The organism is Halobacterium sp. DL1 (assembly GCA_000230955.3).
Classification (GTDB): Archaea; Halobacteriota; Halobacteria; order Halobacteriales; family Halobacteriaceae; genus Halobacterium.
Window position 1 is genome coordinate 2,058,484 of the sequence record CP007060.1, and the last position, 221,010, is coordinate 2,279,493.

At 68.1% G+C, this 221,010-nt stretch carries 239 protein-coding genes and 5 tRNA genes (2 of these 244 cut by a window edge); 138 read left to right on the plus strand and 106 right to left on the minus strand.

Going from position 1 to position 221,010, the window contains the following annotated elements; genetic code table 11:
- The 10 genes from HALDL1_12530 to HALDL1_12575 form a co-directional block, all read right to left on the minus strand.
- A protein-coding gene (locus tag HALDL1_12530; protein AHG04330.1) for an aspartate-semialdehyde dehydrogenase crosses the window boundary here: on the minus strand, positions 1-954 show its 5' portion. It extends 84 nt beyond the left edge of the window; the window shows 954 of its 1,038 coding nt (coding positions 1-954); it begins with the start codon at positions 952-954; its stop codon lies beyond the left edge, outside the window.
- Positions 955-1,005: 51 nt separating this feature from the next.
- Positions 1,006-1,185: a 30S ribosomal protein S17 gene (locus HALDL1_12535; GenBank protein AHG04331.1), complete on the minus strand. Its 180-nt coding sequence runs from the start codon at positions 1,183-1,185 to the stop codon at positions 1,006-1,008.
- 230 nt (positions 1,186-1,415) lie between these two features.
- Positions 1,416-2,399 carry a deoxyhypusine synthase gene (locus HALDL1_12540; protein AHG04332.1) on the minus strand — a complete coding sequence of 328 codons (984 nt, stop codon included), beginning with the start codon at positions 2,397-2,399 and terminating at the stop codon, positions 1,416-1,418.
- Between the two features lie 73 nt (positions 2,400-2,472).
- A complete protein-coding gene (locus HALDL1_12545) occupies positions 2,473-3,318 on the minus strand; it encodes a hypothetical protein (GenBank protein ID AHG05335.1) in 846 nt (281 codons plus the stop codon).
- Between the two features lie 42 nt (positions 3,319-3,360).
- On the minus strand, positions 3,361-3,939 hold the full coding sequence (locus HALDL1_12550) for a hypothetical protein (GenBank protein ID AHG04333.1): 579 nt from the start codon (positions 3,937-3,939) through the stop codon (positions 3,361-3,363).
- Positions 3,932-4,768 (minus strand): triphosphoribosyl-dephospho-CoA synthase, encoded by an 837-nt coding sequence (locus tag HALDL1_12555; protein ID AHG04334.1) that lies wholly within the window; start codon positions 4,766-4,768, stop codon positions 3,932-3,934. Before HALDL1_12555 ends, HALDL1_12550 begins: the two co-directional genes overlap by 8 nt.
- Positions 4,765-5,496, minus strand: coding sequence for a dihydropyrimidine dehydrogenase (locus tag HALDL1_12560; GenBank protein AHG04335.1), 732 nt, complete (start codon positions 5,494-5,496; stop codon positions 4,765-4,767). Before HALDL1_12560 ends, HALDL1_12555 begins: the two co-directional genes overlap by 4 nt.
- The gene (locus HALDL1_12565) at positions 5,496-6,506 is read right to left on the minus strand and encodes a 2-phospho-L-lactate transferase (GenBank protein ID AHG04336.1); all 1,011 of its coding nucleotides are present in this window, start codon (positions 6,504-6,506) and stop codon (positions 5,496-5,498) included. The genes HALDL1_12560 and HALDL1_12565 overlap by 1 nt, the downstream gene beginning before the upstream one ends.
- A gap of 72 nt (positions 6,507-6,578) precedes the next feature.
- Positions 6,579-7,397, minus strand: a complete 819-nt coding sequence (locus HALDL1_12570) for a hypothetical protein (protein ID AHG05336.1) — start codon at positions 7,395-7,397, stop codon at positions 6,579-6,581.
- A gap of 47 nt (positions 7,398-7,444) precedes the next feature.
- The gene (locus tag HALDL1_12575) at positions 7,445-8,209 is read right to left on the minus strand and encodes a hypothetical protein (GenBank protein ID AHG05337.1); all 765 of its coding nucleotides are present in this window, start codon (positions 8,207-8,209) and stop codon (positions 7,445-7,447) included.
- 83 nt (positions 8,210-8,292) lie between these two features.
- Between HALDL1_12575 and HALDL1_12580 the strand changes: the two genes are divergently transcribed.
- Genes HALDL1_12580 through HALDL1_12590 form a run of 3 tightly spaced genes read left to right on the plus strand, consistent with a single transcriptional unit; the run spans position 8,293 to position 11,047 of the window.
- Positions 8,293-9,519: a phosphohydrolase gene (locus HALDL1_12580; GenBank protein AHG04337.1), complete on the plus strand. Its 1,227-nt coding sequence runs from the start codon at positions 8,293-8,295 to the stop codon at positions 9,517-9,519.
- A gap of 31 nt (positions 9,520-9,550) precedes the next feature.
- The gene (locus HALDL1_12585; GenBank protein ID AHG04338.1) at positions 9,551-10,567 is read left to right on the plus strand and encodes a nucleoside deaminase; all 1,017 of its coding nucleotides are present in this window, start codon (positions 9,551-9,553) and stop codon (positions 10,565-10,567) included.
- A 36-nt stretch (positions 10,568-10,603) separates the two neighbouring features.
- The gene (locus HALDL1_12590) at positions 10,604-11,047 is read left to right on the plus strand and encodes a universal stress protein UspA (GenBank protein AHG04339.1); all 444 of its coding nucleotides are present in this window, start codon (positions 10,604-10,606) and stop codon (positions 11,045-11,047) included.
- A 1-nt stretch (position 11,048) separates the two neighbouring features.
- Here the strand turns inward: HALDL1_12590 and HALDL1_12595 are convergent, their stop codons facing one another.
- Positions 11,049-11,996 carry a biotin--acetyl-CoA-carboxylase ligase gene (locus tag HALDL1_12595; GenBank protein ID AHG04340.1) on the minus strand — a complete coding sequence of 316 codons (948 nt, stop codon included), beginning with the start codon at positions 11,994-11,996 and terminating at the stop codon, positions 11,049-11,051.
- A 190-nt stretch (positions 11,997-12,186) separates the two neighbouring features.
- On the opposite strand from HALDL1_12595, the gene HALDL1_12600 reads away from it, so the two are divergent.
- A complete protein-coding gene (locus HALDL1_12600) occupies positions 12,187-12,321 on the plus strand; it encodes a hypothetical protein (protein ID AHG04341.1) in 135 nt (44 codons plus the stop codon).
- Here HALDL1_12600 and HALDL1_12605 read toward each other — a convergent pair.
- From HALDL1_12605 to HALDL1_12645, 9 genes are all read right to left on the minus strand, one after another.
- Positions 12,318-14,393: a hypothetical protein gene (locus HALDL1_12605; protein ID AHG04342.1), complete on the minus strand. Its 2,076-nt coding sequence runs from the start codon at positions 14,391-14,393 to the stop codon at positions 12,318-12,320. The two genes, HALDL1_12600 and HALDL1_12605, sit on opposite strands and share 4 nt — an antisense overlap.
- Positions 14,390-14,650, minus strand: a complete 261-nt coding sequence (locus tag HALDL1_12610; protein AHG05338.1) for a hypothetical protein — start codon at positions 14,648-14,650, stop codon at positions 14,390-14,392. Before HALDL1_12610 ends, HALDL1_12605 begins: the two co-directional genes overlap by 4 nt.
- 44 nt (positions 14,651-14,694) lie before the next feature.
- Entirely contained in the window at positions 14,695-16,521 is a 1,827-nt protein-coding gene (locus tag HALDL1_12615) for a carbamoyl phosphate synthase (protein AHG04343.1), read from the minus strand.
- Positions 16,522-16,799: 278 nt separating this feature from the next.
- On the minus strand, positions 16,800-17,465 hold the full coding sequence (locus HALDL1_12620; GenBank protein ID AHG05339.1) for a hypothetical protein: 666 nt from the start codon (positions 17,463-17,465) through the stop codon (positions 16,800-16,802).
- Positions 17,466-17,507: 42 nt separating this feature from the next.
- Positions 17,508-17,765: an acc operon protein gene (locus HALDL1_12625; GenBank protein ID AHG04344.1), complete on the minus strand. Its 258-nt coding sequence runs from the start codon at positions 17,763-17,765 to the stop codon at positions 17,508-17,510.
- Entirely contained in the window at positions 17,765-19,315 is a 1,551-nt protein-coding gene (locus HALDL1_12630; GenBank protein ID AHG04345.1) for a methylmalonyl-CoA carboxyltransferase, read from the minus strand. Before HALDL1_12630 ends, HALDL1_12625 begins: the two co-directional genes overlap by 1 nt.
- Before the next feature lie 72 nt (positions 19,316-19,387).
- Entirely contained in the window at positions 19,388-20,821 is a 1,434-nt protein-coding gene (locus HALDL1_12635) for a daunorubicin ABC transporter ATP-binding protein (GenBank protein AHG04346.1), read from the minus strand.
- 138 nt (positions 20,822-20,959) lie between these two features.
- Entirely contained in the window at positions 20,960-22,309 is a 1,350-nt protein-coding gene (locus HALDL1_12640; GenBank protein AHG04347.1) for a daunorubicin ABC transporter ATP-binding protein, read from the minus strand.
- A 159-nt stretch (positions 22,310-22,468) separates the two neighbouring features.
- Entirely contained in the window at positions 22,469-23,173 is a 705-nt protein-coding gene (locus tag HALDL1_12645; protein ID AHG04348.1) for a glucose 1-dehydrogenase, read from the minus strand.
- Between the two features lie 104 nt (positions 23,174-23,277).
- On the opposite strand from HALDL1_12645, the gene HALDL1_12650 reads away from it, so the two are divergent.
- From HALDL1_12650 to HALDL1_12665, 4 genes are all read left to right on the plus strand, one after another.
- Entirely contained in the window at positions 23,278-23,916 is a 639-nt protein-coding gene (locus HALDL1_12650) for a hypothetical protein (protein AHG04349.1), read from the plus strand.
- A 168-nt stretch (positions 23,917-24,084) separates the two neighbouring features.
- Positions 24,085-25,233, plus strand: coding sequence for a succinyl-CoA synthetase subunit beta (locus tag HALDL1_12655; protein AHG04350.1), 1,149 nt, complete (start codon positions 24,085-24,087; stop codon positions 25,231-25,233).
- Entirely contained in the window at positions 25,230-26,099 is an 870-nt protein-coding gene (locus tag HALDL1_12660; GenBank protein AHG04351.1) for a succinyl-CoA synthetase subsunit alpha, read from the plus strand. Before HALDL1_12655 ends, HALDL1_12660 begins: the two co-directional genes overlap by 4 nt.
- 243 nt (positions 26,100-26,342) lie before the next feature.
- Positions 26,343-26,540: a hypothetical protein gene (locus tag HALDL1_12665; protein ID AHG04352.1), complete on the plus strand. Its 198-nt coding sequence runs from the start codon at positions 26,343-26,345 to the stop codon at positions 26,538-26,540.
- A 113-nt stretch (positions 26,541-26,653) separates the two neighbouring features.
- Here the strand turns inward: HALDL1_12665 and HALDL1_12670 are convergent, their stop codons facing one another.
- Complete coding sequence (locus HALDL1_12670; protein ID AHG04353.1) at positions 26,654-28,162, minus strand: phosphoenolpyruvate carboxykinase; 1,509 nt, start codon at positions 28,160-28,162, stop codon at positions 26,654-26,656.
- A 162-nt stretch (positions 28,163-28,324) separates the two neighbouring features.
- Here HALDL1_12670 and HALDL1_12675 point away from each other — a divergent pair, with 162 nt between their 5' ends.
- From HALDL1_12675 to HALDL1_12690, 4 genes are all read left to right on the plus strand, one after another.
- Positions 28,325-29,350, plus strand: a complete 1,026-nt coding sequence (locus HALDL1_12675; GenBank protein ID AHG04354.1) for a modification methylase — start codon at positions 28,325-28,327, stop codon at positions 29,348-29,350.
- A gap of 91 nt (positions 29,351-29,441) precedes the next feature.
- On the plus strand, positions 29,442-29,588 hold the full coding sequence (locus tag HALDL1_12680) for a hypothetical protein (protein ID AHG04355.1): 147 nt from the start codon (positions 29,442-29,444) through the stop codon (positions 29,586-29,588).
- Positions 29,589-29,663: 75 nt separating this feature from the next.
- Complete coding sequence (locus tag HALDL1_12685; protein AHG04356.1) at positions 29,664-30,692, plus strand: hypothetical protein; 1,029 nt, start codon at positions 29,664-29,666, stop codon at positions 30,690-30,692.
- Between the two features lie 191 nt (positions 30,693-30,883).
- Entirely contained in the window at positions 30,884-31,078 is a 195-nt protein-coding gene (locus HALDL1_12690; protein ID AHG04357.1) for a hypothetical protein, read from the plus strand.
- Between the two features lie 26 nt (positions 31,079-31,104).
- Here HALDL1_12690 and HALDL1_12695 read toward each other — a convergent pair whose 3' ends face one another.
- Positions 31,105-31,677: a hypothetical protein gene (locus HALDL1_12695; protein ID AHG05340.1), complete on the minus strand. Its 573-nt coding sequence runs from the start codon at positions 31,675-31,677 to the stop codon at positions 31,105-31,107.
- 217 nt (positions 31,678-31,894) lie between these two features.
- On the opposite strand from HALDL1_12695, the gene HALDL1_12700 reads away from it, so the two are divergent.
- From HALDL1_12700 to HALDL1_12715, 4 genes are all read left to right on the plus strand, one after another.
- The gene (locus tag HALDL1_12700; GenBank protein ID AHG04358.1) at positions 31,895-33,355 is read left to right on the plus strand and encodes a beta-lactamase; all 1,461 of its coding nucleotides are present in this window, start codon (positions 31,895-31,897) and stop codon (positions 33,353-33,355) included.
- The gene (locus tag HALDL1_12705; protein ID AHG04359.1) at positions 33,352-33,666 is read left to right on the plus strand and encodes a hypothetical protein; all 315 of its coding nucleotides are present in this window, start codon (positions 33,352-33,354) and stop codon (positions 33,664-33,666) included. The genes HALDL1_12700 and HALDL1_12705 overlap by 4 nt, the downstream gene beginning before the upstream one ends.
- Positions 33,667-33,787: 121 nt before the next feature.
- Positions 33,788-34,327 (plus strand): hypothetical protein, encoded by a 540-nt coding sequence (locus HALDL1_12710; protein ID AHG04360.1) that lies wholly within the window; start codon positions 33,788-33,790, stop codon positions 34,325-34,327.
- 131 nt (positions 34,328-34,458) lie between these two features.
- Complete coding sequence (locus HALDL1_12715) at positions 34,459-35,628, plus strand: peptidase M19 (protein ID AHG04361.1); 1,170 nt, start codon at positions 34,459-34,461, stop codon at positions 35,626-35,628.
- 229 nt (positions 35,629-35,857) lie between these two features.
- On the opposite strand, the gene HALDL1_12720 is transcribed toward HALDL1_12715, so the two are convergent.
- Positions 35,858-37,528: an ABC transporter substrate-binding protein gene (locus HALDL1_12720; protein ID AHG04362.1), complete on the minus strand. Its 1,671-nt coding sequence runs from the start codon at positions 37,526-37,528 to the stop codon at positions 35,858-35,860.
- A 177-nt stretch (positions 37,529-37,705) separates the two neighbouring features.
- Here HALDL1_12720 and HALDL1_12725 point away from each other — a divergent pair, with 177 nt between their 5' ends.
- The 7 genes from HALDL1_12725 to HALDL1_12755 all read left to right on the plus strand — a co-directional run bounded on the left by HALDL1_12725 (position 37,706) and on the right by HALDL1_12755 (position 45,483).
- The gene (locus HALDL1_12725) at positions 37,706-38,866 is read left to right on the plus strand and encodes a peptidase M19 (protein ID AHG04363.1); all 1,161 of its coding nucleotides are present in this window, start codon (positions 37,706-37,708) and stop codon (positions 38,864-38,866) included.
- A gap of 192 nt (positions 38,867-39,058) precedes the next feature.
- Entirely contained in the window at positions 39,059-40,015 is a 957-nt protein-coding gene (locus HALDL1_12730; protein ID AHG04364.1) for a peptide ABC transporter, read from the plus strand.
- The gene (locus HALDL1_12735; GenBank protein AHG04365.1) at positions 40,012-40,893 is read left to right on the plus strand and encodes an ABC transporter permease; all 882 of its coding nucleotides are present in this window, start codon (positions 40,012-40,014) and stop codon (positions 40,891-40,893) included. The genes HALDL1_12730 and HALDL1_12735 overlap by 4 nt, the downstream gene beginning before the upstream one ends.
- Before the next feature lie 4 nt (positions 40,894-40,897).
- A complete protein-coding gene (locus HALDL1_12740) occupies positions 40,898-41,923 on the plus strand; it encodes an ABC transporter ATP-binding protein (protein ID AHG04366.1) in 1,026 nt (341 codons plus the stop codon).
- The gene (locus HALDL1_12745; GenBank protein ID AHG04367.1) at positions 41,920-42,963 is read left to right on the plus strand and encodes a peptide ABC transporter substrate-binding protein; all 1,044 of its coding nucleotides are present in this window, start codon (positions 41,920-41,922) and stop codon (positions 42,961-42,963) included. Before HALDL1_12740 ends, HALDL1_12745 begins: the two co-directional genes overlap by 4 nt.
- A 66-nt stretch (positions 42,964-43,029) precedes the next feature.
- Positions 43,030-43,902, plus strand: a complete 873-nt coding sequence (locus tag HALDL1_12750) for a hydrolase (protein AHG04368.1) — start codon at positions 43,030-43,032, stop codon at positions 43,900-43,902.
- Positions 43,903-43,995: 93 nt separating this feature from the next.
- Positions 43,996-45,483: an amidase gene (locus HALDL1_12755; GenBank protein AHG04369.1), complete on the plus strand. Its 1,488-nt coding sequence runs from the start codon at positions 43,996-43,998 to the stop codon at positions 45,481-45,483.
- A 172-nt stretch (positions 45,484-45,655) separates the two neighbouring features.
- On the opposite strand, the gene HALDL1_12760 is transcribed toward HALDL1_12755, so the two are convergent.
- The 3 genes from HALDL1_12760 to HALDL1_12770 form a co-directional block, all read right to left on the minus strand.
- A tRNA-Val gene (locus HALDL1_12760) sits at positions 45,656-45,730 on the minus strand.
- A 232-nt stretch (positions 45,731-45,962) separates the two neighbouring features.
- The gene (locus HALDL1_12765; protein ID AHG04370.1) at positions 45,963-46,499 is read right to left on the minus strand and encodes an ATP:cob(I)alamin adenosyltransferase; all 537 of its coding nucleotides are present in this window, start codon (positions 46,497-46,499) and stop codon (positions 45,963-45,965) included.
- Complete coding sequence (locus HALDL1_12770; protein AHG04371.1) at positions 46,496-46,735, minus strand: glutaredoxin; 240 nt, start codon at positions 46,733-46,735, stop codon at positions 46,496-46,498. Before HALDL1_12770 ends, HALDL1_12765 begins: the two co-directional genes overlap by 4 nt.
- Positions 46,736-46,820: 85 nt before the next feature.
- Between HALDL1_12770 and HALDL1_12775 the strand changes: the two genes are divergently transcribed.
- Positions 46,821-47,144, plus strand: a complete 324-nt coding sequence (locus tag HALDL1_12775; protein AHG04372.1) for a tRNA-binding protein — start codon at positions 46,821-46,823, stop codon at positions 47,142-47,144.
- Here the strand turns inward: HALDL1_12775 and HALDL1_12780 are convergent.
- Entirely contained in the window at positions 47,138-47,851 is a 714-nt protein-coding gene (locus HALDL1_12780; GenBank protein ID AHG04373.1) for a hypothetical protein, read from the minus strand. The two genes, HALDL1_12775 and HALDL1_12780, sit on opposite strands and share 7 nt — an antisense overlap.
- A 283-nt stretch (positions 47,852-48,134) precedes the next feature.
- On the opposite strand from HALDL1_12780, the gene HALDL1_12785 reads away from it, so the two are divergent.
- Positions 48,135-48,305 (plus strand): hypothetical protein, encoded by a 171-nt coding sequence (locus HALDL1_12785; protein ID AHG04374.1) that lies wholly within the window; start codon positions 48,135-48,137, stop codon positions 48,303-48,305.
- 754 nt (positions 48,306-49,059) lie between these two features.
- On the opposite strand, the gene HALDL1_12790 is transcribed toward HALDL1_12785, so the two are convergent.
- The 5 genes from HALDL1_12790 to HALDL1_12810 form a co-directional block, all read right to left on the minus strand.
- Positions 49,060-49,485, minus strand: coding sequence for a nickel-responsive regulator (locus HALDL1_12790; protein ID AHG04375.1), 426 nt, complete (start codon positions 49,483-49,485; stop codon positions 49,060-49,062).
- Between the two features lie 50 nt (positions 49,486-49,535).
- On the minus strand, positions 49,536-51,011 hold the full coding sequence (locus tag HALDL1_12795) for a glycine dehydrogenase subunit 2 (GenBank protein ID AHG04376.1): 1,476 nt from the start codon (positions 51,009-51,011) through the stop codon (positions 49,536-49,538).
- On the minus strand, positions 51,011-52,333 hold the full coding sequence (locus HALDL1_12800; GenBank protein AHG04377.1) for a glycine dehydrogenase subunit 1: 1,323 nt from the start codon (positions 52,331-52,333) through the stop codon (positions 51,011-51,013). Before HALDL1_12800 ends, HALDL1_12795 begins: the two co-directional genes overlap by 1 nt.
- A gap of 329 nt (positions 52,334-52,662) precedes the next feature.
- Positions 52,663-53,037, minus strand: coding sequence for a glycine cleavage system protein H (locus HALDL1_12805; protein AHG04378.1), 375 nt, complete (start codon positions 53,035-53,037; stop codon positions 52,663-52,665).
- On the minus strand, positions 53,034-54,131 hold the full coding sequence (locus tag HALDL1_12810) for a glycine cleavage system protein T (protein AHG04379.1): 1,098 nt from the start codon (positions 54,129-54,131) through the stop codon (positions 53,034-53,036). Before HALDL1_12810 ends, HALDL1_12805 begins: the two co-directional genes overlap by 4 nt.
- A gap of 321 nt (positions 54,132-54,452) precedes the next feature.
- Between HALDL1_12810 and HALDL1_12815 the strand changes: the two genes are divergently transcribed.
- The 5 genes from HALDL1_12815 (at position 54,453) to HALDL1_12835 (ending at position 61,040) form a co-directional block, all read left to right on the plus strand.
- Positions 54,453-54,899 carry a hypothetical protein gene (locus HALDL1_12815; protein AHG04380.1) on the plus strand — a complete coding sequence of 149 codons (447 nt, stop codon included), beginning with the start codon at positions 54,453-54,455 and terminating at the stop codon, positions 54,897-54,899.
- Between the two features lie 369 nt (positions 54,900-55,268).
- Positions 55,269-56,114: a deoxyribonuclease gene (locus HALDL1_12820; GenBank protein AHG04381.1), complete on the plus strand. Its 846-nt coding sequence runs from the start codon at positions 55,269-55,271 to the stop codon at positions 56,112-56,114.
- Positions 56,115-56,210: 96 nt separating this feature from the next.
- Entirely contained in the window at positions 56,211-56,789 is a 579-nt protein-coding gene (locus tag HALDL1_12825; GenBank protein ID AHG04382.1) for a hypothetical protein, read from the plus strand.
- An 88-nt stretch (positions 56,790-56,877) separates the two neighbouring features.
- The gene (locus HALDL1_12830) at positions 56,878-59,640 is read left to right on the plus strand and encodes a hypothetical protein (protein ID AHG05341.1); all 2,763 of its coding nucleotides are present in this window, start codon (positions 56,878-56,880) and stop codon (positions 59,638-59,640) included.
- Positions 59,641-59,702: 62 nt separating this feature from the next.
- Entirely contained in the window at positions 59,703-61,040 is a 1,338-nt protein-coding gene (locus tag HALDL1_12835) for a hydroxymethylglutaryl-CoA synthase (protein AHG04383.1), read from the plus strand.
- Between the two features lie 39 nt (positions 61,041-61,079).
- On the opposite strand, the gene HALDL1_12840 is transcribed toward HALDL1_12835, so the two are convergent.
- Positions 61,080-62,342: an alcohol dehydrogenase gene (locus HALDL1_12840; protein AHG04384.1), complete on the minus strand. Its 1,263-nt coding sequence runs from the start codon at positions 62,340-62,342 to the stop codon at positions 61,080-61,082.
- 75 nt (positions 62,343-62,417) lie between these two features.
- Positions 62,418-63,125: a transcriptional regulator gene (locus HALDL1_12845; protein ID AHG04385.1), complete on the minus strand. Its 708-nt coding sequence runs from the start codon at positions 63,123-63,125 to the stop codon at positions 62,418-62,420.
- A gap of 98 nt (positions 63,126-63,223) precedes the next feature.
- Between HALDL1_12845 and HALDL1_12850 the strand changes: the two genes are divergently transcribed.
- From HALDL1_12850 to HALDL1_12860, 3 genes are all read left to right on the plus strand, one after another.
- Positions 63,224-63,847: a metal-dependent hydrolase gene (locus HALDL1_12850; GenBank protein ID AHG04386.1), complete on the plus strand. Its 624-nt coding sequence runs from the start codon at positions 63,224-63,226 to the stop codon at positions 63,845-63,847.
- A 24-nt stretch (positions 63,848-63,871) separates the two neighbouring features.
- A complete protein-coding gene (locus HALDL1_12855; protein ID AHG04387.1) occupies positions 63,872-64,360 on the plus strand; it encodes a GNAT family acetyltransferase in 489 nt (162 codons plus the stop codon).
- An 87-nt stretch (positions 64,361-64,447) separates the two neighbouring features.
- A complete protein-coding gene (locus tag HALDL1_12860) occupies positions 64,448-65,995 on the plus strand; it encodes a potassium transporter TrkH (protein ID AHG04388.1) in 1,548 nt (515 codons plus the stop codon).
- Positions 65,996-66,019: 24 nt separating this feature from the next.
- Here HALDL1_12860 and HALDL1_12865 read toward each other — a convergent pair whose 3' ends face one another.
- The 5 genes from HALDL1_12865 to HALDL1_12885 all read right to left on the minus strand — a co-directional run bounded on the left by HALDL1_12865 (position 66,020) and on the right by HALDL1_12885 (position 72,117).
- Positions 66,020-67,216 (minus strand): hypothetical protein, encoded by a 1,197-nt coding sequence (locus HALDL1_12865; protein AHG05342.1) that lies wholly within the window; start codon positions 67,214-67,216, stop codon positions 66,020-66,022.
- A gap of 67 nt (positions 67,217-67,283) precedes the next feature.
- Positions 67,284-67,856 (minus strand): transporter, encoded by a 573-nt coding sequence (locus HALDL1_12870; protein ID AHG04389.1) that lies wholly within the window; start codon positions 67,854-67,856, stop codon positions 67,284-67,286.
- 54 nt (positions 67,857-67,910) lie between these two features.
- Positions 67,911-68,966, minus strand: coding sequence for a ribonuclease BN (locus tag HALDL1_12875; GenBank protein ID AHG04390.1), 1,056 nt, complete (start codon positions 68,964-68,966; stop codon positions 67,911-67,913).
- Positions 68,967-69,039: 73 nt separating this feature from the next.
- Positions 69,040-71,268, minus strand: a complete 2,229-nt coding sequence (locus HALDL1_12880) for an ATPase (protein ID AHG04391.1) — start codon at positions 71,266-71,268, stop codon at positions 69,040-69,042.
- A gap of 87 nt (positions 71,269-71,355) precedes the next feature.
- Positions 71,356-72,117 (minus strand): hypothetical protein, encoded by a 762-nt coding sequence (locus HALDL1_12885; GenBank protein AHG04392.1) that lies wholly within the window; start codon positions 72,115-72,117, stop codon positions 71,356-71,358.
- A 254-nt stretch (positions 72,118-72,371) separates the two neighbouring features.
- Here HALDL1_12885 and HALDL1_12890 point away from each other — a divergent pair, with 254 nt between their 5' ends.
- Positions 72,372-73,859 carry an ATPase AAA gene (locus tag HALDL1_12890; GenBank protein ID AHG04393.1) on the plus strand — a complete coding sequence of 496 codons (1,488 nt, stop codon included), beginning with the start codon at positions 72,372-72,374 and terminating at the stop codon, positions 73,857-73,859.
- Here the strand turns inward: HALDL1_12890 and HALDL1_12895 are convergent.
- Genes HALDL1_12895 through HALDL1_12915 form a run of 5 tightly spaced genes read right to left on the minus strand, consistent with a single transcriptional unit; the run spans position 73,856 to position 77,921 of the window.
- A complete protein-coding gene (locus HALDL1_12895; GenBank protein AHG04394.1) occupies positions 73,856-74,800 on the minus strand; it encodes an amino acid ABC transporter permease in 945 nt (314 codons plus the stop codon). The genes HALDL1_12890 and HALDL1_12895 overlap by 4 nt on opposite strands.
- Positions 74,797-75,543, minus strand: a complete 747-nt coding sequence (locus HALDL1_12900) for an ABC transporter (GenBank protein AHG04395.1) — start codon at positions 75,541-75,543, stop codon at positions 74,797-74,799. Before HALDL1_12900 ends, HALDL1_12895 begins: the two co-directional genes overlap by 4 nt.
- A gap of 2 nt (positions 75,544-75,545) precedes the next feature.
- Entirely contained in the window at positions 75,546-76,229 is a 684-nt protein-coding gene (locus HALDL1_12905) for a glutamine ABC transporter substrate-binding protein (protein AHG04396.1), read from the minus strand.
- 5 nt (positions 76,230-76,234) lie between these two features.
- Positions 76,235-77,026 carry an ABC transporter substrate-binding protein gene (locus HALDL1_12910; GenBank protein ID AHG04397.1) on the minus strand — a complete coding sequence of 264 codons (792 nt, stop codon included), beginning with the start codon at positions 77,024-77,026 and terminating at the stop codon, positions 76,235-76,237.
- 52 nt (positions 77,027-77,078) lie between these two features.
- Positions 77,079-77,921 carry a cytochrome AA3 biosynthesis protein gene (locus HALDL1_12915; GenBank protein ID AHG04398.1) on the minus strand — a complete coding sequence of 281 codons (843 nt, stop codon included), beginning with the start codon at positions 77,919-77,921 and terminating at the stop codon, positions 77,079-77,081.
- A gap of 130 nt (positions 77,922-78,051) precedes the next feature.
- Here HALDL1_12915 and HALDL1_12920 point away from each other — a divergent pair, with 130 nt between their 5' ends.
- Positions 78,052-80,298: a malic enzyme gene (locus HALDL1_12920; protein ID AHG04399.1), complete on the plus strand. Its 2,247-nt coding sequence runs from the start codon at positions 78,052-78,054 to the stop codon at positions 80,296-80,298.
- Positions 80,299-80,509: 211 nt separating this feature from the next.
- On the opposite strand, the gene HALDL1_12925 is transcribed toward HALDL1_12920, so the two are convergent.
- Positions 80,510-81,130 (minus strand): ribonuclease H, type 1, encoded by a 621-nt coding sequence (locus tag HALDL1_12925; GenBank protein ID AHG04400.1) that lies wholly within the window; start codon positions 81,128-81,130, stop codon positions 80,510-80,512.
- A gap of 79 nt (positions 81,131-81,209) precedes the next feature.
- On the opposite strand from HALDL1_12925, the gene HALDL1_12930 reads away from it, so the two are divergent.
- Together HALDL1_12930 and HALDL1_12935 are read left to right on the plus strand one after the other, a co-directional pair.
- On the plus strand, positions 81,210-81,704 hold the full coding sequence (locus HALDL1_12930) for a hypothetical protein (GenBank protein ID AHG04401.1): 495 nt from the start codon (positions 81,210-81,212) through the stop codon (positions 81,702-81,704).
- A 75-nt stretch (positions 81,705-81,779) separates the two neighbouring features.
- Positions 81,780-82,703 carry a transporter gene (locus HALDL1_12935; GenBank protein ID AHG04402.1) on the plus strand — a complete coding sequence of 308 codons (924 nt, stop codon included), beginning with the start codon at positions 81,780-81,782 and terminating at the stop codon, positions 82,701-82,703.
- 9 nt (positions 82,704-82,712) lie between these two features.
- Here the strand turns inward: HALDL1_12935 and HALDL1_12940 are convergent, their stop codons facing one another.
- The 3 genes from HALDL1_12940 to HALDL1_12950 all read right to left on the minus strand — a co-directional run bounded on the left by HALDL1_12940 (position 82,713) and on the right by HALDL1_12950 (position 84,494).
- Positions 82,713-83,681: an aryl-alcohol dehydrogenase gene (locus HALDL1_12940; protein ID AHG04403.1), complete on the minus strand. Its 969-nt coding sequence runs from the start codon at positions 83,679-83,681 to the stop codon at positions 82,713-82,715.
- A 60-nt stretch (positions 83,682-83,741) separates the two neighbouring features.
- The gene (locus tag HALDL1_12945) at positions 83,742-83,990 is read right to left on the minus strand and encodes a hypothetical protein (GenBank protein AHG04404.1); all 249 of its coding nucleotides are present in this window, start codon (positions 83,988-83,990) and stop codon (positions 83,742-83,744) included.
- A 347-nt stretch (positions 83,991-84,337) separates the two neighbouring features.
- Positions 84,338-84,494: transfer RNA gene (locus HALDL1_12950), tRNA-Met, on the minus strand.
- Positions 84,495-84,586: 92 nt separating this feature from the next.
- Between HALDL1_12950 and HALDL1_12955 the strand changes: the two genes are divergently transcribed.
- On the plus strand, positions 84,587-85,642 hold the full coding sequence (locus HALDL1_12955) for a hypothetical protein (protein AHG04405.1): 1,056 nt from the start codon (positions 84,587-84,589) through the stop codon (positions 85,640-85,642).
- Here the strand turns inward: HALDL1_12955 and HALDL1_12960 are convergent.
- A complete protein-coding gene (locus HALDL1_12960) occupies positions 85,626-86,021 on the minus strand; it encodes a hypothetical protein (GenBank protein AHG04406.1) in 396 nt (131 codons plus the stop codon). The genes HALDL1_12955 and HALDL1_12960 overlap by 17 nt on opposite strands.
- A gap of 80 nt (positions 86,022-86,101) precedes the next feature.
- On the opposite strand from HALDL1_12960, the gene HALDL1_12965 reads away from it, so the two are divergent.
- On the plus strand, positions 86,102-86,731 hold the full coding sequence (locus HALDL1_12965; protein AHG04407.1) for a hypothetical protein: 630 nt from the start codon (positions 86,102-86,104) through the stop codon (positions 86,729-86,731).
- A 235-nt stretch (positions 86,732-86,966) separates the two neighbouring features.
- On the opposite strand, the gene HALDL1_12970 is transcribed toward HALDL1_12965, so the two are convergent.
- From HALDL1_12970 to HALDL1_12990, 5 genes are all read right to left on the minus strand, one after another.
- A complete protein-coding gene (locus HALDL1_12970; protein AHG05343.1) occupies positions 86,967-87,119 on the minus strand; it encodes a hypothetical protein in 153 nt (50 codons plus the stop codon).
- Positions 87,119-87,466, minus strand: coding sequence for a hypothetical protein (locus tag HALDL1_12975; protein ID AHG04408.1), 348 nt, complete (start codon positions 87,464-87,466; stop codon positions 87,119-87,121). Before HALDL1_12975 ends, HALDL1_12970 begins: the two co-directional genes overlap by 1 nt.
- Positions 87,467-87,551: 85 nt before the next feature.
- Positions 87,552-88,211, minus strand: a complete 660-nt coding sequence (locus tag HALDL1_12980) for a bacterio-opsin activator (protein AHG04409.1) — start codon at positions 88,209-88,211, stop codon at positions 87,552-87,554.
- Between the two features lie 204 nt (positions 88,212-88,415).
- Positions 88,416-88,676 carry a hypothetical protein gene (locus HALDL1_12985; GenBank protein AHG05344.1) on the minus strand — a complete coding sequence of 87 codons (261 nt, stop codon included), beginning with the start codon at positions 88,674-88,676 and terminating at the stop codon, positions 88,416-88,418.
- A gap of 345 nt (positions 88,677-89,021) precedes the next feature.
- Complete coding sequence (locus tag HALDL1_12990) at positions 89,022-89,147, minus strand: hypothetical protein (GenBank protein ID AHG04410.1); 126 nt, start codon at positions 89,145-89,147, stop codon at positions 89,022-89,024.
- A 118-nt stretch (positions 89,148-89,265) separates the two neighbouring features.
- On the opposite strand from HALDL1_12990, the gene HALDL1_12995 reads away from it, so the two are divergent.
- Positions 89,266-90,411 (plus strand): mechanosensitive ion channel MscS, encoded by a 1,146-nt coding sequence (locus HALDL1_12995; GenBank protein ID AHG04411.1) that lies wholly within the window; start codon positions 89,266-89,268, stop codon positions 90,409-90,411.
- 190 nt (positions 90,412-90,601) lie between these two features.
- Here HALDL1_12995 and HALDL1_13000 read toward each other — a convergent pair whose 3' ends face one another.
- The 5 genes from HALDL1_13000 to trpD all read right to left on the minus strand — a co-directional run bounded on the left by HALDL1_13000 (position 90,602) and on the right by trpD (position 97,928).
- The gene (locus tag HALDL1_13000) at positions 90,602-93,745 is read right to left on the minus strand and encodes a ribonucleoside reductase large chain (protein AHG04412.1); all 3,144 of its coding nucleotides are present in this window, start codon (positions 93,743-93,745) and stop codon (positions 90,602-90,604) included.
- Between the two features lie 373 nt (positions 93,746-94,118).
- The gene (locus HALDL1_13005; GenBank protein AHG04413.1) at positions 94,119-94,706 is read right to left on the minus strand and encodes a para-aminobenzoate synthase; all 588 of its coding nucleotides are present in this window, start codon (positions 94,704-94,706) and stop codon (positions 94,119-94,121) included.
- Entirely contained in the window at positions 94,703-96,274 is a 1,572-nt protein-coding gene (locus HALDL1_13010; protein ID AHG04414.1) for an anthranilate synthase, read from the minus strand. The genes HALDL1_13005 and HALDL1_13010 overlap by 4 nt, the downstream gene beginning before the upstream one ends.
- Positions 96,274-96,921, minus strand: a complete 648-nt coding sequence (locus HALDL1_13015; GenBank protein AHG04415.1) for an N-(5'-phosphoribosyl)anthranilate isomerase — start codon at positions 96,919-96,921, stop codon at positions 96,274-96,276. The genes HALDL1_13010 and HALDL1_13015 overlap by 1 nt, the downstream gene beginning before the upstream one ends.
- The gene (trpD, locus tag HALDL1_13020) at positions 96,918-97,928 is read right to left on the minus strand and encodes an anthranilate phosphoribosyltransferase (protein ID AHG04416.1); all 1,011 of its coding nucleotides are present in this window, start codon (positions 97,926-97,928) and stop codon (positions 96,918-96,920) included. Before trpD ends, HALDL1_13015 begins: the two co-directional genes overlap by 4 nt.
- 145 nt (positions 97,929-98,073) lie before the next feature.
- Between trpD and HALDL1_13025 the strand changes: the two genes are divergently transcribed.
- The 5 genes from HALDL1_13025 to HALDL1_13045 all read left to right on the plus strand — a co-directional run bounded on the left by HALDL1_13025 (position 98,074) and on the right by HALDL1_13045 (position 102,804).
- Positions 98,074-98,148 (plus strand) — tRNA-Val (locus HALDL1_13025).
- A 521-nt stretch (positions 98,149-98,669) separates the two neighbouring features.
- The gene (locus HALDL1_13030; GenBank protein AHG04417.1) at positions 98,670-99,149 is read left to right on the plus strand and encodes a carbon monoxide dehydrogenase; all 480 of its coding nucleotides are present in this window, start codon (positions 98,670-98,672) and stop codon (positions 99,147-99,149) included.
- Positions 99,146-101,521 carry an aldehyde dehydrogenase gene (locus tag HALDL1_13035; protein AHG04418.1) on the plus strand — a complete coding sequence of 792 codons (2,376 nt, stop codon included), beginning with the start codon at positions 99,146-99,148 and terminating at the stop codon, positions 101,519-101,521. The genes HALDL1_13030 and HALDL1_13035 overlap by 4 nt, the downstream gene beginning before the upstream one ends.
- Complete coding sequence (locus HALDL1_13040) at positions 101,521-102,426, plus strand: molybdopterin dehydrogenase (GenBank protein ID AHG04419.1); 906 nt, start codon at positions 101,521-101,523, stop codon at positions 102,424-102,426. The genes HALDL1_13035 and HALDL1_13040 overlap by 1 nt, the downstream gene beginning before the upstream one ends.
- 87 nt (positions 102,427-102,513) lie before the next feature.
- Positions 102,514-102,804 (plus strand): hypothetical protein, encoded by a 291-nt coding sequence (locus HALDL1_13045; GenBank protein ID AHG05345.1) that lies wholly within the window; start codon positions 102,514-102,516, stop codon positions 102,802-102,804.
- 67 nt (positions 102,805-102,871) lie between these two features.
- Here the strand turns inward: HALDL1_13045 and HALDL1_13050 are convergent, their stop codons facing one another.
- Entirely contained in the window at positions 102,872-103,159 is a 288-nt protein-coding gene (locus HALDL1_13050) for a hypothetical protein (GenBank protein AHG04420.1), read from the minus strand.
- Positions 103,160-103,475: 316 nt separating this feature from the next.
- Between HALDL1_13050 and HALDL1_13055 the strand changes: the two genes are divergently transcribed.
- From HALDL1_13055 to HALDL1_13080, 6 genes are read left to right on the plus strand one after another with little or no spacing between them, the layout of a single operon-like run.
- A complete protein-coding gene (locus HALDL1_13055) occupies positions 103,476-104,915 on the plus strand; it encodes a transposase IS66 (protein ID AHG04421.1) in 1,440 nt (479 codons plus the stop codon).
- Between the two features lie 30 nt (positions 104,916-104,945).
- The gene (locus HALDL1_13060; protein ID AHG04422.1) at positions 104,946-105,704 is read left to right on the plus strand and encodes a cytochrome C oxidase subunit II; all 759 of its coding nucleotides are present in this window, start codon (positions 104,946-104,948) and stop codon (positions 105,702-105,704) included.
- Between the two features lie 6 nt (positions 105,705-105,710).
- Positions 105,711-108,296, plus strand: a complete 2,586-nt coding sequence (locus tag HALDL1_13065) for a cytochrome C oxidase subunit I (GenBank protein AHG04423.1) — start codon at positions 105,711-105,713, stop codon at positions 108,294-108,296.
- Positions 108,297-108,298: 2 nt separating this feature from the next.
- Complete coding sequence (locus tag HALDL1_13070; GenBank protein AHG04424.1) at positions 108,299-108,559, plus strand: hypothetical protein; 261 nt, start codon at positions 108,299-108,301, stop codon at positions 108,557-108,559.
- Positions 108,556-108,792: a hypothetical protein gene (locus tag HALDL1_13075; protein ID AHG05346.1), complete on the plus strand. Its 237-nt coding sequence runs from the start codon at positions 108,556-108,558 to the stop codon at positions 108,790-108,792. Before HALDL1_13070 ends, HALDL1_13075 begins: the two co-directional genes overlap by 4 nt.
- 47 nt (positions 108,793-108,839) lie before the next feature.
- Complete coding sequence (locus HALDL1_13080) at positions 108,840-109,037, plus strand: hypothetical protein (protein ID AHG05347.1); 198 nt, start codon at positions 108,840-108,842, stop codon at positions 109,035-109,037.
- Positions 109,038-109,059: 22 nt separating this feature from the next.
- On the opposite strand, the gene HALDL1_13085 is transcribed toward HALDL1_13080, so the two are convergent.
- The 7 genes from HALDL1_13085 to HALDL1_13115 form a co-directional block, all read right to left on the minus strand.
- A complete protein-coding gene (locus HALDL1_13085) occupies positions 109,060-109,374 on the minus strand; it encodes a DNA-binding protein (GenBank protein AHG04425.1) in 315 nt (104 codons plus the stop codon).
- Between the two features lie 23 nt (positions 109,375-109,397).
- A complete protein-coding gene (locus HALDL1_13090) occupies positions 109,398-110,810 on the minus strand; it encodes a hypothetical protein (GenBank protein ID AHG04426.1) in 1,413 nt (470 codons plus the stop codon).
- The gene (locus HALDL1_13095) at positions 110,807-111,505 is read right to left on the minus strand and encodes a hypothetical protein (protein ID AHG04427.1); all 699 of its coding nucleotides are present in this window, start codon (positions 111,503-111,505) and stop codon (positions 110,807-110,809) included. The genes HALDL1_13090 and HALDL1_13095 overlap by 4 nt, the downstream gene beginning before the upstream one ends.
- Before the next feature lie 17 nt (positions 111,506-111,522).
- Positions 111,523-111,903: a hypothetical protein gene (locus HALDL1_13100; GenBank protein ID AHG05348.1), complete on the minus strand. Its 381-nt coding sequence runs from the start codon at positions 111,901-111,903 to the stop codon at positions 111,523-111,525.
- Between the two features lie 86 nt (positions 111,904-111,989).
- Positions 111,990-112,493, minus strand: coding sequence for a hypothetical protein (locus HALDL1_13105; GenBank protein ID AHG04428.1), 504 nt, complete (start codon positions 112,491-112,493; stop codon positions 111,990-111,992).
- A gap of 115 nt (positions 112,494-112,608) precedes the next feature.
- Positions 112,609-112,722, minus strand: a complete 114-nt coding sequence (locus tag HALDL1_13110; GenBank protein AHG05349.1) for a hypothetical protein — start codon at positions 112,720-112,722, stop codon at positions 112,609-112,611.
- A gap of 26 nt (positions 112,723-112,748) precedes the next feature.
- Positions 112,749-113,054 (minus strand): lycopene cyclase, encoded by a 306-nt coding sequence (locus HALDL1_13115; protein ID AHG04429.1) that lies wholly within the window; start codon positions 113,052-113,054, stop codon positions 112,749-112,751.
- 108 nt (positions 113,055-113,162) lie between these two features.
- Here HALDL1_13115 and HALDL1_13120 point away from each other — a divergent pair, with 108 nt between their 5' ends.
- The 4 genes from HALDL1_13120 to HALDL1_13135 all read left to right on the plus strand — a co-directional run bounded on the left by HALDL1_13120 (position 113,163) and on the right by HALDL1_13135 (position 119,661).
- A complete protein-coding gene (locus HALDL1_13120) occupies positions 113,163-114,308 on the plus strand; it encodes a hypothetical protein (GenBank protein ID AHG04430.1) in 1,146 nt (381 codons plus the stop codon).
- A gap of 445 nt (positions 114,309-114,753) precedes the next feature.
- Positions 114,754-116,358 (plus strand): phosphodiesterase, encoded by a 1,605-nt coding sequence (locus tag HALDL1_13125; GenBank protein AHG04431.1) that lies wholly within the window; start codon positions 114,754-114,756, stop codon positions 116,356-116,358.
- A complete protein-coding gene (locus tag HALDL1_13130; GenBank protein ID AHG04432.1) occupies positions 116,348-117,415 on the plus strand; it encodes a hypothetical protein in 1,068 nt (355 codons plus the stop codon). Before HALDL1_13125 ends, HALDL1_13130 begins: the two co-directional genes overlap by 11 nt.
- Before the next feature lie 173 nt (positions 117,416-117,588).
- Positions 117,589-119,661 carry a histidine kinase gene (locus HALDL1_13135; protein ID AHG04433.1) on the plus strand — a complete coding sequence of 691 codons (2,073 nt, stop codon included), beginning with the start codon at positions 117,589-117,591 and terminating at the stop codon, positions 119,659-119,661.
- A gap of 118 nt (positions 119,662-119,779) precedes the next feature.
- On the opposite strand, the gene HALDL1_13140 is transcribed toward HALDL1_13135, so the two are convergent.
- Positions 119,780-120,475: a DNA repair protein RadB gene (locus tag HALDL1_13140; GenBank protein AHG04434.1), complete on the minus strand. Its 696-nt coding sequence runs from the start codon at positions 120,473-120,475 to the stop codon at positions 119,780-119,782.
- A 90-nt stretch (positions 120,476-120,565) separates the two neighbouring features.
- On the opposite strand from HALDL1_13140, the gene HALDL1_13145 reads away from it, so the two are divergent.
- The 3 genes from HALDL1_13145 to HALDL1_13155 all read left to right on the plus strand — a co-directional run bounded on the left by HALDL1_13145 (position 120,566) and on the right by HALDL1_13155 (position 124,626).
- Positions 120,566-121,288, plus strand: a complete 723-nt coding sequence (locus HALDL1_13145) for a hypothetical protein (protein ID AHG04435.1) — start codon at positions 120,566-120,568, stop codon at positions 121,286-121,288.
- Between the two features lie 182 nt (positions 121,289-121,470).
- Positions 121,471-123,696: a CdcH gene (locus HALDL1_13150; GenBank protein ID AHG04436.1), complete on the plus strand. Its 2,226-nt coding sequence runs from the start codon at positions 121,471-121,473 to the stop codon at positions 123,694-123,696.
- Positions 123,697-124,251: 555 nt separating this feature from the next.
- The gene (locus HALDL1_13155; protein ID AHG05350.1) at positions 124,252-124,626 is read left to right on the plus strand and encodes a hypothetical protein; all 375 of its coding nucleotides are present in this window, start codon (positions 124,252-124,254) and stop codon (positions 124,624-124,626) included.
- A 145-nt stretch (positions 124,627-124,771) separates the two neighbouring features.
- On the opposite strand, the gene HALDL1_13160 is transcribed toward HALDL1_13155, so the two are convergent.
- The gene (locus tag HALDL1_13160) at positions 124,772-125,143 is read right to left on the minus strand and encodes a 30S ribosomal protein S8 (GenBank protein ID AHG04437.1); all 372 of its coding nucleotides are present in this window, start codon (positions 125,141-125,143) and stop codon (positions 124,772-124,774) included.
- A 286-nt stretch (positions 125,144-125,429) separates the two neighbouring features.
- On the opposite strand from HALDL1_13160, the gene HALDL1_13165 reads away from it, so the two are divergent.
- On the plus strand, positions 125,430-125,876 hold the full coding sequence (locus HALDL1_13165) for a hypothetical protein (GenBank protein AHG04438.1): 447 nt from the start codon (positions 125,430-125,432) through the stop codon (positions 125,874-125,876).
- Between the two features lies 1 nt (position 125,877).
- Entirely contained in the window at positions 125,878-126,255 is a 378-nt protein-coding gene (locus tag HALDL1_13170) for a hypothetical protein (protein AHG04439.1), read from the plus strand.
- On the opposite strand, the gene HALDL1_13175 is transcribed toward HALDL1_13170, so the two are convergent.
- The gene (locus HALDL1_13175) at positions 126,256-126,636 is read right to left on the minus strand and encodes a hypothetical protein (GenBank protein AHG05351.1); all 381 of its coding nucleotides are present in this window, start codon (positions 126,634-126,636) and stop codon (positions 126,256-126,258) included. It abuts the gene before it with no gap.
- Between the two features lie 145 nt (positions 126,637-126,781).
- On the opposite strand from HALDL1_13175, the gene HALDL1_13180 reads away from it, so the two are divergent.
- Positions 126,782-127,585, plus strand: coding sequence for an orotidine 5'-phosphate decarboxylase (locus tag HALDL1_13180; protein ID AHG04440.1), 804 nt, complete (start codon positions 126,782-126,784; stop codon positions 127,583-127,585).
- 4 nt (positions 127,586-127,589) lie between these two features.
- Here HALDL1_13180 and HALDL1_13185 read toward each other — a convergent pair whose 3' ends face one another.
- Complete coding sequence (locus HALDL1_13185; GenBank protein ID AHG04441.1) at positions 127,590-127,763, minus strand: hypothetical protein; 174 nt, start codon at positions 127,761-127,763, stop codon at positions 127,590-127,592.
- Positions 127,764-127,835: 72 nt separating this feature from the next.
- Between HALDL1_13185 and HALDL1_13190 the strand changes: the two genes are divergently transcribed.
- The 4 genes from HALDL1_13190 (at position 127,836) to HALDL1_13205 (ending at position 131,091) form a co-directional block, all read left to right on the plus strand.
- Entirely contained in the window at positions 127,836-128,339 is a 504-nt protein-coding gene (locus HALDL1_13190; GenBank protein AHG04442.1) for a molecular chaperone DnaJ, read from the plus strand.
- Positions 128,340-128,396: 57 nt separating this feature from the next.
- The gene (locus HALDL1_13195) at positions 128,397-129,002 is read left to right on the plus strand and encodes a haloacid dehalogenase (protein AHG04443.1); all 606 of its coding nucleotides are present in this window, start codon (positions 128,397-128,399) and stop codon (positions 129,000-129,002) included.
- A gap of 84 nt (positions 129,003-129,086) precedes the next feature.
- Entirely contained in the window at positions 129,087-130,685 is a 1,599-nt protein-coding gene (locus tag HALDL1_13200) for a GTP-binding protein (protein ID AHG04444.1), read from the plus strand.
- 37 nt (positions 130,686-130,722) lie between these two features.
- The gene (locus tag HALDL1_13205) at positions 130,723-131,091 is read left to right on the plus strand and encodes a hypothetical protein (protein AHG04445.1); all 369 of its coding nucleotides are present in this window, start codon (positions 130,723-130,725) and stop codon (positions 131,089-131,091) included.
- Position 131,092: 1 nt separating this feature from the next.
- Here the strand turns inward: HALDL1_13205 and HALDL1_13210 are convergent, their stop codons facing one another.
- Positions 131,093-131,575 carry a hypothetical protein gene (locus HALDL1_13210; GenBank protein AHG04446.1) on the minus strand — a complete coding sequence of 161 codons (483 nt, stop codon included), beginning with the start codon at positions 131,573-131,575 and terminating at the stop codon, positions 131,093-131,095.
- A gap of 156 nt (positions 131,576-131,731) precedes the next feature.
- On the opposite strand from HALDL1_13210, the gene HALDL1_13215 reads away from it, so the two are divergent.
- Entirely contained in the window at positions 131,732-132,676 is a 945-nt protein-coding gene (locus HALDL1_13215; GenBank protein ID AHG04447.1) for a geranylgeranyl-diphosphate geranylgeranyltransferase, read from the plus strand.
- Here the strand turns inward: HALDL1_13215 and HALDL1_13220 are convergent.
- From HALDL1_13220 to HALDL1_13245, 6 genes are all read right to left on the minus strand, one after another.
- The gene (locus tag HALDL1_13220) at positions 132,673-133,500 is read right to left on the minus strand and encodes a carotenoid biosynthesis protein (GenBank protein AHG04448.1); all 828 of its coding nucleotides are present in this window, start codon (positions 133,498-133,500) and stop codon (positions 132,673-132,675) included. The two genes, HALDL1_13215 and HALDL1_13220, sit on opposite strands and share 4 nt — an antisense overlap.
- Complete coding sequence (gene ubiA / locus HALDL1_13225; protein ID AHG04449.1) at positions 133,493-134,320, minus strand: prenyltransferase; 828 nt, start codon at positions 134,318-134,320, stop codon at positions 133,493-133,495. Before ubiA ends, HALDL1_13220 begins: the two co-directional genes overlap by 8 nt.
- Before the next feature lie 3 nt (positions 134,321-134,323).
- On the minus strand, positions 134,324-135,865 hold the full coding sequence (locus HALDL1_13230; protein AHG04450.1) for a phytoene dehydrogenase: 1,542 nt from the start codon (positions 135,863-135,865) through the stop codon (positions 134,324-134,326).
- 66 nt (positions 135,866-135,931) lie between these two features.
- A complete protein-coding gene (locus HALDL1_13235) occupies positions 135,932-136,867 on the minus strand; it encodes a N(5),N(10)-methenyltetrahydromethanopterin cyclohydrolase (GenBank protein AHG04451.1) in 936 nt (311 codons plus the stop codon).
- 62 nt (positions 136,868-136,929) lie between these two features.
- Entirely contained in the window at positions 136,930-137,244 is a 315-nt protein-coding gene (locus HALDL1_13240) for a hypothetical protein (protein ID AHG04452.1), read from the minus strand.
- Positions 137,245-137,314: 70 nt separating this feature from the next.
- On the minus strand, positions 137,315-138,577 hold the full coding sequence (locus HALDL1_13245; GenBank protein AHG04453.1) for an MFS transporter: 1,263 nt from the start codon (positions 138,575-138,577) through the stop codon (positions 137,315-137,317).
- Positions 138,578-138,811: 234 nt separating this feature from the next.
- Here HALDL1_13245 and HALDL1_13250 point away from each other — a divergent pair, with 234 nt between their 5' ends.
- The 3 genes from HALDL1_13250 (at position 138,812) to HALDL1_13260 (ending at position 141,112) form a co-directional block, all read left to right on the plus strand.
- A complete protein-coding gene (locus HALDL1_13250; protein AHG05352.1) occupies positions 138,812-138,991 on the plus strand; it encodes a hypothetical protein in 180 nt (59 codons plus the stop codon).
- Between the two features lie 142 nt (positions 138,992-139,133).
- Positions 139,134-139,376: a hypothetical protein gene (locus tag HALDL1_13255; protein AHG04454.1), complete on the plus strand. Its 243-nt coding sequence runs from the start codon at positions 139,134-139,136 to the stop codon at positions 139,374-139,376.
- A gap of 146 nt (positions 139,377-139,522) precedes the next feature.
- Positions 139,523-141,112, plus strand: a complete 1,590-nt coding sequence (locus HALDL1_13260) for a chemotaxis protein (protein ID AHG04455.1) — start codon at positions 139,523-139,525, stop codon at positions 141,110-141,112.
- 167 nt (positions 141,113-141,279) lie between these two features.
- Here HALDL1_13260 and HALDL1_13265 read toward each other — a convergent pair.
- Positions 141,280-141,350, minus strand: a tRNA-Gly gene (locus HALDL1_13265).
- 295 nt (positions 141,351-141,645) lie between these two features.
- On the opposite strand from HALDL1_13265, the gene HALDL1_13270 reads away from it, so the two are divergent.
- The 24 genes from HALDL1_13270 (at position 141,646) to HALDL1_13385 (ending at position 155,969) form a co-directional block, all read left to right on the plus strand.
- On the plus strand, positions 141,646-142,497 hold the full coding sequence (locus HALDL1_13270; protein AHG04456.1) for a hypothetical protein: 852 nt from the start codon (positions 141,646-141,648) through the stop codon (positions 142,495-142,497).
- 4 nt (positions 142,498-142,501) lie between these two features.
- On the plus strand, positions 142,502-143,509 hold the full coding sequence (locus HALDL1_13275) for a 50S ribosomal protein L3 (GenBank protein AHG04457.1): 1,008 nt from the start codon (positions 142,502-142,504) through the stop codon (positions 143,507-143,509).
- A gap of 2 nt (positions 143,510-143,511) precedes the next feature.
- On the plus strand, positions 143,512-144,264 hold the full coding sequence (rpl4lp, locus tag HALDL1_13280; protein AHG04458.1) for a 50S ribosomal protein L4: 753 nt from the start codon (positions 143,512-143,514) through the stop codon (positions 144,262-144,264).
- Positions 144,261-144,515 carry a 50S ribosomal protein L23 gene (locus HALDL1_13285; protein AHG04459.1) on the plus strand — a complete coding sequence of 85 codons (255 nt, stop codon included), beginning with the start codon at positions 144,261-144,263 and terminating at the stop codon, positions 144,513-144,515. Before rpl4lp ends, HALDL1_13285 begins: the two co-directional genes overlap by 4 nt.
- Before the next feature lie 2 nt (positions 144,516-144,517).
- Positions 144,518-145,240 carry a 50S ribosomal protein L2P gene (gene rpl2p / locus HALDL1_13290; protein ID AHG04460.1) on the plus strand — a complete coding sequence of 241 codons (723 nt, stop codon included), beginning with the start codon at positions 144,518-144,520 and terminating at the stop codon, positions 145,238-145,240.
- 2 nt (positions 145,241-145,242) lie between these two features.
- On the plus strand, positions 145,243-145,665 hold the full coding sequence (gene rps19p, locus HALDL1_13295) for a 30S ribosomal protein S19 (GenBank protein ID AHG04461.1): 423 nt from the start codon (positions 145,243-145,245) through the stop codon (positions 145,663-145,665).
- 3 nt (positions 145,666-145,668) lie between these two features.
- Positions 145,669-146,145 carry a 50S ribosomal protein L22 gene (locus tag HALDL1_13300; protein ID AHG04462.1) on the plus strand — a complete coding sequence of 159 codons (477 nt, stop codon included), beginning with the start codon at positions 145,669-145,671 and terminating at the stop codon, positions 146,143-146,145.
- A complete protein-coding gene (locus HALDL1_13305; protein ID AHG04463.1) occupies positions 146,145-147,116 on the plus strand; it encodes a 30S ribosomal protein S3 in 972 nt (323 codons plus the stop codon). The genes HALDL1_13300 and HALDL1_13305 overlap by 1 nt, the downstream gene beginning before the upstream one ends.
- The gene (locus HALDL1_13310) at positions 147,116-147,334 is read left to right on the plus strand and encodes a 50S ribosomal protein L29 (GenBank protein AHG04464.1); all 219 of its coding nucleotides are present in this window, start codon (positions 147,116-147,118) and stop codon (positions 147,332-147,334) included. The genes HALDL1_13305 and HALDL1_13310 overlap by 1 nt, the downstream gene beginning before the upstream one ends.
- A gap of 468 nt (positions 147,335-147,802) precedes the next feature.
- On the plus strand, positions 147,803-148,132 hold the full coding sequence (locus HALDL1_13315) for a 30S ribosomal protein S17 (protein ID AHG04465.1): 330 nt from the start codon (positions 147,803-147,805) through the stop codon (positions 148,130-148,132).
- Positions 148,132-148,530: a 50S ribosomal protein L14 gene (locus HALDL1_13320; protein ID AHG04466.1), complete on the plus strand. Its 399-nt coding sequence runs from the start codon at positions 148,132-148,134 to the stop codon at positions 148,528-148,530. Before HALDL1_13315 ends, HALDL1_13320 begins: the two co-directional genes overlap by 1 nt.
- 3 nt (positions 148,531-148,533) lie before the next feature.
- Positions 148,534-148,890: a 50S ribosomal protein L24 gene (rpl24p, locus tag HALDL1_13325; protein AHG04467.1), complete on the plus strand. Its 357-nt coding sequence runs from the start codon at positions 148,534-148,536 to the stop codon at positions 148,888-148,890.
- Positions 148,887-149,588 carry a 30S ribosomal protein S4 gene (locus tag HALDL1_13330; protein AHG04468.1) on the plus strand — a complete coding sequence of 234 codons (702 nt, stop codon included), beginning with the start codon at positions 148,887-148,889 and terminating at the stop codon, positions 149,586-149,588. Before rpl24p ends, HALDL1_13330 begins: the two co-directional genes overlap by 4 nt.
- On the plus strand, positions 149,585-150,115 hold the full coding sequence (locus tag HALDL1_13335; protein AHG04469.1) for a 50S ribosomal protein L5: 531 nt from the start codon (positions 149,585-149,587) through the stop codon (positions 150,113-150,115). Before HALDL1_13330 ends, HALDL1_13335 begins: the two co-directional genes overlap by 4 nt.
- On the plus strand, positions 150,112-150,267 hold the full coding sequence (locus HALDL1_13340; protein ID AHG04470.1) for a 30S ribosomal protein S14: 156 nt from the start codon (positions 150,112-150,114) through the stop codon (positions 150,265-150,267). Before HALDL1_13335 ends, HALDL1_13340 begins: the two co-directional genes overlap by 4 nt.
- A gap of 2 nt (positions 150,268-150,269) precedes the next feature.
- Positions 150,270-150,662 (plus strand): 30S ribosomal protein S8, encoded by a 393-nt coding sequence (locus HALDL1_13345; protein ID AHG04471.1) that lies wholly within the window; start codon positions 150,270-150,272, stop codon positions 150,660-150,662.
- Positions 150,663-150,664: 2 nt separating this feature from the next.
- Entirely contained in the window at positions 150,665-151,201 is a 537-nt protein-coding gene (locus HALDL1_13350) for a 50S ribosomal protein L6 (protein AHG04472.1), read from the plus strand.
- A 3-nt stretch (positions 151,202-151,204) separates the two neighbouring features.
- Positions 151,205-151,936 (plus strand): 50S ribosomal protein L32, encoded by a 732-nt coding sequence (locus HALDL1_13355; protein AHG04473.1) that lies wholly within the window; start codon positions 151,205-151,207, stop codon positions 151,934-151,936.
- Positions 151,929-152,378, plus strand: coding sequence for a 50S ribosomal protein L19 (gene rpl19e / locus HALDL1_13360; GenBank protein ID AHG04474.1), 450 nt, complete (start codon positions 151,929-151,931; stop codon positions 152,376-152,378). The genes HALDL1_13355 and rpl19e overlap by 8 nt, the downstream gene beginning before the upstream one ends.
- Positions 152,378-152,929 (plus strand): 50S ribosomal protein L18, encoded by a 552-nt coding sequence (locus tag HALDL1_13365; GenBank protein AHG04475.1) that lies wholly within the window; start codon positions 152,378-152,380, stop codon positions 152,927-152,929. The genes rpl19e and HALDL1_13365 overlap by 1 nt, the downstream gene beginning before the upstream one ends.
- A 3-nt stretch (positions 152,930-152,932) precedes the next feature.
- Positions 152,933-153,571, plus strand: a complete 639-nt coding sequence (locus HALDL1_13370; GenBank protein AHG04476.1) for a 30S ribosomal protein S5 — start codon at positions 152,933-152,935, stop codon at positions 153,569-153,571.
- Positions 153,571-154,035, plus strand: a complete 465-nt coding sequence (locus tag HALDL1_13375; protein AHG04477.1) for a 50S ribosomal protein L30 — start codon at positions 153,571-153,573, stop codon at positions 154,033-154,035. Before HALDL1_13370 ends, HALDL1_13375 begins: the two co-directional genes overlap by 1 nt.
- Before the next feature lie 2 nt (positions 154,036-154,037).
- Positions 154,038-154,499, plus strand: coding sequence for a 50S ribosomal protein L15 (locus tag HALDL1_13380; GenBank protein AHG04478.1), 462 nt, complete (start codon positions 154,038-154,040; stop codon positions 154,497-154,499).
- Between the two features lie 3 nt (positions 154,500-154,502).
- Positions 154,503-155,969 carry a preprotein translocase subunit SecY gene (locus tag HALDL1_13385; protein AHG04479.1) on the plus strand — a complete coding sequence of 489 codons (1,467 nt, stop codon included), beginning with the start codon at positions 154,503-154,505 and terminating at the stop codon, positions 155,967-155,969.
- 170 nt (positions 155,970-156,139) lie between these two features.
- Here HALDL1_13385 and HALDL1_13390 read toward each other — a convergent pair whose 3' ends face one another.
- Entirely contained in the window at positions 156,140-158,737 is a 2,598-nt protein-coding gene (locus tag HALDL1_13390; protein ID AHG05353.1) for a hypothetical protein, read from the minus strand.
- 107 nt (positions 158,738-158,844) lie between these two features.
- On the opposite strand from HALDL1_13390, the gene HALDL1_13395 reads away from it, so the two are divergent.
- A complete protein-coding gene (locus HALDL1_13395; protein AHG04480.1) occupies positions 158,845-160,188 on the plus strand; it encodes a potassium transporter TrkA in 1,344 nt (447 codons plus the stop codon).
- Positions 160,185-161,753, plus strand: a complete 1,569-nt coding sequence (locus HALDL1_13400) for a potassium transporter TrkH (GenBank protein AHG04481.1) — start codon at positions 160,185-160,187, stop codon at positions 161,751-161,753. The genes HALDL1_13395 and HALDL1_13400 overlap by 4 nt, the downstream gene beginning before the upstream one ends.
- 30 nt (positions 161,754-161,783) lie before the next feature.
- On the opposite strand, the gene HALDL1_13405 is transcribed toward HALDL1_13400, so the two are convergent.
- From HALDL1_13405 to HALDL1_13415, 3 genes are all read right to left on the minus strand, one after another.
- A complete protein-coding gene (locus HALDL1_13405) occupies positions 161,784-164,012 on the minus strand; it encodes an amino acid transporter (protein ID AHG04482.1) in 2,229 nt (742 codons plus the stop codon).
- The gene (locus HALDL1_13410) at positions 164,005-164,442 is read right to left on the minus strand and encodes a universal stress protein UspA (GenBank protein ID AHG04483.1); all 438 of its coding nucleotides are present in this window, start codon (positions 164,440-164,442) and stop codon (positions 164,005-164,007) included. The genes HALDL1_13405 and HALDL1_13410 overlap by 8 nt, the downstream gene beginning before the upstream one ends.
- A 159-nt stretch (positions 164,443-164,601) precedes the next feature.
- Entirely contained in the window at positions 164,602-164,997 is a 396-nt protein-coding gene (locus HALDL1_13415) for a hypothetical protein (GenBank protein AHG04484.1), read from the minus strand.
- 152 nt (positions 164,998-165,149) lie between these two features.
- On the opposite strand from HALDL1_13415, the gene HALDL1_13420 reads away from it, so the two are divergent.
- Positions 165,150-165,686: a hypothetical protein gene (locus HALDL1_13420; protein ID AHG05354.1), complete on the plus strand. Its 537-nt coding sequence runs from the start codon at positions 165,150-165,152 to the stop codon at positions 165,684-165,686.
- Positions 165,687-165,752: 66 nt separating this feature from the next.
- Here the strand turns inward: HALDL1_13420 and HALDL1_13425 are convergent, their stop codons facing one another.
- The gene (locus HALDL1_13425; protein ID AHG05355.1) at positions 165,753-166,091 is read right to left on the minus strand and encodes a hypothetical protein; all 339 of its coding nucleotides are present in this window, start codon (positions 166,089-166,091) and stop codon (positions 165,753-165,755) included.
- An 81-nt stretch (positions 166,092-166,172) separates the two neighbouring features.
- On the opposite strand from HALDL1_13425, the gene HALDL1_13430 reads away from it, so the two are divergent.
- From HALDL1_13430 to HALDL1_13450, 5 genes are all read left to right on the plus strand, one after another.
- Positions 166,173-166,823 carry an adenylate kinase gene (locus HALDL1_13430; GenBank protein ID AHG04485.1) on the plus strand — a complete coding sequence of 217 codons (651 nt, stop codon included), beginning with the start codon at positions 166,173-166,175 and terminating at the stop codon, positions 166,821-166,823.
- A gap of 33 nt (positions 166,824-166,856) precedes the next feature.
- Complete coding sequence (locus HALDL1_13435; protein ID AHG04486.1) at positions 166,857-167,729, plus strand: HtlB; 873 nt, start codon at positions 166,857-166,859, stop codon at positions 167,727-167,729.
- A 276-nt stretch (positions 167,730-168,005) separates the two neighbouring features.
- A complete protein-coding gene (locus HALDL1_13440; GenBank protein ID AHG04487.1) occupies positions 168,006-168,584 on the plus strand; it encodes a cytidylate kinase in 579 nt (192 codons plus the stop codon).
- Positions 168,585-168,586: 2 nt separating this feature from the next.
- On the plus strand, positions 168,587-169,477 hold the full coding sequence (locus tag HALDL1_13445; GenBank protein ID AHG04488.1) for a tRNA pseudouridine synthase B: 891 nt from the start codon (positions 168,587-168,589) through the stop codon (positions 169,475-169,477).
- Positions 169,478-169,538: 61 nt separating this feature from the next.
- Positions 169,539-169,609: transfer RNA gene (locus tag HALDL1_13450), tRNA-Pro, on the plus strand.
- A gap of 103 nt (positions 169,610-169,712) precedes the next feature.
- On the opposite strand, the gene HALDL1_13455 is transcribed toward HALDL1_13450, so the two are convergent.
- Positions 169,713-170,735: an agmatinase gene (locus tag HALDL1_13455; GenBank protein AHG04489.1), complete on the minus strand. Its 1,023-nt coding sequence runs from the start codon at positions 170,733-170,735 to the stop codon at positions 169,713-169,715.
- A gap of 198 nt (positions 170,736-170,933) precedes the next feature.
- Between HALDL1_13455 and HALDL1_13460 the strand changes: the two genes are divergently transcribed.
- From HALDL1_13460 to HALDL1_13470, 3 genes are read left to right on the plus strand one after another with little or no spacing between them, the layout of a single operon-like run.
- Positions 170,934-172,163, plus strand: coding sequence for an allantoate amidohydrolase (locus HALDL1_13460; protein AHG04490.1), 1,230 nt, complete (start codon positions 170,934-170,936; stop codon positions 172,161-172,163).
- 60 nt (positions 172,164-172,223) lie between these two features.
- Positions 172,224-172,538 carry a hypothetical protein gene (locus HALDL1_13465; GenBank protein AHG05356.1) on the plus strand — a complete coding sequence of 105 codons (315 nt, stop codon included), beginning with the start codon at positions 172,224-172,226 and terminating at the stop codon, positions 172,536-172,538.
- Positions 172,539-172,596: 58 nt separating this feature from the next.
- Positions 172,597-172,833 carry a hypothetical protein gene (locus HALDL1_13470; protein ID AHG05357.1) on the plus strand — a complete coding sequence of 79 codons (237 nt, stop codon included), beginning with the start codon at positions 172,597-172,599 and terminating at the stop codon, positions 172,831-172,833.
- An 82-nt stretch (positions 172,834-172,915) separates the two neighbouring features.
- On the opposite strand, the gene HALDL1_13475 is transcribed toward HALDL1_13470, so the two are convergent.
- Positions 172,916-175,381: a histidine kinase gene (locus tag HALDL1_13475; GenBank protein ID AHG04491.1), complete on the minus strand. Its 2,466-nt coding sequence runs from the start codon at positions 175,379-175,381 to the stop codon at positions 172,916-172,918.
- Positions 175,382-175,503: 122 nt separating this feature from the next.
- On the minus strand, positions 175,504-176,562 hold the full coding sequence (locus HALDL1_13480; protein AHG04492.1) for a hypothetical protein: 1,059 nt from the start codon (positions 176,560-176,562) through the stop codon (positions 175,504-175,506).
- Positions 176,563-176,738: 176 nt separating this feature from the next.
- Between HALDL1_13480 and HALDL1_13485 the strand changes: the two genes are divergently transcribed.
- From HALDL1_13485 to HALDL1_13500, 4 genes are all read left to right on the plus strand, one after another.
- Complete coding sequence (locus HALDL1_13485) at positions 176,739-177,509, plus strand: molybdenum cofactor biosysynthesis protein (GenBank protein ID AHG04493.1); 771 nt, start codon at positions 176,739-176,741, stop codon at positions 177,507-177,509.
- A 65-nt stretch (positions 177,510-177,574) separates the two neighbouring features.
- Positions 177,575-178,177, plus strand: a complete 603-nt coding sequence (locus HALDL1_13490) for a LemA family protein (protein ID AHG04494.1) — start codon at positions 177,575-177,577, stop codon at positions 178,175-178,177.
- Positions 178,178-178,181: 4 nt separating this feature from the next.
- Entirely contained in the window at positions 178,182-179,084 is a 903-nt protein-coding gene (locus HALDL1_13495; GenBank protein ID AHG05358.1) for a hypothetical protein, read from the plus strand.
- Between the two features lie 88 nt (positions 179,085-179,172).
- Positions 179,173-179,625 (plus strand): hypothetical protein, encoded by a 453-nt coding sequence (locus HALDL1_13500; GenBank protein ID AHG05359.1) that lies wholly within the window; start codon positions 179,173-179,175, stop codon positions 179,623-179,625.
- 113 nt (positions 179,626-179,738) lie between these two features.
- Here HALDL1_13500 and HALDL1_13505 read toward each other — a convergent pair whose 3' ends face one another.
- The gene (locus HALDL1_13505; GenBank protein AHG04495.1) at positions 179,739-179,933 is read right to left on the minus strand and encodes a cold-shock protein; all 195 of its coding nucleotides are present in this window, start codon (positions 179,931-179,933) and stop codon (positions 179,739-179,741) included.
- Positions 179,934-180,009: 76 nt separating this feature from the next.
- Between HALDL1_13505 and HALDL1_13510 the strand changes: the two genes are divergently transcribed.
- From HALDL1_13510 to HALDL1_13525, 4 genes are all read left to right on the plus strand, one after another.
- Complete coding sequence (locus HALDL1_13510) at positions 180,010-180,324, plus strand: acetyltransferase (protein AHG04496.1); 315 nt, start codon at positions 180,010-180,012, stop codon at positions 180,322-180,324.
- A gap of 96 nt (positions 180,325-180,420) precedes the next feature.
- A complete protein-coding gene (locus HALDL1_13515; protein AHG04497.1) occupies positions 180,421-181,110 on the plus strand; it encodes a KaiA binding protein in 690 nt (229 codons plus the stop codon).
- A complete protein-coding gene (locus tag HALDL1_13520; GenBank protein AHG04498.1) occupies positions 181,110-181,550 on the plus strand; it encodes a hypothetical protein in 441 nt (146 codons plus the stop codon). Before HALDL1_13515 ends, HALDL1_13520 begins: the two co-directional genes overlap by 1 nt.
- A gap of 37 nt (positions 181,551-181,587) precedes the next feature.
- A complete protein-coding gene (locus tag HALDL1_13525) occupies positions 181,588-182,235 on the plus strand; it encodes a hypothetical protein (GenBank protein ID AHG05360.1) in 648 nt (215 codons plus the stop codon).
- A gap of 7 nt (positions 182,236-182,242) precedes the next feature.
- Here HALDL1_13525 and HALDL1_13530 read toward each other — a convergent pair whose 3' ends face one another.
- Positions 182,243-183,961: a dihydroxy-acid dehydratase gene (locus HALDL1_13530; GenBank protein ID AHG04499.1), complete on the minus strand. Its 1,719-nt coding sequence runs from the start codon at positions 183,959-183,961 to the stop codon at positions 182,243-182,245.
- A gap of 329 nt (positions 183,962-184,290) precedes the next feature.
- Here HALDL1_13530 and HALDL1_13535 point away from each other — a divergent pair, with 329 nt between their 5' ends.
- From HALDL1_13535 to HALDL1_13575, 9 genes are all read left to right on the plus strand, one after another.
- Positions 184,291-185,247: a hypothetical protein gene (locus HALDL1_13535; GenBank protein ID AHG04500.1), complete on the plus strand. Its 957-nt coding sequence runs from the start codon at positions 184,291-184,293 to the stop codon at positions 185,245-185,247.
- 70 nt (positions 185,248-185,317) lie between these two features.
- Positions 185,318-186,286: a GHMP kinase gene (locus HALDL1_13540; protein AHG04501.1), complete on the plus strand. Its 969-nt coding sequence runs from the start codon at positions 185,318-185,320 to the stop codon at positions 186,284-186,286.
- A gap of 277 nt (positions 186,287-186,563) precedes the next feature.
- Positions 186,564-187,403, plus strand: coding sequence for an HtlC (locus tag HALDL1_13545; GenBank protein AHG04502.1), 840 nt, complete (start codon positions 186,564-186,566; stop codon positions 187,401-187,403).
- A gap of 42 nt (positions 187,404-187,445) precedes the next feature.
- A complete protein-coding gene (locus HALDL1_13550) occupies positions 187,446-188,426 on the plus strand; it encodes a hypothetical protein (protein ID AHG04503.1) in 981 nt (326 codons plus the stop codon).
- Positions 188,419-188,967 carry a hypothetical protein gene (locus tag HALDL1_13555; protein AHG04504.1) on the plus strand — a complete coding sequence of 183 codons (549 nt, stop codon included), beginning with the start codon at positions 188,419-188,421 and terminating at the stop codon, positions 188,965-188,967. Before HALDL1_13550 ends, HALDL1_13555 begins: the two co-directional genes overlap by 8 nt.
- Before the next feature lie 8 nt (positions 188,968-188,975).
- On the plus strand, positions 188,976-189,290 hold the full coding sequence (locus HALDL1_13560) for a DNA-directed RNA polymerase subunit M (protein AHG04505.1): 315 nt from the start codon (positions 188,976-188,978) through the stop codon (positions 189,288-189,290).
- 119 nt (positions 189,291-189,409) lie between these two features.
- Positions 189,410-189,775: a hypothetical protein gene (locus HALDL1_13565; GenBank protein AHG05361.1), complete on the plus strand. Its 366-nt coding sequence runs from the start codon at positions 189,410-189,412 to the stop codon at positions 189,773-189,775.
- A gap of 2 nt (positions 189,776-189,777) precedes the next feature.
- Positions 189,778-189,915, plus strand: a complete 138-nt coding sequence (locus tag HALDL1_13570; protein ID AHG05362.1) for a hypothetical protein — start codon at positions 189,778-189,780, stop codon at positions 189,913-189,915.
- A gap of 66 nt (positions 189,916-189,981) precedes the next feature.
- Positions 189,982-190,413: an NUDIX hydrolase gene (locus HALDL1_13575; protein ID AHG04506.1), complete on the plus strand. Its 432-nt coding sequence runs from the start codon at positions 189,982-189,984 to the stop codon at positions 190,411-190,413.
- 6 nt (positions 190,414-190,419) lie between these two features.
- Here HALDL1_13575 and HALDL1_13580 read toward each other — a convergent pair whose 3' ends face one another.
- From HALDL1_13580 to HALDL1_13590, 3 genes are all read right to left on the minus strand, one after another.
- Positions 190,420-191,280 carry a zinc transporter gene (locus HALDL1_13580; protein AHG04507.1) on the minus strand — a complete coding sequence of 287 codons (861 nt, stop codon included), beginning with the start codon at positions 191,278-191,280 and terminating at the stop codon, positions 190,420-190,422.
- 68 nt (positions 191,281-191,348) lie between these two features.
- A complete protein-coding gene (locus HALDL1_13585) occupies positions 191,349-192,023 on the minus strand; it encodes a short-chain dehydrogenase (GenBank protein AHG04508.1) in 675 nt (224 codons plus the stop codon).
- Positions 192,024-192,074: 51 nt separating this feature from the next.
- A complete protein-coding gene (locus HALDL1_13590) occupies positions 192,075-192,896 on the minus strand; it encodes a rhodanese (GenBank protein AHG04509.1) in 822 nt (273 codons plus the stop codon).
- Positions 192,897-193,019: 123 nt separating this feature from the next.
- Here HALDL1_13590 and HALDL1_13595 point away from each other — a divergent pair, with 123 nt between their 5' ends.
- Positions 193,020-193,889, plus strand: coding sequence for a hypothetical protein (locus HALDL1_13595; GenBank protein ID AHG05363.1), 870 nt, complete (start codon positions 193,020-193,022; stop codon positions 193,887-193,889).
- 21 nt (positions 193,890-193,910) lie between these two features.
- On the opposite strand, the gene HALDL1_13600 is transcribed toward HALDL1_13595, so the two are convergent.
- Positions 193,911-194,285, minus strand: coding sequence for a mannose-6-phosphate isomerase (locus HALDL1_13600; protein ID AHG04510.1), 375 nt, complete (start codon positions 194,283-194,285; stop codon positions 193,911-193,913).
- An 85-nt stretch (positions 194,286-194,370) separates the two neighbouring features.
- On the opposite strand from HALDL1_13600, the gene HALDL1_13605 reads away from it, so the two are divergent.
- From HALDL1_13605 to HALDL1_13625, 5 genes are all read left to right on the plus strand, one after another.
- The gene (locus HALDL1_13605; GenBank protein ID AHG04511.1) at positions 194,371-195,051 is read left to right on the plus strand and encodes a hydrolase; all 681 of its coding nucleotides are present in this window, start codon (positions 194,371-194,373) and stop codon (positions 195,049-195,051) included.
- Between the two features lie 191 nt (positions 195,052-195,242).
- Entirely contained in the window at positions 195,243-195,782 is a 540-nt protein-coding gene (locus HALDL1_13610) for a hypothetical protein (protein AHG04512.1), read from the plus strand.
- Between the two features lie 109 nt (positions 195,783-195,891).
- Positions 195,892-197,082 (plus strand): translation-associated GTPase, encoded by a 1,191-nt coding sequence (locus tag HALDL1_13615; protein AHG04513.1) that lies wholly within the window; start codon positions 195,892-195,894, stop codon positions 197,080-197,082.
- 41 nt (positions 197,083-197,123) lie between these two features.
- Positions 197,124-197,783 (plus strand): glycosyl transferase, encoded by a 660-nt coding sequence (locus HALDL1_13620; GenBank protein ID AHG04514.1) that lies wholly within the window; start codon positions 197,124-197,126, stop codon positions 197,781-197,783.
- Positions 197,784-197,851: 68 nt separating this feature from the next.
- Positions 197,852-198,181 (plus strand): multidrug transporter, encoded by a 330-nt coding sequence (locus tag HALDL1_13625; GenBank protein ID AHG04515.1) that lies wholly within the window; start codon positions 197,852-197,854, stop codon positions 198,179-198,181.
- Here the strand turns inward: HALDL1_13625 and HALDL1_13630 are convergent, their stop codons facing one another.
- Both HALDL1_13630 and HALDL1_13635 read right to left on the minus strand, forming a co-directional pair.
- The gene (locus HALDL1_13630) at positions 198,182-198,430 is read right to left on the minus strand and encodes a hypothetical protein (GenBank protein AHG05364.1); all 249 of its coding nucleotides are present in this window, start codon (positions 198,428-198,430) and stop codon (positions 198,182-198,184) included.
- A gap of 1 nt (position 198,431) precedes the next feature.
- The gene (locus HALDL1_13635; GenBank protein ID AHG05365.1) at positions 198,432-199,133 is read right to left on the minus strand and encodes a hypothetical protein; all 702 of its coding nucleotides are present in this window, start codon (positions 199,131-199,133) and stop codon (positions 198,432-198,434) included.
- 102 nt (positions 199,134-199,235) lie between these two features.
- On the opposite strand from HALDL1_13635, the gene HALDL1_13640 reads away from it, so the two are divergent.
- The 3 genes from HALDL1_13640 (at position 199,236) to HALDL1_13650 (ending at position 201,828) form a co-directional block, all read left to right on the plus strand.
- Positions 199,236-200,063 (plus strand): hypothetical protein, encoded by an 828-nt coding sequence (locus HALDL1_13640; GenBank protein ID AHG05366.1) that lies wholly within the window; start codon positions 199,236-199,238, stop codon positions 200,061-200,063.
- 114 nt (positions 200,064-200,177) lie between these two features.
- The gene (locus HALDL1_13645; protein AHG04516.1) at positions 200,178-200,462 is read left to right on the plus strand and encodes a translation initiation factor 1A; all 285 of its coding nucleotides are present in this window, start codon (positions 200,178-200,180) and stop codon (positions 200,460-200,462) included.
- Between the two features lie 232 nt (positions 200,463-200,694).
- Positions 200,695-201,828, plus strand: coding sequence for an ATPase (locus HALDL1_13650; protein ID AHG04517.1), 1,134 nt, complete (start codon positions 200,695-200,697; stop codon positions 201,826-201,828).
- A 48-nt stretch (positions 201,829-201,876) separates the two neighbouring features.
- On the opposite strand, the gene HALDL1_13655 is transcribed toward HALDL1_13650, so the two are convergent.
- The gene (locus tag HALDL1_13655; GenBank protein ID AHG05367.1) at positions 201,877-202,818 is read right to left on the minus strand and encodes a hypothetical protein; all 942 of its coding nucleotides are present in this window, start codon (positions 202,816-202,818) and stop codon (positions 201,877-201,879) included.
- Positions 202,819-202,930: 112 nt separating this feature from the next.
- Between HALDL1_13655 and HALDL1_13660 the strand changes: the two genes are divergently transcribed.
- Positions 202,931-204,523, plus strand: coding sequence for an FAD-dependent oxidoreductase (locus HALDL1_13660; protein ID AHG04518.1), 1,593 nt, complete (start codon positions 202,931-202,933; stop codon positions 204,521-204,523).
- A gap of 105 nt (positions 204,524-204,628) precedes the next feature.
- On the opposite strand, the gene HALDL1_13665 is transcribed toward HALDL1_13660, so the two are convergent.
- From HALDL1_13665 to HALDL1_13685, 5 genes are all read right to left on the minus strand, one after another.
- Positions 204,629-205,132: a hypothetical protein gene (locus HALDL1_13665; protein AHG04519.1), complete on the minus strand. Its 504-nt coding sequence runs from the start codon at positions 205,130-205,132 to the stop codon at positions 204,629-204,631.
- An 82-nt stretch (positions 205,133-205,214) separates the two neighbouring features.
- The gene (locus HALDL1_13670) at positions 205,215-205,922 is read right to left on the minus strand and encodes a hypothetical protein (protein AHG04520.1); all 708 of its coding nucleotides are present in this window, start codon (positions 205,920-205,922) and stop codon (positions 205,215-205,217) included.
- Between the two features lie 67 nt (positions 205,923-205,989).
- On the minus strand, positions 205,990-206,682 hold the full coding sequence (locus tag HALDL1_13675) for a hypothetical protein (GenBank protein ID AHG04521.1): 693 nt from the start codon (positions 206,680-206,682) through the stop codon (positions 205,990-205,992).
- Between the two features lie 110 nt (positions 206,683-206,792).
- Positions 206,793-207,386 carry a hypothetical protein gene (locus HALDL1_13680; GenBank protein ID AHG05368.1) on the minus strand — a complete coding sequence of 198 codons (594 nt, stop codon included), beginning with the start codon at positions 207,384-207,386 and terminating at the stop codon, positions 206,793-206,795.
- A 54-nt stretch (positions 207,387-207,440) separates the two neighbouring features.
- Positions 207,441-208,784 carry a hypothetical protein gene (locus tag HALDL1_13685; protein AHG05369.1) on the minus strand — a complete coding sequence of 448 codons (1,344 nt, stop codon included), beginning with the start codon at positions 208,782-208,784 and terminating at the stop codon, positions 207,441-207,443.
- A 296-nt stretch (positions 208,785-209,080) separates the two neighbouring features.
- Here HALDL1_13685 and HALDL1_13690 point away from each other — a divergent pair, with 296 nt between their 5' ends.
- The gene (locus HALDL1_13690) at positions 209,081-210,478 is read left to right on the plus strand and encodes a hypothetical protein (GenBank protein ID AHG04522.1); all 1,398 of its coding nucleotides are present in this window, start codon (positions 209,081-209,083) and stop codon (positions 210,476-210,478) included.
- Positions 210,479-210,520: 42 nt separating this feature from the next.
- On the opposite strand, the gene HALDL1_13695 is transcribed toward HALDL1_13690, so the two are convergent.
- The gene (locus tag HALDL1_13695; GenBank protein ID AHG05370.1) at positions 210,521-210,967 is read right to left on the minus strand and encodes a hypothetical protein; all 447 of its coding nucleotides are present in this window, start codon (positions 210,965-210,967) and stop codon (positions 210,521-210,523) included.
- A gap of 464 nt (positions 210,968-211,431) precedes the next feature.
- Here HALDL1_13695 and HALDL1_13700 point away from each other — a divergent pair, with 464 nt between their 5' ends.
- Complete coding sequence (locus tag HALDL1_13700) at positions 211,432-213,126, plus strand: hypothetical protein (protein AHG05371.1); 1,695 nt, start codon at positions 211,432-211,434, stop codon at positions 213,124-213,126.
- A 120-nt stretch (positions 213,127-213,246) separates the two neighbouring features.
- Here the strand turns inward: HALDL1_13700 and HALDL1_13705 are convergent, their stop codons facing one another.
- The gene (locus tag HALDL1_13705; GenBank protein ID AHG04523.1) at positions 213,247-213,636 is read right to left on the minus strand and encodes a hypothetical protein; all 390 of its coding nucleotides are present in this window, start codon (positions 213,634-213,636) and stop codon (positions 213,247-213,249) included.
- A 185-nt stretch (positions 213,637-213,821) separates the two neighbouring features.
- Here HALDL1_13705 and HALDL1_13710 point away from each other — a divergent pair, with 185 nt between their 5' ends.
- From HALDL1_13710 to HALDL1_13730, 5 genes are all read left to right on the plus strand, one after another.
- The gene (locus HALDL1_13710) at positions 213,822-214,952 is read left to right on the plus strand and encodes a thioredoxin-disulfide reductase (GenBank protein AHG04524.1); all 1,131 of its coding nucleotides are present in this window, start codon (positions 213,822-213,824) and stop codon (positions 214,950-214,952) included.
- Positions 214,953-215,036: 84 nt separating this feature from the next.
- Positions 215,037-215,870: a GCN5 family acetyltransferase gene (locus tag HALDL1_13715; GenBank protein AHG04525.1), complete on the plus strand. Its 834-nt coding sequence runs from the start codon at positions 215,037-215,039 to the stop codon at positions 215,868-215,870.
- A gap of 88 nt (positions 215,871-215,958) precedes the next feature.
- Entirely contained in the window at positions 215,959-216,243 is a 285-nt protein-coding gene (locus tag HALDL1_13720; protein ID AHG05372.1) for a hypothetical protein, read from the plus strand.
- 58 nt (positions 216,244-216,301) lie between these two features.
- Positions 216,302-217,552: a hypothetical protein gene (locus HALDL1_13725; GenBank protein AHG04526.1), complete on the plus strand. Its 1,251-nt coding sequence runs from the start codon at positions 216,302-216,304 to the stop codon at positions 217,550-217,552.
- Positions 217,553-217,701: 149 nt separating this feature from the next.
- Positions 217,702-218,517 carry a hypothetical protein gene (locus tag HALDL1_13730; GenBank protein ID AHG05373.1) on the plus strand — a complete coding sequence of 272 codons (816 nt, stop codon included), beginning with the start codon at positions 217,702-217,704 and terminating at the stop codon, positions 218,515-218,517.
- A 53-nt stretch (positions 218,518-218,570) separates the two neighbouring features.
- Here the strand turns inward: HALDL1_13730 and HALDL1_13735 are convergent, their stop codons facing one another.
- The 3 genes from HALDL1_13735 to HALDL1_13745 form a co-directional block, all read right to left on the minus strand.
- On the minus strand, positions 218,571-219,314 hold the full coding sequence (locus HALDL1_13735; GenBank protein AHG04527.1) for a universal stress protein: 744 nt from the start codon (positions 219,312-219,314) through the stop codon (positions 218,571-218,573).
- A gap of 2 nt (positions 219,315-219,316) precedes the next feature.
- Positions 219,317-220,747: an amino acid transporter gene (locus HALDL1_13740; GenBank protein AHG04528.1), complete on the minus strand. Its 1,431-nt coding sequence runs from the start codon at positions 220,745-220,747 to the stop codon at positions 219,317-219,319.
- A 119-nt stretch (positions 220,748-220,866) separates the two neighbouring features.
- A protein-coding gene (locus HALDL1_13745) for a cobalt transporter (GenBank protein ID AHG04529.1) crosses the window boundary here: on the minus strand, positions 220,867-221,010 show its 3' end. 1,224 nt of this gene lie beyond the right edge of the window; the window shows 144 of its 1,368 coding nt (coding positions 1,225-1,368); its start codon lies off the right edge, out of view — the gene reads right to left on this strand; it ends in the stop codon at positions 220,867-220,869.

Here is a 221,010-nt window from a genome sequence, read left to right on the forward strand (position 1 = left end):
GTTGTACTGGACGCCCGTCTCGGTCTGCTGGATGCCGCCCGCGGCGACGGCCATCCCGTCACCGAGCATCCGGTCGAGGCGCGGCTGCGGGCGACTCGGGTCCTCGAACACCTCGATGAGTGGGTCGGGCGCGCTCGGCAGGTCGAGGGTCGACGCGTCCTCGAACGCCGCGGCGACGTCCGCCGGCGTCGGGTCGTCGGCGGTCTCAGCGAACACGTTCTCGAGGTGGCCGTCGAGGGTCGGTACGCGGTTGCAGGAGGCGGAGACGACGGCGTCGTGCCACTCGACCTCGGCGCCCGTGAACTCGCCGAGGAGCTTCCGGGACTCGGACTCCATCTTCTCCTCCTCGCCGCCGATGTGCGGGACGACGTTGTCCAGAATCTCCATCGACGTGACGCCGGAGTAGCCCGCGCCGGAGACAGCCTGGAGCGTGGAGACGTGGACCCGGTCGAGGCCGAACTCGTCGAGGGCGTTCAGGGTGGGGACCATCGTGATGGTCGAGCAGTTCGGGTTCTTCACGAGCGCGCCGTCCCAGCCGCGCTCGTCGCGCTGGACCTCGATGAGGTCGAGGTGGTCGGCGTTCACCTCGGGGATAACGAGCGGCACGTCGTCGGCCGTGCGCGCGTTCGAGGAGTTCGAGGAGACGACGAAGCCCGCCTCGCAGAGCTCGGGTTCGACGCGCTCGCCGACGCCCGACGGGAGCGCAGAGAACAGGAGGTCGGTGTCGTCGGGGATGGCGTCTGGGTCGGTATCGCGAACGATGATGTCCGCCGTCGAGTCGGGAATCGGAGTGTCGAGTCGCCAGCCCGCAGCCTCACGGTACGGCTTGCCCGCGCTGTCGGAGCTCGCAGTGAGGACGGAAAGTTCGAACTCCGGGTGGTCGTCGAGCAACTGTACGAACCGCTGCCCGACGGCGCCGGTCGCGCCGAGTACGCCTACAGATACAGGGGTCATACCCGTCTCTCGGGGGCGGGTAGGTGAAACCCCTTCGGATGCGGGAAAAATTCAGTTACGCTTGTGCGTGATGTAGCCCGCGATGCGGTTGCGGACCTCCTTGGACTCGATGTTCGTCAGCTCCGTGACCGCTTTCTTGTTGTGCTCGAAGTCCTCCCGCGAGAACGCCTCCTCGTAGCGCTCCATGAGGATGTTCCCGGTCTTCTTGACGTAGTCGGGCTTGATGGCCATACGCCTCGTTTCTCCCGCCGTTCGTTAAAAGGATTCGTTTCGTGGGAGGCGCTAGTGGGTGTCTGTAGCAGAGGGAGTGGTGGTTGAGGGTTAGGCAGATGTCTTCGCCACCTCGAAAGCCCCGAGGCTGTGAACTCGGGAGACTCGCTGCGCGCGTCGCGGACGGTTCAGCGAGCAGGGGCTTTCGAGGATAACAGAATCGACCAGTCCCCGGCAGTAACTGAGTACTGCTATTCTGGCCGCTCGAACGCGCCAGCAACGAGCAGCGGGAACACGAGCGTCGCCTCGGCCTCGATCTGCGTGTAGTTCGTCTCGGAGTCGTCCTTGATCTTCCCCCAGGAGACGGCCTCTTCCGGGGGCGCACCCGAGAGCGAGCCGTCGCCCTCCATGCCCGTGGAGATGTAGACGGCGTAGTCGGCGCCGCCGCGGAAGAGGTTCGTCATGATGGCGTGGTGCTTGGGGACGCCGGCGCCGACGGCGATGAGACCGGTCTTCTCGGCGAGCAGCCCCTCCTCGATGAGCGAGTCGTAGTCGTCGACGATCTCGATGCCGACCTCGGAGTCGTAGCCCTGGCGGTAGTAGTAGAGGAAGTTCCCGATCTCGGCGTCAGTCAGGGCGGGACAGAAGACGGGGACGTCCTGGTCGGCAGCGTTCTTCAGGATGGAGTCCTCGTCGTCGAGGGTCTCGCCGAGTTCCCGCGCGAACGCCGTGGGGGTGCGGAGCTTCTCCTCGGCGAAGAATTCCTCGAAGAAGTCGTAGAGGTACTCCTCCAGCCAGACGTAGCGGTCCGAGGGGACGAAGATGTTGCCGAGGCGGTTGATTCCCTCCTCGCGGAGCGCGGCCTCGTCGGCGTCCCACTCGCCCATCTTGAACGGCCTGGCGGTCTTGATGACGTCCTCCGTCAGGGACCCGGAGGTGGTGATGATGACGTCGACGTACCCCTCGCGGACGAGATGCGCGACGACCTCTCGGAGGCCCGAGGAGACGATGTTCGACGTGAACGTGAGGTAGACGGTGGCGTCGTCCTCGTGCATCTCCCGGGTGATGTCGACGCCCTCGGCGAGGTGGGTCGCCTGGAAGCCGGTCGTCGCGTAGGCGTCTAGCATCTCGAAGAAGTCGAACTCGCCGCGGAAGTCGTAGCCGCGCACGTCCGGCGTGTCGAGGGTTTCGTCGCTCCCCGGCAGGACGTTCTCGCGGGTGTCGTCGTCGGTCATGCCCGTCCGTTGTGAGCGCGCGGATTTGAACGTCCCGACATCCGGCGGACGGCCCGGTCTGCACGCCTGACCGCTACTCGCCGGCGTCCGTCCGCCGGTACCGCCACAGCGCATCGTCGCCGTCGCCAGTACGCTCGACGCCGGGCAGTTCGGCGAGATGGTCCTGGACGAAACCCCACCACTCGTCGGGTGACTCGTAGCCAGCGTCGCGCTCCGGGTAGACCTGCTCCCGGAACTCGGCTGCCGTCGCCTCGTCGCGCTCGGCGAGCAGTTCGAACACCGCGCGGATGGCCTGCCGTTCGTCGTCCTCGATCGGGAGGCGTTCGAGCGCGAACTTCACGCTGTTCCGGCGGTTCCCCTTCGGGCCGAGCAGCAGGCGGCCGTCGTCGGTCCGCTGGTCAACGATGGGTGCTCCCTCGAATTGCCACTCGCCGTTCGGGGAGTCGGGTGCGTCGACAGACGGCAGCGCGGCGAGGCGGTCGGAGACGAGGTCCGCCCACCAGGCGTCGCTGTCGTCGTACTCCGCGGGGTCCTCGGGGAAGATGGCGTCGACGATCTCGGGCGCGGTCGCCTCCCCCCAGTAGTGGAGGAACGCGAAGGCGTTCCGGACGGCCTCCTCGCGGTCCGGCCGGAGGTCGAAGGACTGGATGGCCGCCTCGACGTCGGCGGGCGTGTCGATGCGGTTGTCCTGGGTTCCAGCGGGGGACGCTGCCACGACGCGCTGGCCGTCCTCGGTGAGCGCGTAGGTGTCCTCCCGGACCTGCTCCACCAGACCGTTGTCGAGGAGCCTCGGGAACCGCTCGCGGATCTGCTCGGGGCTCGCGTTCACGGTTCCGGCGAGCGACTCGACGTCCGTCTCCTCACCGTGGAGTCGCTCGAGGATGGCCCGGTCGCGGTCGTCGAGCGTGTTGCTCGCCATACGTCGACTACGGCCCTCAGGTCCTTCACGGTGACTCCGACACTACCAGTCGTCCTCGGCGAGTTCCCGCACACGCTCGACCGCCACCCGCTCGCGCTCGCCGCCGCAGGTCTCGGCCACGCTCTCGAAGTAGCGCAGGCGCTCGCGCAGCGCCTCCGTGTCGTAGGCGTCGACATCGAGCCGCGACACCGCCACTGTCATCTCGACGACGGCAGCGAACCCTCGGTCGATGGTCCGTGGTGCGGTCCGCACGACCTCTCTCTCGACGGGCCGGAGTTCCCACTGCTCGCGACGAGTTCCCGCGTCGTCTTCCGTGCCGACGTGGATGGCTTCCACACGCACCCAGGCGTCCGCGGAATCGAGCACCGGGTCGGCCTCCTCCCGAATCGAGAGCGCGGCCTCGGCGAAGTCCACGGGGTCGGCGACGAACTGGACGTAGCCGCCGCCCTCGCGGTGGAAGTTCCGGCGCGTCCGGGTGTTCCCCCACGTCGTCGCCGTCGCGGGGTCGCCGTCATCGGGAGCATGCAGGCCCAGCGCTGCGACGTTCCAGCGGTCGTTCGGCCCGCGCGTCGTCACCACCGTCTCGGTGACGCCCGCGAGTTCGACGGGCCACTCAGCCATCCACGGACACCCCGCGTTCGAGCGCGACGTACAGCGCCGCGGCGGTGAGGTCCGCCGTCGTCCCGGGGTTGACGCCGCGTTCGACGAGTTCCTCGGCGAACGCCCGGACCGCTTCGGGGTCGGCGCCCCGGAGTTCGAGCGCGCGCTCCTGGAGTTCGGCCGCGACGCTCTCGCCGTGTTCGGTGACGACGAGCGTGTCCGGGGCTTCGGCGAGCAACTGCAGGAAGGCGCTGGCTGCGCGGTCCGCGAGTAGTCCGTCGTCGGCCTCGATGCGCGCCGCGGCGCGGAACACCCGCGGGAACCCCTCGACCCACTCGCGGGCGTTGGCGTCGTGGTCGGCACTCAGTTCCATCACGTCGAAGAGCGTGAGTCCGCGCTCACGGAGGTCGGGAATGGCGTCGGCACCCCGGCGGACGTCTAGCGCGTCGGCGTCCTCGGGCGGGTCCGGGACGGCCACGTCGGTGTGCTCGAACGCGCGGTAGAACGCCGCGGCGTCCTCGACCGTGGTTGCCTCGACCACGTCGCTCGCGCGCTCTCTGGTCAGTTCGCCGCTACTGGCGGTGCGGACGAGCGGCACGAGGAGGAGGAGACAGCCGAACTGGGTGTTCGTGCCGGCCGCGTCGGCCATCCCCGCGACCGCCGTCTCGAACGCCTCACCGACGGCGCCGTCCTGTGCCGCTTCGAGACCCGCCCGTGCGCCCACGGCGCCAGCGAGGAACTGCTCGAAGCGGAGGTCCGGGAGGTCGCGCTCGCGGTCGACGTTCCCCGGCTTGGGCGCGCCCGTGACCTCCAGCAAGAGGGCGAGTTCGGCGCGCTCGGCGGGTGTCACAGGAACCACTCCTTGACCGCGGCGTATATCGACCGGACGTCGTCGGGGTCGCGACTCGGCCGACCGACGCTCACCGCGTCGGCACCGTAGGCGAAGTACTCGAAGACGTCCTCCCGGTGGCGGATGCCGTTGTTCGCCACCACGAACAGGTCCGTGGCCTCGACGACGTCGCGGACGACCCGCCGGGAGTCCATCGCGTCGACGTGTATCGCGTCGGCGCCGGCGTGTTCGATCGCCTTCGCGAGCGTCGGCAGGTGGACGCCGTCGACCTCAGCGCGCACCTTCACGGAGACGTCGGCGCCCGCGTCGCTGGCGGCTGCGACCTGCTCGCAGAGGCGGTCGGTGTCGCGGAGCAGCGTCTCGCCCGCGCCCGCTGTGCACATCTCGTCCTGTCGGCAGTGCGCGTTCACCTCCAGGATGGCGTCGTGGTCCGCGCAGACCGCGGCGACCTCCCGTAGCGGTTCGACTGTCGTGGTGCGGACGTTCATCCCGGCGCGCAGGAACTCGTCGTCGAGTTCAGATAGCTGGTCGTCGACGAACGCGATGGGGTCCTCGGGGAGGAACTCCTCGCGGTCCCGGTCGACCATCTCGCGGGCCGCCGCCCGGGTGGGTTCGTCGATGGCGATGCCGCCGAGGAACGCGGCTCCAGCGGGGTGCGCGCAGGCCGCCGCCCACTCGGCGTCCGACTCGCCGCTGAGGCTGGCGAGCGCGAGGCGCGGCGCGAACATCACGCCACCTCCGCGCCGGAGACGTGGTCGAGCGCGTCCCGGCACGCACGAGCGACGCGCTCGGCGTCCGCGTCGTCGTCCATCTCGGTGTCCGTGCGGACCACCGGGCGGTCCAGGTCGGTTGCGTCGGCGTCGTCGAGGACGAACGCGTCCGCGAACGGGTAGGCCGCCGCGACGCCCGCGGTCGAGGGGTCGTAGCCGACCGCGTCCATCAGTTTCCCGGCGGGGCCGGAGAACACCCGGTCCTCGACGAACGGCGAGACGGCGACCACGGTGGTCTCGTCGAGCGCCTCGCGGATGCCGTCGAGGGCGAGCATCGGCCCGATGCTCGTCACGGGGTTGGAGGGGCCGATAACTACGGGGCCGTCGCGGATGGCCTCGACGGCGGGGTCGGCGGCGTCGGCGCGCTCGGCGCCCCGGAACTCGACGTCCTCGACCGCCGGTTCACCGCCCTCGGCGACCCAGAACTCCTGGAAGTGCAGCGGGCCGTCGGGCGTGTGGACGATGCTCGCGACGGGGTCGTCGCTCATCGGCACGAGGTCGACGTCGAGGTCGAAGGCGTCAGCGAGTCGTCGCGTGACTTCGGTGAGCGAGTGGCCCTCGTCGAGCAGACTCGTCCGGAGGATGTGGACGGCGCGGTCGCGGTCACCGATGAACATGAACTCCGAAGCCCCCGAGAACCGCCGCCAATTGGCGATGTTCCGGCCCGCAGTCTGTCGGTCGTCGGGGAGGTAGCGCGGTCCATCTTCGATGCCGGCGGCGTCCGCGAGTTCGGTCAGGTAGTCGTGGGTCGTGGACTTGTCGCCCTCGATGCCCCACCAGGTCTCGCGGTCCAGGACGTCGCCGCCCGCGAAGAGGACGGTGTCGACGTCGGGGCAGACGAGCAGGCCGCCGAGTTCCACGTCGTCGCCGGTGTTCCCGACCACCGTAGCGTCGGCCGGGTCGAAGACGTCGTGGCTGCCGGCGAGCAGTTTCGGGGTGCCCGTCCCCCCGGCGAGGAACGTCGTCATACCTCACCGTGGACGAGCGGCCCGGTAAACCCTTCCGTCACCGGGCGACGTTGCGAGTGAGGAGGAGAGGGCTCAGGCCGAAATCGAGGCCGAGGAGGAGTTGCTGTCGGACGTGTTCGCGCGCGCCTCGTCGATCCACGCCGGCGGTTCGACGGTCGTCTCGCCGAGGTTCGTGTACCGCTGCGTGACGGCGATTGACGCCTCCTGGCCGTTGGTCTGCAGGCTGAGTTCGTAGCCGAACTGCTTGACCAGGCCTTCCTCCGTGATGTAGAGGGTCGATCCGACGTTCGAGACGTTCTCCGTGTCGAGGCCGCTGAAGCCGGGCGCGGACGTGTTGAGGTCCTCTACGCCGCTGGCCTCGTAGACGTGTGCCTGCGTGCCGTTGATCGTCTCGGTGCCGACGTGCTCGTAGTCGAAGGCCTGGATGAACGAGCCGATCTGACCGCCCGCTATCGCCGACGCGTTGGCGGTCTGCTGGGGGACCATGTAGCGGACGTCACCGCTCGAAAGTTCGAAGCGCTGGTAGGCCGAACCGTTGCCGAAGACGAACCGCTCGATGGTGCGGCCCCGCGACCGCTGGACGGAGCTGTACGCACCGGTCTCGTAGTTGGCCTTGAGCGTGCTCTGCGAGGAGACCGACTGGTTGCCCTGGCTCTGGTTGGAGGTGGAGACGAGCGTGAACGTGCCCGCCTCAGCGACAGCAGCCTCGTGGTTCTCCGCCACCATCGCGCTGTCGAGTGGCGTCTCGTAGACGGCGTCGCCCGCGTCGCTGGCTGTCGTCCCGTTCAGGGCGGCCTGCGTCGTGGTGCCGTCGCCGCCGCCACCGCCGGCGCTGCAACCGGCGACGACGATGAGCGCTACGACGGCGACCGTGACTAACTTTCGTCGCACGCCACCACGTTCGCCGAGCGCGCAGAAAACCCCTCCGAAGCCGGGGGTCAATCGGTGGCGTTCCGCGCCGCCGGAATCCAGCCCGGCGGGGAGGTGTCGGTGTCGCCGAGTTGCTGGAAGCGCACGGTGATGCTGGTGAACCGGGACCGGCCGTCGTCCTCGAAGTCGAGCGTGTAGTCGACGCGGCGGAGCGTCCCGTCCTCGCGGAACTGCAGCGTGGCTTCCGCGTGGTTCACGGTGACGTTCTCCTCCTCGCCGAGATACGACGACCCGAACTCGCCCGGGCGGTCCAGTTCCTCCGCGTGGTAGACGTGGACGCGCTCACCGTCGACAGTTTTCGCGCCCGCGTAGTCGAACGCGAACAGTTCGAGAGAACCCCGGAGGCTCCCTCTCGCGTAGGTAGTGGCGTTCCCGATGCCGCGAAGGACTCTGTCGTAGGACACCTCGCCGGAGGACACCAGCCGCGCGTACGACGTTCCGTTCCCGAAGCGGTAGGCCTGCTGGACGTCTCCCTGGGTCGTCTCGTGCTCGTAGACGGCGCCGGTGTCGAGGTTCCCGCGCACCAGTAGCTCCCGGGCCACTGCGTCGCCGTCGCCGTGCTTCCACGTCGCGTTCGTGTCGATGGTGAACGTCCCGTACTCCCGCAGGGCCGCGAGGTGGGCGTCGGTCACCGCCTCGGTGTCGAGGGGCGTCTCGTAGAGCGGTTCGGCGTCCGTGTCGTACGCTGGCGTGGTCGTCGTGTCCCCGCCGGCGCTGCAGCCGGCGACGAGGAGGAGGGCTGCCACGGCGACCGTGGCTGTGGTGCGTCGCATGCGGCTACCGTGGGTCGCCAGCCCCCAAAAGCTCCGGTGACGGGTCCGCGGTTTTTTACACGAGAACGCCGAATCACGCCCCAATGACCACCATCAAGGACAGCGTCCACGACCACATCGAGGTCGGGGGCGTCGCCGCGGACCTGGTGGACACGCCGCCCGTCCAGCGGCTCCGCCGCATCAAGCAGCTGGGCACGGTCCACCTCGTCTACCCGTCGGCGAACCACACGCGCTTCGAGCACTCCCTGGGCGTCTACCACCTCGCCGACCGCGCGCTCGACCACGTCGAAATCGGCGGCGTGCAGGCCGAGCGCGTGCGAGCCGCGGCCATCCTCCACGACGTCGGTCACAGCCCGTACAGCCACAACGTCGAGGGCGTCCTCGAACGCCGCACCGGAAAGCGCCACGACGACGTCGAGGAACTGCTCGGCGAGGGTCGAGTCGCCGAGGTGCTAGAGTCCCACGGCCTCGACCCAGCGAACATCGCGTCGCTCGTGCGCGGCGAGGGCGAACTCGGCCAGCTCGTCGCGGGGGAACTCGACGTCGACCGGATGGACTACCTCGTGCGGGACGCCCACCACACCGGCGTCCCCTACGGCACCATCGACACCGGTCGACTCGTCCGGGAGCTGACGTTCATCGACGGCGACCTCGTGCTCGCGGAGGGGAACGTCCAGACCGCAGAGAGCCTGCTGCTGGCGCGCGCGCTGATGAACCCCACCGTCTACAGCCACCACGTCGCGCGCATCAGCAAGACGATGCTCCGGCGGGCCACGGAGGCGCTGCTGGACACCAGCGAGATCACTGCCGAGGAGCTCCGACGGATGGACGACCACGAACTCTCGGTCGCGCTGCGGAGCCACGCCGAAACCAGGGAGCTGGGGCGCCGACTCGCCGACCGCGACCTGTTCAAGCGCGCGGTGTGGGCGGAGATGGGCGACGTGGACCCGGACGTCATCGGCGCCGACCACGACGACGTGCGGGCGTTCGAGGCGGACATCGCCGCTGACGCCGGCGTTGACCCGGCCGACGTCGTCCTCGACGTGCAGGGCCAGCCCTCGATGCGCGAGTCGACGACCGGCGTGCTCGTCAACGGGGAGGTACGGCGCCTCGACAGGCAGTCCACGCTCGTGCGCGCCCTCCAGGTCGCCCAGCGCGAGCAGTGGCGCCTCGGCGTCTACGCGCCCGAAGAGAGCGTGGAGACCGTCGGGCACTCCGCGGAGCGCGTGCTCGGCCTGAAGACGGACGGGGCGCTCATCAGTGAGGTGAACAGCCCGGGTCGGTACGCCTCGCTCGAGGAGTTCGAGTAAGCTTCACGGTGGCGGCCCGAGACTGACACGTATGGAACTCTCCGGGACAGTCCTCTGGGGGGAGGACTACGAACCAGTACAGGGGACGCTCGTCGTCGACGACGGCGAGATCGTCCGCCTCGACGAGGAGCGGACGGACTCGACCGACGTCGTGTTGCCCGCGTTCGTGAACGCCCACACCCACCTCGGCGACTCTATCGCGAAGGAGGCCGGGCGCGGCCTCACGCTCGAGGAACTGGTCGCGCCGCCGGACGGGCTCAAACACCGGTTGCTCCGGGAGGCCGACCGCTCGGAGCTCGTCGAGGCGATGCGCCGGAGCCTCCAGTTCATGGCGGAGACGGGCACCGCGACGACCCTCGAGTTCAGGGAGGGCGGCATCGAGGGCGTCCACGCGCTTCGCGAGGCCGCGAAGGGCGTCGGCGTCGAGCCGTTCGTCTTCGGTCGCGGCGACCCCGACGTCGTCGAGGTCGCGGACGGTTACGGCGCGAGCGGCGCCGCGGACGGCGAGTTCGGCCGCGAGCGCAACGCCACGCGGCGCGTCGGCAAACCGTTCGCCATCCACGCCGGCGAGGTCGACTCCTCGGACATCAACCCGGCGCTGGACCTCGACCCGGACCTGCTCGTGCACATGGTCCACGCCGAGCAGTTGCACCTCGACCGCGTCGAGGACAACGGCATCCCGGTGGCCGTCTGTCCGCGGTCGAACCTCGTGACCGACGTCGGCCTGCCGCCGGTCCGCGACCTGCTCGACCGGACGACGGTGGCGCTGGGGACGGACAACGTGATGACGAACAGCCCGTCGATGTTCCGCGAGATGGAGTTCGTCTCGAAGTGCTGCGACGTCGAGGCCCCAGAGGTGCTGGAGATGGCGACGCGGGCGGGCGCGTCGGTCGTCGACGGGAACTACGGCGTCGTCGAGGCCGACCGGGAGGCCCGCCTGCTGGTGCTCGACGGCGACTCGCACAACCTCGCCGGCGCCCGAGACCTGGTCCGCGCGGTGGTGCGGCGCGCCGGCGCGAGCGACGTGAAGCGCGTCGTTCTGCCATGAACACTTAACCCCCCACCGCGTGAACACGTAGCACACATGGGTCGCTACGAGCGCATTCTCGTGCCCACCGACGGCTCCGAGGCGACGCGCCGGGCCGTCGAGCACGGGATCGGACTGGCCGCCGAGCACGGCGCCACGATACACGCGCTGTACGTCGTGAACTCGGCGAACTTCGCGGGACTCCCGATGGATTCCTCCTGGGAGAGCGTGGCGGCGATGATGAACGAGGAAGGCGCGAGCGCGCTCGACGACGTCGAGGCCATCGCCGACGAACACGGGGTGACGATGGAGCGCGCGCTCGTGGACGGCAACCCGAGCCGCGAGATCGTGCGCTACGCGGAGGACGAGGGCTGCGACCTCGTGGTGATGGGGACCCACGGCCGGGGCGGCATCGACCGCCTGTTGCTGGGGAGCGTCGCGGAGAAGGTCGTTCGGTCCTCGTCGGTGCCGGTGTTGACCGTGCGCGTCGGCGAGGAGTAGGCTACGCCGACCGGAGGTGCTGGCAGTCCCCGGAGTGAATCACCCGCTCGCCGTCCGCCGTCTCGACGACGAGCGCGCCGTGTTCGGTCACGTCCACGGCGTCGCCGACGACGTCGCCGTTCTGTGTTTCGACGCGGACACGCTGACCGAGCGTCGCCGTCCGCTCGCGCCACGCGTCCAGAATCGCGTCCGGGTCGTTCCTGAGCGCGTCGAACCGCTCGAGCACGCGCTGGACGAACAGCCGCCGGGGGACGTCGCCGGCCTCCGCCCTGATGCTCGTCGCGTCGCCGTCGAGGTCGGCGGGGTCGACGTCGGCGTTGACGCCGACGCCGAGGACCACCCAGGACACCCGACTGGCCTCACCCTCCATCTCGGTGAGGGCGCCCGCGAGTTTCGCGCCGCCGCGGCCGGAGCTGTCGTTCTCGCGGGGGACGACGACGTCGTTCGGCCACTTGATAGCGGCGTCGACGCCCAGCTCGCGCGCCGCGTCGGTGACGGCGACGGCCGCCGCGAGCGTCAGCAGCGGCGCACGGGCGGGTGGCAGGTCGGGCCGGAGGACGACGCTCATCCAGACGCCGCCCGCGGGCGACGACCACTGGCGGCCGCGGCGCCCCCGACCGCCGGTCTGGCGGTCGGCGAGCACGACCACGTCGCTCGCGCCGTCCGCGGCGAGTTCGCGCGCACGGTCGTTCGTGCTCGGGAGGGAATCGTGGTACTCCACCTCGAAGGCTGCGTCGAGTCCGAACTCGACGGCTTCGGCGCCGTACTCCGGGACACCCGCGAGCGTGTAGCCGTCCGCGACGCTCTTGACGGTGAAGCCGGCGTCCCGTAGCGCTTCGACGTGCTTCCAGACGGCCGTTCGGGAGACGCCGAGGTGGTCGGCGAGCTCCGGACCGGTGACCGGGCCGTCGTCGAGGGCGTCGAGGACGGCGCGGCGCGTCTCGTTCATCGCACTGAAGTTGCTCGTGCGACGGCAAAAGCCTCCCTGTCGCCAGTGAGATCCGTTGACAATGCCCTCGTCGGCACGTAGAGCGCCAGATAATTTGATTTCGCCGCCAGATTCGGGAATTTTACAGATATTTTCTATCCGTTATCTTCAAATAGATTCAATATATCGGCGGGCTTCTGACCAGTTGACGATGTCAGACAGCAAGCTCACGCAGTTCCTGACGGACAACCCGCGAATGATCGGCGTCCTGTTCACGATGATGGTGTTCCTCTCGACCACCGGCGCCGCCGCTGCCAGCAACGCAGGCATCAACTCCGGTCCTTAGTTCAGCTGTTTCTCGAGTAGTTCGTCGCTCCAGTCGAGTCCGCCGTCACGAATCACTGGTACGACGCCGTGGTCGAAGAACTCGCGAAGCTCCGCAGTCGAGACGACGAACGTGTCTATCTCCCCCGAGTTCAGGTAACGGGTCGTGTTATCACCCACGTACGGCGTGAGTAGCGACCCGATCGAGGACCGAGACGTCGGGTAGCCGTGGATTGTGAGTTCGTAATCCTCGCCGAGTTCGGTCAGTTCGACGGCCATCGGGATACCGCTCCGGTTCTGCACGAGCTGGAGCGTCCCGTCCCCGATGGTGATGTACTGGCTGCCGAACAGCGTGACGTTGCGCGCCACCGAGAGCCCCGCCTGCAGCGAGAAGCCGTTGTTCAGCAGTCGCGCGAGCGCCCGCCCGATGCGAACTGCGGGGTCGTTGCTGATGTTGGCGAGCGTGACGATGCCTCCGAGACTCCCGCGGTCGACGAGGGCCTGGCCCTGCTTGTACGACTGGCAGGCGTTCAGCAGGAACGCGTCGACTTCGACGGTCTCCATCGTCCGCGCGTCGAACATCCCGTCCGCACACTGGAAGCCGTCCTCGTCGACGTGCCCGATGTAGTGGAGGAAGTCCGCGTCGCTGTGCAGGACCTCCCGCAGTTCCGCGCCCGTGAGTTCGTAGTAGACGGAGATGTCGAACTCGAAGAGGTCGCGGGCGCCGTAGAACTCCTCGACGATGTCCTCCTCGCTCATCTCCGTGTCGTTGCAGACGATCTCGATGCTGATCGACCCCGTGTCGCGTTCCGGCCTGTCGAGGCGCCGCCGGTAGGAATCCGCGCCCGCCTTGCTCGCGCCCAGCGGGTAGCCATCCGCAATCCACGCGTGCTCGATGGAAGTCGTTTCGGCCGGCTTGACGATTCCGGAGTCCTCGGTGACCGCTCCGGAGGGGGTGCGTTCGAGCGGGTCGGCGCCCCGGTAGAACGACGTGAGTTCCTCGGGTTCGGAGTGGACGGTCGGGTCCGGTCCGGTTCCCGGAATCCTGATCTCCGCGAGGTCGTTAGTGACGAACGGAATCGACTCGACGTTCGCCGGGTCGGGGGCCACGTCCGCCGTCAGCTTCCACCTTGGGCGGTGGGGCTCGGTCACCTCGTAGGGGACGTCGAGGTACGCCGCGACCTGTTCGGCGAGGGGGGCGTCATACAGTTCGGCGAGGTCGAACGGGAGGTCCTCCTCGACGGCGTTCCGCTCGTGGAGGTTCACCGGATAGAACCCCTCCGTCCGCGTCACGCAGTCGAGGAAGAAGACGTGCTTGAGGAGCGTGTTGACCTCGGATTCGAACCCCCGTGCGGTGTCGAGTGCGTGACGCTCCCCGGCCACCACGAGCGCCCGCTGGTCGGCCGGCACGATGTCGGCGCCGAGGTAGTACGCCAGCGAACTCACCCGGTAGAGGTCGCCGTAGTCGCGCGGAATCTCGATGGTGACGTCGGTGTCGGGTTTCGTGAGGGCGTCCGGCGCGTCGAAGCCGTCGCCGCGTTCGACGAGCGGGGGGTGGCCGCGCAGCGTCGGGAACGAGCGCTCGGGGGACGTCGTCTTGAGCGCCGACCCGCTCAGCGAGAGCGCGCGCATCGCGTCCTCGACGTCGTCGCCGACGGTGATGGTGCCCGCCGGCGACTCGTGGAGTGAGCGGGCGCCGACGGCGGCGGTCACTGGTCCGTCGAACGCGACGTGCGTCGAGTTCTCCAGGCGTCGAATCGTGACGCTGGCGTCCACGACGATCTGGAGTTTCATCGCCCCGATGTCGACGTCCAGTGAGTACCGCTTCCGGGGGTACTCGGCGTGTTGCTGGTTCGACGTTTCGTCGACGAGCGTCCCGTCCTCGGACCAGAGGAAGACGTTCACGAGGCGCGGGATTTCGATCTCCTGGGCCCGCACGGTGACGGCGTCGTCGACCGGAAGGACGAAGCGCTCCGTGTCCGCCGGTTCCGGGTCGATGACCCGGTCTGTGTACAGTTCGAGTTGCGCGTTCTCGATGGGATCCCGGATCCGGATTCCCGGTGGCTTCTCTATCGGCGTGAACTCCGGTTTCACGCCGACCACCGTCCGTCTCCGCCGGTGGAGGCTGCGAACGGGTCGTCGGGGACTGGAGCGCAGCCGGGCAGAACCACGGGAGAGGGGAGGGCGTGGAGGGTGACTGTGTCGTCGGAGTCCATGGTGGCGTCGGTAGCTTCCTGCGTCGAGAGGCGCCGGACAGGGATAACCGCCGCGGTGTCCACTGGGAGCGCCCGACGCCCGACTCCGCCCACAGACGGCTCAGTCGGCGCGCGGGCGGCCCCCTCGGTTGGCATCGTACCACAGAGGGGAGCGGGCTATCATAAAAATTCGGACGGCGTCAGTCGATGACGACGAGCACGTCGCCCATGTCGACGCTGTCGCCCTCCTCGACGGTCACCTGCGTGACGGTGCCGCCGTGGGAGGCGACCACGTCGTTCTCCATCTTCATCGCCTCGAGCACGACGAGCACGTCGCCGGGTTCGACCTCGTCGCCCTCCGCGACGTCCACCGAGAGGATGGTGCCCTGCATCTCCGACTCGACGGTCTCACCCTCGCCCTCGACGACGGTCTCGGAGTCGCTGTCGTCGCTCGCGCGCTCGGGGCGCTGGCCGCCACTGCTCCCGCCGCTCGTGGCGAGCTGGGCCGCGCCGCGCTCCTCGAGGTTGACCTCGAAGCGCTTGCCGTTGACCTCGACGGTGAAGTCGCGCTCGACGACCTCCTCGTCGCTGTCGTCGCTGGTGGTGTCGCCGCCCCACCGCTCCTGGGCCTCGTCGATGCGCTCGGGGTCGAGCGTCTCGTCGAGGTACTTCGTGGTGTGCGTGCCTGCGACGAACGCGTCGTCGGTCAGCATCAGCCGGTGGAACGGGACGATGGTCGGGATGCCCTCGATGTCGTACTCGGCGAGCGCTCGCTGCGAGCGAACGATGCACTCCTCGCGGTCGCCCGCGTGCACGATGAGTTTCGCGACCATCGAGTCGTAGTCCGTGACGAGGTCGTCGCCCTGGCGGAGCGCGTCGTCGACCCGCACGCCGATTCCGCCCGGCGGGTCGTACGTCTCGAGGCTCCCGCCGGTCGCTGGTGCGAAGTCGTTGGCTGCGTTCTCCGCGTTGATGCGGAACTCCATCGCGTGGCCGCGGAGGTCGACGTCGTCCTGCGCGAACGTGAGCTCCTCGTCCGCCGCGATCTTCAGCTGCCACTTCACGATGTCGATGCCCGTCAGCGCCTCCGTGACGGTGTGCTCGACCTGGATGCGCGTGTTCACCTCGAGGAAGTAGAAGCCAGTCTCCGGACCGAGCAGTTCGCCGGCCTCGCGGTCGGGGTCCTCCTCGACGAGGAACTCGAAGGTCCCCGCGTTGTAGTAGCCCGCGTCGTCCGCGCCGCGCCGGGCGGCCTCGCCGATCTCCTCGCGGAGGTCGTCCGTGAGCGCGGACGACGGCCCCTCCTCGATGACCTTCTGGTGGCGCCGCTGCAGCGAGCAGTCCCGCTCGCCGAGGTGGCGGACGTTGCCGTGGTGGTCGGCGATGATCTGGACCTCCACGTGGCGTGGGTTCTCGAGGTAGCGCTCCAGATAGACGTTCGCGTTGTCGAAGTACGCCTCGCCCTCGCGCTGGGCCGACTCGAGTTGCTCCTCGGCCTCCTCGGCGCTGCGAACGATCTTCATCCCGCGGCCGCCACCGCCGCCCTCGGCCTTGATGGCGATTGGGTAGCCGTGCTCCTCGCCGAACTCGTGGACCTCGTCGACAGACTCCACGGGGTCGGTGGTGCCGGGGACGATGGGGACGTCGGCGTCCCGCATCGTCTTCCGGGCCTTCGTCTTCTCGCCGAGTTGCTCCATCGACTCCGCGGCGGGGCCGACCCACGTCACACCCTCCGTGTCCTCGACCTTGCTCGCGAACTCAGCGTTCTCCGCGAGGAAGCCGTAGCCTGGGTGGATGGCGTCGGCGCCGGACTGTTCGGCGGCGTCGATGATGGCCTCGTGGTCGAGGTAGGAGTCGGCGGCGCGGGCGGGGCCGACGTTGTACGCCTCGTCGGCGTAGCGAACGTGGCCCGCGTGTTTGTCGGCGTCGCTGTAGACGGCGACGGTGTCGATGCCGAGTTCCTCGCAGGCCCGCATCACGCGGACCGCGATTTCGCCGCGGTTGGCGACGAGTACCTTCTCGAACATTCTTGGAGTTGGATTCTGGAGACGGCCTACTGATACTGTCGGTTCGAATCCGCCTCCGACCCACTGCTGCTTCGTACTCACGCGGACGAGCACCGCGTAGCGTGTGCGAGTCGCGAGATAGCACGGTGGGGTGTCGCGGATTCGAACCCTGCAAGTCGCGCGCAGCGTAGCGAGCACGTCTTGCTCCGGTTCGGAATCGTCCACGCCCCACGGGGGCAGGGTTGACGAGTCTACGCCAGCGCTCCCATCACCTCCGCGTACCAATCGAGCGCCGGGAGTTAGTCCCGGAGGAAGGCGAGCGTCTCGGCGACGACCTCGCGTTCCCGGTCGGCCCCACGGAACGAGTGGCCCTCTCCCTCCCGAACGAGTAGCTCGCCATCGTCGACCGCGTCGACGAGGCGCCGGGAGTTCTCGACGGCGACCACGTCGTCGTCGGAGCCGTGGATGATCCGGACGCTGGCGTCGAGGTCGGCGACCGTCTCGGGGCCGATCTGTCGCGAGTCGAGTTCCTCGATGGGGGCCGCCGTCACGCCCCCGATGTGGGACTCAGCACCGAAGTCGAAGGCCGCTGGTGCCCACAGCACCAGCCTGTCGACGGCCTCCGGCACGTGGGTCAGCGTGACGCCGGCGCCGAAGCTCTTCCCGACGACGGCGATGTCGGTACACCCCTCCTCGCGGAGGCGTTCGACCGCAGCGTCGAGTTCCGCCTGGAGTTCGTCGAGGGTCTTCTTCCAGACGCCGCTGGGCGTCCAGCTCTCGAAGCGGAAGGCGTGGGCGCCCTCGGCGGCGGCCTCCTCGGCGAGGCGGTCGAAGATGCCGCCCCAGGGACCGTGACCGGCACCCGACATCACGACGACGCCCCGCCCGTCCGGGGAGTCGGGGACGGTCAGTTCGGCCTCGTACGAGTCGCCGTGTGCGGTGAGCGTGGCTGCCTCTGAGCGCATCGTCACACAGACCGTCTGACGAGCCGATAACTCTTCGGGCAGTCAGAACCGGTCGCGGCGGCCCGCCGCGCTCCAGGCGTCCGTCGGCGCGCCGTCCGGCACGCGCACTGGCCCCCCGTCGAGAGCCTCGATGCGCCCGGCGAACGACCACTTGCGGCCGGTCCACGTCGGTCCCTCCTCGCCCTCCGCGGCCGCGGCTTCGAGGGCCGCGAGGTGGGCGCTGACAGCGGCGGCGATGGCGGCCGCCTCCTCGTCGCTGGCGTCGTCGGGAACCGCGACGTCGTACTCCTCGGGGGGCATCACAGCGGGATGTTGCCGTGTTTCTTCTCGGGCGTGTCCTCGCGCTTGCTCGCCAGCATCTCGAGGTCCGAGATGAGCCGCGGGCGGGTCTCGGTGGGTTCGATGACGGCGTCGAGGTAGCCCCGGTCGGCGGCCGTGTACGGGTTCGCGAACTCCTCGCGGTACTCGTCGATGAGTTCCTCGCGGAGCTCTTCGGGGTCCTCGGCGTCCTCCAGTTCGTCGCGGTAGAGGACGTTCACGGCGCCCTTCGGCCCCATCACGGCGATTTCGGCGGTCGGCCACGCGTAGTTGACGTCCGCGCCGATGTGCTTGCTCGACATCACGTCGTAGGCGCCGCCGTAGGCCTTCCGCGTGATGACCGTGAGGAGGGGGACGCTGGCCTCCGAGAACGCGTACAGCAGTTTCGCGCCGTGGCGGATGATGCCGTCGTGCTCCTGGTCAGTGCCGGGGAGGAAGCCGGGCACGTCCACGAACGTCAGAATCGGGACGTTGAACGAGTCGCAGAGCCGCACGAACCGGCTGGCCTTCTCGGAGGCCTCGATGTCGAGGGTGCCCGCGTTCACGCGGGGCTGGTTGGCGACCACACCGACCGAGCGGCCGTCGAGGCGCGCGAAGCCGACGACGATGTTCTTCGCGAAGTTCTCGTGGACCTCGAAGAACGAGCCCTCGTCGGCGACGCTCCCGATGACGTCGGTCATGTCGTAGGGCTTGCGGGGTTCGTCGGGGACGATGGACTCCAGTTCCTCGTCGCGGCGCTCGGGGTCGTCCCACGGCTCGACGCGGGGCGGGTCCTCGACGTTGTTCTGGGGGAGGTAGGAGAGCAGTCGGCGGATGTCGTCGAGGGCCTGCTCCTCGTCGTCGCAGGCGAAGTGCGCGACGCCCGATTCGGAGGAGTGGGTGGTCGCGCCGCCCAGCTCCTCGAAGCCGACCTCCTCGCCGGTGACCGTCTTGATGACGTCCGGCCCGGTGATGAACATGTGGCTGGTGTCCTTCACCATGAAGACGAAGTCCGTGATAGCGGGCGAGTAGACCGCGCCGCCCGCACAGGGCCCCATGATGGCCGAAATCTGGGGGACGACGCCGGAGGCCTTCTCGTTACGCGTGAAGATCTCGGCGTAGCCGCCGAGGGAGTCCACTCCCTCCTGGATGCGTGCGCCCGCGGAGTCGTTGAGGCCGACGACGGGGGCACCGACCTCCATCGCCTTGTCCATCACCTTCGTCACCTTCTCGGCGAACACCTCGCCGAGGCTGCCGCCGAAGACGGTGAAGTCGTGGGCGAAGACGAAGACGGTGCGGCCGTTGACCTCGCCGTAGCCCGTGACGACGCCGTCGCCGGGGAGCTGTTTCTCCTCCATCCCGAAGTTGTGGCTCCGGTGGGTGCGGAGGCGGTCGAACTCTTCGAACGTGTCGTCGTCGAGGAAGTAGTCGATGCGCTCCCGGGCGGTCATCTTCCCCTTCTCGTGCTGGGACTCGATGCGGTCCTCGCCGCCGCCGAGGAGTGCGCGCTCGGTCTTCTCGCGCAGTTCCTCGATGCGCTCTTCCATCGTCATCTGATTGTGCCATGCTTCCAGCACCGAGGGCAAAAGGATTCCGAGACGGGTACAGCCGGCCGAAGAATCCGGCTACAGTACCGACCGCGGGCTCCGGAGTCCGGCGAACGCGGCGAGGACGAGCACAACGCTGGCGACGGCCAGCAATCGAGTCTGGTCGAACGTCACGCCGAGCACCGACACCGGGTCGACGGTGACGCCGACTGCGGCGAGGACGCCGGAGACGAGTGTGAACGTGAGAAACAGCGGGATGACGACGCCGACAGCGTACAGCCACGGCGTCCCGAGACTGCTCGCGAACGCGCCCGCGCCCCGGCGGTACTCGTCGAGCGCGTCGGCGCCCATCACCCACCCGACGAAGAGCAGCAGGCCGACGAGGCCGCCGGTGAGCAGCAGGTCGACGAGCGTGCTGGCGACGAAGTCGAACAGCGCGGGGTCGAGCGCGCAGACGGTGCCCGTCGCCGCGAAGAGGCCGGTGAGCCCGGCGGTCGCCGCCCGTCGCGAGAGGCCGTACTCGTCGACGAGGAACGACACCGGAATCTCCAGCATCGAGATGGAGGAGGAGAGCGCCGCGAGCGAGACGGCGCCGAAGAAGACGACGCCGACCAGCTGGCCGTACGGCAGCGCAGCGAACGCGCCCGCGAGGCTGACGAACAGCGCGCCCGGGCCGCCGCCGCCCACGCCGACGCCGAGCGCGAACAGGATGGGGAAGACGACGAGGCCCGCGAGCAGGCCGACGAGCGTGTTGACGCCCGCGATGGCCGTGCCGTCGGTGGCGAGTGAACGGTCCTCGCCGAGGTAGGAGGCGTACGTGAGCATCGTGCCCGCGCCCAGCGACAGCGTGAACAGCGCCTGGCCCGCGGCGGCCGGGAGGATGGCGAGGAAGTTCGCCCGCAAGTAGCCGAGGTCGGGGGAGAGGAAGAACGCCAGCCCCTGGCCCGCGCCGTCGAGGCTCAGTCCCCAGGCGGCGAGGCCGACGAGCAGCACGAGGAGCGCCGGAACCATCACCTTCGCCGCCCGCTCGATGCCCCGCTGGACGCCCCGCAGGACGACGAACGCGGTGAGACCGAGGAACAGCAGGTGGAAGCCGACCGCTTCGAGTCCGAAGTTGATGCTCTCGAAGTACACCTCGGGGTCGCCGAAGTAGGCGCCGCCGAAACTGGCGACGACGTAGCGGAGAATCCACCCGCCCACGACGCTGTAGAACGACAACAGGGCGACGGCGGTGACGACGAACAGGTAGCCGAAGCCGGCCCAGTTGCGGGACCCCGAGAGCGCGCCGAGCGAGCCCACGGGATTGCGTTTCCCCCGCCGCCCGACGACGAGTTCGCCGAGGAGGCCGGGCACGCCGACGAGCAAAACGATGGCGAGGTAGACGACGAGGAACGCCGCGCCCCCGTTCTCGCCGGTCATCCACGGGAACCGCCAGAGGTTCCCGAGGCCGACGGCGCTGCCGACGGCCGCGAGGATGAATCCGAGCCGCGTCTTCCAGGATTCGCGAGTCATTGCAGAGCGTTGCGACCACCCGCATTTGAGAGTTGTGACCGAGGATTCCACAAACTGTCGAGAGCGCGTCGTTTCGAGCCGTAGAGGCAGTTTTGGCCGGAACCCGTGGTGGCGATTACCACCACTCGGTGAGGATTCTTAGACGTACGGCAGCGGCACGTTCGGCGCGGGGTAGATCGTCGTCACGCCGAGGTAGAGGGTGACGAAGACGCCCAGGAGGACGAACGTCCGCACGGACCAGAGCCACGCCGTCGCGAACGCGTGGCCGCCACCGGTCCCCTTCGTTATCTCGTCGACGGCCTCGGGGCCGTACACCCAGCCGACGAAGACGACGCCGAGCAGCACCGAGGTCGGGAGCAACACCTTGTACGCGAGCGTGTCGAACCAGCCGAGCCACGCGGTGTTCCACGCGGACAGCGAGCCGAGCAAGAACAGCGCGCCGGCGAAGCCGAACGCGACGGCGGGACGGCTGGCGCCGTAGTTGTCGACGAGGTAGGCGGTGACCACCTCGAGCAGGCTGATTGCCGAGGAGAGCGCGGCGATGAGCACCACGCCGAAGAAGACGACGCCGAGGACCTGGCCGGCGGCGCCGAGGTCGGCGAAGGCCTGGGCGACGGAGACGAACAGCGCGCCCGCGCCACCGCCCGCAGCGTCCTCCGGAATCTGGCCGAACTGCACGAACAGTAACGGGAGAACGACGAGGCCCGCGAGCAGGCCGACGAACGTGTTCAGCACGACGATGAGGCTGCCGTCGGCGGGGAGGCTGTCGTCGCCGCCGAGGTAGGAGGCGTAGGTTATCATCGCGCCCATCCCCAGGGACAGCGAGAAGAACGCCTGACTGACGGCGAACGGGACGATGCTGCCGAGGTTGTTCGCGAGGTAGTCGAAGTCCGGGGAGAGGTAGTAGCCGTAGGCCGCGGCCGCGCCGTCCAGCGTGAACGCGTACACCGCGAGGCCGACGAGGATGACGACGATGGAGGGCACCATCAGTTTGGTCGCCTTCTCGATGCCGTCCTCGATGCCGAACGCGACGATTGAGGCCGTGAATCCCATGAAGGCGGCGTGGAACGCGATGGCCTCCCAGCCCATCGAGATGCGCCCGAAGTAGTCGCCTGGCGTCGCGAAGTACGCGCCCGTGGCGCTGCCGACGATGTACCGCATCACCCACCCGCCGACGACGCTGTAGTAGGAGAGAATCCACAGCCCAGTCAGCAGGCCGAGGGCGCCGACGACGGTCCACGCGGGTCGGTTCAGTCGGTCGAACGCCTCGATGGCGTTGATGTTCGAGCGGCGGCCGACGACGAACTCCCCGAGGATGGCGGGGAGGCCGATGAGGAGCGCCGCGAGGAGGTAGACGAAGACGAACGCCGCGCCGCCGTTCGTCGCCGTCTTGAACGGAAACTGCCAGATGTTCCCGAGGCCCACGGCGCTGCCGACGGCCGCGAGAATGAATCCGAGGCGGGTCGCCCAGGTCTCTCGTTCTGCCATTGTGTCCGGCATCTACCGCCGATGTCACGGAAAAGCGATTCGGATTGAACGATAGAACCGGCACAGTATGCCGTTTCTACGGCTGTTTATGCCCGTGTACTGGGAGTTTAACTGTTGGCTAATCAGGGGGTTCGGGGAACGACCCCTTCGCCGGTGGGGTCAGGCCTCGCCGTAGACGGGGACGGCGGCCCCGCTGGTCGGCGGTGCGGCGTCAGAACAGAGCGTCACCACGACGCGCGCAATCTCCGCGGGGTCGACCCACGAGTCGTGGTCGGCGTCCGGCATCATCTCGCGGTTGGCGGGCGTGTCGATGACCGACGGCATGACGGCGTTCGCGCGCACCTCGCCGGCGTTCTCCTCGGCGATGGTCTCGGTCAGCAGGCGCACGCCGGCCTTCGACGCGCGGTACGGACCGTCGCCCTCGCCGCCCTCCAGGGAGGCCCGTGCCGAGACGGAGACGATGGCGCCCGAGGCGTCCTGCAGGTGCGGGAGCGCGTGCTTGCTCGCGAGGAACATCGTCTTCAGGTTCACGTCGAACACCTGGTCGAACGTCTCGGCGTCCGTCTCCTCGATGGGCGACCCGCCCTTCCACATTCCCGCGACGTTACAGAGGCAGTCGAGGCCGCCGTGGGCGTCCACGACGCCGGAGACGACCTGCTCGGCCGCGGCGTCGTCGGTGAGGTCGCCGCGGTAGAACGGCACCTCGCCGCGGTCGAGTTGGGTCTCCTCGTCCGGCTCCACCACGTCCGTCCCACAGACGGTCGCGCCCGCCTCGTCGAAGGCGCGACAGACCGCGCTCCCGAGGGCGCCCGACGCACCGGTCACCAGCACCACGTCGCCGTCGAAGTCGAACTCCGCGTGCATGATGCTCACTCACACGCCCAGCACCGTAAACGTACCCGGGCGCTCCGGTCAGCCCGGTTCCGCCGACCAGCCACTGTTATGTCAGCGCAGTTCGGAGTGGGGACATGGACCCCGACAGACGCCTCCTCCTCGGTGGCGGCGCGCTCGTCGCGCTTTCGGCCGTCGTCAGCGTGTTCGCCTACCCCGAGATGCCCGCGGAGATGGCGACCCACTGGAACGCCAGCGGCGACGTCGACGGGACGATGTCCCGCGAACTCGGCCTCGCGCTCCTGCCCGCCCTCTCGCTCGGCACGCTCGGCCTGTTCTACGTCCTCCCGCGCGTGGACCCCCGCGACGACTTCGAGAACTTCCGGTTCGCCTACGACGCCTTCGCGCTCGCGACCATCGCCTTCGTCGGCTACGTACACGGCCTAGTCGTGCTGGTGAACGCGGGCTACGAGTTCGGCGTCCTGCAGGGCATCGCGCCCGCCGTCGGTGGCCTCTACGTGCTCGCGGGGTACGTCACCGAGCGCACCGAGCAGAACTGGTTCGTCGGCGTGCGGACCCCGTGGACACTCGAGGACGAGCAGGTGTGGGCAGAGACGAACCAGCTCGTCGCACGGCTGTTCACGGTCGGCGGCGTCGTGGCCGCTGCCGGCGCGGTCGTCCCCGAGTACGCCGTCGCCCTGATCGTCGGGCCGCCCGTCGTCGCCGTCGTCGTCTCCGCCGGCTACTCGTACTACCGATACCAGAGGGCGGCGTAGGCCCGGGAAGGAGTGCCGCCGTCGTGGACCAGGACTCTCGCTGGTGGGCGGCGACGTTGCCGTCGACGGCCGCGTGGACGGGTAATAGACGTCGCCGAGTCGGTGGCGTTTCCCCGCGGTTTCGGTACTTCTAACAGGGACTCGCCGAAACTACGTACCGAGCCCAAAATGAAACTGCACGAGTACCAGGCGAAGCAGGTCTTCGCCGACGCGGGCATCCCGACCCCAGGGTCGGCGCTCGCAACGTCTGCCGACGAGGTAGTAGAGGTCGCCGACGACCTCGGCTACCCCGTCGCGGTGAAAGCGCAGGTACACGTCGGCGGCCGCGGGAAGGCCGGCGGTATCAAGCTTGTCGACGACGCAGAGGAGGCCCGCGAGGCCGCCGATTCGATCCTCGGGATGGACCTGAAGGGGTACACGGTCGGGAAGGTCCTCGTCGAGGAAGCCGTCGACTTCACGAACGAACTGTACGTGGGTGTCACGATGGACCGCGGCGAGGGCGAGCCCGTCGCCATGGTCTCCGAACAGGGCGGCGTCAACATCGAGGAGGTCGCCGAGGAGGACCCCGACGCCATCGCGCGCGAGCACATCGACCCGGCGTTCGGGATGCATCCCTACCAGGCCCGCAAGGTCGTCTACGAGGCCGACATCCCCCGCGACGTCGCGGGCGACGTCGCCAGCATCCTCACGACGCTGTACGACCTCTACGAGGCCAAGGACGGCTCCGACATCGAGATCAACCCGCTGATGGTCACCAGCGACGGCGACGTCGTCGCGGCCGACGCCGTGATGAACGTCGACGACGACGCGCTGTTCCGTCACCCGGACCTCGCGGAGATGGAGGACGAGGCCGCGGGCGACGACCTCGAGGCGAAGGCCAACGAGTACGGCTTCGACTACGTCCGCCTCGACGGCAACGTCGGCATCATCGGCAACGGCGCCGGTCTCGTGATGACGACGCTCGACCTCGTCGACTACTACGGCGGGAAGCCCGCGAACTTCCTGGACATCGGCGGCGGTGCGAAGGCCGAGCGCGTGACCAACGCCCTCGACATGGTGTTCTCCGACGAGAACGTCGACTCGGTCGTCTTCAACATCTTCGGTGGCATCACCCGCGGCGACGAGGTCGCGAAGGGCATCAACGCCGCCCTCGAACAGTTCGACGAGATTCCCAAGCCGGTGGTCGTCCGACTCGCGGGGACGAACGCCGCGGAGGGCCGCGAGATACTGAACGCGGACCTCGTCACCGTCGAGGAGACCCTCGAAGGGGCGGTGCAGCGCGCTGTCGAGTACGCGAACACGGAGGCTGAACAATGAGCATCCTGGTAGACGACGACACCCGCGTCGTGGTGCAGGGCATCACGGGCGGGGAAGGCAAGTTCCACGCCGAACAGATGATCGACTACGGGACGAACGTCGTCGCTGGCGCCGTCCCCGGCAAGGGCGGCCAGGAGGTCGCTGGCGTCCCCGTCTACGACACCGTCGACGCCGCCGTCGAGGAGGAGGACGCCGACGCGTCGGTCGTCTTCGTCCCGCCGGCGTTCGCCGCGGACGCCGTCTTCGAGGGGCTCGACACGGACCTCGACCTCGTGGTCGCCATCACGGAGGGCATCCCCACGCAGGACATGGCGAAGGTGAACAAGCGCCTGAGCGAGGTCGACACCCGCCTCCTCGGGCCGAACTGCCCGGGCATCATCACGCCCGGCGAGTCCAAACTCGGCATCCTCCCCGGCAACATCTTCGAGTCCGGGAACGTCGGCCTGGTCTCTCGGTCGGGCACGCTCACCTACCAGGTCGTCGACTCCCTCACGTCGCGGGGTATCGGCCAGACCACCGCCATCGGCATCGGCGGCGACCCCATCATCGGGACGGACTTCATCGACGCCCTCGAACTGTTCGAGGCCGACCCGGACACCCACGCCGTCGTGATGTGCGGCGAGATCGGCGGCGAGGACGAGGAGGACGCCGCCGAGTTCATCGCCCAGAACATGGACACGCCGGTCGCCGGGTTCATCGCTGGCCGCACCGCACCGCCGGGCAAGCGCATGGGCCACGCGGGCGCCATCGTCTCCGGCAGCGGCACCGGCACCGCCGAATCGAAGATCAACGCGCTCAACGACGCGGGCGTTCCCGTCGGTGACACCCCCGAGGAGGTCGCCGACGACATCGAGGACCTGCTGTAAGGCAACTCGGCCGCTTCTCCGTTCTCCACGCCGACTAGCGACGCGACTCGACCCGGACGCGACCAGCGACGCCCACAGACAGCGAGTTCACTGTACCGGTTGGTCCAGTCTGGTTTCGGCCAGGTCCGGCACCCACGACCGGAAATGACGGTTTGTCCCGGGTTAATTCGGATTAAGCGTCGCTAATCCAGGGGGTACTGTCGCGCCGGTTTTTGATGTCCCCGGCAGAACGGAGAGACGACCATGCCTACTACCGCCCCCGAGACGGACCACCACGAGTTCTGCGAGCGCTGCGACCGAGACACCCCCCACAGCGTCGCGATCGAACTGCGCACGGAGAGCGACCGGTCGGAGAACACCGAGTTCTCACGGGAGCCCTACCGCGTGAGCACCTGTATGAGCTGTGACGGCACGACCGCCCTCCGGATGAACGACGCCTGAACCAGTCTGTGGAGCGTCGGTTCTCAGGCTCGCTGTCGGACCGGGATTCCTCTCGTCCCTGTTTCTAATCTCCGACACTCCCCCAAAACAAGAGATTCCGCTGCGCTTCGTGGTCAGTACGCGGCGTCCCGGATCTCCTCGCGCAGGTCCTCGAACTGCTGGAGGTACTCCTGGCGCTCGGCGCGGACCGCCGCCAGTTCGCCCTGGTAGTCTTCGACGTGGTCCGGCGGGTAGAACGCCTCGATGTCCATGCCGGGGACGTGCTCGGGGATCTCCAGACCGAGCGTGTCGTCGCTCCGCCAGTCGATGCTGTCGCGCGCGACCTCGCAGAGGATGGTGACGGACTCCGTGACGCCGACGTCCTTCGTCCCGGCGCCGAGGTGGCCGGTGTTGATGACGAAGCAGTCGACGTCGTTGGCGGCGACGAGGTCGTGGAAGCGGTTGCCCTCCTCGCCCTCCGAGCCCATGATGAAGGGGTTGGTGCCGACGACGCGGATGGCTTCCCCGGCCTTCTCGGGGTCGCCCGCGCTGGTCTCGATGGACTCGCCGAGCATGAACGCGATGGCGGCCTGCTCGGGCGTGAGGCGGGCGACCGGCGGCATCACGGGGTTCCGGGTGATGAAGAACATCTGGTCGACGTCCGGCAGGTCGATCTCCTCGCTCGCGCTCTCGAGGTCGTCGCGGCGGACGACCGCGCGACCGTTGCTGGTGAGCGTGTCGTCGTCGAAGTCGACGGCGCCGTCGTCCGCGACGGCGACGTTCTCCAGCACGGCCTGTTCGCGCGTCGCGGCGTGGTGGAGGGCCGGCTGCTCGTCGGCGTCCAGGCCGTCGGTCTTGATGTAGAGGCCGCCGCCCTCCGAACCGGTGACGGTGCCATCCGGCAGGAGCGCGCAGACGTCGTCCTGGAGCATCTCCGCGCCCTCGGGGTCGTCGAGCCAGCAGCCGTGACAGGTCAGCGTGGACTTCCCGGTGGCCGAGAGGCCCAGGAACGCCTGGCCGACGGTCTGGAGGTCGCCGGCCTCGTCCTCGACGCGGACGCGCTTGCTACCGGCGTGGAGGCCCAGACCGCCCAGCTGCTTCGCGCGGTGCATGTAGAGCCGCAGGAAGGACTTCTTCGCCTCGCCAGTGTAGTCGCTGCCGAGCACGTACGTGACCCCGGCGTCGACGTCCACCCGAATCCGGGTGTCGGCCTCGTCGGGCAGCTGGAGCGTCTCGAAGTCCGGTTCGCGGCCCTCCGGTGCCGGCTCCAGCAGTTTCGCCCACGCCAGCGCGATGCGACCGTACTCCTTCGGGACGTAGAGCCGGCAGCAGAACGCGGTCTCGTCGTGGCGGCCGACCATGCGGTCGAGGCAGACGAGTTCGCTCTCGCGGGCGCGGTCCTGCGCGGCGTCCATCAGCCCGCGGTCGGACTCGGTGAACTCGTCGTCGACCGAGTTCTTCGTTCGGTCGGCGCTGCGCGACCGGAACTCGCTCACGTAGGACGGACTCCCGTACTCCGTCGTCGTCTCCAGGTGCTCGGAGAACGCCCGGAGCTCGTCGAACGAGGGGTCGTACGTGACGTTCTCCGCCGTTCTGGGGTCCGGGAAGTCGTGCGTGACTGTTTCCGGCACGTGCTCGCTCATCAGTTCTGCCTACCGCCGCCAAGCAGTATAACAATGCGGTTTCTATGCCGAGCGCGACGGCGCGAACGCAGAGTAACCGTCGCCTACCACCTCGTGTGTAGACCCCGTCCGCCGCTCTCCCGAGCGAAACGCGTATGTGGCCCGCCGCGGACGCCTGACGTGATGGAGACGACCCACCGCGTCCACGTCGGCGACGCCCGCGACCTGCCGCTCGCCGACGACAGCGCGGACCTCGTCGTCACGTCGCCACCCTACCCCATGATCGAGATGTGGGACGAGACGTTCGCCGCACTCGACCCCGCAGTCGGCGACGCGCTCGACGCGGGCGACGGCGCTCGCGCCCACGACCTGATGCTCGACGTGCTCGACGACGCCTGGGCGGAGGTCGCGCGCGTCCTCCGGCCCGGCGGCATCGCGGTGGTGAACGTCGGCGACGCCACTCGCACGGTCGGTCGGTTCCGGGTCTACGACAACCACGCTCGCATCACGCAGACGTTCGAGGAGCTGGGCTTCGACCCGCTGCCGGGCGTGCTGTGGCGCAAGCCCGCCAACAGCGCCGCGAAGTTCATGGGCAGCGGGATGGTGCCGCCGAACGCCTACGTCACGCTCGAACGCGAGCACGTCCTCGTCTTCCGGAACGGCGAGCGCCGCAGTTTCGAGCCGGGCGCCGACCGGCGCTACGAGGCCGCCTACTTCTGGGAGGAGCGCAACCGCTGGTTCTCCGACGTCTGGACGGACCTCGGCGGCGAGCGCCAGGCGCTCGCGGACCCCGACCTCCGGGAGCGCTCGGCGGCGTTCCCGCTGGCACTCCCCTACCGCCTCGTCAACATGTACTCCGTCTACGGCGACACCGTCCTCGACCCGTTCTGGGGGACCGGGACGACGAGTCTCGCGGCGGCCGTCGCGGGCCGCAGTTCCGTCGGCGTCGAACACGACCCCGGATTCGCCAACGCGTTCGCCGAACGCATCCGGGAGGCGCCCCACCTCTCACGGGAGTTCGCCCGCCAGCGACTCGCCGACCACCGCGAGTTCGTCCGCGGAACCGACGACGCCCTCGACTACGAGGCCGAAAACTACGACACGCGCGTCCGGACCAACCAGGAGCGCCGCATCCAGTTCTACGAGGTCGCGGACGTGGCGGAGACGCCGGATGGGTGGCGGGCGACACACGAACCGTACCGGGAGTGAGTGCCGCGGGCCGGGCGCTCGTTCCAACGACGCAACCACCTGGTCGACAGTTGGCCACGGAGCATAACCGCCAGCGACGACTGTTATCGGTATGACGTATCAGACCACCGTGGGCTGGTCGCTGCTCAGTTCGGGCGTCGTCACACTGTTGCTCGCGTACCTCCCCGGCGACTCGGTCTGGTGGGGCGTCGGGCTGCTAGTCGTCGGCGCTGCAGTGCTGCTCTACCGCCAGGTGTAGTCGAGCGGACGATGTACGACGACAACCGCGGAAGTTGCAGGCAAAGGAGCCCGAGGTCCGCACGGGTGGGACGGGATGAGTGACGGCCGGCCGGATAGCTCTGCCCAGCCCCCCAACCAGAGCCGACTGACGAACGTCGGGTTCGTCCGGTGGCTGTTGCTCTCGGGGAGTCGCCGGGTGCTCACCCTCGCCCTCTCGGTGCTCGTCCTCGCCATCCTCCTCACGGTCGGCACCGTCTGGGAGTTCGAGATGGAGGTGCTGGTCAACGAGACGCGGGCCGTGCAGTCCCTGTTCAACACCCTGCTCGGCGGCATCATCCTCTTCGTCTCAGTCGTCCTCTCCATCAACATCGCCGTTCTCTCCCAGGAACTCGGCCCGCTGCAGAGCGAGCAGTCACAGATAGAGGACGCCCTCGAGTTCAAGACGGAGCTGACCGAGGCCGTCGATGCGGACGTCAACACCACCGAAACGGAGACCCTCTACCCCTTCCTCGTCCGGTCGATCCGGCGGGAGTGCGAGCAGCTCCGGGCGAGCGCCGAGCGGCTGGGCGAGGACCCAGCAGGCGAGGCGGTCGCGGCGTTCGCCTCGTCGGTGGAGCAGGAACTCGCCCGGGTCGAGGACCGCCTTCACTCCGACAGCCGCCGGCTGACGCCGACGCTGCTGGCCGGTCTCGACTACGACCTCGCACACCAGATTGCCACGGCACGGCACCTCCAGTTGACCCACGGCGACAGCCTCGGGGAGTCCGGTAGCGCGGCGCTCGCCAACCTCCTCGAACTGTTCACAGCGTTCGCCTCCGGGCGGGAGTACTTCCAGACGCTGTACTTCAAGCGGGAGGTCCAGAACCTCACCCGGGACCTGCTGTTCCTCGCGCTCCCGGTCATCGTCTTCACGTCCCACGTCCTGCTCGCCATCGACGCAGGGCTGTTCCCCCAGTCGGGCGCCCTCGGGATACAGCCCCGGCTGCTGTACGTGAGCATCGGGTACGCCATCGCGCTCTCGCCGTACCTCCTGTTGAGCGCGTACATGCTCCGCATCGTCAGCGTCTCGCGGCTCGCCACGGCGTCGACGGGCTTCAGATTCGACGACGACGGGTCGGCGTGACGAGCGCCGTCTACCCGGCAGCCTGCCGGAGGAACTGGTAACCACCCGGCAGTTCCGTGCAGCCAATCGCCGACGAAGTGGCTCCGAACCGCCAGCATCCTGCGAGAACGGTTAATCCGGTAGGAGTCGCCTACCAGAGTGTTCCACGATCCATGCGCAGTAAGAGCACGTTAACGGTCTTCAGCCTCGTGATGGCGGTCGTCGGTCGTGAGTTCGCGGCGCTCGTCCGGGGACTGGCGTTCTGGACGGCGGTGATACTGCCGCTCGTCTATCTCGTGCTCCTCGTGGTCGGCTCGCCGACTGTCAGCGACCCCGCCGCCGTGGCGGTGTTTGCAGCCTTCAACGTCGTCTCACTGGTGCTCGGACACGGCTACGGCGAGCCGTAGTCGCGACAGTGGAGCGGTGCCTCGAGTTACTCCTCGTCGCCGCTCCACAGTAGCCGCAGTACGGTGGCGATGCTGACCGCACCGACCGCGACCAGCCCCCCGAGACCGACCGGCCCCTGGGTCTCGTCGACCGTCGGCCCCGGTGGTTCTCCCACCACCGCCCGCTGGGGGACCGACTCGCAGGAGAGCCCGATCCACTGGTCGTTGCACACCTCGGCGCTGTTGACGATGAAGACGGTGTCCTCCCGGACCTCGTCCGGTTCGCTGTCCCCGTACGCCACCATCGAGATGGAGAGCGGGACCTCCGACCGCTTGTCGAGCAGGAGCGCGTCGTAGGCGATGGACGTGCCGGCCTCCCAGTTCGCGAACGCGCAGTTGTCCGCGACCTCCTCGTGTGGCTCCGTCGTCCCGGTCACTGAGAGCCACTGCCCGACGTAGTTGTCCTCGAACTCGTCGACCCGCGGGACGATGAACAGCCTCGTCACCCGCGTGTCCTGGTCCTCCAGTCCCCCGAGACCGACGGCCGACGCTCCCAACCCGACGGCTGACGCGCCGACCGCGCCCGACTGTTCGATGAACTCCCGCCGAGTGTGAGTCATCAGCTGGTGGCCTCCGGTCCCTAGTTCCTCGCTGAACTGGAAAAGCCCACTGGCGACCGGCAGTCCCTGGCCGGTAGCTGCCCCGTTACTGGCGGAAGACGCTCTGCTACTGTTGGCCTGTTCTGCCCCCGCTTGTTCGCTTTCTTAACCTCATCTGGTAACTAACTGGCTTCCATCTCGACAGTAGAGCCATCGGCGTCCGTCGGCTAGTACGCCCATGCGACGGCGCCTCCTCGCGGTCGGTCTCGTCGTCCTCCTCGTCGGTGCAGCCGGCTGCGTCGGCACCGACCAGGCCGGCACACCGACCAGCGAGACGGCGGGGACGGACGCCACACCATTTGCGACGACCGGGACGACAGTCAACGGCGGGACGAACGGGACACTCGAGGTCCACTTCATCAACACCGGGCAGGCGAGCGCGACGCTGGTCGTCGGCCCGTCGAACGAGACGATGCTCGTCGACACCGGGGACTGGCGCGACGGCGGCGAGGGGGTGCTCGACTACCTCCGTGCGCAGAACGTCGACCGGATCGACTACCTCGTGACCACGCACGCGGACGCCGACCACATCGGCGGACACGCCGAGGTCATCGACTACTACGAGACGAAAGCCGACGGGGTCGGCGCCGTCTACGACCCCGGCATCGCGTCGGCGTCCGCCACCTACGAGGACTACCTCGACGCCGTCGAGCGCCACGACGTCCCGCTGTACGAGACGCGGGCCGGCGACACCGTCCCGCTGGACGGCGCGACGGTCGAGGTGCTCTCGCCGCCCCGACCGTACCTCGCCAACGACGAGAAAAACGAGAACAGCGTCGTGCTCGACGTGACGTTCGGGAACACGAGCTTCCTGCTCACGGGCGACGCGGGCGAGACCGCCGAGCGACGGCTCGTCGAAGCGTACGGCGACGAGTTGAACGCGACGGTGCTCCAGGCCGGCCACCACGGCAGCGACACGTCGACGAGCGCGCCGTTCCTGGACGCCGTGGAGCCGTCGCTCGTCGTCATCTCGAGCGCGTACGACTCGCAGTACGGCCACCCCCACGAGGCCGTCCTCGAACGACTCGCCGCCCGGAGCCTCCCGACGTACTGGACCGCCACCCACGGCGACGTCGTCACGGTCAGTAACGGGGAGACCGTGACCGTCCTCACCCAGCAGGCGGCGCCCACCGACGCGACGAACCTCCGCGAGGGCGAGCCCATCGAACCGGCGAACGCGACCGGCGTGACCGAGCGGGCGACGGTCGAGGGCAGCGCGGTCGAGTCGACGGAGACGACGGCCACGGACGGCGGCACGACGACGGCCACGGCGTCAGAGACCACGACCGCGGAGTCGACCACCGCGGGCCAGCTCGCGGTCGAGACGGTCCACCCGGACGCCGCGGGCGACGAACGGGACAACCTGAACGACGAGTACGTTGTCTTCGAGAATACCGGCGACGAGCGACTCGACATCTCGGGGTGGACAGTCACCGACGAGGCCGACCACAGCTTCACGGTGCCCGAGGGCGTCAGCCTCGACCCGGGTGAGACAGTGACGCTGCACACCGGGAGCGGCACCGACACGGCGACGGACCTGTACTGGGGGTCAGGGAGCCCCGTCTGGAACAACGGCGGCGACACCGTCTTCGTCACGACCGACGACGGCGAACTCGTCGTGGAGGAGTCCTACTCGTGAGCGAAACTCGCACCGCAGTCCTCGACCGCTTCGAGACGACCGACGGCGGCGACGAACTCGCCGTCCTGCTCGTGGAGGCCGACGGCGAGGTGGTCGACGAACTGGTCGTGGACCGCGAACTGCTTCCCGCGGACGGACGCCACGAGAACGCCGTCTTCGCGGTGACGCTGGCCGACGGCGAACTGACGGAGATAGCGTACCGCCCCGAGGAGACAGAGGCGAGGACGGAGGCCGCGCAGTCACGGTTCGACCGCCTGTCGCGCCGGCCGCCGTCAGACGAGGAGGAAGCGGAGGACGCGGACTCATCGTAAGCGTCGGGGTTCGGACGCGCCCAGTTGAACAAGAGTTTTGCTCCAGGGGGAGCGAGTCGGCGGTAGCAGACGCGGTTCCGACGGGACGACACGCCATGAATCTCCACGCACCTCTGACGCCATGACAGGCGACGCCCCGGGCCTCGACACGGAGTTCTACGCCATCGAGGGCGACGTCTCCACAGACGAGTTCCTCGCAGTCGCGAGGGTGTACGCCCGCGAGGTGGCGCGGAACTACGACCTCTCGGTGGCCGTCGACGACCTGGAGTGGGAGGTGAGCAAGCGCGCGAAGCGCCGGGCCGGGGCGGTGAAGTACCGGAACGGGGAGCCAGAGACGGTGTCGCTCACGTGGGAACTGTTTCAGGAGCGTGGGTGGGGCGCGGCGGCGGAGACCATCCGCCACGAACTGATCCACGTCCACCTGCTGAACGAGGACGGCGACCCCAGCCACGGCAGCGAGTTCGAGGCCTGGGCAAATCGATTGCAGACGCCGGTCACCTGCGACCTGTTCGCGGAGCCGAACTACTGGGTCGAATGCAGGGCCTGCGGGAGTGAGATGGCCCGGTACCGGGAATCGAAGCTCGTGCGCAATCCTGATGCGTACCGCTGTGGCGGCTGTGGCGGCGAACTCCGGTCGCGAGAGACCACCGGCGCCGACTGAGCCGCGGGGTGACAGAGCCGCCGGGTCGAGCGCCGCTTCCCGGTTCCGCTATTCGACCGTTCCCGGGCGCCTCGGCCACGGTATTGACCGATACCCCAACGTTGAATATCGCAGGACGGCTCTTCGTTCCAATGACAGACAAACAGTTCGACGGCTACGAAGCGTACGAGTACCTCGTCGCCGGCGAGGACTACCGGACGGTCGAACTGCCGGAGATGCACGCGGGGTTCGAGCCCCACGAGGTCGAACTCACCGCGGAGCAGGAGGAACGGGTCGAGGCGGTCAACGACGGGACTATCGTCTCGCTGCACGAACACCCCTTCTACTTCCCGGAGGACGTCCACGAGGACCTCTGGGACTACATCCGCGAGGGCCGCATCCACGCCGCCTACGAGGACCTCTCGAAGGCCCCGCTGGACGCGGTGTTCGACTTCCACCTCGACGGCCTCTCCGGCATCCATTCGAAACACGGCTGGAAGTGGGACGACATCGTCTCCGACGTCGCCATGCGCGCCGCCGACCAGGCCCACTCCGACTACGCCATCCGCTGTGGCGACGTCGACGACATCCACCGCGCGAACGAGGAGGGGAACCTCGCGTTCGTCCCGTCCCTGGAGTCGGCCGCGATGGTGGAGAACGAACTCGACCGCATCGACCTCCTCTACGGCATGGGCATCCGCCTCATGGGCGTCACCTACAACGCCTCCAACAGCATCGGCACCGGCCAGGGCGACATCTACGAGCGCGACGGCGGCCTCACCTCGTTCGGCGTCGACGCCGTCCACCGCATGAACGACGTGGGAATGGCCGTCAGCACGAGTCACTCCAGCCCGCAGACCACCCTCGACGTCTGCGAGGTGAGCGAGAAACCCGTCTTCGACACCCACGCACTCGCCCAGACCGGCGGGATGAACCAGCGCGGCTCCTCCGACGAGGCACTCCAGGCGCTCGCCGACACGGGCGGCGTCATCGGCGTGCTCTCCTCGACGCACCTCCCGGACATCGAGACGTACATGGAGCACTTCGAGTACATGGTCGACCTCGTCGGCATCGACCACGTCGCCTTCGGCCCCGACGTCCTCTACGGCGACCACACCGCACTGCTGGAGGTCCTCGCCACCTTCCACGGCGTCGAACTCCCGGACAGTACGATGGAGAACCCCTACGTGAAGGGCCTGGAGAACCCGACGGAGGCCTGGCAGAACATCCCCCGCTGGCTCGTCAAGGAAGGCTACGACGACGAAGAGATCCAGAAGGTCCTCGGCGGCAACATCCTCCGCGCCCTCGAGGAAGTCTGGTAGCGGACGCCGACGCCCGCTTCGAGGCGGGAGCGTCCTCTGACGGAGACGATAGGGAGACGACAGCTGGGGTTTTCGCGGCGCTCGAACGGCTACCGAGTAGCTCCGGGTGTGTGAGAATCGAATCAGTTCTGTGAACTGCGAGCGGAGTGTGTCGCGACTCGAGAACCCGGTCTGCGGAGAGTCGAGAAGCGGTGCGGGCGGCGGCTCGTGACCGCCGATTGGGGCTCGGTTACTCGTCGAGCCAGACGCGCTCGAAGAACCAGAGCGTGTCGTACGGGTAGTTGAAGTTCTCCACGGACGGCTGGAACGCCGACGTGATGTTCTGCCAGTACGGGTAGTACTTGCCCGCCTCCTCGTTGTTGATCTCGTAGATGCGCTTGTACTTCTGGTAGCGCTCCTCGCGGTCGGTCGTCTGCCGGGCCTCTGTGAGGAGCGTCTGGATCTCGTCGTTGACGTAGTTGCCGTAGTTGAAGAACGCGCCGTCGGTGAGGTTGACGGTGAGCACCTGGTCGGGGTCGTACATCCCGTCGAAGGCGCCCGCCGAGAAGCCGAACTCGAAGTTCGTGGTGCGCTGGAACTGCGTGCTCTTGTCGACCAGCCGGAGCTCGTGCTCGAGACCGATGGTGTCAGCGAGCTGGGCCTGGAGCACCTCGTAGGCCTTGATGTCGCGTTCGAGGCCCTGGTTGGCGTAGTTCGTGAACGAGATCTCCGAGGCGTCGACGCCCGCCTCGTCGAGCAGTTCGTTCGCGCGCTCGACGTTCTGGCCCTCGAAGGGGTCGTCGAGTTCGTCGATGTTCCAGCCGGTCGCGGGCGCGAGCGGCTGGTTGTTGGTGTTCTCGGCGGTGCCGCGGAAGACGACCTTCCGGTAGGCCTCCCAGTCGATGGCGTGCAGAACGGCCTTCCGGACCCGCGGGTCGTCGAACGGCGGTTTCTGGGTGTTGAACTGGAAGATGCCCATGAACCCGCCGGGGCCGGTGCGGCTAGTCTCCAGGGAGTCGCTGTTGCGGATGCTCTCGTCGTCCTTTGCGGGGACGACGTCGATCCAGTGGAGTTCGCCCTGGCGAAGTGCCTGGAGCTTCGTGCCGTCGTCCGGGTAGATGTTCAGCCGGAGTTCGTCGAGGTACGGGAGCGTGTTGCCGTCGTCGTCGGTCTTCCAGTAGTCGTCGAAGGCCTCCAGGTAGACGTGGTCGCCCTGCACCCACTCGGCGAGCTGGAACGGGCCGGAGCCGACCGGGTTCTGGGACATGTCGCCCTCCTCGTCGGCCTTCTTGTTGACGATGCCGACGACGAAGCCGACGTTGGATTCGAGCGACGCGAACGGCTTGTCACCGGTGTCGAAGACGGCGGTGTGCTCGTCGCGGGCCTCGACGCTGACCTGCTGGGAGAACAGCAGGTTCGCGGTGTGCTGCGCGTTGGCCTGCATCGTCTCGAACGTGTGCTTGACGTCCGTCGCGGTCACCGGTTCGCCGTTGTGGAAGACGGCGTCCTCCGCGAGGTCGAAGACGAGCGTCGTCTCGTCCTCCCACTCCCAGGCGGTCGCGAGGTCGCCGACCAGCTTGAGCTGGTCGTCCTGGATCTCGTACCGGAGGAGCTTCGAGTAGATATTGTACATCACCTGCATCGACTGCAGGCTGGTGACCGAGCGCCCGTCGAGCGTGAGGACGCCGACGTTCATGCCCGCGTTCAGCGTGCCGCCGGTCTGTATCTCGGCGGCCTCGGTGGTCGTGGAGTCGTCAGGGGAGTCGCTGTCGGTGGTCGTCGTGCTGTCCGAGTCGGAACCGCCGCCGAGACAGCCAGCCAGGCCGAGCAGCCCCGCTGCCGGGCCGAGCGTCTTCAGCAGGTCCCGGCGGCTCGTAGAGGAAACGTCGTCTACGAGAACTTTCTCAGTACGCTTTGCCATGCATTCCCATGTGATGTTGCGAATATAGGGCTGTTGGTAGAAGCAGTGCTTGTCCCGAAAACGGACGGCAGACGGCCCAGCGAACGTGTATTTATTCCTGTACTTGTGGTCGTTCAGGCGCCGGAACTGGGGTGGGTCCGCGGAACTGCTAAGTAGCCCGGCAGGCCACCGGGAGTCGTGACCAGCCAAGAGAACTACCGCTCCTACGACTACCTCGTCGCCGGCGAGGACTACCGCGCGTTCGAACTGGCCGAGATGCACGCCGGCTTCGAACCGTACCAGGTCCCCCTCTCCCCCGAGGACGAGGAACGTCTGGACGACGTGCTCGCCGAGGACACCGTCGTCTCACTGCACGAGCACCCGTTCCAGTTCCCCGCGGACATCGAGGGTGACACCTGGGACTACATCCGCGAGGGCCGCGTCCACACGCCGTACGACTTCCTCGCCGAGGCGCCCCTGGACGCGGTGTTCGACTTCCACCTCGACGGCCTCTCCGGCATCCATTCGAAACACGGCTGGAAGTGGGACGACATCGTCTCCGACGTCGCCATGCGCGCCGCCGACCAGGCCCACTCCGACTACGCCATCCGCTGTGGCGACGTCGACGACATCCACCGCGCACGCGACGAAGGCAAGTTGGCGTTCGTCCCGGCGCTCGAATCGTCGGCGATGGTGGAGAACGAACTCGACCGCATCGACCTCCTCTACGGCATGGGCATCCGCCTCATGGGCGTCACCTACAACGCCTCCAACAGCATCGGGACGGGGAAACGGGACATCTACGAGCGCGACGGCGGCCTCACCTCGTTCGGCGTCGACGCCGTCCACCGCATGAACGACGTGGGAATCGCGGTCAGCACGAGTCACGCGAGCGAGCAGACCACCCTCGACGTCTGCGAGGTGAGCGAGAAACCCGTCTTCGACACCCACGCCCTCGCCGCGGGCGTCGGCGACCGCGGCACGTCGGACGCCTGCTTCGAGGCCATCGCGGAGACCGGCGGCGTGGTCGGCGTCGTCGCGTCGAGCGTGCTCCCGGACATCGAGACGTACATGGAGCACTTCGAGTACATGGTCGACCTCGTCGGCATCGACCACGTCGCCTTCGGCCCCGACGTCCTCTACGGCGACCACCGGGCGCTCCTCGGGTTGCTCGCCGAGCAGCACGACATCGACCCGCCGGGCGAAATCGGCGGCCGCTACCACGTGAAGGGGCTGGAGAACCCGACGGAGGCCTGGCAGAACATCCCCCGCTGGCTCGTCAAGGAAGGCTACGACGACGAGGAAATCCAGAAGGTCCTCGGCGGCAACATCCTCCGCGCCCTCGAGGAAGTCTGGTAGGTCGAGCATCGGTCGGCGTGGGTGCCGCGGCGGGCCTCGTTCTCGGCGGGCGCCCGACCACCGCGAGTACCGCTCGCCGGACTGACATACGAGTGCGTTTATTCCGGCGCGAGCGCCGCTCAAACCGCCACATAACCCGATATATTCTCGTGTATCGCAATGTCTTTACGCCGCTGCGCTATTTCTCAACGCATGGCGTGGTACGAATACACAATAAAACGCTTGCTGCTGTTCGTGCCGATTCTCTTCGGCGTCTCGGTGCTCGTCTTTCTCATCGTGCATCTCGTGCCGGGGAGTCCAGCAGTAGCGATGCTCGGGGTGCAGGCCACCGCCGAGCGCGTCGCGGAAATCGAAGCGGAACTCGGACTGCACAGGCCGCTGCTCGTCCAGTACGGTGACTGGCTGGCCGGCGTCCTGACTGGCGACCTCGGCAAGTCCTACTCCTACGACACCGCCGTCAGTTCGCTCCTCGTGAGCCGGTTCTTCGTCACCCTCGAGATCATCGTCCTCACGCTGCTCGCGTCGGTGCTCGTCGCCGTGCCGCTGGGCATCGTCGCGGCGCTGAACAAGAATTCGTTCACCGACTACCTCTCCATCGGCGTCGGCGTCACGGGGGTGAGCATCCCGACGTTCTTCTCCGCCGTCGTGCTCATCTGGATCTTCGCGGTGACCTTCAACTTCTTCCCGACGAGCGGCTACGTGGCCCCCAGTGAGGACATCGTCGCCAACCTCAGGCACATGGCGCTGCCGGTGTTGACGATGACCCTGGTCGCCGTCGCGGTCATCATGCGGATGATGCGCTCGTCGATGCTGGAGACCATCGGCGAGGACTTCATCCGGTTCCACAAGGCGAAGGGCCTCGACCGGAGGTCCATCCTGTTCAAGCACGCGCTGAAGAACAGCTTCATCCCGGTCATCACGGTCATCGGCCTCCAGTTCGGCTACATGATCTCGGGAGCGGTCGTCGTCGAACAGATCTTCGCGATTCCCGGACTCGGGCGCACCGTCCTGCAGGCCGTCATCCAGCGGGACTACCCGCTCGTCCAGGGCTCCGTGCTGATGCTCGCGCTGTGGTTCTCCTCGGTGAACCTCGCGACCGACCTGATCATCACGCGCCTCGACCCGCGCATCATGGAGGGTGGCGAATGAGTACCGAGACCAGCGAGGAGTCCGCGGACGAGCGCAGCCACCCGCTCCGGAGTTTCGCCGCTCAGTTCGCCGAGAACCGGCTGGCGCTGTTCGGCTTCATGCTCGTCGCGCTCGTCGGCGTCGTCGCTGTATTCGCGCCGGAGATCGCGCCGCACTCGCCGACCGCCCAGGACTACAGCGCGCTCCAGGAGTCGCCGTCGCTGGCCCACCCGTTCGGCACCGACGACCTGGGGCGGGACGTCTTCTCGCGGGTGCTGTTCGGCTACCAGACCGTGCTCACCATCACCGTCGCGGGCGTGCTGATGTCGTTCGTCATCGGCACGTCGTTCGGCCTGGTGGCGGGCTACTCTGGCCGGTGGACGGACAGCGTCGTGATGCGGGGCGTCGATGTCTTGATGTCGTTCCCGTCGCTCATCCTGGCGCTCGCGCTCATCGCCGCGCTCGGGCCGTCGAAGTGGGGCGTGGCGCTCGTCCTCGGCATCGCATACACGCCTATCTTCGCCCGGGTCGCGCGCAGCGAGGCGGTCTCCGTGAGCGAGGAGCAGTTCATCAAGAGCCTCGACGTGCGCGGCGCCAGCAGGGCCCGCATCATCTTCGGGCACGTGCTCCCGAACAGCCTCGGCCCGCTCATCGTCACCGTCACCATCCAGTTCGCGTTCGGCATCCTCACCACGTCGACGCTGTCCTACCTCGGCGTCGGCGTCCAGCCGCCGGACCCGTCCCTGGGCCTGATGCTGGCCCGCGGGAAGGACTACCTGGACGTGGCGTGGTGGATGAGCATCTTCCCGGGCATCGCCATCATGCTCCCCGTCATCGGCTTCAACCTCATCGGGGACGGCCTCCGCGACAGCTTCGACCCCAAGCAAGGGGGTCGCTAACACAATGACTCGACTCTCTACGAACGGACTCAGTGTCACGTACCGCACGAAACAGGGGGACGTCCGCGCCGTCGACCGCGTCTCCTTCGACATCAACAGTGACGAGATATTCGGCATCGTCGGCGAGAGCGGCTGCGGGAAGAGCACGCTCGCGAACACGTTCCTCCGCCTGCTCGACGAGAACGGCGAGATCACCGGCGGCACCATCGAGTACAAGGGCCGGGACCTCACCACGCTCACAGAGCGCGAACTCGCCGACGAGGTCCGGGGCAGCGAGATCAGCATGGTGTTCCAGGACCCGAACACCAGCCTCGACCCGGTCTACACCATCGGCCAGCAGCTGATCGAGACCATCCGCCGCCACCTCGACGTCTCGAAGCGCGAGGCCCGCGAGCGCGCCATCCAGACGCTGGACGACGTCGGCATTCCCTCCCCGGAGGACCGCCTGGACGACTACCCACACCAGTTCTCCGGCGGGATGAAACAGCGCGCCGTCATCGCCATCGCGCTCTCCTGCGACCCCGATCTGCTCATCGCGGACGAGCCGACGACCGGCCTCGACGTCTCCATCCAGGCCCAGATCCTGGAGCTCCTCGAGCGCATCAACGAGGAGAAGGACACCGCGATCATGCTCATCACGCACGACCTGGGCGTCGTCGCCGACGTCTGCGACCGCGTCGGCGTGATGTACGCGGCGAACATGGTCGAGATCGGCGGCGTCGAGGCCATCTTCGACGACCCGAAACACCCGTACACGCGAGCACTGCTGCGGTCGCTGCCGGAGGCACACAGCATGCAGGACGAGCTGACCGTCATCGAGGGGGCGCCGCCCGACCTCCGGAACCCGCCGGATGGCTGCCGGTACGCACCCCGCTGCGACGAGCTCTGCTGCGACGCCTGCGAGACGGGCGACATCCCGGCGCTGTACCGTGACGGCACCGACGTTCGGTGTTACCTCTACGACGAGGCGGAGAATCCGGAGTACGAGGGGCAGACCCAGGTCGTCGCGGAGCCGGAGGTGGAGCAATGAGCGACGCCCCGCTGCTGGAGGTCGACGGCCTCGAGAAGGAGTTCGTCGTCAACGGCGGCATCGTCTCCCGGCTGCTCGGCACGACCCGGCGGCTGCGCGCCATCCGCGACGTCTCCTTCGACATCGAGGCGGGCGAGACGGTCGGTCTCGTCGGGGAGAGCGGCGCCGGGAAGTCCACAGTCGGGAACGTCATCACGCGGCAGTTACAGCCGACGGCGGGCGAGGTCCGGTTCCGGGGGCAGAACGTCCACTCGCTGAGCGGCGACGACCTCAGGGAGTTCCGACAGTCCGTCCAGATGGTGTTCCAGGACCCGCACTCGAGCCTCGACCCGCGGTACTCCATCGGGCGGACGCTCGCCGAACCGCTGAAGATACACACGGACCTGGACAAGTCCGAGCGCCGCGAGCGCGTCGAGGAGCTGCTGGAGACGGTAAACCTCGACCCGAACTTCCGCAACCGCTACCCCCACGAGCTCTCCGGTGGCCAGCTCCAGCGCGTCTCTATCGCGGGAGCGCTCACCGTCGACCCCGAGTTCGTCATCCTCGACGAGCCGGTGTCCGCCCTCGACGTCAGCGTGCAGGCCCGCATCCTCAACCTCCTGATGCGCCTCCAGGAGGAACACGGGCTCTCCTACCTGCTCATCAGCCACGACCTCGGCGTCGTGAAACACATCTGCGACCGCACCGCGGTGCTCTACCTCGGTGAGATCGTCGAACACGGCCGCACCCGGGGGCTCTTCGAGAACCCCACCCACCCGTACACGGAGGGACTGCTCGCCTCCATCCCCCAGCCCGACCCCCACGCCAAGAAGAGCGGCCAGCGGCTCGGTGGCGAGATTCCGTCCGCGGAGAACCCGCCGTCGGGCTGTTCGTTCCACCCGCGCTGTGCGTACGCGACCGAGCTGTGCGCCCGGGAGAACCCGCCCCTGGAGGCGGTGGCCGACGACCGGGACACCGCCTGCCACCACTGGCGGGAGGTCAGCGACGACCACGCCGAAGCCCCGGCGAACGACCAGGCCGACGTCGGCGCGAGCGACTGATTCGAGGGTTCAGGGTTCGCCGCGACCACCAACCCCTTTGCCCGGGACTGCCTTCCCGAAGTCGAGATGTACGCCGACGTGAACGGGACCGAACTGTACTACGAACGCCTCGGTGACGAGGCCAACCCGTCGATCCTGACGCTCCACGGCGGGCCGGGCGTCGGCGACCACCGGAAGGCCAAAGAGGCGTACGAACCGCTCACCGACGACTACGAGGTCGTCGTCTACGACCACCGCGGCTGCGGGCTATCGGGTGAGGACCCACCCTACACGAACGAACAGTTCGCGAGGGACGCGAACGCGCTCCGCGAGCACCTCGGCCTGGGCACCGTCGTCCTCATCGGCGGCTCCTACGGCGGCTTCATCACGCAGGAGTACCTCACTCGGTTCCCGGAGACCGTCGCGGGGTTCGTCCTCCGGGACACGGCGCCGAGCGGCGAGTACGACAAGCAGTCCCGCGAGAACGCCCGCGCCGGACTCCCGGAGGTTTGGGAGCGAGGGCTCGACGTCCCGGAGATCACCTTCGAGGAGTTCGACCGCGTGATGGACGGCCGAGCGCGGGACAACGAGGAGTTCAGGCGGGTCTTCCACGGCATCCTGCCGCTGTACGTGCCCGACCTGGACGAGTTCGACGCCGAGGCCGCCCGCGAGCAGATCGAGGGCATCCACTACCACTACGAGACCCACAACGCGATGTTCTCCGAGGAACTGCCGAAGATGGACTACCGCGACCAGCTGCGCGAGGTCGACGTTCCGGGGCTCGTCACCGTGGGCCGCCACGACTGGATTACGCCCGTCGAGGCCAGCGAGGAGATACACGACCTGCTCCCCGACTCCCGCCTGGAGATATTCGAGGACAGCGGCCATTCGCCGAACCTCGACCAGCAGGAGGCGTACCTCGAGCGCGTCCGCGAGTTCCTCGACGAAATCGGCTACTGACCGGCGACAGCCAGCGGGCCACTCCGACCACCGGCTCCCGGCAAGAGCCGCAGTCCTCCACAGTTTCTTGGCGACAGCGGTGGACAGGACAGTATGAGCCAGGAACCGTCACCAGCGGACGTCGAGCGGTACGCGGAGCGGGCGGGCGTCCCCGTCGACGAGGAGACGGCTGCGGCGTTCGCCGAGCAGTTCGCCCAGCAGGACCAGTTACTGGCGGACCTCGACGCGCTCGAACCCCCAGAGCCGCCCGAGCGCGACCACTGGGAACCGACCGAGGAGGACGACCCGCTCGCCGCGTTCCTCACGCGCTGTGACGTAGAGGGCGGCTCCGGTCCCCTCGACGGGATGACCGTCGGCGTGAAGGACAACCTCGCGGTGGCGGGAATCCCGATGACCTGCGGGTCGCCGGTGCTGGAGTCCTACGTCCCGGAGTTCGACGCGACGGTGGTCGAGCGCCTACTGGACGCCGGCGCGCGCGTCGTCGGGAAGACGAACATGGACGAACTGGCGTTCGGCGGCGAGGAAGCCACGATGCGGTTCCGCCTCGCGGGCAACCCCCACGACCCCGACCGCCACCCCGGCAGTTCCTCGGCGGGCAGCGGCATCGCCGCGGCGACCGGCGAGGTCGACCTGGCCGTCGGAAGCGACACCGGCGGCTCCATCCGATTCCCGGCGGCCTGGAGCGGGACGCCCGGTATCAAGCCGACGCGGGGGCTCGTCTCCCACCACGGCTTCGTCCAGTACGGCAAGACCCTGGACAACGTCGGCCTGCTCGCGCCGACGGTGGAGAACCTCGCGCTCGGTCTAGACGAAATCGCCGGCCCCGACGACCGCGACGAGCGCACGCTCGGCGCCGAAGTCGGGAACTACGCGGATGCCGTCGAGTCCGCCGACGGGAGCAGCCTGGAGGGGTTGACCATCGGCCTGCCCGGGGAACTGTTCGGGAACGCGCCCGCGCTGGACGAGGTGACCCGGGACGCGCTCGACCGGCTGGCGGCGGACGGCGCCGAGCTAGTCGACGTCTCGATTCCGGACTACGACCTCTGGCTGCCGTCCTGGCTCGCCATCGGCATGACGGAGGTCGGCAACTACTTCCGCGCGAACGCGACGAACCACTGGCTGTTCTCGGAGCCGTGGCCCAGCCTCAACGCCGCACTCCAGGAGGGGTTCGAGGAGCGCGCGGACGAACTCGGCCCCACGTTCGTCGGCGCACGACTCTACGCCGAACACCTCTCGGAGGCCACGGGCGACCGGTACTACGGGCTCGCCCACGCTGCCCGCCAGCGGCTCGCGGCGGGCGTGGACGACGCGCTCGCCGACGTGGACGTGCTCGCCTCCACCACCGTCCCGATGCTCCCGCCGAAGTGGGGCGAAGGCGTCGAGGACGTCTTCGGCGCGCTCGCGAACACCGCACCGTTCAACGTCTCCGGCCATCCCGCCGTGAGCGTCCCCTCTGGCACCGTCGAGGGGCTTCCAGTGGGCCTCCAGTTCGTCGGCGAGCGCTACGACGAGGCGACAATCCTCGCGGCCGCGGCCGAGTGGAGCGAGCGCCACGACTGGGCACAGCCTGAGTTCGAGTGAAAGATGGGTCGGGTTCGTGGTCGCAGGTCGGGGCGGATTCGAACCGGAGGCAGACGGTCGGCCTCGCTGCGCTCGGCCGCTGCGACTGCCAGGGTTCGAATCTGCGACACCACACACCTTCGAACGACGCGAGCGACACGGCGGTCGCTCGCGGTCGTTGCGTCAGTAGAAGTGGGTCGGGGCGGATTCGAACCGCCGACCTGCTCCGTGTGAAGGAGCCGTCATAGCCTGACTAGACCACCGACCCGCAGTCCCGAGTACCCGGGTGCGGCCATTAAGGCTTGCGTTTACTGCCGAGTTAGCGCGTCCCGCTCGGCGCCGAACACTGTCCGCATGGGGCGTGCACCGATGGATTTTTGTTCATTTAGGCCAACCTAAACACTGTCGGCGGACGCGCCGGCCGTTCGCCCACGTCTGTCCCACCACCGTCGGCAACCGCGCCCCAGACGGGGCGAAGGCATCATCTCGTCCGCGCGCCGTCAGTACGACGGCGACTCCTCGCGGACACCCGCTTCCTTGTTCGCCAGCCGCGCGAACACGAACAGCGCGTCCGAGAGGCGGTTCAGGTACGCGATAGCCTGCTCGTTGACGCCCTCCTCGTGGTCCGCGAACGCGACCGCGCGGCGCTCCGCGCGGCGGCAGACCGCCCGCGCCTGGTGGAGTTTCGCGCCCGACTCGCTGCCCCCGGGGAGGATGAACGACTGCAGCGGGTCGAGTCGCTCCTCGCAGGCGTCGATCCACTCCTCGACCTGGTCGACGTGGTCCTCGCGGACCACCGGGTCGTCCTCGTCCGGCTGGGGGTTTGCGAAGTCGGCCTGGAGGACGTGGAGATGGTTCTGGCAGGACTCGAGGTAGTCGTCGAGTTCGTCGACGCCCGTCGGTCGCGCGGTCCCGACCACGGCGTTCAGTTCGTCGACGGTGCCGTACGCCTCGATGCGCGGACTGGCCTTCGAGACGCGGTCCATGTTCCGGAGGTCCGTCTCGCCGCTGTCCCCGCGGCGCGTGTATATCTTCACGCCAGCGTCACCTCGACGTAGTCAAGGATGTTCTCGCTCTCGGCCATCGTCACGCCGCGCTCCTCGTCGACGAGCACCGGGACGCCGCGCTGGCCGCTCACGCGCTTGACGTCGTTCCGCTCGGAGTGCAGCGCCTCGACCCACTCCGTCTCGTAGTCGAGGCCGTGTTCGTCGAGGGCGTCCGAGACCGTCTCGCAGTACGGACAGCCGTCGAGTGCGTACAGGGTCAGAGCCATACCCGAAGTTGACGCGGCGCAACCAAGAAGGTGGCCCCGAACGCCCGCCCGAACACTCTTGCTCGGGGCACGTCTGTGGCCGCCCATGGCAGACAGTCTCTTCGAGACGACGTTCCGCGTCGGCGAAGTCGTCGACGCCGAACCGTTCGAGGAAGCCCGGAAGCCCGAACTCGCGAAACTCCAGGTCGACCTCGGCGACGAGGTCGTCAACTCGGCCGCACAGACCGGCTACAACTACACCCCAGACGAACTGGTCGGGCGGCAGGTGCTGTGTGCGACGAACCTCGGCACCGTCAACATCGCCGGCTACGAATCAGAAGTGCTCACCGTCGGTGTCCCAGACGAGGACGACCACCCCGTGCTCGTCGCGCCGGACGAGGGCGTGCCGCTGGGCGGCGAACTCTACTGAGGTTCCTCGGGGGCCTTGCGGCGCTCGTCGTCCCCTCCCGCGGACGGCGTGGGAGCGACGTACGAAAGTCGCGGCTTCGCGTCCTCGGGGAGCACCTCGTGCTCGGCGAGTAACTCTCGAACGCCGTCGGGGCCGCCGAAATCCCCCCGGTACCAGAGGAAGACGCGGGGAACGCGAGCGACGTCCGAGCCGTCGTCGTAGACGACGGTCGCGTCGAGATACCGGGCTGTCACCCCTCCCAGGTCGTCGTCCACGCTCTCGGCCCTGAACGACGGGACGAGCCGTGGCGCTCGGCGCGCGGCCAGCACGGCGAAGTGGACCCGCGGGTCGAGTTCGTCGAGGCTGTGACGGCGCGCGAACTGTCCGGGGAGCGGGTCGGGGAGGTAGCCGAAGCCGTACTTCCAGCGGCCGGCGCGCAACAGCTTGTGTGCGACGTGGTCCGCGTCGATGCGCGTCCCGGCGACGAGACAGGAGTCGTTCGTCGGCCCGTCGCGGGACTGCTCGGCGAGCGCACCGTGGACGTTCAGCCAGAACGCCTTCGCTGCGAGCTGGTCGTCGCCCAGACGATCGAGGACGCGCTCCTCGAGGGCCGCCAGCGAGTCGAACAGTCTCGCGTCGCCGTTGCTGTCGTGGACGGCGTGGCGCAGCCGCCGAGACGCCGCTGTCAGGTCTCGGGCCGCCGTGGTGTCTGCGTTCGGCGCGAACATTTGGGGGAATCCACACGGCCGGTTCCGTGTTACTCTGTGCCACAAAATCCGGCGCTCAGCTACATACGTCTGACGGCGACCTCTAGTAGCCAACAGAATTCTTCGTCGAAGAAATCGCCGGACGCGACCCTTTCACGCCCACACAGAACGGGCGCCCCCTCGCGGTGTCCAGAAGCTCGCCCGAATTTTTCTATATCGTGGTATGAAGTTTACCACATAAATACCCCCCGGCAGAGTTCCCGAAACCAGTACGTTGAACTGCCTCGCAATTCGAGTGCGTCGTATGGCCCGCGAACTCGAACACGACTGCCCCAGCTGCGAGACTGAGCGGACGTTCTACCGCGCCGCCGCGACGAACCTCCACCTCGGGTTGAAGACGAAGTGGTACTGCCCGGAGTGCAGCTACGGATTCATCCGCATCGACGGCGACATCGACTCCTCGGTCTCGGCGTAACGTTTCACCAGCGCCCAGCCGACTGGATCGTCGAACCCTATTCTCCACCCTCGAACCCCTGGGGTGGCCTCCACGAGAGCGTATCTCCGAACTCGCGTTTCGGTGTCCTGAGCGGGCCACCGATATTTCGCCCTCTCGGAGAGGGCGAGAACGGTTTCGCCCTCGGCAGCAAGTAGCAGTGCTGAGCAAACGTGCTGGAGCGTTGAATTCGAGTTTCCCTCAGTCCAGCGAGCGTAGCCGACGGCAACGCCGTTTGCTGCGTCCAAACTGGTGAAACGCCGCCACCGAGTCGATTTTGCGTGGTTTCGAGTCTCATGAGGATGGCCTGGCCGGCTCCTGGCCCAACATTCTCGCTACAAGTCAGGAGAGGAGTCACTGGGCAGGAGATCGTCCCGCGTCCGGTCGAGTAACTGACTCCACGCGGGCGAGTTGCCGAGACGAGGCCCGGGGTTCGAGATACCTCCTGTCCTCTGACGGATGCCCCCGCCAGAGTTTCATCGAGGCCATCCGCCCGCACAGCGACTCGAATCCGACCAAAATCGGCGTTCCAATCCCTCACCGGCTGATATTCCGCCGCCGACCGGCGTGCAGAACCGGGCGAATGAATCGTATTCTGCGATATAGAATCGGGAGACGGCTCGGGGGCAACACCCTTCGCGCCGGGAGGAAACTAAGCAGCCGCTACGGCGGGAGAATCGGGAGACCGAGGAGCGCTACGCGTCGAGTTCGGCGGAGAACGGGCGGGTCGCGCTGGTCAGGTCTCGGAGAGAGCCGTGAACCCGTCGACCGGAATGACCGAGTAGTCGACGGAGAGCGTGTCCTTGGTGGCGCGGATGCGGCCGACGAACTCCGATATCTCGGAGAGCTTCCCCTCGAGGATGAACAGTTCCATGCAGTAGTGGTCGCCGACGTGGTTGTGGACGTTCGACGTGACGAGGCCCTCGTACTCGTGGCGGAGGCCCATCATGCGCTCCTCGACGGTGGAGTTCTCGTAGCTGAACAGGACGGTGACGACGCCGATGAGCGGGCGGTCCTCGAGCTGTTTGTCCTCGAACTCGCCGAGGAGGTTCCGGCCAGCCTCGCGGATGACCTCGCTGCGGCCGGTGTAGCCGTGGTCCTCCGCGAACTCGTCGATGCGTTGGAGCAGTTCGTCCGGCATCGAGACGCTGACGACGGTCATGTATTAATCGAGGCCGCGTCGAGTAATAAGGATTTGCTACTCGTGGGGCGTCACTCGAGGTCCTGCCAGGAGAGCCGGGGATTGCGCGCGGCGCTCGTCTGGTCGATGCGCCGGGCCGTCGTGCGGGTCGGCGCGTCCGCGAGGGTCGCCTCGTCCTCGCCGGCGACCGCGTTGAACGCGTCCGCGAGGTCGTCGAGGTTCGCCTTCGTCTCGACCTCCGTCGGTTCGGTCATCAGCGCCTCGTCGACGAGTTCCGGCCACTTCGTCGTCGGCGGGTGGACACCGTAGTCGAGCATGCGCTTGGCGACGTCGGCGGCGTCCTGGTCGCCCGCGCTGGCGACGAACTCGTGGTGGAACGGGCCGAGCGGAATGTCGTAGTCGACCTGCTCGGCGAGGTAGTTCGCGTTCAGCACGGCCTTCGCGGAGGCGTCCGCGAGCCCCGCGTCGCCGAGTCTGTCGATGTACGCGAACGCCTTGATGAGCACGAGCCAGTTGCCCTGGAAGCCGTGGACCTTCCCGACGCTCTGCTCGGGGGTGTACAGTTCGTAGTTGCCGGCGGTCGCTGCTCGCGGGTCGCTTCGCTCCCCGCTCGCACGTCCCGTGTCGCGGCGCGACACGCGCCGGACGTGCGGGTCGGGGAGGAACTCCGCCAGGTCCTCGGAAACGCCGACCGGGCCTGCGCCGGGGCCGCCGCCGCCGTGGGGCGTCGCGAACGTCTTGTGGACGTTGAAGTGCATGATGTCGAAGCCCATGTCTCCCGGGCGCGCGCGACCGAGTAGCGCGTTCAGGTTCGCGCCGTCGTAGTAGAGCAGGCCGCCCGCGTCGTGGACGAGTTCGGCGATCTCCTCGATGTCGTGCTCGAAGAGGCCCAGCGTATTCGGGTTCGTGAGCATCAGCGCGGCGGTGTTCTCGCCGAGCGCTGCCTCGAGGGCCTCGGGATCGACGCGACCGTCGTCGCCGGAGGGGAGTTCGATGACGTCGTAGCCGCCGAGCGCGGCAGAGGCGAAGTTGGTGCCGTGGGCGGCGTCCGGGACGACCACCTCGTCGCGGTGGCCCTCGCCGTTGGCCTCGTGATAGGCCTCCGCGAGCAGGATGCCCGCGAACTCGCCGGCGGCGCCCGCGGGTGGCTGGAGCGTGACGGCGTCCATGCCGCCGATGCGTCCGAGGTAGTCCTGGAGGTCGTGCATGAGTTCCAGGGTGCCCTGCGTCGAGCGCTCCGAGCGGTCCGGGTGGACGCTCGCGGCGGGGAGGGCGGCGACGTCCTCCGTGAACCGCGGGTTGTACTTCATCGTACAGGAGCCCAGCGGGTACGGCCCGGAGTCGACGCCGTAGTTCTGCTGGCTGAGTCGGACGTAGTGGCGGGCGAGTTCGGGCTCCTCGAGGCTCGGGAGCGTGAGTTCGTCCCGGGTCAGGTCGTCGGGGAGCGAGGAGTCGACGTCGACGGTGGTCTCGTCCTTCTCGGAGAGCAGCGACTCGTACTGGTCGCCGTCGGCGGGCGCGTAGCGCGCCTGGTCGTAGAACTCCATCAGTTCGCCACCTCCGCGAAGGCCGCGACGAGCGCATCGGTCGAGTGTTCGTTCGCGTCGGTCACGCAGACCTGCACCGTGTGGTCGTCGACGGCGTGCACCGCGAACCCCTCGGCTTCGAGGTCCGCGACGATGGCGGGCGCGGGCTGGTCCGTGCGCGCGAGGAACTCCCGGAAGTGGTGGCGGTCGTGGACGGGTGCTCGCACGCCCTTCACGTCGTCGAGGTCGGCAGCGAGGTCCCGAGGGAGGTCGACCATCCGCTCGGCCAGGTCGACGAGGCCGTCGGCGCCGAGCGTGGCGGCGTGGATGGCGGCGCGGAGCGCGACCCACGCCTGGTTCGTGCAGATGTTCGACGTCGCTCGCTCGCGGCGGATGTGCTGCTCGCGCGTCTGGAGCGTGAGTGTGTACGCGCGGTTGCCCGCGTCGTCCTCGCTCGCGCCGACGAGGCGGCCCGGCACCTGCCGGAGGTACTCCTCGCGGCAGGCGAACACGCCGAGGCCCATCCCGTAGCTCGTGGGGAGGCCGAGGACGCTCGCGTCGCCGACGACGACGTCAGCGCCGACGTCGACCGGTCGCTGGAGCAGCGAGAGCGCGACGGGGTCCGAGCCGAGGCAGAACACCGCGTCGTGGTCGTCCGCCAGGTCGCCGACCGACTCGAGGCGCTCCTCGATGGCGCCGGTCGTAGTCGGGTTCTCGGCGTGCACCATCACAACGTCGTCGTCCATCGCGTCCGCGAGCGCGTCGACGTCGACGGTCCCGCGTTCGGTCGGGTAGCGTTCGACGGTGACGTCCGACCCGCCCGTGTAGTTCTCGAGGACGCTCACGTGGCCGTCTCGCAGGTACTCCGGGACGAGCACGCGGTCGCCCGACGAGGAGCGAACGCGCTTGGCGAGCAGTGCGGCCTCGGCGAGCGCCGTGGCCTCGTCGTACATCGAGCAGTTCGCGACCCCGAGGCCCGTCAGTTCGACGAGCAGCGACTGGTACTCGAACAGCACCTGCAGGAACCCCTGCGTGACCTCCGGCTGGTACTGCGTGTAGGAGGTGATGAACTCGGAGCGCTGGGAGAGGTGGTCGACGAGCGACGGCACGTAGTGCTCGTAGTGGCCGCGCCCGAGGAACTCCCGCAGGTCGTCGTTGTTCGACAGCCGCCGGGTTGTCTCCCGGACGGCGGCCTGTTCGGACTTGGCGTCGATGCCGAACTCCCCGTCGAAGCGCACCGACTCTGGGATGTCGAAGAGCGCCTCCACGTCGTCGACACCGACCGCGTCGAGCATCTCGGCGGTCTCCGCCGCCGTGTGGGGCGCGTACGGACTCCCGCTCATGGTCGTCCCCCACGCGAGCGACGAGCGACTCCGGTTTCAGTCATGGACGACGTTTACGATGCGGACACCAAGAGGCTCCCGGTTTGCGGAACCGTGGACCGGCCGAGATGTGCAATTACGTGTATTGATAGAGTGGTTCTCACCACCAGTTAGACACGAACGAGCTAGTAATCCGGCGACAGCCGAATCGTGCGCCGGGCGGATTTACGGCGGTCCGTACCCTCCCTGGTCGGCCCGCGGACCGGGATTCGTCCGGGTGCTCGTTGCAACCTGCAGGCTCCGCTGGGCGGAGACCACTTCGCAGAAGGTAGCGGGTCGAGAGGTCGCGCTCAGGCGATCTGGTCGCGGTACTCGTCGGGGCTCAGCAGGTCGTCGATGTCGGCCTCGTCGAAGTCGAGTTCGACCAGCCAGCCGTCACCGAACGGGTCCTCGTTGACGAGTTCGGGCTGGTCCTCGAGGGCGTCGTTGACCGCGGTGACCTCGCCGCCGACCGGCGCGTAGATGTCCGAGACGGCCTTGATGGACTCGACGACCCCGAGGGCTTCCTCGGCGTCGAGTTCGTCCCCTTCGCCCGGGAGTTCGACGAACACGACGTCGCCGAGTTCGTCCTGCGCGAAGTCGGAGATGCCGACGCGGCCGGTCTGCGGGTCTATCCACTCGTGCGATTCAAGGTAGTACAGGTCGTCGGGTACGTCGAAGCTCATTTGTCGATGAAGGGTGGGGTGGTGATGGTCGCTTCCTTGCCGGTGCCGCGAACGACCACGTGGACGGTCGTGCCGTCGTCGGCGTAGTCGACGTCCACGTAGCCGAGTCCGATGGGTTCGCCGAGCGTCGGACTCATCGTACCGCTGGTGACTTCGCCGACGGCGTTGCCGTCGGGCGTCGTTATCTCGTAGCCGTGCCGCGGGACGCCGCGTTCCTCGAGGACGAGGCCGACGAACTGCTCGTCCACGCCCGCCTCCTGCTGGGCGGCGAGAGCGTCCCGGCCGACGAACTCGGTGTCCAGGTCGACCGTGAAGCCGATGCCCGCCTCGAAGGGAGTCCGCGGGTTCTCCTCGGGGTGGAAGTCCTGCCCGGAGAGCAGGAACCCGTACTCCATGCGGAGCGTGTCCCGCGAGCCGAGCCCGCAGGGCTGACAGTCACTGGCGAACGCGTCCCAGACCGCGCCCGCGCCGTCCGACGGGAAGACGAGTTCGAAGCCGTCCTCGCCCGTGTAGCCGGTGTTGGCGACCCAGCACTCGACGCCCGCTACGTCGGCGTACGCGGCGGTGAACGGCGAGAGGTCGAGGACGTCATCGCCGGCGCGCGCGGCCACGAGGTCCGGTGCGTCCGGCCCCTGGACGGCGAGCATGCCGTAGTCGTCCGTGGCGTTCTCGACGGTGGCGTCGAGGCCCCACTCGTCGCGGTGGGCCGTCCACCGCTCGTACATCTGCTCGTCGTGGCCGGCGTTCGGCACGAACAGGTAGTCGGCGTCGTCGCCCTCGGGCATCCGGTAGACGACGGTGTCGTCGAGGACGACGCCCTCGTCGTTCGTGATGGTTGAGTACTGGGCGTCGCCGGGGTCGAGCGCGGAGACGTCGTTCGTCGTGAGGCGTTGCAGCAGCGCCTCGGCGTCCGGACCGGACAGCGCTATCTCGCCCATGTGGGAGACGTCGAAGATGCCGGCCGACTCGCGGACGGCGGTGTGTTCTGCCGTGATGGAGTCGAACTCGACGGGCATCTCCCACCCGCCGAACTCGGTGAACTTCGCCCCGCGGTCCTCGTGGCGGCCGTACAGCGGCGGCGTCCGAAGGCCCATATCCGTGCGGTCGGCGGCCGGGAAGTAATGCTTTCGTATCCCGCCCAGCGGAAGGTGGGTTCACCGACGACCCCTCGCTGGCCCAGTTCGCGCGACCACCGTCTCTGATGCGGCCCGTCGTCTTCTGGCCAGGCGCAGCGGGCGCCCCTGACGCCGCCGTCCGCGGGGGGACAAATCACAACGTAGTGTATCAAATTCGACTCCGGGGGCCAACCGGCACCGTTCCGGGTGGACGACTAGGTGTTCGACTGACTCCCCCGCAGTTCGGTCCCGCAGCGACGGTTCCGGCACGCTCTTGTCCCGCGACCACCCACGCGGCGTATGGAACGACTGCGGGAGTTGCTGGGCGACGACGCCGGCGGCGTCGCCCTGTTCGTTGATGGGCCGAACGTCCTCCGCGACGAGTTCGACGTGGACCTGGACGACGTGCGGGAGCGCGCCGCGGCCGCCGGGCCGCTGACGGTCACCAGGCTCTACCTCGACGAGCACGCCACCCCGGAACTCATCCAGGCGGCGGAGGCCCGCGGCTACGACGTGCGCGTCACCAGCGGCGACGTCGACGTGAAACTCGCCGTCGACGCCACCGAACTCGTACTCTCGGAGGGCGTCGACGTGCTCGCCGTCGCGTCCCGCGACACGGATTTCAAGCCCGTCCTGGAGCAGGCCGCCAGACGGGGCGTTCGCACGCTCGCCATCGCGCCCGGCGAACACGGCCGCTCTGATGCGCTTCGTAACGCTGCCGACGACGCGATTGTTCTCGGCGAGTAATAACCAGAGACACTGCGCTCGTCGCTTCTAAGTACACCCAGAAAGCCCCGGGTGACTGAACCGTCCGCGACTCGCTGCGCGCGTTCGCTCCGCTCACGTGCTTGCTTCGTCGGGGCCGGGTTCAGCCACCCGCCCCTTTCAGTCCCGCCGCGCAGTTTGTCTAATCGGCAGGGGGCGGACTGAAAGGGGCGGGACTGTGGACGAAGACAGGCGACGTAAGCACCGCAGGCCGCAGGCCGAGGAGCGCAGCGAGCCTCTCGAGTCCACAGTCTCGGGGCTTTCTGGGTGCAACAAGAGAGATGACAGAGACGGAACCACCGACACTAACGTTCTGAAAGACTTTCACACGAGAAGGCAGAACAGCCACCCATGACCGACCTGGAGACGCCCGTCCTCGACAACCACATGCACCTCGACGCCGCCAACCGGGGCCTCGAGGCCGTCGGGGAGTTCGCGCGCAGCGGCGGGACCCACCTGCTCGTGGTGAACAAGCCGTCGTGGCACCACGGGGTCGAGGCAGACGACGGCGAGGCGTTCCGTCCGGTGTTCGAGGAGACGCTGCGGCTGGTCTCGGCGGCCACCGACCGTCTCCCCGGGCGCGCGTGGCCCGTGCTCGGCGTCCATCCGGGACTCGTCTCGCGGCTCGTCGACGAGCGCGGGTTTGACCCCGAGGAAGCGCGGGAACTGATGTGCGCGGGCATCGACGTCGCCGCGGAGTACGCCGCCGACGGACAGGCTGTGGCGCTGAAATCCGGGCGGCCGCACTACGACGTCAGCGACGCGGTGTGGGAGGCGTCGAACGCAGTTATCCGGCACGCCTGCGAGCGCGCCGCGGAGACGGGCGTCGCGCTTCAGTTGCACACGGAGGCCACTGAGGACCTGACCGACGTCGCCGGGTGGGCCGAGGACGCCGGTCTGTCGCCGGGGCGGGTCGTCAAGCACTACGCGAGCGGGCGACTCGAGGGCGTCACGAAGAGCGTGATGTGCGAGAAGGACTACCTGGAGACGGCCGTCGAGGTGGGCGAACCGTTCCTGATGGAGACCGACTTCGTCGACGACGCCGACCGCCCGGGCGCGGTGATGGGGCCGAAGACGGTGCCGCGGCGCGTGCGGTGGCTCCAGAAGCAGGGCCACGACGACGCGGTCCACCTCGCACACGTCGAGACACCGGAGGCGGTGTACGGCATCGACACGCGGGGGACGCTGGACGGCTGAGCGCACGTCTACGCCCCGGAAAGGCCGTCTCGTGGCGGTTTTTCGGACTCGTGCCTGAAGGAAAGGCCTTTGTCTCGGGCAACCGGTTTTCGTGGTATGAGCGCCCCCGAGGAGGAGTTCTACTCCGAAGAACGCTGGCAGAACTGGCTTGACCGCCTCAGAGACGAGGAGATCGACCCCGAGGACGAGGACTCCGCGCGCCTCCTGTTGAACCTCCAGGACGACGTCGCCATCGCGGTGGCGAAGATCATCAAGGCCTACGAGAACGACGACATCGACGAGGACGAGGCGATGGGGGAGCTCGCGGACATCCGCGAGGTCGTGCTCTCCGAACCCGACTTCGACGACGAGGACAAGGTGATGCTCGTCGACGGCGTCCAGACGAGTCTCGTCGCCGTCTTCTACAGCGCCGAGCAGTACGTCGCCGATGGCCCCGCCGACGAAGCGTCCGTCGAGGAGTACGTCCACGCGGCCGTCGAGGCCGAGAGCGAGGAGGATCTCGACCGCGCGCTCGGCCTCGTCGCGGCCGGCGGCACGCGCGTCGCTGACGGCGACGACCTCGACATGGCCGTCCTGGACGACGTCGAGTACGGCCTCGTCACCGAGTGGGTGAACGGACTCGACAGCCTCCAGAGCGCGCTCTCGGACCCCGAAGTCATCGAAGACGACGACTGAGCCGGTAGCCGCCGCGTTTATACCCCTCGCCTCCAGAGTTCACCCAACTGTGCGTTTCAGGGACGACACCCGGGGGGTAACGGTGCAAGTGGGGGCAGTCCTGCTCTTCGCCACGATCATCATCGCCCTCTCGGTCTACCAGGCGACGGTCGTCCCAGCCGAGAACTCGGACGTCGAGTACCGCCACAGCCAGCAGGTCCAGGGGCAGCTCGTCGACGTTCGGAACGCGCTCGTCGCGACGGCCGAGACCGGCGACGCGCGCCCCGCGACGGTCTCGCTCGGGACGGAGTACCCGAACCGCGTGTTCCTCGTGAATCCGCCGCCAGCCGCGGGCACGCTCAGGACGGACACCTACGACGACCCGACCGTGATGGTGTCGAACGTGAACGCGACGAACCCCGAGACGCGGGACTACCTCGACGGCTCGTGGGCGCAGCCGACGAAGTCCCTCTCGTTCGTTCCGGGGTACCACGAGTACCGTGACGCACCTCGGTTGCGCTACGAGGCGTCCTTGCTCTCGAACTACTACCCCGAGCAGAACATTTCGGTGCCGCTGACCGACCAGTTGCTCGTGGACAGCGAGACGCGCACCGTCTCCCTGGTCGCACTCAACGGGTCGCTGAGCACGTCGCGGTCGTCGTCAGTGGCCCTGGACCCGGCGGCCCTGAGCGCGCCAGCCGAGCGCGTACAGGTCCAGCCCGACGACCCCGGGCAGCCCGTGAACGTCACGGTACCGACGGTCGTAGACGCGAGCGTCCTTCGGAACAGCACGGGCCTCGGCGACAATCCGAACGTCTCCGTCGTCCAGAACGGCACGGACCGCGTGACGCTCTCGGTCGACTGGAGCGGGCCGTTCACGCTCCGCACCGCGAAGGTCGGCGTCGGCAGCGACACCGAGGGGTCGCCCCCGACGTACCTCACGCTCGTGGAGAGCGACGACGACAGCGTCACCGTCGAGGCCCGCGACGCGTACAACAATCCCGAGTCGGGGGTGACGGTGTCCGTGAACGGAACCAACCCCTTCGACGCCGCCAGTGCGGTCACCAACGAGGACGGGCGGGCGACCTTCGTCGCCGGGAACAACGAGGACACAACGACGACGCTCTCCATCCTCGACAACAGTGACGCGCAGGAACGAGTGGAGGTCGACGTCGACACGACGAGTCCGGCGGCGGAGGGTGGGAGCGGCGGGTCACTCGTCTACCTGGGTGACGGCTCCGCGTTCGACGGGGAGGACGGCGACCAGGTTCCCGGTGGCGTCTCCTTCACTGTGGAAAACCAGTTCGCGAGCGACGTCACCATCACGGACGTGACCGTCCTCCCAGAGAACGGTGCACTCACCGGCCTCTCGGACAAGGGCGCCGGGCTCGGGTATGGACGAAGCGAACTCGCCGTGTCGAACGGCGCACAGACCGAGTCCGTAGACGTCCCGCTCACAGACCCCGAGTACTCGTACGTCGGCGCGAGAGGACTGACGTTGTCGCTGGCACAGAACCGGAACGAGGACGTCTACGACACTGCTGGCGGGGAGTTCACGACTGCCGAGGCAAACGCGTCCGGAACAGTGACACTCTCACCGAACGGGACGGCACAGGTGTCCTTCGCCGAGTTTTACGTGGGCGCCACGACTGGGTCACCGACGGCGGCGAACGTGACGGACGAGGATTTCCGCGTGTTAGTGAGCTACGAGCGGAATAGCAAGGCGAGCAGCGACGAGTTCGTGGTGTACGCCGACGAGCCGACCGACGGCGTCGCCGTGACGAGTATTGTCCCGAACGCGGGCGCACAGACCCAGACCATCGAGTTCACGATGGATTCGGCGATGGACGCCAGCGAGTCCATCCAGGTGGACTTGAGCGAGGCGCAGTCCGTGAGCCCCGACCAGGTAGACTACCAGTCCGCCAGCGCGAGCCTCGTGAGCGGGCCGACTCCGTCGAATATCGGTTTCGCCCAGCAGTCGAGCACGGACGCCGTCGTCACGTACAGCCCCTCCAGTGACCTGAGTGCGGGTCAGACGGTCACACTAGAGGTCACTGACGTAGACGCCGGGCCCACCGGCAGCCAGAACGGCCCCTACACCGCGACGTGGAGTCGCTCGGACGGCGGCACGGACACGACGACGTTCACCGTCGCACCCGAGGACGGCGACGCCAACCTCCAAAGCGTCGCCGTGTCGGATCTCGGGAGCGGGCCGGGGCAGACCCAGACCCTCTCGTTCACGCCGGACGACGCGCTGGAGGGCAACGAGAGAGTCGCCATCGACCTGAGTGCCGCGCAGGTCGGGAGCGTGGACTACTCGAACGCCGGCGTGAGTTCGGTGACGGTCGGGAGCGCCACCAAGAGCCAGAACGGTGACACCGTATACGTGACGTACACTGCGCCGAGCGGCGGTGTCACGAGCGGCACGACCGTCGACGTGGAGCTCTCGGGCGTCGAGTCGGCTGGCAGCGGCACGTACGACGCCGGGTTCAGTCGCGCCCGCGGCGACACGGCGAGCGCGACGTTCTCGGCGACCGGGGGCGGCACTACCGACCCGAGCCTCGAGTCGTCGACAGTCACGGACAACAGTGAGACGACTGGGCCACCGTTCAACCGGCAAGCGCAGTACGATGTCGCGTACTCCGTGTTCGACCCCGACAATCGCTTCGACCGGGTTGAGGTAACGTTCGACAGCCCGGAGGTGGCCCCGGAGACGGAGACGAACTTTGCTGAGTCGGGGTCTGTCAGTTACACTGGCCCCGACGGGTCGAGCGGGGACGAGTACACCATCGAGATCCGGGTCTACGACGTCAGTGGGTCCGTAGTCGATTCGCAAACCATCACGGACACCGCCGACAACACTGACCCCTGATTTCGTCTATCGTCGAAACCCCTATCGACAAACCCATAAGCCACCGCTGAGACGTTCAGAGCATGACAAGCGTCGGCATCGACGCCATCGAAGTTCGAACGGGGCGACTGCAACTCGACCTCGCGGAGACGTTCGCCCCCCAGAAGGGTGACGACCCCGAGAAGTACACGAAGGGGCTGGGCCTGCACAGGTCGTCGTTCCCGGACGCCTACGAGGACATCGTCACGATGGGCGCGAACGCCGCCCACCGGCTGATGGAGCGCAAGGGCCTCGAACCGGAGGACATCGGCCGCATCGACGTGGCCACGGAGTCCGCCTTCGACAACTCCAAGCCCGTCTCGACGTACGTCGCGGGCTGCCTCGAACAGGTGTTCGACGGCGACTTCCACCACGCCAACAAGGGCGAGCGGAAGTTCGCGTGCATCGCGGGCACCCAGAGCCTCGACGACGCCGTCAACTGGATTCTCGCGGGCCGCAACCGCGGCCGCGGCGCGCTCGTCATCGCCACCGACACCGCGCTGTACACCCGCGGCGACCCCGGCGAGGCGACGCAGGGCGCGGGCGCCGTCGCGATGTACATCACGGAGGACCCGGACGTCGTCACGCTCTCGATAGAGCAGGGGTACGGCTCCGCGGACGAGACGGACTTCCTGAAGCCGAACCAGCAGTTCCCGTCCGTCGACGGCAAGCGCTCCATCCAGGTGTACCTCTCGCGGATGCGCGAGGCGCTCACCGACTTCGAGAGCGTCGCGGGGGCGACCCACCCCGACGACTACGAGTACATCCCGTTCCACACGCCGTACCCGGGGATGGTGCGGAAGGCCGCGCTCCTCGGCTTCCGGCACATGATCCGGAACACGGAGGTCGAGGACGAACTCGCGAGCGAGATCGGGCGCCAGCCCCGCCGCGAGGACTTCGACTCCCGGGAGGGCTTCGACGACGCCATCCGCGACCACATGGACGACCTGAAGGAGACCACGGCCTACCGCGAGTGGTACGCCGACGCCATCGAGCCGACGCTCTCCATCTCCAGCGAGGTCGGCAACTGGTACACGGGCTCCGTCCACCTCGCCCGCCTGAGCGCGCTCAAGCACGCCGCGGAGAACGGCGTCGACCTCGCCGGGAAGAAACTGCTCGTCGCCTCCTACGGCTCCGGCGCGCAGGCCGAGTTCCACGCCGAGACCGTCCAGCCCGGCTTCACCGAGGAGGTCGCGGCGTGCAACGTCGACGAACAGATCGACGCCCGCTACGACCTCACCTTCTCGGAGTACGAGGACGTCCACGACCGGCACAACCACGAGAAGAGCTCCGAACTCGAGCCGTTCACGCAGCCCGACGCCGAGTTCGTCTTCGACGGCTGGGGCCCGATGAACGAGCGCAAGTACACCTACGTCGAGTAGCGCGACCCCCTGTTCTCACTGTCGAGCGCCGTCCGTCACCTACCACGCAGCCTCGAGAACCTCCCGTAGCTCCTCGACCGTCGCGTCGAGTCCCGGGGGCGCGTTCCGCATGAAGACGTCGTCGGCGACGTACGCCGCGACGTCGCCGAGTTCGTCGCGCTCCGGGTGGTCGTCGAGGTCACGGATGCGCTGGGGGAGGCCGAGGCCGTCCCGGATCTCGGTGAGTCCGGCGATGGCCGCGTCGGCGGCGGCCTCCCGGTCGTCCTGGGGGACCCCGGGGGCGAGCGCCTCCGCGAGCAGGCCGCGGCGGCCGTCGACGTGCTCGAAGAGGTAGCGCAGCGCGTGCGGCGCGACGGCGGCGTGCGCGCGGCCCTGGTGGGCGTCGAACCCGTGGGTGAGGCCGTGGCCGAACGCGTGGAGAACCGAGAGCGTGGAGCCGTCCGGCCGCGAGACGCCGTACTGCGCGAGCACGATGCCGAGTACCGCGCGCTCGACGTCCCGCGGGTCGGGGTCGTCGGTGCCGAGCGCGGGCAGCCCCTCCCGGCAGAGACGGAGGCCGTGGACAGCGGTGGCGTCCGAGACGGGTGTGGCGTTCTTGCCGTACAGTGACTCGACGGCTTTGTCGAGGCCGTTCATCGCGGACCCCACGAGCACGCGCTGCGGCGTGGTGTCGAAGAGGTCGGGGTCGTAGTGGAGGACAGTGGGCATCAGCCGGGGGTCGGAGACGCCGCCGCCCGCGTGCGACTCGACAGGGTCGGTGTCGGGACCGACGGAGATGCCGGCTCCCTGCGAGAGGTCGGCGCCCGCGAGCGTGGTGGGCACGGCGACGGCTGGGGGGAGGTCGCCCTCGGGCGGGGTGATGGTGCCGTTCTCGGCGAGTTCCCTGGCGGCCGCCTCGTGGGTCAGGTCGCGGGCCACGAGGAAGCGCGCCACCTTCGTCACGTCGAGGCTGCTGCCGGAGCCGACCGCGACGAACGCGTCAGCGTCGGCTTCCTCCAGCGCCTCAGCGGCGGCATGGGCGGTCGCGACGCGCTTCTCGGGCGTCGTCTCCGCGAACTCGTCGGCGAGCGCGTCGCCGAGGCCGTCCCGGACCGGGTCCATGACTGCGGGCGTCGAGCCGACCGTCCGGCCGGTGACGACGAGGGCGCGCGACGCACCGATTTCGCGGAGTTCCTCGCCGAGTGAGTCGACGCAGCCGCGACCGAATCTGATTGTTCCCGGCTCGTACTCGAACCGGAAGCCGTCCGCGCCGTACGTCCGGCCGTCGAAGCCGTCGAGGGGGCTGTCGGAGCGCTCGTCCATACGTCGCCTACCAGCGAGAGCCACAAAAGCGCTCGCGAACGTCGGGCGTCCTCGCGGGCGGCCCCCTCGCCCGGGTCAGGCGTGCTCGCGGAGCGCGGCGAGCATCTCCTCTAGGTCCATCTCCGTGACGGCCAGCGAGAAGCCGTCGCGCTGGGCGAGCTCCGGGGCGTGCTCCCAGAGGTCGTCGGGCGAGAGGCCGTGGAGGAGCACGGCGCTCGGCGTGGGGTTGGCGACGCGGAGCGCGACCAGCGGGCTCTCCCCGCGGGAGACGTTCGTGAAGCCGAGGACGCGGCTCGTCGACTGGCCGTAGAGGCGGTAGAAGCCGTCGCCGCTGAGGCGCGTGATGGCGTTGATGGAGTCGATGACGGTGTGGCCGGTGATGTGGTCCCGGTCGCCGGAGACGATCTCGGTGGCCTCGACGGTGTCGTAGAGGGTGTCGAGTGCCACGGACGCGGGGTACTCGCGGAGGTCGAGGACGACGTCGCTGTCGAAGCCCGCCGAGAGCACGCGGGCGTACTGCCGGATGTGTTCGCCGCTACGGCGCTCGTCGATGTCGAGCAGCGCGTTCACGAGGCGGCTGACGAGCGCGATGCCGGGGCTCTCCCGGCGGCCGCTCTCGTAGTCGGAGACGACAGACGACGAAACGCCGAGCTCGTCGGCGAGCGCCGTCTGGGAGACGTCGAAGTCCGTCCGCCACTTCCGGAGGGTGGCGCCCGGGTCGTCGCTGAGCGTAATCTCGCCGGCGATGCGCTCCGCGAGGCCGGCACGCGGGTCGGCGTCCATGCGCGGGAGTCGCCACTGCCCGGCCAAAAGTCTGCCGGAGCGGGTTCGACAGGTGACGAACGACAAAGCACATTGCCCGGTGGTACCGAGGCACACGCATGCCATCGACAGTCGTCCACGTGGCGTTCGGGGCCGTCGTGGCGACAGCGTTGCTCCGCGAGTTCGACGCGAAGGCGCTCGCCGCGGTCTGCGCGTTCGCCGCGCTCCCGGACCTCGACACATTCCTCGGCCTGTGGATCCACGGCGGACACCGCGCGCTCCTCCACACCGCCCTCCTCCCGGTGGCGCTGGGTGCACTGGTCCTCTGGGACAGCCACCGCGAGGCGTCGTGGCTCCGCGGACGGTTCGGCGCACGCGGGCCCCACGTGGCGGGCGTTGGTGTCGTTGCGCTCGCGCTCGGCGGCATCGGCCCCGACCTGCTCACCAACGGCGTGAACGTCCTCTACCCGGTCCACGACCAGTTCTACGCGCTCTCCGGGAAGCTCGAACTCTCCAGCACGAAGGGGCTCGTCCAGACGTTCGTCGACCTGGGAGAGAACGGCGACACCGCCCGCGGCAGCACGGAGACGGTCCACTATCGGACTGGCGTGGACGTCGAGCGCGGCGCGGACCCGGCGGACGCCGAGCGCGTCTTCCCCATCGTCTCCTCGGGCCTCCAGTTGCTCGTCGTGGTGGTCGCGGCGACGAGCGTCTTCGGCCGGTTCCGCGAGGCGAACCGCTAACGTTCCCGGGGGCGAACGCGGAACATGGTCAGGCCGTACGCGGACGGGGACAGGGAGTCGCTCTGGGAACTGAAACGCGGCTTCGAGACGGGACTCGGCGAGGGAACGGGAGGCGAGGAGAAGGCCGCGACGTACGAAGCGAAACTCGACGAGGACTACCGCGAGCGGTGGCTCGACTGGGTCGGGCGCTGCGTCGACGAGCAGGAGCGCTGCGTGCAGGTCGCTCCCTCGCCCGAGGGCGACGGTCTCGCCGGCTACGTCTTCGTCCTGCCGGAGTCGATGGCGTTCGTCTGGGACGCCGCCGTGCTGAACGAGATATACGTCCGGTCCGAGTACCGTGGGACGGGCGTCGCGGACGACCTGATGGACGCCGCCCTGGCGTTCGCCCGCGAGCAGACCCTCCCACTCGACCGCCTGGTGCTCGACGTCGACCGGGAGAACGAGCGGGCGCGGCGGTTCTACGACCGCCACGGGTTCGCCCACTGGGGGGAGCTGGTGGCCCGAGAGCTCTGAGTGGGGCGATACGTGCGGCCGGTGGCTCCAGGAGCGGGCCAGGTCGAAACGGCCATCAATCCCCCCTCCGACTGCTAGAGACGTTCGATGGCTCGCACGCTGAGCACGTACGTCGACTTCAGGACGAGCGTGGCCTTCGTCGGGAGCGTCCTGAAGTACATCGGTGTGACGCCGCTGTTCCCGCTCGTTCTGGCGTTCTACTACGGTGAGGACCCGCTCCCATTCGTCGCGACGAGCGTCGTCATGGTCGGTGGCGGCGTCCTCCTGGAGCAGTTGAGCGACGACACCGACCTGGGCAACCGCGAGGCGTTCCTCCTGGTGAGTCTCGCCTGGCTGGTCGTCCCCCTGGCCGGGACGGTGCCGTACCTCGTCGCGGGCGTGGGCAGCGTCGCCAACCCCGTCAACGCCATGTTCGAATCGATGAGCGGGTTCACGACGACCGGCGCGACCGTGCTCGGGGAGATATCGGTCGACCGCCACGGCCACGCGATGTTGCTGTGGCGACAGCTCACCCAGTGGCTCGGCGGCATGGGCATCCTCGTGCTGATGGTCGCCATCCTCCCCGAACTCTCGGTCGGCGGCGCCCAGGTGATGAACGAGGAGGCGCCGGGGCTCTCACTGGAGAAGCTGACGCCCCGCATCCAGAAGACGGCGCGGGGGCTGTGGGGTATCTACGCCGGGTTCACCGTGCTCGCCGCGCTCGCCTACTACGGTCTCCACCTCGTCGGCGCGGCGCCGAACATGGACCTCTACAACGCGGTTGCCCACGCGCTCACGACGCTCCCCACCGGCGGATTCAGCCCCGAGGCCCGGAGCGTCGAGGCGTTCACGCCAGCCGTCCAGTGGATGGTGATGCCGTTCATGCTCGTCGCCGGGACGAACTTCGCGCTGTTCTGGTACGTCTTCCGGGGGGAGCCCAGCCGGCTCACCGAGAACACCGAGTTCCGGTCGTACCTGCTCGCTATCGCCGGCTTCGGGGCCGTCATCTCGGCGGTGCTGTTCGCCGGCGTCGGCCTCGCGGAGACGCCGGTGAACGTCGACGTCATCCCCGGCAACGTGGAGGACTCGCTCAGGCAGGGTCTGTTCCAGGTCATCGCCGTCGTGACGACCACCGGCTACGCGAGCATGGACGTCAACACCTGGGACGCCTCCGCGCAGACGATACTGCTGTTCGCGTACTTCCTGGGCGGCTCCGCGGGCTCTGCCGCCGGTTCCATCAAGATCGTGCGCTGGGTACTGGTGAAGAAGGCCGTCGTCCGTTCGCTGTTCACGACCGTTCATCCGGACGCGGTGAAGCCGATCCGCGTCGGGGACGACGCCGTCGACGAGGGAACCATCAGGGACGTCTTCGTGTTCGTACTGCTCTTCGTCGGGCTGTTCGCGCTCTCGACGGTGCTGCTCTACCTCGACAGCTTCCGGACGGCCGGCGTGTCGATGTCGGGCCTGGATGCGATGAGCGTCGCCATGGCCACGCTGGGGAACGTCGGTCCCGGCTTCGGCGTCGTCGGCCCGATGAACAGCTTCCTGCCGTTCACGGACGCCGCGAAGCTGTACATGGTGTTCCTGATGTGGATCGGGCGCCTCGAGGTGCTGTCGGTGCTCGTCATCTTCACGCCGGCGTTCTGGAAGCGCTGACGGGCTGGAGCGCGCGAGTACCGTTCAGCCTCCGTCGCCGTCGAACCGCGAGAGCGAGACCGCGTCGTCGTACGCCGTCTCCTCGCCGTCCGCGAGTTGTCGGGCGACGATGGAGCCGACCGCGGGCGCGTACTGGATGCCGGCCATCGTGACCGCCAGCGCGAGGCCGTCGACGGGCGTCCGTCCCACGATGGGCTTGCCGTCGGGGGTGCTGGTCCCCACACCGACCCACTCGTCGACCAGGTCCGCGTCCGCGAGCACGGGCAACAACTGCTCGGCGGCCGCGAGCGCGGGCTCCCGGAACGCGGCGGCGTCGGTGTCGTCGACCGAGCACGGACCGTCACCGAGGTGCCGCGAGGGGTCGTCCGGGGTGTACGTCACGAGGACCGTGTCGTCGCGCTTCGGGTGGACGCCGACGCCGCTCTCGTGGGACTTGATGGCGGGCAGCGTGTACGCGAGCGGGTCGTCAAGTTCCAGCGCGAATACCGGCGAGAGTACGTGACCGACGGGGAGGTCGACGCCCGCGCGAGCGGCCAATTTCTGGTTCCACGGCCCCGCCGCACAGACGACCGCTTCGGCCTCTACCACCTCGGTTCCGGCTAGCTCCACGCCGGTCACGCCGCCGTCGTCCACGCGGACGTCCGTCACCTCCGTGTTCGTCTCGAACGTCGCACCGTGGTCCCGCGCCCGCTCCACGAACTCCATCGCGAGCGCCCGTGGTCCGAGCGTCCGGCTCTCGTCCTGCACGTAGCCGTAGTCCGGCCGGTAGAGCGCGCCCTCGGCGGATTCCACGTCGAGCGGTGGGAGCAGGAACCGCTCGTGGAGCCGCTCGCCGGGAACGTAGTCGACGAGGCTGTTGGCGTACTTCGCAGCCGCGGGCGGGTCGGGGTCCGGATCGCCTGCGGCCGCAGCGAGCGCTTCGAGGCGCCGCGCGCCGTCCGGGGACGTCGCGACGCGGAGCCGCCCCGACTGCCGGTAGCGGGGGTCGGCCTCGGGGTCGGCGAAGAACTCGTTGTACAGGCGGAACCCGTACTCCTTCAGGCGGTGGTACGGGTCCGGCCCAGCGACCCCGACCATCGCAGTCGCCCGAAACGTCGTCTCCGCAGCGAGTTCCCCCCGCTCGTAGACGACGACAGGCGCGTCCGTCCGCTCGCCGAGGTGGTAGGCGACGCTCGCCCCGACGATACCCCCGCCGACGACCACGAACGGTGCGTCCGTCATTCGTGTGCACCGTCGGACGGCGGCGTCTTAGGTACCGGGGAGGGTTCGCGGGTTTCCCGCGCGACTCCTACCGCGTTGCGGCACCGAGCACGCCGCCGAGCGCACCGAACACCACCGGGTAGACGATGCCGGCGAGCAGCACGCCGAGCGCGTACTCCACGTGGACGCTGCTGTCGCCGACCGAGTATCGGAAGGCGACCAGGCCGGCCACGGCGAGCACGAGGTATCCCACGGTGACGGTGACGCCCGCGCGGGCGCCGGACCGGGCCTCGACGGCGTCGGCGTTGCGCGCGACCACGAAGCCGGCCAGCAGTAGCAGGACGACCGGCACGAGGTACAGCAGCGTCGGGGCGTTCCCGTCCGCGACGAGGTTCCGGGCGGCCCGGCCGCTGCCGAGCGCGGGCGTCGTGAACGCCACGTTGTGCGCGTTGTAGTATAGCCAGCCGACGGCCTGCCAGACCGGAATGGGGTCGCCGCCCAGGAACTCCACGAAGGCGTTGTACGCCTGGAGGCTCTCCTCGACGGACCCCGACTGCCAGAGGTACGTGACGACGTAGCCGGCCACGTAGGCGACAGCGCCGGTCGCAGCGCCGGCTCTGATACCCGCTCGCTCCAACGGTGTCGTCTCGACAGATTCCATGGCCCGCCCTGCACGACCCGGCAGGAAGTCACTTCTGGCCGGCGGTCTGCGACCTTACTCGTCGCCCGCGTCCTCTCCGGCCGTCCAGTTGAGCGTGACCCGCCACGTCCGCTCGCCGTCGTCCGTCTCGTTCTGTTCGAGAACCTCGACGTCGCCGTCGGGTCGCTGGCGCCGCTCGGCGCCGTCCGCCCGGGGCTGCATCCCCTGGTAGTGACCGGTGAGGTCCTCGCGCAGGTCGTCGAGGTAGGCGGCCAGTTCATCGCGCCCCATTTCCTCGTCTCGCGTGGTGTCGTAGCCCGCCGCGCCCTGTCCGACGCCACCCGGCGTGCCCGAGGAGTGACCGCCGACAACGGCGTTGACCACCGCGCCGAGGAGCAACACGAACGCCGAGAAGTAGAGGTAGGTGATGACGATGACGACGCCGCCGAAGAAGCTCCCCGATCCGGGGTCGCTGAACGTGAGGTACACCTGGAACAACGCCTGGAACGCCGCCCAGCCGACCGCCGCGAAGAGGACGCCCGGGAGCACGTCCCGCCAGCCGACGTCGGCGTCGGGGAACACGTAGAAGATGGGGAAGAACGCGACCACCAGCCCCGCGACCAGCACGAGCGGCGTCAGTAGCCCGAGGTAGGGGACCGTGTCGGAGAACACCGCGAAGACGCCGCTGGCGCCGACGGTCACCACGACGGCGACGACCAGCGAGAGGAGGACCACGACGCCGTCGCGCATCTTGTCCGTGAAGCTGTTGTGCCTGGTGGTCTCGTAGATCTCAGAGAAGGCGGTATCGAGCCCGCGGAAGATCTTCAACGTCCCCCACAGCAGGACGACGAGCCCGATGAACGAGGCGCCGCCGACGGACGACTCCCCGCCGAGCAACTGCTGGACGACGTCCGCTATCGGCCCCGGCAGCCAGTTCCCCGCAGCGGTGACGATGCGGGCTTCGAGTCCCCCGCCGATGACCGACAGCACCAGGAACAGCAACACCAGCATCGGCGCCAGCGAGATGAACGCGTTGTACGCCAGTCCCGCCGCCATGAACGTGACGTTCTTCTCGGAGAACTCCGAGAACACGCGCTTGCCGAAGCGGCCCACAGTGGAGAGCCTGGACATACCTGACGTTCGCCTCGAAACTGGAAAACTCGCACGGCAGTCGTGACGGTTCGACGGGGCCGCAGGCTACCGTTCAGTCGGCCGCCGGTGCGTCGCCGGCCGACGCCGACGGTGCAGTCGGCCCGCCCGGCAGAGTGAGGTCGAGGCGGCGGAGGAACTGCGCGTTGACGGCGACGACGACGGTGCTGAGCGACATCAGCAGCGCGCCGACGGCCGGCGAGAGCAGGATACCGACTGGGGCGAGCACGCCCGCCGCGAGCGGGATGGCGAAGACGTTGTAGCCCGCCGCCCAGACGAGGTTCTCCTGCATCTTCCGGTAGCTCGCGCGGCTGAGTTTCACCAGGCGGACCACGTCCAGAGGGTTGTTCTGCACGAGCACGATGTCCGCTGACTGCACCGCGACGTCCGTGCCGCTCCCGATGGCGATGCCGACGTCGGCCCTGGTGAGCGCGGGCGCGTCGTTGACGCCATCGCCGACCATCGCCACCAGGTCCCCGCGCGCCTGGAGTTCGGCTATCTTCTCGTCCTTGTCGCCGGGCAGCACCTCGGCGAAGTAAGTCTCGATGCCGAGTTCCGCGGCGACGGCGCGGGCGACGTCTTTGGAGTCGCCGGTCAGCATCGCGACGTCGACGCCGAGGTCGTGGAGCGCGTCGACGGCCCGGCGGCTCTCCTCCCGGATGACGTCCGCGAGCGCGAACGCTGCGACCACGCTGTCCTCGCCGCGCACGAGGTAGACGACCGTCTGGGCGTTCTCGCCGGCCCGCGTGGCGAACTCGGCGAGCGGCGTCGGCGGGTCGACGCCGAGTTCGTCGAGGAGGTTCGGCCCCCCGACGTACACCGTCTCGCCGTCGACGCGAGCGCGGGCGCCCCTTCCCTTGATGGCCTCGAACCCGCTGGCTGCGGGCGGTTGCAGGCCGCGGTCGGCCGCCCCCTCCCGGATGGCGCGGGCGATCATGTGCTCGGAATCCGCTTCGACGGCCGCGGCGAGTTCGAGCGCGTCCTCCTCGTCGATGCCCTGGGTCTCGACGGCCACGAGGCCCTGCTCGCCCTCCGTGAGCGTCCCCGTCTTGTCGAAGACGACCGTGTCGAGGTCGCGGGCCTGCTCCATCGCGACGCGGTCCCGGACGAGCATCCCGTTGCGCGCGGCCAGCGACGTGTTGATGGCGACGACGAGCGGGACCGCGAGACCCAGCGCGTGCGGACAGGCGATGACGAGCACGGTGACGACGCGCTCGACGACCGTCGCGTCGAACTCGACGGCGAGCGTCCACGCGACGGCGGTGACGGCCGCGGCGCCGACGGCGACGTAGAACAGCCACCCTGCCGCGCGGTCGGCGAGCGCCTGGGTCCGCGACTTGCTCTGCTGGGCTTCCTCCACGAGGCGCATGATGCCCGCCAGCGCGCTGTCGTCGCCGACCGCGGTGATGCGGACGCGGAGGCTCCCGTCGCCGTTGACGGTGCCCCCGACCACCTCGTCGCCGGGCGCCTTCGACACCGGCTTCGACTCGCCGGTGATCATCGCCTCCGTCACGTCAGACTCCCCCTCCTCGACGACGCCGTCCGCCGGCACGCTCGCGCCTGGCCGGACGAGCACGAGGTCGCCGGCGTCCAGGTCGCCGACGGCCACCTCCTCGGTCCCCGCGTCGGTGATACGCTCGGCGGTGTCGGGGAGGAGCTTCGCCAGTTCGTCGAGCGCGCCGGAGGCCCGGCGCACGCTGCGCATCTCGATCCAGTGGCCCAGCAGCATGATGACGACGAGCGTCACCAGTTCCCAGAAGAACCCCGTCAGCCCCTCGACGAAGACGCTGACGAGGCTGTAGGCGAACGCCACGGAGATGGCCATCGAGATGAGCGTCATCATCCCCGGCTCCCGCGAGCGCATCTCCGGGACGGCCATCCGGAGGAACGGGACGCCGCCGTACGCGAAGACGACGACGGCGAACAGCGGGCCGACCCACTCGCTGCCGGGGAACGCGGGCGCGGAGAACCCGAGCCACTCCTGGAGCATCTCGCTGTACGCCAGTACGGGAACCGAGAGGACCAGACAGACGAAGAAGCGCCGCCGGAACAGCTGTTCGTGTCCGGCGTGCATCCCGCCGCCGTGGTCCCCGTGGCCGCTCGTCTCCCCGTGAGCGCCGCCTCCCGCGTGGCCGCCACCCGCGTGGGGCTCGCCGTGGCCGACGGCGTGCTCCGACGGACCTGCCGCGTCTCTCGCCGTGCCCTCCTCCTCCAGCATGCGCTGTTCGGTGCGGTCGGTCTGGTCGTCGTCCCCGCCACCGTGGGTGTGTTCGTGGTCGTCCATCGGTCGGTGCGCTGGTAGCGCCTACGCTGGCCAGTCACATTGCTTCCGGGGGCGTCCCCTGCAGCACCGGAAGCAACGGTGCCGGCGTTACGGGTCGACGCGGACGTCGAACTGCGCCGTCGTGAGGACTCCCTCGGGCCTCGCCTGGAGGAACAGCCGGTACCGTCCCGGGGTGGGAAACCGCGCGGCGAACTCGACGCGTCCGCCGTCGAGCGCACTCGCCTCCGGGTGGACGTGGAGGTACGCCAGGTCGCCCTCACGGAGCGCCACGAGGTGTCCGAGCGCGCCGAGGTACTCGCCGAGTTCTCCGACCGGGTCGCCGTCGCGCCGCAGTTCGAACGACAGCGTAGTGCGCTCCCCGGGCGCAACCTCGTCGGCGAGCAGTTCGACCTCGTAGTCGCCAGCCGTCGTCTGCCGCGAGGCGTCGGGTCGCGGGGCCACGTCCGCTGGGCCGGCGGCAAAGAGGTCGAACCCGAGCGTTGTCGGGGTGCCGTCGACGACGATGTCGACGAACGCGCGGTACACACCCGGGTCCGGGAGCGCGAACTCCTCGACGCGCCACGTGCCGTCGCCGTCCAGTTCGGGGTGGCGGTGCTGGAAGCGGGTCAGGTCCCGGCGGACCACGACGAGGTGGCTGGGGCGGCCGTGGGCCGCCTCGAAGTCGGTCACCGCCTCCCCGTCCTCGTCGACGACGCGGAACGTCCACTCCGTGGGCGTCCCCGGGTCGAAGCGCGTCTCGGACGGGACGAGTCGGAGGCCGTCCGCGGCGACCGCTAGACCGCCTGGTGCAGCGTGCCCGTCCGGTCCGTACCCCCGTGGACTGCCGCCGTGGGTCGAGTGGTCCTCCACGGGTGCTAGTACTCGCCGGACCCTCAACGAGTTTGGGGCGCACTGCTTGTCATGGTCCCGTCGAGGGTCGCTCCGCAACCACCAAACGCGGCTCACGGGTCACTTCGTTCCCCGTTCGCTCATCCCGTTGTCCTCCTTCCAGTCGGACAACGCGGGTCACGGCTCACTTCGTTCACCGTTCACAGTAACGTGGGCTCGCTTCGCTCCCCACGCGCTCCGCAACCACTAAACGCACCTCGCACCTTCCTCCGCTAATGACCGACTGGACGGAGAAGTACCGGCCGTCCTCGCTCTCGGAGGTGCGCGGGAACAACAAGGCCCGCGACGCCCTGCGGGAGTGGGCGGACACGTGGGCGGACCACGGGGAGGCGGCGATCCTCCACGGGAGTCCCGGTATCGGGAAGACGTCGGCCGCCCACGCGCTCGCGGCGGACGAGGGCTGGGACGTGGTGGAACTGAACGCCTCCGACCAGCGCACCGCAGACGTCGTCGAGCGGGTCGCCGGCGAGGCCGCGAAGTCCGGCACGCTCACCGGCGGCTCCGGCGGCCGGAAACTCGTCGTGATGGACGAGGCGGACAACCTCCACGGCAACGTCGACAGGGGTGGCTCGGCGGCCATCACGCGGCTCGTCAAGGAGGCCACCCAGCCCATCGTCCTCATCGCCAACGAGTACTACGACATGAGCAACGGGGTCCGGAACGCCTGCCGGGACATCGAGTTCCGGGACGTCTCGAAGCGCTCCATCGTCCCCGTCCTCCGGGACATCTGCCGGCGCGAGGACGTGGCGTACGACGACGAGGCCCTGGAGGCCATCGCCGAGCAGAACTCGGGGGACCTCCGGTCGGCGGTCAACGACCTGCAGGCGCTTGCGGAGACGTCCCGGAAGCTCACCGTCGACGACGTTGTGATGGGCGAGCGGGACCGCTCGGAGGGCGTCTTCGACTTCCTCGACGCGCTCATCAAGACCCACGGCGCCCAGGACGCACTCGAAGCGGCCTACGACGTCGACGAGACGCCCGACGACCTCATCAACTGGGTCGAGGACAACGTCCCGAAGGACTACTACGGCGAGGAACTCGCGGTCGCCTACGAGTTCCTCTCGAACGCGGACGTCTGGCTCGGCCGCGTCCGGGCGACCCAGGAGTACTCCTACTGGCGGTACGCGACGGACAACATCGCTGGTGGTGTGGCGGCCGCGCGGCGGAACGACCACGGCGGCTGGACGCGTTACGGCCCGCCGTCGTACTGGCGGAAGCTCGGCAGTTCGCGGGCGACCCGGGAGAAGCGAGACTACGTCGCGCGCCACATCGCGGACACCGCGGGCTGTAGCATGGCGACGGCGCGCAGCGAGGTACTCCCGTTCCTCGCGGTGATGACCCACCACTGCAAGAACCGGGAGCTGACGGTGGCGATGACGGCGGCCTACGACCTCGACGCCGAGCACGTCTCGTTCGTCACGGGGTCGGGGAAGACGACGAACAAAGTGGAGTCAATCGTCGAGGACGCCCGGGAACGCCGCGAGCAGGAGGCCGTCGACCACTCCGGGGGCGCCTTCGAGGGCGCGACCCGCGACGCGGACGCGGCCGTCTTCGGTAGTGAGGAGGAGGACGCAGACGCGGGCGACGACGCGGACGCTGAGGAGGACGACGTGCTCACTGACGACGAGAGTGAGTCGGTCGAAGAACAGGCTGCGGCCGCGGAGGCCGACGACGACCAGTCGGGGCTCGACGAGTTCTTCTAGTTCCCCGACGTCCGGCCGCCCGCAGAGCCGCCAACGCCCGGGACGGCGACCTGCTTGCGCACCCACTCCATCGTCGTCGTCGCTGAGAGGACGAGCAGGATGTAGACGACCGCGGCAAGCAGGAAGAGGTCCAGGAACCGGTAGTTCTGGTAGGCGGTGCTCTCGGCGATCTCGTACAGCTCGGTGACGGTGATGAACGACGCCAGCGAGGAGTACTTCACGAGGTAGACGAGTTCGTTCGTCCACGACGGGATGGCGTACCGGAGCGCCTGCGGGAGCACGACGTAGCGGATTCCCCCGACCTGCGAGAGGCCGATGGACCGCGCGGCGGTGAGCTGGCCGGTTGGGACGCTCTCGATGGCGCCGCGGATGTACTCGGCCTGGTAGGCGGCGCTGTTGATGGTGAAGCCGACGACGGCCACCCAGACGGCCTGGGCGGGCACGATGCCGGTGCCGACGAACGGCACCTCGGCGAACCAGCGGGACAGCGGGAGCGCGTAGTAGAGCACGAACAGCTGGGCGAGTAGCGGCGTCCCGCGGATGAGTTCGATGAAGCCGAGCGCGAGCCAGCCCGAGACGCGCCCGTAGACGCGGGCTGCCGCCAGCGGCACCGCGATGAAGATGCCGAAGAAGATGCCCAGCACCGTCAGCACGACGGTGAGCCACGCGCCCGCGGCGAACGCCGGGAGGTACTCCGCGGCGAACGAGATGGAGCCGAGCAGGTTCGCCACCCACCCGATGGGGGCACCGATGAGGCCGAGGCCGACCGCCGACTCGCGCAGCGCGGCGGCCGCCTCGGCGAACGGGGCCGGCGGGACGAACGGCTCCCCCTGCTCGACGATGACGCCGCCGAACCAGTCGTTGAGCAGGCGCAGGGAGAACCAGAACCAGAACACCGCGAGGATGGCGTTCCGGCCGAGCCGCTGGGTGAGCCGTCTCATTGCCCGCCGTGGAGCTCCGTGAGTCGACTGAGGAACGCCGCGGTGCGGTCCTTCTCGGGGCGTTCGAACAGCTGTTCGGGCGGGCCGTGCTCGACGAGCCGACCGTCCTCGAGGAACATGATGTCGGTGGCGGCCTGGCGGGCGAACCCCATCTCGTGGGTGACGACGAGCATCGTCATTCCCTCCTCGGCGAGGTCACGCATCACGCTCAGGACGTCGCCGATGAGTTCGGGGTCGAGCGCCGACGTCGGCTCGTCGAACAGCATCAGCTTGGGGTCCATCGCGAGCGCGCGGGCGATGCCGACTCGCTGCTTCTGACCGCCGGAGAGTTCGGCGGGGTAGGAGTCGGCCTGCTCGGCGAGGCCGACGCGCTCGAGTTCCTCGAGCGCGCGCTCGGAGGCCTCCTCCTTGGAAAACTCCCTGACGCGGCGCAGTCCGAGGGAGACGTTCTTCTTCGCGGTCAGGTGCGCGAACAGGTTGAAGTCCTGGAACACCATCCCGACCTGCCGGCGGAGGTCGTTCTGGTCCATCGCGTAGATGGACTCGCCGTCGAGGACGATGTCGCCGTCGTCGATGTCGGTCAGGCGATTGATACAGCGGAGCATCGTGGACTTCCCCGAGCCCGAGGGGCCGACGAGCACCTGCACGTCCTGGCGGTCCATGTCGAAGGAGATGCCTTCGAGGACCTCCTCGTCGCCGTAGCTCTGGTGGACGTCCTCGACGCGGAGTAGTGGGTCTGTCATGGTTAGTTGCCTCCGGGGATGGCGACGCGCCTGTTGAGCGCCTCGATGCCGCGGTTGACCGTCACCGTCAGCACGAAGTAGATGAGCGACGCCGCCAGGAACACTTCGAGCGCGGCCGACGTCTGCAGCGAGAAGAGGTCGTAGCTCCGCTTCAGGAGTTCGGCCACGCCGATGGCGTAGGCGATGCTGGTGTCTTTCAGCACGATGGTGAACTCGTTCTGGAAGCCGGGCACCGAGCGCCGCAGCGCCTGGGGCAGGACGACGTGTCGGATGGCGCCGAGTTTCGAGAGGCCGACGGAGCGCGCGGCCTCCATCTGGCCGCCGCCGACGCTCTCGATGGCGCCACGGAAGATCTGGCTCTGGTAGGCCGCCGACCGCACGCCCAGCGCCAGCGTCGCCGCGAGGAACGCCGGCGAGACGCCGGCAGCGAAGTACGTCAGCGCGATGATGACGAGAATCGGGGTCCCGCGAATGGCGACGCCGAGCGGTCGCACGACGCCCTTCGAGTACCGCCCGCCGTAGGCTTCGACGATGCCCGCCGGGAGGCCGAGGACGAACCCGAGCACGATGCTGAAGAACGTCAGCAGGATGGCGAGTCTGGTGCCCGCGATGAAGAACTCCCGCTGGCGCCAGACGAACTCCCAGTCGCCGACCCCCGCCTGGAGGACGAACTGCGTCGGGTCCATCGCCGTTACTCGCTAGCGAACCACTTCTCGGTCAGGTTATCGTACGTGCCGTCCTCGCGGACGGCCGCGAGCCCGTCGTTGAGCGCGGTCTGGAGTTCGGAGGCGTTCTCGCGTACGCCGAAGCCGTACTCCTCGCCGGTCTGGATGGTGAACGCGATGACGACGTTGCGGTTGGAGACGAACGTCTCCGCGACCGGTGTGTCCACGATGACGGCGTCCGTGTTGCCGTTCGTGAGGTCCTCGACGGCGAGCACGTAGTTGCCGTAGGTGGTCGCCTGGGAGCTGCTGATGGTGCCGTCGTCGACCAGCATCTGCATCTGGTCGGCGCCCGTGGTCCCCGACTGGGCCCCGATGGGGCGGTCAGCCAGGTCCTCGACCGAACCCGGCTGGAAGTCGCCACCCTCCCGCACGAGGACGGCCTGGTTCGCGTCGTAGTACGGGTTCGTGAAGTCGATGGTCTCGTCACGCTCGTCGTTGATGGTCATCGCCGCCGCGATGACGTCGATGCGGTCGTTGTCGAGGGCGGTGATGAGCTGACCGAACTCCAGGTCCTCCCACTCGCCGAGCGTGTAGTCGGTCTGCTCGACGACAGCCGACAGCAGGTCGACGTCGAAGCCGACGAGTTCGCCACTCTCGTTGACGAACTCGAACGGCGGGAAGCCGGAGGCAGTGCCGGGGACGATGGTGTTCTCGCCACCGCCGCCGCTGCCGGTGAGCTCCGAACAGCCCGCGACAGAGAGTGCAACGCCCGTTCCGCCGACGCTCTTGAGGAACGTCCGCCTGTTGAGTTCAGACATGATATGTTCGTAAGACGGCGCGTGGTTTAAAACCCCTCGAACGACGCCGTCCTCAGGAGTTCTCCACGCCGGCTCTGCCCGGCGCGGCGGTCGGCTTCCCGTAGACGACCGCGACGAACAGTACCCCGACGCCAGCGGCGAGCGCGTAGTACGTGACCTGGACGGTCGTGGAGAACTGGACGATGCCGGTGCCGAGCAGCACCTGGACGGTGACGAGGACTGTCGCGAGCCCCATCAGCGCCGCGCCGCGGTCGGCACCCCGCCGGAGCGCCCGGACGCAGGCGACCAGCGCCGCGGTGAACACGAGCAACTCGAAGAAGTGGTGGGTCAACTGGACGCGGGTGCCGTAGGCCGCGAACAGCGTGTTCCGGGAGAAGGCGAGTTCGAGCGGGAGCAGCGCGAGGCCGGCCAGCGCCGCGGTGCGGACGCGCCCGAGACCAACGCCGGCCACCTCTCTGATCCGGATCGTGGTGTAGACGAGCGTGCCGAAGATGGCGAGGGCGGCGAGGTGGTGGACGGCCTGCGTGAGCGGCATGTACCCCCACGGGAGCAGGCCGCTGAACGTCACGGTGGTGCCGCCCAGAATCACCGTCAGCGGCAGGAGGACGACGGCGAGCACGCCGCCGAGTTGAATGTCGCGCTCGTCGAAGCGGCGCCACGCCACGACGCCCGTGCCGACGATGAAGAAGCCAACGACCATCGCGACGGCGCGGTGGAACCACTCGATGAAGTCGTGGAGCGGCAGGCCGAACGGGAGCAGTTGTCCGTTGCAGTACGGCCACTCCAGACCGCAGGTCGCGCCGGACCCGGAGACGGCGGTGAACTCACCCAGCAGGATGAGGACGAACGTGAGCGCGGTCGTCACGGCCGCGAGATAGTACGAGCGGCGAGCCATATCCAGAACTTTCGGCTGTCGGTACGTATGCGTGTCGTCTCGCGCGCGACCCCCGGAGTTCGACGTCCGACGAATCCGGCTTCGACGCGTTGGGACAGGCTTTTGCCGGTAGCCGCGGCACGAGTAGAACATGGGACTGGACGAAGACGCGCTGGACTACCACGCCAGCGACCCGCCAGGGAAACTCGAGATCGCGACGACGAAGCCGACGAACACGCAGCGGGACCTCTCGCTGGCGTACTCGCCCGGCGTGGCCGCGCCGTGCCTGGAAATCGCCGACGACCCCGAGAACGCGTTCAAGTACACCGCGAAGGGGAACCTCGTCGGCGTCGTGTCGAACGGCTCGGCGGTGCTCGGCCTCGGCGACATCGGCGCCCAGGCCTCCAAGCCGGTCATGGAGGGGAAGGGAGTGCTGTTCAAGCGGTTCGCGGACATCGACGTCTTCGACATCGAACTCGACCAGCAGGACGCCGCGGACATCATCGAGTCCGTCAACGCGATGGAGCCGACGTTCGGCGGCATCAACCTCGAGGACATCAAGGCGCCGGAGTGCTTCGAGATCGAGGACCGCCTCCGCGAGAAGATGGACATCCCGGTGTTCCACGACGACCAGCACGGCACCGCTATCATCTCCGGGGCGGCGCTTTTGAACGCCGTGGAGATCTCCGGGAAGGACATCTCGGAGGTCGAGGTCGTCTTCTCGGGCGCCGGCGCCTCCGCCATCGCCAGCGCGCGCTTTTACGTCAGTCTCGGCGTCCAGCGGGAGAACATCACGATGTGTGACTCCTCGGGCATCATCACCGAGGACCGCGACGTCAACGAGTTCAAAGAGGAGTTCGCCCAGCCCGGCGAGGGCGGCGACCTCGCGGACGCGATGGATGGCTCGGACGTGTTCGTCGGTCTCTCCGTCGGTGGTATCGTCAGCGAGGAGATGGTCCAGTCGATGACCGCGGACCCCATCGTGTTCGCGATGGCGAACCCGGACCCCGAGATCGACTACGAGGCCGCGAAGAACGCCCGCGACGACACCGTCATCATGGCGACCGGGCGCTCGGACTACCCCAACCAGGTGAACAACGTCCTCGGCTTCCCGTTCATCTTCCGGGGCGCACTCGACGTGCGCGCCACCGACATCAACGAGAAGATGAAGGTCGCGTGCGCGGAGGCGCTCGCCGACCTCGCGAAGCAGGACGTCCCCGACGAGGTCGTGAAGGCCTACGGCGACCAGCCCCTGCAGTTCGGCTCCGAGTACATCATCCCGAAACCGCTCGACCCGCGCGTACTGTTCGAGGTGGCGCCCGCCGTCGCGCGCGCCGCCCAGGACTCGGGCGTCGCTCGCCGCGAACTCGACCTCGAGGACTACCGCGAGAAACTCGAGGCGCGCCTCGGGAAGTCCCGCGAGATGATGCGCATCGTCCTCAACAAGGCCAAGAGCGACCCGAAGCGCGTGGCGCTCGGCGAGGGCGACGACGAGAAGATGATCCGCGCGGCCTACCAGATGGCCGAGGAGGGCATCGCCGAGCCCGTGCTCATCGGCGACCGCGAGACCATCCACGGCATCGTCGAGGGGCTGGGCCTCCAGTTCGAGCCCGAGATCGTCGACCCCGACGAGGGCGACCACGAGGAGTACGCCGAACAGCTGTACGAACTCCGCCAGCGCAAGGGCATCACGGAGAGCGAGGCCGAGTCGCTCGTGAAACGCGACCCCAACTACCTCGGTTCCACGATGGTGCGAGCCGGCGACGCCGACGCCTTCCTCACGGGCCTGATGCACCACTACCCGAGCGCGCTCCGCCCGCCGCTGCAGGTCGTCGGCACGGCGCCGGACGCCGACTACGTCGCGGGCGTCTACATGCTGACGTTCAAGAACCGCGTCGTCTTCTGCGCGGACACCACCGTCAATCAGGACCCCGACGAGGAGGTGCTCGCGGAGGTCGCCCAGCACACGGCGGACCTCGCCCGGCGGTTCAACGTCGACCCGCGCGTCGCGATGCTGTCGTACTCGAACTTCGGCAGCGTCGACAACGAGGGCACCCGGAAGCCCCGGCACGCCGCACGGATGCTCCGCGAGGACCCGGACGTCGACTTCCCCGTCGACGGCGAGATGCAGGCCGACACCGCCGTCGTCGAGGACATCCTCGGGGGCACCTACGAGTTCTCGGAACTCGACGACCCCGCGAACGTGCTCATCTTCCCGAATCTGGAGTCGGGCAACATCGGCTACAAGCTGCTCCAGCGCCTCGGCGGCGCTGACGCCATCGGCCCGATGCTGGTCGGCATGGACAAGCCCGTCCACGTCCTCCAGCGGGGCGACGAGGTGAAGGACATCGTGAACCTCGCCGCCGTCGCCGTCGTCGACGCACAGCAGAACGAATGACGTAGCGGTATCTCGTTCCCCCATTTTCGGTTGCCGGTAGCCATCAGAAGACCAGCACCAGTGCGCGGAGCGCACTGTTCACCGCGCGAACGAAGTGAGCGTGGGCCGACGACTGTACGAAGCGAAGCGAAGTGAAGGAGGAGTGCTTTTTCCGCAAGTTTTTGCCGAGCGGGGGTCGCTACGCGACCCCCCGCAGCGCAAAAAGTGGGTTTTAGTCGCCGACGCGGCGGTCTGCCCGCGAGGGCGGCGGAATCTGCGGGTCGGACTCCGACACCTCCGGGAGCAGACAGCGCGCGGGTTCCTGGTTGACGTGTGCGTACTGGCCCGGTTCGTTCGCGAGGACGTGGGCCGGGTTGTGCTTGCTGTCGACCTGCGCGGCGCGGAGTTCGTCGAAGCCCACGACCCGGGCGCGGATGCCCCGCCAGTGGTGCTCCGCGGACGCCGGGACGGTGAACTGCTTGAGCGGACGGTAGTCCCGCGTGCGAGAGGCGAGCATCGCGGCGTTCACGTTGCCCGCGAGGTTGTTGTGGTCGACGAGGACCCCGACGCTCGCGTTCGCCGGTGCGCGGTGGGCGAGCGTGTCGAGGCCGAGGTGGAGCGCGCGGTACTCGGCGACGTTGTTGTTCGGCGCCTCGTCGGGCACCGAGAGTCGTGCTACCCGTTCGCCGTCCCGTGCTTCGATGATGACGCCCAGGCCGCTCCCGTCGCTGGCGTAGGAGCCGTCGGTGGCGACGTAGAAGTCCCGTCGATGGGAGCGCGGCGGGTGGGCGATGTGCGGCGTCGGGGAGTCGTCGAACAGGTCGCGGAGATTTGACCGGCCCACGATGGCCATACTACTGTTTTTCCGCGCCGGCACTTAAGCAGTGCGCCGATACCAAAACGATACGTGGCGGGCCCGCGACCCTCCACGTATGCAGGCACGTGACCTGATGACGGCTGACGTCGAGACAGTCCACGAGGACGAGGAGGTCAGCGAGGTGCTCCGGAAGCTCGCCCGCCGGGACTTCACCGGCTTCCCCGTGGTGGACGACGCGGACCGACTCGTCGGCGTCGTCACCCAGCGGGACATGGTGGAGTTGTTCCAGCCGAAAGACCGCACCATCTGGATTCCCATCGGCCTCCCGCCGTTCCTCGAGTCCCTGGAGTACGGGTTCGACCTCTCGTGGGACGAACTGGAGTCGGAACTTGACCTTGCGCGCCACGCCGGCAAGCCGATTCGGAAGATCATGACGACGGACGTGCTCACCGTCGAACCGGACGCCAGCATGGACGACGTGCTCGCGATTCTCGCCTCCGACGACCGCGACGTGAACCGCGTTCCCGTCGTCGAGGGCGAGACGCTCGTCGGCCTCGTCACGCGCGAGGACGTCCTGCGCGCGCTCCACGCGGAGCGAAGCGGGGCGTGAGGACGCCGCGCCGAGGCGGCGGCAAGACGTGCCCGGCTTCGAAAGCGTAAACGTGCTCGCGAGCGGACTCTCGGCGTGACCAACTACCGGGACGCCCTCCTGTTCCTCGCGCTCGCGGCGGTCTGGGGGTCGGCGTTCGTCGCGATCAAGGCCGGCCTCCGCGCGGGCTTCGAACCCGTGCTGTTCGCGGCCGTCCGCTACGACATCGCCGGCGTGGTGATGCTCGCCTACGCTGCGCACGTCACCGACCAGTGGCGTCCGCACTCGCGGGCGGACTGGACTGCTGTCGGCATCGCTGCCGTGTTCATGATTGCGGCCTACCACGCCTTGCTCTTCGTCGGCGAGACGAGTCCTGACGTGTCGAGCGCCGCCGCCGCGGTGCTCGTCAGCCTCAGCCCCGTCCTCACCACGGGGTTCGCGCGGGCGTTCCTCCCCTCCGAACGGCTCTCCGTCGTCGGCGTCCTCGGCCTCCTGCTCGGTCTCGTCGGCGTCGTCGTGCTGTCGGACCCGAACCTCTCGAACCTGCTCGGGGAGAGCACCGTCGGCGAACTGCTCGTCTTCCTCGCCGCGGCGTGTTTCGCGCTCGGGAGCGTGCTCACCCAGCGCGTCGACGACGACCTCTCGATCGAGACGCTGGAGGCGTGGGCGATGATTCTGGGCGCCGGCCTCATGCACGTCGTCAGCCTCGGCGCGGGCGAGACCCAGTCGATTCCCCTCGATGGCGACGCGCTGTGGGCGCTCGCGTACCTCTCGCTGGCCGCCAGCGCCGTCGGCTTCCTGATCTACTTCCAGCTGCTCGACCGCCTCGGCGCCATCGAGATCAACCTGGTGAGCTACGTCGCGCCGGTCTTCGCCGCGGTCGGCGGCCTCTACGTCACGAACGAGCCGGTCACCCCCAACGTGGTGGTCGGGTTCGTCGTCATCTTCGCCGGGTTCTGCCTGCTGAAGCGCCGGGCGCTCGCCGACGAACTCGGGAAGGTCCGGGCGACGTGGGCGTAGAACGGAGCGCTACTTCGCGTCGGCGATGCGCTGGAACTGCTCGTCGGTGAGGTCGATGTCCGCGGCGTCCAGGTTCTCGCGGAGCTGCTCGGGCGTCCGCGCCCCGGTGATGGGTGCGGTGACGCTGTCGTGGTGGACCAGCCACGCGAGCGCGGTCTGGGCCGGGGACGCACCGACCTCCCCCGCGACGGCCTCGACCTCCTCGAGGGCGTCGAAGTTCTCGGGGGTGAGGTAGGAGTCGACGAACTGCTGGTCGGTGGCGCCCCGGGTCCCCTCCGGGGGCTCCTCGCCGCGGCTGTACTTCCCGGTGAGGAACCCGCCCGCGAGCGGCGACCACGGCACGACGCCAACGTCGTAGTCCACGCACATCTCGAGGTAGTTCCCCTCTACCTCGCGGTTGACGGCGTTGAACCGGGGCTGGGCGACGGTGAACGGCTCGTACCCCTCGCGGCGCGCGATCTCGTTTGCCTTCGCGACCTTCCAGGCGTTCGGCTCGAACGTCGACGTGCCGAGGTAGTTGACCTCGCCGTCGCGGACGAAGCCGTCGAGCGTTCGCATGAACTCGCGTGCGGGCGTGTCGTCGTCCCAGCGGTGGATGTAGAGGAGGTCGACGTAGTCCGTGCCGAGGCGGTCGAGGATCTCGTCGACGTTGTTCCGGAGGTGCTTGCGGTTGAGGCCGCGGCCGTTCGGGTCGTCGCGGGTCGGCCAGTAGATCTTCGAGGCGACGACGAACTCCTCGCGGTCGCGGTCGGCGAGCCAGTCGCCGATGTACTGCTCGGCGCGGCCGGCGCCGTACATGTCCGCGGTGTCGATGAAGCGGCCGCCGGCGTCGGCGTACGCGTCGAGCAGTTCGTGCGCTCGCTCGCGGCCGACCTCGACGTCGCCGTCGTCGTTCTCCCGGCCGAACCGCCAGGTGCCGAACGCGATTTCGGAGACCTTGAGGCCGGTGCGGCCGAGCGGAACGGAGTCGAGACCCATGCGAGACGGGAGGAGAGCGGCGGTGTTAAGCGGTGCGTCTTCGGGTGACGGCGCGGTCGGTTACTCGTCGGTGCGGTGCCGGCTGCCGAGCAGGAGCGCGACCACGTGGGCCGCGACCAGGCCGGCGAGCGCAGTCTGTTCGGCCGGCGATGTCGGGCCGGAGACGACCAGCGGGAGGTAGAGGAACGGGAGGGCGACGGCCGACCAGAAGCCGACGACTTCGAGGGGCTTCAGGACCGTCGCGGACGCTGGCGTCGAAACGGCGTCCGATGCGGCCTCGGCGAGAGCGGAGCGGGAGGGGGTTGACATCAGGAGTTCACCTCGTCATCACAGTGTACTGGCGGCGCCACCATATAGGGGGCCGACCGTTGGAATCGTTTCATCCCGATTCAGTTCGTCAGCCGCGAAGTAACCTCAGTTTAGAACGTGTTTGAAACCGTTTAGACGTTTTATCGAGCCCGCGGAACGCTTCTCGTAGATATCGGAGTTTTCCGGCCAGTTTGCCCGCGTCGGACGCTAGTCAGCCGCTAGCACGCCTCCCGTACGCTCGCACCCACCCCATCAAAGTACGTTGACATGTAGGCCGATTTGGCCCACTCGTTTCCTTCAGAAGATGGAGAGCCAGGGCTCACTTCCAGTGTACGTCTCGCGCAGAATGCCCGGGGAGGGTTTTGAACCCTCGATCTCCGCATGTCCCAGGTTCGAGGCTCGGCGGGCCTCGCGGACATGCCGAACAACCACGTGGCGTGGGTTGCCGCACCGAAGCTCGGAACCCTATGAGTGCGGCGCTATGACCAGCTAAGCCACCCGGGCGCAGTTGCCGCTAGGCGGAGCCCATTCTTTAACGTTCTCATCTGCAGTGGCCACCCGTCGGGTTTAAGCCGAGGCGGTGGTTTCGGGCGTACATGAACGTACCCGCGCTCGTCCAGTCGTCGCTCGGGGACGAGGACGTCGCCGCGCACGTGCCGCTGAAGGGGGAGGACGCGCTGTTCGTCACGCCGACGCGAACCGTCATCTACAGGGCCGACGGACTGCTCAGCGACGAGACCGTCGAGGAGTTCTCACACGACGCCGAGGGCATCCAGGTCAGCGAGGGGCGCCGGAAGGCGAAGATAACGCTCGACTACGGCCTCGACGGGGAGGAGACGTTCTCCGTCCCGTCGGGCAAACTCGACGACGTACTCCACCCCATCATCGCCGGTGTGCTGAACGCTGCTGGCGTCACGCAGGCGGGCGAGACCGTCAAGCGAACGTACCGGTTCAGCGAACTCACGCTGGTCGTGACCAGCGACCGCGTCGTCAGGCACATCGGCGAGGCAGTCTGGGGTCCGGACTACGAGGAGATTTCCTTCGAGGCCGTCACCGGCATCGACGTCGAGGACGGCAACGTCGCGAGCCAGCTCGCCCTCGAGACGACCGGGCGCACCCAGCGAATCAAGGCGCCGAACGAGGAGTTCCGGGACGTCCGCGAGACCGTCGAGGAGGCCGTCTACGCCTACCACGACGTGGCCAGCGCCGAGGAGTTCGCGCGGCTGAACGTCGACGAGGACGACGACGCGGCAACCGACGAGGTGTCGTTCGGCGGCGGCGTCGACCCCATCGACACCAGCGGCGTCGGCGAGGACGACGAGGAAGCCGCCGGGGCGCCCGAGTCGGCGGGCGCGCAGGCCCAGGTCGCAGAGGAGGCGGGCGGGCGGTCCGCAGCCGCCGCCGAGACGGGTGGCGAGCGTGGCGAGGACGACGAGTTCGAGTCGAGCGGCTTCGAGACGGCGGCCGCGAAGGTCGAACCGCCAGTCGCGCCCGAGGACCTCGAGACGGAACTCGACGAGATGGAGGACGTGGTCGCCGAGATGGCCGAGACCATCGAGCGACAGCGGGAGGTCGTCGACGCACAGCAGGCGGTTCTCGACGCCCAGCGCGAGCGCCTCGCGGCGCTCCGGGCGCTCATTCCCGACCAGTGACCTTCCGGATGCACGAGGAGCCGAAGGCGCCGAGTTCGCCGGCGTCTAGCCGAACGAAGTAGCCCGTCGCTATCGCCGACCCGCAGCGCCGACACGAGAACTCCCCCTCCTTCGTGAACACCTCCGAACGGAACGACACGTAGGCGCCGCCCTGGGGGTACACCTCGCCGTCCTCTCGTTCGATGACGCCGCGCTCCTCGGCGGCGTCGAGGATCTCGCGGGTCGTCCGCGGGTGTGTGGTCACCGTCTCGATTCGGTCGATGGCGTCGGCGACGGAGAGCGACTCGAACTCCAGTTTCGAGAGCAGTTCCACGCCGAGTTCCACGGGGTCGGCCGCCTGGTCGCCCGCGTGCTCGGCGCCGTCGTCGCCGTCGCTCATGGATACTCCTGGGTCGACGGCGCACTTGACGCTTGCGCGGATGGACAACGATAAGCGCCTGCCCCGGATAGCGGGCGGCGATGAAACGGTACGCGGCCGGCGCGGCGGTCGCCGCGCTGGTGGTCGTCGCCGTCGCCGTCCGCCCCGACAGCGCGCTCGGCGTGCTCCGCGCGGCCGTCGCCAGCCCCTGGTTCCTGCTGTTCCTCGTGGGCCTGTACGCAATCAGGCCGTTCCTGGGCTGGCCGATCAGCCTGCTGTCGGCGCTCGTCGGCTTCCGGTACGGCGTCGCCGTCGGTGTGCCCGTCGCACTCGTCGGCGCGGTGGGCACCAGCCTCCCCGCCTACGTCGTCGGCCGCCGCGCCCCGGCGGACGGCCGCCTTCTGGGTCGGTTCACCGACGGGAGCCGGCGCTACTTCGACGCGACGGGCGACCTCCGCGGCGTCGTCGCGGCGCGCCTCGCACCGACGCCTTCCGAACCGATTTCTGCCGCAGCGGGCGCCGGTGGCGTCGGCCTCCGCGCGTTCGTCGGCGGGACGCTGCTCGGCGAACTCCCGTGGGTGGTGGCGACGGTCACGCTCGGCAGCGGGCTGAACGCGTTCACGATGGACGCCGCGCGGGTGGACCCGACGCTGCTCGTCGGTGGCGCACTCGCCGCGCTACTCGTTCTGACGCCGGTCGCGCACCGCGCGTGGCGGGCACGGCGGGCGTGAGTCAGGAGACCCAGAAGTTGCAGATGTCACACCGTAGAACACGTATACCCAGGTGGCGCCTCCGGAGGCCGGGGTGGTGGTCGCGTTCACGTACGAGGGTATCGGGTGACGGTCGAACAGAACGGGCTGGCCACATTCGTGGCGGCGGAGTGACCCCACGCCCACACTGGTGGGGCAGGCGCGATCGGTGCGGTCCGTACGGCCCGCAGCCGGCGGTGTATCCCTCGGTGTGCAGTCAGTCGTCGACGCAGACAATCGTCCCGGTGGCGTTATGCATGAACTCCACACCGCCACAGTCGGGGCACGAGTCTACCATCGGTACGAACTCTTCATCCGCCGTGGTGGCCCGGACGAATTCGCCACACGACCGGCACATCAGCATTTCCATCAGGGGTCCACTGTCGCTCGGAGATACTGGGTCCACTCCTCGGCGACGACCGCCGAGGGAGCACCCCAATACCGGCTGGTCTGGGTGCGAGCGTCGTAGTCGATGAGGCCCAGGTCCGCTAACTTCGGCAGGTCGGCGTGCCGAAGGTGCCCCCGAACGCGCTCCCGCTCGCTGTCAGCCTGATGCGTCGAAATGAACGTGGCGAGGTCGGCCAGGGACGCCATGTCCTCGTCCGTGGTTTCGAAGTACGCCAGCACCAGCCGCCGCCGCTCGCTCGCCAGGGCCGTGTGCAACCGACTCACGGTCGCCGCGTCAGCCTTCGTCGCGGAAAGGGGGGCGGTGGACATGCACGAGTGTAGTCCTCAATCCAGAATAGGAATCACTGTTGAACGCTCAACCCTTTTTTAAGACGGTGGGGCACGGATGGAGAGGTCACTCGAAGTCGGCGGCCGAGGACTGCAGAGTTTGTTCGAGGATTTTCTCGTTGCCGCGGCGCAGCCGGTTAGAGACGGCCTGCTCGGAAACCCCGAGTTCGGCGGCGAGGTCCGCGAGTGACGACTGGCGCGGCGACTCGAAGTAGCCCTGGTGGAGCGCCAGCACGAGTGCCTCCCGCTCGGGCTGCGTGAGGTCGAACCGGTGGCCGGTCGGGGTCTTCTCGGTGAGCGTGTACGACCGCTCGATGTGGAGGGTGATATTCTCCTCCGTGCAGAAATTGTAGAACGTCGAGAGCGCATCGTGGTGTGGGAACCGCAGGCGGAACTGCCACTCGGAGTCGCCGTTACCCTCCAGGATGACGCCCCCGCTGGTGTTGATGATTTCCAGGAGGCTGAACGGCTCATCGGCCCACTCGACGCGGTAGAGCACCCAGTCGTCGGCACGGTCGAGGGCGTCGACAGTACCGATAGCAGGATTCTCCCGGACCCGTTGTTCGAACGTTGCGTGGTCGGCCCCGCGCACCCAGAGGAAGGGCATGACCGCATCGCTGGTCGGGACGAGCCGTTCGAGTTCGATGCGCATCCCCGGCGGGTCCGCCAGCACCTCCCCGAGCAGGAACTCCGTGGCAGGAATCGTGAACTCCACGATGACGCTCATACGAGGAATCGCTACGGCCGCCACGTATTAAGGCGATATGGCCAGCCCACTTCCCACGGCGCAGACACCCACGACGGAGACGGCTGGAGTGGAGACGGCAGGAGTCGCCCGTCCGCCCACGAGAACGAGGCCGATGAGGTGGGGTCGTGCTCTGTCACGCGCGGTGTGGTGCTGTGCAGACCACCAGCAGTATCGACCAGCGCCCTATTCGTCAGGCACGTCTATGGCCTCCGGGAGTTCACCATCCTCTGCGTATTGCTCGACTTGGTGGAGTGCCATGTCTCGAACCGACGAAATAGAGGTATCGTCCTGGAATAATTCCTCGAACTTCTCACACTCCGCTCGGAACGCTGCTCGTACAGTCGTTTCAGAGAACGTTTGGTGGTCTTCGAGAATGGATTGCAGAGATTCTACTACGTCGTCTGTCAGGTAGTCTCGGCGTCCTCGTCTGTCTCCTGACCTCATTACAGCCATTCACTCAGAATGTGGTGAAAATGCGTTACGATAGGGCGTCTCACCTGTCGACAGCGATAGGAGTCGCCGAGTCGTGAGCGCTGGGAGATGATACACCGACAGAGGAACTCACGACCTGAGCACCGCACCGAGCAACACCGTGGCGCGGTTCTCGGGGGTGGGTCGCGCTCTGTCGCGGCAGACGCGCGTGAGTGCCTGACTGGATCTGTTCGAACCGTCGGAGTGGAACACAGGGGCGAGAATCACCGGGTCGTCCGAAACCGAGAGACTGTAGCGGGGTGCGTCCCGCGGCCTCACTGCTGGCGAGGTGGGTACCGCTTCTCTATCTTCTGTGGGTCACACCCAGAAGTTGTCCGAGCAGTCCATGATGACGCCGTGCTGCGGGCAGACGTACTTGCAGTGGCGCTTGAAGAGGTGCGCCTCGCACATCGGGCACGTCGGGCCGCCCGCGTCCTCGGCCATGCGGGAGGCTGCGGACGCGAGCGGTTTAGGCGTATCCATCGCAGCGGCCACCAGGGCGGACCCGGTGCGAAACCTGACCGTCCGAACCCCCCGACCGCGTCTAACACGTCTGTAGTTTATCTGGCAGCGCACCGTAGAGAACAGGGTGAGGGAGTCTCCGGAGATGGTCCCCCCGCTACTGGGCTTACTCCAATCTAGCATCCCGGTCGACGGCACGCTGGAAATCATCGCTGTCGCTAGCCTCGCCGCAATCGGCATCTGGTACCTCGGCACCTGGTTGCAGGCCCGCTTCCGGACGGTGAACGCGGAACTCGTCCGCGCTGGACTCCTCCTTGCGCTTACCGTCGTCGTCACCGTCGTCCTCGTACAGCAGTGGCAATCGACCGCCGACCTGCTGTCTATCATGGGCGCACTCGAGTTCGGCGTCAACGCGGCAATTCTCGTCCTCCTCACAGTCGTCGTCTTCGTCGCCGCCCACGCGGTAACACGGATCGTCAAGCGGCTACTGCTCGGTGAGCGGCCGAAGGAGCGCACGATGACCGGACACCAGCGCCGCATCCTCTTCTACATCGGTCAGGTCGTCGTCTACGTCGCCGCCGTCTTCGCGTCGTTGGCTCTCTGGGGCATCCAGTTGAGCGATCTGCTGCTGGGGGCTGGCGTCCTCGGTATCGTCCTCGGGCTAGCGTTCCAGAGCACGCTCGGCTCGATTCTCGCCGGCTTCGTGCTGATGCTGTCCCGGCCCTTCGAGGTGGGTGACTGGGTGCGCATCGGCGACCACGAGGGGTTCATCACCGAGATATCGATCAACCACGTCCGGCTACGCAACCTCGACGGCGAACACGTCGTCCTGCCCAACGAGGGCGTGAACAATCGGACAATCATCAACCGCAGCGTCGAGGGAAAGCTCCGGCACACCGTCGAAGTGGGCGTCGATTACGACACCGACCCGGAGCGCGCGGAGGCAGTTGCCCTCGAGGCGATCAGCGACCTGGACGAGATCATGAGCCAGCCAGCCCCACAGGTGCTGCCGGTGCAGTTCACCGATTCGGCGGTCCTCCTGGAGGTCCGGTTCTGGATCGACAATCCGACGCCACAGCGCAGGTGGCGCGCCGCACAGGTCGTCATCCACGCGGTCAAGACCGCCTTCGGCGAAGCGGACGTCAAGATCCCGTTCCCGCAGCGCGAACTCACGGACCGCCAAGCGGACAGCGGCGCCCGCGTCGCCGAGACCTCACGGCGGCCCACCGAGACGGACGACCTGTAGTGACGGCCGCCGGGACGACCCGGACGACGCCCGCAGATGTACATCTCTTGCCGCACGCGTGGCTACGTAACCATCTGTGTGTTGTCGCTCCATCCCGCGAACTGGACGAAGAACCCGTGCCAGTAGCTGCGTTTCGACGGAGACGTGGTCGCCGTAGCGATTCGCCGTGAGCGCGTGAACGAGCGCTACGTCAGCACTCGCTCCAGCCGCAGGACTCGCAGGTCTTGCAGCCCTCGCTGAAGTAGAGGCTCATCGACCCGCAGTCCGGACACTCGGGGCTCTCGCCCGCCTCGATGAGCGACTGGGTCGCGTCCTCGGCGTCCTGTGCAGCGCCCTCGCCCGCGCTGACCGGGCCCTGCGGGCCGCCGACCGCGGCGTCGGCCCCACCGCCGTCGGTCTCGCGGGTGGCCGTCGACTCGTCGGTGAGTTCGGTGAGGTGTTGCTGCTGGGGGTAGGCCGCGCGGTCGACGTCACCTTCGAGGTAGCGGCGGAGCGCGGTACCGAAGGCGTCCGGGATAGAGTTGACCTGCTCGCCCTTGTCCCAGGCGACCTTCGGGCTGCGGATGCCCTGCAGTTTGTCGGCGATCTCCTCGGGGTCGACGCCCGAGCGGAGCGCGACGGAGATGGTCTTCGCGAGCGCCTCCGTGAACGAGCCCGTGAAGCCACCGCTGTTGCCGGTGTTAGCGAACAGCTCGAACGGCCGCTCGCGCTCGGGGTCCTCGTTGATAGTGACGTAGAGCTTCCCGTAGCCGGTGTCGATGCGCTGGGTGACGCCGTGGAGGAGGTCGGGACGGGACTGCTTCTCGGCGAACTCGCCCTCGAGTGCGTCCTCGTCGCCCGCGAACAGGTCCCGGAGGTCCTCGCCGAACTCGGCCTGAACCTCCTCGGACTCGAGGAAGCCCTCGATGCCGCCGAACGTCTCCTCGATCTGCTCGACCATCGCTTCGGCTGCCTCGTCCTCGTCCATCCCGGAGAAGTCGGCGTTGTCGGCGCGCGTCGTCAGCACCTGCTTGCTGCGGGTGCCGTCGCGGTAGACGGTGACGCCCTTCCCGCCGTTCTCGTAGATGTAGCGGTACACCTCGTCCATGTCCTCGACGGAGGCGTCGTTCGGGAAGTTGCAGGTCTTCGAGATGGCGGAGTCGACGCCCGCCTGGCACGCGGTCTGGACCGCGGCGTGCTCCTTCCCGGAGAGGTCGGAGGTGACGACGAACAGTTCACCGATGGCGTCCGGGACCGTCTCCAGGCCCTCGACGCCGTCGAACTCGTTGTTCGCCATCTGCTCCTGTGCCTCCTCCTTGACCGCGTCGACGTCGATGTCGTTGTCGACCAGCGTCCGGAGGAAGTAGTCGTCGAACTCCACGAGCATCTCGTCGCCCTGCACGTCGTCGGAGACGTTCTTGTAGTAGGCGACGTTGTAGATGGGCTCACAGCCGCCCGTGGTGTTGCCGACCATCGACGTGGTGCCGGTCGGCGCGATGGTCGTCGTGTTGTGGTTGCGGATGGGGTAGCCGTCCGCCCAGTCCGCGGCGTCCTCGCCGGTGTGGTGTTCGAACCACTCCGCGTACTCGGTCGGGTTCGCGTACTTGGACTTGCCCCACTCGTCGAAGCTGTCGCGCTCGCCCGCGAGGTCGTGGCTCGCGGCCTTCGATCCGTGGTCGATGCGCGTCATCAGCTGGCGGGCGATCTCGTTGCCCTCCTCGCTGCCGTACTTCACGCCGAGCTGGATGTACAGCTGCGCGAGGCCCATGACGCCGAGACCGATCTTGCGCATCTCGGCGACCTTCTCCTCGATCTTCTCGACCGGGAAGTCCGACATGGTGACGACGTTCTCGAGGAAGCGCGTCCCCATCTCGATGCGGTGGTCGAACTCCTCGGTGTCGACGGCCTCCGCGAGGAAGCGCTCGACGCCCTCCTCCAGGGAGTCGAACTCGTTCTGCTCGCTCCAGACGCGCCAGTCGGGCGCGTTCTGGGCGGCGAGCGTCGAGAGGTTGATGTGGCCGAGGTTGCAGGCCTCGTACTCCTCGAGGGGCTGCTCGCCACAGGGGTTCGTCGCGAGGATGCGGTGGTCGGGGTGCTCCTCGACGTCGAAGGAGTGCTGCTTGTTGACGCGCTCGAGGTAGATGACGCCGGGTTCGCCGTTCTCGTGGGCGCCCTCGACGATGCGGTCCCAGAGCTCGCCGGCGGGGATGGTGAGCTCCTCGCCGGGTTCGACGTAGTGGCCGAGCCCGTAGCGGGAGTACATCTCCCTGGTCTCCTCGGTGGCAATGTGTGGTTCGCCCGTACGCGGGTTCGTGAACGTGTACTCCTCGCCGTTCTCCAGGGCCTCCATGAAGCCGTCGGTGACGCCGACGGAGATGTTGAAGTTAGAGAGGTGGCCCTCGACGGCGTTCCGGAGGTGCTTGGGCACGCGGCCGTCCTCGTCGATGAGTTCGCGGGCCTCCTCCAAGGCCTCGGAGAACGTGGTGTACGTGTAGTCGTCGGGGTCGTTGAGGCGGAGCGTGTGCGCGAGGCTCACGTCCTTGTTCTTCGCGTGGATGAACTCCACGACGTCCGGGTGGGAGACCCGCATTACGGCCATCTGGGCGCCGCGGCGCGCGCCGCCCTGCGCGATGGTCTCGCACATCTGGTCGAACGTCTCCATGAACGTCAGCGGCCCGGAGGCGATGCCGCCCGTGGAGCCGACGGAGTCGCCGTAGGGGCGGAGCTGCCAGAACGCGTACCCCATGCCGCCGCCTGACTGGAACACTTCGGCGGCCTCCTTGGCGGTCTGGTGGATGTCCGTGAGGTCGTCGCCCGGCGAGTCGACGAAGCAGGCCGAGAGCTGCTGGAGTTCGTCGCCGGCGTTCATCAGCGTCGGCGAGTTCGGCATGAACGCGAGGCGCTCCATCAGTTCCTGGAACTCGCCGCGGATGCTCTTGACGTGCGCTCGCGCGCTGTCGTCGTCGAGGTCGGGGACGATGGTGTCGTAGGCGAACTTGTTGACGTTCGCTTCGGTCAGTTCGACCTCGGCGTCGTCCTCGGGGGTGACGCCCGCACCGAACACTTCCTCGGCGAGTTCGTCGCGGCGCGGGTGGTCGGGTTTGAGCTGGTCCGGCGTGACCGTCACCGGCTCGTCCGTCTCGTAGACGACTTCCGCGAGCGCGATGTTCTTCGCGACGCGCTCGAAGAGGTCCTCCTGGCTCTCGACGGGGTCGCCGCTGGAGTCCTTGCGGAGGTAGCGCGCGGGCAGGATGTTCTGGTAGGCGTTGTCGGTCATCCGGTCGGCCAGCGTGTCGCCGTCGACGCGCTTGACCGGCAGCGTGAGGTCGTCCGCGGAGAGGTCGTGGGAGCTCATCGACGGTCCCTCCCCGGTACAGTGCGTTGCGTGGTTGGTTGGAGTATCATGGATTGGTCGAACACCGGGTCGCAGTTGACGACGAATGGTACCGCGCGGAGCGGTTAGTAGTTGTGTTTCTACACCCCGCGACGGCCGCCGTCAACCGGCCCGAATCTGCGTGCCTCAAGTGTATGGCTGGCTGGGTCATAAGCCCATCCAAAGCGGGGTGAAAGTGGTAACCATCTATCGACAAATGTCGGGGACGTAGCGGTGTTTTCAGTTTCGTCCTCCAGTGGAACAAGAGGGGGGTTCGGAAGCGCGGGAACCGCCGGCTGTTCGGGGTAGCGCTGCCAGCGGTGGCGACCCCGATTCGGCGGCGGTCAGGCCGGGGTCACACCGCGGCGAGGAAGTTACGAATCAGGTCGTGGCCGGCGCCCGTCAGGACGCTCTCGGGGTGGAACTGCACGCAGGCAATGGGGTGCTCGCGGTGGCGGACGCCCATCGGGAGGTCGCCGCCCGCGACGGTGGCCGACACCTCGAAGCAGTCCGGAATCTCCGTGCACGCCAGCGAGTGGTAGCGGGCCGCTGGGAACTCCTGTTCGACGCCCGCGAAGACGCCCCGGCCGTCGTGCTCGACGTCACTCGTCTTGCCGTGAATCGGTTCGGGGGCGCGACCGACTTCGCCGCCGTACTCGTACACCGCGGCCTCCATGCCGAGGCAGACGCCGAGCGTCGGCACGTCCGGGCTCACGTCCCGCAGGACGTCGGCCGTGACGCCGACGTCGCGGTCGTTCTTCGGGTGGCCGGGGCCGGGGCTGACGACGATGGCGTCCGGGTCGACGTCGCGCACGTCGTCGAGGCTCGCGGAGTTCTTCACCACCGGTGTCTCCGGGCGTCCGCCGTCGACCTGCTGTTCGGAGACGTACTCCACGAGGTTGTACGTGAACGAGTCGAAGTTGTCGACGAAGAGGACTTTCACGGCTGGACCTCCGGTTCCGGTTCGCGCTCGCGGATACGCTCGACGGCGGCGAGCACGCCGTCCATCTTCGCCTCCGTCTCGTCGAACTCAGCGGCCGGGTCGCTGTCGGCGACGACGCCCGCCCCCGCACGCACGCGGAGGGTATCGTCCGCACCGCCGCTCCCAGCCTCGATGGTGGCCGACCGGATGGCGATAGCGAACTCCGCGTCCCCGGTCCACGAGAAGTAGCCGACGCCGCCGCCGTAGATTCCCCTGGGGGAGGCCTCGAGGGCGTCAATGTGCTCCATCGCGCGGACCTTCGGCGCCCCCGAAAGGGTGCCCGCGGGGAACGACGCGCGGGTCGCGTCGAAGGCGTCCGCGTCCCCTGCGAGCGTCCCGGTGACGGTGGACTCGATGTGCTGGACGTGGCTGTACTTCAGCACGCGCATGAACTCGGGGACGCGGACGCTCCCGGGTTCGCTGACGCGGCGCACGTCGTTGCGCGCCAGGTCCACGAGCATCGCGTGTTCGGCGCGCTCCTTCTCGTCGGCGAGCATCTCGCCCGCAAGGCGGCGGTCCTCGACGGGGCTGGCGCCACGGGGACAGGTGCCCGCGATTGGGTTGTTCACCACGGTGTCGTCGTGGACCGCGACCAGCGTCTCGGGACTCGCGCCGACAACGGTGCGGTCGTCGTGGGAGAGCAGGAACATGTACGGCGAGGGGTTGACGTCGCGGAGCGCGGCGTAGAGGCCCCGGGGGTCGACGTCGCCGTCGAGTTCACGCGTGCGCGAGACGACCGCCTGGTACACCTCGCCGTCGAACACCGCCTCCTTCGCCTTCGCGACGGCGTCCTCGTATTCGTCGCGCGGGCCGGCGCGCTCGTCGGTGACGCGAAAGCCGCCGAACTCGGGGGCTTCCGCCCCGGCGAGCACTGCCTGCACGCGTTCGGCCTCCGCGCGGAGGTCGTCGTAGGCAGCGTCTGGGTCGTCCTCGTCGCCGACGACGGGCGTGAACACGAGCGAGACGTCGCCCGTCGCACGGTCGAAGACGAGCGTCCGCGTCGACAAAACGAACTCCGCGTCCGGGAGCGGCGTCTCGGGGCGCTCGACGCCCACCTCCTCCAGCCAGAGGTCGTACACCGCGTCGTACGCGAGGAAGCCGACGAGGCCGCCGTCGAGTAGCTGGCGGTCCCCGTCGGGGAAGCCGCGGCGCTGGACGTCGGGCAGCACGCCCCGCAGTCGGTCGAGCACGTCACCCTCGCCGGTTCCGAGCAGGTCGGCCGCGCGCTCGTCACGGAGGCGCTCGACGTCGGTCCCGTCCGGTCCGACGGCCACGACGGCGGCGGGGTCGTAGCCGACGAAGGAGTAGCGGGCGTGGCGGTTCTCGGAGGCGCTCGACGGGCGGAACGCGCCGTCCGGGTCGCTCGCAGCGGTCTTCTCGGCGCTCTCCAGCAGGAAGCCGTAGTCCCCCTCGGTGAGCGCGTCGTACGCAGTGAGCGGGGAGACGTCGGCTTCGAGGGTCGCGGCGACGCGCACGACCGCCGGCCCGTCGCCCGCGAGGTCGCTGAACGCCGAGCGAGTGGTGTCCATCACGATTCGACCACCGCGTGGTCGGCCTTCGCGTTCGCCACGAACTCCCTGACCGCGTCGTGGTCCTTCTCACCGCCGGCAGCCTCCACGCCGGAGGCCACGTCCACGGCGAACGGGTCGGCTGCCTCGACGGCGTCCGCGACGTTCTCCGGCGTGAGTCCGCCCGCGAGGACGACCGGCGAGTCGACCGACGCCGCGAACTCGCGGGTCGCTTCCCAGTCGTGGGTGCGGCCAGTGCCGCCCGCGCCGTCGCCGTCCACGGAGTCAACCAGCAGCGCGTCGACAACGTCGTCGTATCGGCCGGCGTCGGGGTTCGCGGCGTCGACGGAATTCAGCACGCCCGCGTCCGCGTTCGCCGCGACGTACGCCACGTCGCCGACCGGCAGGTCGCCGTGCAACTGGACGACGTCCGGGTTCACGCGGTCGACGAGTTCGACCGCGTGCTCGGGTGCGTCGGGCATCGTCACGAGGACGGTGGTGACGAACGGCGGCGCCGCGGCGACCAGGTCTGCGGCCTGCTCGACGGCCACCTCCCGGGGCGTGTCCACGGGCACGTCGGCGATTATCCCAACGGCGTCGGCGCCAGCCGCGGCGGCCGCTCGCAGGTCCGCCTCGTCCGTGAGCCCACAGATCTTCACGCGCGTCATTGCGTCGCCGTGCGGGTTCCCTGGAGGGTCCGGAGCGTCTCTGCTGCGTCGCCAGAGTCGATGGCTTCGCGTGCGCGCTCGGCGCCCGCTTCGAGCGAGTCGGCCTCGCCCGCGACGTAGATGGCGGCGCCGGCGTTCGCGAGGATGATGTCGCGCTTCGGGCCGGTGACGTCTCCCGAGACGATGCCGCGGAGGTCGCGGGCGTTCTCCTCGGGGGTGCCGCCAGAGACGGCTTCGATGGGCGCCTCGTCGAGCCCGAAGTCGGCTGGCGTGACGGTGTACTCCTCGACGCTGTCGCCGTCGACCTCCGCAACGGTCGAGGGGCCGTGGAGCGCGAACTCGTCGAGGCCGTCGCCGTGGACGACGAGCGCCCGGTCGACGTCCATGTGCGAGAGCGCGCGGGCGAGCGTCGGCACGAGGTCGGGGTCGTAGACGCCGACGACCTGGGCGTCCGCGCCCGCGGGGTTCGTGAGCGGGCCGAGCAGGTTGAAGATGGTCCGCATCTCGAGTTCCCGGCGCGGGCCGATGACGGCCTTCATCGCGGGGTGGAACGCCGGCGCGTGCATGTAGCCGATGCCGTGGTCCTCGACGAGTGCCTCGACCGATTCGGGGTCGGCGTCGAGGTCCACGCCAACTTCCTCGAGGACGTCGGAACTGCCCGAGGAGGAGGAGACGGAGTAGTTGCCGTGTTTGGCCACGGGGACGCCTGCGCCGCCGACGACGAGCGTGGAGGTGGTGGAGACGTTGATAGTGTCGTAGTCGTCACCGCCCGTGCCGCAGGTGTCGACGAGCGGTTCGCGGTCCGGGTCGATGGTGCGTGCGGCGTCGCGCATCCCTCGCGCGAACCCCGCGATCTCCGTCTCCGTTTCGCCCTTCGCGCGGAGCGCCACGAGCAGCGCGCCGATCTGGGCGTCCGTTGCGTCCTCGAAGATTCGCGTGACGGCGTCGCGAGCGTCGGCGAGACTCAGGTCCTCGCCGTCTGCGACGCGCTCGGTGTACTCGTTTATATCGGACATCGATGTTCTATTCCGGGTTACAGTGTACAAGTCTGTACAACTACTTAACCCTGTCGTGGCCGTCGGCGCTCGGTTCCCCGTTTCGAAACCTTCAACTATACCCCCGGACTACGGTGAGATGCGCCGAAGGCCACGCGGGTTGGTGGTCTAGTCAGGCTATGACACCTCCTTGACATGGAGGAGGTCGGCGGTTCAAATCCGCCCCAACCCACTTCTCAACTCACTCACGCCGGTCAGCGGCGCTTGTGTCGCGGAACGCGCCGTCGTGGCGTGAATGGGGTTGCGGATTTGAACCCTGCAAGGCGCGCGCAGGGAAGCGAGCACGTCTTGCACTGGTTCATAATCTGGCACTCCCCACTTCTACCGAACTTCACCCAGCGAGAACCGCATGCGTACCGACGTTATGGGGCTCGACGAGCCGCGAAGAATGACGAGGACGCCGCGTCGGCGACCAGTCGACCAAACTTGAGTCGTAGAACCTGCCAGTTCTGGATATCCAACCCGTTCAATAATTTCGGACCCTGTTCTAACTACGCTAACTAACGTAGACGCTGTTTGTTTTTCTTCGAGTGAGTAGAACCAACCACAATACATATGCAGTGGCCGCCCGACGTCTTGGTAGAGTTTGACACACGGGGGCGGACTGCCTCCGGAACACCATGGGACGGCGAAGAGTAGTGCTGGCAGTTCGAGACCACGCGAAATTCGGCCGTTACACGGGCGAAACCCACTATGACGACACTCGACATCTCACTGACGGTGAACGGAACCGCACACGAACTCACGGTCGAACCGCGGACGCTTCTCGTGCACGCGCTCCGAGACGAACTCGGATACACCGGGGCGAACATCGGGTGCGAGAGCGGTCGGTGTGGCGCCTGCACTGTTCACCTCGACGGGCGGGCTGTCAAGTCCTGCACGCTGCTCGCCGCGCAGGCCGACGAACGAGCCGTCACGACTGTCGAAGGGCTCGGAGCCGACGGCGAGCCCCACCCCATCCAGGAGGCGTTCAAGGAGGAACACGGTCTCCAGTGTGGCTACTGTACGCCGGGGATGCTTCTCGCCAGCACCGACCTCATCGAGAGCGAAGAATCGCTCGACGAAGAGGCGATTCGCGAGGGTATCGACGGCAACCTCTGTCGGTGCACCGGCTACCAGAACATCGTCGAAGCGGTCGGTACAGCGCAGTCCCGGATGGAGGACGACCGATGAGCACGGACGAGCGCGAATCGCTCGTCGGCTCCCCAATCGAGCGCCGGGAGGACATGAGCCTGCTCACCGGCAGCGGCGAGTACACGAACGACATCGACCGCCGCAACCTGACGCACGCCGCGATACTCCGGAGTCCGCACGGCCGCGCCCGAATCGAAGACATCGACACGGCAACGGCGGAAGCGATGGACTCGGTCCACGCCGTCTACACGGGACAGGACGTCGCCGACAGCGACATCCCGAACAACATCCAGACCGGGTGGAAGCTCCCGGAACTCGAGGAACCCCCACAGCGAATCATGGCGACGGACACCGTCCGCTACCAGGGCGAGCCGGTCGCAGTGGTCGTCGGTGATACCCCCGCCCAGGCAGTGGACGCCGCCACCGCTATCGACGTGACGTACGAGCAACTCCCAGCGGCGGTCGGGCCGAGCGAGGCTGCCGACGACGACGCACCAGTCGTCCACGACGAGGTCGACGACAACCTCGCCTTCGACTGGGAAATTGGCGACGAAGCGAGCACCGCCGAAGCGTTCGAGTCGGCGGAGTACACGGCGAGCATCGACCTAACCCAGCAGCGCATCGTTCCGTCCGCGATGGAGCCACGCGCGTCGCTCGCGGACTACGATTCCGCCACCGGCGAGTTGACGCTCTGGCTCACCACCCAGAACCCACACCTCCACCGGACGCTGCTGGCGACGCAGACGCTCGGGATTCCGGAGAGCAAGATCCGCGTCATCGCGCCCGAGGTCGGCGGCGGCTTCGGGAACAAGATCTACCACTACCCGGACGAGGCGATCGTCTCGTGGTGCTCGATGCAGCTCGACCGCCCGGTGAAGTGGCAGGCGACCCGCAGCGAGGACAACCACGCGGCGTGTCACTCCCGCGCTCACGAGACACAGGGCGAAATCGCGCTCGCCGAGGACGGCACAATCGTCGGCATCCGCGCGGACACGTACGCCGACATGGGCGCCTACCTCCAGTTCTTCGCGCCGGCGGTGCCCACCTTCATGTACGGTTGTCTGTTCCCCGGCCAGTACGGCATCCCGAACGTGCACTGCCGCGTCCGGGGGACGTTCACGAACACGGCGCCGGTCGACGCGTACCGCGGGGCTGGCCGCCCAGAGGCCACCTTCCTCGTCGAGCGACTCGTCGACCTCGGCGCCCGCGAGGCTGGAATGGACCCCGTCGAACTCCGACGACAGAACTACATCCAGCCCGAGGAGTTCCCCTTCGACAACGGCGTCGGGCTCACCTACGACAGCGGCGACTACGAGCACTCCCTCGACACGGCGCTCGAGAAGGTCGACTACGAGGAACTCCGCGAGCGCCAGGCGGAACTCCGCGAGGAAGGCCGGTATCTCGGCATCGGCATCGTCGGGTACGTGGAGGCCTGCGGTATCGGACCGTCTCGGACCGCCGACGAACTCGGCTCCACGATCGGGCTCTGGGAGAGTTCGGTGGTCCGGTTCAACTCCTCCGGGACCGTAACCGCCTTCTGTGGTACGTCTGGCCACGGACAGGGACACGAGACGACGTTCGCACAGATCGTTTCGGACGAACTGGGGGTCGACTACGAGGACATCGAGATCGTCGAGGGCGACACCGACCAGACCCCCGAGGGACGGGGGTCCTACGGGAGCCGTAGCGGCCCAGTCGGTGGGAGCGCGGTCGTCTCCAGCAGCCGGAAGGTCGTCGAGAAGGCGCGGCAGATCGCCGCCCACCAACTCGAGGTGACACCAAAGGACGTCGAGTTCGAGGACGGCACGTTCTCCATCGCGGGTGCGCCGAGCAGGGCGGTCGGCATCCAGGAGATCGCTCGGGAGGCGTACACCGGGTTCAACCTCCCGGACGGGATGGAACCCGGCCTCGAGGCGACCGCATTCTACGACCCGGAGAACTACACCTACCCGTTCGGCACCCACGTCGCCGTCGTCGAAGTCGACCCCGAGAGCGGGGAGGTCGACGTCCAGCGCTACGTCGCAGTCGACGACGTCGGGACCCAGATCAATCCACGGGTCGTCGAGGGGCAGGTCCACGGCGGCGTCGCACAGGGAATCGGACAGGCGCTCTACGAGGGAGCGGAGTACGACGAGACCGGGAATCTCCGCACCGACTCCTTCGAGAACTACGCCGTGCCGGCCGCCGACCAGATACCCACCATCGAGACCGATTCGACCGTCACGCCGTGCCCGCACAACCCGCTCGGCGTGAAGGGCGTCGGTGAGGCGGGCGCAATCGCCTCACCGCCGGCGGTCGTCAACGCCGTCGTCGACGCCCTCGAACCGTTCGGGGTCTCTCACATCGACATGCCGCTGACGCCGGAAGCCGTCTGGACTGCCATCCACGAGTCGAACGGGGGTGACGACTGATGTACCCCGAGAACTTCGACTTCCACCGTGCAGAGACGGTCGACGAAGCACTCTCGTTACTGGACGAACACCGCAGCCGAGAGACCGCGGTTCTCGCCGGTGCGCACGGTCTGGTCCCGCGGCTGAAAGCACGCGAGGAGACGCCAGACGTCGTGGTCGACATCGGTCGAATCGACGCGCTCCGTGGAATCGAAGCGACCGAGAGTGGGCTGCGTATCGGGGCGCTCACCCCGTACGTCGACGTCGTCGAGTCGGACGCCGTCTGGGAGCAGGCGACGGCGTTCGCCGAGGCGACCAAGAACATCGGCGACCTCCAGGTCCGGAACATCGGCACCGTCGGCGGGAACATCGCCCAGGCACACCCCGCCTCGGACCTGCCGGCCGCCGCGCTCGCCGTCGACGCCTCCATCGTCGTCCGGGGGCCTGACGGAGAACGAGAGATAGCCCCCGAGGCGTTCTTCTCGGGGGCGTTCTCGACGACGCTCGCCGACGACGAACTGGTCACGCATCTCGACGTCGAAGCGCAGGGCGAACAGGGGGTCGGCGCGTACGCGAAACGAGCGAGACAGTCCCTGGGGTACGCAGTGGTCGGCGTCGCCGTGTCACTCCAGGTCGAAGACGGCGTCGTCACGTCGCCGAGCGTCGCGGTCAACGGCGCAGTGGAACACCCGGTTCGCCTCCCGGGCGTCGAGGAGTCGCTGGAGGGCGCGGACGTATCGGCGTCCGCACTGGAGGCAGCGGCAGCCCGTGCGGGCGAAGAACTGAGCGAGAACGAGCTGCGGGACGGCATCGACGCGTCGCCAGCGTTCCGCCGCCAGCTCCTGGGCGTCTACACCAGACACGCGCTCGACGCAGCGGCCGAGCGGGCCGGCTTCGACACCGCCACCGAGCCGGCTCCGCAGTGAGAACGCTCACTGCGAACTCACGCTGACGCCCACCGCGACAGCCCACTGCCAGACACGATTTACGCCTGGGCGTCCAACTGTCCGACCATGGCAGGAGTGGACGAACACGCCGAGCGTCGACGGTACTACCCCGACGACGAGAGCGTCCCGCTCAGTACGGCCATCTACGAGGCCATCGAGGCCCACCACGAAGCCACCCTGGAGAACGACGAGTTCGGCCTGCACGAGCACGTCAATCCGGAGGCCATCGACATGCTGTTCACCGACACGGGCGACGACGACATCGAGATATCCGTCCAGTTCAACCCCACCAACGTGACGGTCGCCGTCTGGAGCGACGGCGGCATCGACATCCGCGTGAGCGAGAAGATGGAGTAGCACCGCCGGACGCCGATTCAGTGTGAACCGCCTTGCGTCTACTACAATCGACGTAGCCAGCGGCCGGTCAGTCGAGGCGCAGGAACGTCGCCCCGCCGTGCTGATGGACGGTTATCTGGTAGCCCGCGTAGTGGAACTGGACCTTGGCCTGGGCGTCCGCCGACGGCGGGTCCTCGAACAGGTGGGTGAGGAGGTGGTCGATGGTGCCGTGCACTGCCGGTAACTCGGTCGGGTCGACCCCCTCCAACTCCGCGACCACCTCCGCTACTTCGACGGCGGGCTCCTCCCTTTCTGTGTTTAGTCGGTGAAACACGAGGTCACTGGGGCCGTCTGCAGTCGGCGTGTCCTGGACCATAGTGGTGGTTGTCCAGCGTTCGACATAGTAGTTCAGCCGCCGACTGCATCGAGCCACGGGGCTACCTGCCTCCGTTCGTGGCTCGAACGACAAATGTGCAGCGGCGACTACCCTCGAAGCGGTGTTTTCGGACCGAATATTTACGTGTATGCGAAGAAAATTCGTACGTGTTTACCCCCAGAACGATTTCGCCACTCTCTCGTAAGTTGCTCCTGACCCAACAGTAGAGCAATGCAGACGACAGGGTGTTCTCCGAGGGACGGTCTCCGGCAGGGAGACCGTCCCGCGTCGTCTGCACTGACCGAGGAGAGTTGTGATGGTCGCTGACGAAAAAGTGGAGCAACTGCTTGAGCGGATCACTGCTCTCGAAAATCGCGTTGATGAACTTGAGCAGGAGAAAACAAACCTCAAGCAAGAGAATCAGCAACTCCGCGAAGAGAACAAACGTCTCAGAGCTAAGCTCCGGTGGTACGAGGGACCGCATACACCACCGAGCAAGGACCAGTCAGACCAAGAGGAGTCGTCGTCCTCGTCCGATGCGGACGAGGACGACGAACAGCCACGTACTGACGGTGGGACACCGGGTCGAAAGCCCGGACACGACCCTGAGTGGCGAGCCGCACCTGACCCAGATCGAGAAATCGACGTTACCTGTGACTGCTGTCCGGAGTGTGGCGAAGGGTTCGACGAGTCGGCGGGCGTCAGCCCCCGACTCGTCGAGGAACTCCCGGATCCACAGCCACCCGAAGTTACACAGTACAACCGCCATCACTACGAGTGCTACTCTTGTGGAGCCGAGACTGTCGCTTCACACCCCGACTGCCCCGACGAGGGGCAGTTCGGGGTGAACGTCATCGCCCAAGCCGCTCTTTCCAGATACGATCACCGCCTCCCCTACCGGAAGATCGCCGACCGCTTCGAGCAATTGCATGGCCTCGAACTCTCAGGTGCATCTGCGTGGCACGCGACCGAGCGCGCTGCGCGCGCCGGTCGCTGTGAATACGAACAGATCCGCCGACGGATTCAGCACGCTGACGTTGTTCACATCGACGAGACGGGAATCAAACGCGACGGCGAACAGGCGTGGATGTGGACGTTCAGGACGGACGAGCACACGCTGTACGCGGTCAGAGAGAGTCGCGGAAGCGATGTTCCCGTAGAAGTCCTCGGCGAGGACTTCGCGGGAACGGTCGTCTGCGATGGGTGGACGGCATATCCGGCATTCACCAGCAACCTCCAGCGGTGCTGGGCACATATTCTCCGCGAAGCGGAAGATGTCGCTGACAAGTACGAGGACGGAGAGCCAATTCACCGGCATCTCACGCAAATGTACGTCGGTCTCCAGTCGTGGCTGGAGACCGACCCGAGCCTTCGTGAGCGAGCACAGATGCACCGATCAAGCCAGAACGGACTCAAATCGCTCGTTAGGTGCTCAGCTACCGACGACCCAGTGGCAACACTGCTCGGGAAGATCAAAGGAGGGATCGACCACTGGCTCACCTTCATCGGTGAGCCAGCAGTCTCGCCAACGAACAACGCTGCGGAGAATGCGCTTCGTGAGCCGGTTGTTCTCCGGAAAATCATCGGGACGCTCCGCAACGACCGCGGGATGTTCGTTCACGAGACGTTGCTGTCCCTGCTGGCGACATCGCGCCAGCAGGGACGCAATCCCTACGAGAAGCTCAAGCGCATTGTCCGAGACAACGAGATGATTTCACGGACTCACGCTGTGCCATCCGTCGAGTCCTCGGGGTAAACACATACGAAAATTCGTTACATACTACGCATGCTAATCCTTGGCACATCACTCCGGGGGGTGGTGCTCTCGTCACTCGTGCCTCGAGGGACGCGTTCGTACGTCTTCGAGCAGATATACGTCGTGTTCCTCCTGCTGGGGACGCTGGTGGGCATCGTCGTCATCGCGTACATGCTGCACAAGGCGTACAAGTACCGCGCGTCGTCGAACCGCGGGGACGTCGCGGATCGGCCGGCTGTCGGTGAGATACCGTCGGGGAGCGGGGGCGGCCGGAAGCTGTTCGTCTCCTTCGCGCTCAGCGCCATCATCGTCATCTCGCTCATCTCGTGGACGTACTTCACGCTGCTCTACGTGGAGAGTCCCGACACGGCGGCGGACGAGGACCCGCTCGAGGTCGAGGTCGTCGCCCACCAGTTCTACTGGGAGTTCGTCTACCCGAACGGCTACTCAGAGCGGGGCACGCTGCGCGTCCCGGAGGACCGGCGCGTCCAGTTGACAGTGACGTCGTCGGACGTATTCCACAACTTCGGCGTCCCCGAACTGCGGGCGAAAGCCGACGCGATACCGGGTGAACGGACGGACACGTGGCTCGAGGCGTCGAGCCCCGGAACCTACGAGGCGCACTGCTACGAGCTCTGTGGCGCCGGCCACTCGTTCATGGACGCCACAGTCCTCGTGATGGACGAGGGCGCCTACGAGGACTGGTACGCGAGCACGTCGAACGGGACGGCAGAGAACACCACGACTACGGACGCTAGCGCGGCAATCGCGTCCACAGCGGGGGTGTAACCCCCGATGAGTGGAGACGAGACGTCGCCCGACGAGAGCGTCGAAGCGGACGGGGGTGTCGCCGGCGAGGCGGTACACGAGGACCACGAGTTCCCTCCAAAGAGTTCGGTGAAGCGGTGGTTCGTCACGACCAACCACAAGGACGTCGGCATGCTCTACCTCGTCACGTCGCTCCTGTTCCTCGTCATGGGCGGCGTACTCGCGTTGCTGATGCGGACGCAGCTGTGGGTCCCGCGTGCCCCCGGAACCGGGCCGCTGTCCGCGTTCGCGTACAACCAGGCCGTCTCGGTGCACGGCCTAGTGATGGTGTTCTGGTTCCTGTCGCCGTTCGCGTTCGGGTTCGCGAACTACGTCGTCCCGCTGCAGATAGGTGCGAAGGACCTCGCGTTCCCCCGGCTGAACGCGCTGAGCTACTGGTTCTACCTCGCATCGGGCATCCTGCTCGGCGTGTCGTTCTTCCAGGGCGGGTCGTTCGCTGGCGGGTGGACGATGTACGCGCCGCTGAGCCTGCCGCGGTTCGTCCCCAGCATCGGCGGGAACTCGGCCATCCTCGCGCTGCTGCTGTTCGTCGTATCGGTGACCGTCGGGTCGGTGAACTTCCTGACGACCATCCACCGGATGCGCGCCGACGGCCTGACGCTCCGGCGGTTGCCGCTGTTCACGTGGACCATCCTGTTGACCGTCTGGATGATGCTGTTCGCGTTCGCGGCCCTGCTCGCGGCCCTGCTCATCCTCTCGGCGGACCGCCTGCTCGGGACGACCTACTTCGCGGCCGAGGCCGCCAACGGCGCGCTCCTCTGGACGCACCTCTTCTGGTTCTTCGGCCACCCAGAGGTGTACATCGTCTTCTTCCCGGCGCTCGGCGTGATGGCGGAGACGTTCCAGACGTTCACCGGACGGCGCATCGTCGGCCGCAAGTGGTTCATCGCGGCGATGGTGCTGGTCGCCCTTCAGAGCTTCGTGGTCTGGATGCACCACATGTTCCTCACGAGCATCAACCTCGAGATTAAGACGCTGTTCATGGTGACCACCATCGGCATCTCCCTGCCGTTCGACCTGATGGTGTTCTCGCTCATCTACACGATGGTGAAGGGGCGCATCCGGTTCACGACGCCGTTCCTCTTCTCCTTCGGGGGGCTGTTGCTGTTCATCGTCGGCGGCATTACGGGGGTGTTTCTGGGCGCCGTCGTCCTCGACTACGAGTTCCGCGGCACGTACTGGGTGGTCGCCCACTTCCACTACGTGATGGTCGCGGGCGTCGCCGCGCTCATCGGCGGGCTCTACTACTGGTACCCGAAGATGACCGGCCGGATGTACGACGAGTTCCTCGGGAAACTCCACTTCGCCGTCTTCTTCGTCGGCTTCAACCTGCTGTACTTCCCGATGTTCGTGGCGTGGGAGACGCCCCGCCGGGACTTCGCGTACGACCCCGGGATGACGACCTGGCACCAGCTCGCGACCGTCGGCGGGTTCGTCTTCGGCCTCTCGTTCCTCATCATGGTGTACAACATGGTCGTATCGGCGTACGCGGGCGAGCCAGCCGACGACAACCCCTGGGAGTACGCGTCGACGGCCGAGTGGGCGGTCCCGTCGCCGCCGCCCCTGGAGAACTTCCCCGGCGTTCCGAGCTACGGGGGTGGCAGACTCCAGTTCCTCGGCGGCGACTCGGAGACGGACGCCACCGAGTCCGACGCGGCGGACAGCGTCGCCGACGGCGGGTCGCCCGACGGTGTCGCGGACGGCGCCGGGACGGCCGAGGTGGTCGGGGGTGAGGTCGCGACCCCGCACCGTCGCGCCCAGGAAGAGACCCACGACCCCGCGCCAAGCCACGCCAGCATCTGGCCGTTCGGCGTCGGCGTCGCGGCGTTCCTCGCACTGTTCGGCCTCTCCGGCTTCCAGAACGGCCAGTTCGCGTCCGGGGCGATGGGAACCGTCTACGCGGCGTCGACTGGCGTCGGCCTGCTCGGCGTCCTCGCGACGCTCGTCGCGATGGCTCGCGAGCGGTTCCACGGCCCGAGCGGCCCGTTCGGGGAGAGCTGGCCGTTCGGCGGCGTCGGCAACGTCAAGACCGGGGTCTGGATATTCCTCGCGTCGGACGTCGTCCTGTTCGGGGCGTTCATCGGCGCGTACGTCTTCCTCCGGTTCTCCACGGGCTGGGTGGCCTGGGAGCCGATTCCGGAGAACGTCACGCCCGGCCTCGTGAACACGTACCTCCTGTTGACCAGCAGTTTCGCCGTCGTGCTGGCCCTGGAGGCCGCCGAGCGGGAACACCGGTGGGGCGTGGTCGCCAGTCTCGGGACGACGCTGGTGCTCGGCCTCGGGTTCCTGGGCAACAAGGCCATCGAGTGGAACCACCTCTTCCACGAGGGCGTCTGGCTGTCGTCGAACGTGCGCGCGTCCACGTTCTTCCTGACGACCGGGCTCCACGCCGCCCACGTCATCACGGGGCTGTTGATAGCGGCGTACATGCTCCCGCGGGCGTGGCGCGGCGCGTACCTCGGCGACAGCGCGCCGATAGAGCACTTCGGGCTCTACTGGCACTTCGTGGACATCGTGTGGCTGTTCCTGTTCCCGCTGTTCTACATCCTCTGACAATGACCAGGCTCAAACTGTACACCGCGATCTACGTCGTGTTGTTCGTCTCCGCGACCGTCCAGGTGCTCGTCGAGCAGGCCGGGATGGCGTACTGGACGGCGCTGGGAATCATCATGGTGCTGTCGTTCGCGAAGGCCGTCGTGGTCGCCGGCTACTACCAGCACCTCCGCTGGGAGCCGCGGTCGGTCACGACGCTCGTCGCCATGGGACTGCTCGCGGCACTGGCGTTGACCGTCGCGGCGACGTACTCGATAACGTGACCACCCAGCGTTCGGCGTCGACGACTCCGCGCGAACGACTGGGGTGGGCGGCACTGTTCGCCGTGCCGATGGGCGTCGGCGTCGCCGTCGCGACGGCGCAGTCGGTCCGCCTCCCGCCATCTCATCCGATGGTCGTAGCCGCCGGGGTGGGGACGACGCTGCTACTGGCGCTCCTCGTCCTGGGAGCGACGGCAGTGAACCAGTCGGCCGGAGGACCCCCAGAACGGGACTGAGGCCACCACCGCACAGGTTTAACCTGGGCCGATACGTACACGCTAGCATGGGACGTGATTCGCTCGTGTTCGGCGCCATCGTCGTCGTGCTGACCGTGGGCATCGCGGCGCTGCTCGCCGGGGAGTTCTTCCACGGCGTCGACTACCTCGTGCCCGTGGGCGGCGCACTGGCGCTACTCGCCGTGGGCGGCCTCACTGCCGCCATCGCGCGGGAGCCGGTCCCCGAGTCGGCCGGCGACCACTGACCACGGGCCGACGAACGAGGCGCTACAGGATGTCGCTGCCGAGGACGACCATGTACAGCAGGACGGTGAGCGCGTAGAGGACGCCAAGCGCCACGACGACGCGCAGGTGGAAGTAGAACAGTTCCTCGCGTTCGGCCTCCCGGGCCGCTTCGTAGGCCGTGCGTTCCGCGGACGAGCACGCCTTCGGGTGCACCTCGCCGACGTGCAGGTCGCGGGCCGCCGTCTCCGCGAACGGGCGGCCGCAGTGCGAACACGTCGCGGCCACGGCGTCCTCGTCGATCGCCGTCTCGACGTCGACTGCGGGCTCGCGTCGGTCCGCGCCGGTGGCAGACTGCATCCGACTCGACGTGGGTGCTGGAGTCACAAGTAGACGGGGGCGACCGTGGGCTGTCCGACGACCCAGGCGCTGGTCATCGTGTACACCATCATCACGACGACGAACGGGTACTGGCTCCGGATGGGGCGAAGGACGCCCGGGAACAGTTCCATCGCGAGCGCGTGGGCGACCCAGACGGCGAGCAGGTGGCCGAGGACCACGAGCGCCAACTGGAGCGTCCCGAACCAGGCCGGGAGCACCGCGACCTGGACGGCGTCGACGCCCCCGAAGGGCGCGGCCAGCACGCCGACCAGCGCGGGCGACAGCGTGAGGAAGTAGCCCAGGAAGTGCGCGACGTGGTAGCCGGCGGCGATGGGTAACAGCGACGGCACGAACCACCGCTCGACGGCGGACGGGGCGAGGAAGCTGTCGACCCGCTCCCGGGAGCGAGCGGCCGCGAACCGGTAGGCGAGGAGGAACCCGCCGAACCCCGCGAGGAGCGCGACCAGGTAGAAGAGCGCGACCAGGACTCCGCCGACGATGCCGGCGCCGGCGACCGGCGAGAGGAGCGGGCCGGCCAGGGCGTTCCAGGCGGGCGTCGCGACGAGTCCGTCGAAGGTGGTGACCCAGAGGAGCGCGACGACGAACGCCGTCGAACCTGGTTCGTCGTCGGTTCCGGGGTCGGTGAGCGCCGCGCCCGGGAGCCGGAGCTGGAGTCCGTCCTGCCCCCGCTGGACTGGCGCGACGCGGCCGTAGAGGCGGAAGACGCGGGACACAGGGTCGATGCGGCCGTACCAGGTGTCGGTGCCGTAGCGCGCCGCACCGGCGAGCGTCGCGACGGTGTAGCCCGCGACGAGCGCGCCGAGCGCTCGCGGGTCCGCGGCGAGCGGGCTGACGACCTCGACCCAGACGAGTGCCAGGAGGCCCGCGACGCTCGGCCACGCACCGTAGCGCTCCGGGTACGAGCGGTTGCCGGACGTCTGGAGGACGCGGGCGAGCGTCCGCCACGGGTTCACCGCCGGCCAGCTGTTCCCGACGAGGTAGGTGGACATCGCGTAGCCCGCCCACCACCCCACCCAGACGACGAGGATAGCGAGGTTCGTCGTCGGCGTCGACGGACCGAGGACACTGGCCGCCAGCACGAGCGCGAGCACGGCGACGCCGGCTGCAGACAACAGCGTCACGCCGGCGCGCCACAGCACGGCGGGTGACGGCAGGACCGCCCGCCAACCGTTGACCGCGCGGATGCCCTCGTGGTCCGTCAGCAGACTGTTGAAGAGGAAGGAGGCGCCGACGAGCACGCCGCCAGTGACGACCGTCAGCCAGGACGGAACCTGGGTCGCTCCGGCGGCGTCACTCAGGCCGCCGACGTGGGCTACCAGCGACCGGAGAGCAGCCAGGACGGACCACCGTGCAACGAGGACGGCGAGGACGGCGAGGAGGGTTGGGAAAGTCACGACGGGTCACGCGTCCCCGTACGCCAGACGAGGAGGACGACGGCGGCGACGAAGGCGGCCGTCGAGAGGTCGACTGCGAAACTGTACACCGTCGTCGGGACGGCGCCGCCGAGAACGACGGCGAGCAGCGACGCGAACACCGGCCACGAGCAACTGGCGCAGGCGAGCAGGCCGAGCGCGCCGCTGAGCGCGGCCGCGGCGAAGTCGAGAAGCGCGACGTAGACGAGGTAGGCCAGTGCGAGGTAGCCGACGACCTTGTAGGGGACGAGCGTCAGGGTGAACGCTGCGTGGTCGTAGACGACTGTCGGGCCCCACCCGGGCGGGAGCGACGTGAACAGTTCGAGGCCACGGGGGCCGCCGTGGCTGTGACTGTGCCCGAGGTGTGTAACGTCGAGCACGCCGCCGAGGTACGCCAGCACCAGAAGGTAGCCCGCTGTGACAACGAGGACGGCGACGCGAACGCGCCGCGAGGCGTCCGGAGGCGCGACCGTGAAGACGGCCCACGCGGCGAGATTCACCCAGACGAACGGGTAGAGGAGGTAACGGACGCTGGTCGGTTCCGCGCCGGTGAAGCCGAGGTAGCCCGCGAGGAGCGCGAGTTCGGCGAGGACGACGGCGGCAACGACGGCGAGTGCTACGGGGGAGAACCTGCGAGAGAGCGCGTCGAGCGACCGGGCAGCGACTGAGTCGGTCATGACAGTCGTGGGTAGGGTCAGCCGAAGAGGAGTTTCGCGGCGATGACGCCGACGAGGACGACGGCGAAGAGCCAGGCGCTCAGTCCGACGGAGTGGGCCTGTGGGAGGCCGTGTGCCCGCCCGATGTGGTAGGTTCCCCAGGCGAAGAAGGCCGCGAGCAGCGTCGGAGCGATAGCGACGAGGAGCAGCGAGGCGGCGTCGAGGAACACCGCGAGCGCCGCGACCAGCAGTAACACCGCGGTCGCAGCGAACGCCACGGTCTCGCTCGAAACGCCGCCCCCGGGGACCGGCGACGCTGCGTCGCCGCGTGGACGGAACGTCGGCGTGTACACAGCGTGGTGCCAGCGTCGCGAGACAGCGACGCTCGCGCCGACTAGCAGTACCCCCATCACGACCATACTCAACAGGGCGCCACTCACTGTCATGCTACATCGTACCAGAGTTTCGTCCGGACCATCAATAAGTTTCCTGCCACCTCTCCCGGTCAGACCTGGTGGTGTGGAATCCCCGTCAACCGCATCATTACGTAGCCGAGCACGGTCCCGTACAGCAGGTGCGCGGCGAACGTCGTGACGACGAACACGGTGTCGACGTAGAGGCTCGCCCCGGGCCAGAAGATGAAGACGAAACTCACCCAGAACAACATCGCGATAGTCGCACCGCGCAAGTACGCCGGTTCGCGTGGCGGGAGGAACGTCGCCGTCACGACGAAGAACAGCGGTAGCATGAAGGCGCCACCGGCGACGAAGAACGCCAACCCGAGGGTCGTGTCCGCCCTCGCGATGAGGAGGTCCGAGAACTGCGCGAGCGGTTCGATTTGGAAGACGCCGAGGAGCATCGGGATGCCGGCGATGACCGGTGCCATGACGACGAGTCCGGCGATACCGCCCAGCACGGCACTGCCGATGGCACGCAACGTGAGTGGCCCTTCGCTCTCACCGAACACCGGTTCGCCGAGGGCCGTCTCCGAACTCGTTCGCTTTGCCATGAATATATAATAGTCGTTCGTGATGTTAATGGTTGGCATGGGTTCGGATTGAGTGACATGACTTCGACGGTTGCACTCCTCTCGAGCAGAAGCAGGGAGGGACAGCGGCGGAGTCTCAGGACGCCGATTCGGCCAGACTGGTACCACAGTCCGGGCACTCGTCGTAGACGACGGTGACCTGTGCGTCGCAGTCGGGACAGAAGTCGAGCCAGCACGCGCGGTCGCCCATGGTCTCGGGTTCGGTGGCCAGCGCCTTCAGTCCTCGCCGTGGAGCGTCTCGTGGAAGCCGACGACGAGCGCCGGCACGACGACCATGAAGATGTGTTCCTCGACGGGGATGCCGAGGAACTCGACCCCGGTCCGGAGTTCGATGGCGAAGACGCCGATCTCGAGGGTGTACCAGTCCCAGACGTACGCCAGGGGGTAGAGCGCGGCGACGGTGACCGCGGCACGTCGGAGCGCGTCCGCGCGGTAGAGGAGGGCGACCGCGAGCGCACCGAACGCCACCTCCGACGCCAGGTACGTGTAGTCGCCGAAGACGGCGCCGATGTCGGGGAGCACGCCCCGGCCTACGCCCCGCAGGCCTAAAACTCTACGAGGGCGCTCCGAGACCGCGAGGCACGCAACAAGGTTCAAGACGCTGGTCCGTGTCCTTCCAGACGAAGAACTATGGATATCTCTACCATCGCGACTAACGACTTCATTGAGGTCGAGGCCGAGGAACGGCTGAGCAAGGTTCGGTCTATCTTCGAGAAGGACAACCCCAAGGGAATCATCGTCACGGAGGCGGGGCAGTACGAGGGGGTCATCTCGGAACGACAGCTCATCTCCTCGCACATCGACGACGACACGAAGGTCGCCGCGCTGATGACCGACGCGCCCCAGGTCGACCGCACCGAGGACGTCCGGGACACCGCCCGGATGCTCGTCGAGGGCGGCACGAAGATCGCGCCCGTCTTCGAGGCGGGCGACCTCTGGGGGATCGTCAGCGAGGACGCCATCCTCGAGGCCGTCCTCGAGAACCTCGACGCGCTCACTGTCGGCGACATCTACACCGAGAACGTCGTCACCATCGAGGAGAGCGATACGATGGGGCGGGTCATCAACCTGCTGCGCGAGCACGGCGTCTCCCGCCTCCCCGTCGTGGACGACGACGACGGCTTCCTCACGGGCATCGTCACCCGCCACGACATCGTCGACTTCGTCGTGCGCGACAACACCCGAACCACCCGGGGCGACCGCAGCGGCGAGATGGAACGCCTGCTCGACCTCCCGGTCTACGACGAGATGTCCAGTCCCGTTGCGACGACCTCCATCGCGGACAGCGTTCGCGACGCCGTCGCCGAGATGCTCGAGAACGACTACTCCGGCCTCGTCGTCACCCCCGAGAACGACGACCGTGTGGTGGGTGGCATCCTCACCAAGACGGACGTGCTGCGCGCGCTCTCCTACACCGAGGAGGAGCACCTCGACGTCCAGATCACGAACATCGAGCTGCTCGACGCGCTCACCCGCCAGGAGGTCCAGGAGCGCATCGAGCAGGTCGCGGGCAAGTACAGCGAGATGAACGTCCACCACGCCCACGTTCGCCTCCACAAGCACAAGGAGAAGCTCCGCGGCACCCCCCTCATCCAGGCCCAGATTCGGCTCCGCACGAACAAGGGCCAGGTCGCCGGCACCGGCGAGGGCTACGGCGCGGACAACGCCTTCTACGTCGCCCTCGACAAACTCGAGCGGAACGTGCTCGAACTGAAGGGCATCGAACACGACGAGGAGTACAAGGGCCAGCTCCTCCGGAAGCTGAACGAACTGTAGCTCGGTTCCGTCGGCGCTTCTTCGTCCGCAGTGCTCGCGGTAACTGCCTACGTCACCAGGAGTGCGCGTCGCTCGTTCTCGCGGCCAGTCGCGGCTCGTCCGCCTGCTGTCGACCCACGCTTTGATTGCTCGCCAGTCGAGGCGCACGGCTACCGATGGTCCGGTTCTGGCCGGAACGCAGGGCCGCGCTCGACGGTTGTCAGATCCCACTCGCGCAGGTATCTGTCCCCCATTCGTCCGAGGTACGACGTGGCTAGCCACCGTTAACAGGTGACTTCGTGACACGCGAGACGCCCGCAAATCCCGTCCCTGGGCACCAGTAGGGTCGATGAAGGACGGAGTATCCTGCCCCAGGTGACAGGTTCGGGCGTGTGCGGGAATCCGCTCCATAACTATGGCTCGTGTCGGCGAACGCAAGACCGTGAGTCGGCACGATACGAACGGACTGCGGACACTCCTCGTCGGTCTCGACGGCGCCTGTCTCCCCGTCGTCGAGCCGTTGATCGCCGAGGGGCACCTCCCGGTGCTCGGGGAACTGCTGGGTGAGGGGGTGGCGGGACCGCTGGAGTCACAGGTTCCGCCGTGGACACCGAGCGCCTGGCCCTCGCTGTACACCGGCGCCAACCCCGGAAAGCACGGCGTCTTCGACTTCCTCACCTTCGATGGCTACGACTGGGACGTGGTCAACCGGAGCCACGTCCGCGAGCACGCCATCTGGGAACTGCTCTCCGAGCGCGGCCTCGAGAGCGTCGTGGTCAACGTCCCGGTGACCGCTCCACCCCGGGAGTTCGACGGCGCCCTCGTGCCCGGCTACACCGCCCCGGAGTCGCCCAAGTGCCACCCGGAGGGACTGCTCGACGAACTCGAGGCGGAACTGGGGGAGTACAGGATGTACGCTCCGTCCGACGCGAGCGGCGACGAGGAGCTAGCGTGGTATCGGCGGCTGACCGAGATGCGCGGCGAGGCGTTCCGCTACCTCGTCGACCAGTTCGACCCCGCGTTCGGGTTCGTCCAGTTCCAGCAGACGGACAGCGTCTTCCACGAACGGGACGGCGACCCCGAAGCGGTCCGGGCGGTGTACGAGGCCGTCGACGAACAGGTCGGGGAGATCCTCGACGCCCACGACCCCGAGACGGTCATCGTCGTGAGCGACCATGGCATCGGCGAGTACACCGGCTACGAGTTCCGGGCGAACGAGTTCCTCCGCGAGCGCGGCTACGTCGAGACGAAAGGTGGAGAGGGCGGGATGCCGACCTGGGGGAACGTCGACCCGGCGTCGATCGACGGCGACGAGAGCGCGGAGCAGTCGGGCTACGAACGGCTCCTCCAGGTGGCGGCGAAGTTCGGGTTGACGAGCCAGCGCATGGGCGCCGTCGTCGACCGACTGGGGCTCACCGACCTCGTCCTCGACCACGTCCCGTCCCAGGCGGTGCGCGCCGCGACGGAGAGCGTCGACTTCGAGCGCTCGACGGCCTACATGCGCTCGCGGACCGAACTCGGCGTTCGCATCAACCTCGAGGGCCGGGAGCCGTCGGGCGTGGTTCCGCCCGAGCGGTACGACAGCGTCCGCGAGGACCTCATCGACGAGCTGTCGGCCGCCCGGACCCCCGACGGCGAGCCGGTGTTCCAGGACGTCGTCCCGCGGGAGGTGTACTTCGACGGGCCGTACACCGAGGACGCCGCCGACGTCATCCTCGTGCCCGACGAGTTCAACCACCACATGTCGTCGCTGCTGAGCGGCGCCACGTTCGGACCGGTCCCCCAGCCCTGGAACCACAAGCGCGACGGCATAGTCGCCGCGCGCGGGGACGGAATCGACGACTCCGCGACGCTCGACGGTGCACACCTCTTCGACGTGGCGCCCACGGTGCTCTCGTCGCTCGGCGTCCCGCCCAGCGAGACGATGGACGGGGAGCCGCTCCGCATCGTCGACCCGCAGCAGTCCGAGGCGTACTCGGCATTCGACGGCGCAGCAACCACGGAAACCGCGGACGAGGGCGTCGAGCAACGGCTCGCGGCCCTCGGTTATCTGGACGACAATGAGCATTGACATCCGCCCTCTCGACGACGACGAACAGTGGAACGACCTGGTGGAACGGGCCCCCGAGAGCACGCCGTTCCACCGGATAGAAGCCCTAGAGACCCTCGAAAACCACAGTGCCGCCACCCTCCACCCTCTCGCCGGGTTCAAGGGGCAGGAGCCGGTCGGGCTGTTCCCGGTGTTCACCGTCTCGAAGGGGCCGATGACGGCCGCCTACTCCCCGCCGCCGGGGTTGCGGGTGTACAACCTGGGACCGCTCCGGCTGAACATGGGGAAGCTGAAGCGGCGCAAGCGCGACCGGCGCCACCGCCGGTTCATCGAGGCGGCCATCGAGTGGGTCGAACAGCGTGAGGCGCCCCAGTACTGGAACCTCAGGACGACGCTCGGCTACGAGGACTCCCGCCCGTTCCACTGGAACGACTACGAAGTCGAACCCAGGTACACGTACGTCGTCGACCTCGACGCGTCCCCCGACGAGCTGTTACAGCGGTTCAGCTCCGACCTCCGTGGGAAACTCCGGAAGGAGTACGACGACGTGGACTACGAGATCACCGAGGGCGGGCCGCGGGCCATCAGCGAGATCGTCGAGATGACCCGCGAACGCCACCGCGAACAGGGCGAATCCTACCCGGTCACGTCGGCGTTCGTCAGCGAACTCGCCGACCGCCTCCCCAAGGGGGCCATCCGGCCGTACGTCTGCCGAATCGACGGCGAACTCGCGGGGGGCCTCATCGACGTCGAGTCCGCGGACACCGCGGGCGCCTGGATCGCCAACGGGAAGACCGACGCGCCGATTCCGGTCAACGACCTCCTCGAGTGGCGGGTCTGCCGGGACGCGATGGACCGCGGGCTGACGTCGTTCGACCTGATGGGGGCGAACCACGAGCGCATCTACTCGTACAAGGCGAAGTTCGGGCCGAGCCTCGAGCAGTACTTCAGCGTGAAGAAGTGGCCGCCAGGTGGGAAGGCCGCCAGGGGGCTCTACCAGAGCGTGCAGTCGACGGAGTCGCCCCGGCTACGAGTGGGGAGCGCGCTGAGCAGTCTCCTGACGAGCCGCTCACCGTGAGCAGCCAGTAACCCGCGATAGGGACGTCGCGGCGTTCACCACGCCCCCAGACGTCTCCCTCGGGCAGTGCCGACGCAGTACAGAGGCCGGGACAGCGTACGCCACGCTGGCTGGACAACCAATTAGGCAAAGCACCACCATGTTTTACTGCGTTCACCGGCAAGTTCCGGTGAATGGGACAGGAGACCCCCACCGAGGGTAACTCCAGTTCTCGGGTTCGAGATCAGGAGGCCCTCGCCACACTCGGCCAGCGGGCACTGGAATCCGACGACATCGACGCGCTGATGGTCGACGTGAACGAGGCGGTCGCGGATACGCTGGACACCGAGTGCGCCTCCGTCTTCGAGTTGCTGCCGGGAGGTTCTGAGTTCTTCCTCCGACAGGGGACAGGCTGGGAGGAAGGGGTCGTCGGCAATACGACGGTCCCGACCGGGCACTCGCAGTCTGGCTACACACTGGTGTCGAAGGAACCCGTCATCGTCGACGACCTGCGCACCGAGGACCGCTTCCCAGGTGACGACCTGCTCGTCGACCACGGCGTCGTCAGCGGCATCACGGTCCCAATCGGCCCGGTCGAGAACCCCTGGGGCGTCCTCGGAACGTTCGCGACCGACCAGCGGACGTTCACTGAAGCCGACGCGAACTTCGTCCAGAGCGTCGCCAACGTCCTCGTCTCCGCCATCGAAACGGAACGCGCCGAGAGCGAACTGCAGGAGATCTACGGCCGGATATCGGACGCGTTCTTCGCGCTCGACGACGAGTGGCGGTTCACCTACCTCAACGAACGCGCCCACGAGGTCATCAACCCGGAGGGACGGGAGCTAGTCGGCGAGAACATCTGGGAGGCGTTTCCGGAAGCGACCGAACGGCAGTTCAAACCGAAGTACGAGCAGGCGGTGCAGGACCAGGAGACGGTTACATTCGAGGAGTACTACCCCGAACCGCTGGACGCCTGGTTCGAGGTCCGCGCGTACCCCTCCGAGTCGGGTCTGTCCGTCTACTTCCGGGACACCACGGACAACGTGGAGCGCCAGCGGGAACTCCGTGTGCAGGGGAAGGCATTACAGGAAGCAACCGAGTTGATCGCGGACCCCGACCGTTCGTTTCGCGAGAAAGTCGACGATTTGCTGGACGTGGTTCGCTCGGCGCTGGGGACGGATTACGGGACGCTCTCCCGCGTCGACGATGCGGCCAACGAGTACCTCTTCGAGGCCGTCGTGGGGCCCGACGACGCCGACGTCGAGGCTGGCGATTCGGTCCCCCTCGACTCGACGAACTGCGAACACGCCGTGCGAACGAACCGGACGCTCGTACTCGCAGACGTCGACGAGGACGCTCCGGAGTTGGCGGACCGCGCCGGCAATGCCGAGTGGGGAATCTCCTGTTACCTCGGGACGCCGATCACTGTCGGCGACGAGGTGTACGGCACCTTCTGCTTCTACGACATGGAGTCGCGGTCGGAGGAGTTCTCGGACTGGCAGGTTGCGTTCGTCGAACTCCTCGGCCACTGGGTGAGCTACGAACTCGAACGCGAACAGTACCACCGAAAACTCGAAGCGTCGAACGAACGTCTCGAGCAGTTCGCGTACGCGGCGTCCCACGACCTCCAGGAGCCCCTGCGGATGGTCTCCAGTTACCTGCAACTCATCGAGAGACGGTACGCCGACGAACTCGACGACGACGGCCGGGAGTTCATCGAGTTCGCCGTCGACGGTGCCAACCGAATGCGGGAGATGACAGAGGGGCTGTTAGAGTACTCCCGCGTCGAGACGCGAGGGGACCCGTTCGAACCAGTGGACCTCGACGCCGTACTCGCGGACGTCCTCGACGACCTACAGGTGCGCATCGAGGAGACCGACGCCGAAATTGCCCACGAACCCCTCCCCACCGTCGAGGGTGACGCCGGGCAGTTGCGCCAGGTGTTCCAGAACCTCGTAGACAACGCCATTGACTACAGCGGCGAGGAGCCACCGGAGATAGAGATTACCGCCGAACGGGCCGACGACGAGTGGGTGGTGTCGGTCCGCGACGAGGGCCTCGGCATCGACCCCGAGGACCAGGAGCGCATCTTCGAGGTGTTCCAGAGCGCTCAGAGTCACGACGTCTCGGGGACGGGAATCGGGCTGGCGCTTGTCGAGCGCATCGTCGAACGCCACGGCGGCGACATCCGCGTCGACTCGGCACCCGGCGAGGGAACTACATTCTCACTCACTCTGCCAGTTGCGAAAGAAGGTGACGACGAGTAACTGCAGTCGAGAGAGGACGGGCCCGTTCGCCTGTACTGAACCCTACGGACGCCACATTCGCTGATTGCTGCATCGGCCAGCGTCGGGAAACCTTCGCTCCCGGGTTGGCGCTACGCTCTCAGTGCTGTTCGACGCCCTCGATGCCGGTCTCGGTGATCTGGAAGCGGGCCTGCCCGCCCTCCGGCTGGGCGCGGTGTTTCTCGACGGTGGCACGCCGGTTGCCGCCACGGAACCGGTCGATTCGCAGCACGACGCCCGTCCAGTGGGAGAGCGTGTGCCCGCCGAGCGGACGCACGCGGTCGCTGTCGCTCTCCACGTCGGTGAACACCTGGTTCGTGATGATGACCGCGAGGTCGTGTTTCCGCGCGAGCGACAGCAAGTGGGTGACCTGGCTGGCGACCTGCCGGAGGGCCTCGCCGTGGTCGTCGTCGTCGCGCTCGAGGCGATAGAAGCCGGTCGCGGAGTCGAGGACGATGAGGTCCGCGCGCTCGGCGAAGTCGGCGGCGTCCTTGACCGCCTCGGCCTGCTCCTCGAAGTCGTGGACCGCAGAGAGTACGATGCGGGCCGAGGCGTCCTCGTCGTCCGTGCGCGCGGAGAGCACTTGGTCGAAGCGCTCGACGGAGAGCCCCTCGGTGTCGATGTAGACGGCCGTCCCACCCTCGGCGGCGACGTCGACAGCGGTCGACAGCGCGACGTTCGTCTTCCCCGCGCCGGGTGCGCCGTACACCTGCGTGACGGTGCCGCGTTCGATGCCGCCGCCGAGCAGGTCGTCGAGCGGGTCGCAGCCGGTCGAGACGTGGGTGTCGTCGCTCACTGCGCGGCTATTGGCGCGTCCCGTGCAAAGTATTCTCGGGTCGCTCGCGCCGAGTAAGCGTTTTGCGCCCGGGGCACCCAGTTCCGGACAGTGATCGTCGTCGCCACGGCGGACTTCGAGGTGTACCACGAGGTCGTCGGCGAGCTGCGCGACCGGGACGTCGAGTTCACAACCGTCGAACCCGGCGACGCGCTGCCGGCTGAGGCAGACGTGCTCGTGACCGCCGGTGAAGCCGTAGACGTAGACGTCCCGGTGGTGGTTGCGGAGGCAGACGACCCGCGGCTCGCGGTCGAGGAAGCGCTGGTGCACGTCCGCGGCGGCGACGGACGGACCGTCGTCGGCATCGATCCGGGGACGCGCCCGGGCATCGCTGTCCTGCGGAGCGGCATCGTCGTTGGCGCGTTCCAGGTGCCGGCCGAGCAGGCGGCCGAGGTGGTCGCCGAGGAGGTCGCGGGCAGCGATGACGCAGTGGTCCGCATCGGCGACGGGGCGCGGCTGACAGGGGCGAAGATCGTCGACGAACTCGACGACGTGCGCGTCGAACTCGTCGACGAGACGGGGACGACGCCGTCGCTCGGCCCGGGCGCCCGGGGCATGGGCGACGTGCTCGCGGCGGTGAACATCGCGCTGATGACCGGCGAGGAGATAGAGGGGCGCAGCATCGAACCGACTGCTGGCGAGATACAGGTCATCAAGAGCCGTTCGCGGCAGGCCAGCGAGGAGAACCGCACCATCACCGAGGAGCTCGCCCGGAAGGTGGCGACGGGAACACTCACGCTGGAGGAGGCGCTCGACGAGCACCGCGAGACGTAACACCTCCGTTTGCCGAATGTCGTTCCATCGGGTACAAGAGGCGGACTGCGGCAGGACGGACGGGATGCGCCACGTCTTTCAGGTAGGGCGTGTTACTAGGTAGCAACCGCGGGCGGAACCGGTCGGCGGAAAGTACTTCCGTGACGGCGCCGGATTCCGAGACAATCCCGCAGTCTTCAATCATGAACGAAGTTCAACTCGAGGTGGCGAAAGCCTACCCCAACGACTCGGGGCGGGGTATCGCCCGCCTCGACCCCGACACGCTCCTGCACCTGAAGCTCAGCCCGGGTGACATCATCGAGATCGAGGGTGCCGAAACCACTGCCGCGAAGGTGTGGCGTGCCGACCGGCAGGACTGGAACACGGACACCATCCGCATCGACGGCTTCACGCGCCAGAACGCCGACGTCGGCATCGGCGAACGCGTCAAGATTCGGAAGGCCGAGGCCGAGAAGGCCGACCGTCTCGTGCTCGCGCCCCCGGAGGAGGCGAGTGTCCAGTTCGGCTCCGACGCGGCCGGAATGGTCAAGCGCCAGATTCTGAAGCGGCCGGTCGTCGCTCGCGACATCGTCCCGGTGATGTCGAGCACGAACCACCCCTTCATGCGGTCGCCGGGACAGGCCATCCCGCTCATCGCCGTCGAGACCGAACCCGATGGCGTCTGTCTCGTCACCGAGGACACCGAGGTGGAACTGCGCGAGGAGCCGATCAGCGGCTTCGAGCGCACCGGCGGCGGCATCACGTACGAGGACATCGGCGGCCTCGAGAGCGAGATCCAGCGCGTCCGGGAGATGGTCGAGCTCCCGATGAAACACCCCCAGATCTTCCAGAAGCTCGGCATCGAGCCGCCACAGGGGGTGTTGCTCCACGGGCCGCCGGGCACGGGGAAGACGCTGCTCGCGAAGGCCGTCGCCAACGAGACGTCCGCGAGCTTCTTCTCCATCGCGGGCCCGGAGATTATCTCCAAGTACTACGGCGAGTCCGAACAGCAACTCAGAGAGATATTCGAGGACGCTAAAGAGGAGTCGCCGGCCATCATCTTCATCGACGAACTCGACTCCATCGCCCCGAAGCGCGAGGACGTCACCGGCGAGGTCGAGCGGCGTGTCGTCGCACAGCTCCTGAGCCTGATGGACGGCCTCGAGGAGCGCGGCGACGTGACCGTCATCGCGGCGACGAACCGCGTCGACGCTATCGACCCCGCGCTGCGCCGCGGTGGCCGCTTCGACCGCGAGATCGAGATCGGCGTGCCGGACGAGGTCGGCCGCGAGGAGATCCTGAAGATCCACACGCGGGGCATGCCGCTGTCCGACGACGTCAACCTCGGTTCGCTCGCCGACGACACCCACGGCTTCGTCGGCGCCGACATCGAGAGCCTCACGAAGGAGGCCGCGATGCGCGCGCTCCGGCGCTACCTCCCCGAGATAGAGCTCGACGAGGAGGACATCCCGCCGAGCCTCATCGACCGCATGATCGTCAAGCGTGAGGACTTCAAGGGGGCGCTCAACGAGGTCGAGCCCTCCGCGATGCGGGAGGTCCTCGTCGAACTCCCGAAGCTCTCGTGGGACGACGTCGGCGGTCTCGACGACGCCAAGGACAACATCAAGGAGTCCGTCGAGTGGCCGCTCAACCAGCCCGAGAAGTTCACCCGGATGGGCGTGGACCCGCCCGCCGGCGTGCTGCTGTACGGGCCGCCGGGCACCGGCAAGACGCTGATGGCGAAGGCCGTTGCCAACGAGACGGACGCCAACTTCATCAGCGTGCGCGGCCCCCAGCTCCTCTCGAAGTGGGTCGGCGAGTCCGAGAAGGCCATCCGGCAGACGTTCCGGAAGGCCCGCCAGGTCTCACCGACGGTCATCTTCTTCGACGAGCTGGACAGCCTCGCGCCCGGCCGCGGGCAGGACGTCGGGAACAACGTCTCCGAGCGCGTCGTCAACCAGCTCCTGACGGAGCTCGACGGCCTCGAGGAGATGGAGGAGGTGATGGTCATCGCCGCGACCAACCGCCCCGACATCATCGACCCGGCGCTCATCCGGAGCGGGCGCTTCGACCGCCTCGTGCAGGTCGGCCAACCCGACGTGGAGGGCCGCGAGCAGATCCTGAAGATCCACTCCGCGGACATCCCGCTCGCGCCGGACGTCAGCCTCCGCGAACTCGCCGAGATCACGGACGGCTACGTCGGCAGCGACCTGGCGAACATCACCCGCGAGGCCGCCATCGAGGCGCTCCGCGAGGACGAGAACGCCGAAGAGGTCGAGATGCGGCACTTCCGCCGCGCCATGGAGGACGTCCGCCCCACCATCACGGACGACCTCATGGACTACTACGACCGCGTCGAGGAGCAGTTCAAGGGCAGCCAGAACCCCGAGACGGACCGCCGCCGCGGCGGCCACATCGGCTTCCAGTAACACCACTGGACGCCGCCCTCCACGACGCGCGTCGTAGACAGTCGGCGCGCGCGCGCAGTTTTTACCGGCCGACGACACACCCACAATTCGTCGACCGTACTACCCGTTCCAGACCGCCTGGACCCAGAATTTCGCGTTTCGCGCCAGGTAGCGTTCGCGCGCCGAAGTCGAGGAAAGCTGGCGGCGCCACAATCCTCCAGTCGAAACAGAGCCGACGTGCGTCAGACGTTCTCGGGAGGGCGTGCAGCTCCGGAGAATAGACCCACCCCGACGCCTGCGTGTGGTACTCGAACGAAGGCTGGATTCTCGGACCACGATATCAGCGGTGAAAACAGCTAGGCCGTAGCTCCTTCGGTCGGTTTCCAGTCGAAACAGAAGCCAGCGCCGACTTCGAAGCTCTCGTATCATGTAATCCCGTTCCATCTGTTGGTTCTCCAGTCGAAATCGTCCATCACCCGGCCAGTTGCTTGTTTCGTGTCGTCGCCGTTGCAATTCATAGTAATCTTTACCTAACGTGAGCCCAGTGCCAATAATCCGAAGCTAACCGGGATCCACATGGACTGTGTAGTTTGCCAGAAGCGGAGCGGGTACAACCGGGTCGTCGTCGACCTCGATAGTGGTCACGAACTCGGTGGGCTCTGCGTCCGCTGCGAGACCGAGGAATTCGGGGAGTTCTGCGACGACCTCGCCGACTCGCACGCGGAGAGCTGCGTGTTCTGCGACAGAGACGGCATCTGGGCCGCCCCGAAGTACCTCCCGTCGACCTACGAGGAGGACGGAAAGACGGTGTCGTACGTCGACTACGACGTGTCGACAACGGACCTCCGGTTCTGCGACGAACATCTCGCGGGACTCGGCGTCGACGACATCAGCGTCCCCGTCCAGGCCACCGCCAGCGAGGAGTTCATCACGCGCGGCGCGGAGGACTGAGGAGAGACCGCCCGCGTCGGGAACAGTTCTGGGCAGTACGACGAGAACAGGCGTAGCGTCGCCTCCGTGGCGGTAGAGCGAGAGGCGTGCCTCGGTCGGCAACGGCAAAACGGGGAGAGAGGAGAAGTGTGGAGAGCGGAGTCCGTTACTCGACGAGGACGGCGTTGACCTGGCCGTTCTGGCCGGGCCGGGAGGTGACGCGGGCGGTGCCGGCGTCCGTCTCGATGATGGCGCCCTTCGTGATGATGTTCCGTCGGGCGTAGTTCGGGTTCGCGCCGTTCTCGGTGACGTCCTCGATGGTGGCACGCTCGGTGCCGTCGTCGGTGGCGACGTTCGCCACGTCCGTCGAGAGCGCGCGGACCTTGTCGACGTTGCCGCGGGCGTCGACAGTGCGGTAGCGCGACTCGCCGACCGTTGTCTCCGTGGGGGAGCGGCCGGTCTTCGACTTCTTCTTCTTGTTCTGCGGTCGGAGTCGGGCACCAGTCTTCGAGCGCTTGGAGCGTCCCTGGTATTGCATACCCGAGGAGTGGCGCAGGATACACTTGAAAGACTCGGTTGGGCCCTTGAGAACCGGGTTCAGAATAGCATCCGCGACCCGAGCGGGTCGAAGACCCCGGAAGGGTCGTGGTTCACTCCGCGACCGAGCGCAGCGAGCGAGCGGAGGCCGACGACCGAACGGAACGGAGTGAAGTGAAGGAGGAGTGCTTTTGGCCGAGCTTTTGCCGAGGGCGCGGCGGAGCCGACCCCGCAGCGCAAAAGGTCGTTCCGCAGGCTTTACCGTCGACGGTTCCGTCGGCCCGTCCATGAGTCTCCGGGTAGCGGTGGCCGCGCCGTTCAAGCAGAAGGGGCGGACGCGCATCGCCGAGCAGGCGTTCGTGGTGTCGCTGTCGCTGGACCGCGACTGGATGAGCCCGGACCAGGCGAAACGGCTGCTGGACGTGGCGACGGGGGAGGGACTGATCGAGCGCGCGGACGGCGAACTAACGGCCACCTTCGACCCGGACGAGGTGGCGATTCCCGACGAGTTCTCGCCGGACGCGTCGCTGTTCCAGGAGCGCTCGGCGTTCGAGCGCGCACTCGACGCGCTCGTCGACGCGGACCACGACCGCCAGGAGACCGTTGCGGCGGTGAACCAGCTCCAGCAGGACCTCGGGGTGACGGCGGACGCGGCGGCCGTGGTGTACGCGCGTCGGAACGGCGTCGACGTCGACGGCGCAGCCGAGAAGGCCCGGGCGAACCTACGGGGCTAGCATGGTCGAGAAGAGAGAAACCGACGGGAAGCGGCTCGCGGAACTGCTGTCGAGTGAGGTGACCGGCCACGAGAACGCCCCCTACGACCGGCTCGCGGTCACGAACGCGGACCCGGACGTCGAGCCGACGGCGGACGGCGCTCACGCCTACGACGTGGAACTGGACGGCGAGCGACTCGCCGCGGTGTTCGTCCAGCCGGACCGAGTGCGGGTGGAACTGCGCGACGGCCTGGAAGCGGCCCGCGAGACTGCTGTGGAGGGCGGGCTGCGCGCCCGGCCGGTCGGCGGGGAGCCGCCTCGACTCGTCGTGTTCATCGAGAGCGGCGCGGCCGTCAAGCGCGGGCTGGACGTGCTGGGGGCGGCCGCCGAGGCCGCGTAGTCACGACGTGGCGCTGGCGTACGCGAGTTCGCCGGCGCGCCAGAGCGCGACGACGACACCGACCGCGAACGCTGCCGTCGAGAGGGAGAACCACGCGACGAGAGCGCCGACGAACGGTGGGGCATCGAACCAGTCGAAGAGGAGTTCTGGCACTGCGAACACGGCGACGACCGGGATGACGAACGCGGCGACGGCGAGAGCACCGGCGAGTTTGAGGCCGGCGCGCTGCGCGGGACGGAGGGCGTTCCCGGAGAGCAGCGCGGCGCCACCGAGCACGGCACCACCCGCGGCGAACAGGAGGAGTGCGAACCCGAGGGCGAGGCCGGCGGGGAACGCGTCGCTCCCCCAGACGGACGCGCCGATGAGCACGGCGAACCCCATCAGTGCGATGCCGACAATGGCGAGGAGGCCGCGAGCGACTGACCGAGCTGAGGGCACGGTTGGACAGCCTCGCGGACAGACCAAGTGTTTTCCGTCGATTCCCAGAAAACGAATCGCTTTTGCTGGCCCGCAGGGACCCACGACCATGGACTTCTTCGACGACCTCGCCGCCCGCATCGAGACCGCGGACACCGTCGTGAGCGTGGGTCTCGACCCGGATCTCGACCGCCTCCCCGAAGAACTGCTCGACCACGACCTGCCCAGGTGGGCGTTCAACCGACGCATCATCGACGCGACCCACGAGCATGCGGCGGTCTTCAAGCCGAACGCGGCGTTCTACGAGGACACCGACGGCTGGCGCGCGCTCCGTGAGACGGTGGCCTACGCCCACGGGAAGGACGTCCCCGTCCTGCTGGACGCCAAGCGCGCGGACATCGGGAACACGGCCCGGCAGTACGCGCAGGTGCTCGACGACGTGGACGCCATCACCGTCAACCCCTATCTCGGCGAGGACGCCCTCCAGCCGTTCCTCTCGCGCTCCGAGGCGGGCGTCTTCGTGCTCTGCCGGACGTCGAACCCGGGCGGGATGGACTTCCAGCACCTCGAACTCGCGGCCTACGACCGCCGGCTGTACGAGCACGTCGCGGAGCGCGCAGCGGGGTGGAACGAGGAGTACGGCAACGTCGGCCTCGTCGTCGGCGCGACGGCGCCCGACGAACTGGAAGCCATCCGGGAGCGCGTCCCCGAGCTGCCGTTCCTCGTGCCGGGCGTCGGCGCACAGGGCGGCGACGCGGAGGCCGCCATCGAGTACGGCCTGAACGACGAGGGCGTCGGCGTCGTGAACTCGACGCGCGGCATCATCTTCGCGGGCGAGGACTCTCCGGAGTGGGAGCGCGCCGCCGGCGAGGCGGCCCGTCGGCTAAAACAGCGGCTGAACGAGTACCGATAGGGCGTCAGCGCGGGTCGACGCCACCCTCGCCCCGTCCGCCGCGCACCTCGCCCGCGCACTCGGTGCAGAAGCCGGTCGCCGCGTCGTAATGCTCCTGGCAGACGACCGCGCCACAGCGGTCGCAACTGAACTGTGCCTGGGCGTTCCCGCAGGTCTGACAGAGGCCGGTGACGCTCATGGGTGGTGGTTCGTTGCGCAGGTGCTTGAACGTGGGGCCAGACCCTTTACTGCTCGACTCCCTACCCTCGGTGTGGTCCGCGATACGAGCATCGTCTGGGGGCTAGTCGGCGTGTTCGGCGTCCTCGGCGTCGTGTTCGGCGTCCTCGGCGTCGTGTACAGCCCCGTGGCCTTCGGCGTCGCGGTGCCGTTCGCCGTCACCGCCGCCGTCTTCTACTACCACGCCGCCGGCCACCTCCGCAGACACGCCTTCCGGAACCGGAGCGTCGACCGCGAGGAGTACGAGCGCGAGCAGCGCCGTCAGTGGGAGGAACGCAAGCGGGAGTCCCGGCGGGGGCGAGCAGGTGGGAGCGGTCGGGCGGGGTCGAGCGGTCGGACACGGTCGAGCGGCGCCACTTCCAGCCGACCGCTGCGCGAGGACTACCGCGTGCTCGGCGTCGACCCCGGTGCGAGCGCCGACGAGGTGCGGGCGGCGTACCGCGAGAAGGCCCGCGAACTCCACCCGGACCGCGGCGGCGACGAGTTGGAGTTCTCCCGGGTGAACGAGGCCTACCAGCGGCTGAAACGGGAGGCGTGAGGAGCGCGTCGCGGAACTGTTTACTCGGTCGACCGACCAGACGGTCACATGGACGCAGTGTACTTCGACCTCGACGGGACGCTCGTCGAGTTCGACCGGTCGTTCGTCGCCATCGTCGAGGACGCGGCGTCGCGACTCGACGTGGATCTCTCCGACGGCGACGTCGAGTTGTTCGGGGCAGCGCTCGGGGACCACTTGGAGTCGGCCGACGACCCGTACGCGGCGGCCGCGGCGGCGGCCGACCTTTCGGCCGACCCCGAGTCGTTCGCCACGGCGATGCAGGACGCCGAACTCGCTGCGACGGTGCCAGTCGCGAATGCGACGGAGGCGGTGGCGGCTCTCGCCGACGACTATCAGCTGGGGGTGCTGACGAACGGTCACGGACCGATGCAACGCGCGAAAGTCGACGCGGGCGGCTTCGGTGACGCGTTCGACGCCGTCGTGGTCTCCAGGGACGTGGGCGTTGGCAAGCCCGACCCCGGAATCTTCGCGGCCGCCGAGGAGCGACTCCCGGCCGATAGCTACGTGTTCGTGGCGGACGCCCTCGACAGAGATGTCCGGGCCGCGGAGGCCGCGGGCTGGCGTGGGGTCTACGTCGGCGACGAGACCCCCGAGGACGTGTCGCACGTCGGGTCGCTGTCGGCGCTTCCGGACGTGGTCTGAGAGCCGGCGGGTATCCCCGTCTCCGGAGCGTTACGGACCGCTACGCGGGGAAGGCTTTTGTCTGCCACTCACTAACGCGCCCCCATGGGCCGTGACCGTGCCCGACTGGTGACCGCGCTCGAACGCGGCGAACAGGAGGGCGGGAGTGTCGAGTTCAAGGAACGGTTCAGCCGCGACGTCCACCTCGCCGACGGCCGACTGGAGAGCCTCGCGGCGCAACTGCGCCACCGCGTGCTCTCCGGCGACGGGGAGGCCGAGTACGTGCTCGGCGTCACAGACGACGGCGGCATCGCGGGGGTCTCGCGGGAGGTGTTCTCCGAGACGATGGACGTGCTGAGCCTGCTCGCCGAGGAGGCGGGCGCACACATCGAGGAGGTCCAGACGTGGGGGACCGACGAGGGCGGACTCGTCGGCGTCGCCACCGTCAGAGACGGCTCCTCGTTGGCGCCCGGCGACGACCACATCATCGTCGGGACGGCGGGCCACGTCGACCACGGGAAGTCCACGCTCGTCGGCAGCCTCGTCACGGGCAACCCGGACGACGGCGACGGCGGGACGCGGGGCTTCCTCGACGTCCAGCCACACGAGGTCGAGCGCGGCCTCTCGGCGGACCTCTCCTACGGCGTCTACGGCTTCGACGGCGAGGGCCCGATGCGGGTTCGCAACCCCCACCGGAAGGACGAGCGCGCGGCCGTCGTGGAGAACGCCGACCGCGTCGTCTCCTTCGTCGACACCGTCGGCCACGAGCCGTGGCTGTCGACGACCATCCGCGGCCTAGTCGGACAGAAACTCGACTACGGGCTGCTGACCGTCGCGGCCGACGACGGCCCGACGAAGACCACCCGCGAGCACACCGGCGTCCTGCTGGCGACGGACCTGCCGACTATCGTCGCCATCACGAAGACCGACCTCGTGGACGACGAGCAGGTCGCCGAGGTCGAACGCGAGGTCGAGCGGATGCTCCGTGAGACCGGGCGCACGCCGCTTCCCGTCTCCCGACACGGCGTGGAAGCAGCAATCGAAGAGGTCGGGGACAACGTCGTCCCCATCGTCCGCACGAGCGCCGTCTCGCTGGAGGGTCTGGACGTCCTCGACCAGTTCTTCCAGCGCCTCCCGAAGACGACGGCCGCCAGCGGCCCGTTCCGGATGTACATCGACCGCACGTACAACGTCACCGGGGTGGGCGCGGTGGCGTCTGGCACCGTGAAGTCCGGCACCGTGGAGTCCGGCGACACCCTCCTGCTCGGCCCGTTCCCAGACGGAGAGTTCCGCGAGGTAGAGGTTCGCTCCATCGAGATGCACTACCACCGCGTCGACCGGGCGGAGGCGGGCCGCATCGTCGGCATCGCGCTGAAGGGCGTCCGGGAGGCCGACGTGGAGCGCGGGATGGTGCTGCTTCCCCCGGACACCAACCCGACGCCCGTCAGGGAGTTCGAGGCCGAGGTGATGGTGCTGAACCACCCGACGCGCATCGACTCGGGTTACGAACCGGTCGTCCACCTCGAGACCATCGGCGAGGCGGCGCGCTTCGAACCGTCTGACGGCCAGTTGCTCCCCGGGGACACCGGCGAGACGCGCGTCCGGTTCAAGTTCCGGCCGTACCTCGTCGAGGAGGGGCAGCGCTTCGTCTTCCGCGAGGGCGCGAGCAAGGGCGTCGGCACAGTGACGAGCGTCCCCGAGTAGTCGAACTGTTTTCCGGCCCCCCCTTCGAAGCGGTCGCATGGTCAGTCGTCAGACGCTCGAGTTCGTCGTCGGCATCGTCACGGCCGGCGTGGTCGCGGGCGGGTTGTCGCTGTACGTGTCGGTGCCGTACGCGCTCGCGGTCGGGCTCGCGGCGGGGACCCCCTCGCTGGTCCGCACGAGTCTCGGCCTCGACAGGGCGGCCTACGACGCGGCGAAGACGAGCACGGCGCAGGTCGTCGACGGCGCTATCGCCGCGGGCGCTGCGCTCGTAGTGGGCCTCGTCGGCGGCTACCTCGCGGTGTCGAACGGCTACGCCGGGTCGATAGCGGCCGCGGTCGCGGCGGCCCTGGCTGTCTTCGGCGGGCAGGTAGCGTTCTACGTCCGGAACCGCGCCTACATCGAGTGAGTCAGGCCCGCAGGTAGCCGTCGTCCGTCTCCGTGGCGAGGCCGAGCAGGACCGCCCAGTCGAGGCGGCGTTCGACGCGGTCGGTCCAGAACGCCGGCCAGTTCTCCCGTTTCGTGCGCTCCCAGCGCGGCACCCGGTCGCGGACCGCCTCGAACACGTCGGCGGGCGTCCGCGGGTCGTCGGCGTTCAGGGCCTCGAGGCACTCCGCCGCGAGGAAGACGTTGTCGACGAACGCGCTCGCCAGGGCCTCGCGGTCGAGTTCGGTCCGCGTGCGGGCGTAGCCGGTGTCCTCCTCCGCGACGGCGCCGAGCGCGGCCAGGAAGACGAGCCACGAGGACGCGGTACCGCGGTCGGTCACGTCGGTACGGTCGAGGACGCGCCGACAGCAGTCATCCTCCGGTTTCGGGACGAGCGGCACCGCGTCGCGGACGGCCCGCAGCGTGGCCAGCGAGTCGGGGGCCGGCGGGACGGGCTTTCGTTGCACGTCTGTCGGTGGCCGCTCCACGGTATTCAGTGGTTTGGAGAAGGGGTGGTCGTCGCTGGTGCCACCGTGTTTTTTCTTTGTCCGCTCCCTATACGAGATTAGCACCCGGGGCACGTGTGTCGGGACTGTCGCGTGCCACGGACGAGCCCCCGGAACATGGTCGACAGTACACACATCTCCACGAGCAAGGACATCCAGCGGCGAACCGGGCGAACGTTCCACCTGGCGACGCGGCTGCTCCCGGAGCGTGTTCGCCACTCGACGTACGTCCTCTACGCGTTCTTCCGGGTCGCCGACGACGTCGTCGACACCGTGGAGGACCGGGACCCCGCCGAACAGCGGGCGGAACTCGAGCGCATCCGGGCCGAAGCGCTGGGCGAGCGGGAGGGCGAGGGTGTGCTCGCGGCGTTCCAAGAGCTCTCGGAGCGCCACGACTTCGACGACGCGGACGTCGACACGTTCGTCGACGCGATGCTCGCGGACCTGGAGACCACCCGCTACGACACCCACGAGGAACTGGAGGCGTACATGCGGGGGTCCGCGGTCGCCGTCGGGAGCATGATGGTCGACGTGATGGAGGTCGAGGACCCCGAGGCGGCGAAGCCCCATGCCGCCGCGCTCGCGGAGGCGTTCCAGTTGACGAACTTCCTGCGGGACGTCGCCGAGGACATCGACGACTACGACCGCGTCTACCTGCCCGCGGAGACACGCGAGGAACACGGCGTCACCGTCGAGCAGTTGCACCGCGGGGAGGTGACGCCGGGGTTCCGCGAGGCGATGCGCCAGGAACTCGCCTACACCGAGCGGAAGTACCGCGAGGGCGTCGCGGGCATCGAGTACCTGCCCGAGGACTGCCAGTTCGCGGTGCTGCTCGCGGCGGTGCTGTACGCCGACCACCACCGGGAGATCCGGAAGCGGAACTACGACGTGCTGTCGTCGACGCCGGGACTGAGCACGACGCGGAAGCTGTGGCTGCTGGCGAAGACGCGGCTGCTGTGGGCGGTGTACGGCGACCCGGAGTCGGTGTTCTACCGGGTGACCGGACTGGCGTCGACGGCCGAGCACGCACACCACCACGGCGATCCGCAGCCGGCGCCCTAGCGGCGGACCGGCGACAGAGCGAGCACGTCGAAGTCGAAGCGGTCAGTCCTGAGGAGCGCGACGCCGAGGACGGCCGCCGCGAGCGCAGGAACGACCTGGCCGAACGCGACGTTCACGGCCCCCCAGAGCACGACGAAGCTCACCAGGTCGTCGAGCAGGAACGAACAGGTAGCGAGGCGCTCGCGGAGCGCACCGCGGTCGAATCCCCAGTCGAGTATCGCCACGGAGACGGCCGCCGAGAGCACCCAGCCGAGGTAGTTCGACAGCGGGACGCCGTAGTAGGCGCCCGCGGCGTCGTACACCCAGAACCCCAGGGCGACGGCGCCCGGGTCGAGCACGACGTCCATCCAGAGGACGAGCGCGGCGACGGCCGGCAGACGGACGGCGGCGCGGGCGGCCCGCGGCCCGAGCAACAACAGGACGAGCAGGTAGCTGTTCACGACGAGCGGGAGGAAGAAGACGGGGAGGCCGAGCGGGACGTCCCCGAGCAGCATCGGTCCGAGGTCGACCAGGTACTCGAAGTTCCCGTAGGGCCACCCGGTCGCCACGCCGACGAGTTCGATGCCGTAGGCGTAGGCGGTGAGCGCGACCAGCGCGGCGGCCGCCCGCCTACCGACCAGCGGGAGCAGGCCGGCGACCAGCGGCAGGCGCATCACGAGCACGCCGAACAGCACGAGGTACGGGTTGAAGGCCAGCGGCGCGGGCAGCAGGCCCCACGCCGAGGCGAGCAAGAGGACGGCGCCGACGGCCGGGAAGACGACCGCTATCTCGAAGCGGTTGGCCGCGACCAGTTCCTCCAGGCGGCGTTCGACGGCCTCACGCATCGGCGAACCTCCAGAGGCCGCCGAGCGTGAGCGCCATCCCGACGAGCGTGTTCACGTACGGGTACCACCAGTAGGCGCGCTCGACGTCAACCCGCGAGCGGACGATGGCGAAGACGAGCACGGGGTACGCGAGCAGCACGGCGCCGAGTCGCCAGTCGACGAGTGCGAAGGCGGCGGCCGCGGCGAGCCAGCAGGCCGCGCAGTAGGCGTACGTCCGGCGTTCGCCGAGGAACGTTGCCGTCGTGCGGAGGCCCGCCTCGCGGTCGGGTTCGATGTCGGGGACGGCGGAGAACGTGTGCATCCCCATCGCCCACAGCCACCCGCCGAGGACGGCGAACAGCGGGGGTTGCTGGCCCGCGACGGCGGCGTAGGCGGCGGCGCCGGGGAGAATGTAGAGGCCGTTCGACACCGAGTCGAGGAACGGCGTCGTCTTGAACCGGAGCGGCGGCGCGCTGTACTCGGTGGCGAGGAACGCCCACGCGGCGAGCCACGGGACCGCGAGCGCCGGGACGAACGGCACGACGGCGAGCAGTAGCAGGCCCGAGAGGGCGACGACGGCAGTGACGGTGCGTCCGCCGCGGAACCGGGCTTCTCGGTCGTCCTTCTTCGGGTTGCGCTCGTCGGCGTCCCGGTCGAAGAAGTCGTTGACGCCGTAGAGGTAGACGTTCGCGGGCACGAGGAAGTAGGCGAGCAGCGCGACGGCGGCCGGGGAGAACAGCTCGGGAAGCGCGTCGGCGCCGTAGGCCACGCCGACGAGGACGGGGCCGGCGAGGTAGAGCCAGAACCGGGGGCGGGAAAGCGTGAGCAGGTAGCGGAGCATGCCTCAGCGCTCGTCGGCGAGGACGTTCTCGGCGGTTATCTCGCCGCTGATGATGCACATGGGGACGCCGATACCGGGCGTCGTGAACGCACCCGTGAAGTAGAGGCCGTCGAGGGCCTTCGAGCGGTGGGGCGGGCGGAACAGCGCGGTCTGGCGGAGCGTGTGCGCGAGGCCGAGCGCCGTCCCCCGGTAGCTGTTGTAGCGGTCGGCGAACTCGGAGACGCTGAACGTCTCCTCGACGACGATCCGGTCCCGGAGGTCGACGCCCGTGTTCTCTGCGATGTCGTCGAGCACGAGGTCGCGGTAGGATTCCCGGACCTCTGGAGTGTCGTCGAGGCCCGGGGCGACGGGGACGAGCGCGAACAGGTTGCTGTGGCCCTCGGGAGCCACGTCGTCGTCGGTCTTCGAGGGGACACAGAGGTAGTAGGCAGGGTCGTCGGGCCACTCGGGGTCCTCGAAGATCTGGTCGAAGTGGTCCTGCCAGTCCGAGGGGAGGACCAGGCTGTGGTGGGCGAGCGGTTCGACGTCGCCCTCCACGCCGAGGTAGAGCAGGAACGCCGACGGCGCGTACGTCCGTGACTCCCAGTAGTCGGCGTCGTACTGGCGCTTCTCCGGCGGGAGCAGTGCCTGCTCGGTGTGAGCGTAGTCGGCGTCCGAGACGACGACATCGGCGAGTTCGTGGCCGGTCGCGCCGTCCGTCTCGACCTTGAACCCGCCGCGCTGGCCCTTGATGGCGGTGACGGGGTGGTCCGTGCGGAACGTCACGCCCAGTTCCTCGGCGAGTTCGGCCATTCCGACCGCAACCCCGTTGAGGCCGCCGTCCGGGTAGTAGACGCCGAGATTGAAGTCGACGTGGCTCATCAGGTTGTACAGCGCTGGCGTGGTGTCCGGGGACCCCCCGAGGAAGACGAGCGTGTACTGCATCACCTGCTGGAGTTTCGGGTGGTCGAAGTAGTTCTCGACGTGATCCTGCATCGACCCGAGCAAGGTGAGCCCGCGGGCGTACTTCGCGAGGTCCGGGTCGAGCCAGTCCCGAACCCGGGGGCGGTCCTCGTAGACGAAGTGCTCCATCCCCACCTCGTAGTTCTCGCGGGACTGCGCGAGGTAGTCGTCGAGTCGCTCGCCGGCGCCGGGTTCGTACGCGTCGAACACCGCTTTGACCTGCTCGCGGTCCGGCGTCACGTCGATGGTGTCGCCGTCGGCGTCCACGTCGAGGCCGGGCGCGTCACCGCCCGGGCGGCGCCCCTCGTTGTCCTTGAAGAAGATGCGGTAGTGGGGGTCGAGGCGCTCCAGTTCGTAGTAGTCCGTCGGCTGGTGGTCGAACTCGGCGAAGAACTGCTCGAAGACGTCCGGCATCAGGTACCACGACGGGCCCATGTCGAAGGCGAACCCGTCGCGCTCGAGTCGGCTCGCGCGCCCGCCGACCTGCCCGTTCTTCTCCAGCACGGTCACGTCCGCGCCGGCGTTCGCGAGATAGCAGGCCGTCGAGAGGCCACCGAACCCCGCGCCGACGACGGCGACCGACCGACCCGAGAGGGGTTGCATACCGGGGTCGTCGGTCGGACACCTGATAAAACGCCGGCCTCCGGCGGCTTCCGCGGGGTCGACGGGTCAGGCGATGCCGAAGCCGTCGGCGAGCAGGTCTTCGTGGACGTCGCCGAGCGTGTACGTCGGGCCGCCGATCACGTCGACGGTGACCTGCGCCGGACCGAAGACGCCCTCGTCGACGTCGTCGGCGTTCCAGTCGGCGTCCGCGAAGATGTCCGCGAACGGCACGCCGTAGCGCTCTGCCGCCGAGGACGGGACGGCCCCGAACTCGTCGAAGTCCTCGGCGACGGTGAGGTGGACGCGCCCGCCGTACGCGAGCGCGTCGTTCGTCCGGCCGATGGCGGCCTCCTCGTCGGCCGCGACGGGCGCGACGGGCGCGCTCCCGCTGACCGTGAGCACGTCCATCGGGTCGTAGCCGAGTTCGTAGAGCCTGAAGACGGCGAGTTCCGCGGCGCGCGCGGCGGCCGTCACGCTGCCCGCGACGCTCGCCGTCCGGTAGGCCGCGAGGTAGACGCTCTCGGTGTTCACGTCCGCGAGGTCCGCGACCTGCTCGGCGGCGGCCGCGGTGGGCAGCGCGTCGCTCTCGAGGGCGAGCACGGCGAACTCGAAGGCGTCGACGTAGTCGAGCGCGCGGTACTCGCCCTCCTGGGCGACCAGCGCGCGCGCCGGGCCGCTGCCCAGCCCCTCGTAGTCGTCCGTGCTGACCTCCCAGCCGGCCTTCTGCGCGCCGAGTAGCGCGACGCCGGGCTGGTCGCAGGCGAGTTCGACGTGCGGGAACGTCGCGCCGGCCACCTCGTCGACGCGGGTCTGTACGGTCGCAAGGCCAGCGGTCTGTAGCTCCGTGAGCAGCAGGCCGGCCTCGAGGCCGCCGACGTGCTCGACGCCGAAGTCGATGACCGTGGTGCCGTTGTCGAGTTCGAACGCGCCGACGTCGAGTTCCTCCGTGAACTCCAGGGCCTCGTCGGCGAGCTCCAGCGACATCCGGTTGAGACTGTCCATGTCGGCGGGTTCGGCGCCCCCACACAAGAGGTTTCTCAGTCCGCCCGAGCCGTCGAGTCCGGTCAGTCGCCGTCCGAGCGCGCCTCGCGGCCGAGTTCGCGCTCGACCGCCGCGACCTTCTCGCTGGCGGGTTCGTCGCTCGCGCGCTTGTCGTCTATCTTCAGGAACGTGCTCACGCGGTCGGCGTCGACGGCCTCGTGGGCTGCCCCGACCGCAGCGAGCAGCGTGTCCACGTCGGGGGCCTCGATCACTGTCCCCATCGGGTTGGTCTCGTACTCGACGTCGAAGTCATCGAGGGCGGCGACGGCGTCGGCCACGTCCGCGGCCATGCTGTTCTCCGTGACGGGCGCGACGCTGAGAAGTGCAACGACGGTCATACCGAGAGTCGGGGGCGGCGACACTTGGGCCCTCTGGCCCAGTCGGTCGGGGCGTCCACGGTGGGCGGCGTCAGTCCGCGGCGACGGCGCCCGAGGACGGCTCGTAGTCCTCGCTGACCGGTGGCCGGAACACCCACAGCAGGAGCGCGCCGACGAGGAACAGCGCGCCGAGGATGGCGACGGCCTTCAGCGGCGTGTACATCCCCGCCAGGATGCCGCTCCCGACGCGGAACGGGATGCCGGCGACCTGCCGCAGCATCGCCACCGAGGAGAGGATAGTGGCGCGCCCGACGGACTGGACGTTGTCGTTGATGTAGCGGTTCCGGATAGGACCGACCAGCGAGCCCCCGCCCTTCATCATGAAGAACATCGGGAACGCGAGCAGCGGGACGAGGCCCGCGAACACGTACGTCACCGCGATCGCCACCGGGATGAACAGCATCGCGTTGCGGACGCCGAGCAGTTCCTCGACGTCGCTGGCGTAGTCGCTAGCGATGGCCGATATCACCGTGAACGCGGCGTACAGCAGCCCGATGATGCCCGACTCCGGCAGCCCCCACCCTTCCAGGGTCGGGCCGAAACTCGCCTCCAGGGTGTTCTGCGCGATGGGCTGGATCCACATGTCCATCGTCCAGATGGCGCCGCTGAACAGCGCGAGGTAGACGACGAACCACCGGAGCCTGGGCGCCGATAGCTGGTCGCGGACGACCGGGAGCGCGTCCACGATGGTGAGCCGTTCCTCGCCGTCGTCCTCGACGTCGTCGTCGTACGCCTCGTTCTGCGGCAGGCGGAGCACCATCACGAGGCTGATGCAGGCCACGACGACGCCCGCGTAGAACGGGTAGAAGCGGTTGACGGCGTAGAGGAAGCCGCCGATGATGAGGCTGACGGCGCTCACCCACTGCGCGATGGCCCGCGAGCGGCCCTGGATGTACGTGAAGTCGTCCTCGATGTCGTGTTCCTGCAGGGTGTCGTAGAGCCACGCGCTCCCGCTGCCGGAGACGAACGTGCCGCCGAACGACAGCGTAACGAACGTGAACGTGAACCCGACGAAGTCGGTCGCGACGAGGTAGCTCGCGTTCGAGATGAGCATGATGAACGCGCCGACAGCGAGGCTGTTCCGTCGACCGATGCGGTCGCCCACGTAGCCGGTCGGCACCTCGGAGGTGACGACGACGAGCGACTGGATGCTGGCGATGAGACCGATCTGTGCGAGGCTCAACCCGTTGAACAGGAGGAACAGCGTGTACACGGGGTAGTGGAAGCCCGGTCGTGCGGTCGCTCGGTAGAGGTAGTAGCGGAGGATGACCTGCGATTCGGAGAGGCGGGACATCGGAGGGTCGTTCGGGAATTATCACGAACCGACAAGAAACCATCGTGAGACTGTGTCACAATCCCAGGGCTTAACCGGTAAGGTCGTCGCTAGGTAGCTCTACCCCACGGTCCCGGCCGGAGAACGCGCCACCGCCAGTGAAGAGAATTACAGTATATAAAGTGATACGTACCCGTTCGCGTGGTGTGCAGCCGACGACAGGCGTTTAACAGGCTGGTCGGCGAAGGCCGGAGCGTGTTCGACGACTCGAACCCTCTTCCCATCGTCGGCCTGCTGTTCGCCACCGTCGGCCTCGTCGGCTACGTCGTGTTCGGCTGGCGGTTCGGCGGCGACAGCACCACCGCCGCGAACGTGCTGGCGCTCGCCGCCGTCGCGGTCGCCATCGGCGCGACACTCTGGCGGCGGCGACAGTAGCGTCGCAGACGGCTCTCCGCACCAGCGTATCCAGGGGCTACCAGAACCCGGTTCGGACGCGATAGCCGGAGCGTAGCGCTAATCTGCCCCCACGTTCGGGTACGTTCTGAATAACAATCCTCGCGCTGGCCGACCAGCCTGTATGTTAGCGACAAGACCGTCGGCGCTCGACTGGTTGACCTTCGCGTTGCTGATCGTCGGGGCGCTCAACTGGGGGCTCATCGGCATCGCGGACATCAACGTCGTCGAGCTGGCACTCGACCCCGTCTTCCGCCCCGAGGCGGCCGAACTCGTCGCCCGGGTCATCTACGCGCTCATCGGGCTCGCGGGGCTGTACTTCTTCTACCCGCTGTTCCGGCTGTTCAACCGTAGCCGGTCGACCTGAACGGGCGTCACGGAGAGTAGCATCAGTCCGACCTCTCGATTTTCAGGAGGAGGACGGAGAAGACGACGGCACCGCTACCAGCCAACCGCGGTAACATAGATGGGTTTCCCTGCATTTAGGGGAGTTCCCGGAGACGGGGCCTCTGCATGGAACAGATTCCTGGCGACGACGAGGGAGCCGCACCCGACACGGATGGGGGTAGGGACGCCGAGGCAGACACGCTCGGCGGGCGCACGTCGAGTGACGAGGACATCGACATCTCGGCGGACGCCCTCCTCGACACGCTCCCTCAGCCCGCGTTCATCGTCGATACCAGCCACCGCGTCCTCGGCTGGAACCGGGAGATGGAGGTGCTCACCGGGATCGACAGGGAGGCCGTCCTGGGCGACGACGACACCGCGAAGTTCTTCCAGGACGGCCGCACGCGCACGCTGGCGAACGCCGTCGTCGACAATCCTGACCGCGCCGACGAGACGTTCGGAGCAGAGCGCAGCGGCCGGGACCAGCGCGCCTACGAGGTAGAACAGGAACTCGAGAACGCCGACGGCGAGACGCTGTTCGTCCACTCCGTCGCCACCCCCATCTACCAGGGCGGCGTGCTCCAGGGCGTCATCCAGCTCGTCCAGGACAACACCGAGGTCATCCGACGGCGGGAGGCGATGAGCGACCTCGTCGTGGGAGTGAGCGACACCGCACGGGCGCTCGAAGACGGGATCCTCGACGCTCGCGTCGACTACGACGAGAACGGCCTGCTCGACGACGACGTGCTCGAGATCGTCGACGCGGTGAACACCATCGCGGACAGCACCCAGGAGATGGTGTCTGGGCTCGCCGACGAGATAGAAGAGCTCTCGGTGTCGGCAACGGACATCGCCGACTCGGCCATCGAGGCCGACGAGCAGATCACCGAGCAGAACGAGTCCCTCCGCGCCATCACCGACGAGATGCAGGACCTCAGCGCCACCATGGAGGAGGTAGCGGCCTCCTCCGACCAGGTGGCGACCGCCGCGACCGAGGCCCAGGAGGCCGCCTCCGCCGGCGCGCGAGCCAGCGAGAGCGCGAAGACCGAGATGGACGCGGTGCTCGCCGCGACGGACGACCTCGTCGACACGGTCGGGGAGCTCGCCGACCACATGGACGAGATAGACGAGGTGGTCGAGGTCATCGCGGACATCGCCGACCAGACGAATCTCCTCGCACTCAACGCCAACATCGAGGCCGCACGCGCGGGCGAGGAGGGCGATGGGTTCGCTGTCGTCGCCGACGAGGTGAAGGAACTCGCCGAGCAGACGAAGACGAACGCCGACGACATCTCCGAGCGCATCACAACCATCCGCGAGCAGACCGACGAGACGGTCGAAAGCACACGCGCGACGAACGACAGGGTCGGAGACGCCAGCACCGAACTCGAGTCCACCATCGCCGCGCTCGACGACGTCGTGAACGCCGTCGAGGAGGCCGCCAGCGGCATCACTGAGGTCGCAGAAGCCAACGACGACCAGGCAGTCTCCATCGAGGAGATCACGGCGACCGCGAACACCGTCAACGAGAACGCCGGCGACATCGAGGCCAATATCGGCGCGATAACCGAAGAGACCGTCGAACAGCGCGACGCCGTCGAGGAAATGGTCGACTACCTCGGCGAACTCGACGCCAGCGACTCCGTCGACGAAGCCACGGGCGGGAGTCGCGTCGACGCCGCCGCGGACCGCGTCGACGAGGCGAACGTGGACTGAGGACTGCGGGACCGACTGTCCGGAAAAAGTGCGCTGGCGGGGATTTGAACGCCGGAACGTCGCTCCCGGAGGTCGCCCGTTCCGAGCTCGAATCCCCTGCACTTCACGCCGCCAATCTCAGGCTGAGCGCCACACGCAGCGCTCAGCGGTGAGAGTTAGTAGATAAGTGCGCTGGCGGGGATTTGAACCCCGGTTGTGACCATGGCAAGGTCACGTGATACCACTACACTACCAGCGCGCTCTTCGCATTCATACAATCGGCAGGGTTGTATATAAATCCATTCTTTGCAGACGAGTATGAGAGTCGGGAACAGGCGCAGACGTGGCCGCCGTGGAGTCGTTTCGGACGGCCCCCCGGCGACGTCGAGTGGAGACCGGCGCTGCACCACCAGGACTGACAACCACTCGCACACGAATCGGCCGATAACCGGGGTGTGAGACCGCCACAGGGCGGCATCGGAAACGCCACCCTTTTAACGGAGAGGTCAATATCTAACCTACAGTCTCGTGACGAGACACGGACGCGACACGGCATGACACTCAGCGTACTCGTGCCGTCGTCCCTCGTCCGGGAAGCCGAGGACAAACGCGAGGCAACTCGCAAACTCGGTTACGTCGCCCGCGCGGCGGCGGTGTTCCGGGCTGACCGCCTCGTCGTCTTCCCCGACGAAGACGGCGAGCGGAAGTGGGGCGGCGGGTTCGTCGAAACGGTGTTGCGGTACGCCGCGACGCCACCATACCTCCGAAAGGAGGCCTTCGACACGCGCGACGAACTGGAGTACGTCGGTGTCCTGCCGCCGCTCCGTCTCTCGTCATGGACCGGCTCAGACTCGAGCGGGTCTGGGTCGTTACGACAGGGAATCGTGACCCAGGTCGGATCTGAAGGGCGCGTTCGGGTCAATTGCGGCATGCAACACCCGATCTCCCTCCACCAGCCTCCCGGTATGGAGGTTGTGGAGGGGGAGCGCGTGACCATCAGGGTCTCTTCGCGACGACCGGTCCGTGCGAAACTGGTCGACGAACCCCTCCCGGGGTTCTCGGTCGAACGCACGACCATCGGGGACGCCCTCGACCGCCCCGACGCGGGCGTTCGCATCGCTACCTCCCGCCACGGGACGCCGCTTTCGGCGGCGTCCCTCGGGGGGTACGTCGAACGCATCGCCCGGGACGGACTGACAGTCGCCTTCGGTGCACCCGAACGTGGGCTTCCGCCCATGCTCGGACTCACCGAGGACGAGGTCAGCGAGGCCGTCGCCGACCCCAACTCCGACGCACCCGCGCGATTCGACGCCTGGCTCAACACCATCCCGTCGCAGGGGAGCGAGGTAGTGCGAACGGAAGAAGCTCTGTTCGCCTCCCTCGGCTGCCTGACGCTCACGGAGTGATACGATGCCACAGCCAAACAGACCACGCAAAGGTTCGATGGGGTTCAGTCCCCGCAAGCGCGCGGAGAGTGAGGTACCGCGCTTCAACTCGTGGCCCGCAGACGACGGGCAGGTAGGCCTCCAGGGATTCGCCGGTTACAAGGCCGGCATGACCCACGTCGTCCTCGTCGACGACAAGGCCAACTCGCCCAGTGAGGGTATGGAAACGTCCGTGCCCGTCACCGTCGTCGAAACGCCCCCGATGCGAGCGGCCGCCGTTCGCGTCTACGAAGACACGCCGTACGGCAAGAAGCCGCTCACGGAAGTCTGGGCAGACGACGTCCACGAGGACCTCGACCGCGCGCTCTCCGTCCCGCAGTCGGGCGGAGACACAGACGAACTGACCGAGATGCTGGAGAACGAAGACGTCGCGGACATCCGTGTCATCACGCACACGGTCCCCGGCGACCTCTCGAGCATCCCGAAGAAAGAACCAGACATCATGGAGACGCGCGTCGGCGGTGGCTCCCTCCAGGAGCGCGCCGACTTCGCGGCCGAACTGCTCGAGGACGGCGGCGTCCACGAGTTCGGCGACGTCTTCCGCGCCGGCGAGTTCACGGACATCGCCGGCGTCACGAAGGGCAAGGGGACGCAGGGCCCCGTCAAGCGCTGGGGCGTGCAGAAGCGGAAAGGCAAGCACGCTCGCCAGGGCTGGCGGCGCCGCATCGGTAACCTCGGCCCGTGGAACCCGAGCCGCGTTCGCTCGACGGTTCCGCAGCTCGGACAGACCGGCTACCACCAGCGCACCGAACTCAACAAGCGCCTCATCGACTTCGGTGAGGGCGACGACGTGAACGCCGCCGGCGGCTTCCCGAACTACGGCGAAGTCGACGGCTCGTACACGCTCGTGAAGGGGTCGGTGCCCGGCCCGGACAAGCGCCTGGTGCGCTTCCGCCCGGCCGTCCGGCCGAGCGAATCGCCGCGCCTCGACCCCGAGGTGCGCTACGTCAGCACCGCATCTAACCAAGGATAACCATGCAGGCAACTGTACGCGACCTGAACGGCGACGACGCAGGCACGCTCGACCTGCCGGACGTGTTCACGGAACCCGTCCGCGCAGACCTGATCAAGCGTGCTGTGCTCGCCGCGCAGGCCAACCGAACACAGGAGACAGGCGCCGACGAGTACGCGGGCCTGCGCACTTCCGCCGAGTCCCAGGGTAGCGGACGCGGTATGGCCCACGTCCCCCGGACGAACGGCCGTGGCGCACGCGTTCCCCAGGCCGTCGGTGGTCGACCAGCGCACCCGCCGAAAGCCGAGAAAGACCACTCCCTCGACCTCAACGACAAGGAGCGGAAGTCCGCCACCCGGAGCGCCATCGCGGCGACGACGGACGGCGACCTGGTCGCCGAGCGCGGCCACCGCTTCGACGAGGACACCGAGCTCCCGCTCGTCGTGAGCGACGAGTTCGAGGACCTCGTGAAGACGAAGGAGGTCGTGGAGTTCCTCGAGGCCGTCGGCGTCCACACGGACGTCGAACGCGCGGACGAGGGCAGGACGGTTCGCGCCGGGCAGGGGAAGCTCCGCGGTCGCAAGTACCGCGAGCCCAGCTCCCTGCTCGTCGTCACCTCCAGCGAGTCCGGTCCGTCGAAGGCCGCCCGCAACCTCGCGGGCGTCGACGTGGCGACCGGCCGAGAGGTGAACACCGAGGACCTGGCGCCCGGGACGGACCCGGGCCGCCTGACCCTCTGGACCGAGAGCGCACTCGAGGAGGTGGCCGACCGATGAGCGGCATCATCGACTACCCCCTCGTCACCGAGAAGGCGATGGACGAGATGGACTTCGACAACAAGCTCCTGTTCATCGTCGACCTCGACGCGCACAAGCCCGAGATTCGTGACGCTATCCAGGACCAGTACGACGTGACCGTCACCAACGTGAACACGCAGATAACGCCGCAGGGCGAGAAGAAAGCGACAGTCACGCTCTCGGAGGACGACGACGCACAGGACGTCGCCTCCCGCATCGGGGTGTTCTGAAGATGGGGCGAAGAATTCAGGGCCAGCGACGTGGTCGCGGGACGTCGACGTTCCGCGCACCGTCGCACCGATACAAGGCAGAACTGTCGCACCGCAAGGCCGAGGACACGGACGTGCTCGTCGGCGAGGTCGTCGACATCGAGCACGACCCCGCGCGCAGCGCGCCCGTCGCGAACGTCCAGTTCGAGGACGACGACCAGCGACTCGTCCTCGCCAGCGAGGGCACCGCAGTCGGCGACACGATCGAGATCGGCATCTCGGCGAGCATCGAGGAGGGCAACACCCTCCCGCTCGCGGAGATTCCCGAGGGCGTGCCCGTCTGCAACGTCGAGAGCCACCCCGGCGACGGTGGCAAGTTCGCTCGCGCGAGCGGGGTCAACGCCGACCTCATCACGCACGAGCGTGACGCCGCCGTCGTCCAGCTGCCGAGCGGCGAGATGAAGCGGCTCTCCCCCGACTGCCGCGCGACCATCGGCGTCGTCGCCGGTGGCGGGCGGACGGAGAAGCCGTTCGTGAAGGCCGGCAACAAGCACCACAAGATGCGAGCCCGCGGCGGGAAGTGGCCCATCGTGCGTGGTGTGGCGATGAACGCCGTCGACCACCCGTTCGGTGGCGGCGGCCGCCAGCACCCCGGTCGACCGAAGAGCGTCTCGCGTAACGCGTCGCCCGGCCGCAAGGTCGGCGACATCGCCTCCAAGCGGACCGGCCGCGGAGGCAACGAGTAATCATGAGCACGGAATACCGAACCGGCCGCGAGGGTGAGTTCACCTACCGCGGTCACGACCTCGACGAGCTGCAGGATATGAGCCTGGAGGAAGTCGCGGAACTGCTCCCCGCACGGCAGCGGCGAACCATCACCCGTGGGCTGTCCGACCAGCACCAGAAGGTGCTCGAGGAAGCCCGCGAATCGACGGCCGAGGAGACGGCGAACAACCCGATCCGGACCCACCTGCGCGACATGCCGGTGCTGCCGGACTTCGTCGGCCTGACGTTCGCGGTCTACAGCGGACAGGAGTTCGAGCGCGTCGAGGTCCAACCCGAGATGATCGGGCATTACCTCGGCGAGTTCCAGCTGACCCGGAACTCGGTCGAACACGGGCAGGCGGGCATCGGCGCGACCCGCTCCTCGAAGTTCGTGCCTCTCAAATAAACCATGGGAATCAGCTACAGCGTGGACACCGACCCGGACGTATCCGCGAGAGCGATGCTCCGGGAGCGGCCCATCAGCCTGAAGCACAGCAAAGCCATCGCCCGAGAGATCAAGGGCCGGACGGTCGCCGACGCACGAGAGTACCTCGACGCCGTCATCAACGAGGAGCAGTCGGTGCCGTTCAAGCAGCACAACAGCGGCGTCGGCCACCGGAACGACATCGAGGGCTGGGACGCCGGGCGCTACCCGGAGAAGGCCTCGAAGGACTTCCTGAAGCTCCTCTCGAACGTGGCGAACAACGCCGACCAGCAGGGCTTCGACGCCGACCAGATGGTCGTCACGCACGTCGCCCCGCACAAGGTCGACGAGAGCCAGGGCCGCAAGCCCCGCGCGATGGGGAAGGCGGACCCGTGGAACACGACCCTCTGTGACGTCGAACTCGTCGTCACCGAACCCGACGCCGAGGAGGTGAGCGCGTAATGGCCGACGAGATGCAGTTCATCGAGCAGGGCCTCCAGCGCTCCCAGATCGACGAGTTCTTCGCTACCGAGCTGGCTCGCGCCGGCTACGGCGGCATGGAGCTCGCCCCGACGCCGATGGGTATGCAGATCGTCCTGAAGGCCGAGAAGCCCGGGATGGTCATCGGCAAGGGCGGGAAGAACATCCGGAAGATCACCACCCAGCTCGAGGAGCGATTCGACCTCGAGGACCCGCAGATCGACGTGCAGGAGGTCGACGAACCGGACCTCAACGCACAGATCGTCGCGGACCGCCTCGCGAACGCGCTCGAGCGCGGCTGGTACTTCCGGAAGGCCGGACACACGACCATCGACCGCATCATGGAGGCCGGCGCGCTGGGCGCCGAGATCGTCCTGAGCGGGAAGGTCACCGGCAACCGCGGCCGCGTCGAGAAGTTCAACCGCGGCTACATCAAGCACAACGGCGAACCCGCAGAGGAGATCGTCGACCACGGCAAGGGCGTCGCGGTGATGAAGCTCGGCACCATCGGTGTCAGCGTGAAGATCATCCCGCCGAACGCGAAGCTCCCCGACGACTTCGAGATCCAGGAGGAGGCCGACATCGAGGACCTCGTCGTCGACGAAGCGGAAGCCGACGAGGAACTCGAGGACCTCCTCGAGGGCGAAGGCGAGGCAGACGTCGAGGACGGCGAGGGCGAGGAGTCCGAGGACGCCGCCACGACGGACGCCGACGCCGAGGCCGCCGTCGAGGAGATCGTCGAAGAGGACGTCGACGCCGACGCCGACGGGGACGTCGAGGAAGAACTCGACGAACTCGCCGCCGACGTCGAGGCCGACGAGGAGTTCGACGACGTCGACGAGTCCGCCGAGGAGACCGCCGAGGCGCTCATCGACGAGATGGAAGAAGCGGACGAGGCCGAGGCCGACGAAGCCGAGGCCGACGCCGAAGACGACGAGGAGGGTGAGGAGTAATGGCGATTCTCCACACCCAGGAGATCCGCGACATGACGCCCGCAGAGCGCGAGGCGGAACTCGAGGAGATCGAGACGGAGCTGCTGAACGCGAAGGCCGTGAAGGCGGCCGGCGGCGCCCCGGACAACCCGGGCCGCATCAGCGAGCTTCGCCGCACCGTCGCGCGGATCAAGACGATCCAGCGCGAGGAAGGCGACCTAGACGAGACCGAGAGCTAAGATGAACGTGACACCCGAGACGCTGCCGCGACACGAACTCGTCGGCCTGCACGTGCGGGTCGAGGAGTCGACCGACCCCTCGCGGGTCGGCATCGAGGGGCGCGTCGTCCGCGAGACGATGCGCACGCTCCTGGTCGAGCCACGCTCGACCGAACTGGCGAGTAGCGAGGGACGATGTCCCTCGGACCGTTCGAGCGGGCGAGGCCCGCGAGAAGACGGCGAGAGCCGCGAGCAAGTGGAGTCCGGTGGTGACGACTCGGGTGTCAAACAGGTTCCCAAGCGGGGAGCCAGATTCACGTTCCGACTCACAGATGAAGCTGCGGTCGCCGCCAAGGCGACCGGGACCGCGTCCAAACCTGCAGGTGGCGAGAGCCAAACCACTGGCGAGGGCGTGGCCTACGTTACGGTGGATGGGGTCGCGTTGCTCTCACGACCAGCGTTACGCTCCGAACGAGGAGTTGATTCGAAATGGCGATAGGACTGAACGTAACAGAACCGGAGGGCACGTGCACCGACGAGAACTGCCCCTTCCACGGGAGTCTTTCCGTGCGAGGGCAGGTTCTCGAAGGCGAAGTGGCCTCCACAGACATGGATAAGACCATCGTCGTCGAGCGCGAATACGACGTATTCGTGCCGAAGTACGACCGCTACATGAAACGGCGGTCCCGAGTGCCGGCACACGCGCCGGAGTGCTTCGACATCGCAGACGGCGACACGGTCAGCATCGCAGAGACCCGACCGCTCTCGAAAACGAAGTCCCACGTAGTCGTGGAAGTCACCGACGGAGGTGACGCCTGATGGAAGCCATCAAGGCCGACGTCACGCAGGGACTGGAGAAGGGTTCGCTCATCAAGTGCGCCGACAACACCGGCGCCCGCGAACTCAAGATCACGAGCGTGTCAGGGTACCAGGGAACGAAGAACCGCCACCCGAAGGCCGGGCTGGGCGACACCATCACCGTCTCGGTGACCAAAGGGACGCCGGAGATGCGCCGTCAGGTGCTCGAAGCCGTCGTCGTTCGCCAGCGCAAGGCCATCCGTCGACCGGACGGGACGCGCGTGAAGTTCGAGGACAACGCCGCGGTCATCATCGACGACCTCGGCGAGCCTCGCGGGACCGAGATCAAAGGTCCCATCTCGCGCGAAGTGGCGGAACGGTACGGTACCATCGCGAGTACCGCGACGATGATCGTATAGACAATGACCAAACAACCACACAAACAGCGAAACCGCACGGAGCGCGCGTCGCTGCACGAGCGTCACAAGCAGGTGCGGGCGCACCTCTCCGAGGACCTCCGCGAGGAGTACGGACAGCGTCGCGTCCGCGTCAACGTCGGCGACACCGTCGAAGTGATGCGTGGCGACTACGCCGGCGAGGAGGGCGAGGTCATCGACGTCGACCTCCGCGACGCGTCGGTGTCCGTCGAGGACGTCACCGTCGAGAAGGCGGACGGCGAGGAAGTGCCTCGCGCGATGGACGCGAGCAACCTCCGCGTCACCGACCTCGACCTCGAAGACGACGTGCGCGCCGAGCGACTGGAAGGTGACAACGAATGACGAACCACCAGAAGCGACTCTCGGTACCGAAGTCCTGGCCCGTCGAGCGGAAGACGGAGACGTTCACCGCGAAGGCCGGGGCCGGTCCGCACGGCGAGTCGGGCGTTCCGCTCGTCGTCGTGCTCCGGGACGTCCTGGGCTACGTCGACGACACCAGCGAGGCGCAGTACGCCATCAACACTGACGGCGTGCTCGTCAACGGTGCGTCTGTCGGCGACGTCAAGCGCCCCATCGGGATGTTCGACATCCTGGCGTTCCCCGCGCGCGACGAGTACTACCGGGTCTTCCCGGACGAGGGCGGCCGCCTCGGACTCACGCCGATCGAAGCGGACGCGGCGGACAGCAAACTGAACAAGGTCGAAGACAAGACGACCGTCTCCGGCGGTCAGACTCAGCTCAACTTCCACGACGGCACGAACCTGCTGGTCGAGGACGACTCCTACAGCGGGAGCGACTCCGTCGTCGTTGAGAACGAGACCAACGAGATTGTCGCCCACTTCGAATACGAGGAGGGCGCGCTCGTCACCGCCGTCGCCGGCCAGCACGCGGGCGAGATCGGTACGGTCGAGGATATCACCGTCCAGCCCGGCAGCGCGGAGAACACGGTCCGCGTGGAGACCGAGGAGGACGCCTTCGAGACCGTCGAGGAGTACGTCGTCGTCATCGACGAGAACTTCGTCGGAGGTGACGAGGAATGAGCGAGAGCGAGACAGAGGCCGAGTTCCACGAGATGCGCGAACCGCGCATCGAGAAGGTCGTCGCCCACATGGGCGTCGGCCGCGGTGGGGTCGACCTCCAGAACGCCGAGGACATCCTCTACGAGATCACGAACCAGGAGACGGTCCGCACGACGGCGAAGCGGACGGAACCCGAGTTCGGCATCCGCGAGGGTGACCCGATCGGTACGAAGGTCACGCTCCGCGGCGAGGACGCCAACGACTTCCTCGACCGCGCGCTCCCGGCCGCCGACCTGGCCAAGCGCCAGTTCGACGACACCGGCAACGTGAGCTTCGGCATCGACGAGCACACGGAGTTCCCGAGCCAGGAGTACGACCCGAACATCGGAATCTACGGGCTTGACGTCACCGTCAACCTCGTGCGCCCGGGCTACCGGGTCGCCAAGCGCGACCAGGTCTCCCGGCAGATTCCCTCGAACCACCGACTCGACCCCGAGGACGCGGTCGCGTACCTCGAATCCAACTTCGACGTGGAGGTCAACGAATGAGCGAGACGGACGAAGCAACAGAGACGGGCCAGACACACGAGTGCCGACGCTGTGGCCGCAATCAGGGCCTCGTCGGCAAGTACGACATCTGGCTGTGTCGACAGTGCTTCCGCGAGATTGCCCGCTCGATGGGCTTCAAGAAGTACAGCTAACAATGACGGCAAACGACCCCCTGTCCGACGCACTCTCCGGCCTCGACAACGCCGAGAGCGTCGGGCATCTCAAACACACGGTAGAGCCCGCCTCGAACATGGTCGGCTCCGTCCTCGAGGTCTTCTACGACCGCGGGTACATCGACGGCTTCGAGTTCGTCGACGACGGGAAGGCTGGTCGATTCGAGGTCGAACTAAAAGGTGCCATCAACGAGTGTGGCCCCGTGAACCCGCGGTACTCCGTGGGTGCCGAAGAGTTCGAGCAGTGGGAGAAGCGATACCTCCCCGCTCGAGACTACGGTTCGCTCGTCGTGACGACGAGCCACGGTATCATGAGCCACTACGACGCCCGCGAAGAGGGCGTCGGTGGCCAGGTTATCGCGTACGTATACTAACAATGGCACGAGTCGAAATCGAAATTCCGGACGACGTGACGGCGGAGGTCGACCACCTCGACCTCTCCGTCGAGGGCCCCGAGGGGTCCGTGTCGCGGCGCCTCTGGTATCCTGACGTCAGCGTCTCCGTCGAGGACGGCGCTGTCGTCATCGCCAGCGACGCTGAGGACGCCAAGACGATGTCCACCGTCGGGACCTTCGAGAGCCACGTGGAGAACATGCTCCACGGCGTCACCGAAGGCTGGGAGTACCGACTGCAGGTCCACTACTCTCACTTCCCGATGCAGGTCGAAGCGGAGGACGACGAGATCGTCATCCAGAACTTCCTCGGCGAGAAGGCGCCCCGACGCGCCCCCATCCGCGGCGACACGCAGGTCTCCGTGGACGGCGAGGAAGTGACCCTCAACGGTCCGAGTATCGAGGACGTCGGCCAGACGGCGGCCGACATCGAACAGCTCACGCGCGTCACCGACAAGGACAGCCGCGTGTTCCAGGACGGCGTGTACATCGTCGAGAAACCCACCAAGGGAGGTGCCTGATAGATGGCAGACGAAGACACCACCAACGACGACGCGCCGGAGTCACTCGAGGACATCTCGGGTGTCGGCCCGTCGAAGGCCGAGGCGCTCCAGGAGGCCGGCTACGACTCCGTCGAGGACGTGAAGGCGGCGAGCCAGAGCGAACTCGCAGAGGTCGAGGGCATCGGCAACGCGCTCGCAGCGCGCGTGAAGGCCGACGTCGGCGGTCTCGAGGTCGAAGAGGAGACCGAGGCGGAGGTCGAGGAGGCCGAACCCGAGGAGACCGAGGAGACCGACGACGAGGACGTGGAGACGGAGCTCCGTCCCCGCGGCCTCGCGACCAAGACGCCGAACCTGAGCGACGACGAGCAGCGACTCCTCGACAAGCGACGCCGCGAGGGAAAGCCGCAGTTCAACCGCCAGGACTACCACAAGAAGAAGCGGACGCCGTCGTCGTGGCGCCGCCCGCGCGGCCAGCTGTCGAAGCAGCGCCGCGGCATCAAGGGCAAGGGCGACACGGTCGAGTCCGGCTTCCGCACGCCGAAGGCGGTTCGGGGCAAGCACCCGAGCGGCTTCGAGGAGGTTCGCGTGCACAACGCGGACGACCTCGACGGCATCGACCCGGACACGGAAGCGGCCCGCATCGCCTCGAAGGTTGGCGCACGCAAGCGCGAACGCATCGAGGAGCAGGCGGAGGAGGCGGGCATCCGCGTCCTGAATCCGACCTACGTCGAAGTGGAGGTAGACAATGAGTGATCTGAGCGCACAGAAGCGGCTCGCAGCGGACGTCCTCGACGTCGGCAAGGGCCGCGTCTGGTTCGACCCCGAGGCCCAGGGCGACATCGCGGAGGCCATCACCCGAGCGGACATCCGCGAGCTCGTCGAAGAGGGCACGATACAGGCAGAGACCAAGCGCGGGAACTCCCGCGGTCGCGCACGCGAACGCGACAAGAAGCGGTCCTACGGCCACCGCAAGGGCCCCGGCACCCGGAAGGGCAAGCAGGGCGCCCGGCAGAACGACAAGGAGGCCTACCAGGACCGCATCCGCGCGCAGCGACGGACGCTACGGGAACTCCGCGACGACGGTACCCTCACCGCGAGCGAGTACCGCGAGCTGTACAACATGGCCAACGGTGGCGAGTTCGACAGCGTCCGACGCCTCAAGAACTACATCGAAGACAACTACGGTGAGATCTAATGGCAACAGGACCACGCTACAAAGTGCCGATGCGGCGACGCCGCGAGGTCCGGACCGACTACCACCAGAGGTTGCGCCTCCTGAAGTCAGGGAAACCTCGGCTCGTTGCTCGGAAGAGCAACAAGCACGTCACGGCGCAGCTGGTCGCGACCGGACCCGACGGCGACGAGACGATCGCGAGCGCACACTCCAGTGACCTCGAGGAGTACGGCTGGGACGCCCCGACGGGCAACCTCCCGGCCGCGTACCTCACGGGGCTGCTCGCTGGGACGCGCGCTCGTGAAGCCGGCGCGGATGAGGGCGTACTCGACATCGGCCTCAACACCGCGACCCCCGGCTCGAAAGTGTTCGCGATCCAGGAGGGCGCGATAGACGCCGGCCTGGAGATCCCGCACAACGACTCGGTCCTCGCGGACTGGTCGCGCACGCGCGGCGAACACATCGCCGACTACGCAGAGTCACTCGACGAGCCGCTGTACGGCGGCGACTTCGACGCAACAGAGCTTCCCGAGCACTTCGACGAAGTGCGGGAAGCCATTCAGGAGGACTAACACATGGGCTACAACGACACCTGGGAACCGAAGACGCGCCTGGGTCGCCTCGTCCAGGACGGCGAGATAGAGGACATGTCCGCCGCCCTCAACAGCGGGCTCCCGCTCAAGGAGCCGGAGATCGTCGACAACCTCATTCCGGGGCTCGACGACGAAGTGCTGGACATCAACATGGTCCAGCGCATGACGGACTCCGGCCGCCGAGTGAAGTTCCGCTGCGTGGTCGTCATCGGTAACCGTGACGGCTTCGTCGGCTACGCCGAAGGTCGCGACGACCAGGTCGGCGGCGCCATCCAGAAGGCGATCGAGGTCGCGAAACTCAACATCATCGACGTCTCGCGCGGCTGCGGGTCGTGGGAGTGTGGCTGTGGGCGACCCCACACCGTCGCGCTCCGCACGACCGGCAAGGCGGGCAGCGTCGAGGTAGAACTGATTCCCGCCCCGCGCGGCCTCGGCCTCGCGGGCGGCGAGACGGTCCGACACGTGCTCGAACTCGCGGGCATCGACGACATCTGGACGCGCTCCTCGGGGAAGACCCGGACCACGGTGAACTTCGCGAAGGCGACGTTCAACGCGCTCCGCAACACCGCCGAGGCCCGCGTGCCCGAACACGCCCGCGAGCAGCGAGAGGTGATCGAGTGATGCGGGCGGTCGTCCAGGTCCGCGGTGACGTCAACATGAGCGGCGACGTCGTCGACACGCTGGAGATGCTGAACATCCACAGCGTCAACCACTGCGCGCTCGTCCCCGAGACGGAGACGTACGACGGGATGGTCGCGAAGGTCAACGACTTCGTGGCGTTCGGCGAACCGAGCCACGACGTGCTCGCCTCGCTCCTCAGTCGGCGCGGCGAACCCCTCGAGGGGAGCGCCGACACCGACGACGAGTGGGTCGCAGAGAACACCGACTACGACGACGTCGACGACCTCGCACGCGCGCTCCTCGACGAGGAGACGACGCTGCGAGAGGCCGGGTTCGCGCCCGCCCTCCGACTGCACCCGCCGCGTGGCGGGCACGACGGCATCAAGCAGCCGGTCAGCGACGGCGGCCAGCTCGGAAAGCACACGACCGAGGAGATCGACGACCTCCTCACCGACATGCGCTAACCATGACTAGCAAGAAACGACGACAACGCGGCTCTCGGACGCACGGCGGCGGCACCCACAAGAACCGCCGGGGCGCCGGCAATCGCGGCGGCCGTGGGCGTGCGGGTCGCAAGAAACACGAGCAACACAACTACGAGGACGTCGGCAAGAGCGGCTTCAAGCGCCCGGAGAAGACCGACCGGGACGTCGCCGAGGTGTCCGTCCAGAAGCTCGACGAGGACATCGCACTGCTCGCGGCCGACGGGGTCGCCGAGGAGACGGAGTTCGGCTACCGCGTCGACGCCCGGGACGTCGCCGAAGACGGCTGGGAGGCCGACGTTGTGAAGGTGCTCGGCGGTGGACAGATGTACGAACAGCTCGAGGTGACGGCGGACGCGTTCTCCGCGGGCGCCGTCGAACTCATCGAGAGTGAGGGCGGCGACGCCGTCGTCTCCGAGCGCGGAGCGGAAGACAACGAGGAGTAACCCATGGGATGGAAGGAGTCTGCTGCGCCGGTCCTCACGCGGATGCCCGCAGTGCAGCGTCCGGAGGGGCACGTTCCGTTCCGTCGGAAGATGTACTGGACGGCCGGCGTCCTCGTCCTGTACTTCTTCCTGACGAACGTCTCGCTGTGGGGCCTCCAGGCCGGCGGCGAGGACTTCTTCGGACAGTTCCGGAGTCTACTCGCCGGCGGTCAGGGGACGGTGCTCCAGCTGGGCATCGGGCCCATCGTCACGGCGAGCATCGTCCTGCAGCTGCTGGGCGGTGCGAACCTGCTCGGACTGGACACGGACGACCCGCGTGACCAGGCCATCTACCAGGGGCTCCAGAAGTTCCTGGTGGTCGTGATGGTGTTCCTGACGGGACTGCCGATGGTGTTCCTCGGGAACTTCCTCCAGCCGAGCGCGCAGCTCGCCCAGAGCCTCGGCGTCGGTCTGTTCGGCGTCCGGGCGCTCATCTTCGCCCAGATCGCGGCGGGTGGCGTCCTGCTGCTGTTCATGGACGAGGTCATCTCGAAGTGGGGCGTCGGCTCAGGTATCGGCCTCTTCATCGTGGCCAACGTGAGCCAGAGCCTCGTCGGCGGCCTCTTCTTCTGGGAGGGTGGCGTCGGCAACCAGGGGCTCATCCCCACGTGGTTCGACATCGCGGTGGGCAACGTCTCGAACATCCCGCCGCTGCTGACGACTGACGGCCTCTCGTTCGTGTTGATGCAGGCGGGCATCCTCGGCGTCATCACGACGGTTCTCATCTACGTGGTCGTCGTGTACGCCGAGAGCGTGCGCGTCGAGATTCCGCTCAGCCACGCCCGCGTGAAGGGCGCCCGGGGCCGCTTCCCGGTGAAGCTCATCTACGCGAGCGTCCTGCCCATGATCCTCGTTCGCGCGCTGCAGGCGAACATCCAGTTCCTCGGGCAGATCCTCAACTCCACGGTGAACCTCCCCACCTGGGCGGGCGTCTACGTGGAGGGACAGCCAGTCAGTGGCCTGTTTTACTACTTCGCGCCCATCTACAACCCCGACGCCTGGATGTGGTGGACCGCAGCCTCCACGGCCGAGCCGTGGCAGGTGATGATCCGCATCGCCGTCGACCTCACGTTCATGGTCATCGGCGGCGGCATCTTCGCCATCTTCTGGGTGGAGACCGCCGACATGGGCCCCAAGGCGACCGCCAAGCAGATCCAGAACTCCGGGATGCAGATTCCGGGCTTCCGGAAGAACCTCGGCGTCATCGAGAAGGTCCTCGAGCGGTACATCCCGCAGGTCACCGTCATCGGCGGTGCCCTCGTCGGCCTGCTCGCCGTCATGGCGAACATGCTCGGCACCATCGGGAACGTCACCGGGACGGGCCTGCTGCTGACGATCTCTATCACGTACAAGCTGTACGAGGAGATCGCTGAAGAGCAGATGATGGAGATGCACCCGATGATGCGCGAGATGTTCGGCGGCGGCGACTAACAGGCGGTACCGCGCGTTCCACATTTTTGGTCGACGACACGACCGGACAGTGGAATCGTAACCCACGTACACCGTTTACGATAGCCTAAACTATCCGGGTAGGGACGGTCGCCGGTATCGTCACGGACGGGGCCTGACCACGGCCCGGCCGTCGGTGGGCCGCCGGTGCGTCAGCCCCCGCCGGTCTCGAACTCGAAGCGCGCGCCGCCGTTCCCGCTCTCCGCGAGCGTCACCGACCAGCCGTGGTTCTCCGCGATGTTCTCGACAATGGCGAGCCCGAAGCCCGTGCCGTCCGCGGCGGTAGTGTAGCCCATCTCGAAGACGTCCTCGTGGTCGTCCGCGGGGATGCCCGGCCCGTCGTCCTCCACGAAGAAGCCCGCGCGGTCCTCTAGGGGGCAGACCCGGATCTGGACTGCAGTCTCCTCCTCGGCGATGGAGCCGTCGAGTTGCGCCTGGGCGACCGGCGGGGAGCCGTGGTCGACCGCGTTGCGGAACAGGTTCTCGAACAGCTCCTGGAGGCGGCCGCGGACGGCCTGTACGGTCACGTCCTCCAGGTCGAGGCCGAGGTGGGCCTCGCCCGTGTCGACAGAGTCCCATGCGGCGACGGCCGCGACCTGCAGCGGCACCGTCTCCGTCTCGCGGCCGTCCGTGCCGTCGCGGGCGAGCGCGAGCAGTTCCTCGAGAATCTCGTCCATGCGGTCGAGCGAGCCCTCGACGCGGTCGAGCGCCGATTCCTCCTCGTGCTGTCGGTACTGGTCGAGCCACCCGGTGGCGACGTTGAGCGGGCTCCGGAGGTCGTGGCTGACGACGCTCGCGAACTCGTTGAGCCGTTCGTTGCGGGCCTCCAGTTTCCGCTCGCGGCGGTTGCGCTCGGTGACGTCACGGAGCACGCCGATGGTGCCCCGGAACTCCTCGTCGAACGGCCGGAGCGCGAGGTGGCACTCCACGATGCGGGACTCGTCGGTGTCCTTCGGGTACGCGTGGAACTCGAACTTGTCCTTGGCGTCGCCCGTCGTGGAGAGCAGTCCGCTGACCGTCTCCTCGTAGCGCGGGATGACCTCCGGGTCGAAGACGCCGTCCGCGACCATGTCGGGGACGCTCATCGACTCCAGTTCCGACTGCGAGTAGCCGGTGAGGCTGGCGACCTGCGCGTTGCCGCTCACGTAGTTCGCAGCCTCGTCGACGATGAAGACGCCGTCGGGCGCCGTCTCGACGATGGTCTCGTACTGGCGCCGCTCCCGGTCGTGCTGTCGGCGGTCACTGACGTCGCGGCAGACGGCGAGCACCGCCGGTTCGCCCTCGTACGTGATGGTCGATGGGGTGAACTCGATGGGGACGCGTTCGCCGGTCACGCTCAGCGCGTCGAACTCGTAGCGCTTCTCGACGCCTTCGCCCTCGATGCGACGTTCGAATCGCTCGACCACCGTTTCGCGGTGATTAGGTGCCACGACGTCCGCGATGGGCGTCCCCTCGACGGACTCCGGGTCGGCGTCGAGAATCTCGGCGGCCCGAGAGTTGGCGAACTGCAGTCGCTCGTCCTGGGCGATGATGACGCCGTCGTTGGCTTCCTCGACGACCGTCGCGTACTTCTCCTCGCTCTCCCGGAGTTTGCGCTCGCGGCGCTTGCGCTCGGTGACGTCGCGAACGACGCCCACGGTCCCCTGGAACTCGACGTCGAAGGGGAGCAACGCGATGTGGACCTCGACGCTCTCGACGTGGTCGGCCCAGTTCTCGCCGCTCATCTCGGTGATTCCCGCCTCGTCGTCGCCCTCCAGGAGGTCCCGGATGATCGCCTCGCCGGCCTCGATGTCCTCGTCGGACATCACGACCGAACAGTGCTCGCCGACGAGGTCGTCGCGGTCGTGGCCCGTCAACTCCTCGAAGGCGTCGTTGACGAACGTGAACACGCCCTCCTCGTCGAGCGTGTAGACGGCGTCACCGACCGCCTGCACGATGGTCTGGACGCGCTCGATCTCCTGTTCGTGTTTCACGCGGTCGGTGATGTCCGTGAACGAGGCGACGACCCGGTCGACCTGGCCGTCGTCGCCGAACAGCGGCGCACAGTGCATCACGAGGTACTTCCGCCAGCCGTCCGGCCACTCGATGGCGAGGCGTTCGCCGTGGAGCGACTGGCCCGAGCGCGCCACCCGCCTGGCGGGGTGGTCGCGCTCGGGAATCGGCTCGCCGTCGAGGGTCTCGAAGGTCCACTCGGGGGTGGTCGGGAGGTCCGCGTCCGCGAGGCCGAGGGTCGCCTTCGCGCGGTCCGTCGCCGACGCGACGCTGCCGTCCGGCTGGAAGACGACAGAGCCGGGCGTGGTCGTCAGCACCTGCTCGAGGAGGTGTTTCTCCTCGCGGAGCGCCTGCTTCGAGCGCCGCTTCTCGACGGCGTTGCGCAACCGGTTGGCGAGGACGGCGTACTGGTCGGTGCCGCTGGCCTTCTGGAGGTAGTCGGTGACCCCAGCGGAGATGGCGTCGCTGGCGATCTCCTCGCTTCCCTTCCCCGTGAACAGCACGAACGGGAGTTCCGGGTCCCGTTCCCGGACGGCGGCCAGGAACTCCAGGCCGTCCATCCCCGGCATGTCGTGGTCGGAGACGACGCAGTCGACCGTCGCCGTCTCGAGGAACTCGAGGGCGGGTTCCGCTGCCGGCCGCGTCGTCACGTCGAACTCCTCGGCCTCCCGCTCGAGGTACGTGGCCGTCAGGTCGGCCATCGACTCGTCGTCCTCGACGAGGAGGAGGTGGACTGGAGCGCCCGAACCTCGTGTCATTCTCTCACACTGTATGGCGCGGGACAATAAACGTTGTAGTCGGTTCCGAAGCCCTATTGGGACGGAGGTTCCACCAACTGAACATGCTAACCGGGGGCGCAGCCTGAATGCGCATCCTCATCGTGGGTGCCGGCGAAGTCGGGTCGAGTATCGCGAACAGCCTGGCCGACGGACACGAGGTCGTCGTCGTCGACGTCGACCCCGAGCGCGTCGAGGCGATGACCTATTCCCACGACGTGCTCGCGGTCACCGGGGACGGCACCGACCTCGAGGTGCTCCTGGAGGCCGAAGTCGAGCGCGCCGACATCGTCATCGCGAGCACCGACGACGACGAGACGAACCTCGCGACGTGTGGTACCGTCAACACCGTCAGCGACGCGTTCACCATCGCGCGCGTCAAGAACACCACCTACCTCGACACGTGGCGGAACCACCGTGGCGCGTTCGGCGTCGACTTCATGGTGTGTACGGACCTGCTGGCGGCGGAGGCCATCGTCCGCATCGTCGGTCTCCCGACCGCCCGCGACGTCGACCCGTTCGCCGGCGGCCACGTGGAGATGGCGGAGTTCGAGGTGCCCCTCGACAGTCCGCTCGCGGGCCAGACCATCGCCGAGGCCGACGAGTTCGACGAACTGACGTTCGTCGCGGTCATCCCGGAGTCCGCCAACGCCGCCGTGATACCCCGCGGAGACACCGTCATCGACGGTGACGCCCGCGTCGTCGTCATCGGGCGTCCGGAGGCGGTCCGGGAGTTCTCGGGGGCGATCAACCCCGTTGAGGCTGCCGACGACATCAAGGACGTGGTCATCGTCGGCGGGAGCACGACCGGCGAACTGACCGCCGAACTCCTCGTCGAGCGGGGCATCAAGCCGCGCATCATCGAGGTCGACCAGGACCGAGCGCGGGAACTCGCCGAACGCATTCCGGCGGCGACCATCCTCTCCCACGACGGCACCGACCCCGAGTTCCTCACGCGCGAACACGTGCAGAACGCGGACGTGGTGGTCGCCACCCTCGGCAGCGACGAGCGGTCGCTGCTGGCGGCGCTCATCGCGAAGCGCGTCGGCGCGACGCGGGCCATCGCGGTCGTCGAACAGGCCCGCTACGTCGACCTCTTCGAGACGGTCGGCGTCGACGTGGCCGTCAACCCGCGGCAGGTCACGGCCGAAGAGATCACGCGGTTCACGCGCGAGCGCCGTGCCGAGAACGTCGCCATCATCGAACCCGGCGGCGCGGAAGTGCTGGAGATCCAGGTCGACGAGCAGAGCGTGCTCGCCGACCGCGCCATCCGAGACGTGGCCGCCGACCTCCCCGACGGCGTCGTCATCGGCGCCATCACGCGCGGTGACGACTACGTCACCCCGCGCGGTGACACGGTCGTCCACGTGGGCGACCACGTGGTCGCGTTCGTGCGCGCCGACGCCATCGAGGAAGTTACGGCGAAGCTATGAAGGTACGGGTGGACTGGCGGGCGAGCCTCGCGCTCGTGGGGACAGTCGTGAAGTGGCTCTCGGTGCCGCTCGTGGCCCCGCTAGTCGTCGCCCTCTACTACGGGGACGGCGGCATCGCGGCCTTCGGCGCGACCATCGTCGTCGCGTTCACCGCGGGGGTGGCCCTCGAATCCCTCGGCGACCCAGAGGAGATGCGCGCCCGAGAGGGGTTCCTGATGGTGGCGGTGACGTGGCTCGCGGTGAGCATCGTCGGCGCCGTCCCCTACCTGCTCGCTGCACACGGCGTCCCCGGCGTCCTGCCGGCGACCGCCCCTGGGTCGACGCTCGCGAACCCGGTCAACGCCGTCTTCGAGTCGATGAGCGGATTCACGACCACGGGAGCGACCGTGCTGGGCTCCATCTCCTTCGAGACGCACTCCCACTCGGTGCTGCTGTGGCGACAGCTCACCCAGTGGCTCGGTGGGATGGGTATCGTCGTGCTCGCCGTCGCCATCCTCCCGGAGCTCTCGGTCGGCGGCGCACAGCTGATGGACGCAGAGGTCCCCGGCCCCGGCATCCAGAAGCTCACGCCCCACATCGCGGAGACGGCGCGGGTGCTCTGGCTCGCGTACGCCGGCATCACCGCACTGGAAATCGTCCTGCTGTACGGCCTCCACGTCGGCGGCTTCGCGCCGAACATGGGGGTGTACAACGCAATCGCCCACGGGCTGACGACGATGGCCACCGGCGGGTTCAGCCCGGAGGCGCGCTCCATCGAGGCGTTCTCGGCGGCCGTCCAGTGGCTCATCGTGCCGTTCATGGTCGCGGCGGGGACGAACTTCGCGCTGTTCTGGCACGTCATCCAGGGGGACACCCAGGAACTGTTCGAGGACGCGGAGTTCCGGTTCTACGTCGGCGTCGTCGGGACACTGACCGCACTGCTCGCGGCAATCCTGTTCACGGGGCCGGCGCTCGGTCTCGGGGACGCCGTCGCGCCGGTCGCGGGGAACGCGGAGGATGCGCTCCGTCACGCCGCGTTCCAGGCAGCCTCCATCGTCACCACGACTGGGTACGCGAGCATGGACTTCAACCAGTGGAGCCAGCCGGGGAAGATGGTGCTGTTCGTGGCCCTCTTCCTCGGCGGGAGCGCGGGGAGCACGGGCGGTGCGGTGAAGATGGTGCGCTGGCTGGTCATCCTGAAGTCGCTCAAGCGGGAGCTGTTCGTCACCGTCCACCCGGACGCCGTCCAGCCCCTCCGGCTGGCCGGCCAGGCGCTCGACGAACGCGGCGTCCGCGGCATCTACGCGTTCACGGCGGTCTACTTCTCGCTGTTCGTCTTCGGCACGGTGTTCGTGGCTATCGACGCCGGACGCATCCAGGAGACGGTGACGGGCTTCGAGGCGATGAGCGCAGTCGCCGCGACCCTCGGCAACGTCGGTCCGGGGTTCGGCATCGTCGGCCCGATGAACAGCTACCTCCCGTTCCCCAACTCGTCGAAGCTGCTGATGGTCGGGCTGATGTGGGTCGGCCGCCTCGAGATACTGCCGGTGCTCGTGCTGTTCACTGGGTCGTACTGGCAGTCGTAGCGGTCGGCCGGGGCGACGGGCCGCGGCGACTCAGCCGAACAGCCGTTCGGTGAGTGACCGGGTGCGCTGTTTCTCCGCGAGCACGACCGAGCAGTCCACGTCGTCGACCACGTCGAGGACCAGCGAGCCGCTGACGAGACGCCCGAGCAGACCGCGTTCCGTCGCACCGACGACGAGCATCGTGGCGTCCTCGGCGGCGGTCTCGATGGCGGTCTCGACGTCACCCGTCTCCACGCGCTGCTGGGCGTCCAGCAGGCCCTGATCGGCGGCCCAGTCGTCGAGGAAGGCACTGCCCTCGTCGAGGTCGTCCGCGACGTGGAGCAGCGTCACCTCGCTGCCGTACTGGTCGCGGAGGTACCGCGCGATGGCGGCGCCCAGTTCGGAGTCGGGGCCGCCGGCCGTCGGGAGGACGATCCGGGACGGGTCGAACCCGCGGTCCTTCATCACGAGCACGTCACACGGCAGGTCGCCGGCGAGTTCGGCCATTCCGGACTCCGCGCGGCCCGGCGACCCGTGGCTGTCCTCTCCCCACCCCATCATGAGCATGTCGGCGTCGTGACTCCGGGCGGCGTCGAACAGTTCTTCGAACGAGCGGTGCGAGAGGATGGTGTGGGTCTCGACGGGGACGCCGAAGTCCTCCGCGTCGGCCCTCGCCTTCGCGAGCAGTTCCTCGCTGTTCGCGTCCAGTTGCTCGACGTGGTCGGCCCCGTACTGCAGGCTCGTCTGGTCGGGCACCTGGACGACGTGGACGGCGATGACGCGGCCGTCGTTGGCCTTCGCGGCGGTCGCAGCCAGCGAGATGAGTTCCTTCTCGGTCTCCGGGTTCGCGAGCGGGACGACGACGCGGTACTGACCGCCGTCCGGCTGGACGCTGCTGGCGGCCGCGACGGCCGTTTCGGGCATCTCCTCGGCCCGTGAGAGGACGTACTGTCCGAGAATGCCCTGCTTCTCGGTCCGCGAGCGCGCGTAGACGAAGTACCAGAGCACGGCGCCGGCGACCAGCGCGAAGCTCAGCGCGACGATGAGTTGGCTGATGAACGCGATGAGCGCGAACGACGTGAGCATCCCGAGAATCGGCGTGAACGGGTAGAATGGGACCTCGTAATCCGGGTCGTAGTCGGCGGGGTCGGCCTCGCGCATGACGATCAGCGCGACGTTCAGCAGGCCGTAGATGATGAGGTGGAGGACGCTCCCCATCGTCGCGAGTGCTTCGACGGTGCCGGCGACGATGAACACGAGGATGAGCACGCCCGTGACGGCGATGGAGCGGTACGGCGTGGCGAACCGGGGGTGGATCTCGTTGAGGTCGGGCGTGACGATGTTGTCCCGCCCCATCGCGAAGTTGATCCGCGAGGACGCGAGGATGGAGGCGTTCGCCGACGAGGCCGTGGCGAGCAGTCCGCCGAACAGGAGCGCGGCGGCGCCGACCGGACCCATGAGCAGACGGGACACCTCCACGACTGCAATCTTGTCGTCGCTCAGTCCCCCGATGAAGCCGGGGTCGACCGCGGCGCTCATTGCGACGAGGACGAGCGCGTAGATGACCGTGACGAGGAGGACGCTCCCGATGACGGCGCGCGGGAGGTTCCGGCCTGGGTCCTTGATCTCCTCGGCGACGCTCGTGATCTGGACGAAGCCGAGGTAGGAGACGAAGATGATGCCCGTCGTCGTGAGCATCGGACTGAACCCCTTGCTGTCTGGGAGGTTCGCGGTCTCGGCGTTCAGCGCCCCGAAGACGGTGAACACGGCGAGAATGGCGACCAGTATGACGACGATGACGTTCTGGAGACGGCCGGTCTCCTTCGCGCCGACGTAGTTCACCGCGATGAACAGCCCCGCGCCGATCAGCGCGACGAGTTTGATAGATGGGACGACGAGCGGTCCGACGACGAACGCGTCGGGCATCCCGATGATGTTCTGGATGTACTTCCCGAAGCCGACCATGTAGAACGCCGAGGCGAACGCGAGGCCGAGCCAGTTAGACCACCCCGCAATCGACCCGAACAGCGGGCCGAGGGCGTGGTTGACGTAGTAGTACGCGCCGCCGGATTTCGGCATCGCGGTGCCGAGTTCGCTGGCAGAGAGCGCCGTCAGCAGCGCGATGCCACCGCCGAGGAGGAACGAGACGACCGCCAGCGAACCGGCGTCGCTGATTGCCTGCCGCGGGAGCACGAAGATGCCGGCACCGATCATCGTCCCGACGCCGATGGTCAGCGCGGCGAGCGGCCCGAGGTCCTTCGCGAGTTCCTCGTCACTCATCCTCGTCCTCCGCCGGGAGCACGACGACCGGGCGGTCGGCCTGTTTCACGAGGTCGTGGGCGTGGTCGCCGGTGAGGAGGTCGAACCACCGACTGCCGTCGCGCGGCGTGAAGGCAATGGCGGAGGCGTCGTGGTCGCGGCCGGCCGCGAAGATGGCGTCCGCGACGTCCGTGTCGAACCGGAGGTCGGTCTCGACGGGAACGCCCGCGTCCGCCGCGGCGTCCTCGACGACCGCGAAGATCTCGGCCGCGTACTCCTCACGCTGCTCGACGCCCGCCTTGTCGACGGCGCCGCCGGCCTTCTCGATGACGTGGACGAAGACCACCTCTCCGCCCGCGGACGCGACCCGGGGGAGGACCGCCGCGGCGGTCGTTCGGGCATCGTCCTCGCTGGCGACCGGGACGACGACGCGGTCGAGCAGGTCACCCATTCGGACCACCCCGGTCGCCCCGCGCCGTGGGTCGAACACCGGTTGCTGACTGAGCCGCGGTTGTAGAAATCATACTCCCGCGTGGGAACCGGAGAACCTTATAAGTACGACTCTGCGGCCAGGTCGTGGTGGTGGATGCTGGCCGGCCGACCACTCGCCTCAGATCTCGACGGCCCACAGACGGAAGTCTTCAGGGAGGTCGTAGACCGCCCGGAAGACGGCATCGACGAACTGGCCGACCCGTTCGTCGTCGGCGCGCGCCTCGATGCGGACGTTCGTCCCGGGGGCGTCCTCCTCGGTGTCGCGGGCGGTGACGGTGAACGCGCCGAAGCGGGCGAGCACGTCGCTCAGGGCGTCGAGTTCCTCGTCGGTGCAGTCGAGGTTGAGCGTCCCGTCGGCGTACTGCACCCACGGCGGGAGGAACTCCGGGTCGTCGCTCGGGTCGCCGTCGGCCTCCAGCGTGCAGAACGCACTCTCCCGCTCTCGGTGGGCGGCGACGGCGTCCGCGACGAGCGCGACGCGCTCGGCCTCCGTCTCGGCGTCGAATCGGGTCATACCCGCAGTTCGACGCCCGCCCACTAATGGGAACCGGGTTCGGTCCAGGGCGCGAAGGACGCGGCCGGCCTATCGGCCATCAGTTGTTGGCACGATACCACTCAGATGGTTTGCAAACGTTTACCCGTAGCGTCGGTGTGCGTCGGAGTAGTATGCCAGACCAACCCGAACAGGGGGCAGGGAGCGAACGGAGTCGGCCAGCGGAGGGCGAACCGTCGCTCGTCGACGAGTTACAGCAGCCGACGCCGATGCGGTACATCAAGTTCGCCGTCGCGATGTTCGCCGTCGTCGGCGTCGGGTACGGCCTGACGTTCTGGCTGTTCTCCGAACTCGGCAACATGGGGAGTACCGGTGGCGCGTTCCTCGTCGGCATCGGGTCGTTCTTCGGCCTCCTGCTCGGGCCGGTGGTCGCCGTGGGCACGGGCGCGTACACGGCCCTGAACTGGGAGGGCGAGGAGACGAAACTCGTCGCCGCGGCCGCCGGCGTCGGTGCTGCTGCCGGCTACGTCGTGCTCGTCATAGTGCTGTTGCTGTTCGCCAGTCTGTCCTCCTCGGGCGGGGCCGGCGGTGGCGGCGGTGGGACCAGCCTCCCCGGCGGGACCGGCGGGACGCTCGGGTTGCTCCTGGGAATCGCCGCGACGGCCACGCTCACCGTCTACCTGACGGCCCGCGTCCGCATCGAGTCCTGAGGGAGGCGGACCCATGTCCGGCGTCGTTCTGAACTGCACTCCGAACGCACCGCAGCGACTGCCACGCTACCGCGGGGTGGCCAGCGCGCTCACCCAGCGGCCGTCCGCGCGGACCTCGCCCGCGAGGCCGGCGTCCCCGAGCAGGCCGGAGAACTCCTCGCCGCCGTAGTACGCGAAGAAGCGGTCGTCGCCACCGCCGTGGTCGTCGTCGGGTTCGAACCCCGCGCTCTCGCCGCGTTTCACCGAGCAGAACAGCACGCCGTCGTCGGCGAGCACACGGTCACCGGTCAGCGCGTCGAAGAACGGGTCGCCGTGGCCGTCTGCGACGCTGCCCGCGCGGTACTTCTCGCAGTAGACGTCGGCGTGGGCCTCGTAGGTCGCGGCGGTGCGGAGGGACTCGTCCATGCGCTCACTCGCTGCCGTGGGCGCTTCGAAGTTTCGGCCGGAAACAACACCTCCTTAATCGGGGCCGCAGAACACAACTGTATGAGTAGTCCACACGTGCTGATTCTCGGCGCGCCGGGCGCCGGGAAGGGCACGCAGAGCCGTCGTCTCACCGAGGAGTTCGGCATCGAACACGTCACGACCGGTGACGCGCTCCGGGGGAACAAGGGGATGGACATCAGTCACCTCGACCTGGAGTACGACACGCCCGGCGAGTACATGGACGCGGGCGAACTCGTCCCCGACCCGGTCGTCAACGAGATCGTGAAGAAGGCCCTCCAGGAGGCCGACGGCTACGTGCTCGACGGCTACCCGCGCAACGAGAGCCAGACCGAGTACCTCGACTCCATCACCGACCTCGACGTCGTGCTCTACCTCGACGTCGCCGAGGAGGAGCTCGTCCGCCGGCTGACGGGCCGGCGCGTCTGCGAGGACTGCGGCGCGACCTACCACGTCGACTTCGACCCGCCCGAGGAGGCAGGCGTCTGCGACGAGTGCGGCGGCACCCTCTACCAGCGCGAGGACGACACCGAGGAGACCGCCCGCGAGCGCATCCGCGTCTACGAGGAGAACACCGCGCCCGTCGTGGAGTACTTCCGCGAGGAGGGCGTGCTCGCCGAGATTGACGGCGAACAGACCCCCGACGAGGTCTGGGACGGCGTCCGGGACGCGGTCGCCGAGCGAACAGCGTAAGAGGTTCAAGCGGTCGCCGCAAAGGGGCGCATAATGGTACGAACCGCGGAGAAAGTCCGCTCGCTGGTCCGGGAGGACCCCGAGATGGCGACTATACTGGACGACCTCCTCGACCAGGAGGGCGAACTCCACTGGCAGGACGTCAACGGCGACGTCTCCAGCGGCCAGTGGGGCCGCCTCCTCGAGAAGGACCTCCTCGTCGCGGCCGACGATGGGTTCCGGTTCGCCGACCCGGAAGGGGTCCGCGAGGGCCTCGGTCCAGAGGAGGAGACCGACGAGGAAGCCCCGGAGACGACGTCGTGGTCGAAGTGGGACAAACTGGCTGGCGTCGGCGCCGTCGGCGCGATGGTCGGTTACAGCGTCACCCCAATCCGGAACGCGGTCGGCGGGAGCGTCGAACTGCTCATCGGTCCCATCGACGCCGTTCTCCCGTTCTACGTCGTCGTGATGGTGCTGGCGGTGCTCACCGGCCTCTACTCCACGCTCCTGCAGGCGAACCTCACCGACATGTCGAAGATGTCTGAGTACCAGGAGCGCGCGAAGGACCTCCAGGACCGGATGTCCGATGCCAAGGAGCGGGGCGACGAAGCAGAGATCGAGCGCCTGCGGGAGGAGCAGATGGAGGCGTTCGGTGACCAGGCGAACATGCTCAAAGAGCAGTTCCGCCCGATGGTGTGGATCATGCTGCTCACCATTCCGGTGTTCCTCTGGATGTACTGGAAGCTCGGCAGCGGACGGGTGCCGACGGAGGAACTCCAGATGACCCTGCCGCTGATGGGCGAGGCGAACCTCAAGAGCGGGCGCGCCCTCGTCTTCCCGGTGTGGATCATCTGGTACATGCTCTGCTCGTTCAGCTTCTCGAACGTCATCCGGAAGGCGCTGAACATCCAGACGACGCCCACCTAGGAACACCCACTCTTTACAGCCCACTTTTTCCAGCGCTCGCGCGCCGCTGGCTCGCTCGCTTGCAAAAACTTGGGGAAAAGCACTCCTCCTTCGGTCCCTCCGTCAGAGCAAGCTCTGACGTGCTCTCGTTCGCCTTGGGCTCACGAGAACTCCGGTCCCTCAGTCGTCGGCCCGAGCGCTCACGTTGTTCGCGCTCGGTGAATCGTGCTCGTTCCGACGCGCAGCGGCTCCGCGCCGCTTCAAAACCTCTTTGTCGCCGCCGCTCCCAGCACGGATATGTTAGTCACCATCTCCGGGCCGCCGGGGAGCGGGAAGAGCACCGTCGCTTCCGCGCTCGCCGACCACCTCGACTACGACCACACGTCGGGGGGCGACATCTTCCGCGGGCTCGCAGACGAGCGAGGGCTCACCCTCGAGGAGTTCAACGAACTCGCCGAGGAGGACCCCCAGATCGACAAGGACCTCGACCACCAGCTCCGTGAGACCGCACGGAACCGCGACGACGTCGTCCTCGAATCGCGGCTCGCCGGCTGGATGGCGGGGGAGTACGCCGACATCAAGATCTGGCTCGACGCCCCCCTGGGCGTGCGCGCCCGCCGCATCGCCGAACGCGAGGACAAGACACCGGCCACGGCGCGCGCGGAGACGGAGAAGCGCGAACAGTCGGAGGCCGCGCGGTACGCCGAGTACTACGGCATCGACTTCGACGACCTCACTATCTACGACCTCTCGGTGAACACGGCGCGCTGGGGGCCGGACGCGGTCACCGACATCGTGCTCTACGCCGTCGACTCCTACGTGGCGTCCAGCGACGAGGGGCCGACGCCCATCGAGGAAGTCCGCTACCAGTTCTGACGATGCTCCGCTCCGCCCCCGAGGACCGCGACCCCGAAGCCATCCTGGAGTTCGGCGTCCTGAACCTCGACAAGCCGCCCGGCCCCTCCGCCCACCAGGTGTCGGCGTGGGTCCGGGACATGACCGGCGTGGAGAAGGCCGCCCACGCGGGCACGCTCGACCCGAAGGTGACGGGCTGTCTCCCGATACTCACGGGTGCGGCGACCCGCCTCGCGCCCGCGCTCCTCGAAGGCCCCAAGGAGTACGTCACCGTCCTCGAACTCCACGCCGACCCGCCCGCCAACCTCGAATCCGTTGTGGCGGAGTTCGAGGGACCGACCTACCAGAAGCCCCCGCGGAAGTCAGCGGTGGCGCGCCGCCTCCGCGTCCGCGAGATCTACGACCTCGACGTGCTGGAGGTCGAGAACCGACAGGCGCTCCTGCGGATCCGTTGTGAATCCGGGACGTACGTCCGGAAGCTCTGTCACGACCTGGGGCGCGCCCTGGGCACCGGCGCCCACATGGGCCACCTTCGGCGGACCGCAACCACGCCCTTCGACGACACCGACCTCGTCACGCTCCAGGACCTCTCGGACGCCCTCGCGTGGTACCGCGACGAGGACGACACTGACCCGCCCGGGAGTCCGGAGGAAGCGCTCCGGGCAGTGGTCGCGCCCGCCGAACGCGCACTCGGCCACCTCCCGAGTGTCACCATCGCGCCCTCGGCCGCCGCCGAAGTCGCAGAGGGCGCGCCAGTGTACGCACCGGGGGTCCTCGACGCGGACCCCGCCGACCGCGACGCGCTCGTCGCGTGTTACACGCCCGACAGAGCGGCGGTCTGTCTCGGCCGCCTCGTCGGCGACCCCGACGCCGACAGCGGAACGGTCGTCTCCCTCGAACGCGTGCTCGTCTGACCATCGCGCCGCCCGTGGAAAACGAAGGTCTTAATGGTAGAACTCGCATTCTTCCAGACGCGGGACCGTGGGGTAGCGGTATCCTCGGCGGATGGGGTCCGTCGGACCTGAGTTCGAATCTCGGCGGTCCCACTTTTGCGGAGCGAAATGGGAACTCGAGAGACGGCTGTCTCTCGGCGGTCCCACTTTTCACGAAGCAGGATATGAGAACGAGAGCCGTTCGTCTCTCGATAACCTACTGATTGGTGTCGCGTTTCTCCTTGCAGGCGCCGATGAACTGGCTGACGACGGCGGACGCGACGAGCGTCGTCGTGCGGTCGTAGCTCTCGAGCGGCGGGGCGACTTCCATGAGGTCCATCGCCGTCGTCTTCTCGGGGCGGCCGAGCTGGTAGACCAGCTCCTGGAGCTCGTGCGTCCGGAGTCCGCCGGGGCTCGGCACCGACGTCCCGGGTGCGTCCCCGGGTTCGAGTACGTCGATGTCCACCGAGACGTACACCGCGTCGGTGCCGTCGGTCGCGGCCGCCAGTGCGCGTTCGGCCGCCTCCCGCGGCCCGTCGAAGTGGACGTCCCGGGCAGTGATTATCTCCGCACCGTTCTCACGGACCCAGTCCACGTAGTACTTCGAGTTGTGCCAGCCGGAGAGGCCGAGTTCCACGAAGTTGTCGTGTGAGAGCTTCCCGGAGTCGTCCTCGAGGAGCCGACGAAACGGCGTCCCCGAGGAGAGTTCGCCGCCGTGGGAGTGGCGGACGTCGTGGTGGGCGTCGATGTTGACGACGCCGACGTCGCCGTCGGTGCTGTTCATCAGCCCCTTCGCAGCGGGGTAGGTCAGCGAGTGGTCGCCACCGATGGTGATGGGGACGATGTCGTTCTCGAAGAGCTCCGTGGCGACGGACTCCAGCTGGTCGTGGGCTTCGAGCACGTCCGTCTGCGTGAGGTCGACGTTGCCGAAGTCCACGATGTCGAGGCCCTCCGAGTAGTCGACGTCTATCTCGGGGTTGTAGCAGGTCCAGTACGGCATCTTGTCGCGAACTCCGTTCGGGCCCTCGCGGGAGCCCCGGGCACCGGCGACCGCCGCCGTGTCGAACGGTGCCCCGACGATGCCGACGTCGGCGGTCTCCGCACCGGGGTACTGTTCGACGACGTCGCCGAAGTTCGTCTCGTAGGGGTCCTCGATGGGGACGTTGTACCCGTCGAACGGGGTGAGCAGGTCGGTCACGTCTGCCGACAGCGCTATGCGCGATGTGGTATCGTCACTCATACCGAATACGTCTCCGTCAGATGATAAAATTATTTTGGGCAGAAGTGGGGCCAGTCCGAAAGAGGACTGTCGAATCGAGCGACGAGGACGCAGATTCTATCTCGGGGAGCCTTCGACTGACCACCGATTCGGAGATAATTTATCGTACATTTTCCCTGCGGGCGATAGTATTTGTGCCAGGGGAACCACACCGGAAGTATGACCGTGACTATCGACCCGGAGCGGTTCCGGGAGTCCTTCGAGCGGTACTCGCGTGTCGGTGCGACCGACCACGGTGGCCTCCACCGACTCGCGCTCTCCGACGCCGACAGGGAGGCACGGGACCTGTTCGTCGCCGACCTGGAGGAGCTCGGCCTCGAGGTGCGGGTCGACGAGGTCGGGAACATCTTCGGGCGACGGCCCGGTCGAGAGGACGACCTGGCGCCGGTCCTCATCGGTTCGCACCTCGACTCCCAGCCCTACGGGGGCCGGTACGACGGACAGCTCGGCGTTCTCACCGCCCTGGAGACGTTGCGGGCCCTCGAGGACGAGCAGGTCGAGACGCGTCGCCCGGTCGAGATCGTGAACTGGACGAACGAGGAGGGCGCCAGGTTCCAGCCGTCGATGCTCGGAAGTGGAGTGTTCGTGGGCAAGCACTCCCTCGAGGACGCCCTCGCCGTCGAGGACCGCGACGGCACGGTTCTCGGCGACGAGCTGGAGCGCATCGGGTACGACGGTGACGCCGAGTGTGGGGGGTACGACGTTCACAGTTTCCTCGAGCTCCACGTCGAGCAGGGGCCGACCCTCGAGAGCGAAGGGACGCCCGTCGGGATAGTCGATGGGGTGTTCGGGCTGTACTGGGCCCGGATGCGCGTCGAGGGGGAGGCCGACCACGCAGGGCCCACACCGATGCACACCCGGACCGACGCGCTGCAGGCCGCGACCGGTGCCATCGACCGAATCGGGACGATTCCACAACACCTCTCGCCCGACGCGGTCGTCACGGTCGGCGAGGTGAGCGTCCACCCGAACTCGATCAACGTCATCCCGAGTGAGGTCACGTTCACCGTCGACCTCCGGAGCTTCGACGACGGGGTCATCGAGGAGGGAATCCAGCGAGTGACCGAGGAGCTGGACGCGGCCTGTAATCGCCACGGCACGACTTACGAGGTCGAGGAGCTGCAACGCCACCAGTCGATGAACTTCTCCCCGACTGTCCGGTCGGCTATCGACGACGCCAGCGGAAGTACGGGCGTCGAGGCGATGCACTTGCTCAGTGGGGCTGGACACGACGCCCAGCACATGGACGCAGTGACCGACGCGGGGATGATCTTCGTCCCGAGCGTCGGCGGCGAGACGCACAACGAAGCGGAGTACACCGAGTGGGAGGACGCCGTGGACGGGGCGAAGGTGTACGCCGCCACGACACTGAATCTCGCCACGGAGTGACGGGGTTGGTCGGGCAGGCCACTCGCCGAACTTATCCCCTGGTGACCGCACCACAGAGGTATGGCGACGCTCGGCACGAAGCTGGTCGGGATGGACGCGGTGCCCGCGGTGCTGCACTACGAGGACGGCGGGATGGACGGCCCCCTGGAGATACAGCACGTTCAGGTGGACGACGGGACGGTGAACGCGGTGGTCCACGTGCAGGCCGGCGGGACGCAGTCGCTCGCCCGAATCACCGGCGGGCTAGACGACTCGGAACTCGTCCTCCAGATTCCGACCGAGCCCGCGGACTTCGACTCGGTCGAGGCGTTCCTGGCGGCCGACGACATCTTCGAGACGGCGAAGACCGTCGTCGATATCGAGACGCGGCTGTAGCGGAGGGCTCACTCTCCGGGGGACACATCCTTAACCCAGCACTGAGGAGCCATTGACAATGGCTACCAAACCGGGGGAGTTGCGGCCGGGGTCCCACTTCACGCTGAGCATCTGGCACCCCGACTGCTGGACGCTGGAGGTGACCGAGGACACCGACGCCGGCCTGTTGGGCCACGGCGTCTACCACGTCGAGGAGAAGGTGAAGGGGCGGTTCACCGTCTACGGGGAGTCCGAGGATGCCGCCCCCCGTGTGATTGTCAACCACGAGGAATCATTGCACAGCCGCCGGGTATAACACCCGCCCCTTCCATGAGAGGCCGCGGCGCGCACCCACCCCGAGAACCGACCGCAGGCGGACTGACCACGGCCGGGACGCTTCACTGGGGGCTGGACGCTGTCGCCGGCAGCGTGAACGAGAACGTGGTCCCCTCGCCGGGCTCCGAGTCGACCCGGATGTCGCCGCCGTGGCGCTCGACGATGCGCCGGGCGAGCGCCAGCCCGATGCCGGTTCCAGGGTGCTCCTCGTGACTGTGGAGGCGCTGGAACACCTCGAAGACGCGGTCGGCGTTCTCCGCGTCGATGCCGATGCCCTCGTCGCGCACCGACACCACCCACTCCCCCGCCTGGCGCTCCGCAGTGACGTCCACCCGTGGCGGTTCATCGCCGCTGTACTCGATGGCGTTTTTCAGGAGGTTCTGGACCAACTGCCGGAGCTGATTCGGGTCCCCGTCGACGGTCGGCAGCGACCCGTGGGTGATCGCTGCGTCCGTCTCCTCGACACGCACCGCCAGGTCGTCGAGCACGTCCGCGAGCACCTTCTCGAGGTCGACTGGCTCGAACGGGTCGCCCTGCGTCTCCACGCGGGAGTACCGCAGGAGGCCCTCGATCATCGCGCGCATCCGCTCGGCGCCGTCGACCGCGAACTCGATGAACTCCCGGCCGTCCTCGTCGAGGTCCTCGCCGTACCGCTGGTCGACCAGCTGGAGGTAACTCGACACCATCCGCAGGGGCTCCTGGAGGTCGTGGGACGCCGCGTACGCGAACTGCTCGAGGCGCTCGTTCGACGCCTCCAGTTTCTGCTCGTACACCTTGCGCTCGGTGACGTCCCGGAAGTATATCGAGAGCCCGGACTCGGAGGGGTAGACGTTGAACTCCAGCCAGGCGTCGACGGTGTCCGCGTACACCTCGAAGCTGCGCGGCTCCTGGGTCTCCGTGGCCTCGTGGAACTCCTCCCAGTAGACGCCCCCCTCCCCCGCGTCGGGGAACATCTCCCAGAGCCTCCGGTCGAGGAGCTCCTCGACGGAGTACTGCATGATGTCGGCGGCCCGCTCGTTGAGGTGCGTGAACCGCCAGTCGTCGTCGAGGGCGTAGAACGCGTCCGATATCCGCCCCAGGATCTCGCTCAGCTCTGTCTCCAGTTCGGCCTTCCGCTGTTCGAGCTGGCGCTCGCGGCGCTTCAGCTCGGTGATGTCCTCACCCGTGGTGATGACGCGCTCGATGGCGCCGTCCGGCCCGAACAGCGGTACTGCGTTCACGCTGATCAGTACGGGGTCGCCGTCCGGTGGAACGATGGTAATCTGCTCGTCGAGGACGGGTTCGTCGGTCGCGAGCACCCGGGCCGAGGGCGTCTCCTCCGGTGGTATCGTGTCGCCGTTCGCGTCGCTGATCACCCACTCGTCGGCGTCCGCGGGTTCCTCGATGAGCTCCCGTTCGGAGACGCCGAGCACCGCCTGGGCGTGCTGGTTCGCCATCACCGTCTCGCCGTCGGCGTCCTGGACCGCGATGGGAATCGGCGCCGTCCGCAGGAGCTTCTCCGTCTGGTCGCGCTCGCGGCGGAGCTGTCGTTCGTGTTCCTTCCGTTCGGTGACGTCGTCGATGGTGATGACGACCCGCTGGTCGTCGTTGTCACCACCGTCGAGTGGGGCGGCGTTGAGCGAGAGCCACCGACGGCCGGTTTCCGGGAGGTCGACCTGGCACTGGAAGTCGTACACCGACGACCCGGTGTCGACGGCGCGGCGCCAGGGGTGTTGGTCCGCCCGAATCGGCTCGCCGTCGGCGTCGTAGAGCGACCAGGAGTCGACGGCGTACGTGCCGAGTTCGGACTCCGTCACGTCGATGCGCTCGAGCATCCGGCGGTTCGCCCGAACGAGCACCCCGTCGGCGTCGACCACGCAGATGCTCACGGGAACGGTGTCGAGGATGCGCTCCGTGATGTCCCGCTCCTCGCGGAGTCGTTGTTCGTGCTCGCGGCGCTCGGTCATGTCGCGAGTCACCTTCGTGAATCCCTGTAGCAGGCCGTCGTCGTCCCGGACCTCCGTGATGGTCACGTCCGCCCAGAACCGTGAGCCGTCCTCGCGGACCCGCCACCCTTCGTCCTCGACGTGGCCCTCGGTCGCCGCCCGTTCGAGATTCGTCTCCGGCACGCCCGCCTCCCGGTCCTCGGCGGTGTAGAACGTCGAGATGTGCTCGCCGACGATTTCCTCGGCGTCGTAGCCCTTGATTCGCCTGGCGCCCTCGTTCCAGCTGGTGACCACGCCGTCCGGGTCGAGCATGAAGATGGCGTAGTCCTCGACGGCGCTCACGAACGCGCCGAACTCCGTCAGGTCCGAGCGCCCGTCCGCGTCCGGACGCCACCAGACCTGTCGCTCGTCGTCTAGCTGGCGCGTCCGTAGCACACCCCGGTCCGCGAGCGTCGCCAGGTCCCGCTCGACGGCTGCCTCGTCGCAGTCCGTGCGCCGCACGACCTCGGCGGTGGTCAGCGGCGTCGCGGGCTCCGCGAGTTGCGAGAACAGTTGGCGGACAGCCTCCGGAGTGACGTCCGGGGATGAGCCCGGTGAATCCATGGGTGGACTGAGGACGCGGACGGGTATACGCTTGGTGACGCGACGGTCGAGCGTGCAGAGATCGTCGACGGAGGCGGCGTCGACCGGTCGCCTTCGCGGCGGGAGCGCGCCGACCGCGGAGGCTATTCGGGGCTTCGGAACCGCTGCCGGCCGGCCTTGTACAGCGGCCACACGACCGGGTTGAACCCCGTCTCCATCCGGAACATCGGCACCGCGCGGCCGCCGTACTTCTGCTTGAACTGGAAGACGTTGTCAGAGTAGTGCGAGCCCGTCGGGCCGAAGCCGTACTCCTCGTACCCCTCCTCGATGCCGTACTTGATGGCGCGCTCGTGGAGCAGTTCCGAGGGGTGGTACTGGTAGTTGTCGCGGTCGGGAATCGCCGACAGCCAGTGGTGGAGGACCCCTGCCTCGTCGTCGAGGAGGTGCAGATAGCGGCCGACGTCCTCCCCGTCGACGATGGCCTTGAACACGAGGACGCGTTCGCTGAAGTTCTCGGCGAGGGACTCGAGGAACTCGAACGGGAACAGGTTCCCGCCGACTCGTTCGAGATTCTTCGCGTAGGCGTCGTAGGTCGTCTCTAACTCCTCGCCGAGGTGGGACATCTCGATGCGGTAGTCCTGCTCGTGGGCGCGCCGGAGGTCCTTCCGCCGCTCCTTCTCCATGTTCGCCTGGATCTCCTCCCAGTCGTCGTCGAGGTCGAGGAAGAAGAGGCACTTGTCGAACTGGGGCTGGTAGCCCCGTTCGTGGAGGTACTGGCCGTAGCGGACGTAGCCCAGGTCGGGAGAGGTGAAGCGGTGGGCAACGACTTCCGGACCGGTGACGGACTCGAGGCCGTCGAACAGCATGTCGAGCGTCTCGTCCTTCTCCGAGACGAGCACTGGACCGCCGTACAGGGGGTGGGCAGTCGTCGCCATCTTCAGCGGGAACTTCACCGGGAGGCGCTCGGAGACGGAGTCGGGCAGCGGCAGCTCGCGGACGAAGTTGGGCATGAACCCGACGGGGTTGCCGTTCTTCTCGACCAGAATGTGTTTCGGCTCGGGGTCGAAGGCCGTCTCGACGGCCTCGATCCACTCGTAGCGGTCGAACAGCGAGCCGTGGTCGCCCTGCTCGACCACGTTGTTCCACTGGTTTTCGTTGACCTCGGTGACGCTCTCCCGGAGCGTAGAACGGAGCTCAGACATGAGGGTACTGCCTCCGACACGGCGTGCACCGATTGTTATAACTCCACTTATGAGGACGAGGGCCACCCTATGCTCCGTTCAGACGGCCTTACTCCGGATTTCCGTGTGAGTCAGTAGCACGCATTTCGTGGCGCCATCGCCAAGAGCTATACGCTCACCGCGACACTCTTTCGACGATGGCGCGAATCGAGGACCTCCGCGTGTACCCGGTGAAGGGGCTGGACGGCGTCGCCGTCGACGAGGCTGCGGTGCTGGACGGCGGGACGCTCGCGGGCGACCGTGAGTTCGCCCTCTTCGACGCCGACGGCGACGTCGTCAACGGGAAGCGGACAGCCCGCGTCCACGACCTGCGGACCGACTACGACCCCGAGACGACCGAACTCACGGTCACGGTAGACGGGGAGCGGCGGACCTTCGACCTGGACGCGGACCGCGAGCGGGCGGCCGACTGGCTCGGCGACGTCTTCGGCCTGGACCTCACCATCGAGCGCGACGAGTCGCTCGGGTTCGTCGACCGTCGCGAGATGGGGCCGTCGGTAATCAGCACGGCGACGCTCCAGGAGGTGGCGTCGTGGTTCGACGACCTGACCGTCGAGGGCGCGCGCCGGCGACTCCGCGCGAACGTCGAGGTGTCCGGCGTCCCGGCGTTCTGGGAGGACCGCTTCGTCGGCGAGGACGCGCCCGGCTTCGAGGCCGGAGGCGTCCGCTTCGAGGGCGTGACGCCCTGCGCTCGCTGCGTGGTCCCCGAGCGCGACCCGGAGACGGGCGAACCGACGCCGGCGTTCCGCGAACGCTTCGTCTCGAAGCGCCGCGAGACGTTCCCCGAGTGGGCCGACGCGGACGCCTTCGACCACTTCTACACGCTGATGCTCATCGCCCGCGTCCCTGAGTCCGACCGCGGGCGCACGCTCCGCGTGGGCGACGACGTCACGGTCACCGAGAACTGAGGCGCAGACGGCGGGCAGAACTTTATCGGGGGACCCTGCGTACTGCCGACATGGTTTCACTCGTCGTGGCACTCGGCGGCCTCTTCGCAGTGCTCCTGGCCGGGGGCGCGGTGTGGTACCTTCTCAGCGTCTACAATCGACTCGTCAGGGTCGACGAGCGCTGCGAGAACGCGTGGTCGGACATCGACGTGACGCTGAAGCAGCGACAGGACCTCCTCGAGAAACTCGTCGACACCGCCCGGCGGGCGATGGAGTACGAACAGGACACGCTCCAGCGGCTCGTGGAAGCCCGTGAGGCAGCCCGACAGGCCGAGACGCCCGAGGAGCACGCGGAGGCTGACGTGAAGGTCCGAGAGGCGTTGGGCGGCCTCCAGCTCAACGCCCGCGCCGAGGAGTACCCGGACCTCGAGGCCGTCGACACGCTCACGACGCTCCAGAACGAGATCGCGGCGATGGAGGAACAGATTGCCGACCGCCGCGAACTGTACAACGAGGCGGTCACCTCCTACAATATCATCATCCGTCAGGTCCCCGAGGTGGTCGTCGCGAGGCAACTGGGCTACGAGCGCCGCGAGCTGTTCGAGGCGCCCGAGTCCGAACTGGCGGACGTCGATGTCGACGACCTGTTCGCGGACCGGAGCGTGGACTCCGGGGCAGAGGGGCAGTAACGGCGTGCCTGGGTGGTCAGTCGCCGCGATAGCGCTCGACGACGCGCTCGGGGGCCTCGCCGTCTCCGGGATGCTGGTCGTCATCGGCGGGCTGTTGATGCGGAGCGCGTTCCAGCGCCGCCGGCAGCGCCAGCTCATCGCGGAGACGCCCACAGAGGACGTCGAGTCGGTCACCATCGGCCCCTCTGAGGTGGCGGGGACGGCCGTCCCGGTCGACGCCGCGATGCCCGCGCCGTTCAGCGACGACGACTGCGTCGTCGCCCAGTGGACCGTCCAGCAGTTCTACGAGGACGACGACTCCTCGGGGTGGCGGACCGTCTCGTCCGGGGTGGAGTTCGTGCCGTTCTACGTCGACGACGGGACCGGCCGACTCCTGGTGGAACCGGACGAGGACGTCGTCTACGACATCAGAGAGGGGACCGAACCAGCCTTCGAGGTGCGGCGCTCCCAGAAACCGCCCGCCGCCGTCCAGCGGTTCTTCGCGGGCCGGCGGTTCAGTCCGCTGGAGAGCCTCCGCTCGAAGCTCGCCGTCGCCAGCGGGTTCGACTTCGAGGTCGGCGACGGGTTCGGCTTCGGCACCGGTGGTCGGCAGGCTGGCGACAGGCGCTACGAGCAACACCTCATCCGGCCCGGCGAGCAGGTGTACGTCTTCGGGACGGTGCAGCGGCGGGCGAGCGCGCGGTCCGCGCGGAACGCCGAGAACCTCTGCATCAAGCGCGTTCCCGAGGGCGACGAGGACCTCGAGCCGCTGTTCATGATCGCCGACTCGCCGGAGGCCCGCCTCAGGAAGGACCGGCGGTTCGCCCTGCTCTGGTTCCCGGTGGGCGCGCTGCTGGCGACCGCGGGCGTCGGCGGCGTCGTCCTCGTGCTCAGTGCCGTCTTCGACCTGAACCTACAGGTGTTCTGACAGGCGGGCCGAGCGTCGACGCCGGCCCAAATTTCACGGGTGATATTCCCACACAAAGATTGAAGAGCGTCGCCCGGGACCGCCGAGTATGTCGGAGACGTATCGTCTGGAACTCCGCTCGACGGAGACCCGCCCGTCCAGGGAGACCCAGGAGAGCGTGCTGCCCGCGATGTCACAGAAGTTCGGGCAGCGCGCCACCATCCGCTCGGCGGAACTGGGGCCGGAGGACCGCCTGCGGGCAGCGACCATCGGCACCGTGGACGTCGAGGAGTTGGACGCCCTGCGGGAACTGTACGAGTACGTCAAGCCACACCGCCTGGTCAAGGTCGGCAGCATCAAGACGAACGACGACGGCGGCGTCGTCACCCGGAAGTCACACGAGGTCGACCGCGAGGACGTGGACCGCCAGGACCGCTTCACCGTCGTCGGCGAGGTGCGAGGGGACCTGCTGATTCGCGTCCACGGCGAGAGCGAGCGGCGCGGGCGACAGGTCCGAGACGGCGGGAAACCGCTCGAGCGGGACGTCTCGGAGTCGAACTGAAGGCGCCGCCGCTGCTGGCGTCATTTGTCCTGCGGCACTCGCTCACCGCGTAAACGCGTCGCTGGTCGGCGTTGCGTCGTAAAAAGCTGAATTTCGTTGTTGTCGGAGAAAGCTTACAGGCGGGTGACGTTGGTCGCGCGCGGACCCTTGTCAGCCTGCTCGATGTCGAACTCCACTTCCTGTCCCTCCTCGAGGTCCGGACCGCCAACGTCTTCCATGTGGAAGAAAACGTCCTCGTCCTCGTCCTCAGTCTCGATGAAACCGTAGCCGCCCGTGTCGTTGAAGAAGTCAACCTTACCGTTTGCCATTGCAATTACTCCGAGGCGCGATACACGGATAACCCTTGCGAGGGTCGGAGTACCACGGCGCACTGCCCGACGATTCGTGAAATACGGTTCACGAAACGCCCTACTGTGGCGCCTGCGACCCACCAGTACGCCCGGACCGCTGTTTCTCGGCGGGGACACCGTCTCGCTGTACCCCGCGGTCGAGGCGGACATCCCGTTCCTCGTGGAAACGGCCAACGACCCGCGCGTGCGAGCGACGCAAACCAGTCCCTTGCCGAAGGACGCCGACACCTGCCGCAACCGTCTCGGCGGGACGCTCGGCCGGTACGGCGAGACGCTCGCGCTGCTCGTCTGCGTCGACGGGGAGTGGGTCGACTACGTCCGGTACGGCCTGCTCGCCGAGGCGTACTGACGGCGGTCGGCTCCGAGCCCGACTCGTCAGTCGACAGACAGCAGCGGGGTCGAGCAACCCGGAGGGATTTAAGCCCCCGCCGCGTGGCTACCGGCGATGAGGATTTCGACTGGCGTCTCTGGGCTCGACAGCCTCCTCGACGGGGGGTTGCCGGCTCGCCGCCTCTACACGCTGAGCGGGCCACCTGGAAGCGGGAAGACGACGCTCGCGTCCCAGTACGTCACCGAGGGCATCCGGAACGGCGAGGACGTGCTGTACGTGACGATGCACGAGACGCGCAACGAACTCGTCGAGGACATGTCGAACTTCGAGTTCGGCTTCGAGCGCGCCGCCAGCGCCGACCGCTTCGAGTTCCTGAACCTCACGCGCGAGCGCTCCCGCCGGTCGCTCACCCAGTACGGCCGCGAGTCGGGGCTCTCCTCCCGGCTCGCGTCGATGATCCGTCAGGAGGACTACGACCGCGTCGTCGTCGACTCGACGATGCTGCTCGCGCACTTCGCGGACGACTCGGAGGCCGAAGTCACCCACTTCGCGACGGGGCTCAAACAGACCGACGCCACCGTGTTGCTCGTCTCGGAGATGACGGACCCGACGGCGTACGCCGAGGAACACTACCTCGCCCACGGCGTCGTCTTCCTCCACAACTTCCTCGAGGAGGGCGGGATGACGCGGGGCATCCAGTTGGTGAAGATGCGCGGGACGAACATCGACTGCGACATCCGCGACGTCTCGTTCACTGGCTCCGGCCTCCGGGTGGACCCCGGCCGGAAAGTCAAGCCCCAGTGATGTACGAGGACTCGTTCTCCACGGACTGGGACGGCGACGAGATGGACCGCGAGGAGGCCATCTGGCGGGCGTACGCGCTGGGCGTGGCGGCGGCCCTGGGCGAACAGCACCCCGAGGAGTACCGCCAGCTCGTCGCCGCGACGGGGCGCTCGCTGGTGGAGATGGCCTACGACGAGGGGAAGAGTTCGGCGGCAGACCTCGACAGCCGGCTGGCGTCGGGGACCGCAGAGGAAGACGTCTCCGAGTTCCCGTCCCGCGAGCGGGCGGTGTGGTCGAAGCTCATCTCCTACCGCGAGGAGGGCGGCGACGGCGTCGCGACCAGCGGCGGCGGTCGCGACCGCGACGATCTGCCCGAGTTCCTCTATCGCATCGACCCCGACGCGCTCGACAGGGACGACCTCTCCAGACTCCGGCTTCCGGAGTTCCTCTCCCGGAAGTAATAGTTACTTTCTTAACGTTTCGTGCTGAGCGGCTGACATGGAACGCGCGAGTGGTGGCGACAGCGCCACGCAGTCCCTGGAGACCGCCACCGGGGACAGCGTGTCGGTCCGGACGCCGGAGGGGGACGTGACAGTCGGACCCGGGGAGAGGGCCCGCCTGCACACGACCAGCAGCGGTGAGTTCTCGGTGACGACGTGGCGAGAGGACGACAGCCTGACCGTCGCTGTGGAGCGCGATGGCGACGAGGCGCCGGTGGACGTGGACCTCGAACTGCCCGGCGACTGCCGCGTCGGGGCGGTGTCCACTGGGTCGGGCGACGTGGTCGTCCGCGACGTCGACGGTACGCCCGCGGTCGAGACGGCGGCCGGCCACGTCCGTATCGCCGGGACGGCGGGCGTCGAGTCGGTGTGGACTGGCGACGGCGACGCCGAGGTGTCGGTCACCACGCTCCCCGACGACGCCACCATCGAGACGGTCGAGGGCGACGTGGCACTGGAGTTCGCCCCGGCAGTCGACGCGACAGTGGAGCTCCACGTCCGGGACGGCGAGGTGGGCGAACCGGCGGCCGTGTTCGACGACGTGACGGAGCGCTCGACGAAGTACGTCCGCGGCGTTCTCGGGGACGGCGACACGTGGCTCACCGCGAAGACCGGGAGCGGCGACGCCAGCGTGCGGCGCGCGTGACGATGCGCTAGTTCTCCCGGTCGCGCTTCGCTGCGGGGTTGGTCACCGCGCCCTCGGCGGCGGAGCCGAACTGGTCGCCGTACTTCCGGAGGACGCCCGCGTCGTATCGGGGGTCGGGTTCGGTCCACTGCTCGCGGCGCTCGGCGAGTTCGTCCTCGGAGACGGCGACCGAGAGTTCGCGGTTCGGGACGTTTACGGTCACCTCGTCGCCGTCCTCGAGGAGGGCGATGGGGCCGCCGCTTGCCGCCTCGGGGGCGACGTGGCCGACCATCGGGCCGCGGGTCGCGCCCGAGAACCGGCCGTCCGTGAGGAGCGCGACGTCGTCCTCGTGGCCCTGGCCGACGACGGCGGCGGTGACGCCGAGCATCTCGCGCATCCCCGGCCCGCCGCGCGGGCCCTCGTTGCGGATGGCGATGACGTCGCCCGACTCGATGTGCCCCTCCTGGACGTACGCCATAGCGTCCTCCTCGGACTCGAAGATGCGGGCGGGACCCGTGTGTTCGGTCTCGTCCTCCCCGGTCACCTTCAGGACCGCGCCGTCGGGCGCGAGGTTGCCCGTGAGGACCGTGATGGCGCCAGTCTCGTGGAACGGGTCGGCGACGGGGCGGAGGAAGTCGACGTCGATGTCGTCGTCCGCGGGCAGGTCGAGGTGGTCGAGTTCCTCCGCGAGCGTGCGTCCGGTGACGGTGTTCGCGTCGCCGTGAACTAGGTCAGCGTCCAAGAGGCGCCGGAGGACGACCGGGACGCCGCCGACCTCGTGGAGGTCCTGCATCACGCGCGTGCCACCGGGCTGGAGTTTCGCGATCTTCGGCGTCCGGTCACTGATGGTGTTGAAGTCCTCGATGTCGAGGTCGACGCCTGCCTCCGCGGCGAGCGCGAGCAGGTGGAGCACGGCGTTCGTCGACCCGCCGAGGGCGACCTGCACCGCGATGGCGTTCTCGAAGGACTCCCGGGAGAGGATGTCCGAGGGGCGCCGGCGCTCGCGCACGCACTCGACGGCGAGTTCGCCCGCGCGCTCGGCGGTCTCGTAGCGCTCCTCGCCCTCGGCGGGCGGGCTCGCGGAGCCCAGCGGCGCCAGCCCGAGCGCCTCGCTGATGGAGGCCATCGTGTTCGCGGTGAACATCCCGCCACAGGAGCCCGCTCCGGGGCAGGCGTGGCGCTCCATCTCGTCGAGTTCGTCCTCGCTCATGTCGCCGGAGGCGACGGAGCCGACGCCCTCGAAGACGTTCTGGACCGTGACCTCGCGGCCGTCGTGCTCGCCGGGCATGATGGACCCGCCGTAGAGGAAGACCGTCGGGAGGTCGGTGCGGATGGCTGCTATCATCATCCCGGGGAGGTTCTTGTCGCAGCCAGCGACGGTGACGAGGCCGTCCATGCGCTCGCCGAACGCCACGAGTTCGACGCTGTCCGCGATGACCTCCCGGGAGATGAGCGACGCGCGCATCCCCTCGGTCCCCATCGAGATGGCGTCGGAGATGGTGATGGTGCCGAACTCGATTGGCATCCCGTCGCCACCCTCAACGCCGTCGATCGCGCTGCCGGCCACGTCGTCGAGGTGGACGTTGCACGGCGTGACGTCCGCCGCCGGGTTCGCGATACCGATCATCGGCGAGGAGAAGTCCGCGTCGTCGTACCCCATCGCTCGGAACATCGCGCGGTGAGGCGCGCGCTCGACGCCCTCCGTCACGTCGTTGCTCGGGAGGTCCGGGTCCTTCTGGTTGTGCATGCACGAGCAAGGGGGCTGTGCGTGTTAAGATGTATCGACCGAACAGATGTTGCCGGCGACTGGGAGCGCGACGGCGCGACCTACTCGCCGGTATCGACCGAACAGATGTTGCCGGTGGCCTCGTGCGACAATCGCTACGTGCCCGCCTCCTACAACTGAAAGCCCTCGGCTGTCACGGCTCCCGCGGCTCGCTGCGCGCGCTCGCTTCGCTCGCGTGCTTGCATCGCCGGGGTTCGCCCTGGCAGCCTCGCCCTTTCAATCCGCCAGGCGGTCGGCCGGGTCATCTGCGCACCGAAACCACCTTGTCGCGGGGCCAGGCATTCGAGAGCATGGACGCCACCGTCGCCGTCGTGCACTACCCCGAGGGCGCGGGGCACGCGACGCGGATGCTCGCCATCGCGCGGGAACTGGAGGCGCGCGGCGCGACGGTGGAACTCGCTGGCGGCGGGCCGGGCGAGCGGTTCGTCGAACTGCTGGGCTACGAGGAGTACGTACCGACTGTCGTGGACTTCATCGGGGACTACCAGGGCGAGGGGTCGCTGGCGGACGTCCTCACCGGGAGCGTCCCCGACGCGGTGCGCCGGGTTCGGGACGTCGCACGGTGGCTCCGGCACGTCGAAGCGGACTGCGTCGTCACGGACGACATGTTCGCGTCCGTGGCGGCGGTGCTCGCCCGCGTCCCGCAGTACGTCTGCACGCACAACACCCCCGGCTACTACGACGACCTGGCCGAGCGCGTAGGCGCAGCCGCGCTCACACGACAGCAGGTGTGGGCGAGCCGTCGGTTCTTCTACCCCGCCGTGTGGCCCGAACTCGCCGGCGACCCGCACGGCGTCGAACGCGTGCCGCCGCTCGCGCTCGACGTCCCCGTCGAAGAGACGCCCGACGTGGACGTCCTCCTCTCACCGAGCACGTACTCGACGGCGCTCGACGAGGTGGCCGACCGCCTCCGGGACGCGGGCCGCGAGGTGACGGTGGTCGGAGACGACGACTGGACGACCGTCGCGTCGATGCTCCCGGTGCTCCGCGAGGCGAACGTCGCGGTCTGTCCGGGCTACTCGACGGTGATGGAGGCCGCCGTCGCCGGGACGCCCTGCATCGTCTACCCGTTCACGAGCGAGCAGCGCGGGGTCGCGCGGTTCGTGGAGCACGGCGGCGAACCCGGCTTCGCGGTCGCCGAGACGCCCGCCGAGGCCGTCGCAGCGGTGGAGAATCCGCCAGACGCGCCGGTGTTCGAGAACGGCGCGCCCGTGGTCGCACGACGGATAGCTGCCGACCTCGCGTAGCCGAGTCCCCGTAGCGGGCACGCTTGCCACCGGCGGAACCACCTTGATGTAGGGCGGCGAACTGGCGGGCATGACTGCGCGGGTCGAGACCGGCGGCCGCCTCCACTTCGGCTTCCTCAACCTCTCGCTGGCGAACGAGCGCCTCTACGGGAGCCTCGGGGTCGCCCTCGACCAGCCACGGGTCGTCGTCGAGGCCGAGCACGCCGACAGGGCCGTCTGTGGGCACGACCGGGCGAGGCCGTACGTCGAGCGCGCGTGCTCGCTGCTCGACGTTCCCGGCGCGGACGTCGCGGTCCGCGAAGAGCTCCCCGTCCACGTCGGCCTCGGCTCCGGCACGCAGCTCGCGCTCGCGGTGCTGGCCGCGGTGGCGCGCGTCCACGACCTGGCGCCGGAGGTTCGGACGCGCGCCCCGGAACTCGGCCGCGGCGGGCGGAGCGGGGTCGGGGTCGCCACCTTCGAGTCGGGCGGGTTCGTCCTCGACGCCGGCCACCCGACCGAGCGGTTCACCACCGACCGACCGCCGCGCGGCGAGTGGGAGGTGCCGCCGGTCGCCGCCCGCCACGACGTGCCAGCGGACTGGCGCTTCGTGCTCGTCCTCCCGGAGGCGGCGCCGGGGAAGTCCGACGAGGGCGAGGACGAGAGCATGCGCGCGGCGGTGGAGTCGGCGGACGGCAGCCTCGCGGACCGCATCTCCGGCGTCGTGACCCGGAGCGTGCTGCCCGCGCTGGCGACCGGCGACGTGGACGCCTTCGGCGCCGCGGTCGCGGCAGTCGGCCGCCTCAACGGCGCGTGGTACGCCGACGAGCAGGGCGGCGTCTACCGGCCGCCCGCGGGCGCCATCGTGAACGAACTCGGCGACAGTCCCGCCATCTCTGGCGCCGGGCAGTCGTCGTGGGGCCCGGCGGTGTACGGCGTCACGGACGCCGACCGCGCGGATGCGGCGAAAACGGCGGGACACGACTCACTCGACGCAGCGGGCGTCGACGGCGACGTCCTCGTCGTCGCACCCCGGAACCGTGGCGCGACCATCGAGGACTGAGGCGCCGACCGCATCAGCACTAAGGGGCACAGCTGACTGCACCAGCATCCGCCACAACCGACAGCCCCGGGGTGGACTGAAAGGGGCGGCTGGCTCGACAGGCGAGACGACGCAAGGACCGCAGGGAACGCAGTGACCGAGAACCGTAGCGAGTCGCAGCCGTCGAGCCAGCCGGGGCTTTCTGAGAGGTATCAGTCGTGACTGTAGCAGTCGAAGCGGAACGACAGACGATGACTGACGGCAAAAGACGTAAACGCTACGCCCGCAACTCGGGGGTATGGCGACGATTCCGTTCGGCGTCTCGCGGCTGGACGGCCGCATCGGCGGCGGTGCACCCGAGGGGAGCGTGGTGCTGCTGTCCGGGGAGGCCGGCGCTGGGGCCCGTGAGTTCGCCTACACGAGCGCCGTGCTCAACGGCCTCCAGTCCGCGGACCCCGACCTCTTCGACCTCCACTACGGCGACCTCCACGGGAACGCGGTGGCGCCCGAGGACATCCACTACGTGTCGTTCACGGCCGACGAGGCGGAGCTCCAGCGGGAGATCTCGTTCACGCTGGACGAGGAGATCGTGGACGCGGGGCTGGACGCGGTGTCGTTCGCGGACCTCTCCCCGGAGTACTTCCAGTTGAGTCCGGTGCCGCGGGCGTGGTACGCGGGAGAACACCAGACCATCACGGACCTCGGGCAGTCGGGCGGGGAGCGCCGTGACGTCCTCGAGGCGTTCGCGGACTACCTCGACGAGCACGCGCAGGGCAGCCTCGTCGTGGTGGACTCGCTGACCGACCTCATCGGCGCGCGCAAGCAGGACATGGAGTTCAGCGACATCGTGTTGACGCTGAAGGGCCTGCGGAAGGCCGCCAGCGACTGGAACGGCCTCATCCTGTTGCACCTCACGCGGGACGCGGTCACCGAGGAGGAGTTCGGGAGCCTGATGACCTCCGTCGACGGCACGGTGCAGTTCGACTGGGAGCGCGGCGGCAACGAACGCGTCCGCACGATGTACGTCCGAGAGTTCCGCGGCGTGCTTAGCCGCCTCGAGGAGGAGGACATCGTGCAGTTCGAAACGGAGGTCCACGACGCCGGCTTCGACGTCAGTGACGTGCGGAAGATCCGCTGAGGCACCGAACGGTTAAGGGAGGCGGGCCCAAAGACCGGTTGAATGGCCGACGGAACGTCGGACGTGGCCGAGGGGACGAGCCTCGAGGGGCCGGCCGCGGCGTGGCTCGGGGAACGTGCCGAGGAGTTGGGTGTTAGCGACGAGGCGCTCCTGAAGCGTATCGTGGCGGCCTACCGGGCGGCCGAGGAGGACGCAGACAGGGAGTTCGTCACCAACGAGGAGCTGCGCGAGCAGGTGGAGGACGTCGAGAGCGAGTTCGACGAGAAGATCCGGGACGTCCGCGAGCGCGTCATCCAGGTGAAACGCGAGGCCGACGGCAAGGCGCCCACGGACCACGACCACCCAGACGTCGACGAGCGCGCGGCGGCCGCGATGGAGGCCGCGGAGAGCGCGGCCGCCGAGGCGGAGTCGCTGGCCGGAGAAATCGACAGTCTGGCCGACCACGTGGACGCTGGCTTCGACAACTTCGAGGAGGTGCTGTCGTACCTCCGAGACGAGACGGACGACCTGGACGGGAAGGCGACGACGCTGGCGACCGCGGTGCTGTCGGTGCGGGAGTCGGTGGGCTCGCTGGCGGCGGCAGAGGCCCGACGTGAGCGCGCCGAATCGCTCCAGCGGGAGGCGAACCTCGCTGGCGTGGAGAACGCCGACTGCGACGCGTGCGGGCAGTCGGTGACCGTCGCGCAGCTTTCGGCGCCCGAGTGTCCGTTCTGCGGGGAGAGCTTCGAGGGCGTCGAGGCGAAGACTGGGTGGTTCGGCAGCCACACGCTGGTGACCGGCCGGAAACCGGCGCTGAAGGCCAAGCAGTCGTGGCTCGACGACGACGGCGAGGACGACTCGTGGCTCGGCGGCGACACGGATACGCTCGAGGCGATGGCGACCGGCCCGGAGGAAGCCGACGACGAGGAGTCGTCCGACGCCTGGGTCGAGGAAGCGGACGTCGAGGACGCGGTGAACGTCGGCGAGGCCGAACCCGTCGACAGCGAAGCGACGGACGGCGGCCGAGAGGAGACCAATGACTGACGGAGAGCCAGCGGACACACCGGACGACGAGTCGGACGACGACGGGCCGTCGGGCGAGCGCTCGCCCGGGGACATCGGCCCCGGAACCACCGCGAGCGCCCCGCCTGGCGCGGACGTGAGCGCGCCCAGGGGCGAGGACGCGGATGCAGATGGCGAATCCACCGAGGACGCGCCGCTGTCGGACCTTCGGGAGGACGTCGACGAGCGCCGCCAGCGCGACGACGACGAGTTCGAGGCGCTGTTCGACGAGGTGAACGTCGGCGACGTCGACGAGGAGTCTGTCTGGGAGCAGCTGTCGGCGTCGGCCGACGACCCGCTGTTCGTCACGGAGTCCATCGAGGACGACCGCGAGGTGACCGTCGTGGAGAAGAGCCTCTGTCACGGCTGCGAGCACTTCGCGGACCCGCCGCAGCTCGCGTGCACCCACGAGGGGACGACCATCGAGGCGGAGGTGGACACCGACCACTTCCGGGTCGTGGACTGCCCCGTCGTGGCTGAGCGCCGCGAGGAGGCGGGTGACTTTTCACCCGACGATTCCTAACCGGAGCCATGCAGTTTTGCGACGACTGTGGCTCGATGATGCACAAGCAGGGCGACGAGATGGTCTGTTCGAGCTGCGGCGCCGTCGAGGAGAGCGAGGCCGACGGGGGGTTCGTCGAGACGGCCGCCCAGGACACCAGCGACGTCATCGAGACGAGCGAGGACGCGAACTTCGAGGGGAAGCCGACGGCCGAGGAGACGTGTCCGGAGTGCGGCCACGACACGGCGTGGTACACCATCAAGCAGACCGGTAGCGCCGACGAACCGCCGACGCGCTTCTTCAAGTGCAAGGAGTGTGGCGCAAGGTGGCGGGACTATAGCTGAGGTGGGGTTCCTGCCGAAGTTCTCTAGAGATTATAGCGGTGCTCACCTAGAATCCGCGGATATCCGGGGATTCTCGCGAAAAAGCATTTACGTCAATAAGTAGTCTTTTTAGTTGAATCATGTTCGAAGACGATGGCTCCGAGAAAACCAATCCCATCGAAGACCCAATTGACATCGAGACAGATCCGTTTCAGGACCCGATAGACGAAGTAGACCTTGATATTGGCGATTTCGGCATCCCTGTGGCCGAAGAAGGCAGTATTGAGAAGGTGGAGGATGTGAACGAGGACAGTGTGCTGTGCGACTGTGGTCCGCAGTACAAGCACACCGAAACGGTCCTCAAGGAGAGAGGAGCGTCACTTGGGGCTCTAGGTGGGAACTACGCCGGGGAAACTACCGTCATCATCTGTACAGACTGTGGAACACGTTACTACGAGGATGAGTCCTACCAGAACGACAGCAGCGGCCTGAACTCTCTAATGTAATCATGAAGGAGATAGCTGGGGTAATCGGAACGGCGCTTTCCCTGTACTTCCTCTTCGACTTCTTCGTCTGGAACGGTGGCTTCGTGAACCCGAGCTTCTTCGCTCGGCTTGATTCAATTATGGTCTTGTTCCCCTTCTAGAGGTTAGTACGCGGACGGGAGAAGGAGACTCGAAACCTTCAGGGCGCAACATCCTGAGACCTACTCATGGACGAGTTCGCGTACGTCGTGAACGTCGACGCGGCGGTCGTGCGGGACGGCGAGTACCTCGTCATCGAGCGCAGCGCCGAGGAGGAGCACGCGGCCGGAACCGTCGCATTCCCCGGCGGGAAAGTCGAGCAGACCGAGGGATTCGACGCCATAGAGAACACCGCTCGGCGGGAGGTCCGCGAGGAGACGGGCGTCGAGGTGGGAGCCGTCGAGTACGTCTCCAGCAACGCGTTCGTCGCCGACGAGGGGACGCAGTGCCTGAACGTGTTGACGCGCTGCGAGTACGAGAGCGGAGAGCCCGAAGCCCGCCAGCCAGATGAGGTGGCGGACGCGTTCTGGCTACCGTACGAGGAGTTCGGTGCGCACCCGGACGTGCCGGAGTACGTCGCCGCGTTCGCCGAGCGCGTGGAGGAATCGCGGGCGGACTGACTGCGTCTACTGGAGGAGGAGCCAGGCGGCGGCGACCGCGAGGCCGCCCGCCGCCGTCGAGAGGACGGCCTGCTGGCGGAGGGCGTCGAGGCGGGAGTGGTCGTGGTCGTGGCCGGTGCGGGTGACGGCGTCGTGGACCTCGCTGCCGGTCTCACAGTGCGGGAGGAAGTCCATCGCGACGTGGAGGAAGATGCCCGCGGCGAAGCCGAAGACGACGGCGCGGAACGTCGGGTCCGTCGGGAAGGAGAACAGCGTGACCGCGAGCGCGGCGAGGCCGACGCCGGAGGCCGGCAGAAGGAGCATCGCGGGCGAGCGGCCCTCCCGGACGAGGCGGCGCGCGGCGGCGTAGCCCGCCGGTCCCTTGTGGGAGACGATGGCGAGGCCGAGCAGCGGGCCGAGTTCCGGCAGCGCGGTGTAGACGACGCCGATGATGGAGCCGGAGGCCAGCGAGTGGGCGGCGAGTTCGGCGGTCGTGCGGTCGAGCGGGAGGTCGAAGTGCGTGACCAGGTGGCCGACGGTGTGCGCGGCGAACCCGACGAGGATGCCCGCGGCGACGCCGAAGCCGCCGGGTTTGGGCGCGTAGCCGATGGCCTGGGGCACGAGGAACACGCTGGCACTGGTGATCATCGCGCCGCTCGCGAGGCCGTAGCCCCAGACGAGGCCGGTGGGGTGTTCGGTGCTGGCCCGGGCGCCGAGCGCGGCCGCGCCGGCCATCGCGGCGAACGCGACCCAGGAGATGCCGAGCAGTTTGACCGGCGGGTCGCCGACGACAACGTACGCGGACAGCGCGACCAGCGCGAGCGTGCTGAGGACGCCGAGGCGCGAGGTGGTCGCGCGGACGGCGTCGACTGACTCTGTGACCGACATTCAATTAATAATTCCGCACTCGTTGTTAATAACCTATCGGTCCAGGCTGCTCCGCACCGCTCCGGCGGTCAGGCCGTCGAACTCTTCCACTCGGCGAGGCCGAGCACGTCGCCGTCGAGTTCCTCCGGCACCGTCGCCGCCCAGGTGAACAGCGGGGCGACCTCGCTGGGGTTCCGGCCGCCCATCCCGTGGAGGTCGGTGTCGACGGCACTGGGGTCGATACAGCCGATGGCCTGCTCGCAGTCGGCGGCGAACTGTCGGACCACGCCCTCCGCGGCGGCCTTCGAGACGGCGTAGGGGCCGAACCCCGGCTGGGCATCCCGGGCGACGCCGCCAGTCGGCACCAGCACGCAGCCGTCAGCGTCCATGTGGGGGAGCGCCTCGCGGACGGACGCGAACACGCCCCGGGCGTTCGTGCGCATCGTGTCGTCGAACGCGCTGTAGGCCGCCTCGTCGAGTGGCGTCTCCCCGGCGTCGCCGTGGTAGACCGCGGCGCAGGGGACGACCACGTCGATGCCGGAGTCATCGCCGGCCTTCGAGGCGTGCTCCATGAACCGCTCGACGTCGAACTCGTCGCGCACGTCGGTGCGGAGGGAGACGCCGCCGAGTTCGTCGGCGAGCGACGCGAGCGCGTCGCTGTCCCGGCCGCCGAGCGCGACGGTCGCCCCGTCCTCGGCGAACGCCCGCGCGACAGCCTCGCCGAGCCCACCCGTCGCCCCAGTCACCGCTACCGTTGTTGCCATGCGCACAGAGAGAACTGCGAGCCGCCTAAACTTCCCGGGATGACCGGGGTCCTACTCGGTGAGCACGCCGGACGTGAGTTCGCCGAGCGGGCGCGTCACGTCGAACGTCGGCGTCGAAACCCGGATCTGGGAGTCCGCGGTCACGTCGTAGAAGCGGAGGTGGAGCTCGAACGAGCCGTCGTCAGCGACGGGGGCCGCTTCCCGCTGGCCGGACGCCTCGTGGACCGCCCAGACGTTCTCGCCGGCGTAGCTCGCGGCGACCTCGCCCGCCACGACGGCCTCCTGCGGGTTCGAGAAGTCCGGTCCCCGCATCGGGTCGTCGTTGTCGTACCACGCCCCGAACCCCTCGTCGATGGCGTACACGGTCGAGAAACCGGACTTCTGGAGGCCCGCGGCACGGACCGAGGAGAGGTGGTGGGGACAGCGGCAGTAACAGACGACGCGGTCGTCGGTGGGCCAGCCACCGATGGCGCCGCCCTGGGAGCCCCTGACGGCGGGACTGTTCACCGCGCCGAAGATGTGGGCGCGCTTGTACTGTGCGAGCCCACGGGCGTCGACGAACCGGGCCTCCCGGCGGCGGTGCCAGTAGCGGGCGACCTCGACGGGGACGAGCGTGACCGTCTCGCCGTTCGTCGACAGCGCCGAGAACTGGGACTCGTCGACGCTGCGCTCGTCCGTCCCCCCCGCGTACTCGGGCGGTACGCCGTCGCCAGGGGTCTCGTCCGTCGGGAGTTCCATGTTCGCGTTGAACGATGTCTCGAGGTTGCCCGGGTGGTTGACCGTCGCGGACGAGGAGGAGCCGAGGAGACCCGTACAGCCCGCGAGGGCCGCGAGCGACGTCGTGCCCGCGGCGAGGAACGTGCGGCGGTTCATACCCCTGTATTGGGGCGACTGCTTGAAGGATTGTCGGTAACCGGCACTCCCGGTCGCTTCCGGGTTCGCGTCGACTGCGAACCGCCAGGAACTGTCTTACCCCCTCCCTTCGTAGCCCTGCCCATGTCTGTTCGACGACGACTCGGGACCGGACTGCGCCTCGCCAGGGACAGCCTCGACGTGCTCCGGGACCACCCGAACCTGCTGTGGTTCCCCGCGTTCGCGGGCCTCGCGGGCCTCGTCTTCCTCGTGGCCGTGCTCGGAACGACGTTCGGCCTGCTGCCGTTCGCGGCCGCCGCGAACGTCTCGGACACCGTGGCGTTCGCCGCCGTCGCGGTTGCCATCCTCGGAAGCACGTTCGTCGCGACGCTGTTCACGGCGGGGCTGATGTTCGCCGCCCGCGAGGCGCTGCACGGCAAACAGCCGTCGGTGCGCGGCGGCCTCCGCGCCGCGTGGGAGCACAAGTGGACGCTGCTCGCGTGGGCCGTCGTCAGCGCCGTCGTCGGCGTCGTCGTACGCGCCCTCCAGGAGTCGAACAACGTCGGAAGCGTCGTCGTCGGGGTGCTGTTCAGCGTCTCCTGGGCCGTCGTCACCTACTTCGTCGTCCCCGTCGCCGTCTTCGAGGACGAACCCATCACCGGCGTCTTCGGGCGGAGCGTGGACATCGTCCGGGAGACGTGGGGCGAATCGCTCGGCGCGGAGTTCGGCCTCGGCTTCGTCCACCTCCTGCTGTTCGGCGCAGTCGGGCTGCTCACCGTCGGCGTCGCAGTTCTGACCAGCCCGCTCGTCGCCGTCGGGTTCGTCGGCCTGCCGCTCGGCGTGCTCGCGTTCGTCGTCGCATCCACGCTCAACGGCATCGCAAAGGTGGCACTGTACGAGTACGCCACGGGCGGGGACCCGCCGCGCTACTTCGAGAACGTGGACTTCGACGTCGGCGGCGACGGCAGCGAGGAGCGGTCGACGGTCTTGGGCGGCATCAGGCGCGGCATCTGAGGAGCATGGAGTGCGGCGGCGCTACACGCGTTCGACGTCCTCGACGGTCCGGTCGCTGTCCTCGGCGGTCCCCGTGTTCGTCGTGCCCGCCGGTTCGAAGAGGACGACCTGCGTCTCCTCGTGGGCGACCGGGCGGTGTTCGACGCCCGCAGGCGCGACGGTGAGGTCGCCCGGTCCGAGGTGGACGGCGTCCTCTCGGCCGTCCTCGCGGTACTCGATGGTGAGGTCGCCGTCGATCACGTAGAACAGTTCGTCGGCGTCCTCGTGGGCGTGCCAGACGAACTCGCCGTCGAGGCGCGCGACCTTCACGTGCTGGCCGTTCAGTTCCGCGAGCAGGCGTGGCTCCCACGTCTCCTCGACGGAGTCGAAGGCATCCGTCAGCGAGCGTGCGTCCATGCAGGAGACTGGTGACGGAGGCGAAAAAGCGGTTCGCCCGCCCGACCACGAAACGATTTTGGCGGAGTTCCCCGAATCCCCGACCGTGCACTACGACGCAGTCGTCTTCGACAACGACGGCGTGCTCACTCACCCGACGCCCGTCGAGGTGCTCCGCGAGGCCACCGCCGAGGGGTTCGCGGCGGTGGGCATCGAGGACCCGGACCCCGACCACGTCGACCGGATGACCCTCCACGTGACGCCAGCGGACCTCGAGGCGGTCAGCGAGACGCACGGCGTCGACCCCGAGGCGCTCTGGTACGAGCGCGACGCGGCGTTCTCCCGCCGGCAGGTCGCGGAGATGGAGGACGGGCGCAAACCCCTCTACGAGGACTACGCGGCCGTCGGCGACCTCGACGTCCCGTGTGGCATCGTCTCCACGAACCAGCACCGCACCATCGAGGAGATCCTGGACTACCACGACGTCCGCGACCACTTCGACACCCACTACGGCCGCGAGATGGAGCCCGAGAGCCTCACGCGGAAGAAGCCGAACGCCCACTACCTCGAGCGCGCGCTCGACGACCTGGACGTGGCCCCCGAGCGGACGCTGTTCGTCGGCGACAGCCAGAGCGACGTGGAAGCAGCCAGGAACGCGGGCACCGACGCCGCGTTCGTCTGGCGGGACCACCGCGCCGACTACGACCTCGGCGTCACGCCGGACCACGAACTCGAGACGCTACACGACCTGCACGAACTGACCCCAGGGGGCCGGCGAAGCGTTTAAGTCCCCGGCGGGCAAATTATTAAGTGTAGATAGTCGTCGAAATTAAATCGTTGGTTTCTTCTACGAGGTTCCCGCAGCAGTAGGTACGGCGCTCGCACCGCCGAAGTTCGACGTTCACAGTCGCGACGTACACGCGCACCCACCGACGACGGTACCGCGACAGAGCCACACCCCGCAGACTCACCCAACCCATGACACCGCCCACCGATTCGGCCGACAGTTCCCTCGCACCGATCACCGACGTAGAGTCGCTGCGCGACCGCAGCGACGTCCCGTTCCACGACGACTCGGACGACGTCGACGCCGAGACGGTCGACGCCGTCGCCGGCCTCGACGACTGGGCCGTCGTCGGCGTCACGGACGACGACGGCAGCGTCCTGCTGCGCCGCCTCACCCCCGACTGTGAACTGAAACTCCCCGTCAGTGGCGTCGGAGAGGAGGACGATTTCGTCGCGGCCGCGCGTTCCGCGGTCGAGGACGTCCTCGGCCTCCCCGTCGAACTCGACGGCGTCGAAGGCGTCTGGACGTTCGAGGCCCACGAGGCGGACGGCGACCGAAGCGCGACGCGGAGGTTCGTCGTCTTCGGCGCGACACCGGCCGTCGACACCGCCGGCGTCTCGCTCCCGACCGACGACGTCCCAGACGAGGACGCACCGGTGGAAGCCGGCTGGTTCGACGAGTTCCCCGAAGACGGCGAGAAAGCGCCCGGCACCGACCTGTTCTTCGACTGAACGGCCGGCCCACAACCGCTGTCGGACGACGTTTCGGCCCCCGTGCGAGCGGTTCGCAGACGGGAGACAGGTAGCAATCCGTTTGTACGCCGGTCCACTGTCTCCGGCAATGAGCTACAAGGTCGGTCTCGTGGGCAAGCCCTCGGTGGGGAAGTCCACGTTCTTCAACGCGGCGACGATGAACGACGTGCCAGAGGGCGCGTACCCGTTCACGACCATCGACCCGGCGGTCGGCGAGGCGTACGTGCGCGTCGACTGCGCGGCCCCCGACTTCGGGGAGACGTGCACGCCCTCGACGGGGTACTGCGAGGACGGCGTCCGCTTCGTCCCGACGAAACTCGTCGACGTCGCGGGGTTGATTCCCGGCGCCCACGAGGGCAACGGCCTCGGCAACCAGTTTCTCACCGACCTGAACGAGGCCGACGTGCTCGTCCACGTCGTCGACTTCTCCGGAACGACCGACATCGAGGGCGAGCGCACGGAGGGCCACGACCCCCGCGAGGACATCGACTTCCTGGAGGACGAACTCGACCAGTGGTATCTCGGCATCCTCGAGAAGGGCATCGAGCGCTACGAGAGCCAGCACATGGCCGAGACGTCCCTGGAGACGGAACTCGCCGAGCAGATGAGCGCGTTCCGCACGAACGAGGACGAGATCAAGCAGATCGTCCTCTCTCTCGGTCTCGAACTCGACGCCGACACGTGGGACGCCGACGACCGAACCGAACTCGCCCGGGAGATTCGCAAGCGCACGAAGCCGATGGTGGTCGCGGCGAACAAGATGGACACCCCCGAGGCGCAGGCCAACTGGGACGAAATCACCGCGGACGACGACTACGACCACCTGGAGTTCGTGCCAGTGAGCGCCCACGCCGAGAAGGCGCTCAAGCAGGCCGCCGAGGACGGCGTCGTCGACTACCGCCCTGGCGACGACGACTTCGAAATCACGGGCGACGTGAGCGACGAGCAGGCGGCGGGCCTCGAGGCCATCCGCGAGTTCGTCGCCGACTACGACGGCGCGGGCGTCCAGCAGGCCGTCGAGACGGCGCTGTTCGACGCGCTCGGCGTCAACCCCATCTTCCCGGGGTCCACGGGCGGCCTCGGCACCGCGGACGGCCGCGTGCTCCCGGACGTCTTCCTGCTCCCCGAGGGCGCGACCGCCGAGGAGTTCGCGTACGCGGTCCACTCGGACATCGGCGATGGCTTCCTGCACGCCAAGGACTGCCGCGTGAACCGTCAGATCGCCGCCGACCACGAACTCGCGCCCCGGGACGTCGTCGAGATCGTCTCCACGAACTGACGCCACAATCGTTAGGGCCGCGGCTCCCGATTTTCCAGTAGATGGCGTCGCCGACTGCGAGTTTCGTGGTCCCGGCGTTGAACGAGGCCGACTACCTCCCGGCGACCCTCCGGAGCATCCGGGCCCAGACCACCGGCGTCGACTACGAGGTGGTGGTGGCCGACGGCGCCAGCACCGACGCTACCCGGGCGATTGCCAGCGAGGCCGGTGCCCACGTGGTGGTCTCCGACGCGGGTGGCATCGCCGCTGGACGGAACGCCGGCGCTCGCGCCGTTCGCGGGGAGTGGCTGGCGTTCGTCGACGCCGACACCACGGTCCGCCCGGACTACCTCGACCGGATGCTCGGGTTCGCCCACGAGTCGGGCGTCGCAGGGGCGTCCTCGCACTGTCGGGTGACGGACTGCTACCGCGGGAAGGCGATGCAGGTCGTCGTGAACCGCGCGTTCCCGCTGCTCGAGCGGCCCGTCCTCCCCGGGTTCAACACGTTCGTCCGGCGGTCGGCCTTCGAGTCGGTCGGCGGCTACGCCGACGTCGGCAACGAGGACACCGCGTTCAGCCGCGCGCTCGGCCGCGAGTTCCCGACCGCGTACTGCCCGGACGTGCTCGTCGAGACGTCCGGCCGCCGGTTCGCGCAACAGGGGTTGACGGGAACCGCCCTCCACTACCTCGCGCTCGACGTCGACCGCGTGCGGGCCACCTGAGCAGTGTGGAGGAACGGCGGGTTCGGAGAATCGACGGGTTGAGGGAGGTGCCGCGCCTCGCGTCGCCCATGTCCGCGTGGCTGGTGCTGTTCGTGGCGGGACTGTTCGAGGCGGCGTGGGCCATCGGCCTCGCGTACACTGACGGGTTCACCGAACCCGTTCCCTCGGTGCTCACGCTGGCCGCGATGGCCGTCTCTGTCTACCTGCTCGCCCAGGCCGTCCAGGAGCTCCCGGTCGGGACGGCGTACGCGGTGTGGACGGGAATCGGCGCCGTCTCAACCGCTATCCTCGGCGTCTACCTCTTCGACGAGTCGACGTCCGCGCTCCGACTCGGCTCTATTCTGCTGGTCGTGGTCGGCATCGCGGGGTTGCAGGTGACTGCGAGCGGCCACGCCTGACTACGCGTCCAGGCGGACGGCGTCGCGGTCACGCTCGGCGACGAGTCGGGCGGGGAGGAGGCGCTCCGCGTCGCCGGCGCTCCACTCGACGGACCGGAGGGTCTCCTCGGGGGCGTCCGCCGCGACGTCGACGCGGAGGCCGTCGGTCTCGACCCCGCTGACGGTGCCGACTCGGCGGCCGTCGCGGTCCAGCACCGGCAGTCCGACCGGGCGATCGTCGGGCCCGGCGACGGGCGAGATGTGTATCATCTCAGTCCTCGAAGACGACCGCCCGGACGGCCACGTCGGTGACCGTGGGCGTGCCGTCGTGCCCGCGCGCCCACGTGAGGTCCGGGCGCACGTCGTAGGCCTCCCCGCCGCCCTCGAGTTCCAGCGTCGCGGTCTCGCCCTCGGCGAACCGGCGGGCGACGTCCGCTCGCGCGCCGTCGGCGAAGCGGTTCATCCCGTCGGTCCCCTTCCCGCTGCGGACGGCGACGACCTCGACGTCCAGTCCCTCGGGGCCGGTGTGGAGCGCGACGCGGAGCGGGACGCGCTCGCTCTCCCCGTCGCCGAGCACGAGCACCGCGTCCTCGGCGTCCTCCAGGCGATCGATTTCGTCGTCGAGGGTCTCGCCGACGAAGCCAGGGACGGAATCGCTGACCGAGGAGAGCACCCGTTCGGCGATGCGCTCGCCGAACTCGGGGTCGAACGGGGAGACGTCTCCGGGGTCGGGTCGACCCCGGCTCTCCCCTCGGCGCTGGTGGTCGCGGGTCGCGCCGCGGTCACGCCCCGACCGTCGGTCCCGGTTCTGCGAGCGCGGTTCGGGCGTCTCTGGCGCGCGTGGCGGTTCGGGGCTGTCCCGGAGGCCGCGCCGCAGCGCGTCCTCCCAGGAGAGGTCGAGGGCGTCCTTCCGGCGCTTCAGCCGCTCGAACACCTCGTCGTCGTCGATGGAGATACGGATCTGTCTGCTCACACGTCCACCCACCCACCACAGCACCATAAATGTGCGTGCCTACTCACATTCAACTCACAACTAGTGCAAAGATTGATGGGGGTGGCCGTCGCAGACGGTCACATGGGAGACACGATTCGCGGCGAACGCATCAGCATCGACGGCGCGGGCACGTACGACGAGGTGGACTGCGAGGAGTTCGTCGTCAACGGCTCCGGGAAGGTCTCCGGTGACCTCTACGCGACCACCGTGGACATCGACGGCACTGCGAAGGTCGGCGGCCTCGTCGACGCGGTGGACCTCGACGTCGACGGCACTGCGAAGGTCGAGGGCGACGTCCGCGGGGAGACCGCCTCGGTCGACGGAACGGCCAAGTTCGCGAACAGCCTCAGCGCCGACCGCCTGGCCGTCGACGGCACCGCGAAGGTCGGCGGCAATCTCGACGGCCACGACGTCGAGGCCGACGGTACGCTGAAGGTGAGCGGGAGTCTCGTCGCGGCCGACGCGCGTTTCGACGGTACGCTGAAGGTCGGCGGCGTCACCGACGCCACCACGCTCACCGTCGACGGAACGGGAGCGTTCGACGACGTGAACGCCGACGAGTTCTCGGCCACGGGGAGCGTCCGCGCCGACAGCGTCTCCGCGCGCACCGTCGACGTCACCGTGGAGGGTCGCTCGAAGGTCGGGTCCGTCGAGGCGACAGAGGTCCGAGTGCGGCCGGGGGAAGGGGCACGCTCGCTCGCGAGCAAACTACTCGGCGACGGCGACCGCGTCTTCGAGGTCGACACGGTCGAAGCCGAGACGGTGGAACTGGACGCCACCCACGCGGGGACCGTGGTCGGCGACAGCGTCACCCTCGGACCCGACGCCGAAGTGGACGTGGTGTACACCGACGACCTGGACGGTGCGGACGCGACGGTGGGCGACGTTCGACCCCGCGAGGAGTACTAGTCGGTCGGAGCGAGGGAGTCGGCCCGTGGCCGTCGAGGCGGGCGATTAGCGGCCCTCGTCACTTGCTACCACGTGCATCCGATGACTTAACTGTGGGCCGTTCCTAGGATGGGTGTGAGCGAAGAATCAGGGCGCCGGAACCTCCGGATGCCCAACGGAGACGAGCTTTTCGCCGTCGTGACGGAGCACAACGGCGGGAATCACGTACGCGTGCAGTGCGAGGACGGAGAGAACCGGATGGGGCGCATCCCCGGGCGAATGAAGTACCGGACGTGGATCAGCGAGGGCGACGTCGTGCTCGTCGAGCCGTGGGACTGGCAGGACGAGAAGGCCAACATCGAGTGGCGCTACTCCGAGCAGGACGCCGACCAGCTCCGCGACGAAGGCCACATCAACTAGTCCGCCGCTGGACGGTTACAGATTTTCTGCGGTTTTCCCGTGGCGAGCGACGGCGCCGTTCATCCGATAGCCGCTCTGACACCCGGATTCGCCGTTAACAGCTATTCTAACCCCGGCAGCGGGCGGTAAGCGTCTACTTACAAACCGCCCTTCCGCCGTCTACGCGGCCATGCCTCCAAACCGGCGCCGGCTCGCGCGAACGACGCGACGCTCGTTCCTCGGAAGCGTGGGAGTGGCTGCGGCGGGTCTCGGACTCGCTTCGCGAACCAGTGCGGCGGTCGAGGGACAGTTCGTCCTCGAACAGGGGGACCGGTGCGTTCCGCTGACGCCGCTCTCGGGCGCCAAGCCCGTCGAGGAGCTCTACCAGTGGGGGCTCGCCGACTACGACTGGAGCGCCACCGGACTCGTCGAACTGGAGCGACCCGAGACGAGCATCCTGTTCCTCTACGACGGCCCGAACGGTCTCAGCCTCGTGCTCGTCCACGACAAGTACGGCGACGGGACGAACGGTGGCTCGGTCACCTTCGAGTTCGCGGGACTCCCCCTCGACGGCCAGTGGGTCGTCCAGGACGACCTCTACGACGCCGACTCGAACTACGACCGCTGGGCCCGGAACGGCGACACCGCCACCGTCGACTGGACGTGGACCACCGGCCGCACCGACGGCGGCGTCTTCCGCGGCCTCGGCGAACTGCCCGACCTGGAGCTCCGGATTTCGCCGGCATTCAACGCCGCGGCCGCGCTCTATGGAGAGTACTTCGACGGGGAACTCACCGACTGGCAGGTGCTCTCCGGGTCGCTCGACGCGCCGGACCGAACCTCGCTCGCCCTCGACGAACCCGTGACCATCCGGCGGGGAACGTGCTCCACCGACAGCACGGGCGGGAGCGGTAGCGATGGCGGAGACGGCAGTGATGGCGGAGATGGTGGCGACGGCAGTGACGGCGAGGACGGTAGCGATGGCGGCGACAGCAGTAGCGACGACGACGGCGACAGCAGCGGCGACGACAGCACCGACAGCGGGAGTGACGACGAGGAAACCGGACCGGACGAGGAGAGTGGCAGCGGGGCGGACGACGATAGCGAGGACGCTGACGACGAGAACGACCACGAGGAGGAGGACGATGATGACGAAGACGAGGACGATGACGAGGACCACCCCGGGAAGGGCAAGGGTCACGAGAAAGGCAAGGGGAAAGGCCACGAGAAAGGCAAGGGGAAAGGCCACGAGAAAGGCAAGGGCAAGGGTCACGAGAAGCACGGCGACCACGACGACGACGATGATGACAAAGACAGTGACGACGAAAGCGAGGACGACGATAGAGACGGCGACGACGATGACGAGGAAGGTGAGGAAGACGACTAATCCGGAGGCGTCGCCGGCAGCGAGAGCGACCAACCGTTCCCCGGCCGGTCAGCCGACGGGCTCGAAGTCGTCGACCTGCCGCCGGCCGTCGCGGTGCTGTTCGAGGTAGTAGGTCACGCCCGGCTGGTGGGCGGCGCCGACGACGAGGTGGACCGTCTCGGCGGTGCTGTGGTAGACGGCGTAGTCGGCCATGCGCTCGTTTCTGGCGTGCGTGAGCAGTTCGAGCGCGGGGTCGTGGCGGCGCAGCCACTCGCGTTCGAGGGGCTGGGGGAGGAACGCGCGCCGGTAGTAGTCCTGGAGGGCGGCGAGTTTCGTCGGGTCCTCGGCGGCCGCCCGGGACATCGAGAACGACGCGAAGTCCATCCCCGTGGAGACGTCCTCGTGGCTCATCAGGAACGCCGACGCGACGTCCCCGAGCGCCCGCTCGAGGGACTCGCCGTAGAGGTGGCGCCCGGAGTCGATGAGCGAGAAGACGGCGTCGCGCAGCTCCGCCGTCAGCGAGTCGAGGTCCTCCACGACCCCGGTGAACGGGGCACCGAGGACGTCGCTGACGGGCGGGGTGGCCTCGAGGGCAGCGTAGCGCTCCATGGCCCAGTTGTAGTCGTCCATCTCGTAGACGTCGTCGAACGCCGAGAAGTACATGGGGCGGACGCCCTGTTCGACGAAGACGGCCGCGCCCGAATCGAGGAACCTGGCCGCGTGCTGGCGGAGGAACCGTCCCTCGGCCCGCGTGTCGGCGTGCGTGATGCCGTGCACGCAGAACGTCTGGCCGTCGACGACCACGCAGTCGCCGGGGAGGTGGTCCGGACTCGCCTCGACGGTCGCCCGCCCCTGCAGGTCGAACCACTCCCGCTTGGCCGCGAAGTAGGCGTCGTGAATCGACGCTGCGTCCGTCGCGCTCGCGAGGGCGGCGAGGCTCTCCGCGCCACTGATCGCCGCGAGGCGCTCTCGCTCGCCCGCGGTCAACCCCGATTCGGAGCCTGCCACCATCACCGAAAGTTACCGACGGTCGATAATAAATCGTGGCCCACCACGGAACTACGCTTAATGAGCGAGCGGCCGTCCTTCCCCATCTAACGGGGCCACACCCCGGCGAGCGACAATGAACCCAAAACACGCCGACTCGACGGTGGACGGACAGCACCGGTCCATCTGGCTGGAGACGAGCGCAGAGACCAGCTACGACGCGCTGGACGGCGGCACCAGGGTCGACACCGTCGTGGTCGGCGGTGGCATCGTCGGCATCACGACGGCGTCGAAGCTCGCCGACGCCGGGCAGACGGTCGCCGTCGTCGACCGCGACCGCATCCTCGCCGGGGTGACGGGCCACACGACGGCGAAACTCACGTCGCTGCACGGCCTCCTCTACGACTACCTCCTCGAGCAGTTCGACGAGGACCGCGCGCGGCAGTACGCGGACGCGAACCAGCGCGCCATCGACGAGGTCGAATCGACCGTCGAGGACCGCGGCATCGACTGCGACTTCGAGCGCGTCCCCGCCTACACCTACGTCGAGGACCACGACCGGCGCCAGGCGGTCCGCGACGAGGTGGAGGCCGCCAGACGGCTCGACCTGCCGGCGTCCTACACCGAGTCCACGGAGTTACCCTACGACGTGGCGGGCGCCGTGAAGTTCGAGGAACAGGCGCAGTTCCACCCGCGGAACTACCTCCTCGAACTGGCCGGCGACCTCGTCGAGTCGGGGAGCCACGTCTTCGAGAACACCCGGGCGCTCGACGTCGAGCCCGGGAGTCCGTGTCGCGTCTCCACGGACCGCGGCGAGCTCGTCGCCGACGACGTGGTGGTCGCCACGAACTTTCCGTTCTTCGACGAGGGGCTCTACTTCGCCCGCCTGGAGCCAAAGCGCTCGTACGTGCTCGCCGCGCGCCTCGCCGGGGAGACTCCCGATAGTATCTACTACCGCCAGAGCGACCCCTACTTCTCGGTCCGCCCGCACCCCGCGGGCGACGAGTCGCTCGTGCTGTTCGGCGGGCAGAACCACAAGACGGGCCACGAGGTGAGCGGTGTCGACCGCTACCGGAAAGTCGAGCGGGAGGCGCGGACCCGCTTCGACGTCGACTCCGTCGAGTACCGGTGGTCGACGCAGGACTACCGGTCCATCGACAGCGTCCCGTTCGTCGGCAAACTCGCCCCGCACACGAAGCACGTCTACGTCGCGACGGGGTTCGGCGGGTGGGGGCTCACGAACGGCACCGCCGCGGGAATGGTGCTATCGGACCTGATTCTCGGCCGCGAGAGCCCGTGGACTGGCGTCTACGAGCCGACCAGGTTCAACGCCAGTGCCTCGACGAGGGAGCTCGTGAAGTACAACACCGAGTCGATGCGCCACTTCTTCGAGGACCGGCTGAAGGGGCGGCCCAGCGGTGTCCGGGTCGGCCTCGACCGCGGCGAGGCGAAGATAGTGGACTCCGAGGAGGGCCCGGTCGGTGTCTACCGCGACGAGCGCGGTGAGGTCCACACCGTCTCTGCGGTCTGCCCGCACATGGGCTGCCACGTGGAGTGGAACGACGGCGAGGAGTCCTGGGACTGTCCGTGTCACGGCTCCCGGTTCGACTACGACGGGCGCGTCGTCCACACGCCCGCGGTCAGCGACCTGGAGACGTTCAGCGAGCGTGAGCTCTCGGCCATCGGCGTCGGCGTCGCCCAGGAGCGCTCCGCCGAGGGCGACGACTGAGCGGTCCCGGCGCTCCTCCAGGGCCAGCCGGTTCCGGCTACGGTGTCGGAAAAACGAGGGCGTCGTTCGGGCACAGTTCGCGTGACCCAGGTGAGAGCCGTGGGGTCAGTCGGCGGCCGACTCGATGACGCGCCCGTAGTCGAAGTCGTCGACGTGCGAGGAGAGTTTGTCGAGGGCCTCCTGTTCCTCCTCGAGGGTCTCGTGGAGGATGTCGCCGGCCTCCTCCATCCCGAGGCGGTCGGCGAGCAACGCCATGTTGCCGTAGGCGGCGATCTCGTAGTGCTCGGTCTTCTGGGCCGCCACGAGGTTGTGGAGGTCGAGGACCTCCTGGGCGGGGTCCTCGTCGACGAAGTCCTTGTGCTCGTTGAGGAGTCCCTCGATGCCCTCGCACTCCTCGGTGTCGGGTTCCACGTCGATCATCTCGAACACCTGCTCGAGACGGTCGATGTGGCCCTCGGTCTCCCGGCGGTGCTCGCGGAACGCGTCCGCGATCTGCTCGTTCTCGGTCTGCTCTGCGAGTTCGTCGAGCGCGTCGAGGAGTTCGTTCTCGGCGTAGTAGATGTCTTCGAGGTCGTGCACGAACAGCTCACGAAGGTTGGACATTGACATAGTCGTACCCACCTACCACGGCGAGTTCGATAAATCCGGAGCCTGCAGACGCAGGGGGAGTAAACGCCCGATGGAGACGCCCTCAGTCGCCCTTCCACTTCCCCGGCTTCGCGTCGTGAATCTCGCCTTTCGCCTGGCGGCTCGTCGGCCAGAAGGCGACGACGAGGACTCCGACCAGGAACGCGGCGAGCGCTCCCGCGACCACGTCGCCGGGGAGGCCCGGCAACGCCGCCGCCTCGGTCCACCGTGTCTCGGGCGTGAACAGCGTCACTTTCGCGGCCCAGGCGGCTCCGAGCACGACGAACAGCCACACGTAGACCCGGCGGAGGCGCCGGGTGAGCGCCTCGCGGGCTGTCACCTTGAACGTGGGGTTGCGGAGGTCGTCGCTCAACTCCTCGCGCCACTTCGAGTGCTCGACGCCTGCGGGCTCCAGGGCGTTCGCGAAGAGGTTCTCCTCGACGAATCGCACCCGGGACCGGTAGAGGTCGAAGAAGCGGTAGCGGCGGACCTCGTAGGAGAGGAACACCGCGAGGATGCCGACGCCGATGAGGAGCAGGAACGCGGGCATGTCCCGACTGGAGAAGACGACGGACAGCAACGCGGCGATGAGCGTGATGGCCCAGTTGGTCGTCCGGTCGATGCGGTTCTGGCTGCTGTCCGCCTGGTTGACCGCCCCCCGGTAGAAGTCCGAGAGCAGGGCGACCAGTGCGTCCGTGTCGTCGGCCAGTTCGGCGGCGACCTCCTCGTCCTCCTCGCGGAGGGGGCTGTCTGGGTGGTCGTCCTCGGGCATGTGGGTACGTTCGGCCGCGACGGCCATAGGTCCACGCTGGAATCGGCGGTCGTCCGACCGCCGAGCGCTACGCCGAGCGCTCGCTCCGAGACGTGACCACGTCGACGCCGGGGCTGTAGAAGTGGACCGGCTCCGTCTCCGGGTGCTCGAAGCCGCTGGCCGCGAACAGCGTGTTCTCCGTCACAGAGACGTCGGCGTCGAACAGCGGCCAGCGGTCGTGGGAGAGGTCGGTGTGGCGCAATGTCCCGTCGGTCGACTGGGTGTAGATGCGCCGGCGCTCGGTGACGAACTCGGCGAGGGAGTCCGGGGGTGCCGTGTACGCCTCGCCCGTCGGCCCGTAGGTGGCCGCGAACCGGGCCGGGCGGTCTCCGGGCTGGCGCCGGCGGCTGGTGACGTGCACGCGGTCGCCGCTCCGCCGGAAGCGGACGCGGGCGTAGTAGTACGGGAGGTGGTGGGTGAACCGTGCGGCGACCACGCTCATCAGGCCCGCCGCGTCGAGGCTGAAGAAGTAGACGCCGGGGTCGCCGTCGTGGCTGACGTACGTCCGGAGGTGGACCTCCGGGCGCGGAAAGCCCGCCATGGTGGGCAGTCCACGGGGTCGGGCGTCGGCGTTGAGCAGCGGGACGACGGAGAGCCAGGCCGTGCCGTCGTACTCGTCGACGTCGAGCGCGGCCGGGAGGCGAGCGGCGACCGCGTGGCTGTCCACCGGCCAGTTCGCGAACAGCAGGTGGCGCCACTCGAAAGAGAGCGACAGGACCATGCGCGAGTTACGGGACGAGCGCCCTTAACGACGGACCCGCTGGCCGGGACAGTAGCGCGAAAACGAGATGGACAAGAACGGCGAGGGTCCAGCCCGGAGGCTGGGAGCGACTAGTTGCTCGAGCTGCGGCTGGACTTGTCGCTCGAACTGCTCCCGGATTTGCCGCTCGAACCGCTCTTAGACTGGCGTCCGGAGCTACCGCTCTGCTTGCTGCCCTTCTCGCTGGCCTCCTCCATCTTCTCGCTGGCTTCCTTGCCACCCTGCTCGATGCGGGAGGCAACGCCCGTGCCGCGCTCTTCGACGGTGTCGGCGGCCTGCTCTGACATCTTCTCGGTCCGCTCGGACATCGTCCGCCCACGCTCCTCGACGGTGTCCGCCGCCTGCTCGGACATCTCCTCGGTCTGTTCCGCGGTCCGCTCGGCGGCCTGCTGGACGCGGTCCGTCATCTGGCTGACGCTCTCGTCCATCGAGTCCGAGCGGCTCCAGAGCATGTAGCCCGCGACGGCGATCGCACCGACGGTGAGCAACAGCGGAACGATGCTCCGCCCGGAGCTACTGTCCGAGGAGCCGCTGCTGCTGTGGACGCCCTCCTCGTGCGCCTCCCAGACAGCGTCCTTGACGACTCTCCGGAGTTCCCGCTCCAGCGACGACCCTGTTCTGTTGTATTCGTCCGTCATCGAGTGGCTGGTCATGAGTGAATCCACACACAGGTACGGCCGCGACGTGGAAAACTGTTCTCCCAAACCCGACGGAATCTGTCAGTCGTCGGTCGGCGCCGTGCTGGTGACGTAGACCGAGGGCCGCCGGAGGACGAACTCCTCGACGAACGCCACGACGACGGCCGCCGCCTGGAGCGCGAAGTAGGGCCACAGCAGGAGCGGCGCGGCGTACTCGACCGGAGCGTGCGTCCGCCCGTCCCGGGCGTCGAGCGCGAACAGCAGGTAGGCGGCCATCGCCGGGGCGAGCGACACCCACCCCCACAGCGGCGCGGCCGCCGGTGAGAGCGGGAACTGGCCGGCGGCGACCAGCCACGCTACCGGCGCCAGCGGCGCGGCCAGCGCCACGACCGGGAGTGCGACGACGGCTGCCAGGGTGGCCGCGAAGTCCACGCGGGCGCCCAGTGGCGGCGGCCCCGAACGGAGCGAGGGGGCGAGGTGGCGGCGCGCCACTTGCATCCCGCCGCGAGCCCAGCGCTTGCGCTGGCTCCACCACGCCGACAGCGTCGCGGGGTTCGTCTCCCGGGTCACGACCCCCGGGTCGACGCGTATCTCCCCGCCCGCCCGCCGGATGCGGTAGGCCATCTCCACGTCCTCGATGAGGAGGGACTCGTCGAACGGGCCGAGTTCGTCGAGTGCGGTCGCCCGGAAGAACGCCTGGCCGCCGGTGAACAGCGCGAATCCGTCGACGAGGTCCCGGGCGTAGAACTCCGTGCGCTCGACGAGGCCGCGCTCGACGGTGGCACAGAGCGCGAGGAGCGAGTCGCCGGGGTTGGTCCCGAAACACCGACCCTTCACGCACCAGACGTCGTCGTCCACGAACCACCGGACAGCACGGCGGACCGCGCCGGGTTCGGGACGCTGGTCTGCGTCGAGCACGGCGACGACGTCGCCCGTCGCGTGCCCGAGCGCGTGGTTGGTCGCGGCGGCCTTCCCGCCCGGTGGGCCCGGGCGCTCGACGGCGCGGACCCGCTCGTGCTCGGCCGCGAGACGGCGGGCGACGTCGGCCGTCCCGTCCGTCGAGGCAGCCTCGTAGCCGACGACGACCTCCAGGTGGTCGACGGGGTAGTCGAGGGCGAGACACGCTTCGACCGTCGCCGGGAGCACGTCGGCCTCGTTGTACGCCGTCAAGAGGACGCTCACGTCTGGGAGGTCCGCGTCGGGGACGGCCTCCGGTGGCTCCCGGCGGACGGCCGCCAGCAGCGTCGAGGCGACGGCGCGGGTCGAGAGCGCGACTCCGAAGAGGAGCACGACCGACGCGCCGACGCGGGCGTACCAGGGGAAGACGACGCCAGGAGCGACGATGGCGAGCGAGAGAACGACGGCGACGGCGGCGGTGCGAGCGCTCGACCCGGAGCGGGACTCGTCGGGCGTCGACACCTCCATCGTGAGTCCACAGTGCCGGACGCGGCGGAAAGTTACAGGGTCGCTTCCCTGGCAGCGATTCCCTCGTTTCGCCTCCTCTCGCCGTGGGCGTGCGGACAGAGCGTTCCGGGGCGCGAGCGTTCTGACACAGTCCGATGGTCCGGTGGCGAGTAACGCCTCCCTGTGTTCGACGTACTACGGGCTTACGGGGCTGGCGCCGAGATGGCGTTCACTCGCGGTTTGTTTTCACTGAATTACGCGCAGAACTGCGGATATAACAAAGTCGCTCGTGGCTCTCCCTCCTGACGGGATTGAAGATGAACAACAACAACCGGGACGACACTGAGGAGTACAGGGGACAGCGACGAATCACGACAGACCGAAAGGACATCCAGCGCTGGGCGGACGAGCGCGACGCGGCGCTCATCTCGGGCGCGGAGTCCGGGACGGCCGAACCGAGCTACCAGTTCGTCCCGGAGGCGGACGCCAAGGAGGAGCACCGCGAGAAAGATTGGGACAACTTCTTCGACTGGTTCGAGTCCGAGAACCGCGCGTTCGTCTACACCGAGGACGCCGACGGGATGGGGGACTACGACATTCTCGACCGCGACGAGGCGGCCGCCCGCGCGACAATCGCCGACGAGGACGCCGAGAAACGCCTCCTCGAGGGCGAGACGGTAACGACGGAGGTCACCGAGCGGACGGTCGTCGAGACGGAGGTCGTCGAGACCGACCGGCTGGAGAGCGAGATGGTCGACCGCGAACTGGTGAGCAGTCGCATCATGGAGGCCGAACTTGTCGACTGGGAGGTGCTGGACACGGGGTCGGACTTCGAACTCCGGGCTTCCGAGGACATCGCGGGCCGCGAACTGACGATGGCCGGCGACCGCACCGGTGACCGCGAGCACTTCGACTACGACGACGTCGACCTCGAGACCCACCTCGAGGGCTACCTCACCGCCGAAATCGAGGAGATGTGGCGGGTCCGCCGGGTCGTCGAGGAGCGCGCGAACATCGAGACGCGGATCGTCGACATGGACATCGAGGAACACGGCACAGTAGAGTCCGACACGGTCGAGACGAAGGTCGACACCGCGGACGTCCAGCGCACCATCTTCGAGAGCGACGCGGTCAGCGCCGACGCCGAGACGTCGGCCGACCAGCGGAAGATGATCCAGACCGAGCGACTCGGCGACGACCGCTTCGAGAGCGTGCTCGTCGAGCGCCAGGTGCTCGAGGACGAGATTCGGCGCCGGAAGCGCTTCCGCTTCGAGAACGTCGACAGCGAGATTCTCGAGACTGAGACCGTCGAGACCGACCTGATCGACACCGAGGTCGTCGAGTCGGCGGGGGCGGAGATGCCGGGCGAGACGGCAGCGACGGGGATGGACGAAACGGCCACCTCCACGCGCGAGACCGAATCGATGGCCGCGGGAGGGAGCGGGCGGCCGTTCACCGAGGACGACGAGGGAGCGACCGTCGTCGACGCACAGGGTGACAGAATCGGCAAGATCGACCACGTCGAGGCGGGCACCGCCTACGTCAATCCGAAGTCTGGGTTGGTAGGCAGTATCGAGTCGGCGCTGGGCTGGGGCGACAACAAGGACGAGTACCGGCTCAGTCCGGAGCAGATCCGGCGCGTCGACGACCGGGGCCGCTTCGTCGTCTCTCACGACGTCGAGAAAGCGCTCGAGGACGACGACGAGAATCGCTGAGGCGGGTTTCCGGCCCCGACCGCCGGGCCGGAGCGAGCGGCGTCACTCTTCTTCCGTTTCGTCGTCGACGACCTCCTCGACGACCTCTTCGTCGACGTTCATCTCACCGGGTGGGGCGGGTTCAGCCTGGATGTCCTCCTCGCCGCGCTGGGCGATTTCCTCGTCCGTTCGTTCCTCGCCCGGGAGGTCCTCGTCGGTCGCGTCCCCCTCTGCGTCCGGGGCCGTGGCACCGTCGTCGTCCCCAGCGGCCGCCTCGTCGCTCGCCTCCTCGACGGACTCGTCGATGGAGAGCTGGTACCAGTCGCCCGAGTCGTCGGTCGAGTCGCGGTCCGACCGGAGCCGTCGCGCGACGACGTACGCCACACCGGCGAGACCCACTCCGAGCAGGAGTTTGCGGCGGAGGCTGCCCGACGAGTCGCTCTCGTCGGACGACCCCTCGTCAGTGGAACTCGCTGCCCCGCCGCGGATGGACGCTGGCGTTCTGACCATACGTTTCGTTCGGCCCGCGGAGGGAAGTTCGTTTGGGCGTTCCCCCGAACGCCACCCCGCTATCCCCGCTCCGTCCCGTGGAATTGCATTTCGGATGGACCTGTCCACGCTCCTCACAGTCACGGCTCTGAATAAGGTGAGCGTACACCAGCGCTGCGCTGCCGGGCAGAGCTTACTCGCCAGTAGGGACGAGGGAGTTCTGCCGGCGTCAGTACGACCCCTGTACCGTCTGTCGATTCCCCGGAAGAGCGTCGCTCAGAAAAACGTTCAGAGCCGCCAACTGGTAGGGCGAGCGGTGTTCGGAGTAGCGCGCCGTTTGGCGATTCGGGCCTGAATATAACAATGGCCGTGGCAGCCGATGGAACTAATGCGATATGACAGACAAGAACACAACAAGACTCAAGCTAGGGGCGCTACTGATGGCGCTGACTGTCGTTCTGGCCTCAGGAACGGCTGTCGCGTACATGTCGTCGGCGAGTAGTCAGTCCTCCGGGACTGTGACAGCGGAGGACATCGAGGCCGAGGAGATCCGGATGGAGAACGTCGATGTCGACAACGTGACGTTCCAGCTGGAGGACGTGGACTCAACCCAGGACGTACTAATGGACCAGTTCGAGTCCACCCTCGGTGACAACGTCGAGGGATTCGCGGTTGACTCCGTGGAAATCGGTAACATCGAATCCGCGTCGGTCACCGTCGAGAACAACACGGTCACCGTCGACGCGCAGATCGAGTCCATCACGCTCGAGGGCGTCCAGGCCGACACCGTCACCTGGGACAGCTCGATGGGCAACGCCGCCCAGGGCATGATGATGGGCAGTGAGATCAGCTTCGAGTCCCTGTCGGTCGAGGGCCTCAGCGTGGGCTCGATCTCCGTCGAATCGGGGCAGATGACGACGACGGAGGACGAGACGACCACCACGACTGAAGAGGAAACTACGACTGAAGAAACGACCACCACGACTGAAGAGGAAACTACGACTGAAGAGGAAACTACGACTGAAGAGGAAACTACGACTGAAGAAACGACCACCACGACTGAAGAGGAAACTACGACTGAAGAGGAAACTACGACTGAAGAAACGACCACCACGGCTGAGGAAACCACCACGGCCGAGGAGACAACCACCACGGCTGAAGAGACGACCACCACGGCCGAGGAAACCACCACGGCTGAAGAGACAACCACCACGGCTGAGGAAACGACCACCACGGCCGAGGAAACCACCACGGCTGAAGAGACAACCACGACCGCAGAGGAAACCACCACGACCACCACTGACGGTGTCGGCGCCGGCGACACCGGCGCAGCCACCGTGAACATCGAGAACCAGACCTCCGACGGCATGACCGTGACCATCTCCGCGGTTTCGCTCTCGGAGGACGGCTACGTCGCCATCCACGACGACTCCCTGCTCGAGGGCAACGTCATCGGTAGCGTCATCGGCGTCTCCGACTACCTCGAGGCTGGCAATTACGACAACGTCGAAATCACGCTGTTCGACGTCCCCGGCGCCAACTTCAGCGAGGACCAGCTCGAGGAGGACCAGACGCTGATCGCGATGCCGCACCTCGAGAACAGCGGTAACGAGACGTACGACTTCGTCGCGAGCAACGGCTCGGACGACGGGCCGTTCGTCTCCGACGGTCAGCCGGTGGTCGACGACGCGTTCGTCAGCGTCGACGACACCCAGACCACGACGACCACTGAAGACAACGAGACCACCACGACCACCACCGACGGTGAGGGCGACGCCGCCCAGGCCTCGGTGAGCATCGCGAACCAGACGTCCAACGGGACCCTCGTCAACATCTCGAACGTGGAACTCCCTGAGGATGGCTACGTCGCCATCCACAACGACTCCCTGCTCGAGGGCAACGTCATCGGTAGCGTCATCGGCGTCTCCGACTACCTCGAAGCGGGCACGTACGAGAACGTCAGCGTGATGCTGTACAACGTCTCGGGTGCGAACTTCACCGAGACGATGCTCGAGGAGGACCAGACGCTGATTGCGATGCCGCACCTCGAGAACAGCGGTAACGAGACGTACGACTTCGTCGCGAGCAACGGCACGGACGACGGGCCGTTCATCGCCGACGGTGCCGCAGTGACTGACGACGGGTTCGTCACTGTCGAGCAGAACGAGACGGAAGCGTAATCGCGAGCGACTACCCGGGAACGGCCGATACGGTTCGGTCCGTGACCCTATTTTTTCGCGCCGCTACGACCGAGCAGCGCCGTCAGAACGAGCAGCGGCGGCGCCGGACGCTGCCGACAGTCACATGTCCGAGGCGCCGCTGTCGGCGACGTCGTCCGCATCCGCGTCGTCTAGCTGTTCGAGGTCGCGCTGGTCGTTGTACTCGTCGCTGGAGCCAGCAGGTCCGGTTATCTCACCGTAGAGGGCTTCCCGGGCCTCCTCGGGCGTCTCGAAGCGCTCGTCGACGAGGCGGTCGAAGACGCTGCCGAGGCTCTCCGTCTCGTTGGGCAGGTCCAGCGGCTGGTCGGCGTACTCGGTGGCGAGTTCCTCGCTCGTCACCGGGTACTTGTCCTCGTCGAAGAAGTCGTCCGCGCGGTTGAGGATGTCCTCGACGTGTTCGGTCCGCTCGTGCTGGCGACGTTTGGCGCTGTCCTGTACGCGACTCGGGTCCGGGTCCTGGTCTTCGGACATCGCACTCGGGTTTCGGTCTACAGTTGGATAAGGGCTTGTGGGGGCCTGTCGGGGCTGTCGGCGAAGATTCGCAACCCGACTTAATTGCTGGCCGGGCACGAGCGACGCGACCGGACGGTCCGGCCAGGAGTGTGGCCGAGGGACCGAGCCAACCCCTAACAGACTCCGGCCCGAAGGCGTGTGTGATGAGCGACCGACGCTCCTACGAGGTGGTCGTCGTGGGCGGCGGCCCGGCGGGCATGACGACCTCGCTCTACACGACGCGGCTCGGGCACCGGACGGCCGTCTTCGAGGCCGAGGGCGGGCGACACGCCAGCGTCAGCCACGTCCACAACCTCTTCGGCGTCTCCGAGGACGTCTCGGGCCGCGAGCTCTCGAAGCACGCGGTCGACCAGTTCGAGGAGTACGGCGGGACCTACTACCTCGACGCGGTCGAGGACGTTCGCCAGTCCGACGACGGGTTCGTCGTCGAGGCGGGCCACGGGACGGTCGAAGCCGAGCGCGTCGTGTTCGCCACGGGGTTCTCGGACCGCGAACCGGACGTCCCCGAGTTGCTGTCGTTCACCGGCCGCGGCCTCCACTACTGCCTGCACTGCGACGCCTACACGCTGGGCGACGGCCCCGTCTTCGTCCTCGGCCACGACGACCACGCGGCGACCGTGGCGATGCTCATGCTCAACTTCACGGCCGACGTCGACCTCCTGCTCGACGGCCACGAGCCGGAGTGGAGCGAGGACGTCGAGCGACAGCTCCGTGCCCACCCGGTCGACGTGGTCGAGGCGTCGGTCGTCGGCGCGTTCCCACGGGCGGAACGCGCGTCCGACCGAGGGGAGGCCACAGACGGGAGAACGGGGAGCGAAGCGAATTCCGACAGCGCGACCGACCCGTGGCTCGGCGGCCTCACGTTCGCGGCCGGGGAGAGTGGTCGCGAGGGCACCGACCGCGAGTATCTCGGTGGGTTCGCGATGTACGGCAAGGAGTACGACACCGACCTGGCCGCGTCGCTGGGCTGTGCGCTGGCCGACGACGGCGCGCTCGCCGTGGACGAGAACTACGAGACCAGCGTCGACGGGGCGTACGCCGCCGGCGACATCACCCACGGACAGAACCAGACGGTGGTGGCGATGGGCGACGGCGCCAGGGCGGGGATGGCCGTCCACAAGGACCTCAGGCGCTACCCGCTCCCCCCGGAGGACCTCGACGACGCGGAATTGGCCGAGGTGCCGGCGGCCGCCGCGGACCTCCGCGCGCGGATGCGCCTCGTCCGCAACTACGAGCGACACGCCGGTCTGCGGGACCCCTCGCCACACCGCTGAGGGAGGTAGCGCGGGCCCGTCCTCCGCGCCGACCCTGCTGGTGCCGGCCCACGGTTTTTCCGTGTTAGCGACGAACGTAGAGACATGGGACTGCGCGAACCGGCGGCGGCCGACACCGAACGCGTCGGGGAGGTCGTGGAGAGTTCGATGACCACGTCGCACAGCCTCAGCCCCCAGCAGATCGAGCGGATCGTCGAGGACGAGTTCGGGGAGGAGGCGATGGCCGAAAAGCGGGACGACGAGGAGACCCTCGCGCGCGTCGTGGAGACGACCGAAGACGTGGAGGCGGAGACGGTCGTCGGCTACGTCGAGGGAGCCGTCGACGGGGAGTGGGGCGAGATACGGTGGCTGTTCGTCGACCCCGAACACCGCGGCAAGGGAATCGGGACGGAGCTGTTCGAATCGATGAGCGACGCGCTCCGCGGGGCGGGCGCGGACTCCGTCCGAGCGACGGCCCTCGAAGCGAACACGGAGGGCCACCAGTTCTTCGAGCAGTTCGGCCTGGAACGCGCGGCGGAACGCGAGGTCGAGGTCGGCGACGAGTCCCTCGTGGAGTACGTCTACGCGGACCCGGACGCTGACCTGGAGGCGGAGTCTGCCGACGGCAGTGAGGAGCAGGCCGACGGGGCCGACGGTGAGACGATGCCCGAGACGGAGACGGCCGACGGTACGACGACGGCGACCACCGAGGACGGCGAGCGGGTGTTCGTCGCCCGCGAGGAGGAGGAGTCGGGGACGGAGGCGCCGTTCTACGTGACGTATACCGACGAGAACCACGCCGAGCGGTTCGGCTTCTACTGCAGCAACTGCGGCTCCCTGAACGTCTCGATGGACGACATGGACCGCCTCGAGTGCCAGAACTGCGAGAACAGCCACGCCTCCCGGTCGGGGGAGTCGTACGACGACTCGTACCTCTGAGGCGCCGAGGGGGCGTCCGCTCGGCGCCGCCGGGTTCTGTCGCCTCTCTGGCCACACAGCTTTCTGGGAGAAACGCGAAGGGAGTGGTATGGACCACCTCGAACGCGCGAGGGAGGAACTCGGCCGGGCGAGCGAGCAGGCCGGCGGCCCGGTGCAGACGCAACTCGACTCGCTCCAGAACGGCATCGGCGCGGAGGACGACCGCGAGACGCACGGGGACGGCCCGGACTCGACGGTCGACCGCATCGCGGAAGTGGCGGACAAACTCGACGGCCTGGAGGAGGAAGTCGAGAGCACCGAGACACAGGCGTACATCGACAGCGCAGTCGACCACCTCCGCGAGTACCTGACAGAGCACCCACACGGGAAGTGAGCGTCTGGAGCACTCGCCCACCGAGCGTTAAGTTCGTTCGCGGCGAACAGTGTCGACAATGAGTGGGTCCGGTTCCGGAGAACGCGACGAGCGCGCGCTGGTGGCGGCCGAGTGCGAGGGGGCGACCGACCTGGGCGTCGACGTCGGGGTGCTCGTCGCCAACGCGCCGACCACCGACCCGGACCGACTCCGGTCGTTCGCGACCCGGGCGGCCGAGGACGCCGTCGACGAACTCGCGGCGGCGACGGACGTCGCCTGGCGGTTCTACCTCGAGGAGACGACACGCCTCGCCGACCACGACCGGCGCCGCCCCTCCGAGTTCCTCGACCGCGCGACCCACCGGATGGTCGAGGGGCCGTACGACCTCGTCGTCGTGGTGACCGACGTCCCCCTCGTGTCGAGCAGAGAGCGATTCGTCCCGGGGCTGGCGTCCCCGCTCTCCCGCGTCGCCGTCGTCTCGACGCAGCGACTCCGGAGCGCGCCGCGGGGCGAACCACGACGGCCACTCGACGGAGAGGCCGTGCGCTGGAACGCCGCGACGCTGCTGCTCCACCTCGTCGGCCACCTGCTGGGCGCCCGGCACGGCGACGCCGACGGCGGGGTCATGGAGCCGTTCCGGTTCGACCCGGAGCGGCGAGCGGTGCCGGCCTTCGACGCCGACGTCGAACGCCACCTCCACAGCGTCGCCAGCGAGATTCCCGCGACGGAGGCGCGGCCGAGGGGACCGCTCGGACGACTCGCCTTCCACGCCCGGAGCGCCGCGCGGAACCCCGGTCAGATCCTCCAGGCCCTCGCAAACAGTCGCGCGCCGCTACTCCCGCTGTCACTGCCGAAGCTGTCGACGGCTGCGCTGGCGCCCACGCTCGTCATCGTCTTCAGTGCTGAGTCCTGGGACGTCGGCTTCCACATGAGCGACCTCACGGCCGCGCTGTTCGCCGTCGTGAGCGTGCTCGCCGCCGCGCTCTACCTGCTGTTCGTCCAGAACCTCTCGTTCCCGCGTAAGCGCCACCGGGTCGTCACCGAGCACACCGCCCTCGTCAACGTCACCGTCTTCCTCGTGCTCCTGCTGGCGATGGTCGGCCTCTTCGCGCTCGTCTGGGGCATCATGCTCGTCATCGAGGTGGCCGTCTTCCCGTCGAACCTGATGTCGAACTGGCCGAGCCTCGAGGACCCCTCGGTGGGCATCGTCGACCTCGTCCGCACCGGGGCGTTCATCAGCACCATCGGCGTGCTCTCGGGGGCGCTGGCCGGCGGCCTGGAGAACCGCCGCATCGTCAGCCACCTCGCGCTGTTCCCCGACCAGCCGTAGCCCTCGGACGGCGCCCCCGACCCACTGGTTGTGTCGGTCGCCCGACAGAGAATTACGCCGACTGACCTGCGCCTGGGGAGGGTTCAACAGCTTCCGGCGCGTAGCGTGTACCGCACCGACCGATTCGACGCTGCCGGCAATCCACCACCATGTCAGAGCACACCGAACCCGGCGACGCTCCGGACGCACAGGCCACCGAGGAAGCGGCAGACCCGACCCCCGCTGAGCGCGTCCGCGCCGCGGTCACGGAACGCGGGCGAAACGGGACGGCGGCCGCCGCGGCCGGCGGCCTCCTCTTCGTCAGTGGCGGGCGAGCGGTCGCACGTCGGCGACGCCGGGTGGCCGCACTCCTGCTCGGCGCTGGCGCCCTGGCCGTGGCCGTGCTCCAGCGCCGACGCTCGGGCGAGGACACCGAGAGCGTGGAGGGGCCCGGGTCGACCGACGCCGCGGACGGGGAGTCGACGGTGTCCGCCGAGGCGTACGCCCACCGGATGGCAGCCAGCACGATGAACCGGACCCGGGCGGGGCCCCGGGGCGTCGACGGGGAACCAGCGGTCGACACCGACACCAACCCCGACGAGGGTCGCGTCCGGTTCTCGACGGGACAGGACGAGGACGTGACGCGGAAACCCCACGTCGACGACGCCGACCCGAAGGACCCGCGGTACCCCGACGAGGGCGACCCCGGAGCCGAAGGCCCCGTGGACGTCAGCCTCTCGAAGACGAAGATGACCGACGAACTCGGCAAGGTGGCGGGCCCCGACGACGACCAGGCCTACCCGTCCCGGGAGGGGACCGACCCCGAGCCGATGTCCGAGCGAGCGCCACCGAGGTACGGCGAGGGTGGGGCGGAGGACCCGGACGGCGAAGAGGAAACTAGCGAGGCGGACGAGGGAACGGCCGGCGCGGACGAGGGGCACGCGGCCGACGACGAGTCCGCAGACGAGGACGAGGACGCGACCTGAGGAGGGACCGCTGGAGCAGTTACCACGGGACGGCCACGGCCTCGCCCGAGTCCTCAGTCCGACCCCGACTCGCCGTCTGTACTTCCTGGCTCGCGCTGGACGACGAGCACTGGACCGAGGAACTGCTCGGCGACCTGCTCGGACCGCAACCCGAAGACGAACGTGGCCAGCGACGGGTCCGACTCGCCCATGACGACCGCGTCGAACTCGTCGGCAGCGTCGACGATGGCGTCCATCGGACGCTGCTTCTCCCCGAGGCGGACGTCGAGGGCGTCCTCGTCAATGCCCCGTTCCACGAGACGGGCGGTCACCCCGTCGAGCAGCGTCTCGGCGTCCTCGTCGGTCTCCCCTTCGGCGGCGACGTGGAACAACGTCACCGCGACGCCCGTGCCCGCGAACAGCCCCGCGACCAGGCGAGCCAGCCGGTCGACGCCGACGGCGCCCCGGACCGCGACGAGGACGTCCTCGGGCGGCCCGGTGGCGTTCGGGACGAGCACGGCGAGACAGTCGTGCTCGGCGATGGTCCGGTCGATGGTCTGCTGGCCGGCGTGCGTGAACACGAGGCGCGTCTCGACGGTCGCCCCCGCGTCCACGAGTATCGACTCGAGCTCGTCGAGTCGATTGGTCGCCCGGTCCTCGAACTGCAGGCGGGCCTGACCGGGTGCGGTCTGGTCGGGTACGACGTGGTAGCCCAGCAGGACCACGTGGGCGTTCGCGAGCAGTTCGGGGACGCCCTCCGGGATCGACTCCCCCTCGAGGACGCGGACTGGAACGAGTACGGTGGGTCTGTCTTGCATTGTCAGAAGTCACCCCTCAGTTCGACGGTGCCGGCGTAGTACCGGTACCAGAGATAGGAGACGAGCATCACCGCGCCGCCGATGGCGATGGAGGCCCACTGCATGAACGCGACCAGCCCGAAACTGGCGGCCGCTCCGACGACCGGCAGGACCGGAACGCCCGGCATCCGGTAGCTGGGGTCGTACCAGTCGGGGTCGCGCCGGCGCAGGACGAGCACCGCGACGCAGATGAGGCCGTACATGACGAGGTGGAGGAACGAGGCAACCTCCGCGAGCACCGCCACCTCGCCGGTGGCGACGAGCAGGAGAATCGGGCCGCCCGCCGCCAGCAGCGCGACGTGGGGCGTGCCGTACCGGAGGTTGATCCGGCTGGCTCGCCGGGGGAGCAGGGCGTCCCGGCTCAACGCGTACACCGTGCGGGAGGCGCTGAGTATCGACGCGTTCGCGCTGGAGAACGTCGCAAGCAGGCCGGCGAAGAGGATGGCCACCGCGCCCGGGAGGCCGAGGAAGTCCCGGGCTACCTCAACCATCGCCGTCTCGCCGAACCCCGACAGCTGGGAGGCGCCGAACGCGCTCGTCGCGACGAAGATGGTCACCACGTAGAAGACGGTGACGACGAGCACCGACCCGACCATCGCCAGCGGGAGGTTGCGGCCGGGCTGCTTGATGTCGCCGGCGACGGTGGCGACCTGCGCGAAGCCGAGGTAGGAGGTGAACACGAGCGCGGCGGTGCTGAGGACGGGGAAGTACCCCCGCGAGAAGAACGCCTCCGGGACCGTCTGGCGGCCGAAGACGCCGAGCGCGTCGAGGGAGCCGTAGGAGAGGAACAGCGTCAACACGACCAGCAGGAGCGCCACGACGACGTTCTGGAGTTTGGCGGTGTTCTCCGTGCCGGTGACGCTCAGGGCGGTCAGGACGACGGCGAACAGCAGGCCCATCGGAACCACCGGACTCAGCGACAGTTCGATTCCGACCTCCCCGAGGACCGCGGCGGCGTAGTGACCCAGCCCCACGAGGTAGAACGCGGAGGCGAACACCAGTCCGAGCCACAGTCCGAGGCCGACGATGGCCCCGAAGGCCGTTCCCATGCTCCGCGAGACGAAGAAGTAGCCGCCGCCGCTCCGGGGCATCGCGGTCGCCAGTTCGGAGGCCGGCAGCGCGACCAGCAGCGCGACGACGCCGCCGACGCCGAACGAGAGCGCCGCTGCGGGACCCGCGTTCCCGGCAGCCAGCCCCGGGAAGACGAAGATACCCGCGCCGATCATCGTCCCGATACCGATGGCCAACCCGCCGACGAGGCCGATGGTCCGCTCGAGTTCGACGTCCTCCTCGTGGACCGTGACCTCGTCGGAGACCGCCCGGGGCTCGGGTTCGGGTGACTCCCCCTCGAGGTTCTCCCCGGTCCCGGGAGTGGGCTTCGAGTCTGTCGTCAATTCCGGCTCACGAGTAGCTGTATCGGAACGTCAGCCAATAAAACTGTACCCGGTCAGAGACCCCGTCAGGGGGTCGACGGCCGCTTCGCCGATGCTCCCGGAGGAGACCCAGTGGCGACTCACTCGGTCGGTTCGGTCTCGTCCGGTTCGGTCTCGTCCGGTTCGGTCTCGTCCGGTTCCCGGATGACGATGCTCGTGACGCGGGCGCCGTCGACGCCCTCGACGGAGAGCCGGTAGCCGTCAGCCTCCACCTCGTCGCCGAC

Excerpts from the sequence above, each read along its gene's own strand:
- HALDL1_12535 (AHG04331.1), bottom strand. The coding sequence starts at position 1,185 with ATGGCCATCAAGCCCGACTACGTCAAGAAGACCGGGAACATCCTCATG.
- HALDL1_12540 (AHG04332.1), bottom strand. The coding sequence starts at position 2,399 with ATGACCGACGACGACACCCGCGAGAACGTCCTGCCGGGGAGCGACGAA.
- HALDL1_12545 (AHG05335.1), bottom strand. The coding sequence starts at position 3,318 with ATGGCGAGCAACACGCTCGACGACCGCGACCGGGCCATCCTCGAGCGA.
- HALDL1_12550 (AHG04333.1), bottom strand. The coding sequence starts at position 3,939 with ATGGCTGAGTGGCCCGTCGAACTCGCGGGCGTCACCGAGACGGTGGTG.
- HALDL1_12560 (AHG04335.1), bottom strand. The coding sequence starts at position 5,496 with ATGTTCGCGCCGCGCCTCGCGCTCGCCAGCCTCAGCGGCGAGTCGGAC.
- HALDL1_12565 (AHG04336.1), bottom strand. The coding sequence starts at position 6,506 with ATGACGACGTTCCTCGCCGGGGGGACGGGCACCCCGAAACTGCTCGCC.
- HALDL1_12575 (AHG05337.1), bottom strand. The coding sequence starts at position 8,209 with ATGCGACGCACCACAGCCACGGTCGCCGTGGCAGCCCTCCTCCTCGTC.
- HALDL1_12580 (AHG04337.1), top strand. The coding sequence starts at position 8,293 with ATGACCACCATCAAGGACAGCGTCCACGACCACATCGAGGTCGGGGGC.
- HALDL1_12585 (AHG04338.1), top strand. The coding sequence starts at position 9,551 with ATGGAACTCTCCGGGACAGTCCTCTGGGGGGAGGACTACGAACCAGTA.
- HALDL1_12590 (AHG04339.1), top strand. The coding sequence starts at position 10,604 with ATGGGTCGCTACGAGCGCATTCTCGTGCCCACCGACGGCTCCGAGGCG.
- HALDL1_12595 (AHG04340.1), bottom strand. The coding sequence starts at position 11,996 with ATGAACGAGACGCGCCGCGCCGTCCTCGACGCCCTCGACGACGGCCCG.
- HALDL1_12600 (AHG04341.1), top strand. The coding sequence starts at position 12,187 with ATGTCAGACAGCAAGCTCACGCAGTTCCTGACGGACAACCCGCGAATG.
- HALDL1_12610 (AHG05338.1), bottom strand. The coding sequence starts at position 14,650 with ATGCCAACCGAGGGGGCCGCCCGCGCGCCGACTGAGCCGTCTGTGGGC.
- HALDL1_12615 (AHG04343.1), bottom strand. The coding sequence starts at position 16,521 with ATGTTCGAGAAGGTACTCGTCGCCAACCGCGGCGAAATCGCGGTCCGC.
- HALDL1_12620 (AHG05339.1), bottom strand. The coding sequence starts at position 17,465 with ATGCGCTCAGAGGCAGCCACGCTCACCGCACACGGCGACTCGTACGAG.
- HALDL1_12625 (AHG04344.1), bottom strand. The coding sequence starts at position 17,765 with ATGCCCCCCGAGGAGTACGACGTCGCGGTTCCCGACGACGCCAGCGAC.
- HALDL1_12630 (AHG04345.1), bottom strand. The coding sequence starts at position 19,315 with ATGACGATGGAAGAGCGCATCGAGGAACTGCGCGAGAAGACCGAGCGC.
- HALDL1_12635 (AHG04346.1), bottom strand. The coding sequence starts at position 20,821 with ATGACTCGCGAATCCTGGAAGACGCGGCTCGGATTCATCCTCGCGGCC.
- HALDL1_12640 (AHG04347.1), bottom strand. The coding sequence starts at position 22,309 with ATGGCAGAACGAGAGACCTGGGCGACCCGCCTCGGATTCATTCTCGCG.
- HALDL1_12645 (AHG04348.1), bottom strand. The coding sequence starts at position 23,173 with ATGCACGCGGAGTTCGACTTCGACGGCGACGTGGTGCTGGTGACCGGT.
- HALDL1_12650 (AHG04349.1), top strand. The coding sequence starts at position 23,278 with ATGGACCCCGACAGACGCCTCCTCCTCGGTGGCGGCGCGCTCGTCGCG.
- HALDL1_12655 (AHG04350.1), top strand. The coding sequence starts at position 24,085 with ATGAAACTGCACGAGTACCAGGCGAAGCAGGTCTTCGCCGACGCGGGC.
- HALDL1_12660 (AHG04351.1), top strand. The coding sequence starts at position 25,230 with ATGAGCATCCTGGTAGACGACGACACCCGCGTCGTGGTGCAGGGCATC.
- HALDL1_12665 (AHG04352.1), top strand. The coding sequence starts at position 26,343 with ATGCCTACTACCGCCCCCGAGACGGACCACCACGAGTTCTGCGAGCGC.
- HALDL1_12670 (AHG04353.1), bottom strand. The coding sequence starts at position 28,162 with ATGAGCGAGCACGTGCCGGAAACAGTCACGCACGACTTCCCGGACCCC.
- HALDL1_12675 (AHG04354.1), top strand. The coding sequence starts at position 28,325 with ATGGAGACGACCCACCGCGTCCACGTCGGCGACGCCCGCGACCTGCCG.
- HALDL1_12680 (AHG04355.1), top strand. The coding sequence starts at position 29,442 with ATGACGTATCAGACCACCGTGGGCTGGTCGCTGCTCAGTTCGGGCGTC.
- HALDL1_12685 (AHG04356.1), top strand. The coding sequence starts at position 29,664 with ATGAGTGACGGCCGGCCGGATAGCTCTGCCCAGCCCCCCAACCAGAGC.
- HALDL1_12690 (AHG04357.1), top strand. The coding sequence starts at position 30,884 with ATGGCGGTCGTCGGTCGTGAGTTCGCGGCGCTCGTCCGGGGACTGGCG.
- HALDL1_12695 (AHG05340.1), bottom strand. The coding sequence starts at position 31,677 with ATGACTCACACTCGGCGGGAGTTCATCGAACAGTCGGGCGCGGTCGGC.
- HALDL1_12700 (AHG04358.1), top strand. The coding sequence starts at position 31,895 with ATGCGACGGCGCCTCCTCGCGGTCGGTCTCGTCGTCCTCCTCGTCGGT.
- HALDL1_12710 (AHG04360.1), top strand. The coding sequence starts at position 33,788 with ATGACAGGCGACGCCCCGGGCCTCGACACGGAGTTCTACGCCATCGAG.
- HALDL1_12715 (AHG04361.1), top strand. The coding sequence starts at position 34,459 with ATGACAGACAAACAGTTCGACGGCTACGAAGCGTACGAGTACCTCGTC.
- HALDL1_12720 (AHG04362.1), bottom strand. The coding sequence starts at position 37,528 with ATGGCAAAGCGTACTGAGAAAGTTCTCGTAGACGACGTTTCCTCTACG.
- HALDL1_12730 (AHG04364.1), top strand. The coding sequence starts at position 39,059 with ATGGCGTGGTACGAATACACAATAAAACGCTTGCTGCTGTTCGTGCCG.
- HALDL1_12735 (AHG04365.1), top strand. The coding sequence starts at position 40,012 with ATGAGTACCGAGACCAGCGAGGAGTCCGCGGACGAGCGCAGCCACCCG.
- HALDL1_12740 (AHG04366.1), top strand. The coding sequence starts at position 40,898 with ATGACTCGACTCTCTACGAACGGACTCAGTGTCACGTACCGCACGAAA.
- HALDL1_12745 (AHG04367.1), top strand. The coding sequence starts at position 41,920 with ATGAGCGACGCCCCGCTGCTGGAGGTCGACGGCCTCGAGAAGGAGTTC.
- HALDL1_12750 (AHG04368.1), top strand. The coding sequence starts at position 43,030 with ATGTACGCCGACGTGAACGGGACCGAACTGTACTACGAACGCCTCGGT.
- HALDL1_12755 (AHG04369.1), top strand. The coding sequence starts at position 43,996 with ATGAGCCAGGAACCGTCACCAGCGGACGTCGAGCGGTACGCGGAGCGG.
- HALDL1_12770 (AHG04371.1), bottom strand. The coding sequence starts at position 46,735 with ATGGCTCTGACCCTGTACGCACTCGACGGCTGTCCGTACTGCGAGACG.
- HALDL1_12775 (AHG04372.1), top strand. The coding sequence starts at position 46,821 with ATGGCAGACAGTCTCTTCGAGACGACGTTCCGCGTCGGCGAAGTCGTC.
- HALDL1_12780 (AHG04373.1), bottom strand. The coding sequence starts at position 47,851 with ATGTTCGCGCCGAACGCAGACACCACGGCGGCCCGAGACCTGACAGCG.
- HALDL1_12785 (AHG04374.1), top strand. The coding sequence starts at position 48,135 with ATGGCCCGCGAACTCGAACACGACTGCCCCAGCTGCGAGACTGAGCGG.
- HALDL1_12790 (AHG04375.1), bottom strand. The coding sequence starts at position 49,485 with ATGACCGTCGTCAGCGTCTCGATGCCGGACGAACTGCTCCAACGCATC.
- HALDL1_12795 (AHG04376.1), bottom strand. The coding sequence starts at position 51,011 with ATGGAGTTCTACGACCAGGCGCGCTACGCGCCCGCCGACGGCGACCAG.
- HALDL1_12800 (AHG04377.1), bottom strand. The coding sequence starts at position 52,333 with ATGAGCGGGAGTCCGTACGCGCCCCACACGGCGGCGGAGACCGCCGAG.
- HALDL1_12805 (AHG04378.1), bottom strand. The coding sequence starts at position 53,037 with ATGAGCTTCGACGTACCCGACGACCTGTACTACCTTGAATCGCACGAG.
- HALDL1_12810 (AHG04379.1), bottom strand. The coding sequence starts at position 54,131 with ATGGGCCTTCGGACGCCGCCGCTGTACGGCCGCCACGAGGACCGCGGG.
- HALDL1_12815 (AHG04380.1), top strand. The coding sequence starts at position 54,453 with ATGGAACGACTGCGGGAGTTGCTGGGCGACGACGCCGGCGGCGTCGCC.
- HALDL1_12820 (AHG04381.1), top strand. The coding sequence starts at position 55,269 with ATGACCGACCTGGAGACGCCCGTCCTCGACAACCACATGCACCTCGAC.
- HALDL1_12825 (AHG04382.1), top strand. The coding sequence starts at position 56,211 with ATGAGCGCCCCCGAGGAGGAGTTCTACTCCGAAGAACGCTGGCAGAAC.
- HALDL1_12835 (AHG04383.1), top strand. The coding sequence starts at position 59,703 with ATGACAAGCGTCGGCATCGACGCCATCGAAGTTCGAACGGGGCGACTG.
- HALDL1_12840 (AHG04384.1), bottom strand. The coding sequence starts at position 62,342 with ATGGACGAGCGCTCCGACAGCCCCCTCGACGGCTTCGACGGCCGGACG.
- HALDL1_12845 (AHG04385.1), bottom strand. The coding sequence starts at position 63,125 with ATGGACGCCGACCCGCGTGCCGGCCTCGCGGAGCGCATCGCCGGCGAG.
- HALDL1_12850 (AHG04386.1), top strand. The coding sequence starts at position 63,224 with ATGCCATCGACAGTCGTCCACGTGGCGTTCGGGGCCGTCGTGGCGACA.
- HALDL1_12855 (AHG04387.1), top strand. The coding sequence starts at position 63,872 with ATGGTCAGGCCGTACGCGGACGGGGACAGGGAGTCGCTCTGGGAACTG.
- HALDL1_12860 (AHG04388.1), top strand. The coding sequence starts at position 64,448 with ATGGCTCGCACGCTGAGCACGTACGTCGACTTCAGGACGAGCGTGGCC.
- HALDL1_12865 (AHG05342.1), bottom strand. The coding sequence starts at position 67,216 with ATGACGGACGCACCGTTCGTGGTCGTCGGCGGGGGTATCGTCGGGGCG.
- HALDL1_12870 (AHG04389.1), bottom strand. The coding sequence starts at position 67,856 with ATGGAATCTGTCGAGACGACACCGTTGGAGCGAGCGGGTATCAGAGCC.
- HALDL1_12875 (AHG04390.1), bottom strand. The coding sequence starts at position 68,966 with ATGTCCAGGCTCTCCACTGTGGGCCGCTTCGGCAAGCGCGTGTTCTCG.
- HALDL1_12880 (AHG04391.1), bottom strand. The coding sequence starts at position 71,268 with ATGGACGACCACGAACACACCCACGGTGGCGGGGACGACGACCAGACC.
- HALDL1_12890 (AHG04393.1), top strand. The coding sequence starts at position 72,372 with ATGACCGACTGGACGGAGAAGTACCGGCCGTCCTCGCTCTCGGAGGTG.
- HALDL1_12895 (AHG04394.1), bottom strand. The coding sequence starts at position 74,800 with ATGAGACGGCTCACCCAGCGGCTCGGCCGGAACGCCATCCTCGCGGTG.
- HALDL1_12900 (AHG04395.1), bottom strand. The coding sequence starts at position 75,543 with ATGACAGACCCACTACTCCGCGTCGAGGACGTCCACCAGAGCTACGGC.
- HALDL1_12905 (AHG04396.1), bottom strand. The coding sequence starts at position 76,229 with ATGGACCCGACGCAGTTCGTCCTCCAGGCGGGGGTCGGCGACTGGGAG.
- HALDL1_12910 (AHG04397.1), bottom strand. The coding sequence starts at position 77,026 with ATGTCTGAACTCAACAGGCGGACGTTCCTCAAGAGCGTCGGCGGAACG.
- HALDL1_12915 (AHG04398.1), bottom strand. The coding sequence starts at position 77,921 with ATGGCTCGCCGCTCGTACTATCTCGCGGCCGTGACGACCGCGCTCACG.
- HALDL1_12920 (AHG04399.1), top strand. The coding sequence starts at position 78,052 with ATGGGACTGGACGAAGACGCGCTGGACTACCACGCCAGCGACCCGCCA.
- HALDL1_12925 (AHG04400.1), bottom strand. The coding sequence starts at position 81,130 with ATGGCCATCGTGGGCCGGTCAAATCTCCGCGACCTGTTCGACGACTCC.
- HALDL1_12930 (AHG04401.1), top strand. The coding sequence starts at position 81,210 with ATGCAGGCACGTGACCTGATGACGGCTGACGTCGAGACAGTCCACGAG.
- HALDL1_12940 (AHG04403.1), bottom strand. The coding sequence starts at position 83,681 with ATGGGTCTCGACTCCGTTCCGCTCGGCCGCACCGGCCTCAAGGTCTCC.
- HALDL1_12945 (AHG04404.1), bottom strand. The coding sequence starts at position 83,990 with ATGTCAACCCCCTCCCGCTCCGCTCTCGCCGAGGCCGCATCGGACGCC.
- HALDL1_12955 (AHG04405.1), top strand. The coding sequence starts at position 84,587 with ATGAACGTACCCGCGCTCGTCCAGTCGTCGCTCGGGGACGAGGACGTC.
- HALDL1_12960 (AHG04406.1), bottom strand. The coding sequence starts at position 86,021 with ATGAGCGACGGCGACGACGGCGCCGAGCACGCGGGCGACCAGGCGGCC.
- HALDL1_12965 (AHG04407.1), top strand. The coding sequence starts at position 86,102 with ATGAAACGGTACGCGGCCGGCGCGGCGGTCGCCGCGCTGGTGGTCGTC.
- HALDL1_12970 (AHG05343.1), bottom strand. The coding sequence starts at position 87,119 with ATGGAAATGCTGATGTGCCGGTCGTGTGGCGAATTCGTCCGGGCCACC.
- HALDL1_12975 (AHG04408.1), bottom strand. The coding sequence starts at position 87,466 with ATGTCCACCGCCCCCCTTTCCGCGACGAAGGCTGACGCGGCGACCGTG.
- HALDL1_12980 (AHG04409.1), bottom strand. The coding sequence starts at position 88,211 with ATGAGCGTCATCGTGGAGTTCACGATTCCTGCCACGGAGTTCCTGCTC.
- HALDL1_12985 (AHG05344.1), bottom strand. The coding sequence starts at position 88,676 with ATGAGGTCAGGAGACAGACGAGGACGCCGAGACTACCTGACAGACGAC.
- HALDL1_12990 (AHG04410.1), bottom strand. The coding sequence starts at position 89,147 with ATGGCCGAGGACGCGGGCGGCCCGACGTGCCCGATGTGCGAGGCGCAC.
- HALDL1_13000 (AHG04412.1), bottom strand. The coding sequence starts at position 93,745 with ATGAGCTCCCACGACCTCTCCGCGGACGACCTCACGCTGCCGGTCAAG.
- HALDL1_13010 (AHG04414.1), bottom strand. The coding sequence starts at position 96,274 with ATGGACACCACTCGCTCGGCGTTCAGCGACCTCGCGGGCGACGGGCCG.
- HALDL1_13015 (AHG04415.1), bottom strand. The coding sequence starts at position 96,921 with ATGACGCGCGTGAAGATCTGTGGGCTCACGGACGAGGCGGACCTGCGA.
- HALDL1_13030 (AHG04417.1), top strand. The coding sequence starts at position 98,670 with ATGACGACACTCGACATCTCACTGACGGTGAACGGAACCGCACACGAA.
- HALDL1_13035 (AHG04418.1), top strand. The coding sequence starts at position 99,146 with ATGAGCACGGACGAGCGCGAATCGCTCGTCGGCTCCCCAATCGAGCGC.
- HALDL1_13040 (AHG04419.1), top strand. The coding sequence starts at position 101,521 with ATGTACCCCGAGAACTTCGACTTCCACCGTGCAGAGACGGTCGACGAA.
- HALDL1_13045 (AHG05345.1), top strand. The coding sequence starts at position 102,514 with ATGGCAGGAGTGGACGAACACGCCGAGCGTCGACGGTACTACCCCGAC.
- HALDL1_13050 (AHG04420.1), bottom strand. The coding sequence starts at position 103,159 with ATGGTCCAGGACACGCCGACTGCAGACGGCCCCAGTGACCTCGTGTTT.
- HALDL1_13055 (AHG04421.1), top strand. The coding sequence starts at position 103,476 with ATGGTCGCTGACGAAAAAGTGGAGCAACTGCTTGAGCGGATCACTGCT.
- HALDL1_13060 (AHG04422.1), top strand. The coding sequence starts at position 104,946 with ATGCTAATCCTTGGCACATCACTCCGGGGGGTGGTGCTCTCGTCACTC.
- HALDL1_13065 (AHG04423.1), top strand. The coding sequence starts at position 105,711 with ATGAGTGGAGACGAGACGTCGCCCGACGAGAGCGTCGAAGCGGACGGG.
- HALDL1_13070 (AHG04424.1), top strand. The coding sequence starts at position 108,299 with ATGACCAGGCTCAAACTGTACACCGCGATCTACGTCGTGTTGTTCGTC.
- HALDL1_13080 (AHG05347.1), top strand. The coding sequence starts at position 108,840 with ATGGGACGTGATTCGCTCGTGTTCGGCGCCATCGTCGTCGTGCTGACC.
- HALDL1_13085 (AHG04425.1), bottom strand. The coding sequence starts at position 109,374 with ATGCAGTCTGCCACCGGCGCGGACCGACGCGAGCCCGCAGTCGACGTC.
- HALDL1_13095 (AHG04427.1), bottom strand. The coding sequence starts at position 111,505 with ATGACCGACTCAGTCGCTGCCCGGTCGCTCGACGCGCTCTCTCGCAGG.
- HALDL1_13100 (AHG05348.1), bottom strand. The coding sequence starts at position 111,903 with ATGGTCGTGATGGGGGTACTGCTAGTCGGCGCGAGCGTCGCTGTCTCG.
- HALDL1_13105 (AHG04428.1), bottom strand. The coding sequence starts at position 112,493 with ATGGCAAAGCGAACGAGTTCGGAGACGGCCCTCGGCGAACCGGTGTTC.
- HALDL1_13110 (AHG05349.1), bottom strand. The coding sequence starts at position 112,722 with ATGGGCGACCGCGCGTGCTGGCTCGACTTCTGTCCCGACTGCGACGCA.
- HALDL1_13120 (AHG04430.1), top strand. The coding sequence starts at position 113,163 with ATGGATATCTCTACCATCGCGACTAACGACTTCATTGAGGTCGAGGCC.
- HALDL1_13130 (AHG04432.1), top strand. The coding sequence starts at position 116,348 with ATGAGCATTGACATCCGCCCTCTCGACGACGACGAACAGTGGAACGAC.
- HALDL1_13135 (AHG04433.1), top strand. The coding sequence starts at position 117,589 with ATGGGACAGGAGACCCCCACCGAGGGTAACTCCAGTTCTCGGGTTCGA.
- HALDL1_13150 (AHG04436.1), top strand. The coding sequence starts at position 121,471 with ATGAACGAAGTTCAACTCGAGGTGGCGAAAGCCTACCCCAACGACTCG.
- HALDL1_13155 (AHG05350.1), top strand. The coding sequence starts at position 124,252 with ATGGACTGTGTAGTTTGCCAGAAGCGGAGCGGGTACAACCGGGTCGTC.
- HALDL1_13160 (AHG04437.1), bottom strand. The coding sequence starts at position 125,143 with ATGCAATACCAGGGACGCTCCAAGCGCTCGAAGACTGGTGCCCGACTC.
- HALDL1_13165 (AHG04438.1), top strand. The coding sequence starts at position 125,430 with ATGAGTCTCCGGGTAGCGGTGGCCGCGCCGTTCAAGCAGAAGGGGCGG.
- HALDL1_13170 (AHG04439.1), top strand. The coding sequence starts at position 125,878 with ATGGTCGAGAAGAGAGAAACCGACGGGAAGCGGCTCGCGGAACTGCTG.
- HALDL1_13175 (AHG05351.1), bottom strand. The coding sequence starts at position 126,636 with ATGGGGTTCGCCGTGCTCATCGGCGCGTCCGTCTGGGGGAGCGACGCG.
- HALDL1_13180 (AHG04440.1), top strand. The coding sequence starts at position 126,782 with ATGGACTTCTTCGACGACCTCGCCGCCCGCATCGAGACCGCGGACACC.
- HALDL1_13185 (AHG04441.1), bottom strand. The coding sequence starts at position 127,763 with ATGAGCGTCACCGGCCTCTGTCAGACCTGCGGGAACGCCCAGGCACAG.
- HALDL1_13200 (AHG04444.1), top strand. The coding sequence starts at position 129,087 with ATGGGCCGTGACCGTGCCCGACTGGTGACCGCGCTCGAACGCGGCGAA.
- HALDL1_13205 (AHG04445.1), top strand. The coding sequence starts at position 130,723 with ATGGTCAGTCGTCAGACGCTCGAGTTCGTCGTCGGCATCGTCACGGCC.
- HALDL1_13215 (AHG04447.1), top strand. The coding sequence starts at position 131,732 with ATGGTCGACAGTACACACATCTCCACGAGCAAGGACATCCAGCGGCGA.
- HALDL1_13220 (AHG04448.1), bottom strand. The coding sequence starts at position 133,500 with ATGCGTGAGGCCGTCGAACGCCGCCTGGAGGAACTGGTCGCGGCCAAC.
- ubiA (AHG04449.1), bottom strand. The coding sequence starts at position 134,320 with ATGCTCCGCTACCTGCTCACGCTTTCCCGCCCCCGGTTCTGGCTCTAC.
- HALDL1_13230 (AHG04450.1), bottom strand. The coding sequence starts at position 135,865 with ATGCAACCCCTCTCGGGTCGGTCGGTCGCCGTCGTCGGCGCGGGGTTC.
- HALDL1_13235 (AHG04451.1), bottom strand. The coding sequence starts at position 136,867 with ATGGACAGTCTCAACCGGATGTCGCTGGAGCTCGCCGACGAGGCCCTG.
- HALDL1_13240 (AHG04452.1), bottom strand. The coding sequence starts at position 137,244 with ATGACCGTCGTTGCACTTCTCAGCGTCGCGCCCGTCACGGAGAACAGC.
- HALDL1_13245 (AHG04453.1), bottom strand. The coding sequence starts at position 138,577 with ATGTCCCGCCTCTCCGAATCGCAGGTCATCCTCCGCTACTACCTCTAC.
- HALDL1_13255 (AHG04454.1), top strand. The coding sequence starts at position 139,134 with ATGTTAGCGACAAGACCGTCGGCGCTCGACTGGTTGACCTTCGCGTTG.
- HALDL1_13260 (AHG04455.1), top strand. The coding sequence starts at position 139,523 with ATGGAACAGATTCCTGGCGACGACGAGGGAGCCGCACCCGACACGGAT.
- HALDL1_13270 (AHG04456.1), top strand. The coding sequence starts at position 141,646 with ATGACACTCAGCGTACTCGTGCCGTCGTCCCTCGTCCGGGAAGCCGAG.
- HALDL1_13275 (AHG04457.1), top strand. The coding sequence starts at position 142,502 with ATGCCACAGCCAAACAGACCACGCAAAGGTTCGATGGGGTTCAGTCCC.
- rpl4lp (AHG04458.1), top strand. The coding sequence starts at position 143,512 with ATGCAGGCAACTGTACGCGACCTGAACGGCGACGACGCAGGCACGCTC.
- HALDL1_13285 (AHG04459.1), top strand. The coding sequence starts at position 144,261 with ATGAGCGGCATCATCGACTACCCCCTCGTCACCGAGAAGGCGATGGAC.
- rpl2p (AHG04460.1), top strand. The coding sequence starts at position 144,518 with ATGGGGCGAAGAATTCAGGGCCAGCGACGTGGTCGCGGGACGTCGACG.
- rps19p (AHG04461.1), top strand. The coding sequence starts at position 145,243 with ATGAGCACGGAATACCGAACCGGCCGCGAGGGTGAGTTCACCTACCGC.
- HALDL1_13300 (AHG04462.1), top strand. The coding sequence starts at position 145,669 with ATGGGAATCAGCTACAGCGTGGACACCGACCCGGACGTATCCGCGAGA.
- HALDL1_13305 (AHG04463.1), top strand. The coding sequence starts at position 146,145 with ATGGCCGACGAGATGCAGTTCATCGAGCAGGGCCTCCAGCGCTCCCAG.
- HALDL1_13310 (AHG04464.1), top strand. The coding sequence starts at position 147,116 with ATGGCGATTCTCCACACCCAGGAGATCCGCGACATGACGCCCGCAGAG.
- HALDL1_13315 (AHG04465.1), top strand. The coding sequence starts at position 147,803 with ATGGCGATAGGACTGAACGTAACAGAACCGGAGGGCACGTGCACCGAC.
- HALDL1_13320 (AHG04466.1), top strand. The coding sequence starts at position 148,132 with ATGGAAGCCATCAAGGCCGACGTCACGCAGGGACTGGAGAAGGGTTCG.
- rpl24p (AHG04467.1), top strand. The coding sequence starts at position 148,534 with ATGACCAAACAACCACACAAACAGCGAAACCGCACGGAGCGCGCGTCG.
- HALDL1_13330 (AHG04468.1), top strand. The coding sequence starts at position 148,887 with ATGACGAACCACCAGAAGCGACTCTCGGTACCGAAGTCCTGGCCCGTC.
- HALDL1_13335 (AHG04469.1), top strand. The coding sequence starts at position 149,585 with ATGAGCGAGAGCGAGACAGAGGCCGAGTTCCACGAGATGCGCGAACCG.
- HALDL1_13340 (AHG04470.1), top strand. The coding sequence starts at position 150,112 with ATGAGCGAGACGGACGAAGCAACAGAGACGGGCCAGACACACGAGTGC.
- HALDL1_13345 (AHG04471.1), top strand. The coding sequence starts at position 150,270 with ATGACGGCAAACGACCCCCTGTCCGACGCACTCTCCGGCCTCGACAAC.
- HALDL1_13350 (AHG04472.1), top strand. The coding sequence starts at position 150,665 with ATGGCACGAGTCGAAATCGAAATTCCGGACGACGTGACGGCGGAGGTC.
- HALDL1_13355 (AHG04473.1), top strand. The coding sequence starts at position 151,205 with ATGGCAGACGAAGACACCACCAACGACGACGCGCCGGAGTCACTCGAG.
- rpl19e (AHG04474.1), top strand. The coding sequence starts at position 151,929 with ATGAGTGATCTGAGCGCACAGAAGCGGCTCGCAGCGGACGTCCTCGAC.
- HALDL1_13365 (AHG04475.1), top strand. The coding sequence starts at position 152,378 with ATGGCAACAGGACCACGCTACAAAGTGCCGATGCGGCGACGCCGCGAG.
- HALDL1_13370 (AHG04476.1), top strand. The coding sequence starts at position 152,933 with ATGGGCTACAACGACACCTGGGAACCGAAGACGCGCCTGGGTCGCCTC.
- HALDL1_13375 (AHG04477.1), top strand. The coding sequence starts at position 153,571 with ATGCGGGCGGTCGTCCAGGTCCGCGGTGACGTCAACATGAGCGGCGAC.
- HALDL1_13380 (AHG04478.1), top strand. The coding sequence starts at position 154,038 with ATGACTAGCAAGAAACGACGACAACGCGGCTCTCGGACGCACGGCGGC.
- HALDL1_13385 (AHG04479.1), top strand. The coding sequence starts at position 154,503 with ATGGGATGGAAGGAGTCTGCTGCGCCGGTCCTCACGCGGATGCCCGCA.
- HALDL1_13390 (AHG05353.1), bottom strand. The coding sequence starts at position 158,737 with ATGACACGAGGTTCGGGCGCTCCAGTCCACCTCCTCCTCGTCGAGGAC.
- HALDL1_13395 (AHG04480.1), top strand. The coding sequence starts at position 158,845 with ATGCGCATCCTCATCGTGGGTGCCGGCGAAGTCGGGTCGAGTATCGCG.
- HALDL1_13400 (AHG04481.1), top strand. The coding sequence starts at position 160,185 with ATGAAGGTACGGGTGGACTGGCGGGCGAGCCTCGCGCTCGTGGGGACA.
- HALDL1_13405 (AHG04482.1), bottom strand. The coding sequence starts at position 164,012 with ATGAGTGACGAGGAACTCGCGAAGGACCTCGGGCCGCTCGCCGCGCTG.
- HALDL1_13410 (AHG04483.1), bottom strand. The coding sequence starts at position 164,442 with ATGGGTGACCTGCTCGACCGCGTCGTCGTCCCGGTCGCCAGCGAGGAC.
- HALDL1_13415 (AHG04484.1), bottom strand. The coding sequence starts at position 164,997 with ATGACCCGATTCGACGCCGAGACGGAGGCCGAGCGCGTCGCGCTCGTC.
- HALDL1_13420 (AHG05354.1), top strand. The coding sequence starts at position 165,150 with ATGCCAGACCAACCCGAACAGGGGGCAGGGAGCGAACGGAGTCGGCCA.
- HALDL1_13425 (AHG05355.1), bottom strand. The coding sequence starts at position 166,091 with ATGGACGAGTCCCTCCGCACCGCCGCGACCTACGAGGCCCACGCCGAC.
- HALDL1_13430 (AHG04485.1), top strand. The coding sequence starts at position 166,173 with ATGAGTAGTCCACACGTGCTGATTCTCGGCGCGCCGGGCGCCGGGAAG.
- HALDL1_13435 (AHG04486.1), top strand. The coding sequence starts at position 166,857 with ATGGTACGAACCGCGGAGAAAGTCCGCTCGCTGGTCCGGGAGGACCCC.
- HALDL1_13440 (AHG04487.1), top strand. The coding sequence starts at position 168,006 with ATGTTAGTCACCATCTCCGGGCCGCCGGGGAGCGGGAAGAGCACCGTC.
- HALDL1_13445 (AHG04488.1), top strand. The coding sequence starts at position 168,587 with ATGCTCCGCTCCGCCCCCGAGGACCGCGACCCCGAAGCCATCCTGGAG.
- HALDL1_13455 (AHG04489.1), bottom strand. The coding sequence starts at position 170,735 with ATGAGTGACGATACCACATCGCGCATAGCGCTGTCGGCAGACGTGACC.
- HALDL1_13460 (AHG04490.1), top strand. The coding sequence starts at position 170,934 with ATGACCGTGACTATCGACCCGGAGCGGTTCCGGGAGTCCTTCGAGCGG.
- HALDL1_13465 (AHG05356.1), top strand. The coding sequence starts at position 172,224 with ATGGCGACGCTCGGCACGAAGCTGGTCGGGATGGACGCGGTGCCCGCG.
- HALDL1_13470 (AHG05357.1), top strand. The coding sequence starts at position 172,597 with ATGGCTACCAAACCGGGGGAGTTGCGGCCGGGGTCCCACTTCACGCTG.
- HALDL1_13475 (AHG04491.1), bottom strand. The coding sequence starts at position 175,381 with ATGGATTCACCGGGCTCATCCCCGGACGTCACTCCGGAGGCTGTCCGC.
- HALDL1_13480 (AHG04492.1), bottom strand. The coding sequence starts at position 176,562 with ATGTCTGAGCTCCGTTCTACGCTCCGGGAGAGCGTCACCGAGGTCAAC.
- HALDL1_13485 (AHG04493.1), top strand. The coding sequence starts at position 176,739 with ATGGCGCGAATCGAGGACCTCCGCGTGTACCCGGTGAAGGGGCTGGAC.
- HALDL1_13500 (AHG05359.1), top strand. The coding sequence starts at position 179,173 with ATGTCGGAGACGTATCGTCTGGAACTCCGCTCGACGGAGACCCGCCCG.
- HALDL1_13505 (AHG04495.1), bottom strand. The coding sequence starts at position 179,933 with ATGGCAAACGGTAAGGTTGACTTCTTCAACGACACGGGCGGCTACGGT.
- HALDL1_13515 (AHG04497.1), top strand. The coding sequence starts at position 180,421 with ATGAGGATTTCGACTGGCGTCTCTGGGCTCGACAGCCTCCTCGACGGG.
- HALDL1_13520 (AHG04498.1), top strand. The coding sequence starts at position 181,110 with ATGTACGAGGACTCGTTCTCCACGGACTGGGACGGCGACGAGATGGAC.
- HALDL1_13525 (AHG05360.1), top strand. The coding sequence starts at position 181,588 with ATGGAACGCGCGAGTGGTGGCGACAGCGCCACGCAGTCCCTGGAGACC.
- HALDL1_13530 (AHG04499.1), bottom strand. The coding sequence starts at position 183,961 with ATGCACAACCAGAAGGACCCGGACCTCCCGAGCAACGACGTGACGGAG.
- HALDL1_13535 (AHG04500.1), top strand. The coding sequence starts at position 184,291 with ATGGACGCCACCGTCGCCGTCGTGCACTACCCCGAGGGCGCGGGGCAC.
- HALDL1_13540 (AHG04501.1), top strand. The coding sequence starts at position 185,318 with ATGACTGCGCGGGTCGAGACCGGCGGCCGCCTCCACTTCGGCTTCCTC.
- HALDL1_13545 (AHG04502.1), top strand. The coding sequence starts at position 186,564 with ATGGCGACGATTCCGTTCGGCGTCTCGCGGCTGGACGGCCGCATCGGC.
- HALDL1_13550 (AHG04503.1), top strand. The coding sequence starts at position 187,446 with ATGGCCGACGGAACGTCGGACGTGGCCGAGGGGACGAGCCTCGAGGGG.
- HALDL1_13555 (AHG04504.1), top strand. The coding sequence starts at position 188,419 with ATGACTGACGGAGAGCCAGCGGACACACCGGACGACGAGTCGGACGAC.
- HALDL1_13560 (AHG04505.1), top strand. The coding sequence starts at position 188,976 with ATGCAGTTTTGCGACGACTGTGGCTCGATGATGCACAAGCAGGGCGAC.
- HALDL1_13565 (AHG05361.1), top strand. The coding sequence starts at position 189,410 with ATGTTCGAAGACGATGGCTCCGAGAAAACCAATCCCATCGAAGACCCA.
- HALDL1_13570 (AHG05362.1), top strand. The coding sequence starts at position 189,778 with ATGAAGGAGATAGCTGGGGTAATCGGAACGGCGCTTTCCCTGTACTTC.
- HALDL1_13575 (AHG04506.1), top strand. The coding sequence starts at position 189,982 with ATGGACGAGTTCGCGTACGTCGTGAACGTCGACGCGGCGGTCGTGCGG.
- HALDL1_13580 (AHG04507.1), bottom strand. The coding sequence starts at position 191,280 with ATGTCGGTCACAGAGTCAGTCGACGCCGTCCGCGCGACCACCTCGCGC.
- HALDL1_13585 (AHG04508.1), bottom strand. The coding sequence starts at position 192,023 with ATGGCAACAACGGTAGCGGTGACTGGGGCGACGGGTGGGCTCGGCGAG.
- HALDL1_13590 (AHG04509.1), bottom strand. The coding sequence starts at position 192,896 with ATGAACCGCCGCACGTTCCTCGCCGCGGGCACGACGTCGCTCGCGGCC.
- HALDL1_13595 (AHG05363.1), top strand. The coding sequence starts at position 193,020 with ATGTCTGTTCGACGACGACTCGGGACCGGACTGCGCCTCGCCAGGGAC.
- HALDL1_13600 (AHG04510.1), bottom strand. The coding sequence starts at position 194,285 with ATGGACGCACGCTCGCTGACGGATGCCTTCGACTCCGTCGAGGAGACG.
- HALDL1_13610 (AHG04512.1), top strand. The coding sequence starts at position 195,243 with ATGACACCGCCCACCGATTCGGCCGACAGTTCCCTCGCACCGATCACC.
- HALDL1_13615 (AHG04513.1), top strand. The coding sequence starts at position 195,892 with ATGAGCTACAAGGTCGGTCTCGTGGGCAAGCCCTCGGTGGGGAAGTCC.
- HALDL1_13620 (AHG04514.1), top strand. The coding sequence starts at position 197,124 with ATGGCGTCGCCGACTGCGAGTTTCGTGGTCCCGGCGTTGAACGAGGCC.
- HALDL1_13625 (AHG04515.1), top strand. The coding sequence starts at position 197,852 with ATGTCCGCGTGGCTGGTGCTGTTCGTGGCGGGACTGTTCGAGGCGGCG.
- HALDL1_13630 (AHG05364.1), bottom strand. The coding sequence starts at position 198,430 with ATGATACACATCTCGCCCGTCGCCGGGCCCGACGATCGCCCGGTCGGA.
- HALDL1_13640 (AHG05366.1), top strand. The coding sequence starts at position 199,236 with ATGGGAGACACGATTCGCGGCGAACGCATCAGCATCGACGGCGCGGGC.
- HALDL1_13655 (AHG05367.1), bottom strand. The coding sequence starts at position 202,818 with ATGGTGGCAGGCTCCGAATCGGGGTTGACCGCGGGCGAGCGAGAGCGC.
- HALDL1_13660 (AHG04518.1), top strand. The coding sequence starts at position 202,931 with ATGAACCCAAAACACGCCGACTCGACGGTGGACGGACAGCACCGGTCC.
- HALDL1_13665 (AHG04519.1), bottom strand. The coding sequence starts at position 205,132 with ATGTCAATGTCCAACCTTCGTGAGCTGTTCGTGCACGACCTCGAAGAC.
- HALDL1_13670 (AHG04520.1), bottom strand. The coding sequence starts at position 205,922 with ATGCCCGAGGACGACCACCCAGACAGCCCCCTCCGCGAGGAGGACGAG.
- HALDL1_13675 (AHG04521.1), bottom strand. The coding sequence starts at position 206,682 with ATGGTCCTGTCGCTCTCTTTCGAGTGGCGCCACCTGCTGTTCGCGAAC.
- HALDL1_13685 (AHG05369.1), bottom strand. The coding sequence starts at position 208,784 with ATGGAGGTGTCGACGCCCGACGAGTCCCGCTCCGGGTCGAGCGCTCGC.
- HALDL1_13690 (AHG04522.1), top strand. The coding sequence starts at position 209,081 with ATGAACAACAACAACCGGGACGACACTGAGGAGTACAGGGGACAGCGA.
- HALDL1_13695 (AHG05370.1), bottom strand. The coding sequence starts at position 210,967 with ATGGTCAGAACGCCAGCGTCCATCCGCGGCGGGGCAGCGAGTTCCACT.
- HALDL1_13700 (AHG05371.1), top strand. The coding sequence starts at position 211,432 with ATGTCGTCGGCGAGTAGTCAGTCCTCCGGGACTGTGACAGCGGAGGAC.
- HALDL1_13705 (AHG04523.1), bottom strand. The coding sequence starts at position 213,636 with ATGTCCGAAGACCAGGACCCGGACCCGAGTCGCGTACAGGACAGCGCC.
- HALDL1_13710 (AHG04524.1), top strand. The coding sequence starts at position 213,822 with ATGAGCGACCGACGCTCCTACGAGGTGGTCGTCGTGGGCGGCGGCCCG.
- HALDL1_13715 (AHG04525.1), top strand. The coding sequence starts at position 215,037 with ATGGGACTGCGCGAACCGGCGGCGGCCGACACCGAACGCGTCGGGGAG.
- HALDL1_13720 (AHG05372.1), top strand. The coding sequence starts at position 215,959 with ATGGACCACCTCGAACGCGCGAGGGAGGAACTCGGCCGGGCGAGCGAG.
- HALDL1_13725 (AHG04526.1), top strand. The coding sequence starts at position 216,302 with ATGAGTGGGTCCGGTTCCGGAGAACGCGACGAGCGCGCGCTGGTGGCG.
- HALDL1_13730 (AHG05373.1), top strand. The coding sequence starts at position 217,702 with ATGTCAGAGCACACCGAACCCGGCGACGCTCCGGACGCACAGGCCACC.
- HALDL1_13735 (AHG04527.1), bottom strand. The coding sequence starts at position 219,314 with ATGCAAGACAGACCCACCGTACTCGTTCCAGTCCGCGTCCTCGAGGGG.